This window comes from Legionella stuttgartensis (assembly GCF_977063405.2).
This window is the reverse complement of sequence record NZ_CDRUHA020000022.1, coordinates 461,371-652,005: the sequence shown is the minus strand read 5'-3', so window position 1 is coordinate 652,005 and position 190,635 is coordinate 461,371. Positions and strand designations below refer to the sequence as shown.

Below are 190,635 nucleotides of genomic sequence, written 5' to 3'. Positions count from 1 at the left end.
TAAACGTTATTGAAAGTGATGAACTGCTGGGTGAATAGCCTTAGAAAGGCTTGAGCGTAATGCGGTGAAAGTCGCACGTTACGTTCTTAGGGGACGGGATCGGAGCAATTCGATCCTGTTACCCGACCTGTTTTCTTTTTTAGAGTTGTCTTGTTCATTAATTTTTAGATCAAGTTTTATGTGAATCTGACTATTTTTTATTAAGCGCGGATCAATTGCGTGTTTGTGATTTAATGCCGAATCTAAATTTCAGCTATCAATTTACACCATGATCACCCGGTTTAACCCACTCTACTCTTTGCTGGTTTCCAGATAGACATCAACTCATCAAAAGTTTGTCCTTCCAAATTAATGAGTTTTTTTTCATGAGCAATCATTTTATAAATTATTTGTTTTTGGAACGATAAAATTTACACTCAACACCATGACCAAGATCATCTTTATAATATTCCATACCACACTTCCCCATTACTCGATGTGATGCACTATGTTTGAGTGGTGCAAAAGCAATAATATAATCAAAATTGATATTTATTTTACTCCATTCAAGAAGTGCCTCTAGTACTTCAGATGCATAACCCATACCCCAAAATTTTCTTACAATAAGATATCCAACTTCAATTTCCCCTGTTTCCATTGGCCCAAATCCACATCGTCCGATGAATTCATGAGTGACCTTATTGAATATAACAAAACCAGGCAATCCTTTGTCTCCATAAAGGCTCATAATCTGTTTTATTCTTCGCTTAGTCTGCTCGCGATCTTGTGTTCCATCAGGAAAGAATTTTCTAACTTCTCGGTCTGCATGAAGCTGAGCAACTTGATCTAAGTCCTCATCCTTAATTAAACGCAAAAGCATCCTTGGTGTTTCAATTTTAATGGTCATATTGGTTCACTTATAATCCTATATTTTCTATATATTGAATTTCTTCTTGTGTAAGCTCAAAGTCATATATGTTTAAATCATTATCCATGTGTTGTTGATTTGTAGTGCCGGTTAAAGGCAATATCCCCACTTGGTTTGCAAAGCGAAATATAATTTGCGGGATGGTTTTATCATATTTTACAGCAAGTGATTGCATGTGAGGGTTTAATAAATACCGCTGATTCGCAGTGAGCAAAGAAAATCCTTGATAGATAATCTTGTTTTTTTGACTAAATGTCCTAACGTCTTGATCCCATTGTGTTATGGCGAAACATCTATTTTGTATAAACGACGGCTTTATAGAGACTTTTCTATATAGTTCTTCAACTTGTGCCATATTAACGTTAGAAATGCCGAGAAACTTTACCTTTCTACTACACACCAGCTCTTCCATGGCTTGCCAAATTTCTAAATCTGCATCGATTATTCCATGAGATAGTGAAGGGCCATGAAGTATATAGGCGTCAATGTAGTCTGTCTGTAAATGTTCTAGTGAGCTTGCAAAGGATTGCTTGACCTGATTGGTCAATGAATCAAATTCATCATAAGGTTTTCTATGATCTTGGCCATGTACAGAGGTAAATTTTGTTTGTAGAAATAAATCACTGCGTGTTTTTTGACTAGTTGTTAAAAATTGATCAATTGCATCACCCACGGCTTCTTCAAAATAATGCCTACGTTGATTGGCAGTATCAATCCCTCGAAATCCTGAGTTGAGTGCCTGGAGCACCAAACGTTTTGTGTCATCTTCTTTCCATGCTGTACCATATAAAATAGGGGGAGTGGTTGATGTGTCGTTTTGTTTTATATTCATAATGCCGCCTCCATTGGTGTCACAGCATAACCAAGCATTATCCTCCTCAAAATATAGAGGTATTTTTCGGAGGATAATGAGCTAAGGAACAAAGCCATTAATAGACCCTGTGTCAATTTTATTTTGACTTTGAGCTTTCCACAATTGAGCATAGGCACCATTTTGATTTAGTAGTTCATTGTGGGTACCTTGCTCAATAATCACACCTTTAGCGAGTACCAGAATATTATCTGCATGCGTTACTGTAGAAAGTCTATGTGCAATAATAAGTGTTGTTGTGTTGATCGATATCTGTTTGAGACAGGTCTGAATGTCTTTCTCTGTTTTCATATCCAGTGAAGATGTTGCTTCATCAAAAATAAAAATTTTAGGTTTTTTAAGCAGCATTCTAGCGATGGCCACTCGCTGTTTTTCGCCACCAGACAATTTTAATCCGCGCTCACCAACTCTGGTTTCTAACCCATCAGGCAGTTTTGCCACGAACCTGTCAAGATGTACTGCTTGTATTGCATCCGCCAATTCATCATGAGTGACATGCGGATTTCCATATATCAGGTTATTTCTTAAGGTATCATTGAATAAAGCAGTTTCCTGAGGAACAATACCGAGTATTGCTCTGAGTGATGCATTTTGGATATTGCTAATATTTTGCCCATCAATCTGAATACTCCCCGAATTCAAATCGTAAAGCCGAAAGATTAATCTTGCGAGAGTGGATTTGCCGGATCCTGAGGATCCAACGATTGCAGTAGTGGTACCGGGTTCAACTATAAAGCTAACGTCATCAAGAATTTTTTGATGTTCATTATAAGTAAAATGGACGTGATCAAATTGGATTTTTCCTTCTTTGTACTTAAGTGTTCTGGCATTGGGTTGGTCTTGAATATCGATAGGAATTTTCAGCAACTGAATCGCGGTTTGAAAACGAGCTAAATCATCTCGGGTAACACGAATTCGATAGCCTAGCATGGATAATGGCAGCATGAACATGAATAAATAGCCATGGACCAGTACAAAATCTCCGACATTCATGCTCCCTGCAATGACTCGGCTGCCAGCAAGTAAGAGCATAATAATAACACACATACCGACAATGACATTTTGCATAAGATGAATTTTTGCATCGGCATTTAATGCTCGAGTATCTGCATGGGCCTTTTCTTGTAATTTTTGAGCAGCTGTATTGATTTCATCCTGTTGGGTATTAAAATATTTCACGGTATCCGCATGCAACAGGCTTTCCACCAGATAGGCGTTTGCAGATGCATCTTCATTGTTTTGCTTCATTCTGCATTTTACAATCCATTGAGCGGTGTAATAGCTTAGCAAGATATAAGAAACCAGCATCAACAATAGAACCAATCCAAAAAAAAGATCATAAAAATAGCTCAAAAAAATCATAGCAAAAATGATTTCTATAAGAACCGGCAATATCATCACAATGGGTCGACCAATAAGATCAACAGCAGACGAGTGTGAGCGTTCTATGATTGTAAGAATTTCGCCTGATTTACGTTCTCTATGAAATTTTGTGGAAAGCGCTTGTACGTGATCAAAAAGTTCTAAACAAAATTTTCTCGCCCCTTCTAATTCTACAGGAAAAGCTATTACTTGACTGAGGGTGATACAAGCTTTGGATGCACCCCAAACCGATGCATAAGTCAGAATGATGACTAAAGGGGTGCTGTTTAAAAATGGGGCATGTCCAGAGAGTGCATTAATGGCTTCTTTTAAAAAAATGGGGACACACAAATTTAGTGCAATGGAAATAAATATAAATAAGAGAGCCAAGACAACGTGAATTTTTCCTCTTAGGTTGTTCTTTGTCCAAACGCAAGGCCAAAGATAGTAGATAGTTTCTTTAATGCTGGGTAAACTATCATTCATCATGATGCACTCTTTTGCTGCTGGCTATTCCACATGGAGTAATATAATCCCTTTTTCTCGATTAATTCTTGATGCGTTCCAGCTTCTACGATTTCTCCGTCTTGTAAAACAAGAATGTTGTCAGCATGAATAATCGTACTCAAACGATGTGCAATGACTATACTGGTGGTATGTTTTGTAACTTCCTCAATATTTTCCTGGATATTTTTTTCAGTCTGCGTGTCGAGCGATGCGGTTGCTTCATCAAATAACAAAATACTCGGGTTGCGTAATAAACATCTTGCTATTCCAATCCTCTGGCGTTCTCCTCCTGATAATTTAAAACCCCCTTCACCGATGTTGGTTTCAATTCCTTTGGGGAGGTTTTTTACCATCTCTTCCAAGTGCGCCAGTTGGATTACGTTATTGATTTCACGCTCGGAGATATTTAGAGCACCGTAGCAGAGATTAAACCTCAACGTATTGTTGAAGAGTAGAACTTCTTGTGGAACAATTCCGATTTGTTGGCGGAATGAATGCTTGCTCACAGCAGTAATATCCTGGTCATCTATGAGTATTTGTCCCTGAGTGACTTCAAATAATCCCAGCAATAATCGTGCAATCGTTGATTTACCCGATCCGCTGGGTCCCACAATAGCTGTCATCTTTGCGGGTGAAACTTCGAAGCTTACATTTTTTAAAATGGGGTGTTCTGGTTGGTAACCGAAAGTGACGTTTTTAAAGTGAACATGCGGGCCGGTAATGGATAAAGGTTTTGCATCAGGATGGTCTTGTTCAACTTCATCGGTTTGATCTAATAAATAGGCTGAATATTCTATTTTGGATAAATCATTTTTGGTATCTCGCCAACGCACACTAGCTTCGCTTAAGGGTTCAAATAACTGTAATAAATAGCCATTAATCAGGACAAAGTCACCAATTTTTAACTGTCCAATTAAAATTTGGTGCCCTACTTTATAGGACAAAAAGGCAAGACCCCCCGCAATAATGAGTGTTTGTATCACCAAAAATGTACCGTTTCCACTAAATAATGCTGTATTTGCATGAACGCTTTCTTGTAAAAATCGGTCTATTTTTTTATGTTCTACGGTTTGACTGTTGTAGTATTTTACAGTTTCTGTGTTGAGTAGGCTGTCGGTAATTGCGGAACTTACATTTAATTCAGCAATGCTACAATTTTTTTGCAGGACTGTGGATTTTTTTTGAGTGAGTCCATTAAAAACAAGATAGATTCCCAAAATAATAATTAGATAGAGGCCATAGCTTAAGCCATAGAAGTGCCAAATGATTAAAAAAGCGAAGAGAATTTCTAAAAAAACAGGCACAATCCGAAACAATATGTTCGAGATAAGCATCGCGATTGCAAGCTGTGCGCGACTGATAGCGCTGGTTATTTTTCCGGTTTCCTTATCCAGATGAAATTTGTAATTTAAAGCATGGAGGTGTGCAAAGACATGAGTACTATAATCCGCAATTGTTGTACTTATGTTTACAAAAGAAAGCATCTCGCGAATTTTTTCACTGCATCTTGCCAGCATCCAGAGTAATCCATAACAGCAGATCAGCGAGATAATCATCATGCTCGATGTCATTATCGTACCGGATAATGCAGTTACTATATCTTTAAAAAAAATGGGTACAATTAAATTTAAGGCGAGGGTTGTGAAAACCAAAAATAATGAAAATATGACCCGAAACTTTTTTTTAAAGTTATTTTTCGGCCAAAAAAATGGAAAAAAATGGGATATTATCTGTAAACTCGTCAAATAGAGTCCTTATTGATTATTATCATATGATCGAGGAGGATAACATTAAATAATTTAGGAAGTAAAAAAACCGTAGGCATTGAGGCAAGCGCAAAATAATTTGTGTTCAAAAAAACATACAGTTGTGGAATAATGTGAGTCAATTCGTAATGATATTGTATGCACTGACATGTTATTTGAAATAAAAGATTTCTTGATAATGGTTGATTTTTGATAGGATAATGATTTAAATTTTTATAAAATAAATAGTGCAAAATTTTGATTACCAAATTTTGGAGGGACTATGGAATTATTAGATGCAGTTGAGGCATTGGTGAAAAATCCACTCCTTGATACAGTGGTTTTAGAGGATTGGGTTTTAAGTAAAAGCTTGGTTGAATCATATAAAAACTCAGATACACATAAGATCAGGGAGTTAATCACTGATAAAAAGAATTTTTCGGATATGAGCCATGTGATCCCGTATCCGGATATGAGCCATGTTTTTCCAGTGACCAAATAAGGATTTAAGTGAAAGTTGTAGCGTTAGTTGGTACTGGAATTAAAACAATAGCTCATATTACAGAAGAAGCAAAAGGATATATTTCTACTTGTGATAAGGTAATCTACTTAGTTAATGAACCCTTGCTAGAGAGCTATATTCGTAAATTAGCGAAATCATCAGAGTCACTGGATGAAATATACTTTAACTCTAAATCAAGAGAAAGTGCTTATAATAATATTGCACAATATATTCATAGCGCGATAGAAGATGTACGATCATTATGTGTTGTTATATATGGTCATCCATGTGTGTTTGCTACTCCTGGCTTGCTCGCTTTGTCTATGCTTGGTGATAGCATTAAAACAGTGGTGTGCCCTGGTATTTCAACCCAAGATTGTTTATATGCCGATCTTAGGTTTGATCCCGCATCTGGAGGTATCCAATCCTTTGATGCTACGGAATATCTTCTATATGATAAAGTAGTAGATCCTTCTTCTCATGTAGTAATTTACCAGATTGGTATGGTTGGAAATCTGGGTTTACCAACAAATAAAATCAATTTTGAGGCTCTTAATTTTATTAAAAAAAAATTAATCGAACTCTATAAAAAAGAAAAAAAAGCGGTTATTTACGAAGCTGCTCTTTATCCTGGTACTCATCCAAAGATATCTGAATTTGATTTAGAGCAACTTGATAGGCAAGAGTTAACAACACTGTCTACTTTGTATATTCCTCCCGATAAAATACAACGAATGCCGAGTTCTGATGCATTAAGGTTATTAAATCAAGTGGCATAGTTTAGTGGATGTATCTTATTTTTATTTAATGTGAGGGATTACAATGAGCTCAACAGTCAGCTCTTCTAAAGTAGGGTTCTCTTTTAGTGATTTACCAGTCACTTGTAAATTATTATTGGCTCTTTCTTTTATAGAGGCTATTGGAGGCGGCCTATCTTACCATATTGCGTATTTTTTTAGTGTAAGCACAAATTTTAATAAATTAAATATAGGCTTCTTAGGCTTTTCAATGGGGATTGGAGCTATTTTGGGCAGTATATGTGGTGGATACGTTACGGGAAAAGCACAAGCAAAGGGTATAATTGGGGCAAGTTTCTTACTCATGGGCGTCGCATTTGTTATTCTAGCAAAAGTGAGTTCTTTTCATTTATCTGTTGTCTTTGTATTGTTAATGGGATTTGGGATCAACTTGTTCATCACTTGCAGTAACTCATCTTTCTTGCAGATTTCAAAAAATACCAATCACAGTTTAACGATTGCCCAATCCTATAAAAATGCACTGGAAAATACTGGTGGTATTGTGGCAATGGTTTTGATAATGCTTTTAGCGCAAAATCATTTTAAATTAGCAATGACTTTGGTCGGCGTTACTTTGATATTGTTTTCAATAGTTATTTTTCTAAAATTAGAAATCAGTAATCAGGATGTGGCTGCAAAACCCAGTAATAAAGAAGAAATTGAGACAGTCTATAGCTCGCTTATTCCAATGTTATTTTCAGTATTTTGCATCGGTTTAACTTATGGGATACAAAAAACAGTACTAGGGATTCACTTAAACGAAACAATAGGAAATTCTTTAATCATTGGATTTTTTTTCGCAACCGATCCCATTTTAATCGCATTATTTCAAGTAAAATTATCAAAAAGGATTGAGCGATTCAATAAACATATAGTTGCTTGTATCGGCTGTATTTTATTAGGGGCGTCAACGTTTGCTATGGGCCTGTCTTCTACAATACTAGGAATGTTTTGTTCGCTTTTAGTATTCACTCTTGGTGAAATGTTGTTTATGGCGTACTCCGTTGCATTATGTCATCAATATGGAAGCTCTAACCACAGTGGCCTAGGTATAGGGGCGTGGCGCAGCGCATATGCATTAGGCATGATGATTGGCCCTCTCATATCAGGAGTAGCAATGTATTATTTCAATGCCCAAAGTGCTTGGACAATATCTTCTTTGCTTTGTTTCATGAGTGCCTTCTTAGTATTTAATTCTAAAAGAGCACAGCGGTTAGAAGCTGTTTATTGAGATGCATCCTTTAAAAAAAGGCGCATCTTGACAAAAAGTGTCATTACTTAAATGATGCACTCCAGAGTCATTTTGGAATAAATTATCAATGTCCGAAAGCCAATTTTTTTTATTCTCAAATCCATGGTAATAAAGAAATTGAGCTTTTTTGGCCTTTTCTTCAAGAATTGTATCAGCCCATTCTTCATGACTAGAAGAAAATAATTCTTTATATTTATTTGTAACGATTTTTATATTTTCAAGCTCAGAAATTAGAGTTGCTCTTTTTCTAGACAACCCTTGGTATGGTCTAAAAATAGGATGTTGAAGGGAAAAATATACCGGATTTTTTTCAACATGTTTTTTAGGTATTAATATAGAGGGGTCTGTTTTTAGCTTATAAATGTCTTTTAAAACGTAGGCTATCCATGATGCAGGCAAGAACTCATCGGTATTGGTAAACGAAAATCCATATTTTTCACCTATGAGAATTTCAAAGATATATTTAGCGGTATCTTGAATAAAAAAATCTCGTTCTAAATTTGATTTATCAAAAGCAACCCTAAAAATATGTTGATAATAGTCTCCATAGTAGGTGTAAGCATAATAATGTAGATAATATTTAAAGAAATATTTATTAATATTGATCCACTCAGGATTATTAACAATGTTTTCTATCCATTTTTCAGAAAAGTAAACGATGGAGGCCCGCCACTTACTTTCAGAAGGGCAAGATTGGTAAATTCGTTTAAAGAATTCACTGTGATCATGGTATGAATTGGGGATGGTGCAATCAATTCCAGATCGAATAAGACGATTATGGCTTCTTTTGCATCCAATGTTTTGTGTTACAAGAGTGGTTTGTGCCCCAGCTTTTACAGACAGTATGCCATTAGGCAAGTATCGTTTAAGTGGTTTTATCTGGGTTACATGTCCAATGTTAAAAAAATCCCCTTTCTTATCTATGTAAACAGGATGCGTTTCATTTTCTGAATCACCTCTTAAGTACCATTCAAAGCACTTATCTAATACAAGACCTAATGGACAACTGTGAAATCCATAAAAGAGGTCTTTAGTAATTGGTTCTTGAGATGAAAAATTATTAAGAGTTTGAAGCTTTCCTTGGTGCGGAATATAAAAGGTTTCAGAATCACCAATTAAATCACCATATCCAAAGTTAAAAACATATAGTGGGAAATCTTTTCCTGGCGCAATTTCATCAACTAAGAAAAAAAACTCAGGATTAGAGCGTTTTACTTCCTCTTTAATTTCATCCCAACAAACTCTAGTAAAATTCCTACAAAATTCCATATTAGTCTTTTTGTTAATTAAGTTGCTTTTTATTTTGAATTAAAATGCGTATTTGCCAAAGATTTTAGTGATATAAATGACAAACATATTATGCTCTAATCAAATCAAGCTTGTCAAATAAGTAAAGTACGTTGTTGTTGTCGTAATAAGGATTTTAATCATGAAGATTTTAAGTGAACAGGTTATTAATGGAGAGCGTATTGTGACTCAGGTTATTGATACAATCTTAAGCAGTACAGAACACAATCTTGTTACATTATCCGATATATTTGGGATATCTTTAAATAAGCTTGTTCTGAAAAAGGGGTTTTCAAATGATGAGATCTTAATGATTGTAAAGATAGGAAATTCTTTATTCATTAATTAATAAAATACTTTAGCCCCATTCTTTACCCAACCTATTATTTGAAACATTGATGCTGATTCAAATCGAATTTGTGGCCAGTCCGGATTGATAGGTGAGCATATAAACGTATTGTCTTCTGAGCTTATTTTTCTAAATAAGTTCTCTTCAGTAGCGTTAATATGAATCAGTACTAAATCGCAGTGGTTTTGTTTTTCTTTACAGAAAGTAACTAGGTCACCTGCATTATAAATAGGAGACATACTTTTATCGTGCACAATAAAAGCAAAATCATCATGCGTTATGTTGTCTTGAATTGATGAAGGTATTGGGAGATAACCTTCAATTTTAGATGAGGTATTGATTATAGGGATCGTTTGGAAGGGATGATCCTTCATAGGTTTGTGGTCAATATCTAAAAATAATAACCATGTTGGAGAAACACCCAATGCACTACCGAGTATTTCTGCATCTTTAAACCTGGGCGTTCTTGTTCCTCGTTCCCAATTACTAATTCGTTGCGCTGAAAAACCAGTGACTTCAGCCAACTGCACTGCAGTGAATTTTTTGTTTTTTCGCGACTCTTTAATTCTTAACCCTATTTTTAATTTTATATCCATATAAATACCTTGCAAAATAAACATAATTGTTTATTATAAACGTTATCGTTTATATTTGTGTGTATTGTTTACCTAGCGTTTATTATACACATAAGTTGAATGAACAGTAACAAATAAACAAACCGATTTAGATAAAAAAATATTTTTTGGCGTTTTCTGTAGCTATATACAGAATAAATTGAAAAGGAGTATTCGTTGTGGAAAATAACTTTAGGCTACAAATCTGTAAGAACATCATTAATTATCTATTAGAGTCAACTAACTATACTCTAAAAGACATTGCTGCTTTACTAAATTGCTCAATAAGACAATTACGTTCTATTTATTTCGATGAGTTAATGCCAACTAATCTATATTGCGAACGGGATCTTGTGAGGCTTTATCATTTAATTCTTGAACTCAATACTAATAAACAATATGTGCACCAGGGTTATAAATGGGGTTGCTTATGAATACTTTTAATATTGAAGAGGCTTCAAAGTTTCTAGGCGCCCACAGGGAAACTATCCGACGAATGGCTGCATCAGGTGAACTACCTGGAGTAAAGATAGGGCGAGGTTGGCGTTTTATAGAACAAGATCTTGCGATGTATATGCGAAACAAGTACTCTACTTGCGATGCATCGTGGGGTGTCGATATAGGAGATAATAAATGGCACTCACGAAAAAAAATGGGTTCTGGTGGATCGACATCACCTTCGGTGACAAGCGTATACGCAGAAGCACTAGGACTAAAGTAAAACAACAAGCGCAACAATTCCATGATAATTTTCTACAAGATCTATGGAGTAACAAGCATACCAAATTACCCCAACAGAAATCGTGGGTAGATGCTGTTGTGCGATGGTTAGAGGAATCAGCGCATAAACGAAGTTTAGTTACAGATAAATTTCATTTGGCCTTTCTGGACCCTTATCTTGGCCAGAAAACGTTAGATGAAATTAACGCCGAATTAATTGAATTTATTGCGCAAGAAAAAGAGCGGACTAATGTTACTCCAACGACGGTCAACCGAATGTTGGAAATTATACGTGCTATTTTAAACAAAGCTCATAAGGAATGGCAGTGGATAAACACCATGCCATTATTCAGAATGAGAAAAGTTGAAAATAAGCGTATACGTTGGTTGAGCAGCGGACAGGCTGGTAAATTGCTTCAGGAGCTACCAAATCATTTGAAAGATATGGCCGCTTTTACTTTAGCAACTGGTTTACGCCAATCTAATGTTACTAAGTTGCAGTGGAGTGAAGTCGATTTAATTAGAAAACATGCACTCATTCACCCTGATCAATCTAAAACAAAGAAGGCGATCCCTGTTCCTTTAAACTCTGAGGCAATTGCAATTATAGAAAAACAAAAGGGCCTACACCCCTCATTTGTATTTACTTATTTTGGTAAGCCTGTTACGCGATGTAATAATCATGCTTGGCAAAAAGCGTTGGTTCGGGCAGGAATCAAAGATTTTCGTTGGCATGACTTGCGTCACACTTGGGCAAGTTGGCATGTGCAAAATGGTACCTCATTGCAAGAATTACAGCAATTAGGTGGATGGTCAGAATATGAAATGGTGTTACGTTACGCGCATCTTTCAAGTGACCATTTAAAGGTGGCAGCGGAAAGAATTACAAAAAATTCTGGCACGTTTTCGTCACTGTAACTTGGTTTTTACGGCACGTTTCGATCCAGGTAACCGTTAACTACCTGATTTTAAAGGGTTTAAATGGTGCGCTCGGAGGGACTCGAACCCCCGACACCTTGGTTCGAAGCCAAGTACTCTATCCAGCTGAGCTACGAGCGCAATAAGGTATGGGATTTAATATTTTGCCATTTACATTCTGGTTGAATGGATGCTCTACCAAAATGGTGGGCCGTATAGGATTCGAACCTATGACACAGAGGTTAAAAGCCTCCTGCTCTACCACCTGAGCTAACGGCCCTTACTTAAGGCAAAATATTTTTAAACTGTACTCTAAAACTGGTGGGCCGTATAGGATTCGAACCTATGACACAGAGGTTAAAAGCCTCCTGCTCTACCACCTGAGCTAACGGCCCTAAAGAGGCTGGAATAATACCGTATTAGCGCAGAATTTCAAGTCTTTTTATAATGTTTCTTCTATTTTTGTTATTTTAAAGGGCACAAATGTTTTTTTTGGACAAAAATTGGCGCTATACGAAATAGGATTGCTTCATTAATGGGGCTTGAGCATAAATATCTTTTTCTGTAGCTAATACAGTCCAATCCTGTATTTTTAATTTATCAGCAAGAGTTTGAGCTGTACTTGACGAAGTAATGAGTAGTAGAACATCCGCTCCTAAAGCGCCACAGCCTTTGATTGCGAGTATCTCCGGATCTTTTTTAAATTCATTGATATGTTTTAAGCTGTGTTCGGCAACTAAATTTAACTCTGCTAGTTTTTGATGATAGTTATTAATAGTCCTAATTAACTTTTGGGAATCAACTTGTTCAAATGCTTGTTTTGCTTCATCCACCAACAGTGATAAATAATTAATCTGATCGGGTAGGGCTGTGTCTTGTAAATGATGATGAGTAGCAAGTTTTACGCCGGTATGGATGAGAAAGAAAGACAGATCATGAAAGGGCCAGTCGTAGGACTTCATTACATTGTGTTGCTTATTAATGTAAACGCATCCTTGTTGAGATTGAGCGATCACATCATACCCACTTGGTCTTAAGCCTTTTCCAGTCCAGGATGATTCATAGTAAGCATTAAGCATCTGTTTTAAATCAGGAGTTGTGTTATTTACGAAACAACTCGCTAAGTAACTTGCTAAGAATTGTGCGCTGGAGGCACCTAAGCCTCCTCGACCTGCATAGGGATCATTCCATAAAAGACTTTGTCCTAAGTTTTGTTGGTGCCACCAAATCCCAGCTGGGGATTCTGGATGAATCCCAGATGTTTTTTCTTGTGTTGTAAGTGTGAGCTCAAAACAGGGCGCAGTTGTGAGGAGAAGTGCTGAAGCTTGAGCTACAGCAGCATATTCACCTAATAGAAATGTTTTTGCAGGGATTAACCATTTCATACTGCAATCGGTGTTTGTCTGATCTTAGCGAGTAAATCATGAGCATTATTAAGGCTAATTCTTTTATGCAAATCCAACCATTTTTGTAAATGTTCTTTGAGTACAGGCATTTCGTTTTCATTGGCTCCGGCAGCCAAGAGCAGATTATCAATATGTAATTTCATATGGCCCTGAATAATACCTTCAGTACATAAGGCTTTGATCGCACCTAGGTTCTGGACTAGGCCTACAGCCGCAATGACTTGAGCCAATTCATTTGCTGAAGAAATATTCATCATCCGTAAACACATTTTTGCAGTAGGGTGCAATGAAGTAACGCCACCTATAGTTCCTACAATAATTGGGGCTGTGAGTTGTCCTGTAAGCACTCCATCATGATAACGCCAACGGGTAATTGCTCGATATTGCCCATCACGAGCAGCATAAGCATGTACTCCAGCCTCAACGGCACGCCAGTCGTTTCCTGTAGCAATTAAAACGGGATCGATGCCGTTCATTACTCCTTTATTATGGGTAGCGGCTCGATAAGGATCCATTTCTGCAAAGAGCGATGCTTCTTGCAGTTTTTGGCCAAGCACCGGATCGATAGAGTTTATCGTGACTTGAGCTGTTGTTAACTTTTGATCATTCAAATTGGACAAAATACACATGGTGACTTCTTCACCAGTTAACTGCTCTATAGGTGTTTTCAAGTATTCGAGAACTTGATTAATGATATTGGCCCCCATGGCATCACAGCTATTCATAGTCAAATGAATGACGGCCATGTCTTGATTATCTTCTCTTTTGAGCTGGCGTAATTGCAAATCCATGACCCCGCCGCCACGTTTTACCATGTTTTCAGCAACATCTTTATTGGCTTTGTTAATCAGATAAGTACGATTTTCATGGAAAATTTGAGAAAATTTAGAGAAATCTTTAACGTTCGCTAATTGAATTTGGCCTAAAATGCATTCGCCTTGAACCCAGGTCTTTATTTCACCACATTGTCTAATCCATTTAGCGGATTTCGATAAAGCGGCGATAATTGATGTTTCTTCAACAGCCATCGGAATAACATAGTCTTGTCCGTTAATGTTGAAATTAGTTGCAACACCTAAAGGAAGTTGAAAATAACCAATGACATTTTCAATCAGTTTATCTGCTAAATTTAAATCTTTTATGCCACCATTTTTAAGAAATGCAATGTCTTCGGGTGTTACTGCCCCTAAGGCTAACAAGCGTTTAAAACGTTCTTCTCGAGAGAGTTTAGAAAATCCACGGAATAGCTCATCAGTGTTAGAAGTTAAAGGCATGCTTTCTCCTTTGAGTAGCCGGCATTAACGCAAGTTTTGTAATGCCATGTTTGCGTTGTTCAAATTGGCTGTAATTTTCTTGCATACCTGAATTTAGTGTCTTGAAAAAAATAAAAGCAATTTTATCATAAAATAGGAGCGCAAACTACCCGAAAATCGTAGGTTATATATGATTTTGTTTTATTTCTTAGTTTGTCATCCATCATAGAGCTGGACTCTTTCTGAATGAGTTATTTAATTCATGAAACAAAAGTAAATTTATCTTCCGAGGCATCATCTTACTTGTCGTGATTTAATGCGCAGAGAGAGATAACTAGCTTCAATAAAGAGGTTGGATGTTTTTTTTATTGTTCATTTTTTTAATTTAATCCCCCCTGGTGTTTTTTTAGCATGAAGAGTAAATTAAGTGCACTTAATTGGATGTAACTGCTGGAGATGTTATGGGAAAACAAAGTAAAGAAATGAATGCATTTAACACGGCTAAAAAACTAAGAGAGACATTCATCGAACAATTGAAAAAATGTAACTCTGAAGACGACTTAGAAAAGTTTTTAAGCAAATATAACAAAAACAAGCAAAATAGAGAGCCTTCTATAAGTTTAACGTCTCATCATCAATCGCAGATTAGTGTGATGGATGGGGAAATCGAAGAACGGATCAGCAATTTAAGAAAACGCTTCGCACCCGAAGTTTCTATTGAAATAAGTCCAAGCGTTGAACAACATATAGTGGGACCTGCTATAGTAGAAGAAGATGCAATGTTCGCCACGATTCCTGTATTTCCATTAGAGCTTACGAAAGGAAATCACCCTTTCCGCCAAGTGGATGAGCACCAGAAACTTGAAGTGCCTGACGAGGAAGGGAAAGGAAGGGCTCTTGCTTCAACTGTGATTAAAACGCCTGTTAAATCAATTATAAAAAGTGACGAGTTGGTAAGAGACGAGTCTGAAAAACTAAAGCAACTTAAAACAAAACATACCGTAACATTTGCACCTTTAGAACCTAAAAAGGTTTTAGGTGATGATAAGTTGCCTCAAGGAACTGATGTAGATCACAGAATTAGAAGACAACGACTTATTCATATTTTTGATGTCAATGTAAAATTAAGAGCTATTCAGACAAAGCAGAGAATATATGAAGAAAAAGTTAGAAAATATCGGAAAGAAAAAAACCTAAATGAAGAAGAAAAATATCACAGAGCTGCAATTGCCGCAAAAAGTATTTATGTCCAAATACATCAATTAAAAGAGCAATATGTTCGTGATGGCGATGTAGTTTCTTTTAAATCGAACAGTCAAGATGTTCTCGGTGACGATAAAGTCAATGTAAAAACATTACGGACACATCGTGGATGGTGGGAAAAATTCTTAGATGATTTTGTGAGTCTCATCAATACAGGATTGGATCGTGTTGGTTCTTCAATACACATGCCTAAGTTATCACTCTTTAAACCTCTAGCTGATGGAGGCAAGAAAGTTACCGAACTAAATAATGCAATTAATGCGTTAAATATATAGTTTTATTTTCCTAATAAACAGGGAGTCTGGGTTTAATTCCCTCCACCCAGGCTTCATTTTTTACCTACCCGAATAATATGATATTGTGTTACCATGCTTTATTGTTTTTGCTCTTCCAGAATATTCCTATTATTCTTGAGGATATTGTTCAATAAATATGACTATGGTACAAAACAGCGCGCAAATCACTTTCGATAAGAAACTTGCCACAGTCCACTGTACAGGTCACTGGTCTGTTCTAAAAATTGGGAATTTATTAGAAAAATTCAATGAAAGTGAATTACCAAAAAAACAAAAAGTAATTATTAGCGGCGAAAACATCAGTTATTTTGATAGTGCAGGAGCTTTAACTTTAATTAAATGTATTGATCTGCTCGAACAGCAAGAAAACCAAGTTGAACTGGCTGACTTTACAGAAACCCAACAGCAACTCATCGATTTAATTAAATCAAAAAAAGATGTTTTAGATTATCGTATTCCTTCTCCAGATAAAAAAAATATATTTTATCAATTAGGTAAAGAATCGGAGAATAAATTCCGACAAGCAGAGGGTCTTGTTGCTATAATTGGTGATTTAGCTACTAAATTATTCGAAGCATTTAGTAATTGGCGCCGATTTCAATTACCTAGCATTATCGCAAATGTACATACTACAGGTGTAACTGCTTTACCCATCCTTGCTTTGCTTTCTTTTTTAATTGGTGTCGTTTTGGCCTATCAGATGGGATTGCAATTACAAACATATGGGGCTAACAGTTTCATTGCCTATTTATCAGGTATGGCTATTTTTCGTGAATTTGCACCCTTGATTACAGCCATTATTGTTGCTGGGCGTACCAGTTCAGCATTTACTGCACAAATTGGCAGTATGAAACTGAATGAAGAAGTGGATGCACTTTTAACTATGGGGCTGTCTCCTACGGAATTATTAGTACTTCCTAAAGTGCTTGGATTATTGATCGCATTTCCTTTATTGATTTTTTGGTCTGATGTTTTTAGTATTTTAGGGGCGATGATTATGGCTAATAATATGCTGGGCATTACCTTCATCGATTTCTTGCAACGATTGAAAGATTCTGTGGGAATTTCACAATTGAATTTGGGCTTATATAAAGCACCCGCATTTGCAATGTTAATTGCCCTGGTTGGTTGCTTTCAGGGATTTAGAGTTGAGGCCGGCACGGAAAAAAATATTGGAAGCCAAACTACTAAAAGTGTGGTGCAAGCATTATTTTTAATTATCATTGCTGACGCAATTTATTCAGTCATTTACAGTCGGATGCATTTATAGATGAGTGAACCCATTATCGAAATTAAAGGGCTAAAAAATTCTCTTGGTGGTCAATGGGTACACTCTGATGTGAATTTGACCGTGGAAAAAGGCGAAATTTTAGCCATTATTGGTGGTTCGGGAAGCGGAAAAACAACGATATTACGTAGTTTACTGATGTTACTGAAGCCTACAGCAGGTACCATTAAAATTTTTGGCCAAGACATTAGTCATCTCGATATGGAACAATCTTTTTTGCTCCGTCGTCGATGGGGGATGCTTTTTCAGCACAGTGCGTTATTTTCATCCATGAATGTAGTGGAAAATGTTATGTTTCCTATGAGAGAATTCACTAGCCTCGATCCTAAATTTATGTATGAATTGGCTTTGTTAAAAATCGCTTTAGTGGGGTTACCTAAAGAAGCAGCAGGTAAGTTACCTTCAGAATTGAGTGGAGGAATGCAAAGAAGAGCAGCTGCAGCGCGTGCCATTGCAATGGATCCGGAATTGTTGTTTTTGGATGAGCCCACTACAGGCTTGGACCCACTGAGTGCACGACTTTTCGATGAGTTGATTGTGTTTTTAAGAGATTCTTTAAAACTCACTATAGTCATGGTGAGTCATGATATAGAATCTTTAAAACGGACGACAGATCGCGTGGCTTTTATTGGTGATGGAAAAATTTTAAGTGTTGAGCCGATTAATGATTTAATGAAAAATAAGAATAAAATAATTGCTGGTTATTTTAGTAAAATGTAATCTAGAGCCTCCCAACATTCATTGTATAATAGGCACTAAGCATAACTGGAGACAGAATACTTGGAAGCGAAAACCAATTACACCATTGTAGGTGTAGTCGTACTTATATTGCTGGTAGGTTTAGTGGCTACAATGCTGTGGTTGTCAGTTGGTTTTAGTCAAAAAAAATATATTACTTATACCGTTTTTATGCATGAGGCGGCATCTGGTCTGACTCAGGATGCTCCCGTGAAATACAATGGAGTACAAGTGGGGCATGTAAAGGAAATAAAATTAAATCAAAGCGACCCAAGACAAGTTGAAATCTTGTTAGATATTGAAGAAGGAACACCGATTACGACAAGTACATATGCCACGTTAAATTCCCAAGGGATCACTGGCGTTACTTATATTGGTTTGAGTGCAAGCACTTCAGATCTGACGCCAATCCAAAAAATGCCAGGTGAGCCCTATCCAGTTATTCCTTCAAAACCTTCTGTTTTTACTCAATTAGATGGCATTTTAAAGAGAGTATCTGAGGATGTAGACTCTGTAAGTACCGAAGCAAAGCGTATTTTTAATGAAGAAAATGCAAAACATGTAAGCCATATCTTAACTAATATTGATCATTTTTCTAAAGACCTTGCGCGCAATGGTAAGAATGTTAATGTTTTAATGGATAATCTTGCCAAAACAAGCCGAGATTTCCCGCATATGCTGGAAGAACTCAGAGTGGGAATATCTAAATTTAATACAATGGCAGAAAGTTTAAGTAAAGCTGGGAACAGTGTATCAAAAACTATGGGTACAGGAAAAAATGCTATCGATAAAATTTCTGAAGAAGCACTCCCACCTGCTGTAATCTTATTACGAAGATTGAATGCAATTTCTGCAAATTTGGAAAAGGTGAGCAGTGAACTGCGACAAAACCCTGCTGTGGTTATTCGTGGAAGTAAACCGCCAAAACCTGGGCCTGGAGAATAATAAATGAATAAGTGGACTGTGTTTCTCGTGGGTTTAAGTACAGCGGTACTGAGTGGTTGCTCAGCAGTTAAAGTCTCTGTAAAAAACCAGTATCAATTGAGTGCATATAGCACAAAGCAGTTGGTTAAAGAACCGATGCCTATTACTTTATTGGTTACGCCACCTGATGCCGCTGCAGGATATCAAACAGAGCAAATGCTCTATAGCAAAAAGCCTTATGAACTTGAACCTTTTGCAAAAAATGCCTGGGTAAATCCACCAGCAGATATGCTTTATCCCCTAATCCTACAAAGCTTGCAACGAACAAATCTGTTTAAAGCGGTTACATCTAATGCGTATACTTTAGGTGTAAATTATCGATTAGATACCCAATTGCTTGCTCTTGAGCAGAACTTTCTTAAAAAACCAAGTGTACTTGAGTTTTCAGGAAAAATGGTTTTAACCCATGTAAGTGATAACAAAGTATTGGCTTCAAAAATTGTCAATTTACAAATTCCATGCCCAAGTGATACGCCTTACGGTGGTGTAATCGCAGCGAATAAAGCAACGCGACAATTTACTGCGATCTTAGCCCATTTTGTTGTATCTCATATCGAACATTAACGGATTTGCTTCGAGTAGATTGTATCTATAAAAGCGTCACAGTGTAGTGAGGGATCTCCAGAAGACTGGGTATGAATAAAATCAGGAGATTCTTTTGTCGCAAATACCTCAGGATGAGGTGGTCGTTAATGCCCCGTAGTTACTGCAAGCAACCTTTTAGTGAAAACTTATCTTGTTTTTAAAGGGAGTATCTAGGACTTGGGATTGAATTGGTTTAATTAGTTATTGTAGCCAAAAAATAAAAAGAATTGTACAATGTGCCCCCATGAGCCCTGTATGGGAACTTTGAAATTTGTCAATAATAAAAAGAACGAAGGAGATTGAGGATGAAAGCCGGATCACTATGTAAATTAGGTCTGCTTGTAGCGAGTGCCGTTTTAGTTGCTGCGTGCTCCAAAGCACCAGGTAGTGCGGATGGGGTAGGGGTGACTGATGCCGAAGCATCTGCCCAAGGTTTAGGACAATTTACTCATTTTGCTGGTCAAGAACCAGGTGAATCTTATACAACTAAGGCACCTCATAATCAATTGTATTTGTTCTCATATGATGACAGTAACTTAGCTCCCAAATATTTACCATCTGTTAATGCTCAGGCAGAATACTTGAAAACTCATCCGGGTGCTCGTGTATTAATTGCTGGACATACTGACGAGCGTGGTAGTCGTGAATATAACGTAGCTCTTGGTGAGCGTCGTGCAAATACTGTAGCCGACATTTTACGTATGGCTGGTGTTAACAGACAACAAATGCGTGTTGTGAGCTACGGTAAAGAGCGTCCAATTAATTTAGGACATGATGATGCGTCACATGCACAAAATCGACGCGTAGAATTTACTTATGAGGCAACAAGATGATAAATTGCAAAAAACACATTATCGCTACAGGTTTTATGTTCCTGCTACCTTTGACCAGTTGGTCCGTGGCGCCTGTTGTTGATGAGAGTGAAAATTTTGCAATGATTGACCAGCAGGCGTATGAAACGCCTGTTGGCCCTAAGTACGATCAACCACAAATTGACAATGGTCAGTTTGAAGTTGCTCGTAATGAAAATTATACAATAGATAATTCCCAAACTGATGATGAACCTGCGCTTGCTAAAGATGACCAAGCAAATGATTCAAATAATAATGTTACAGACAGCGCTAAGCTAATTGACAAAATCCAAAGTTTGCAGCAAGAAATCCAAGAGCTACGTGGACAATTAGAAGTACAAGCTCATGATTTAAAATTGTTACAGCAACAGCAAGTTGCTTTTTACAAAGATTTAGATTCACGCTTAAGTGGGACTACTTCTGCGAAAGCATCGCCAAATAAACCTTCATTGGATCTTTCAGTAGGTTCAAAGGAACCCGCTACACCTAAGAAAATTGTACCGGCACCTGATGTCCAAGCAAACAAATCAGTTACTACGCCAGTTACAGTACCTGTTTCTACTGCATCCAGAGTAAACCCTGCGGATGAACAAATCAGCTATTTAGCTGCATATGAATTAGTGAAAAATAAACGATATGATGATGCTATAAGTGCTATGAATGTATTCGTTCAAAAATATCCAAGGGGTGGTTATACTGCTAATGCACAATATTGGCTAGGCGAGCTTTATTTAGTTAAAAAAGAGTATTCTCAAGCCATAGGGCATTTTAACGTTGTGTTACAGCAATTTCCCACTTCAAGTAAATCGGCTGCAAGTATGTTAAAGGTTGGCTATGCCTACGCTGAACAAGGTGATAAGCAAGAGGCCAAGAAGTTCCTGCAACAAGTTGTAAGAGCTTATCCTGGTACTCCTACAGCACAATTGGCTAATTCAAAATTACGTACAATATAATTAATGAATTTTTTTATATGTGACTTAGAAATTTGTAAATTTGTAGCCTGGGTAATGCACATCGTAACCCGGGTTTTTTCTATCAAAAATTTCTCGAGTTACCGCTTATGCCTTCACCAGGCTATATTGAAATAGTTTACGGATCCCAAGGAGAAATTATGTATTGGCTAGCTCATGCCCCAGCTAATATTGCTTTGATCAAATATATGGGAAAAAAGGATGATAGCTCGAATAGTCCTGATAATCCTTCATTGTCCTACACGTTAAATGAACTTAAAAGCACAGTTCGACTTGAAAAAGCAAGTTCGAAAAAAGATATTTGGGAACCATTGATTATACCCGGAGGAATTGACCATTTTGTTCTTTCAGCAGAAGGACAAAAAAGGTTTCTTGACCATCTCGCTCGCATAAAAGCATATTTTAATTATGATGGTGGTTTTTTAGTACAGTCTTGTAATAATTTTCCTCACAGTAGTGGAATGGCCAGTTCTGCTTCAAGCTTCGCCGCCTTAACTCGTTGTGCTGTGATTGCTTTGAGTGAATTAACTACTAAACCCACACCTTCTATTAATGAGCAGGCACAGTTAAGCCGATTAGGCTCAGGCTCATCTTGTCGATCTTTTTATTCTCCCTGGGCTTTATGGGATGATCATGAAGTTAAAGCAGTAGATTTACCTTATCCGGAGTTAATCTATCAAGGTGTAATTATTAGCAATAAGAAGAAGGAAGTTCCCTCCAGTGAAGCACATCAGCGAGTAAAGAGCAGTCCTTTTTATGAAACACGCAGTCAAAGGGCAAGGGAGAACTTAAAGCTTTTATTAGAGGCATTAGTGAGTCAAAATTGGACTTCGGCCTATCAGATCTGCTGGCGTGAATTTCAAGATATGCATCGTTTGTTTAATACATGCGAGCAACCTTTTTCATACATGACGGAAAATTGTATTGATTTATTGCATCACTTAGAGAATTTTTGGCATAAAAAAGGCGATGGTCCTATCGTGACTATGGATGCAGGACCGAATATTCATTTGTTGTATCGTTCTGACCAAGCAGAATTGGCACGTGAATTTAAACGTGATTATTTAATAGGCAATTACGATGTTCTTTGATTTTGAAACCACAACTTTTGGCAAATGGATTTTAGCAGGTGAACATGCTGTAGTACGGGGGCATCCAGCTCTTGTATTTCCGATCAAGGAAAAAAAATTAACGTTAACTTATTCTGCTGCTGCAACTTCTTTAGGGGCTGATTATACGGGAAGTAGTGGTGCAGATATGCAGCTTTTATTTTGGAGTGTGTTAGAACATGGCATGCAATTATTGGGACGCTCTTTAAATCAATTAGGTGGTTATTTTCATTTAGATAGCACAATCCCTGTGGGAGCAGGGATGGGGGCTTCAGCAGCGCTTTGTGTGGCAATGAGTCGTTGGTTTTGTGCGCAAAAAATGATTGAACAAAATCAATGTAATGATTTTGCGAAAGAACTAGAGCACTTGTTCCATGGAAAAAGTAGTGGACTTGATGTGGCAGGAGTTGCTGCAGAGAGCGGGGTTTATTTTAAATCGGGAAAAATTACCCCACTTACGCAAAAAATTCGTCCTCAGTTTTTTTTATCTTCATGTAAGCAAATCGGAATTACATCCCATTGTATACATCAGGTCCAGAATTTATGGACTAATAATCCTACATTATCCGAGCAAATTGATACACAAATGGTTGCCGCAGTTGAGGAAGCTAAAAAAGCTTTAGAACTGGGGGGATCAGATGCAATCTCCTCTTTAGCCCAAGCAATTAATAAAGCAGCGGATTGTTTTTATCAATGGAATTTGGTTAGTGAGAGTTTGCAGCAACATATGAATCGATTAACTGCAGAAGGTGCTCTGGCTGTAAAACCTACAGGTTCTGGGGGAGGGGGATTTGTGCTAAGCCTTTGGGACAAACAGCCACCTGCGTCTCTTGAATTGCTGATTGCTTAATAGAAAATTATCTTAACCGTTCGGGTTATGCTTGAATCTTGGGGAGTTGGATTTGAGTTCAGGTTGCCGGAAAATAATGCTGGGGAAACGTAGCATAAATCAGTATGTGCGGCTATCAGTCTACAAATTGATAATAGACTTCGGTCCCTTTAACCATTCCAAGTTCGTAGCGTGCTTGTTCTTCCAGAGCTTGCTCGCCACCTTTCAATTCTCTAATATCTGCTTCAAGTGCTCGATTACGTGTTGCCAGTTTATTGTTTTCTTGTTCGTGAACGGTCAGTTTTTTTTCAAGATCTTGCCATTGAATCAAATTTCCATCGCCCAGCCACAGCTTATGTTGTAAAACAACTAGGGAAACAATCAAAATTATAAACAAAGAGCGCATAGGGTTTGCTTAATTAAAAGGTATCCTTTAACCATTGTATTACCATATCCCAATGTGTAGCAATATGTGCTTGAGGATTTTTTCACATTGGATATTCAAAAACTTAAAATCAGAGAAAATAGTCAAATTTGGGGCAATAGATTCAGATTCACTAACCCGGGTTCCATTGCATTGAACCCAGGCTACAGGGTAATTTAATCAATCAAAAATGTTTACGTAAAATGTTAAGCTCTTCATTTAATTGATCTATTTTTTCTAATAGTTCTAAAGCAAGTGCTACTCCTGGCAGATTAATTCCCAAGTCTTGATGGAGGCGAAAAGCCGACTCAATTTTGCGAAGATCGTTTGGATTTAATTTCAGATGCTCTTTTTTTGTGGTTTTTGTAGAAAATAAACCGTACTCTACCATTTCATGTAATAATTCTTCAGGTATGTGATATCTTTGACATACTTCATTAAATGATATGGTCATTGTTTCTTCAATAAGCACGCCAATTATTGTATTGTCTTGTTTCATGCTTATACTCCCATTTTGTCACGTGGATTAAAAGGCATTACTTGCTCCATTTTTTTATAGAGCTCTGTAGCGGCTTCAGTAGTTGCTGGCGGGGTAATAATCTTTAAAAGGACGTATTGGTGTCCAGGTGTTGTTCCTGGTAACCCACGATTTTTAAGTCTTAATTTTTGCCCTCCTTGAGAGGCAGGTGGAATTTTTAAATCGATTTTTCCTCCTAAGGTAGGAACGACCACTGTTGCACCTAACGCGGCCTCCCAAGGAGTAATAGGAAGTGTGAGGTAGATGTCACCATCCATTAAATCAAAAAGAGGGTGTTTCTCAATTTGAATGGTTAAATAAATATCACCGCGAGGCCCGCCATGAATTCCTGGAGCTCCTTGTCCTGCAAGGCGAATTTGTTGACCTGATTTTACTCCTGGAGGTATTTTCACTTTTAAGGTTTGCATGGAGGCTTTTGATTCGTGGGTAGGAATCTGAATGTTTGTGACAGTTCCTTTAAATGCATCTTCCAGGCTGATATTTATTTTTCCATGATAATCTTGTCCAGCCATCGGTTGTTGGCGATAGCGAGAATGACCGAAAAGATTTTCGAATAAGTCCTCATTAAATTGGCCACTGTAATAATGTTGGGCTTCTTCAGGACGCCAATGTGTCGATCCTTCTTGCTGGTGATACGCTTTGTTTTTTCGATAATTATCATATTCAGCTTTTTTTACTGGGTCTCTTAAAACCTCGTATGCTTCCCCCATTTCTTTAAAGTGCTCTTCTGCATTTGGCTCTTTACTTATATCAGGATGGTATTTCCGAGCCAATTTTCGATATGCCATCTTAATGTCTTTCTCAGAGGCATCCTCACTTACTCCCATTATTTTGTAATAGTCTTTATCCATGTTTTTATACTCAATTTAAAAATCATTTATTTTTGTAACACATATCTTCCCGGAGCGTCAGGTAATGTTTTATCTATTTTAGGTGGTAAGCTCATACCACTACTCGATTGTCTCACTAGCCAGTCATGCCAGGCAATCCACCATGAACCTTTTCGCGATTGGGCAATTTCGAGCCAATGTTCAGGAGAAATATATGTTTCTTCTTTTTTTTGCTCACGAATTAGATAACTCCGTCCCGAATGCCCTGGTTCACTAACTATACCTGCATTATGACCTCCATTCGTAAGAACAAAAGTAATATCTTCTCGTTTAATCAGCGAATGAGTTTTATAAACAGATTTCCAAGGACTCACATGGTCTTTCTCAGTACTGACTACGAATGCAGGCAGTCTGATATTTTCTGGGGCTATATGCTTGCCTTCAATCGTATATTGGCCTTCAGAGAACTCATTCTTGAGAAATAATTTTTCAAGATATTCGCTGTGCATTTTATAAGGCATACGGGTTGTATCTGCGTTCCAAGCAAGTAAGGCGATCATTCCTCTCTGTGTTCCATGCATGTAGTCTTGTACCATTTTAGACCAAATAAGGTCATAGGAGCGCAGCATTTGAAAACTTCCGGCCATGAGTTTGGTATCTAAATAACCTTGCTCCCACATAATATTTTCCAAAAAAGAAACCTGACTGTTATTAATGAACAGTAATAACTCACCTGCCTCAGTAAAATCTCCCTGAGCCGCAAGGAGCGAAAGACTTTTCAGGCGATCGTCACGGTCTTTAGCCATAGTTGCAGCGGTAATCATAGCTAAAGTGCCGCCAATGCAATACCCCATTAAATGAATTTTTGTGTCAGGTATGATGGTTGATATCTTATCAATTGCAGCCATAGCTCCTTGGCGATAATAATCATCAAGAGCTAAATTTCTGTCTTCAGAAGAAGGATTGAGCCAGGAAACAATGAATACCGTGTGACCTTGTTGAACCAGCCAATTCACTAATGAGTTTTCCGGAAGAAGATCAAGAATATAATATTTCATAATCCAGGCAGGAAGGATTAATAAAGGTTCTTTATAGACTTTTTGAGTTTGCGCTTCATATTGAATGAGCTCAATCAAATGGTTTTTAAATACTACCTTACCCTTTGTTACCGCTACTTGCTTCCCTGGAATAAAGTGTTCAACTCCGGCTGGAGGAGTGCCGGTTAATTTCTCAACCAGGTCTTGTAGGCCTAATTGTGTTCCACGAATTAGATTTTCTCCATAGGAATTTAGTGTTTCTTGCAATAAATCAGGATTGGTCCAAACAAAATTGGAAGGGGATAGTGCATCTAGGAGTTGCTTTATTGTGAATGACATAATTCGTCGATTGGGTTCATTTAATCCTGGAATTTCACTTGCAGCTTTTAAAGACCACTCTTCAATTTGTAAAAATTGTTCCGCCCATAAACGCCATGGATAGAGACTCCAGTTGTCTGTATGAAATCGCACATCATTACCCTTGCCCGGTTTATCGTGATTTATGAGGCGTTCAGTAAAATCAGAGAAATTCAGTAAAGGATAAAGGTTTAATTTTAAGAAAGTCCCAGGGGCTTGTAACAGTTGGACTCCCCATGAAAAATATGAGGTTGCTATGGAAGCAGGACTGATGCTTGCAGTAAATTTTCCCAGATTGGCTTGATAATACTTATCCATTAAATTAAAAAAGTCATATGCAATATCGGAAGATTTCTCTTTGGAGTCTGGGCCTGCAATTCGTCCTTTTATTTCTTTTATTTTTTGTGATGGTTTCATTTTTTTCGAAACAACCTTTGCCATTTTTTTCATGGTTTCAGTTCTTATCACCGTTATTGTTATGAAATAGTATAGTCTCTTGGATATTTATTTGTATATTAATCAGTTAAAGTACATACTATCCACATGCTTGTGGATGAAGTCATGAGTTGTATTCCTGTAATTCAGGACTCTTTTCTAGGTTGACTTAGTTTAGTTTGAGCTACGGTTTCTTATTGCTGAGAACTGTAGATAGATATTAACAACTACATGAAGTATCCCAGTACCGTTTGAATTTATTTTGGAGACCTTTATGCAAAAGTACGTACTAAATATCCTGGTTGTTTTTGTTTTATTTTCATTGATTGGTTGTCAGTCGAACCAGGCAACATCTAATATATTTAGGTCGTTTACACCGATGGCTACTCCAGGAGCAGATTTAACACAAAGCGTGCAGGAAGCTTTAATGCGAAATGATGATCTGGCTGTGTCCCAAGTGCATGTTCAAACAAGGCAAGATGTTGTGATTCTTTCTGGATATGTTAAAAAAATTAGGCTCAGTGATACCGCTGAACAAATAGCGCGTCAGGTACCAGGCGTACGTGGTGTAGAAAATCATATAATTGTCCGACAATAGACCCTTAAAGCGCTCCATTTGTACTATATTTATAAAATAGGTTAAGTATATTCAAATGGAGAATAACATGGCTGACCTAATCCATAATGCCTTGCCAGTACCAAAGCGAAAAATTATTTTTATCCACCCAGAAGATTCTGTAAGAAAAAGTATTGATATGATGACGGAATATGATATCGGTGCATTGGTTGTAGTAGATAACGACAATCAATTAATAGGTATAGTAAGCGAGCGCGACATAGTGCGTTCTTGCTTGCACAAATGCATTGATCTTGATACAGGAAAAGTTGCCGATGTGGTGCATAGAGATATTACTATACTTAGCCCTAATGATGTTGTAGAAAAAGCAATGCAAGCTATGACTGCAACTAAAAGAAGGCATGTGTTAATTCGTGATGAGAATGGTGAATTTGTTGCTATTTTATCAATAGGTGATTTGCTTTATCATCTATTGGAAGATAAGGCTCGTGTGATAGAGCAATTAGAAAATTATATTCATACCTATTAAAAGAGTTTTTTAGGATGATATAGTATCCTTTTTAATGCACTTATGAATCCTATGAAAACTGCTTTCAAATTGCTGCTAACGTTCTTCATTTTTCAAGCGACGGTGTGGGCTGCTGAATTATCGCCCACATGGTATTCCAAGACAGATAATAAGGTGATCATCAATGTAGAAATGTTTCTATCGACCACCTGTCCCCATTGTCAGAAGGCTGATGCATTTTTCCATGAAATGGAAACAAAATATCCGGATCTGCATATTCAACGATATTATATTGATCAGGATAAAGATTCATTAGGTCGTTTTTATCAATTATTAAGCGCACAGCAGATGGATGATTTTGCTGTTCCATCTATCTTTATTTGTAATTCGCGTTGGGTTGGTTTTGATTCAGCTGAAACTACTGGCAAAGATTTATTGCAAGCGATTAATTATTGTAAGAAGCAAATTGAACATAAAGGTGAATTAACTCTTGAAACGGTTAATACTCTGCGTCATTTGGCCAATGCAAACCGATTTATTACGGGATTGGTAGAGAAACCGTCAAGACTTCAATTTACAACCACAATTGCGTTTATGGATTCTTTTACTCCATGTGCATTTTTTTGTTTTGCGGGATTTCTTGCTTTTCTTTTAATCGAGACTCAGAGGAAAAAACAACTGATTGCAGCACTTTTATATGCCTCTTCTGTGGCAATAGTCCATTATTTTCAACAAGTTTATCCCAGTACTTTTTTTGAATTGTTGCCTTGGATGCATATTCCTGCGGTATTCTTGGGTTTAATGACGATTTATTTTGTTGGGCAATATTATAAAAAACAGTATTCTAAAACTTTGTATTTTTCATTGGCTTTTTTATTAGGGCTGATCACTACAATTTATCAGCAAACCTGTGTGATGAATTGGTCTACAATTTTTGAACAATGGCTGAATGATCAGCATTTACCCAGTTGGCAAGCTAGTTTGTATCAATTGCTGTATCAAGGAGTATACATACTCCCTCTAATCTTGATTCTACTTATTTATTTTCTCTTGTGTAAGATCAATCGCTTTGCCGCATTAAGAACAAAGTTAGCTACTATTGGTCTTTTATTTTTACTTGCTATTGCTGTAAGTTTAGTGGTGTATCCCTTTGTATTGTCTAATTTGGGAGTCTCAATTGTGCTTTTATTTATCTTGATGATTGTTGGTAACTTTTTAAATTTGACTTGATCTTACTTTGATGATTTGGGATCATCATCTCTCTTTGTTTGTAATTGCTCAGCGTTCATTAAATGTGTACTCGGATGGTTGGATTTGCTCGCAAGATGCGTGAAATACGACCGTTCGCTGGAAAAGCCGAGCACTTACCCTTGTTTTTCAGGTGATAACATGAGCAAGCCCATTAATATTCCCGTTGTTGTAGAGAGCGGAAAAAAATATAAAACATCTCATGGCGTGACAGCAATTAAAGATGGCGTAAAACCAACAGGGCTAGCCTATGAGCGTTTACCTAAACCTAAATGGCTGCGTGTAGTGAATCATACTACCCCTGAATACCATCAAGTAAAAGAGCAGGTACAAAAACACCGTTTGGCGACAGTTTGCGAGGAGGCAAAATGTCCTAATATTTCTGAATGTTGGTCGCATGGTACTGCTACGATTATGTTAATGGGAGCTGTATGTACTCGTGCATGTCGTTTTTGCGCAGTAGATACTGGTAATCCTCATGGTTGGTTGGATTTGCAAGAACCAGAAAATACAGCCAATACAGTAGCCTTAATGAATTTAGATTATGTCGTTTTAACTTCAGTAAACAGAGATGATTTATCTGATGGTGGCGCAAATCATTATGCACAAACTATTCGTGCAATTAAACAACGCTCTCCAAAAACTAAAGTAGAAGCATTAACCCCTGATTTTCAAGGTGTAGAAAAAGTTATTGCCGTATTATTGGATAGTGGCGTTGATGTATTTGCACAAAATGTTGAAACGGTCGAACGTTTGACGCATCCAGTACGTGACAATAGAGCCGGGTATGCGCAAACATTAAACGTTCTTGCATTTGCCAAACGCTATAGACCGGACGTTTTGACTAAAACTAGCTTGATGTTGGGTTTAGGTGAAACGGATGAGGAAATTATCCAAACAATGGATGACTTGCGTGCCCATAATGTGGATATTCTTACCCTTGGACAATATTTGCAACCCACAAGAAACCATTTACCCATCGCGCGTTATGTGACTCCCGAAACCTTTGCTGAACTCAGACAGATCGGATTAAAAAAAGGCTTTTTTGAAGTTGCTTCAGGACCTTTAGTTCGCTCAAGTTATCGAGCAGATAGAATATTTAAACAAGATAATTTAGGTTTGGATAATTAATTATTTATAACCCGGGTGAGCTAAACCCGGGAAATAATTTCTCCCAGGTTCAATTTAATCAATAAAGTTTATCCCTTTACAACTTAATGGACAGAGAGCTAGTGCTTATCGTTTCATCTTGACGTAGTTGATGTTCATTCAATTGATGTTGTATAAAGCTGACAACTTTATCAGCAATCGCTTGACTATAAGCTGTTACTTTCTTCTCCTCTTTAGGATTCTTGAGTTTAACTTCTGCTAAGCCAACCGCTAGTTTATCAGCCCAGTCTTTGCATATGTAAAAGTTATCATCCACTTTTGACAGTTGAGCGACATATTGGCTATGAGTTTTATTAAATACTTTATAGATTTGATTTATCGTTTCGATGGTAACTTTGTTAACAATCTCAGGTATTAGTTCATTTTTACGACTGCTCGTTATTTGTTGGTCTAATAGAGTGTGTATTAATGTTTTAAAGGAATGAAAATTCATGATCTCAGGTGCATTAACACTTAATAAGGAATTTAATTGAGTGCTTAATTCAGCATTTGAGTCTTCTACTTTCCCGGACTCAATAATCAATAGAGTAATCGTATTTAATCGTGTACTAATGGCTTCAACGATTTCCTTAGGCTGTTTGAGTACGAACTCGCGGAACGAAGTTATTTCGGGCAAAACTTTTACTTCTTTATCACGAAGTGCAAGAGCAGGAGATAATTCTGGCTTAATTAATATATTGAACTTTATCAGCATTAATTCAGCACGCAAAGTACGGGCTTGCTCTATGGCATAATTGAGTAATGCTGCACCTAACTTCGGTGGTTCTTTAGTTTCAAACTCTGTAGGCTTATTATTGAGAGGAGCATTAAGCATTGCTTCAAGCACTGCATTTTGAAGATAATGAAAAACCAGCTCTCTGTTCACCTGAATATTTTCGTCGGAATACCAATCAGTATAGATTGGATCAAGCATCTTCAATAAAGCGCGGATTTCTTTGATTACTTTGGATTTCAAAGGATAAAGGTAACCATTTTTTTCATACTGCACCATAACATTAAATGACATTGCAGATCTTAAGAATTTCGCTCCTCGTGCTTTTGCATCACTGTTGGTTTTATCTTCGAAGTAATTTTCGTAGGCAACTGTATCACCCCATAAAGCACACGTAGAATGATCATTTTTTATCAATTCATCCAATGTAATATGTGTATAAGCGGGGAGAGTTGTATTGCTTAAGCTTAAGCTGCGTCTGACGGGTTTCGAAGTGGAAGCTCCACCATCCAACATTTTATTTTTTTGTTCCAGGAAAAAAAGACTTTTTTGTCGTGTAATATTGGTTTTAGGGGCAGTGATGGTTTCCTTTACTTCGCAAAGATGATCGACGCTTAGGTATGCCTTGTCAAAAATTTTGACATCTTTAATGAGTATTTCGCCTTTGTCATATGTAATCCCAGGAAATTTTTTAAATAGATCAAAAGACATTTTAGGCATTAATTGAGCTTGGTTGTCCTTTTTTATGCAATAAAGCAAGCATGTGGCTTGGTTGGTTTTTTCATTCAATTCCCAAACAATTGGGTTACCTTCGAATTTAATCTCTGGAAAATAAATCTTCATATGAAATGTACTCTAGTTAAAAAACGCATGGTACGAATTACGTACTTAACAAGCAAGCACATCTTTATATTTTTAAATTAAAACAAGAGATTATATGCGGGTATTTAATATTAAATAAAATACTAGGGGTTGTTTACAATTTAGCCTCACATCTTACGTGCCGCGACTTGTTCGCGACACGTAGAGCGATGGCCCTGGGTACATTAATGAATTTTAATCGATGATATCAATAAGAATGGGCATTTTTGTATCTTAAGCGGATGCCAAGTCTCTGCTAGGCATCTTATAGGGTAGCTTTTTAAATTTGTTTCATTGGATGTTTGCGTACCTTTTAACCTAAAATAACGCCTCTTTTTTTCATTATTTTTTGTAAAATATAGGCGAAAAGATACATGATGATACCCAGCCCCATAGCGCATAAACCGAGAACCAAATAATAGTTTTGATAATAGGGCAGACTTTCTATAGGCGAATGAATTGTATTAGGAATTGCCACCCAGGCTGCAATTCTTCCTGAGATAGCATGTGCTAACGAACTGGCGAGATACCATACCCCCATAGCAAAGGCAATTGAGTTTTTATCACAATAAAGTCCTACCATGCTTAAACCAATTGCACTGACCCATAATTCAGCAATAGAAATGAGAATATAGGTTAAAGCAATATAGTTGCCGTTAATTATTCCAGTAGTAGTGGTAGAAGCAGCGAAGGACATAACTAAAAGAGCAATGCCTGCAAGCGCTGTACCTGCTGCAAATTGATAGGGAATGGTAAAGTGTGGAAATATTTTATAGAACCGCGGTAATTGGCTACCAATAGCTAATATAAGTAATGGATTTAATATTTGATAATGCGCTGGCGAAACGGTTAAACCAAATAAATTATGGTCAGAATTATTTTCAGCAAATAAAATTAAAGTGCTATTCATTTGGTTGTAAATAACAAAAAAAACAACGGCCTCCACGATGAGCAGCAACGCGACCATTTGTTTGTCACGTACAATACCGTGCAGAGTAAGCGTTTTTCTTAAAAACCATACAATTCCGATACCACACCCAGTGGCAATAATTGTGCTGGCGATGTAAACATGGGAATAGGCAAATAAGGTTAGCGTATAAATAGTGGCGATATACGCGATTAAACGAACTATGCCTGATTTGGAAAATTTAGATTGGTCTTTACCCCAAATGACATTTTCATAAATGGAATAGCGCTTTGCAAAATTTAAAGCGGCTATTGATTTTCCTACAAAGGTCAAGGTAAGAATAGAAAGCGGTCCATAACGGCTTTCAAAGAGTAGGGGCGCAATTAAAGTAGCTAATAATGCTCCTACATTAATTGCTATGTAATAGTAAGTCATCGCCGATTTTGCCTTAATAGCATCATCGGAATAAATATGCGAGACCATGCTTGAAGAGGTTCCCATTAAAAGAGAGTTAGTCGCAGGAATAAATGCATATGCGGCAATAAAAAAAGTATCTCCTAGAGAGCTAACGGTGTATCCACTAAGCATAATCAGTAAATAGGCAATGGCTAATAAAATACTTCCAAGAAGTATGGACCTTCTAATTCCTACCACCGTATCTGCCATATACCCACCTAACATGGGCATCAAATAACCCATTGCATGGGCTACGCCAATAAAAGCATAGGCTTTGGCTTGGCTATATCCTAAACCTTGAGACCATACCGGACGGGTTAAAAACAAAACTAAAATGGTGTTTAGTGCATATACAGAGAATTGGCTCCAGAAGGTAATAAATATGATGTTATTGGCTTGTTTTTGTCGGAGAGCCAATTCAGGTAAATAATTCTTCACTTCTTGAGAAATCATTTTTCCTACCCCACTACCCAAAGATAATTACCAGATTATCATTTTCTAGCAAGAACGACATCAATTATGTGAGTATCATGATAAGGAAAAGTGAATATTTTGCTAAACAGGCGCTTAAGTCTTTGAATTAAAAATATTTTTGGCAACATCCTGATGGACAAAGTGTTGAGAAACCACGTTCCTTCAATACCAAAAAGGGCTAATTCATCAATATTATTTAGAGTGATAGGTATTTCTAGACGTTGGTGAGCGATGACTTCAAATTGGTGTTGCTTGAATGCATGCATCAACTCATTATTATTCGCAGCAACAGTGGTGTTTTTTACAATGGACTTGTAATAATGGCCTACAACACTGCTTAAAACGGAGTCCTCTGTAATAAATTCGGCGAGACGTTGCTGAGCGACCGGAAATGAATCATAGGTTGTTGTAATCATAGAAAAATGACCATTTGCTCGGGTTAGTAGTTTGGCCTCGTGAAATAAAACTTTAATCGGAATATAAGCATTAATAAAGTGAGCCAGAATTAAGTCTTGGCTATGAGGTGGTAAGAACTTACTTGCTTGCGCAGCACTACCTTCTATGGTGATAAGCGGTAATTTTTCACGGGCATGCTTTAACATCTCTGCAGAAACATCAATTCCTGTGAATTCTGCCTGCGGCATAATTTGTTCTAGTTTTTTTAGAAATGCACCATCACCAACCCCCAAATCAAGAATTTTATAATGAGGTTTCATTCCCAAATAAAAGTGCTTCATTTGTTCAATTGCTACTTGATGACTCTGGCTAATTGCACCAAAACGATTAGCCATGGCATAGTTTTCAGTGTTGTCGTTGTACATGGCCTTCAAGGACATGCAAAGTTTCCTGTTTAATAATGTTTGGTAAGTATATCCCTAAATGAAGGAAATTTGCGACTGGTGATCAATGAAAAATTAATTAATTCATTTTTTCTGACTTATAAACATTTATTTTTTGAGATTATATTTTAATCTGTTTTTCCCAAAATTGACCATGTTATTTATCCTGGTTTGGAGGCCAAATAGCCTCTCTCCTCAGAATAAATAATTCACAAGTGTAGGTGCTCTTTCTCATCAATTGGGTGATCTTATTGTCTCAAGATGAACAAGAACAAAAATTTTTTGCACGAAACCGGGTAAAAAGAGATAATTTAACCGTTTTCTTAATACTCTGTTAATAATCACAGTGTAAAATTAAATTCGTATAACAAATATTTTTTTGTTTTTAGTCGTTTTTTGGCTATCAAGAATACCATGGATAGCGTTCTGTGGAGGAATAGGTAGCTGCTTTGTTAGGGAGATTTTTATGTTAATTTTGACTCGGCGTATCGGTGAAACCTTAATTATTGGTGATGATGTTAATATTACCGTGTTAGGTGTGAAAGGTAACCAAGTTCGCTTAGGTATTAATGCACCTAAAGATGTATCTGTCCATCGTGAAGAAATTTATTTGCGCATACAACAAGAAAAACAATCAGACGAGTCTGAAGAAGCAGTATAATCGATTTCCTCGCAGTTCATCCAGTTCCGAGCACTTGAAAATGCTCGGGACGAACCCTTAATTTTTCTTTAATCTCCTTCATATTTAATAATTCTTTATCATTGTTCATGAAGCGATGTATCTCCTGATGAGAGAAAATATGTAGTTCCTGCTTCATCTTGCAGTATTAATTGTCCTAGCTGATTAATTCCACAAGCAATTCCAGATAGAGTATCTAAGGATTGAGTTACTTTAATTTTTTTTCCAAACAGATAATCCGATTTATTCCATTCATCCATAAAAGAGTTTAGGTCATGTTGAATAAATTTGGTTAAATAGTGTTCCAAGTTGATAATCAGCTTTGCAATGAGCACATTACGATCAAAATATTGTTTGGTTATTTCATATAATGAACACCAGGGTTTGTCAGGAAGAGGATGGTTTTGTGTATCCGTATTAACATTTAAACCAATACCTATGATGACTTGAATACTACCGTTGGATTCAGCCAATATTTCAATCAAACTACCGCATAACTTTTTGTGAGTCCACAAAATATCATTTGGCCATTTAATTTTGATGTTAGATGAGATATCTAATTCATTAAGTGTTGCCACTATGGCCAAACTGGTTACCAAGCTTAATCCTGAAAGTTTGGTAAAGTCGTAGTTAAGATTCCAACGACTTGAGCAATAAATATTTTCTCCAAATGGTGAGTGCCAGTGACGGCCAAATCGACCTCTCCCTTGGGTTTGAATTTCAGCGCAACAAATATCTACACCATTTGTAGGAGGCAAATCTTTAAGATAACGATTTGTAGAGTCAATGGAAGTCGCAACATGCACATTGAATGGAGTCATTTTTTTTTGTAACGTGAGATGCTCCATAATGTGTTGTTGATTTAATAAAATCAGCGGGCTAGTGAGTTGATATCCTTGATGTCGTATCCTTTTTATAGGGATCCCTGCTTCAATTAACTGATTAATTTGTTTCCATATTGCTGAGCGGGTAATACCTATAGTTGCTCCCAATTCAGAACCACTATGACAGGTTCCATCGCCAAGCAACTGTAATAATGTGAGCTGTGAAGGAGTGAAGTGCATTGATGTAAACCTAAAAAATCAAATTATTATTTTGTTGTAGATGAATAAATCCATGTCTGATTTCTCTTACGGTAGGGTGATGACATAACGCACCACTGCACGCAACTTCAGGCATGAAAGAGCGTAATTGCCAAGTCATATTATGTAAGGGATCATTCACCAATTGTTTGGTTGGCATGGAGATGGGGACACTAAAATTTTTGGTTGGGTAGGAAAGTCCTAAGCCACAGGCTTTAATAAAGGCTTCTTTTTGTGCCCAAACGTGAAAGAAAACAGCGGGTTTTAGAGCAGGGGGTACTTTAATAAACTCTTCATATTCTTGATCAGAAAACAAATTTTTCGCAATTCCTTCATAAGGACGAGCTGAATATTGTTCTATATCTACGCCCATGGGAAAGTTTTTTCCCACTGCAAGGAGTGCCAAATCTCCAGTATGGCTGATATTAAATTGCAACTTTGTAGCATTAATGACCTCGGGCTTCCCGTGAGCATTATAGGTGAACTCCAGTTGTTCCGCTGAAGTATTTAGATAATTTGCTAAGATGATTCTCATAGTTGCTCTGGCAGTAGAGAAACGGCGTTTATGTCTGCTGAAATAAAATCGTTCTGCACGCGCTTGCTCATCCCGATTTAAGAGTTCATATGCATTTTTTAATTCATGAGTTAAAGAAAATTGCCAAAGATCAATTCGAGCTTCGTTTAAGACGCAGTTTTCTGTATTTAAAGGGGTGAATCCAGTAATGATCATATGCTTTGTTTGAATCTGGCATCAATTGTCGGTTAAGGTTATCATATACCATGATATTTAATTCACCAAAGAGTATTCAATGAGCCGACAATTTTTGGATTTTGAGCAACCCATCGAAGAGTTGAATCAAAAAATTGAAGCACTTCGCATGATAGGTCATGATAACGAAGTGAATTTAAGTGATGAAATAGCGCGACTTCAAGCAAAATGTTCTGAGCTAACGTCACAAGTTTTTTCAAACCTAGAACCTTGGCAAGTTGCACAAATGGCAAGGCATCCGCTTAGACCACAAACAACAGATTATATCGAACGTATTTTTACTGATTTCCAGGAATTGCATGGCGACAGAAGTTGTTCTTCAGCCCCTGCAATTATCGGAGGCTTAGCGCGTTTGAATGGTGAACCTGTGATGGTACTTGGTCATCAGAAAGGTAAACGGACTAAAGAAAAAGTATACCGTAATTTTGGTATGGCTCGCCCAGAGGAATATCGAAAAGCTTTACGTTTGATGAATATGGCTGAAAAATTCAAATTGCCTGTTTTTACATTTATTGATACTGCAGGAGCATATCCAGGAATCGGTGCTGAAGAACGCAATCAATCTGAAGCAATCGCGCGTAATCTTTTTGTAATGTCACGTCTTCAAACGCCAATTATCTGTGTGGTAACTGGAGAGGCTGGATCTGGAGGTGCATTAGCAATTGGGGTTGGAGATCGTATATTAATGCTCCAGTTTGGCATTTATTCAGTAATTTCTCCTGAAGGTTGTGCTTCGATTCTTTGGAAGGATGCATCTAAAGCAAGTGAAGCTGCACGAGCGATGAGAATCACCGCAGATAAGATTCTGGAAAATAAATTAATTGATCTGATAGTGCCTGAGCCCTTAGGTGGTGCTCACCGTAATGTCGATGACATGGCTGCACGATTAAAGGATCTTTTAGTAAACGAATTACGTACCCTAAAGAAGTTGCCTTTAGATCAATTGGTCGAAAAACGATATCAAAAATTTATGGCTATGGGAGCAATCGATTAAACCTTTATTAAGTGCCGAGTGGTTTTCTTGCCTGAGTCATTTTAATAAATTAATTGTGGGTTTTAGTGGTGGGCTTGACTCAACTGTGCTGTTGCATGTTCTTGCTTCCCACTCGACTTTGCTTGCAAAATTGGTTGCTGTGCATGTAAATCATGGTATTAGTGCTAATGCTTCTCTTTGGCAAGTACACTGCCAACAGTTTTGTCAGGATTTGGGTATTCATTTAATTACCCGGTCAGTTCAATTTGATCGTTCGGCGAATGTTGAAGAGGGGGCTCGAATTGCACGTTATGCAGTTTTTTCTTCTTTAATGACAGAACAAGATTGCTTAATTTTAGGACATCATCTAGACGACCAAGCAGAAACAGTACTTCTACAACTATTTCGCGGGACTGGAGTCGATGGGCTGGCTGCTATGGTTGATTTGAATCAACTTGAAGTAGGAACCATTGCCAGGCCTTTTTTAAGCCATTCCCGTGAGCAATTGGAGCATTATGCTGCATTGCATCAATTAAGTTGGATTAACGATGAGAGCAATCAAGATATCAGCTATTCCCGCAATTACCTACGTCAGCAAATTATTCCTTTGTTGCAAAGAAAATGGCCTGGAGTTGTAGGTAATATTGCAAGAACAGCGCTGCATTGCCAACAGGCGAAACGTAATCTAGATGTACTGGCGGCGCAAGATATGGTCTTGAAAGAGAACCAAGAGGCATTAACAAGCAATTCTTTATTGGTCACTCCATTACACAAACTCTGCCGTGATCGTATTGCAAATATACTCAGGGTTTGGTTGAAAAATAATCAAGTCCAGCTGCCTTCAGCTGCTACTTTTGAACGCTTGATTGATGAAGTGATTTTCGCGAGTCACGATGCGGTTCCTGAAGTGAGTTGGGGGGATGTAATCGTACGTCGTTATCAAAAACATTTATATTTAGATAAACAAAATGCCAGCACTTTAACGTCATGTATTGAGTGGTCTACGTTTCCTTTGCCTTTACTCATACCCAATGCAGGCATTAATTTATTGGCGAAAAAAAACAGTCAGGGATTAGTAATTCCTCCTGATACAAAAATATTTGTCCGATTTAGACAAGGAGGCGAAGAGTTTTTTTGGCATGGGCAGACCAAGCGGTTAAAAAAATTATTCCAAGAATGGGGAATCCCACCCTGGTTGAGGGAGCACGTTCCATTGGTTTATTTTAATGATAAGCTTGCAGCGGTGGTAGGTTATGCAATGAGCGATTTATTTTTTTCTAAAGAGCACTCGGATGCTTGGATATTTGTTAACTGATAGTATAGGTTGCCAGAACTCGATTTTAGGTGAAAGCGACACCGGTTTCTTTAGTGCTACGTTAGGTTTAGATGAGAATAGAGACTTGAGTGGAGTTGCTGCAAGTCTCTATTTAGATTTAAATTAGAAGCCGAAACTGGTATTTCCCAAATCAACTCTCTCAATTTGAATAGCATTTGTATCTTGTTCATAAGCTATCTCCATAGCATTGTTCACGTTGTCCCTAATTTCTTGTGCTTGGTTTGTCAAACCTTTTGCTTTGAAAAGGCCATATTGAAGTAAAACCTGTTGGCCGGTTGTGCTCTGTGCTAATGTTTTTTGAGACTTGGAAACAAGATCAAGTTTCCCATCTTCTTTCATCCATTCGCGAGTTATTTTCATTATTATTTTCCTCTGCTTTAAAAAAGAGCGCCATGATACAACACAAAACACAAAACACAAGTATCAATCAATCGAAAAATAAATTTTTTTTCTGGCATTAAATAAAATATTTCGATTTGAGTGAATCTCATTTAGATTAATAAAATAGCCAAAATTCAAAGTGTCCATTATGAAAAGCACATCAGAAATCAAGGAAATGCTCGCCCTTTGTGATACGCCTGCCAATATTTCAGTAGACCTTATGGCATTTTTCTTATATTTAAAAGAAATGAAACGAGTGAAAAAGGAGGGAAAATTTACAACATTCGCAATGAGCACCGATGAGATAGATTTATTAACTGAGCTCATTGAACATATGATTGAATATTCTGATGAAGATAGACGCTTTCAAATTGCTATTTCAAAATGGGATGGAAGTGAACAATTAAATCATTGGTCTTTTTTAGAGTTCAATTTTAAGAGAACCACGAATGCTCCGAGATTGGATATTTTGATTTGTGACCCGCTGGGCTTCGAGCAATCACTTGTTTTAACGAGTTTATTAAGCAGCAGGATGCGATTTGGCAGTTTAAGTGAACGATGCTCGTTAACGGTCTATATTCCTTCAGATACTTTGCAAATTAAAGGTCGTATTTGTGCTTATTTTGCTACCGATAGTATTTCCATGTTATCGAATCAAGACAGTTACTGTCCAATTTATGATTATATGAGCGCTCATCAACAACAGGAAAAAATACGGGCAGCTGTTGAAACGATGCATCGGTTTCGCATGTCTATGGCATGTTGTTTTATGGAAGATGAACTTGACAGTATCTATCAGTTTAATATGGTTATTAGTTCTTTACATGTGCGGCTTTTACGTACGAAACAATCAACTAGTGATTTAGAACGAGAAGTCCGAGACTCCGCATTAAAAGATGAAATTGTAAACGGCAAAGGGGAGACTGCATGGGGGTCTATTGATCGGAACTCATTTTTTGTTAGAGATCGTTTGAATGATGAACAGTACAGGAATATGAGAGTTAATAAGAAAATGGAAAAGTTGGTAGGAGCGACAAGTGAAACATCCTCTACATTAAGTTTAAGTTCTTCAGAGGATGTTCAACAGATCAGTGAAGGAATACAAAGACATCGTATATCCGGTTTAGAAAAATTAATAAAACAAAGCAGTGAACAATGTGGTTTTATTTGTTCTTAACACTCTGGCAAATTAACTGCCAAACCTCCCATAGAGGTTTCTTTATAAATACTTTGCATGTCCATTCCAGTTTGTTTCATCGTTTTGATTACTTTATCTAAAGAAATTTGATGTTGACCATCACCAATAAGAGCCATTCGCGTTGCATTGACTGCTTTTACTGCACCCATCGCGTTCCGCTCAATACATGGTATTTGTACCAAACCTAATACTGGATCGCAGGTCATACCTAAATGATGCTCCATTGCAATTTCAGCAGCATTTTCTACTTGAGCTACGGTACCGCCAAGAACAGCAGTAAGACCTGCTGCAGCCATAGAAGAGGCAACACCTACTTCACCTTGGCATCCTACTTCAGCACCAGAAATGGATGCTCCTTTTTTGTAAAGTATGCCTATCGCAGCGGCTGTAAGAAAATAGGTATATATGTCTTCATGGCTCATTTTATCGTGGGCGCGTTGGCAATATTTAAGTACTGCAGGAATAATGCCCGCCGCACCATTAGTTGGTGCGGTAACGATACGCCCACCAGCCGCATTTTCTTCATTAACGGCCATAGCATAAAGATTTAACCAGTTCATGATATCGGATTGTTCAAAAACGCTTTTCACCCCTTTTTCGTTCATAAGCTTTTTATATAAATCAGGAGCTCGTCTTTTTAAATTAAGCCCTCCAGGTAAAATACCTTCATGCTGGCATCCAGTGGAAATGCAATCATCCATGACTTGGGCAATTGCTAAAATACCAGCATGGATCTCATCTGCGCTACGCCAGGTTTTTTCATTAATTAGCATTAATTCGGCGATGCTTAAGTTATTCTCCTGGCACAGCTCTAAGAGTTGAGTTGCTGTAGCAAAAGGGTATGGAGGTGAATTTGTATCTTCAGTAACTTTGGAAAAGTCTTCTTCAGTAGTGATAAAACCACCACCGATTGAATAGTAAACTTGCGCAATTAACAAACTATCTTGAGCGTCAAAGGCTGAAAAACGCATCCCATTTGAATGTTTGGGCAAGAGCTCTTTTTGTAAAAAAAGAAAATCAGTGGATTCGTTAAAATTAATATTCTTTTTGTCTGCAAGCTTTAACGTATGAGAACTAAGTATTTCATGCATACGAGGCACCATTGATTCAGGAGCTACAGTCTCGGGTGTTTTATTTTCCAACCCATTTAAAATTGCCTTATCTGTACCATGGCCTTTTCCGGTTAAGGCGAGTGAACCATAAAGTTCTATTTTTACTCGTTGAACCTCATTCATGACTTGTCTTTCTTCAAGTAATTTTAAAAAGGCATTAGCAGCAAGCATAGGGCCTACAGTATGAGAACTTGATGGGCCAATTCCAATGGAAAATAAATCAAATACACTGATGTTCATGTGCGTCATCTCTAGTTACAATTAGTGCAAAGTGTAGAGGGATCTTATTTATTTGTCTATTTTAATTATAGTTAACTATTGACTTTGTGATTTGTCATATATTTTTGCTGTGGCTCAATCCGGACCGGAGATATGCATTAAGAGCCTCAAAGCGATAGACTTTATAATATAGTTACAATTAATCGTACTTAAATGCTGGTAATTTCATGTGATTTTAGGCAGAATTATGTTGCATTTTAGTTAGAATGCAATATCTTTCAATACAACAATTGGGAAGATATGCACAATAGTAAGACTACAAGGGGATTCTTTATGAAGATGAAATTGGTCACTGCGGCCATTATGGGGCTGGCAATGTCTACTGCAATGGCTGCTACTGATGCTACATCGCTTGTTACGGATAAAGATAAATTATCTTATAGTATTGGTGCTGATTTAGGAAAAAACTTCAAAAATCAAGGTATTGATATTAATCCGGAAGCATTGGCTAAAGGAATGCAAGATGGTATGTCTGGTGCCCAATTGATTTTGACCGAACAACAAATGAAAGATGTTCTGAATAAATTTCAGAAAGATCTGATGGCAAAACGCAGCGCAGAATTTAACAAAAAAGCTGAAGAGAACAAATCTAAAGGTGACGCTTTTTTGTCAACTAACAAGTCAAAATCTGGTGTAACTGTATTGCCAAGTGGTTTGCAATATAAAATTATTGAAGCAGGTACAGGTAATAAGCCTGGTAAATCTGATACAGTAACTGTTGAATACACTGGTACTTTAATTGATGGTACTGTATTTGATAGCACTGAGAAATCAGGTAAACCCGCTACATTCCAAGTATCACAAGTGATTCCTGGTTGGACAGAAGCATTACAATTAATGCCTGCTGGTTCTACATGGGAAATTTATGTGCCTTCAGACTTGGCTTATGGCCCACGTAGTGTAGGTGGTCCTATAGGTCCAAATGAAACTTTGATTTTTAAAATTCATTTGATCTCTGTGAAAAAAGCCTAATCAATGATGAAGGGATTTCCCACCTTATCGTATCCTACTCCTTAAAAATAGGAGTAGGATTTTTCTTTTAGAGAAGAATTCGACTGCCTTTAAGAGATCTGCAAGATGAACAAACGCCTATTTATTGTTTTCATTTTAGGTTTTTCCTCTGGCTTACCAATGGCATTAATCAGCAGTACCTTGCAAGCATGGTTTGCATACAGTGGAATGTCAGTCTTTGCTACCGGAACATTAAGTCTAATTAGTTTGCCCTATGCTTATCGTATTTTTTGGGGGCCTATCCTGGATCGCTATTCTTTATTCAGTATGGGTAAAAGACGAAGTTGGATTATAAGCATGCAATGTTTATTGCTTCTTGGCTTTAACTTTATGGCCTGGTTTACTCCAGAACAATATCCTAAATTGATGGCCTTCCTTGCATTAGTTTTAGCTTGCTTTTCTGCCACTCAAGACATAGCGATCGATGCGCATCGAGCAGAATATTTGCCAGTTAGTGAACATGGATTAGGAGCTTCTTTAGCAGTATTAGGATACCGGATCGCTCTATTATTATCTGGTGGTTTGGCTTTGGTTATGGCGCAAAAGTTAGGTTGGGCTTTTACCTATCGTTTTATGGGTTTTATGATGATTGCAGGTATATTTGCGGTTGTCTTTAGCCAAGAACCTAGTGTTGAAATCAAAGAAAAGAATAATTTTGCTTTATCTTTTTTAGCTCCAATTAAGGAATTGATATTACGTCCAGGAGTGGTTCCTCTTTTGCTGTTTATTTTTTGTTATAAGTTGGGTGAAGCATTCACAACCACTACAAGTGGAATTGTCATGCCTTTCTTAATTCAAGGACTAGGTTTTTCTTTAGAGACTATTGGCTACATCAATAAAATGTTAGGAGTTGGAGCTATCTTGCTTGGAGGTTTGGGTGCAGGATTTTTATTGATGCGTTTTTCTTTATATCGTTGCTTACTTTTCTTTGGTTTATTGCAAGCATTAACCAATGTTCTATTTCTTGTTTTAGCCATGATAGGAAAGAACGTAAGTTTATTAGCAATTGCAGTATTTTTTGACAATTTTGCAGCTGGAATGGGATCTACAGCCCTGGTTGCTTTATTCATGCGTTTGGTTGACAAACAATATACCGGAACTCAATTTTCAATGCTGGTGGCTTTATCGACGATACCTCGTATTATTTCCGGCCCTGTTGCTGCAAGCATTCAAATGGCGATAGGATGGGTTGGTTTGTATCAACTTTCTATTTTATTCGCGTTAGCATTTATACCCTTTTTGATTTTGATTAAAGATCAAACTAAAGAAAACCGACAAGACCTTAATACAGTAGAAAAAGAAGGCCAATTGAATCCAATTCAGTAATTAAGTTGGATTACATGTATTTTTTATTTAATTTGATCACAATACCACTAACCCCGATTAATAGAAGTCCAATGATAATCAAGGTAATGGGCCAGCCTATAGTATGGGGGAAATGCTGGCTTGAGAAATATAAAATAAAGCACAATGTTGCCAAGCTGGCATTTATAAGTAAGATGCGACTGCTTTCTATAATCGCCATATACATTAAACCACAAGCTAATCCTAAATACAGTATTTCGTAGGGCTGATTTTTAACGATGTCGAAAGTTACTAAAAGCAGTGCCAATGAGGATATAAAAAAGAGTAATCCCGCGATACTTTGGTATTTTGAATGATTTATAAATGAGCTTACAGCGAGCAATGAACTACTAAGAACAAACCATTTTAAGCGCTCTGGTACACCAAGTAATTCAAATGCTGCCAGGAAAAATGAATATAGGAACATTAAAGTAATAAAAGCCAGTACCGTAATTCTGGTGCTTATAAATGCAATGCCATGTTGCAAAAAGAGAATGAAACTAACAACAAGTACTCCCCATGTAGGCATCAATAGGGAAGTATATTGCGACAAAAGGGTAAGTAAACCACCTGTTTCAAGAATCGCACCAACAAGAAATAATGGAGCTGTGATTTTATATTGCTTTTCTTGGTGGTAAAGACCAAGCAAGAAGAATAAAAATCCAAAACCTAAATTTAAAATAATGCGGCTATTACCAGCTGTATAAACAAAAAGAATCCATCCAAATGCAACAGTGGTGATTGCAAGAATAAGAACTTTGTCCGATAAAATTGCAAAACGCTGATGAACGAAGTAAATAACCGCTATGATTAATATCCACCCTATGGGTAGCATCAAATTATATTCTTGCAACAAGATGACTAATCCTATTGGTTCAAGAAATAGGGCAATCAAAAATAAAGGTGTCGAAGCTTTTTGATAATTTGGATATTTTAAGCATACAAAGGCCAAAATAAATGATGAAAAACCAAAACCCAGAGTCAAGGTGACACGTTCATAGATATTAAAGTCTTGCCATTTCATGACAATCAAAGCACAAATGCCTGCAAAGATGAGTATGCCGCCTATATAGCTATAGAGTTTATTTAACCAATTTGTTTGATCCGCAGGGCTTATCGTTTGAGTTGGTTTTAAAGCTAAGGCTATTTCTCTAATGTCAATTTGATAACGTTTGGCGAGTTCAACAATTTTTTGTAATGCGTCGTCTTTATTCATGGTTTAACCCAACCAATAAATTGAACATTATTTGGCGTAAAATAACGTCCTGTGCTTAGGTTGGATAGTTTAACGCAGGTGGAATTTTTTTTGAGACAGATCGCGTTATTTCGATAATTACTACCTAAAAAAAGATCTGAGAGTAATCCTGTATTTAAATTATCACTAGTAGTATGCAAGACATAGCCGTCAGGAGATTCGAGTGAGGTATCCAGTTTAAATGGTTTGGCTGACTTCACCACTTCTTCTTTAAAATTTGAGCTATTGTTAAAATTCGGAAAATCTAAAGGTAGTTCTCGTACTTTTTGTTTTTTAGCATCAAATAAATAAAGCTTTTTTATTCCCCAATTAGAATTGTTTTGCACTTTGCTATATTGAGCAACCAACTGATCATTTCTAACGACTAGATTAACTTGCACAGGAAAAGGGGAAGAGGAGGAGTCTACAATAGAAAATAGCAGACTATAACGGGGCGGATCTGTTTTGAAGAAAGGGATATTTGAAATAACGAAAACAAGCATGAGTAGAATTGGTAAGGACAGCCCAGCTAGCAAAGTCAGATGACTCTTTATCCACTTAGTCGACATCTTGTTTCCTTAGCTTCTGTTACGCTTCTTTATAGTATAGGCGGATTTTATTTTTATGATTTAAAACAGATTATCAAAAAATTAACAGCAGTAATGTTGGGATGAATAAAGATTAGATGACATTTGAATTTGTTTGTACGCAATGGACTAGCGAGATAAATATAGTTTAATTTTGAGAACTATTTATGGTACCTAGGGTGGGACTCGAACCCACACGGTGTCACCACCACCGGATTTTGAATCCGGCGCGTCTACCAATTCCGCCACCCAGGCATTTGAGCGGCCATTATAACAAAGAAATAAATTCTCACAATGGATTTTTGTATATATTATTTAAAAAATATTGAATGATTAACGAGGGATTTATGAAGAGATATCATTTTATTATTTTTAGTTTTTTTCTTACACAATTTGTTACTATTAGTCATGCCGTGAATTGTCCCGATCCACAAACCACCTCCTTAAAATGGGGCGTTCCTCCTGACCCTTGGGTAGAGAATCCTTATTCACCTAATCGTCCACAAGGGGATAAAGATACTTATTTCGTACGGGCTAATATTTTAGTTGCCGGATATGGACAAGGAGTGGTTTGCACTTATAGGAATTCGATAGGGGAGTATTCAATTTGGTGGCAAGTTCGTACCAAAATTCCATCGCGTGTTGATTATAATTGGATTAATACTTTAGGTGGTTTTGTCTGTACGCAAGGATTAGAGCAATGTCAATTTTATACAGCATGAGTTAGAAACTCCAATGCAGTAAATCAGCGAATAGATTCATTTATGTACTAAAATTACTATAGATTTTTTGTAAAATCTAATGAGCCAAAGGAGTGAAATTATGGATTTTAGTACATTAACAAGTCAAAGCCCCAAGATTATGGCTGTAATGGAGGCTATAAAGAATGATCCCAATTTTTTTAATGAGCTAAAAGAAGATCCGCAGCAAGCATTGAGCAAAATTGGAGTGGAACTCAATGAAGAAGAAATGGGTATGGTTCAGAAATTAAGTGAGCTCCGTGAACTTGAGGCTGAAGCGGAAGGTTTTTTTGCCAAGATTAAGGGATTATTTGGTTTTAAGAATGCTAATTAATCATTCAAGGAATGAGCCTATTTGCAGTACATTAATTTTGCATGGTTCCTGTTTATAAGCTGATGAAGTTCAACTGAATTTTATGCTTTTAATAAATATGGTCTATATTATTTAATGTCATTTACTGAAATGGAGTTTTCAAATGAAAAATGCTAATTTAGCTTCAAGATGGGTAAATCGATTTATAGCTGTTCTTTTTTTATTGAGCAGTCCATTTGTTGGGGCCTATGCGGCTTGTTGTTCAGGGCACGGGGGAGTTGCTTCTTGTAATGGTACTACTGGGGTTCAGATGTGTAAGGATGGTACCGCTTCTCCAACGTGTAAGTGTAAGAAAACAAAGAGTACAACTACTACAAAATCACATACCATTAAAAAAACAACTCCAGCAACCACCACAACGACAACCACTAAATCTAAAGGTTGGTGGGGCGGAAAATCAACCACGACTCAACCTGCTACAAGCACAACTAAAACGACTACCACAACTACTACAAGTTCTAAAGGTTGTTGTTCAAAACATGGTGGAGTAGCTCAATGTGATGCCGCTACTGGCCATTTAAAATGTAAGGACGGCACACAATCACCTTCTTGTGCTTGTCATTAAGCATTAAATAATCAGGGTATAAGTACTGAGTCTTACACACATCTCTGAACCTCCCACCTCCCGCGACTTGTTCGCGGGATCCAGGAGATAGCTTTAAGTAAGCAGGTGCAGTTGGGTTTCGCTGCACTCAGGCTACATTTCTTTTAGATGTTTAAATGCGATCTTCAGTGATATCGATCATCATTTGCAGGGACTTTTTAGCATGATCGATGACCCATTGCTGATCATTTCCAGGCAATCTGTTTCTACTTCCGGTAAATTCATTGACTACATCACCAGCTTTAACCTCATTATAAGACATGGTTTTTCCTTGTCTGAGTAAATCAACAAGTGCAACTAAATGAGGGGGATCATTGCGAGACATCGTAGCACAGCCACAACCGATTCCTTTTTCATTTTCTTTTTTAGGGGCCTCTGCCAAATTGACTACCTCTATATTTAAGCTTTTGCAGTGTTGTTTTAGATTTTCTACCATGTGATTTTCGGTACCAATGGCATAACGTTTGGTTTTGGCCCGATCATGGACTACATAATCCCAGATGAACGCTGTGGAACCTGAATGTTGTGCTACTTTAATTACGGAGTTTCGGCATTCTGGATGAACGATGGTGGTGTACCCTTGATTATGCCAGTAATCGCACATTTCAGGTTGATAATGGGTATGTACTGCACATTGGCTTGCGAATAATATTAATTGGGCCTCATCAAATTGTTTTAGCGTTTTGGAATCTTGAGTCGCAAGTGAGTATTGCGCGCCAGCAGTCCCACCTGGCCAATAGGCAAGATTTTTTATCCCTAACCAATAAGCGACGTTCTCACCCATATGTTGATCGGGAATGAAGAGAATTTTTTTATTTTGTTTTAGAGCCCATTGAAATATTTTTTTTACATTGGAACTTGTGCAAACTGCTCCACCTTGGGCACCTGTTAACGCTTTGACTCGACCCGATGTATTCATATAGCAAACCGGTAAAATATTTTCGGAACCATACCGTTCATTCAAGTCAAGGAACGCAGGTTCAACCATGAAATCTTTGGCAAGCATTTCCATGGTGCAACCGGACTTAGGATTGGTTATATAAACCTGTTGGTTTTTATTCGCCAAAATACTAATTGATTCAGCCATGAAATGCACGGCAGATTCAATAATGACGGATTTTTCAGGATGTTCCGCTGCCATCAAGGCTAATTGATAAGAGTCACCAATAAGTCCGCCAAATTGTTCAACCAAGCGGACAATATCACCACCCATGTAATAATGAGCTAGGAGTAGTAATCGCTCACCAAAATGATCTTGAGCTTTTTTAAGATAAGGAGTCATCCAAGCGAGGACCGTTGTGAGTTTTCTATCTGGAAGAGCTTGGTATTCCTGGGCATAGGGAATAAACTCCTCTTGATACCAGTCAATAGGGTAGTCACTCTGACAAATGCTCATATCATTTCTGACGTGCATTAATGTGGCTTCAGGTTTGTAAAGAGTGGAGTTTTTAAACATCTATTTTGCCTCAAATCATTTAATGTATTGCTCAAGTATATTGTAGCTCGAATGCAGCGAAACATAACCTGGGCTTGGGATTCTTGTCCTTATTTATTCAGGTGAAGTATCCATCAGCCCTGGCTTAGCAATGCTTTCTTGTGCCTCGGCTTTTTTATTCGGATAATCTTCACGAAAGTGCCCACCACGTGATTCTCGCCTTGCCAGGGCAGCTCTTACAATTAATTCAGCATTGAGAATAATATTTCTTAGCTCAATAAAGTCTCGAGTGATGGAATGCTTCCAATAATACTCTTCAATTATTTTTTTACGTTTCATTATTAATTGTAGTAGATCTTCAAGCCCAGCCTCAGTACGTACTATGCCTGCATAAGAGGTCATTTCTCCTCTTAAACCACGCCACTGTGCATTGATTTGGCTGGCGCGTCTGGCATTGACCTCACTGGGAGCACTCCAATTAGGAATATGTTCAGAATATTTCCAAGGAGCAGAAATATCTTTTAAAGTACATCGAGCTGCATTGGAGCCCATGACTAATGCTTCGAGCAATGAATTGCTTGCGAGACGATTCGCGCCATGTAAACCAGTAAAAGCAACTTCACCTATAGCATAAAGTCGTTTTAAATCAGTTCGTCCATCAATGTCGGTAAGGACGCCTCCACATTGATAATGTGCTGCAGGCACCACAGGAATCATATCCTGACTCATATCAATGCCAATGGATAATAGTGTTGCGTAAATTTGTGGAAAACGTTTTTTCAAGAACTCTTTGGATTGATGAGTAATGTCAAGATAAACAAATCCCATTTGACTGCGTTCAATTTCACTAAAAATAGCACGCGCAACGACGTCACGCGTTGCCAGTTCCATTTGCTCTGGAGCATAGTGCTTCATGAACCGTTCGCCTGTTTCAGCGTTTTTAAGTAAAGCTCCTTCACCACGTACGGCTTCTGAAATGAGGAAATTATTTAAAGAATGGTGATGCAATAGAGTAGGGTGGAATTGGTAAAATTCCATATTACCAACACGCGCTCCAGCACGATAAGCCATAGCCACACCATCTCCGGTTGCAACCATGGGATTGGTCGTATACCGGTACGTTTTACCTGCACCGCCGGTTGCTAGAACCACACAGTTCGCTAGAAAGGTATGAATTCGATTTGCAGCACAATCCAGAATATAAGCGCCTAAAATCTCTCCTTGAATGTCAGTGCGATGTGGATGGTAATACGTAATTAGATTCACAGCGACATGATGCTCAAAAAAATGAATCTGGGGCATTTGTTTTGCCAGCTGATTCATTGTTTGTGTAATTGATAAACCGGTCTGATCGCCGCAATTAAAAATACGTCGGTGTGAATGCCCGCCTTCTTTTGCAAGATGAAAATTTCCTTTGTTATCTTGCTTAAAGTGAACATTATACTGACCCAGTTGCTTTATCATGTCGGGGCCTTGTCGAATTATGAATTCAACAGCGGGTAAATAACACAACCCGTCGCCAGCATCCAAAGTATCCGAAATATGTGATTCTAAGGAGTCTTCTGCTGAAAAAACAGCAGCAATTCCACCTTGAGCATAACGACTGTTGCACTCAATCGATTCGGCCTTGCTGATTAAAGCAATTTTTAATCGGGGTTGCAGGCTGATAAGCTGTAAGCAATATTGCAGTCCTGCCAAGCCTGTACCCATAACAAGAACATCAAATTCAAAGGTTTGCCCTTGTTGTGAGAGTGTGTTACTCATAAAAAGGCCTTCACTAACTGGGTTGCTAGACCCGTATAGTTCTCTGGTGTAAGTTTGATTAATTGTTCTTTAGCTTCTTCAGGTATTGATAACTCTTTAATGAATTGCTTGAGACTTTGCTCATCAATTCCATGGCCACGGGTTAACGATTTTAGTTGTTCATAGGCATTTGGAACATTATAGCGACGCATCATTGTTTGTACTGCCTCAGCTAACACTTCCCAGTTTGCTTTTAAATCTTCTTGTAAAGCACGTTTATTAATTTGTAATTTGTCGTTACCTTTGGCTAGAGATAGGTAGGCAATCAGGCTATAAGAAAATGCCATACCAATATTACGCAGTACGGTAGAGTCCGATAAATCCCGTTGCAGTCGGGATTGAGTAAGCTTATTTGCAAAATGAATAAATAGGGCATTGGCCATCCCCAAATTTCCTTCTGCATTTTCAAAATCAATAGGATTAACTTTATGAGGCATTGTAGATGACCCCACTTCTTCAGCTACTGTTTTTTGTTTAAAGTAGCCAAGAGAAATATAACTCCAAATGTCTTGTGTATAATCGAGCAATATATTGTTAATACGCACCATAATTTGTGATACTTCTGCCAAACCGTCATGTGGCTCAATTTGGGTCGTATAGGCATTAAAAGATAAACCCAGAGATGTAACAAAGTTGGCACAATGTTTTCGCCAATCTACTTCAGGATAAGCAATAGTATGGGCGTTATAATTCCCCACAGCACCATTGAATTTGCCGGGAATCAAGACTTCACATAATTGTTGTTGTGGTCTTTTGAGACGGGCGACAAAATTGACTAACTCTTTCCCCATGGTTGTAGGGGTTGCTGGTTGACCATGTGTTCTGGATAACATAGGCACATCAGCATGTTGCTTACCAAGCAGAGTGATCCCCCCCATAATTTCAGCAAGCGTAGGTTGTATGACCTGGGCAATGGCCTGCTTTACCATTAACGCATAAGCTAAATTGTTGATGTCTTCTGAAGTGCAAGCGAAATGAATAAAAGCCGTAATGGCTTTCAAAGGAGCATGATGCTGGAATTTATCTTTTAGGTAATATTCTATTGCTTTAACATCATGATTTGTCTGTCGCTCAAATTCTTTAATTTTAAGCGCCTCATTTTCATCAAAATTAGCAATAAGATTATTGAGAAAATCTTGGGCTTTTTGATCTAATGGGGGAACCTCAGTAATCGCTTTATTAGCTGCTAAAGATTCAAGCCAGCGAATTTCTACAGTCAGGCGATAATAAATTAATGCGAATTCACTAAAATAAGGACTTAAAGCCCGTGTTTTATTAATGTAACGCCCGTCGATTGGAGAGATCGCATTTAAAGCAGTAAGAGTCATAAGTAGCTAGCCCTAATGATAAAGCACATATAATATTAGATGCGCGAGCAGATGTGAATTAAAGTGAGGAATTTTATCAGAAAATTGATATTTTTTTAATATGTTTGTGTATAATGGTTTCATTTTTAAAAATGAATCGCGGCATTTCATGAAAACAATCATTGAATCTTACCAAGCAGGTCTATTTCAGAAGAAGTATTGGCTACAAAATATTATTTCCGGAATTATCGTAGGAGTTGTCGCTTTACCTTTAGCAATGGCATTTGCTATTGCATCAGGTGTGCGGCCAGAGCAGGGTATTTATACCGCGATTATTGCTGGTTTGATTGTTTCCATTATGGGAGGAAGCCGTTTACAAATTGCTGGTCCTACTGGAGCTTTTATTGTAGTGCTTTCAGGTATCACCGCAAAATACGGAGTTTCTGGTTTACAAATTTCAACGATCCTCGCCGGCTTCATGTTGTTATTTTTTGGCCTTGCTCGTCTAGGGGGCATTATCAAGTTTATACCTGCCCCAGTGATTATTGGTTTTACTGCGGGAATTGGCGTAGTGATTTGGGTAGGGCAATGGCATTACTTTTTGGGTCTTCCCTCAGGAGGAAGCGGTCATTTTCATGAAAAGTTATGGTATTTATTACAGTCTTTTCCTCAGCTCAATATAATGACAACTGTTTTAGGCTTTTTTTCTCTCTTCTTAGTTATTTTTTCAAATAGAATTTCTGGGCTAAAGCGTGTTCCAGGTCCACTTGTGGCTCTATTAATCGTGACAGGATTACAATCGGTTTTTCATTTTTCTGGGGTTGCGACAATAGGCTCCTTATTTGGTGGAATACCTCAAGGGCTCCCTGAATTTCAATTACCCAACCTGACAATCGATCGAATAATTGAGTTGATTGGACCTGCGTTTACTATCGCGATGCTGGGTGCTATAGAGTCGCTTTTATCAGCAGTTGTAGCTGATGGTATGGCTGGGACAAAACATAATTCCAATCGTGAGTTGGTGGGGCAGGGAATAGCAAATATTTTTGCACCTTTGTTTGGAGGATTCGCAGCTACCGGAGCGATAGCGCGAACAGCGACTAATATTCGGAATGGAGGTAATAGCCCTTTAGCAGGTATTATCCATGCGCTCACATTAGTATTAATTATTCTTTTCCTGGCACCTTTGGCAGTGAATATACCGCTGACCGTATTGGCTGCAGTTTTATTTGTTGTTGCTTGGAATATGAGTGAAGTAAAACATTTTATTAAATTAATAAAGTGTGCACCCAGAGCTGATGTGGTGATTTTGTTGGTTACCTTTTCCCTTACGGTATTTGTGGATTTGGTAGTCGCAGTAAATATAGGTGTAATCATTGCCATATTACACTTCATACGGGGCATGGCTACCAGTGTTGAAGTGCAGCAGATGACTCAGGAAGAGTTAGCACCCGAATTGGCACGACACAATATTGAAACCTTACCCGATGGAGTATTGGTTTATGCTGTAGAAGGTCCGTTCTTCTTTGGGGCAGCAGAAGCATTCCAACATGCTTTAGCTGTTACTCATACCGACCCTAAAACATTAATCATTAGAATGCGCTGGGTTCCATTTATGGATGGTACTGGTTTACAAACCCTAGAAGAAATTATTGAAGATTTACAAGAGCGTAATGTCAGAGTTATTTTAAGTGGCGCTAATCCACGTGTAGAAGAAAAGCTACGCAAAGGCGGTATTATTAAACTTCTAGGTGCTGCGAATTTCCATCAAGAATTTTCTCAAGCTTTAATTGCATGTAATGCGTAATCTTTTTCGAACATCAATACTCATGCTCAGGATTAGGTAAAAACTCATTTATTCTGGGCTATGAGTGCTAATGTTTCTGACAAATAAAGTTTCTAATTCCCATAGCCGCACATTTTAAGTAAAATGATTATCATTTGATGGACTTGGGGTAGTTATGACGGTCAAAACACATATTATTGATTTAGCACATCTTGGCATGCATGACCTGGAACAGGTCGGTGGAAAAAATGCTTCTCTTGGAGAGATGATCAGTCATTTATCCTCAGCAGGTGTAGCAGTTCCAGGTGGATTTGCCACTACAGCGGATTCATTCAGAGAGTTTTTGTCTCAAAATGATTTAGATAAAAAAATCTATGCAAAATTGGCCACTCTGAATCCAGATAATGTACAACAATTAGCTGTTGTTGGAAAAGAAGTCAGGGAACTGATTGTTAATACGCCATTTACTCCTGAGTTTGAACGTGCTGTTCGGGACGCATACCAACAGCTGTCGCAATCTATAGGCCATGACAATTTCAGCGTGGCAGTTCGTTCATCAGCTACAGCAGAAGATTTACCTGATGCATCTTTTGCGGGGCAACAAGAAACTTTTTTAAACGTCAAAGGAATTGATGAAGTTTTACTTTCAATAAAACATGTTTTTGCATCACTATTTAATGATAGGGCGATTACTTACCGCACGCATCATCAGTTTGCTCATCATGAAGTCGCTCTGTCCGCAGGTATTCAACAAATGATTCGTAGCGATATGGCTGTAAGTGGTGTGATGTTTACTATGGATACTGAGTCAGGTTTCGATCAAGTAGTGTTTATTACATCCTCTTATGGTTTAGGGGAGATGGTTGTTCAAGGAGCAGTCAATCCTGATGAATATTATGTACATAAACCCGGTATCCAAGCCGGAAGACCTGCAGTTATTCGAAGAAATCTTGGCAGTAAAGCCTTGAAAATGGTCTACAATGATGACCCCAGCAAGCAAGAGCGCGTTAAAATCGTAGATGTTGATGCAAAAGAACGATTACTGTTTTCTTTAACGCAAAGCGAAGTAGAAAGCTTAGCTCATCAAGCCATGATTATTGAAAAGCATTATGGTAGACCAATGGATATAGAGTGGGCAAAAGATGGTTTAAATGGTCAACTATATATTTTGCAAGCTCGTCCCGAAACCGTCAAAAGTCGCGACAATAAACAGATATTGGAGCGTTATACTTTACAGCAAAAAGGTAAGGTGTTGACTGAAGGGCGAAGTATTGGACAACGCATAGGCCAAGGTAAGGCAAGGATTATTAAAGATGTAAGTGAAATGGACCGTGTGCAACCTGGTGATGTGTTGATTTCTGATATGACGGATCCTGATTGGGAACCTGTAATGAAACGTGCTGCCGCTATTGTGACTAACCGAGGTGGTAGAACATGTCATGCGGCTATTATTGCTCGTGAATTGGGCATTCCTGCCGTAGTTGGTTGTGGCGATGCCACGAAAACCATTCGTGATGGTGATGAGGTAACCGTCAGCTGTGCTGAGGGAGATAACGGCTATGTTTATGAAGGATTATTGCCCTACGAACAAGCACGCCTTGATGTAGACACCATGCCTGAATTGCCAATGAAAGTTATGTTAAATGTAGGTAATCCTGAAAGAGCGTTTACATTCCAATCCATACCCAACTCAGGAGTAGGGTTGGCACGCTTGGAATTTTTAATTTCCAATACCATTGGTATTCATCCGCGTGCATTGCTTGATTTTGATCAGCTGAAAGATAAGGAATTAAAGCAATTTATTACTGAAAAAACAGCAGCCTATGATTCTCCAGTTGAGTATTATATTGAGCGCTTAAAGGAAGGAATTGCAACAATTGCTGCAGCGTTTTATCCTAAGCCTGTCATTGTAAGATTGTCAGATTTTAAATCGAATGAATATGCAAATCTTGTTGGTGGAAATTTATATGAGCCACACGAAGAAAATCCTATGCTGGGTTTTAGAGGTGCATCACGATATGTTTCTGAATCATTTGCAGACTGCTTTGCTTTGGAGTGTAAAGCCGTACGACGTGTTCGTGAAGAAATGGGTTTAACTAACGTAGAAGTTATGATCCCATTTGTACGAACAGTGGCTGAGGCGGAGAATGTAATTCAAGTTTTGAAGCAACATGGGCTTGAGAGGGGTAAGCATGGGTTACGGGTAATTATGATGTGTGAATTACCTTCCAATGCATTGTTGGCTAAAGAATTCCTAGAGCATTTTGATGGGTTTTCCATAGGTTCTAATGACTTAACTCAGTTGACATTAGGTTTGGACCGAGATTCGGGATTAATTGCCGCCCAATTTGATGAACGTAACGATGCAGTGAAGGCTCTTTTACATATGGCAATTGCAGCGTGTAAAAAGGCCAACAAATATATAGGTATCTGTGGCCAAGGTCCTTCGGATCATCAGGATTTTGCCCAATGGTTAATGAAAGAAGGAATAGAAAGCGTTTCACTTAACCCAGATTCTGTTTTAGAAACCTGTTTATTTTTGGCAAAACAATAGAAAGTTGGATGTGACTGTTCAATTAGCCTGTGCACAAAATAAAGTCCTATTAGCAGCTTAAGAATTGTGTAAAAGCTGCAGAATAGGGCTGCTATTGATAAGTTATCTTAAATCGTTGAAGAGGCTTTCTACTCCCTTACAGACTCCAATAGATCATTTTAGCGAGGTATAAAACATTAATGCAGGTTTTAAAATGGTGGTTTCTAATTGCAGGAATAGTTCCTGTTATGGCTTTTGCTTCTCCTGAGGCTGGTCATGCTGATCCAGTTGCATTTGTATTACTTGGCGTTACTACGATTTTTTTCTTTGCAATTATTGGGCGTTATACAGCAAGACGTCTGAATCAGCCAAGTGTGCTGGGTGAATTGTTAATTGGAATTCTTATTGGAAATATATTTTATTATTATGGATTTCCCTTGGCAATTTTGTTACGAGAAGGCTCCTCCATTTTTGATGCGGTAAAGGAAATACTTCAAGGAGTGCCATTGAATCAAGCAGTTAGCTCGGTTATTCCAAATGCTAATTACGCGCAACAGGTTGTTGGTGCTTTAAGTGGCCCTCATGGTTCTGATTTTCTTAAAATTGTTTATATTGTTGATACCTTTTCAAGATATGGGGTTATTTTCCTCTTATTTATGGTGGGTTTGGAAAGCTCGATAGAGGAAATGAAACATACAGGCCGCGATTCACTTATTGTTGCTTTGATTGGTGTGATTGCCCCCATGTTATTAGGGTTTGGTACTGTTTATTTATTGATGCCTAATGCTTCCTATCAATCTGATTTATTTATTGCAGCGACCCTGAGTGCAACGAGTATAGGAATTACAGCACGTGTTCTTTCCGAAATGAAAAAATTACGCACTAAAGAAGCAAGAACCATATTGGGTGCGGCAATGTTGGATGATGTATTGGGACTAATTATATTGGCCGTAGTCAGCTCTTTAGTGATTGGTGGGATAGTTGATTTTATGATTGTGTTGCGCATTATTGTAAGCGCGATACTTTTTTTTGCTGGAACCTTATTTTTAGGTCCCATTGTCCTGCGTAAGGCGATTCATTTTTTCCGTTTTCTTGAACCTTGGGAAGCAAAATTATTCATTACTTTTCTGTTTATCATGACTCTTTCTTGGTTAGCTTCGGTGCTTCAACTTGCAACAATTATTGGGGCATTTACTGCGGGAGTCATTCTTCATGATGACTATTTTGATGGCGTACCGTTAAGTCAACAAGAAAATCGCAGTATTTATCACTTATTATCGCCATTAGAGTCCATCTTAGCACCGATGTTTTTTATTGTAATTGGCATCCAAGTTAAATTAGAAAGTTTTTATCATTTGAATGTAATTATTTTGGCAACGGGTTTAATCATCGCAGCGGTGATTGGTAAATTAGTCAGTGGATATGGGGCTCGCTCTTCAAATGATCGGTTATTAATTGGTATCGGTATGCTTCCTCGCGGCGAAGTTGGTTTAGTTTTTGCATCTATTGGTCGAACTTTAGGTGTTATTTCCGATGATTTATTTTCTGCAATTGTTTTGATGGTAATGGTGACAACATTTATTGCACCTTTTTTATTAAAAATTCGATATGCGCAGAAAGACAGGAAAATAGTACATGAGTAAAATTTCTTTACAGATAGAAACCGAGGTGACACGTGCATTACATGAAGATGTAGGTGATGGAGATGTTACTGCAACTTTATTATCCGCCGATCTTCGGGCTGAGGCAGAAATTATCTCTCGAGAACCTATGGTGGTATGCGGTCAAAGGTGGGTTAATGAAGTATTTAATCAACTTGATGATCAAGTAAAACTAAAGTGGCTCGTCACGGAAGGAGAGTGGTTAGCGGCTCCAGCAACTTTATGTACGTTATATGGGCCAGCAAGAAGCATCTTAACCGGTGAGCGAACTGCCTTGAATTTTTTACAAACTCTTTCTGCTACGGCAACACAAACGTATCATTATACGCAAAAGCTTCGTGGTACACCGACTCGATTACTCGATACCCGGAAAACACTTCCTGGATTAAGAGCAGCACAAAAATATGCGGTGACTTGCGGAGGAGGTGTTAATCACCGTATGGGCCTTTATGATGCTATATTAATTAAAGAAAATCATATCAAAGCCTGTGGTTCGGTGGCGGAAGCTGTTGCGTTGGCAAGAAAAAATAATAAAAATGTATTGGTTGAGGTTGAAGTCGAAACTCTGGATGAGTTACGTGAAGCAATTTGTGCTCACCCTGATAGAATTATGTTGGATAATTTTAATCAAAACATGCTTGAAGAGGCGATTAGAATAAATCAGCCAAAATGTTGTGATTTAGAAGTGTCTGGAGGAGTTACCCTGGAAAATATTGCTACAATAGGTCAATTAGGTGTGGATTTCATTTCTGTTGGTGCGATTACCAAATCAATTCAGGCTATAGACTTAAGCTTACTTATTAGGAAGATTTTATGATGCCAATGATAGTTTTTACCGGAGGAGGTACAGCAGGACATGTGGCGCCTAACCTGGCATTAATACACGAGTTCAGCCATAAAAGTTGGGAAATTGCTTATATTGGTTCTGCTCATGGTATTGAAAAGCAGATGATAGAACCACTTAAAATTCCATTTTATGGTATAAGCAGCGGTAAACTACGCCGGTATTTAAGTTTAAAAAACTTATTGGATCCCTTTAAGATCGTAGTGGGTATTGTGCAATCTTTTTTCTTGCTTAATAAATTAAAACCTGATGTGGTTTTTTCAAAGGGCGGTTTTGTTGCATTTCCAGTTGTGCTAGGGGCTTGGTTAAATCGGATTCCTGTTGTGGCCCATGAGTCCGACATGAGTCCTGGACTCGCTAATCGGCTGTGCTTTCCTTTCGTTAATAAAATTTGTTTAACGTTTGAAGCAGGAAAAAAGCATTTTAAAAATCAAGATAAAATAGAAGTTACAGGAACGCCAATTCGTAAGCAGTTGTTTGCCGGTAATGGCGACCGTGGACGTGAGTTATGTGGATTTAATGCAGAAAAACCATGTCTTTTAGCTATAGGGGGCAGCTTGGGGGCGGGTTCTATTAATCGAAGTATTCGTGAGGCGTTACCTCAATTAACAAAAGAATATCAAGTTATTCATATCTGTGGAAAAGGGAAACTAGAGACTTCCTTACTCAATCGTCGGGACTACAAGCAGTTTGAGTATGCTAATGAAGAATTAGCTGATTTATTTGCCGCGGCATCGGTTATTGTTTCACGAGCAGGTGCTAACTCTCTTTATGAAATTTTAGCTTTAGGAAAGCCTCATATCTTAATTCCTTTACCAGCTGAGGTTAGTCGAGGAGATCAAATTCAAAATGCTCGCTATTTTCAAAAAATAGGTATTAGCCTTGTAATTGAAGATCGATCTTTGAATACAGATACTTTACTGCAAACTTTACATGAACTGGAGAATAATAAAAGGGATATTAATAATAAAATCAATGCACTAAATATTAAGTCCGCTACAGACCAAATCGTAGCTATTATTGAGGAGCAAGTTCATGTTCAATCCGCAAGCGCTGTATGAATTCGTTTGTCACCAATGGGAAGCGGAAATTATCCCTAGTTTATGTGATTACATAAAAATTCCTAATAAATCCCCTCATTTTGATCCTAAATGGCAGGAACATGGACTCATGGATAAGGCGGTATCCCATATTGCTGATTGGTGCAAGGCACATGCTCCTAAAGGCATGATGCTTGAAATTATGAGGCTTGAAGGACGGACTCCATTAATTTTTATCGAAGTTCCTGGTGAAATTGATGAAACTGTTTTGTTGTATGGCCATCTTGATAAACAGCCTGAAATGTCTGGATGGAGTGAAGATTTACACCCGTGGCAACCGGTGTTAAAAGATGGACGTTTATATGGTCGTGGAGCTGCAGATGATGGCTATTCTGCCTATGCGTCATTAACTGCAATTTGTGCTTTACAGAATCAAGGGTTGCCTATTCCTCGCTGTGTTTTGATTATCGAAGCGTGTGAAGAGAGCGGTAGTTATGATCTGCCTTATTATATTGAACAATTACATGACCGAATTGGCAATCCTAAGCTAGTTATCTGCCTTGACTCTGGTGCTGGGAATTACGAGCAATTGTGGATGACTACTTCGTTACGAGGAAATTTGGTCGGTGAACTATCCGTCGAGCTCATTCATGAAGGCGTCCATTCGGGTGCTGCAAGTGGTATTGTTGCAGATAGTTTTCGAGTCGCACGACAATTAATTAGTCGTATTGAAGATGAGGCTTCAGGAGAGGTCAAACTATCTGATTTGTATTGTGAAATTCCAGAAGAGCGAGTAAAACAAGCAGAACAGTGTGCCCAAGTTTTAGGCGATTCTGTTTATGCAGAATTTCCATTACATGAAGGAGTGGAGCCGATAACAAAGGATAGGAAACAATTGATTCTAAATCGGACATGGCGACCTGCGTTAACTGTTACCGGGGCTGATGGATTTCCTACTATAGAGAATGCAGGGAATGTTTTACGACCACAAACTGCACTAAAATTGTCCATGCGTTTACCACCTTTAGTAGACCCTAAAATTGCAGCAACAGTGATGCATGATGCCTTAACTAAAGAACCTCCTTATCATGCTAAAGTGAGTTTTAATGTAGGAGATGGCTCGCAGGGATGGAATGCCCCTCAACTTGCTTCATGGTTGGAAAAAGCGGCTGATGCCGCATCAATGGCTTTTTATGGAAAGCCAGCTGCTTATCTGGGAGAAGGGGGAACTATTCCTTTTATGGGAATGTTAGGTAAGAAATTCCCTGAGGCACAATTTATGATTACCGGGGTTTTGGGACCTCATTCCAATGCTCATGGCCCTAATGAATTCTTGCACTTAGATATGGTGAGAAAATTAACTGCATCCGTTGCTTACGTGCTTCATCACGTAAATTAATTTAGTTCGAGTTGCCCTCATACTGACCCTCTCCCATGATGGGAGAGGGGATGCTTGCGTGCGGTCGAGTTAAAAAATGCTGACAATTTTCCCTTCTCCCATTGGGGAGAAGGTGCCCGCCAAACATCCCCGCCCCATCAATCTAGATTTTTCGTTACTCATTGAACTTAAAGCAAAAAAATTAAAAAACCTCTCGACAGGACGCTCAAATCTTGGGATACTTTTGCCGGCTCTGGAACGAGCCATATAGTCCAACAATTAGGAGAAAATTATGAAAGCAAAATTTATTGCTACTGTTTTGTCATTATCAGTAATTACTTTTTCTGCTCATGCAGTTATTCCCAAAGATATCTCAGGCAAAAAAAAGCCTCCTGTAGTAATTCATAAAATTGATCTCAACTCGGCTGATTTATCAACGCTTACGGGCTCAGTTAAAGGTATTGGGAAAAAGCGAGCTGAAGCCATCATTGCCTATCGTAAAAGTCATCATGGTTTTAAATCTTTAGAAGAGCTTGCTGAGGTGAAGGGTTTAGGCCAACATTTTATGACGGCGAATCGAGATAAATTAAATCAGGTATTTGTTATTAATAAAATAGAATAAAAATCCTATTAAATAAGTAGAACAATGTCACTGTTGTGCGTATTAATTAGTACAACAGTGACACACAATTGAAATGCTTTAGAGTACAGACGCAGGTGCGTTAATATGCTCTAACTCATCTTTTAAGTGACTAATTTCAGTCTTAAAGAATGTGAAGCTCGTTGCTGATCGAATCGCAATAAAGCCTCTTTTATGATGAATTGCTTTAAGGAATTTTCCAATATCACTTTCTTTACCTTTTTCTTTACTCAATTCATCATTCATTTCTTTCTCAGACAATCCAGCCAATTTCTTTTTGTCTTCAATAGATAATTGTTGGAAGGTTGTTTCAATTGTCTGTATTTTCTTATGCGGATCAGAGGAGAAAAAACCTGCACGCTGTAAAATTCCATTATTCATTGTTTCTATAAACTGATTAATTTTCTCTAAGCGCTGAATTTCAGCAGCTATCTCTAATAAACCTATTTGATCGTTACAGTTAATTATTTTTTGTTTTATTTTACTTGTATCTGCTTTATTTAAGCGTAATCCACCCAGGGCTATAAGTAGATCCGGTTTTATATTATCAGCGGGTACTTCAACTGGTTGTTTTAGGGCATTTGCTTCTTTTAACTGGTTTCTTAGTTTAATTAATGATTCGTTGAGCAGAGCATTTTCTTGCACCAAAGTCTTCAACTGAACTTTAAGCTGAGTCATATCCTGTGGAGCCTCACTTACCGGTTCCTGGATTTTTTTCCCTTTTTCTACTCGCTCAAGTAATGACTCATATTCTCGTTGTAGAGAATCCAGCTTTGTTTGAAGCGGATTTATTTCGGGACTCTCTTCACTTGATGATTTTGCAGTTTGTTTCTCTTTAAGTTGTTGATTTAATTCATTATTTTCTAATTGTAATTCTTCTAATCGTTTTCTAAGCTGAAAAATTGTTTTTTCGTCTTCCTTTCCAGAGGCTAAAATCCTTAGCTCCTCTTTTTCCTTTTGAACACGCTGTAATTGAATCTTCAACTCTTCTAAAGCCGACCTGGTTTGTTGTAATTCATTTTTTTGCTGCTCAATAGTTTGTTTAGCTGCGGATTCGACTTTTTGAAGTCGGGTAAGTTCTATACCTTGTTGCTCAAGCTTTTGGGTCGCTTCATCAATTTGAAGCTTAAGATGCTCATATTCTTGTTGTAAGGTTTGTAGCTGGCTGTGAGACTCTTGTAAAGCATCTGTTTTTTGTTTTACGAGTTCGCTGGTTTTTTGTAGCTCTTCCTGAGTAGAAGCTAATTCTTTCCTCTTTTTCTCGAAACTGGCGTTCGATTGATCGCCATAAAGTTTGATAAGTTGAGTGAGTGTCATGGCTTGTATTGCCTTGGCATTTTCAGGATCTATTTTTATAAGAATCTCTCTAAAGTCACTAATATATTTATTTATTTTCTCTTGGTTTGCTTCTGGGAAACCAAGCGTTTTAAAGGTTTCACTGTGAACTTCTTCAAGTCTTCTGGCTTCTACTGCAAATTCTTTTTGTGTTTCATAGATTGCATTAGCTACTCCGAAGCATTTTTGACATTGACCTAATGATTGTTTTATTTGTTGAAGAGCTTTTTGCGCTTCTTCCGCTTTATTCTTTTTTAACGGTGAGCTTTTTTTCATTTTTAAAGCAATAATATTTTCCAGACTTTGCTCAATGGCTTTATGCATTGAGGTCCATTGCAAGTCAATCCCAGACGTTTGCGCTTGCCCTTTACCCGTTTTTTTTGCTTGAGCAATGGCTGCTTTTTCCTCTTCAGGTAAGACTCTAAAAGGAGTTCGCATGAAGTCAGCCAAATTTAGGATTGAGTCAAGAAGCTCATGTACTTTATCTTCATACTTTCCCTTGAACATCTCCTTCTGCTCTTCAGCAGAAATACCTTTAAAAATAAACATTTTTAATATTGCTTTATGTTTTTGGGAAGGAGTCCCCTCGATACTCGCAAAAAATTGTTCAGGTGTGAACGCTTCGTGAATTAATGGTTTAACAAAAGCATGTACTACGGCGATTTGCTCATTATCTAACTCAACAATTGGCTTATCATTATGTTTTATTCCTAAACGTAAATAAGCGCCTAACAACGCAGATGCATCAATTGCTGGTTTGTCTTGCTGGTGAATATGGAGTCGTTGAGGTCCTAGTAGACTTATAAAATTAGCAATGTTATCCATTATCTTTAGATATTGAGGGCTGTCTTTGCCCTTATTAGTTGCTTCTTTTAAGAAGATAAAAAGATTAAAAAGAAGTCTACCCATTAAATCAGGTTCACCATGGGTCCACTGCGATAATTCTTTGAGTTTTAAACTGGTAGGCATAATAAATAACAACCTTAAGTGAAGTTCATCTATGTCAGGGGATGATAGTGTATAATATAATCAAATTGATTACAAAATATATTTTTAACTGGAAATTGAACCATAATGGAAGCTTGGACAATGTTTAAAATGGTAATTTAGAAAAATAATTTATAATCAGTTTGTTATTTTGATTTTTGAAGTTGCACAAATACAATAAAAGTTATTATTGTTTTTGACGCTTATCAAAAATTGAAAATTTGCTTCATGTATAAAAATTCACTCTTTAATTTTAAATTGTTGTGTAGAACTGTCGATTTTTATCCAAATTTAGTATAAAGTAGCGCACAAAAAGAGAATGGGATAGTGCGGCTTATGTTCAGAAAATTAAGGGGTGTGTTCTCCAATGATTTATCGATTGATTTGGGAACAGCTAATACATTGATTTATGTGAGAGACAAAGGGATTGTTCTAAATGAACCCTCTGTAGTTGCTTTGCGTAATGAGTCAGGGCAAAAACGTGTTGCGGCTGTAGGTCTTGAAGCGAAGCGAATGTTGGGAAGAACCCCAGGAAACATCAACGCCATAAGACCGATGAAAGATGGGGTCATCGCTGACTTTTTTGTTACTGAAAAAATGTTGCAACATTTTATTCATAAAGTTCATGAAAATAAATTCCTACGTCCAAGTCCACGAGTTTTGGTTTGTGTTCCCTGTGGTTCGACGCAAGTTGAACGTCGTGCGATTCGCGAATCTGCAATGGGAGCGGGTGCCCGTGAAGTATTCCTTATTGAAGAACCTATGGCAGCTGCTTTAGGCTCGGGAATGCCCGTGGAAGAAGCCAGTGGCTCTATGGTTGTGGATATAGGTGGCGGTACAACAGAAGTTGCAATTATTTCCTTAAGTGGGATTGTTTATCACCAATCTGTTCGTATCGGTGGTGATAAGTTTGATGATGCGATTGTATCTTATGTACGCCGAAACTACGGAACACTTATTGGTGAAACTACCGCAGAGCGTATCAAACATGAAATTGGCTCAGCATTCCCAAGTCGTGATTTATTTGAAATAGAAGTTCGTGGAAGAAACCTCGCTGAAGGGGTTCCCCGTAGTTTCATTCTCACTAGTGCTGAAATTTTAGAAGCACTTCAAGAGCCTTTATCAGGTATTGTTGGGGCAGTGAGAGCTGCTTTAGAATTAGCTCCACCTGAATTGGCAGCAGACATTGCTGAGCGGGGTATGGTTTTAACCGGAGGCGGTGCGCTATTGAAAAACATAGATACTTTGCTAATGGAAGAAACTGGTTTACCTGTATTAATTGCTGAAGATCCGCTGACCTGTGTTGCACGTGGTGGTGGTAAAGCTTTAGAAACCATGGATTTGCGCGGCGGTGATTTCCTCTCAACAGAATAATACGCATAACAGATTGTTTAGTAGACGCGGGTACAGTTCTTTAGGATTTGTGCTCGCTCTTGTCTTTTCTGTTTTTTTAATGTTCTCTGATTATCATTACCGTTATTTAGATAGTGTGCGTAGTGGTTTTTCCTTTGTCGTTGCACCTTTGCAATATGCAGTTGATTACCCTGTACGCGTCATTGGCTGGGTACAGTCGCTGGTTAGTGCGAAAAAAGCGTTAATCGCAGAAAATATGCAATTGCGCTATCAGCAAACCATGCTGGAAGCAGAATTACAAAAGTTAATCATCATTCAAAAAGAAAATTCTCAATTAAAAGAGTTGCTCCAAACTTCCTCTAAAGCCGATATGAGTGCAATGGCTGCACAAATTCTTGCTGTTGATACCAGTAATTCACGTCAAGTAGTTATTTTAAATAAGGGAAAACGGGATGGTGCCTATGTGGGGCAGCCTGTTTTGGATGCCAAAGGAGTTATGGGGCAAATTGTTGATGTGGGTCCTATAACCAGTACGGTCTTACTTATTTCTGACTCTAAGAGTGCTGTCCCAGTACGTAATAATCGCACGGGAGAACGTGCGATTCTTGTTGGAACTAATGACATAGAGAAATTATCTTTAATTAATTTACCCAAAACTTCATCGATTCATCCGGGTGATGTATTGGTTACTTCGGGTTTGGATAGGCATTATCCAGAAGGATATCCTGTAGGGCGTGTGGAAGAGGTGAATAGCATTCCTGGTGAAGATTTTGTTAAGGTTAAAGTAGAACCCGTTGCCCTACTTAATCGTAATCGGTTGGTATTGCTGATTTGGCAAGATGTAGAGCAAGAGCAATTAAATACGCAAATTAATGAGCGTTTAAATGCTAAGGAGACTATGTGATGAGAAATCTTCGCGTACGCTTATGCTTGGGATTTATTATAGCTCTTCTTTTATCCATTTTACCTATGCCTGAATTAATCTCAGATTTTAGACCGCCTTGGGTTTTATTACTCGTGCTTTACATAGAATATTTTTTACCGGGCAACTTTAGGCTAACTACCTTATTGTTTGTGGGATTATTATTGGATGTCCTATTGGCAACAGTAATTGGAGAGCATTCATTTGCCTTGCTTTTGGTTACCTGGATTGCTTCCAGCAAATCAAGACGGTTTCAATTTTTTTCTATGATGCAGCAAATATTTTTAGTTGGATTTTTTTGTCTTTTATACCAATCGATTATCTCTTTAATTACTGCTCTTCTGGGTTTCAACTATAGTTTGTTTATGCCTGTAGCGAGTGCTTTGGTTGGTATGTTTATCTGGCCATGGATACGCTTGCTTGGCGAAGATACATTGTTAAAACGTCTGGTTTATCGTTAAGGGATCATCCTTCGTTACACGTTCCAATTCACTTTAAGTTTTACATGACTTATAACAAAACCCACGTACTGCGGCTTGGCCGCGGGATCCAGGGATTGAGGCATTTATCTCGCTTTTTTCCTGGATCCCGCGGACAAGTCGGAGCACGTAGGCTCAGTGGCTGTCCAGGAAAACTTAAGGTGAATTGGAAGCGTTACACTCGTGATGAGGGTTGGTTATTTGAATTGATGATGTATTATTCTGTATTCACCAGGTTGTAAGTTTTCTAAGCTCCAGCTACCAATTCTATGACGGACTAACCTTAAGGTAGGGAACCCAATTGCGGCAGTCATTCTCCGAACCTGATGATTTTTCCCTTCTCTTAAAGTAATTTCCAACCAGCTGGTAGGAATATTTTTCCGGAAGCGAATAGGGGGGGTACGTGGCCATAATTGAGGCTCCTCAATAAGTTTGACTTCAGCAGGCAAAAAGCTAATGTCTTTGAGCACTAAACCCTTTTTCAGGGGAGCTAAATCAATTTCATTAGGAATACCCTCAACCTGAACCCAATAATACTTTCTTTTATTGAATTTAGGATGAGTTAACTGATGTTGCAGAGCTCCATGATTCGTTAATAATAATAGGCCCTCGCTGTTTTTATCCAATCGTCCTGCTGCGTAAAAATCAGGTTTATTGATAAAAGCAGCTAAGGTATGCTCCTGAGCATCCCCTGAGAATTGGCTAACGACACCATAAGGTTTATTGAAGAGTATAATCTCTGGCATTAAATATGATATAAAAAGGAGTTTCGAATATGCCTATAGTAGGGGCTTTCCATATTATGGGCAATTCAATTCATTGTTTTTGTAGGTTAATTCTTATACAATAACGCAAAAATTATACTTTATGGTGAAAATTGTTCATGAAATACACAATCTTAGTTTCTCTCTTTTTTTGTCAATGTACCTATGCGATGAATCATGTTGTAATGGTTGGTGATGAAAAAGTAGAGATTAAACAGATTGTCGGTAGAGGAAAGACTTTTATACACTTGCATCATAATGAACAAACTGCTTTAAAAGCAGCTCAGGCGGTGATCCAGAAAGATGGAGGGAGCCTTATTGCACTCGTACACTCCGGCGGTCGAAATGTAGTCTTTCATTTAAATAACCAACGTTATGAGTTTGATCCAAATCGAATTTTTACAGATAATGGAATCAAAAAAACGCTTTCACAGTTCGGTCGATATAATCCTCAGGCGCATCAAGAAGTAAATAAGTTGGCTAGTAAAATCAAGCAGTTATTGCCAAAAGGGAAGATAGTAGCTGTACATAATAATTCAACTTATTCACTTAAAGATTATTTACCAGGAAACACATTGGAAAAAGATGCACAGGCAATCCATATGATTCCTGAAAATTATTTCCGTAATTTTTATTTAGTCACCAAAATTAATGATTTTCTCCGTTTGAAAAGCAAAGGTTATAATGGAATTTTACAAAAACCTTCTGCCACAGATGATGGATCATTGTCTATTTATTTGTCAAAAAATGATTATATCAACGTTGAAGCAGGATATGATCAACTTGTTGAACAGATCAAAATGTTGCAACATGCATAGTAAACATTCAAGCATGCTAATTAAATAGAAATGGTACTTGGGATTCCAAGTTATCACATGCTATCATTGCCTTTTCTCTAATTTTACGGAGTTGTCAATGACATACGATAAAATCAAAGTGCCTTCACATGGTGAGGCTATAACAGTTGCTGCTGATCTGTCACTTCGTGTACCAAATAATCCCATTATCCCTTTTATTGAAGGAGATGGTATTGGTGTGGATGTAACCCCACCTATGATTCGTGTTGTTGATGCTGCTGTTGCAAAAGCATATGGTGATAAGAGAAAAATTGCCTGGATGGAAGTTTATGCAGGAGAAAAAGCGACTAAAGTTTATGGGGCTGATCAATGGTTACCTAAAGAAACTTTAGATGCGATGAAAAAGTATGTTGTTTCGATTAAAGGCCCCCTGACAACTCCAGTTGGAGGCGGAATTCGTTCACTCAACGTCGCTATTCGTCAAGAAATGGACCTTTATACTTGTTTGCGACCCATTCGTTATTTTGAGGGCGTCCCAAGTCCACTCAAAGAGCCTGAGAAAACCGATATGGTTATTTTTAGAGAAAACTCTGAGGACATTTACGCGGGTATTGAATGGAAGGCGGATTCCCCAGAAGCTAAGAAAGTGATTGAATTCTTAATGAAGGATATGGGTGTTAAAAAAATCCGTTTTCCTGAGCATTGTGGCATAGGTATTAAACCTGTTTCTAAAGAAGGAACTACACGTTTAGTAAGAGCCGCAATCCAATACGCAATTGATAATGACCGCCAAACAGTTACTTTGGTTCATAAAGGCAATATTATGAAATTCACCGAAGGAGCGTTCAAAGATTGGGGCTATCAAGTTGCACGCGATGTTTTTGGTGCTAAAGAATATGAAGGTGGTCCTTGGATGGAATTCAAGAATCCAAAAACAGGTAAGCAAATTATTATAAATGATGTAATTGCTGATGCATTCTTGCAACAAATTCTTTTAAGACCGGAAGATTATAGCGTAATTGCTACGCTAAATTTAAATGGGGATTATATTTCCGATGCTTTAGCTGCTCAAGTAGGTGGTATTGGTATTGCTCCAGGTGCAAATATAAGTGATGACGTTGCTGTATTTGAAGCAACCCATGGAACGGCACCAAAATATGCGGGCAAGAATAAAGTAAACCCTGGGTCAATTATCCTGTCTGCTGAAATGATGTTACGTCACATGGGATGGAATGAGGCTGCTGATTTAATTATCAAAGGCATGCAAGGTGCCATCGCAGCTAAAACAGTCACCTATGATTTTGAGCGTGGTATGAGCGGTGCAACTTTGGTCAGTAGCTCTGGTTTTGGAGAGGAAATAATTAAAAATATGTAAATCGTATGGATGAAATCTAGCCTCAGTGAAATCCAATACAAGCAAGGATAGTTATCCAGTTTTGTATTTTCACTAGGGCTACTTTCCTACCAACTATAATTATACCTTTAATGAATGTTAACTAATCAATATGTTTTTGAATATTTCAAAGACTAATTTTTTCATTAAAAATAGATGATTTTACTGGCCAAAAGTGCGTAAGGAGTCTATAAAAATAGTATAGAGGTTGTATGTTATGAGCGGGCAAAATCTAGAGGAAATTGTTAGGCAAAAAGTCGCTGAACCGGAGCTGAGCACGGAAATCAGAGTGCCTAGAAAGTACAAAGTAGTATTGCTCAATGATGATTATACACCTATGGATTTTGTAGTGGAGGTACTGAAGCATTTTTTTCACCTAAGTGAAGAACTTGCTGTTCAGGTGATGTTACAGGTTCATATTCAAGGAAAAGGCGTGTGTGGGGTATTTACACGAGATATAGCAGAAACAAAAGTAGCACTGGTAAATGAATACGCCAGAATGAATCAGCACCCATTGCTATCCAGCATGGAACCCGAGTAATTTGCTGTGGGCTGAAGAGGAGCAACGACAATGTTAAATAAAGAACTTGAATTCACCTTGAATTTAGCTTTCAAGGAAGCAAAAGAGAAGCGTCATGAATTTATGACCGTGGAGCATTTGTTGTTGTCATTGCTTGATAATCCAGCGGCTGGAAGTGTATTGCAAGCATGTGATGCAAATATTGAAGCATTACGTCGCGATTTAATTGAATTCATAGATGAAACGACCCCTAGAATTCCTGAAGATGAATTAGATAGGGAAACTCAACCTACACTTGGTTTTCAACGCGTGTTACAACGTGCAGTATTTCATGTTCAATCTGCTGGAAAAACCGAAGTAACCGGGGCTAATGTTTTAGCGGCAATTTTTAGCGAACAAGAAAGCCAGGCAGTTTATTTCTTACGCCGTGAAAACATTACGCGACTTGACGTAATTAATTATATTTCTCATGGTGTTTCTAAGTATCAAAACAATGATATGCATGAAAACATGAATTCTATGGAAGATGATATGAATTCATCAGAGGGAAATGAGTCACCTCTGGAAAGCTATTGTACCAACCTCAACAGACGTGCAAAACAAGGAAAAATTGACCCTTTGATTGGACGTCATGAAGAAGTACAACGCACCATTCAAGTATTATGTCGACGCAGGAAAAACAATCCTTTGCTGGTGGGTGAAGCTGGAGTGGGTAAAACTGCAATTGCAGAAGGACTGGCCCGACGTATTGTAGATGGTGAAATACCTGATGCCATCCGTGATTGTATTGTTTATTCACTTGATTTAGGTGCTTTGCTTGCTGGGACCAAATATCGTGGTGATTTTGAAAAACGATTAAAAGCAGTGTTAAAACAATTAGGTCAACAGGATGGAGCAGTACTATTTATTGATGAAATTCACACAATTATTGGTGCTGGAGCCGCATCTGGTGGTGTTATGGATGCCTCTAATTTAATTAAACCTCTGTTGGCAAACGGAGAGCTAAAATGTATAGGTTCTACAACTTACCAGGAATACCGAGGTATTTTTGAGAAAGATAGAGCTTTAGCAAGACGTTTCCAAAAAATTGATATTCCTGAACCTACAGTCGATGAAACATTTGAAATATTGAAAGGATTAAAAGGACGATTAGAAGAACACCATGGTGTGAAATTTACTATTCCTGCACTGAAAGCTGCTGCTGAATTATCTGCAAAATACATTAATGATCGATTTTTACCTGATAAAGCGATCGATGTGGTTGATGAGGCAGGTGCCTATCAGAATTTATTAACGGCAAGCAAACGCAAGAAAATTATTAGCGTGACTGAAATTGAGAGCGTAGTTGCGAAAATTGCACGTATACCTATCAAGAAAGTATCTGCCCGTGATAAAGATACTTTACGGAATTTAGAACGTGATTTAAAGCTCTTAGTCTATGGACAAGATCAGGCGATCACTGCATTAGCTTCTGCAATTAAATTAGGTCGTTCTGGACTTAGAGATCCTCAAAAACCAGTTGGTTGTTTCTTATTCGCTGGACCAACAGGTGTTGGAAAAACAGAAGTAACCAGACAATTGGCTAATGTTTTAGGCATAGAGTTGTTACGTTTCGATATGTCTGAATATATGGAAAAACATACAGTGTCCCGTTTAATTGGTGCTCCTCCGGGATATGTTGGCTATGATCAAGGTGGTTTGTTGACTGAAGCAGTTACCAAAAATCCTCATGCAGTACTGTTGCTTGATGAAATAGAAAAAGCCCATCCAGATGTATTTAATTTGCTGTTGCAAATTATGGATCATGGTACCTTAACCGATACTAATGGTCGTCAAGCTGATTTTAGACATATTATTCTGGTAATGACCTCTAATGCAGGGGCAGGAGAGATGGTACGGAACTCTATTGGATTTTCACAACAAGATAATAGCAATGACGGGCTTGAAGTGATTAAAAAACAATTTAGCCCTGAGTTCAGAAACAGACTCGATGCAATTATTAATTTTGCTCCATTGGATGCTGTGACCATTGGTTTAGTGGTTGATAAGTTCATTATGGAGTTGGATGAGCAATTAAGTCATAAAGGTGTTACCTTTAACGTCGATAAAATGGCTCGTGAGTGGCTTATTGAGCACGGCTATGACAAGGTGATGGGCGCTCGACCAATGGCTCGATTGATTCAAGAAAATGTAAAAAAACCACTTGCGGACGAACTTTTATTCGGTAAGTTGATGCATGGTGGTCACGTCACCTTAAAAGTTAAAGACGGAAAGCTGCATTTTGTTAGTCATGATCATAGAGAGGGTGTTTTTTAAATGACATTGACTGTAACAATAATAACTAAAAATGAAGAGAGAAATATTAGAAGATGTCTTGAATCCGTACGATTTGCTGATGAAGTAATCGTACTGGATTCTGGAAGTACTGATAACACAGTAGCCATTGCCAAAGAATACACCGAGCATGTTTTCTCCACAGACTGGCCAGGTTATGGTGCTCAAAAACAAAGAGCATTATCAAAAGCTACAGGGGATTGGGTGTTAAATCTTGATGCTGATGAATCCGTCAGTGAGGAGTTGCAGCAAGAAATCAAGGCGGCCATGTCATCCAATTCAGCCGATGCTTTTAGAATTGCAATTCAAATGTATTTCTATAATCAACCCTTAAAATATTCTTCTAGCCCCAAGCGTCACATTCGTCTTTTTAAACGTGCAAACGCCTATTTTAGTAATGATATTGTGCATGAAAAAATAGTACTTCCAGAGGGTACACGAATTGGTAAAATCAAAAATGTCATTATGCACCATTCATTTAAAGATGTAAGTCATGTTTTGTATAAGATGAATAAATATTCATCTTATAGCGCGAAAACATACATCTTAAATAAGAGAAAATCCAGTTTCATTAAAACTGTGGCAAGTACAGCATGGATGTTTTTCAGATGTTATATCTTGCAACGTGGATTTTTAGATGGCAGAATAGGTTTTTTATTTGCAGTGTTTAATGCACAAGGTACTTTTTATCGTGGTATTAAACAATTGTATCAAGACAGCAATATAGACCAATTGCCAAAAAGCACAGAGGAATTAATTTGAGACTGAGCTTGTTAGAAGAAAAAAATAATATACTAATACCAACGCTTCTTGTCCTATTAGCTTTTTTTATCCCTATAAGTGTCAGTATTAAGTCAATTTTAGTGGTAATTTGCTTAGTGGCCCTCGTGCTTGCTCCTTACTACAGACAATATATGCATTATGCTTTTAATACATTATGGGCCCGTGCCGCCATTGGTTTATTTCTTTTTGTTATAATCGCGTGTTTGTGGTCTGAAGCACCGTACTCCTTACAATATAATGTTATTGATAAATATTCTAAGTTAATTTTCCTGCCTGTATTTGCTGTAGGCTTTATTAAACCACAGACCAGAATTTGGGTTTTAAATAGTTATATATTAACGATGATCGTGACTTGTATTCTTTCGGTGTTGAAGGTTAGACATTTAATAACGTTTCATTCCACAGATCCTGCAGATGTATTTTACAATCATATTATTACTGGGTTTATGGTTGCCTTAGGTGTTTATTTTGCCGTAATTTTAGCATTACGACCGAATATAAATAAGTGGTTGCGGATTTTCTATATTTTTATGGTTGTTTTAGGAACATATCACACATTTTTTCTTAATCCTGGAAGAACTGGCTACATTATCTATGGTGTTTTAATGTCTTTATTGATTGTGCAAAAATTGCCTCTTAAAAAAGCTTTAATAGGGATGGTAGCATTTATAGGCGCAATTAGTTTGGCTTATACTCTAAGTCCCGTAATGCAAAACGGGGTTCATTTAATGATGCATGATATTCAGCTCCTGAAACATCATCAAGCAGATACTTCTTTAGGTTTTAGAATACAGTTTCATCAATATGCTCAATCTTTATTTGAAAGAAATCCACTTATAGGGGTAGGCACAGGAGGTTTCCAATATAACTTTGCCAAAGAACAGCCTATTCCTGCCTGGGGAAAGAAGCTTAATGAACCTCATGGTCAATATTGGTTGACTCTTGCGGAACTGGGGTTAATAGGGATTGCTCTTTTTCTTTTTTTTATAGGCACGTTGTTTATTACTGCCTTCAAGCTTAAAGAAATGAAACCCTTTCTTTTGGGATTATTGGTTTCTTTTTGTGTGCTATCTTTCTCAGATACTATATTTTGTTATTCTACGATAGGTTATTTGTTAATTCTTTTCAGCGCATTGTGCTTTGGGGAACTCATTGAAAAACATCAAGAGGCAGTAGTCCAAAAAGTATGAGTTAAGAATACGCACCAACACGAACTCTAAATGTTGCTTGGGTGCAGTGAAGCGAAATCCTGGTCAATGATTTTCCCAAGCTCTATTTCGTTGCACTCAGGCATACATGTGTATGCGGGTACGTTTTTAAATATCTAACAATTGTACTGGCCAGAGATGATAAAAATGATGGACCGGTCCATTACCTAAACCCACACAATGATCCTTTGCAGCCTGAATGGCATTGAATAAATAACTTTTTGCGATACCGCATGCCGGAATCATGTCGATTTTTTGGGCAAGACAGGCCGTTATCGCTGCCGAAAGAGTGCATCCAGTTCCGTGAGTATTTTTAGAATTAATTCTCGGGCTTGCAAACCAATGAGTGTCTCCATTTGCTCCTATTAATAAATCATTCGATTCTTGTGAGTGGAGAAGATGTCCACCTTTGAGTAAAACATATTTAGGGCCAAACTCAAGCAGCTGTTGAGCAACATACATCATTTCCTTTTCAGACGATGCATGTGTTCCTGTAAAAGTAGATGCTTCTGGAAGGTTGGGGGTAATCAACGTGGCAAGTGGCATAAGGTTTGTTATCAGGGAATCCACAGCCTCGGGTAATAATAAAGGATCACCACTTTTAGCAACAGTTACAGGATCAACCACGATGGGAATATCTACTGCTTTTTTTTTAAGGAATGAGGAAACTAACTCAATGATTTCATTATTGAAGAGCATCCCTATCTTTATGCTGTCTGGTTTAATGTCATCAAAAATAGCATTTAGCTGATCTTCTATAGCTTGCAATGGAATAGTGTAGCACCGTTTTACGCCACAGGTATTCTGTACGGGCAGTGCTGTAAGCACAGTCATTCCATAGCAACCTAAAGCAGAAAATGTTTTTAAGTCAGCTTGAATTCCAGCTCCACCTGAGCCATCGAATCCTGCTATAGATAAGGCTTTATATTGCATAACTATGCTCCGCTACGACTTTTGACATTGAACTCCAATCTGGTTCGAACAGATTATTAATAAATACTTCTTTGAATGTTGCAGGAGTTTTGACACGATCATGCGCCAATTGTCCACATAAGCCGAAGTAGGCCGTTGCTTGAATTGCAGCATGATAATGATTGGCGTGACAAGCAACAAAGGCACTAAGAACAGCGGTCATTGTGCAACCCATTCCTGTGATCAGTGGCATGAGGTTAGAACCAAATGGCAGTAAATTTTCATCCACTCCATTAGTTATAAAATCTTCAGGCCCGCTGATTACAACTGTTTTATGGGATTGTGCTAGTATATGTGCACTATTGATTGCTTTGGTTACAGGATCTGAGCTTTCAACTCCTTTAGTGCTGCCGTTTGCACCAGCTAATGAAATGATTTCACTCGCATTTCCTCTGATGACTTGAGCATAAGGAAATAACTCCATTGCGGCAGCAGTTCGAAGTTTGCTTGCTCCTGCGCCAACAGGATCCATAATAAGTGGTTTACCTATGGAGTTTGCAATATTTGCTGCCAATCGAGCTCTATCCATAAATGCATCATTCAAAGTACCTATATTAATATATACTGCCTGACTTAAATGGATCAGCTCTTCAATTTCATCTACAGATTCAGACATGAGTGGTGCAGCACCCAAAGCCAAAAGGCTATTTGCCATAAAATCCATAGTTACGTAATTAGTGAGGCAAAGTATTAAGGGTTTTTGTTGTTTTAATAAGGTAAGGGTGGATTGTATTTGGTTAAGCATATGTGTTCCTGGCAAGCGATACTTCGCAGCGTGAGAATAAGCCGCGAAGTATATATCTGAAACCTACCAAGCTGCAATTTTCTCTTCTGGTCGTAAAGAACACTCTTCAGAAATTGAGCCATCATTACATACAACGAATCCAGTTACGCTGTAGGTTGAAACAACGCCGCCTTTCCATAAGCAGCAACCACGAAATAATTGTAAATCCATCACAGCGTGTGGTGTGCAATAACATGCAGAATAAAAACCATTTCTACAAACAAGACGGCCGGCAGATGAATCACAATAGCTCACTCCTCCCATTTGACTACAACAACCGGAAATATATTGGGATTGGGCGTATGCTGGTGAAATAAGAAGACTTAATATACCGATACATAAAAGAGTTTTAAGTGACTGCATCTTGATTTCTCGAATTATTTTTTTCTTTTTAGGATAGCATAGGGTCTGTTTAAATTTCTACTATCTTAGCCAGGCTGTCCTGATTTTTTGCGCTTCAGAACTCGAAAAGGAGGCATTTAGGCGCAAATGAGTAGAACAACTCAATATTTTAAAAACTATTAGTTGGAACTTGAATTGTTTGTAGAACATTAGGATAAAGCACAAATAAATAACTTGTAGCTAAACCGGCTAATAGACCAAATAAATGTGCTTCCCAGGACACTCCTTTATCTCTAGGAAAAATACCAAAAAAAATACCTGCAAAATAATAGAGACTAATGATCCCAAGGATTATTGTCGTTATTGTGCCAGTTTGATAGATATTACTAACTAAAAACCCCCAATATCCAGTGATTAGTCCGCTAGCACCTATATGTATACCAGGTTTAGCGAAGCACCATATCGCAATTCCGCTTAAAACAGTAATCAGTATGGTAACAACAAGAAAGTAGTTAAGTCCATTAATTAAAATGAAATTACTTAAAACGAGCAAGGGAATCGAGTTAAAAAATATATGGTTGAAATTTGAGTGCAAAAGCGGGGCAAATAGAATACCAGGTAAGCCACGAAGATGCCTTGGAATAATGCCCAGGAATAAGATTTTTTTGTAGACTTGGCTCACAAAGAAAAAAAGCCAGGGAATCAACAAAATAATCTCTAGAATGGGAATATTATTTTTTGTTTGGCTTAAAATCCAATAAAGACTATTGTTTAATTCTTCAAGCATTTTCTACTCATTTATTTGGGTGATTTCGCAGGTTAAATTACCTTGTGCCAAGCGTATATCGATTGTCTCGCCAATCGTTACTTGTTGGCTCGAAAACAATACTTTATTTTCTTTCGTTGCAATAGCATATCCTCTATCCAGTGTAGCCAAGGGGCTGACTGCATGCAAGGTAGATAATTGGGTTCTTAAGTGATATTGAAGTTGATTGATCTTATTCTGTATGTTCTGGATTAATTGGGTTGATATTTTTTCTAAAAGAACCTGTGTTTGTTTGATTTGTGTTTTGGGATTTTGGACATTCAAATGATTAATGCACAGATGGAGTTGATGTGTTTTTTGCTTGATGATGGAGCGCATGCAAGTAATCAATTGTCGTTCTAGGTAGTCAGTGGTTTGCCAATGACTGGCAATTGCTTTTTGTGGTGACGATATTTTATCGATTAAGTGATGCAATCTAATTTGGTATTTTTGCAAAAATCGGTGCATTGCTTCCGACAAACGAGAGATGGAATGATTTAATAATTTAAACAACTCATTACAGTCGGGTGTTACTGCTGTAGCTGCGGCGGTAGGTGTTTCTGCTCTGTAATCCGCTACAAAATCGGCAATTGTAAAATCTGTTTCATGGCCCACGCCAGATACAATAGGTACTGAGCTATTTGCAATAATTCGTGCCAATTGCTCATCATTAAATGCCCATAGGTCTTCAATGCTTCCGCCTCCGCGTGCAAGCAAAAGCACATCACATCGTTTTTCTGCATCCGCACGTTTTAATGCGTTGATCAGTTGTTGTGCTGCGCCAGCACCTTGAACTTCACTTGGATAGATGAAGACCTCAGCTAATGGGAAACGTCGCGCTAGAGTGGATAATATATCGCGAATCGCAGCCCCTGTTGTTGAAGTGATAATCCCAATTGTGCGAGGCATGGCAGGAATGGGTCGTTTTTTTATTGCATCAAATAAACCCTCAGCTGCAAGTTTGTTTTTTAATTCTTCAAAACGTTGGTAAAGGGCTCCTAAGCCCGCTTCAGTAATTTGTTCTACGATTAATTGATAATCACCTCGTGCTTCATACAGACTTAATCTTCCACTAGCAACTATATGTTGGCCATCACATAATTTGTTTGCAAGTCCATTGGCGTGGCGATTTTTAAAGTAAACAGCACGAATTTGGGCATGATGATCTTTTAATGTAAAATAAAAATGTCCAGATCCGGGTTTACTCAAATTAGAGATTTCCCCTTCAACATGAACTGTACCCAGTTCGTTTTCTAGATAAGATTTAACGTGTCGGTTAAGTTGGCTGACAGTAAGAATTGCATTTCTTTTTTCCACGATCAATTTGTACATGCTCCTTAAAATGATAAACAAGATAAACTAAATATGGTTCGCAGAGTAACAAAATTAATAACTTACATATAGTAATGAAAGAATTTAACTTCATTTCAACCGATCTTGGCAAACCTTCTAAGAATAAGCTATGATCCTCGCTTTAAAAATTAAGAATAAAAATAAAATGAACTCATTTCAAAATAGAAAATTTAGTGTTTTCAGCTCATTTTTGTTTTTACTTATTACCATAAGTATGACGGGCTGTGTCGACTTATCAGGAGGTAGAGCTTCTGAGAAGAGACCAATACCTAAAATCGCTCAATCTGTGTTTCATAAATCCGAAACTCAAAAGAATGGGAAAACAACATCGAAGACAGTGAAAGTGAGTAAGTCACAACCTTATCATGGTGAAGTACATACTATGCTTGGGGGGCTTGGACTTTTTAGTACTGGAATGAGAACGCTAAGCGATAGTGTTATTGAAGAGTACAACGTCCCAGCTCCTAGCGATATGTGGTACAACGCAGGCAATGTAACACGTTCAATAGCTACCTATTATCAAAAACATCAACAGCACAGACCTATTATTTTAGTAGGACATTCTTTAGGTGCTAATGAACAAATCAAAGTTGCTCGTAATCTGGATAGAATGGGTATTCCTGTGGATTTATTGGTCACTGTGGATGCTGTATCACAGACAATTGTGCCACCAAATGTGAAGCATGCGATGAATTTTTATAAGCCTGGTTATGTTCCTATGTTTAGCGGTTTAAAGCTTAGAGCAGTAAATTCAGAGCAAACACGTATTGACAACATTAACGTGACTACGTTAAAAGGCATCGCAGTGAATCATTTCACTATTGATAAAGATCCCGTTGTACAAGCAATGATAATGGAAGAAGTAAAAAAGGTGTTGAGTAATGCAAATCAAGCAAAAGGGTAAAGAAAATTGTTCTCGTGTCTGCATAATTGGAGCCGGTCCAAGCGGTCTTGCTGCAATTAAAAATTTGCAAGAAGAGGGTGTAACCGATATCACGGTATTTGAAAAAAATAATCAAATTGGTGGTAACTGGGTGTATGATGAACGAAATGATCATTCCAGTGTATATGAAACGACTCATATTATTAGTTCAAAACGTTGGTCTGAATTCGAAGATTTTCCTATGCCAGCGCATTATCCTGATTATCCATCGCATACCTTAGTTTTAGATTATTTTAAGAGCTATGCGGATCATTTTGATTTAACTAAATACATTCGTTTTAACACGACTGTATTAAAAGTAGAACATAGTGATCACGGCCAATGGAAAGTTATTTTTGAAAATGAACAAGGTACTCATGAAGAGTTTTTTGATTATCTGTTAGTCGCTAATGGCCATCATTGGGATCCATGCATGCCAGAATATCCAGGTGAATTCTCTGGCCAGCTGCTTCATTCACATCAATATAAGAAAGCTTCTGTTTTTAAAGATCAACGTGTTTTGGTTGTAGGTGGTGGTAATTCTGCTTGTGATATTGCTGTAGAGGTTGCACGTGTTGCTTCGCAAATGTGTATCAGTATGCGTAGAGGGTATCATATTTTCCCTAAATTTGTATTTGGTAAACCAACCGATGATGCTGTAGCAAAAATTAGATGGATGCCTTCCTGGTTAAGACAGAAGTTTTTGAGTTTTTGTGCTCGGCTCTTGCAGGGAAGATACGCTAAATATAAATTAATGAAACCGGATTGTGGTCCTTTAGAAATTCATCCAACCATTAATACAGAGTTACTCTATTTTATTCGTCATGGGGAAGTGTTCCCTCGCCCAGGAATTACGCATTTCGAAGGAAAACGCGTCTATTTCACAGATGGTGAGTCTGAAGAATTTGATACGGTAATTTTTGCTACAGGTTATAAAATAAGTTTCCCTTTCCTCGATAAGGGAATTGCTGACTTTAGTAATTCAACTAAGATACCACTCTATCGGAAAATGATGCACCCAGACTACGATAATCTCTATTTTATCGGCTTGTGCCAGCCCCAAGGGTGTATTTGGCCGCTCGCGGATTATCAGTCAAAAATTGCGGCGCGCATTATTATGGGTACTTTAAAGCGACCGGATAAATTGCTTGAAAAAACACTTCAAGAAATGAATAAACCTCATTATCGATTTAAATCCCATACTCGGCATGCTGTAGAAGTGGATTATCATAAGTTTCGTCGTGAGTTATTGGATATGTTAGAAGCTTAATTGCGTCATCCCGGGTGAAGGCAAAGCGTTACCCGGGAAATCTATACTATGAAAATAATTGATCAAAATTTTCCTTCTGAAATTAAGTTAACTGATCTTGATAAAGAGATCTATGAAGAATTTTTGAAAATTTATCAAGATCTGAAAGTCTCTTCTGAGACCGCAGTAATTTTTGCTAACATTAGTTTTTTATTATCGAGTAAACAAATATTAGACTATTTGTTACGCCATCTTGAAGATGCTCTAAAAACCACCTTAAATCAAAAAAAATTATCGATAACTCCAAGGCGAAAATACTCTCAGATTAGCCATATTGGATTATCTTGGCCCTTACCCGAAGAAAAAACTGATGCGCGAGCCAACGATACAGGCCATGTTGTCAATGACACTTTGACTACTGAGGAGCAAAAACACAAAATAAACAGTGGTGGAGTGCCCACACTGTTAGGTTTTCTTCCTAACTCGTTGGCAAATGAGTTGGTGGAAAAACATATTTTGTGGAATGAAGATCCAAGAATAGCGCCACTCTTCTATCATGGTAAATTTACCCACAGGATTCAGTTTTATCTTATTATGAAGGCAATCGACCTTGGGTATATCAAATTCAATTCAGAAATAAAATCAGTTGTTGATATCTTAAATGTTCTAATTAATAACAAAAATAGTGTAGGAAACACTTTTTGGAATATACTGCTAGATAGTGTTGTTGTTCTTAGAAACTATGAACACATCCCTAATACCCCTAATCCTGCACCGCTTACATCGCGTGGTTTCCAACCTCAACTCTCTCTAATGAACGAATATCAAAATAAATATGTTTTTGGTATGGACCCCTATTTTTTACATTCTTATTTGCTATCTCATAATGTAGATCAGCATCCTATTTTATCTGAATGTTTAACAAGGCTTTTTTGTAAAACGGCGCTTGAAATCCAACAAATTGAAAAAGAATTAGGATATCAAGTTTATATTGATCGGCCATGGCCTCCCTCCCAAGCACCTAAACTCGTTCCAATTAAAGATTATTCTATTTCTGAGGTATTGAGCCGAATAGAGAAAGTATTTTACATTAACGGTGCTCATGTTATTACACCAGCAAATGTTTTAAGCCATCGAGAGGCCAAAAAAAAATCTATTCCACATGATATCAAAACTAAACTGAGTAATTTTTCAGGGGCATTTTGGAAGTCTGAGGATGAAAAGTTTTCTCTAGATTCTGGTGTGAATCAAGCAGGAATTGTTGAATACAGATAAGCTTAACAAATATTGCTATTTAATGAGGCAAGGTATTGGGCCTAGGGTTTAATTCTTTTTCAAGAGCTTTGCATTTAAACAGTCAATCTTCTTTAAAGAAAGAAGATTGACTGTTTAATACATTAGGAGGATGTGAAAGGCAACTTTTTTAGATAAGCTGACAGAATGATTAATTCCTGGATTCCTGCCGTTTAATTAATGCACCCATTAACTTTTCAATATTAGTTACATGCGGATTTTCTTGGAGAATCATAGCCTTAGTTCGTTCATCACAATATCCTTTTACTTCTTTATCCGGGAAAATATAGAACTTCTTCTCATTCACTTCATGTACAATATGTTCTGCAATATCCATAGCAGGGCGTGAATGTGATAAAAGAGATTTTAATGCTTCATGTAAAGAAGAACCTGCATTTGCTGTATGAGATAAAAGAGATGTGTCTGTAAAGGACGGAAAAACAACAGAAACATCTACGGGTTTTTTCATACGCACCAGATCAAAATATAATGATTCCGATAAAGCAAGTACCGCATGTTTTGACATGGAGTAACAGGCTGTTTGTGAACCGGTACATAATGCATATAGGCTCGCTATATTGATGATATGCGAATGAAAAGCTTGCTGAAATAAGTAAGGGGTAAAAGCCTGAATCATATGAATCATTCCATATAAGTTCACATCCATTACTCGCTGAATATGTTCTGGGTGCAAATCCCAAATAGGCTCTAATGGGCCTATAATCCCTGCATTATTGTAGATCCAATCAATACGACCTAACTTATTTTCAACCTGTTGTGCCAATTGTGCCACTTCATTAGCTTGTGTTACATCACAAGAAATTGCCAAAATCCGTTCTGGGAAGAGGGGTAATAGTCGTTCGGTTTCTTGTTTGAGTTTAATACCATCTTTATCTACCATAACTACAGTATGGCCTTGTTGTAGATTGACTTGGCTTAATGCTAAGCCAATTCCATTTGCAGCACCGGTGATTACAGCTACTTTCATTTTTTTTCCTTTTGCTATAATTTTTATAAATCTTACAAATATAAGGATGTTATCTTGAAAAACGACAATGAAATTCCAGAGCCTTATGAGTATCCTGAGCAGCCTGAAGAATATCCTATAGAACCAGAGCCTTATGAGCCGGATGATCCTGGATATCCTGAGCCTGAACCATCACAACCATCTGAGCCAAATTGGGAGTAGTTGTTTTGCATTTGTTCACATATCAATATAAAGTGATGAATGCTTTATAGCTTGGCTAAGGTATAAGCGCCATAACCCAAGCTACAAAGCGATAGCGCTTCCAAGTTAAGCTCCCTTTATAAGCTGATCCAGAGCTTTTCCTATATCCTTGGCCCTCATTAAACTTTCTCCAATGAGAAAGGTATTTATTCCGTGAGATTGCATCAAATGTATATCTGAATGGGTATTAATACCACTTTCGGTGATGGTTATTTTATCTTGGGGAATATATTGTTTTAATTGGATACTCAGTTGAATGTCTGTCTTAAAAGTATGAAGACTGCGATTATTAATACCTATTAATGGAGTAGGTAAGCGTACAGCACGCTCCAACTCTTCTTGGCTATGACTTTCTACAAGTACGGACAGTTCCAATTCATGGGCTAATTGGCAGAAGTCCGTTAACTGAACATCATCAAGTAAAGCAACTATAAGTAAGATGCAGTCTGCACCTAATGCCTGACTTTCATAAATTTGATACGGATCAAGAATAAAGTCCTTTCGTAGTATAGGGAGGCTGCAATGATTTTTTGCTAGAGCTACATAATCAGGATGGCCCTGGAAAAAATCAATGTCTGTAAGCACCGAAAGGCAACGTGCTCCATGTTGTGCATAGATTGTTGCAATCTCTTCTACATTAAAATCCTCTCTGATCAATCCTTTGCTTGGAGATGCGCGTTTAATTTCTGCAATAATTGCTGGATTGTTCTTATCTTGCAGGGCAGCGATGAAATCACGGCGATCCATAATGGGTTGTTGTGTTAATAAACTTAAGGGCTTATTTTTCTTAGCAAGAGCGACTTCTTCTTGTTTACGTTGGGCAATACGTTGTAACACACTATTCATGATGCGATTCTTTATTTAAAGTTTGAGTTAATTGACTAAGTTGAGTAAAGCATTGGCTGGCTTTGCCGCTGTCTATAACGATTTTGGCGTGTTCTAAAGCATGAGTAAAAGAACTATTTTCCTGAGCGCAGTATATTGCGGCGGCAGAATTTAATAAAACCATGTCACGAGCAGCTCCTTTTTTTCCGGAAAACACCTCTTGAATCAATTCTAAACTTTGAGAGGGTGAATCAACAATCACTTCATCTAAGGACTGATGTTTGATTCCGTAGTCTTCTGGAGTAATTATCCAGTGATGAAATGTTCCTTCTCGATACTCAATGACATCTGTAGGGGCTGCAATACTGATTTCATCTAATCCATCTTGAGAGCTAACTACCAAGGCTCTTTCGCTTCCCAAGTGAGCAAGTACAGAAGCTAAAGGTTTTTGCCAGGCTTTTGAAAATACACCTACTACTTGTTTTTTTACTCGCGCCGGATTGATTAATGGACCAAGTAAGTTGAACAATGTTCTAATCCCCAGTTGTTGACGCGCTGCTCGTGCGTGTTGCATAGCTGGATGATAGTGAGGCGCAAATAAGAATGCCAAGCCACATTGTTCAATACATGTTTGGATGTGCTGATCGGACAAACTTAATATAAAACCGGCTTGTTCTAATAAATCAGCACTACCACTACGACTGGAAACAGAGCGATTACCATGTTTTGCTACTGGGAATCCTGCTGCGGCTACCACAAAGCTGCATGCCGTAGAGACGTTAAATGTATTTTTTCCATCTCCACCGGTTCCGACGATATCAATTAAGTTAGTGCCTAAATCGATAGGGTGGGCTAATTGTTGCATGACTTCAGCTGCGGCTATTAACTCTTCGGTAGTTTCACCTTTCATGCGCATGAGTGCTAAAAATGTTGCGATCTGTACATCATTATATTGACCTGACATACACGCATGAATCACTGATTGCATTTGCTCAGGATTCAAATTTTTTTTTGCGATTAAGTGCTCAAACAGAAGATTGGGTTTCATATTTCAAGAAATTCTCTAATAATTGCAGTCCATATTGGCTTAATATTGCTTCTGGATGGAATTGTAGACCAAAAACAGGATATTGACGATGTGAAATTGCCATTATTGTATCATTTGCCCAGGCATCAATGGTGAAGCAGTCTGGAAGACTTTGTTTTTCTACCGCCAAAGAATGATATCGCGTTGCTTTGAAATGGTTCGGAATGTTTTTAAAAATTCTTTGTTGATTATGTTCTATAATTGATGTTCTTCCATGCATTATTTCTGGGGCGGGTATTATTCGACCACCAAAAACTTGAGCAATACTTTGATGTCCAAGACAAATACCTAAAATAGGGACAGTACGATAAAAAGTACGTATTACTTCCATGGAAATGCCTGCTTCATCTGGCGCTTTTGGCCCTGGTGAGATGACCAAGTATTGAGGAGCAAGTTCTTTTATTTGGTCTACTCTGATTTGATCATGCGTATAAACTAATACTTCTTCATTGAGGCATTGGAAATATTGTACTAGATTGTAGGTGAATGAATCATAATTATCGATAATGAGCAGCATGTTAAATCAAAATATTGGTTAGTGATGTAACCCGAGTGCAACGCAGTATAACCTAATGGCACTAAGTTAAGAATATTTTCCTATATTTTCTAGCTGCCTACGTCCCCGAAGTGTTCGCGGGATCCAGCTATGAAACCTACATTTGTTGGTTTTCGCGAATAACTCGCAGAACGTAAGCTCTGGGAAAATATGCTTAATTGAGTACCACGGCAGTATAACCCTGAGTTTACTGAATATACATTCCCGGGTTCCACTACGTTCCATCCAGGCTACTTCTTTATAAAGTGAAATCTTCGCCTAAATAAACTGCCCTGACTTGTTGGTTAGCTAGTATTAAGTCAGGGGTTCCTTCGCACAATATTTTTCCTTGACTGACAATATAGGCACGCTCGCAAATATCTAGGGTTTCTCTTACGTTATGATCGGTGATTAAAACGCCAATACCTTTATTACATAAATGTTGAATGATTCGTTTAATATCAATGACCGAAATCGGGTCGACTCCAGCAAAAGGTTCATCAAGAAGAATGAAGGAAGGCTCTATTGCAAGAGCTCTCGCAATTTCCACACGTCGTCTTTCCCCTCCAGAAAGTGCCATACCGAGACTTTTATGCAGATGTGAAATATGAAATTCTTGAAGCAGAAGATCGAGCTTTTCTTCTCGTGCCTGTTCGTTTAAATCAGGTCTAAGCTCTAGAATAGCCATGATGTTTTCTGCCACAGTCAGTTTACGAAAGACTGATGCTTCTTGTGGGAGATAGCTAATTCCCAGACGGGCTCTTTGATGCATGGCACATAATGTTATATCTTGATCAGATAAGAGAATTTGGCCTTCATCGCAGGACTGCAAACCGACAATCATATAAAAACATGTTGTTTTACCAGCTCCATTAGGACCTAATAAACCGACGCACTCACCTTTTTTAATATGGATACTGATGCCGTTAACCACGGTTCGTGATTTAAATGACTTTTTAAGATTCCGTACTTCCAATATGCTCATGATGGTTTCTTTTCTGGGTGATAAATAATAATTATTCTTTTACTGTCATCACCTTGAGACAGAACATGTTGCTTCACAGTATCATAACTTATTTTTGCAGCAGAAAAAGAGTTTTTTCCTTGTTCTACTCGAGCATTCCCGATTAGCTCAATCAGATGGCGTATTGGATAATATCTAATAGTGTCAGCATAAGCATGTACGGGAGGTTTTTGAGGATCCGTTATTGTCCAATAGTGTGCTTGTTTTTCTTTAGTTCCATTGGCTATAGCAACCACTAGTTGGTTTTTTTCATTCCCTATAGTCACGGCTTTATCGGCTTGTAGATTTGTTGTTCCTTGTACTAATTCAACATTGCCAATATAGGTTCCTTTATGATCTTGTTGGCTTAAGTCAGCTGAGTCTGCCATGACATGCATTACTTTTTCTTTATCTTCTGTTAGGGCATATGAAGAAGATGCGAACAAGAAAAAGAGGAGCAAACTGTAGTTAACCATTCGCTGGAACATAACTTCCTCTTGCTTGGTGGAGTAACTCTACTCTTTTCTCATCGAGATAAGCATTCATTCCAGTCGATTGTACAATGTTACCTGGTTGCTCGTATGTTACCAGCAAATCAGAACTTGCTTTCTTTTCTTTAGGGAAATAGGTTACTTCTTCTGTTTTTAAAGTACTTTCCTCGGCTCCTTTTTTTTGACGCACGACAACGTTGCCCGTAAAAGTGATTTGCTTACCACCTTCAAATGATTTGGCTTTGAGTGAGCTGATATCCCAGGGAGGTTGTTCTTCTTGACTTACAATAATATGTGGATTTTGTAATAAATAGACATTACCGTTTTGAATATGCTGCATGAACGGCGAGGTGAGTATATTAGCAATCGTCCCTTGCGGATTAAACTGACGCACTTTAACGTTAACAATAGTAGTATCTACTGAATTTGCCAAGGTTTCACTGTCTAGGCGAATTTTAATTGTAGAATGACTGTAATACCACCCTGAACAGGCCAGAGTGATTAAAGTAAAAAAAAGCCATATGAGTTGTTTTGTTGCATTCATTATTTTAGATAACCTGCTATAGCTGAATCCATCTTATTCTGTGAATTTAGAATGAGGTCACATAACTCACGTACCGCCCCGCGGCCTCCTGATAGTGTGGTTTGCCACATGGCAATTTCTTTAATTTGATGTACTGCATTGGCAACTGCGACACTAAGACCAACTTGCTGCATAATTGGGGCATCAGGAATATCATCACCAATATAAGCAAAATATTCATCTTGGAGATTTAATTTGCTTTTTAGTTGCTTGTATGTCTCTTGTTTATCCAATTGATCTTTATAGTAATGAACAATTCCTAATTGTTGCATTCTATGATCAACTACTGCATTGCGCGAACCAGTAATAACGGCGACCTCAATTCCTGCCGTCATCAGTAATTTTAAACCCACTCCGTCATGAATATGGAATGTTTTCTGTTCATTAAAGTGGTTATCAATATATAAGAGACCATCGGTAAGAACACCATCTAAGTCACAGATGAGGCATTTAATCTTCTTGGCTCGCTCAATTAATTTATTCATTTAAAAAACACCCGCTTTTAATAAATCATGAAGATGAAGAACAGCAGTAGGCCGTTTTTCTTCATCAATAACAATTAATGAAGTAATGCTGTGTTTTTGCATAATCGTCAAAGCCTCAGCAGCAAGTATTCCCATGGGAATTGTACGGGGATTACGCGTCATAACTTCTTTTATTGGCGTCGTATTAATGTCATATTGACGTGTTAGAGTGCGTCGAATGTCACCATCGGTGTATACCCCAACAAGGTACCCTTTGTTATCAATGACGCAAGTCATCCCCAATTTTTTATCGGTTACTTCAAGTAACGCTTCTGTTACAGTTGCATTTTCATGAATAAGGGGTAGCTGCACACCTTGATGGCAGAGCTCGTCAATACGCAACAGAAGTCGTTTGCCTAAAGAGCCCCCAGGATGTGACAATGCAAAATCTTCCTCACTAAAACCTCTAGCTTGCAACAGTGCAATTGCTAGTGCATCACCCATAACTAATGCTACAGTGGTACTGGTTGTTGGCGCGAGACCAAGAGGGCAGGCTTCTTGCTTGATACTGACATCTAAGTTAACATCGGCTGCTTTTGCTAAAGTCGACTCGGAATTTCCAGTTAGGGTAATTAAAGGGACTTCCAGTCTTTTTAACAGAGGAAGTAATGTAACTAATTCCAATGTATTGCCCGAGTGAGAAATGGCAATTACGGTATCTTGGCGGGTAATCATTCCCAGATCACCGTGACTTGCTTCACCTGGGTGCATAAAAAATGACGGGCTTCCTGTACTTGATAAAGTCGCCGCAATTTTATTCGCTATATGACCGGACTTTCCCATACCTGTTACTACGATCCTCCCGTTACAGGAGAGCAAGAGTTCACAGGCTTTTTCAAACCGATTATCGATTCGCTGGGTTAACTCAAAGACAGCTTGTGCTTCAGTTTCAATGACAGCAAGTCCAAGTTTACAAAAATTCATAGGCTATTGGATGTTTTTTTGTTTATTTTTCATTCTAACAAAAAAACATTTGAATATATAGAATTAAATACCCCAATTTTTTTTACGATCCAGTGTGGGGCTCAGGATAATTCAAAATACTATTTACCTTCAGGAGGCTTTTTAAAGATTCCCAGCGTACCTTGTCTATTACCCATCTTTTAAAAGCTTCCTGAGCAAAAAAATCAAGTCGCCTAAAACCTAGCATTTTAGAGAGTATCTTAGGTATACTTCTACTTTTGGCTATAATCGGAAAGAGAGCATGCCTGAAAATTGGGTTGAAATAAAAAATTTAATCTTTACTCGAGAGAGCCATTGCATTTTCAATGGTATTGATATGATGGTTCAGCGTGGCAAGATTACCGCCATTATGGGGCCTAGTGGTTCTGGAAAAACAACTTTATTGCAGTTAATTGGTGCTCAGCTAAGACCTGACAGTGGCTTTATTCAAGTCAATGGTCAAAACATGCATCACTTATCTCGCAAGGCTTTGTATGAGGCGAGACGCAATATGGGCTTGCTTTTTCAAAGCTCTGCTTTATTCACCCATCTTTCAGTGTTTGATAACGTGGCGTTCCCTTTGCGGGAACATACTCAACTCAATGAATCCATGTTGCGTGATATCGTATTAATGAAACTCGAAGCGGTAGGATTGCGAGGTGCTGCTCACTTGATGCCTGCTCAGTTGTCAGGTGGGATGGCCAGACGAGTTGCTTTAGCGCGCACTATAGCATTAGATCCTGAACTCATGATGTATGATGAACCATTTACAGGCCAAGATCCCATTTCTTTGGGAGTTCTTGTTCGGTTGATCAAAAGGTTAAATGAATTGTTGCATACCACAACAATAATTGTCTCACATGACGTTGAAGAAACTTGCTCTATAGCAGATTATGTTTACCTAATTTCTGGTGGAAAAATTATCGGCCAAGGAACCCCGAATGAACTGATTCAATCATCTGAACCTCAGATTAGACAATTTATGCATGGGGAAGCTGATGGGGTTGTTCCTTTTCATTATCCTGCCAGAGCGTATATAGAGGAGCTATTAGATGCTTGAGTTCATCACACGTATGGGTAATCGTAGTTCTCGGGTTTTGCAAAATTTGGGAAATTCAGGCTTATTTTTGTTTTTTATGTTGTTCAGACGGCCTGGAATTTCAAAACTTTGGCCATTGTTACGCTATCAAATCCATTTTGTGGGTGTTTTATCGTGTTTGATCATCGTTGTTTCTGCTTTATTTATTGGAATGGTAGTGGGGCTTCAGGGATATAATACTTTGCAAAAATTTGGTGCCTCAAGTCAATTAGGTCAATTATTAGCTTTAAGTATTTCAAGAGAACTAGGGCCTGTAATCAGTGCCTTGTTGTTCGCTGGACGTGCGGGATCAGCTCTAACTGCTGAAATTGGTTTGATGAAAGCCACGGAACAATTATCCAGTATGGACATGATGGGAGTTGATCCTTTAGGAAGAGTTATTTATCCTCGGTTTATAGCGGGCTTTATTACCTTACCTCTTTTGGCATTAATTTTTTCTGCTGTAGCCATTTTTGGTGGTTATTTTATTGGTGTTCATTGGCTAGGCGTGGATGCAGGAAGTTTCTGGTCTAATATGCAGGCAGCAGTGGATTTCCGAATCGACGTACTCAGTGGTATCATTAAAAGTTTAGTTTTTGCTTTTGTTGTAACCTGGATTTCTGTATTCCAGGGTTTTGAATGTGTGCCTACTGCAGAAGGTATTAGTCAGGCGACGACTAAAACGGTAGTTTATTCATCGCTTGCTGTATTAGGGCTTGATTTTTTGTTGACCGCAATGATGATTGGAGATTGGTAAATGAGTAAGCAACGTTACGTAGATTTTAGTGTCGGCCTATTTATGTTGCTTGGTATATTGGCTTTGCTGGTCATGACAATGAAAGTAAGTAACTTTTCTAGTTTTGGATCTCATGACAGTTATGATGTAACTGCTGATTTTACCGATATTGGTGGCTTGAAAGTGCGGGCACCTGTTACTGTAGCTGGAGTTAAGATTGGAGAGGTAACCCATATCGAGTTACAACCAGGAGAGCTTAATGCAAAGGTCACTATGCGCTTGCGAAGTGATAAAAAAATACCTTATGACGATGCTTCAGCACGCATTTTGACTGAGGGATTGCTTGGCTCTAATTATATTAGTATTGTTCCAGGCTTTGAGGACGACGATAATAAAGAGCATCCTTATTTGCAAAATGGAGATGTAATTGGAAAGACTCAAGAGGCTATTATTCTTGAAAATTTAATTGGTCAACTATTGTTTAACATTAAAAAATAAGGTCAGAACATGAGAATAATAAAAACAATTTTATTAGTTGTCAGTGTGATTTTATCTCCGATAATAAATGCATCACAAAACTCTCCTATACCCATGTTAGAGCAAACTGCTAACAACATCATTGATACTCTAAAGGAAAATAAGGACAACTTAAAAAGTAATCCCAGTATTATTTATCACGCTGTAGAAACCAATTTGCTTCCTATTGTAGATGTCGCAGGTATGTCACGTTCTGTTTTGGGAAGACAAGCTTGGAGTAAAGCAACAAATGCGCAAAGAGCTCAATTTTCTAAAGCGTTTACACGTTTAGTGATTCGCACTTATTCCAGTCCTTTGGCACAATACACTAATGAAAGCATACAATTTTTACCGTTAAGAGGTTCTTTGAACGCTCGATTTTTGCGTGTTAACAGCATTATTATTCGTGCGCAAGGCCAAAATATTCCATTGTCTTATAGCCTTGTTGCTAAAAATGGTCAGTGGAAAATTTATGATCTTAGCGTTGAAGGGGTAAGCCTGTTGCAAAGTTTCCGTTCTCAGTTCGCTGCTGCATTGCAAAACTCCAGCATTGATGAAGTCATTAAGTTAATGGAAAAAAAGCAAGTTAAAAGGACTTCTTAATTGTGAATAATGTTTATTTTAAACCTGATGTCGATCTAACATTTAAGTCAGTTGTTGCGGTACGAGCAAAGCTCTATCAGGCTTTGATGGAAGATAAAAGTGACCGATTTAGTTTGGATTTAAGTGATGTAACGCATTGTGACAGTGCAGGTTTAGCATTGCTTATCGAAGCTAGAAAATTATGTAAAAAAAATAATAAGTTTTTTGAAATCATAGGCATGCCAACCGAAACTCAATCTTTAGTAGAATTTTGTGGTGTAAAGGGCATTTTGGAGGCTGTGTAATTTTTGATTATTCTAAGCGGAATGCCTATTTTTATAAGAGAACGGTTACTTTTTTAGGATTATAAATTGTAGCCTGGGTGACGGTGTGAACCAGAGCCCGGGTTTTTCTTTTTTTATTTAGAAAACGAAATCTCGGATGATGTGTTTGTTTTATCTCAGATAGAATTGTTGCCAAAAGGTTGTATTTATTTCAATTTGTGAGCTAATTTTAATGATAAGTAATGAAGAAATCGAACAAAAATTTAAAGCCATTGATGATGTTTATTACATCAAAGTGGAGGGGGATGGTTATCAATACCAGATAACCGTAGTTAGTGATGTTTTTTTAAATAAATCTAAAGTTGCCAGACAACAATGGGTTTATACACAATTGAAAGAATTGATTACCACTGGCAAGCTTCATGCAATTAGTATGAAAACGTGGACAAAAGAAGAATGGGGGAAGCAACATGGATAAATTATTGATAAATGGTGGCAAAGCACTAAATGGTGAAGTAGTTATTTCGGGAGCAAAAAATGCTGCTTTACCGATTATGGCCGCGAGCTTACTTGCAAGAGATCATGTCACTATTTCCAATGTTCCTCATCTCAAAGACATAACTACTATGATGGAATTACTTGGTCAATTAGGCGCTCAATTAATTGTTGATGAAAAAATGAATGTCCAAGTTGATGCCAATCAAGTAAATGAGTTTGTTGCTCCTTATGATTTGGTTAAAACCATGCGGGCTTCGATTTTAGTATTGGGGCCGTTACTTGCTCGATTTGGTAAAGCGGATGTGTCTTTGCCCGGAGGTTGTGCTATTGGGACAAGACCAGTTGATTTGCATTTAAAAGCGTTGAAAACTATGGGCGCCGATATTACCGTAAAAAACGGTTATATCAATGCTCGTTGCCGACGAGGTCGTTTGCAAGGTAAACGTTTAATGTTTGATACAGTCACTGTAACGGGTACAGAAAACATACTTATGGCCGCAACCTTGGCTGAAGGAACAACAATTATCAAAAATGCGGCTCGTGAGCCCGAAGTGGTTGATTTGGCTAATTTTCTAATTCAGATGGGTGCAAAAATTTCTGGTGCTGGAACCTCAATCATCGAAGTTGAAGGTGTGGAATCTCTTTCTGGCGGTACTTATTCCGTCATGTCTGACCGGATTGAAGCAGGAACTTATCTAGCTGCAGGAGCTCTAACTCGGGGACATGTTACTGTAAAACGCGTTCGTCCTGATACCTTATTATCGCAATTATGTAAGTTTGAGGAAGCTGGTGCAGAGTTAACCATAGGTGAGGATTGGGTAAGTCTTAATATGCACAACCAACGTCCTAAAGCAGTAAATATTGCTACCGCACCGTATCCTGCTTTTGCAACAGACATGCAAGCTCAATTTATGGCAATGAACTCAGTTGCGGATGGTTCTTCAACTATAGTTGAAACAATATTTGAAAATCGCTTTATGCATGTACAAGAATTACAACGTATGGGGGCTCAGATTCAACTTAATGGAAATACTGCAATAATTAATGGAGTTGAGCGATTAACTGGTGCACCCGTAATGGCAACTGATTTACGTGCTTCTGCCAGTTTGATTTTAGCTGGGCTAGTTGCAGACGGTGAAACCTCAGTTGAGCGTATCTATCACGTGGACAGAGGTTACGAGCGTATAGAAGAAAAATTATCTTTATTAGGTGCTGACATCAAGCGAGTCTCTGACCGGTGATTACTAAAGAAGAACTATCCTTATACCTTAATCAATTATTGAGCTGCGAACGATACAATGATTACGCACCCAATGGAATGCAGGTTGAAGGTAAAGAGCAAATTAGCCGAATTTGCACCGCAGTAACTGCTTCTGAGGATGCGATTTCCCAGGCAATTACATGGGGTGCAGACGCTTTGTTGGTTCATCATGGTTACTTTTGGCGTGGTGAAGCACCAATGGTTATAGGAATGAAGCGTCAAAGAATTTATAAATTATTGTGCAATGAATTAAATTTATTTGCGTATCATCTCCCTTTGGATTGCCATACTGATCTAGGAAATAATGCTTGTTTAGCCAAATTATTTGAAGTGGACATTGTTCATATGCACAAGGCAGGAGGTACTGATAACCTACTGTGGTCAGGAAAGTTAGCTCAAACAATGAAGCCAGAAGGGTTTACTGAATATTTAACAAAAAAATTGCGACGTGCTCCACTGTTCATTGCAGGTAGTGAAAAACCGATCACCAATATTGCTTGGTGTAGCGGAGGAGCGCAAGACTTTATCGAGGATGCATTCCGTTTAGGAGTGGATGCTTATCTCAGTGGGGAAATATCGGAACGAACTTATTATCAAGCAAAAGAATTAGGTATTCATTATTATTCTTGCGGCCATCATGCTACAGAACGTTATGGAATTCAGGCTTTAGGTAATCATCTTGCTTCTCAGTTTGAGTTAGAACATTTATTTATTGATAGTGATAATCCTATTTAGCGCCCGTTGACGCAACATATCATTTTGTGCTTTGCTCTAGTCTACGATCATGTTGTGCCAATAAATTTAAATTCCCACATCCTGAAATATCTAATAAGACTGCCGGTACCTTTGCTACTGTATCGATAAGTAAAGTCATAAATCACCCTAATGAACGGGTGATTATGCAACGAATTCAATATTACTTTCTAAAAAGTTAATTACCAATTAATGATCAAAAATAAGCACTATTTGAAAATGAATGGAATTAGATGTGCTACATTTAATAAATCAATAGTGATTTACCTTATGTTGGCTCTTGTACCAGTAGACGTCATAGGCTAACATGATTTGATAGTCGCTAAAGGATTGTTTTAATGAGCAATTTTCGTTACTTTATGTTTTTAGTTTTTTTATTTTGTTCCTTTTCGGTTCATTCAAATACAAGTGAAAAGCACAATAAAGCTTTTCGAAATTTTTGGCATCCTACTTATCTAGGAGAGCGGTTGGATTATTGTACTGTGGATGGAAAGGAATGCGGCAAAATGGTGGCAGATCGTTATTGCCAAATGTTAGGTTACGATTATTCCAGCGATAATGAAATTGCCTATAATATAGGATTAACACATTACTTATCAGCGAGTGCAACATGTAAAGGTTGGCGATGTAATGGTTTTATGACCATTGTTTGTGCTACTGGCTTATCTCATACCCCTCCAAAACCTTATCATTACCGGGAAAAGAGTTTTGCTGTCCCACGTTTTAATGATTATCGCGTAGATTGGTGTTATGACCAGAAACAAGGTTGTGGTTCCCGTGCGGCTAATTCGTTTTGCAGTCGTATGGGTTTTATACAAGCCAAGCATTTTGTGAAAGAAACTCAGGTCAGTGCCACAAAAACAATTGGCAGTCAGGAATTGTGTTTTGGAAACCAGTGCAATGCTTTTAAATTGATCGTCTGTTATCGATAGTGAATTGATGAACTCTTTCTCTTTTTAGGAGAAAGAAAGATGGGTGTGGTTATATAAAACTTAAGGATAAGTTTATGAGTATTAATGACAAAGTTTTTATCATTGATAATAATGAAAGTCGGGGCAATACGTTGCGTACTATACTTGATTTTATCGGTGAATCTACTGAAGTCAATAAGTACAGCGAGTGGCAAATTGCTGATATTGAGCCTGAGGTTATTCTTCTGGGTGCAAGTGAAGTAATCCAGGAGACAATTAATGAGCTTGATTCTTTGGTGAACAAATTTCCCAAAGTTCCAGTGATTCTTGTGGGGCAAAAATTAAATAATACTCAGTGCCTCTTACGCAATGTTGTTGCTTGTCAACCATTCCCATTTACTTATGCGCAAATAATGGAGTCTTTGCATCAATGCCAAATTGCTAAGGAAGCAGTCAAATCAATTATGATCAGCAATCATAAAAATCCTTTATTACGCAGCCTTGTGGGTAACAGCGTCAGCATTCGCAATGTTCGCAGATTAATAGAGCAAGTATCTGATACTGAAGCAAGTGTTCTAATTCTTGGAGAATCTGGAACAGGTAAAGAGGTGGTAGCACGTAATATCCATACTCTGTCCTCACGAGCCACTAAGCCGTTTATTCCTATTAACTGCGGTGCCATACCCGGAGAGTTACTTGAGAGTGAATTATTTGGTCATGAGAAAGGCGCATTTACGGGCGCGATTACGTCTCGTCAAGGTCGATTTGAATTAGCAAATGGTGGTACTTTATTTCTTGATGAAATAGGTGATATGCCTTTACCCATGCAAGTAAAGCTACTGCGAGTATTACAAGAGCGTTGTTTTGAGCGAGTGGGGTCTAATAAAAGTATTGATGTAAATGTACGGATTATTGCTGCTACGCATAGAAATTTGGAAGAGGCAATTAAAGAAGGAAAGTTTAGAGAGGATTTATTTTATAGGCTTAACGTATTCCCCATAGAAATGCCTCCTTTAAGAGAACGAGCAGAGGACATTCCTTTATTATTTAATGAGTTGATCGCTCGCATCGAGAGTGAAAACAGACCTAGCGTACGTCTAATGCCGGATGCTATGGCTTCGTTAAGTCAATATAGTTGGCCAGGTAATATCAGAGAGCTAGCTAACTTAGTAGAGCGTTTAACTATTTTATATCCCAAAGGAATTTTGAGTGAAGAGGATTTACCTCAAAAGATAAGAGGAGAATATAAACCTCAGCCTACGGAATCTGATACGTCGAGTTCTGAGCGTGAGGCTTTATTCGAAGTCATGAGTCAGGAGCAAATTTCTGGATCGGAGGGTATCGACTTAAAAGAACATCTAGTGAAAACTGAACTTGCCCTCATCAGCCAAGCATTAAATGAATCAGATTGGGTAGTGGCTCATGCTGCAAGCTATTTGAATATGCGACGGACCACTTTGGTAGAAAAAATGCGCAAATATGGGCTCACACGTCCAGAACGCGTTTGAAACGTGATGGAGCGCGCTATTGGAAGGGGCCTTCAAAATAGATAACATAGCGCGATGTAGATCCCGGGTTCGCTGTACCTCACCCGGGCTACATGATTCGATAGACTACTTATTTTTTTGTGTCGTCAATTTTTGATTCTTCAGGAGGCACAATAGGTTCAACCGTTTCAATTGGTGGAACAGGTTCAACAGGCTTCACAGGAGGAGGTTCCACGGGTGGAATAGGATCTGCTGATTGGGTAGGTTCAGTAGTTACATTTTCCGCAACGGGTGTTTTAACCTTGGCTTCCTTAACCGGTTCTACATTCGAGGGTTCTGCCTTCTCTGATTCCTCTGCTTGTTTTGCTCTATTTTCTTTGTATGATTCAACAATTTCACCAACACTTTTTTTAATATCGGTAAATAACTTACTTGTCATTGAGGCTAATTCTTTGAGATCAGGTAGTTTTGATTTAAAGTCACTCATAACGCACTCCCTTATATAATCTAAATTAATTATATACCATTATCTCAAATCCAGCAGTTCATTCAGTATTTTGAATATTGAGACCCCTTGCGGCCACCATACTGCTGGATAATCATCTTTTTTTATCCCCAGGGATGCATCAAACGAGCTGCTGGCTTTAGTAATTTATTGGCTAAAGAGGTTTTGGGGGGGACGCTTAGTTTAAATGTCTTATAGTTCGCAATTTTTTCCACTAAGTAGTCATCACTAGTGCAGAGTTTATCCACGAGTTTCAGATCAAACGCGTCTTTGGCTAACCAATGCTCGCCTGTAGAAACTTGATCAATATCCAATTGCTCTCGATTTGCAGCGACGTAATTTCTAAATGCCGCATGAATTTTTTCGAGATCATCCTGAGCTTTTTTCTTTCCTTTTTCAGTATTTTCGCCGAAGAGTGTTAAAGTACGTTTATATTCTCCAGCAGTTAACAATTCTACATCAATATCATGTTTTTTAAGCCATCTATGGAAATTAGGGATCTGGGCTACTACGCCTATAGAGCCAATAATCGCAAAAGGTGCTGCAATGATTTGATTAGCAACACAGGACATTAAATACCCGCCACTGGCAGCCATTTTATCTATACTCACCGTCAAAGGGATATTTTTATCACGAATACGTTGGAGCTGGGAGGCTGCCAAACCATAGCTGTTAACTACACCACCAGGACTATCTAGACGAACTAAAACTTCATCTCCAGATTTTGCAATGGAAAGAATTGCCGTTATTTCTTCTCTGAGTTGTTCTACCTGGGATGCTCTCATGTCTCCATGAAAATCAAGAACAAACAGAGTGGGCTGTTCTTCTTTATTTTTTTTCTTTTTGATTGGTTTTTTGCCAAGCACTTCTTTGTTCATTATGGATATGATATGCTCATACTGCTTATTTAAGGACGTTATTTCCAATTTAGGTTTTGGTTTGCGGCTCATGGAAAAAAAACCTGCAAATATTATGAGAAAGGCAATCACTACAGTCACTGATTTTAAAAGAAACATACCGTATTGAGCTAAAAATTCCATCATGAACCTTTAAAAAATAAAAACAAAATTATGGCTCTCAATCAGAGAGTTCGCAAGAGCTAGTTTATTTAATAAATTGTAGGAGAAGATAATATTATGCCATCTAAAGAAAAATTACGACAAAAGAAAATTGACAACTTACAATACGCGGCTTTGACTTTAATCAAGCAGATCGATAAAAAGCTGGGGGATGAACATGCTGAAAAAGAAGGAGTTTTTCGTGTTTCTGCATATACGGATCCACAACGTAAGGCCATAGTCGCTGAAATAGAACAAGGAACATTTAAGTTCTCAGAACTGACTTTACTTCAGCAAGCGCAAATACTTAAAAGCATTCTAGGCTCATTACAAAACCATAACCATTCCTTGTTTAGTTCTACTCAATTCGAGACTCTAAATAGCGCTAAAAAGAAGGACGATTATCACGAAACTATAAAATATATATTAAAAGAAACCTCAGAGGCTACTCAAAAAATCGCTTTTTGCTTGTTAACGATGTTAAACAAGGTTGCAAAAAATCAAAAAACTCGGATGCCAGCTTCAAATTTGGGTACAGTGATTGGACCTAATCTATTTCCAATGATCGATACGATGGTTGAGGATTCCATAAATACTTTCAAAAAACAAAATGAAATTTGTTGCGATCTCATTACGAACGCTCCCAGTTTTCCCCCACTGAAGCTTACTTTACTGGGCACGCATTATGAAGCGCAAATAAAAAATATCTCCGAAAATAGAACTCATTTTTTCAAGCTGACTGGTGACCGATTAGGTGATGCTTACAAAGGTTTTGAAGGGGATTTATTAAAAAGCCGAATTCTCCTGAATTTTAAAAAGCAACTTGAAAATGCGACTTTAGAGAATTTGGATGATGAAGTAGCAAAATTAATAGATAAGCCTGAATATAATGTTCTTGCTACAAGTCAAGGACTTGCAACCTGGATTTTTGGACGAGAGACATCCTCTGTAAAAGCTTTTAGAGAAATGGTTGCTGAACGAAGAAGCGATCTGGAGTTTGATAGCGCCTTGAAAATGAAATAAAACTTGTTTTGTTTTTTTGTTCAAGTACTATTCTTTTATTAAAGTGTAGCGTGAGTGGCGTAGCAGCACTGCCAGAGAAGCATAATGTTTATCATCTCCGCGAATGCGGAGATCTATTTTTAGAGTGGTTCAGAACCGCATCGAAATAGATTCTCACCTGACAGATGTCTTGAATGACTTAATGGTAGAGAAGCAGCAGAAACGAGAATTATGAAGTTGAAAGGTTTCAAGGTTCAGCTATGCTTCACCCAGGCTACATAAATATTAACCCAATGTGTTGTTGACCTATGCTTGATGTGATTAATCTTGATTTTGATTATCAAGATCAACCTTTATTAAATAAAGTGGCTTTTCATTTACCGTCAGGGGGCTTAATTCATTTACGGGGGCGAAATGGCGCAGGCAAGACGACCTTATTGAAATTAATCGCTGGTTTATATCATCCGCATCAGGGTGAAATTCAATTTCAAGGACAAAATATAGACCATGACAGAGCGTCTTATCAACGCCAGGTATGTTTTGTTGGCCACAAAACAGGAATTAATCCTAATTTAACTTTAAAAGAAAATTGTTTTTTTGATCTTCATTATAGTTCTTCATCGTCACGTTCCATCAAGCATGATGAGTTGAGTAATTTAGACGAATTTGCTTCGATTTTTAAACTGGAACATCATCTGGATATCCCTTGTGGCTTATTATCCGCAGGACAGCGTAGACAAGCTGGGTTGCTACGTTTGTGGTTCGCTGATGTTAAATTGTGGTTGCTTGATGAGCCTTTAGTTGCACTAGATGATAAGGCGATTACTCGGATTATGGATAAAATAGCAGCCCATCGAAAAAAGGGTGGTTCCGTTTTATTGACTTCGCACCAGCAATTACCACTCAGTCCCTCTGATTATGAGGAGTATTGTTTGTGATTTCATCGTTTTCTTTATTTACCAAACAATGCAAACGCGAGTTGTTGATTCAAGTACGACAAATTCGTTTTTTAATAAACTCATGCTTATTTTTATTAATTTTCCTTTTTATGTTTCCTCTAACTGTGAAGCCAGAAGTTGTTTTGCTTAGGACTATAGCACCTGGTTTGGTTTGGATGGCAATACTTCTATCTTTATTGCTCTCGGCAGAGCGCTTGTTTCAACAAGATTATGAGCATGGGGTAATTGAACAATGGATTGTTTCTGGTCAGTCGTTACCTTTACTCGTTGGTGCAAAGGTTATTGCGCATTGGTTATTTAATTTGCTGCCGTTACTTATTTTATGCCCCTTAATCGCTTTATTGTTTTCATTAAATGTCTGGGAAACAGAAGTACTTGCGCTGACTATTATTTGCGGAACTCCTGCGTTACTCTTTCTTTGTGCCTTGGCCGCTGCTTTTGGTGTTGGGGTCAATCAAAAAGGTCTTTTGATGGCTTTGATTTTATTGCCATTAACCTTACCTTTATTAATTTTTGGAAGTGGAACTTTAAATATTGCCATGCAAGGGTTACCAATTAGTGCCTATTTGGCCTTGTTATTAGCAATATCTGTAGTTGCTACAGGTTTTTTACCTTACGCAATAGCCGGTGTGATGCGCATCAGTCACGTTGAGTAGTTTATTTTTATTCTTATTTTTTGGACTGTTTTGCTGAATCTTGAGAAAGAGAAACAGATCCTAAATGTTTGCGAATAGGTGGATACGTGATAAAATCCGGTTCTTTTGATTTCAATTGTTCCTATGTGGAAATTATTATACCAACTGGCATCGCCTAAGTTATTTTATCGTTTTACTGGACGCCTCATTCCAAGCTTGGCAGTGGGGGCTTTAGTTACGTTACTTGTTGGTATTGTTTGGGGATTGGCATTTACGCCGCCTGACTATCAACAAGGTGATGCATTCCGTATTATCTATGTGCATGTGCCCAGTGCGTTTTTGTCGATGATGCTATACGCTTGGATGGGGTTTTTAGCGGTATTACTTTTGGTTTGGCGTATTAAGATAGCAGGTCTTTTAATTAATATTGTGGCTCAAATTGGTCTTAGTATGGCTTTTCTTGCGCTGGTAACCGGAAGTATTTGGGGAAAACCCATGTGGGGCGCGTGGTGGGTTTGGGATGCTCGTTTAACTTCTGAATTGATCCTCTTATTGCTTTATGCTGCGATTTTAGCGACTCACTATGCTATAAAAAACAAAGAAGATGGGGATAAGATCATTGCTATCTTAACTTTAGTTGGAATTCTTGACTTACCAATTATTCATTATTCTGTTTATTGGTGGAACACTCTCCATCAGGGGTCTACCTTGTCGGTTTTTGCTAAACCTAAAATTGATGGAAGCATGTTATATCCTTTATTGTTGACCATTGCTGGATTTTTTTTATATTGTCTGTGGATTATTTTAGAAAAAGCTCGGCAAGAATTATTGATTAGGGAAAAAAGACAATCCTGGGTCAAGATTCAATTTGAAGGGGACGTTAAATGAATCAATTTTTAGAATGGTTGGCAATGGGGGGATATTCCATTTATGTCTGGCCCGCTTATGGTTTAGTTTGTGTTGTTTTAGTCATGAATTTATTAGGTATGAAATGGAAAGGAAAACAAACACGCCAAAAATTACAACAATGGTTTAAGCGATAAAAATGACTCCAATACGCAGACGCAAGATAATGATTTTAGTATTTACCCTGTCTATTTTATCCATTGCAGCTGCGTTGGTTTTATATGCTCTAAGGCAAAATATTAGCTTGTTTTATACTCCAACCCAAGTTGTAGCTGGTGAAGCGCCACACCAACATAATATTCGGGTAGGTGGAATGGTTGAGAAAAGTTCCATTACCCGTTCGAAAAAAAGTTTGGATGTAACGTTTAGGATAACCGATTTTGATCAAACAATTACCGTAACTTATAAGGGAATTCTTCCTGATTTGTTTCGAGAGGGGCAGGGGGTAGTTGCTGAAGGGCAGCTGATTGACAATCAACATTTTCGTGCCTCACAAGTATTGGCGAAACATGACGCAAATTATATGCCGCCGGAAGTGAAAGCCGCTTTATCTAAAAAGGTACACTCATGATTGCAGAATTAGGGGTTTTTTCTTTAATTTTGGCTTTGCTTTCATCCGTAATGCTTGCCTTAATACCGCTTGCAGGGCTGCAATTAAAACGCAGTAATTGGATGGAGGCTGCACGCACCTATGCAGTCAGTCAGTTTGTTTTTATTGGCTTGTCTTATTTTTTCCTCACCCTTTGTTTTTTAAAGAATGATTTTTCAGTAATTTATGTACTTAGTAACTCCAGTATTTCCTTACCTTGGTTTTACAAACTCTGCGCTGTTTGGGGCGGGCATGAAGGTTCTATGTTGTTATGGGTCTGCATTCTTAGTTTTTGGATGTTACTTGTAGCTTTTTGCAGTACGGGTCTCGACAAGGAGATGCGTACGCGTGTTTTAGTCGTTCTTGGTTGGTTAAGTATCGGTTTTATTCTGTTTTTACTCACTACTTCCAATCCTTTTTTACGTCAATTTCAAGTTTTAGATACTCAAGGTCGTGACTTGAACCCTTTATTACAAGATCCAGGGTTTTTATTTCATCCACCAATGTTGTATATGGGGTATGTCGGTTTTTCTGTTGCTTTTGCTTTTGCTATTGCAGCACTATGGGCTGGCAAGGTAGAAACAAGTTGGTCCAAATGGACTAGGCCATGGACCTTAGCTGCCTGGTGTTGTTTAACTGCGGGGATTACTTTAGGAAGTTGGTGGGCCTATCGTGAATTAGGCTGGGGAGGATGGTGGTTTTGGGATCCGGTAGAAAATGCTTCTTTTATGCCTTGGCTAGTTGGAACTGCTTTACTGCATTCTTTGGCAGTGACTGAGCAGCGTCAACAATTTAAAGCATGGACTATGTTGTTGGCAATTGCAGCTTTTTCTTTAAGCTTAATAGGTACTTTTCTTGTACGTTCCGGGGTTCTTACTTCGGTTCATGCATTTGCCGTAGATCCACAGCGTGGATTATATATTTTAGGCTTTTTAATATTCGTTATTGGCGGCTCTTTGTTATTGTTTCTTTTCAGAGCACAAAATTTGCACTCAGGCAGCCACCCTAGTCCTTTTTCACGAGAAAGTGCTTTGTTATTAAATAACGTTTTTTTAGTGGTAATTATGCTTACTGTTTTAATGGGAACAGTATATCCCTTGCTTGTTGAAGGTTTGGGGCTGGGTAAATTATCTGTAGGCGCTCCTTATTTTAATGCGGTTTTTGTTCCGTTGATGGTTCCTATGCTGTTATTAATGGGAATAGGTATCCATTTAAGATGGAACAGTGATCGTTGGCGTGATGTGCTAAAAAAACTTTGGAAAACGGCATTTCTTAGTTTTTTACTTCCTTTTGTATTATTACTTACTTCTTCCAGACAATTGAACATTTCTGCCTTTATGGGATTGATCCTTGCTTTTTGGGTGATTTTAAGTACCGTTCAGGCGGCCTATAGAAGAATTTATGAGCGTGGTTTATTCCAAGTAGGGCAGGCTTACTGGGGGATGATATTGGCGCATTTAGGAGTAGCTACTACAGTAATCGGTATTGCGGTTTCAACTGCTTATGGTGTGCAAGATGATGTACAAATGGAGCCCGGAAAAAAAGTCGATTTGCAAGGTTATTCTATTGAGTTTGTACAGCAAGAGCCATTATCTGGCCCCAACTATAAAGGAACCAAGGCACAATTCAAAATAGATTATCATGGTAAAACGAAGATGATTTATCCTGAGAAAAGGTTATATACAATAGGTCAAATGCCTATGACTGAATCAGCAATTGATGTGACACCTTTTAGAGACATTTACATTGCCCTGGGTGAACCATTAACCAATGATTCATGGTCGGTAAGACTTTATTTTAAGCCTTTAATTCGCTGGATTTGGGCGGGTGGATTTATGATTTTGGCCGGTGGCTTTTTGGCATTGACTGACAGAAGATATTATCGAAAAAGACAGACAGCAGTAGTTGGAGTCCAGGAGTTAAACGCATGAAAAAAATAGGATGGAAGCTTATTCCAATTACTCTTTTTGTGCTGCTTTGTGTTTTCCTTTGGCGTGGTTTGTCTCTAAATCCACACGAGTTGCCTTCTGTTCAGCTGGGGAAGTCATTGCCTGAGTTTAGTCTACCCCAATTGCATGCTCCGAACACGTTTTTTAATTCCAATCAATTACGCGATCAGGTGATTTTGTTAAATGTGTGGGCCAGTTGGTGTTCGGCCTGCATTGATGAGCAAGTTTTTATGTTGCAACTGGCACGCGAAGGAATACCAATTTATGGGTTAAATTATAAAGACAAAGCGCCTGATGCACTTCGATGGCTAGAGCAATGGGGAAATCCCTATAAACTTATTATCCAAGATCAAGATGGGAAGGTTGCGATCGATTTAGGAGTTTATGGCGCACCAGAGACTTTTTTGATTGATAAAAAAGGAATAATTCGTTATCGGCATGCAGGAGTTATGACTCAAGAGGTGTGGTTAAAAGAGGTTTCGCCTTTGATCAAACAGTTGGAGCAGACTTCATGAGAATAGGCCTTATCTTTTTTGGATTTTTACTTTTTTTATGTTCATCCGTTTGGGCAAACAGCACTTATCCCTTGGATTCGGCTCAAAAAGAAGCTCAGTTTAACCATCTACTCAAGGATTTGCGTTGCCTGGTTTGTCAAAATCAAGATTTGGCGGATTCTAATGCTGAATTAGCAAAAGACTTGCGTGCTCAAGTGTATCAAATGGTTAAACAAGGAAAGAGTGATAGTGAAATCAGTGATTATCTTACTGCTCGTTATGGAGACTTTATCCTATTTAAACCTCCTGTTAAGGCGGTGACATTTTTACTATGGTTTGGGCCTATTTTATTTTTATTATTAGGATTTCTTATTTTCTGGCAGGCGTGTTTTAAAACTCGAGAGAAGAAGTACACTTCCGTTGAACTAGGTTAGTGAGTCATGGAGTGAATGTCTTAAACCTAGATTATATTTAAAATTAGTGAGTTTCTTATGAATGAATGGTGGTTATTAGGGGCATTAGCAGGTCTAACAGGTTTAGCTTGCATATTCATAATTTATCCATTCAGACGTCATTTTATCGCCAGTTTGTTGTTGGTTCCGAGTATTTTTTTAGCAGCATTTATAGGATATTTTTCTTGGGGCGGTTTTGGGGGCTGGCTAGAGCACGTCCATCATTTGAATTCCCAAGAACAAGCTAAAAAAATGCTGGAGTCCGTTAAAAGTCCGCAAGAATTAATCGATAAATTACGGGCAAAATTGGATGATACTCCCAAAAGTGCCAAAGGATGGTATCTTTTGGGGCGTTTGTACAGTAGCCAAAATAAACGAAAAAATGCAGTAGATGCTTTTGCTAAAGCATATCAATTTAATCCTAATGATGAACAGTACGCTGTCAATTATGCACATAGCCTATGGGTTCTGAGTAATCAGCAATTTACCGAACAAATTACAGAGATATTTAAACGGTTATTAAAAAATAATCCAAATCAGCCTGATGCATTAGCCATGCTTGCTATGGATGCATTTGTGAGTCATGCGTATGAGGATGCAATAAGCTATTGGCAACGCTTGTTAAAGCTGGCTCCAGAACAATCCGAAGAAGCCAATGCAATTCGGAAAGCTATTGCTAAAGCTGAAGAGCATATTAGATTAAGAGATAAAAATCAGAATTGATTGGTACAGTCCAGTGGAAGTGAATATTCGTTCGTTTGAGGTAATGAAGCAACGTGCCTAAAATGAGGCACGTTGATTTGAGACAAGATTCAAGAATCTTGGGCTTTTAAATGAGTCGTGAGGGCTGAATACTATGGTTATCGAAACTCTCAGACTGATCTTGTTTTGAAAGGAAAAATCCTGGTTTTAACCCTGCGAAAGTAGGTTTTGCTGCTTTCGTTTTAGTTGCAGTAGCAACATCTCTATCTTGCTTTGTGGCAAGATCTTTTTTAGGAATAGTATTCGCATCATGATATGCTTTGACGAAGCTTGTATGTTCATCCTCTGAAATAATGGAATATTTCTGTAATATATCTAAAATGCTATCTAATTTACGTTCATCAATGGATATTGCAAATTGAGCATGATAATGGTTATCATCCATTTGAAAACCATCTTGATGATATAAATAATGATCTAAATCGTCGCGATGTACAAAACGATAAACACCTAACTCATTGGCGCGCTCCATAAAGAAGGTATCAACTTCAGCACTAACGCAATCCATCTTAGAGAACAATAGAAGAAAAAGTAAGCTTAATTCATCTTTTACAGGTGGAAGCTTTTGCAGATCTGGTTTGGGATAAACAGTCAAGGTATTGTCGTATAAACTAAGATTAACTTTTTTGCATAAGTGGGTAAAAGCCTTAGGCATATAAAACTCCTAATTGATGGATTGTTGTGACTTAAAACTGGGCTATAAGTTTATTATATAAACATTAAGGTTTTATTAAGAAAAGTTTAGGGCTGAGTAAATAGCATACAATTCATTGGAATTTCATACACTCCAACTCAAGATAGAATTACAAAGAATGGATATTTTAATAATATTTTCTTTACGATAAGAAACACGTTCTATTTGTAATGCAATTAATTTTAAATCTGCTAGTCTATAAATAGGCATCAGAATTATAAGGAGAAAATGATGTATAAGAGGGTATTATTTGCTACTGACTTTGACGAGGTTGGTATTATAGCAGCCCATAAAGCAAAAAAAATTGCTGATGAGAATGGCGCTGATTTGATATTAGTTCATGTCGTAGAGCCCATTCCTGCATATGCTTATCCTGGTTTTGCCGGATTTGCTGAGGTTGAATTATCTATTCGTGAGCAAGCCGAAAAAGAGCTTAATGAATTAGCTGAAAAGTTGGGTGTGGATGCAAAACACCGATTTATCGAGTTTGGTTCCACCAAGAATGAGATTTTAAGAGTCGCAAACGAGCGACATATCGATTTAATTGTTACGGGAAGTCATGGAAAGCACGGGCTTTCATTATTATTAGGCTCAACGGCAAACTCTATTTTGCATGGAGCTCAATGTGATGTTTTGATTGTCCGCTCGATTCATCCAGAAAAATCATAAGAATGCCCCAGGGAAACAAAGCGAATGCAGAGGATAATCATTTAACACTTAGCTTACGCTTTGTTTCCCCTGAGTCTGCAATGACCTCTAATAGATTATTCAATCTTCTAATTATTTCTCAACCGGGCAGAAAACAAGTATACTACTAGGTTTCGAGTTACACGATTGAATTATTATGAAATTGTTGCGCGGGATTCAACATTTTTCTGCTTTTGATAAAGGAGTGGTGGCTACTATTGGTAATTTTGATGGCGTACATTTAGGTCATCAAAATCTTATTAGGACTTTAAGAAAAAAAGCTAATGACTTAAAGTTGCCTTTAGTCCTTATTCTATTTGAACCACAACCAAGAGAATATTTTCAACAGGAGAAAGCACCTGCTCGACTCTCCAGTTTAAGAGAAAAATTAGATGCTTTACGCGCATGCCAGATTGATTATATATACTGTTTAAAATTTGATAGTATATTAGCGCAAACATCAGCGGCTGATTTTGTCCGTACTTATTTATTTTCTACACTCAATGTGAAATATCTGCTCATAGGGGAAGATTTTCGTTTTGGTAAAAATAGAGAAGGTGATGTGAGCTTATTGAAAAAACTTAGCTCGGAATTTGCTTGTGATGTGAATATCTATTCAAATTTTTGTATTAATGAAAATCGAATCAGCTCAACGCGAATTAGAACAGCATTACAACATGGCGAGCTAGATACGGCCTCTAAATATCTGGGTAGACCTTATAATATTTGTGGGCGTGTATTACATGGAGATGGACGAGGACGTCAGTGGGGGATTCCTACAGCGAATCTGGCTCTTCATCGAACTTCGCTACCTTTAAAAGGGGTATTTGCAGTCCAGGTTCGAATTGCTAACAAAATAATATATGGTGTTGCTAATGTTGGGCGCCGTCCTACCGTGGATGGCAGCAAGAATATTTTGGAAGTGCATTTATTCGATTTTGATCAGTCAATATATGGTGAATTATTGCAGGTCTTTTTCTTGCACAAATTACGTGATGAGGTTAAATTCACTTCGGTGGATGCTTTAATTGCACAGATTTATGATGATATTGCGGTGGCGAAAGAATTCCTCAAGAATTGTAATGAAATTACCTCTATATCAAAGCTAGGTGTAGATTTGGGTGCAGATTGAATAAAAACATTTGGAAGGGCTGGGATGATGTGCGGTCTTTCAAAATATTTTTCACATAATATGCACCAAATGCGAGCTATATCCTGATACGGGGTGAGTAGTCACCAAAAGTTTAACGATTTTGCAGAGCGAACTCTTATGGCAGAATACAAAGATACATTAAATCTTCCTAATACTTCATTTCCGATGAAGGCAAGCCTAGCTACTCGAGAGCCTGAGGTTTTGGCTGATTGGCAGGCAAAAAAAATATATGAAAAAATCCGTAAAGCCCGCACTGGAAGTAAGCGCTTCATTCTGCATGATGGTCCTCCTTATGCGAATGGTCACTTACACTGCGGTCATGCGTTAAATAAGATTCTTAAAGACATTATCGTTAAATCAAAATCACTCAGTGGATATGATGCACCCTTTGTTCCTGGATGGGACTGTCACGGGTTACCGATTGAGCTTAATGTAGAGAAAAAAATAGGCCGAGTTGGTGATAAGGTATCTGCTCGAGAGTTTCGTACCAAATGTCGTGAATATGCTGCGAGCCAAATTGATATTCAGCGCGATGAATTTCAAAGACTTGGAGTTTTTGGCGATTGGTATAATCCTTATGTCACAATGGATTTTCGTTATGAAGCCAATATTGTTCGTGCATTGGGCCTAATCATCAAAAATGGTCATTTGCAACAAGGTTTTAAACCAGTACATTGGTGTATTGATTGTGGTTCTGCTTTAGCTGAGGCAGAAGTTGATTACGATGAGAAAACCTCTTCATCGATTGATGTCGCTTTTTTTGCAGTAAATCCCGAAGAATTTATTCATTTGTTTCAAGTAAAGGCAGAATTAAAACCACTGGGTCTTCCTATTTGGACAACGACTCCATGGAGTTTACCTGCTAATGAAGCGGTATGTTTGCATCCCGCAATTGACTATTCTTTAGTAGATACGGGCGATGCATATTGGATACTTGCTACTGATTTGGTTGAATCGGCGATGGCTCGTTATGGGATGACGCAATATACCATTCGTGGCTCGGTAAAAGGAAAGGTATTTGAACATTTGAAATTGAAACATCCTTTTTATAATCGCTTTGTTCCTGTGGTATTAGGTGAGCATGTAACTACTGAGTCCGGTACTGGATGCGTACATACCGCGCCTGCTCATGGACCAGACGATTACTTAGTTGGTAAGGCATATAATTTGCCTTTGATTAATCCAGTTAAAGGAAATGGTTGTTTTGCTGATGATGTTGAACTATTCGCAGGTCTTTCTGTATTAAAGGCTAATGATACTATTTTGGGTGTTTTATCTGAAAAAGGCGTCCTTTTAGCTAAAGAAAATATTAGACATAGTTATCCTCATTGCTGGCGTCATAAATCACCGATGATTTTCTTGGCTACGCCTCAATGGTTTATTTCTATGGATAAAAGCCAATTAAGAGAACATATCGTTAAAGAAATTGATAAAGTAACTTGGGTTCCTGATTGGGGTAAGGCTCGTATTAGCAATATGGTTGAAAACAGACCTGATTGGTGTATATCAAGACAAAGAGCATGGGGCACTCCTATGCCTTTATTTGTACATAGCGCGACGCGTGAATTGCATCCTAATACACTTGAGCTTATTGAAAAAGTTGCTTTACTTATTGAGAAAGCAGGGATCGATGCCTGGTTCGAAATGGATGTAAAAGAGTTACTTGGGGATGATGCTGAGTTTTATGAGAAAATTAATGATACCATGGATGTTTGGTTTGACTCAGGTGTAACCCATTTTGCTGTTTTGAAACAAAATGAAGCTTTGGCTTTCCCAGCAGATATTTATTTTGAGGGCTCAGATCAACATCGCGGTTGGTTCAATTCTTCATTAACCACTTCCGTAGCCATGTATGGTGTTGCTCCTTATAAAACCGTGTTAACTCATGGCTATACCGTGGATGCTGAAGGTAAGAAGCTTTCTAAATCTAAAGGAAACTATGTTGCTTTAGATAAATTAGTCAATCAACATGGTGCTGATATTTTACGTTTATGGGTAGCCTCTACGGATTATCGACATGAAGTGAGCATTTCAGATGAAATTATTAAAAGAAATGCAGATGCTTATCGCAGAATTCGTAATACAGCTCGCTTTTTACTAGCAAATTTATTTGATTTTGATCCAACAAAGGATTGTGTACACGATAAAGATCTTTTGGAGTTGGACAAATGGGCATTAAAGCGAACTCAGCTCTTACAAGAAGAAATTATAGAAGCCTATGAAGGCTATCAATTCCATATTATTTACCAGAAAATTCACAATTTCTGTGCAGTAGATATGGGAAGCTTTTATCTGGATTTAATTAAGGATAGACAATATACCACTGCAAAAGAAAGCAAAGCCCGACGTTCCTGTCAAACTGCAATGTATCACATCATTAGGGCCTTCACTCTTTGGTTAGCTCCTATATTATCCTTCACAGCCGAGGAGATAGGGCGCTATATACCTGGTTATAATCAAGAATCAGTCTTTACTGAACTTTGGTATGATGCTTGGCCAAATATTGATGATGTGAATATGACGGATTGGGATGAGCTGCATTTAATCCGTGATGAAGTAAATAAGGCTTTGGAAGAAACACGTCAAAAAGGAGAAATCGGTTCTGCATTAGCTGCAGAGGTAACTTTATATGCGGACAACAAAGTCTTACCTAAACTGACTCGTTTAGGCGAGGAGTTGCGCTTTTTATTAATTACATCAGATGCAGCTGTACACCCCATGAGTTCAGCTCCTTCCGGTCTGCCTACTACGGCATATGGTGTCTCGATTGCTGTTTCAGCAAGTACGTATGAAAAATGTGCTCGTTGCTGGCATAGACGGCCTGATGTTGGGCAAGATATGCAACATCCTGAGCTCTGTTTACGTTGTGTTGGTAATATCAGTGGACAAGAGGAAGAGAGACAATTTATATGAAAAAATGGCCATGGTTTATTCTGAGTCTTCTAGTAGTTATTAGTGATCAAGCGAGTAAATACTTAGTGGAGTTTTTTTTAACTCCTTATAAACCATTAGCAGTTTTTCCAATGTTTAATTTTACTTTGGCTTATAACTCTGGCGCAGCTTTTAGTTTTTTAAGCGGCGCCGGAGATTGGCATCGATGGTTTTTTGCCGGCTTCAGTTTAATAGTGAGTGGTATCCTTGCTATCTGGTTATATCGTACTGAAAGTCAGGCTAAGCTACTTTTGGCAGGAATCAGTCTTATTTTAGGCGGAGCAATAGGTAATTTGTTTGATAGAGCATATCATGGGTATGTTATTGATTTTATTGATGTCTATTATAAGCACCACCATTTTGCTACTTTTAACATAGCAGATAGTGCGATTTGTATTGGGGCTGCATTTTTTATTTTGGATTTATTGATTAATAAAAATAATTAATTAGATTCTAAGCAGGCTTTGTTTGTATTGGTATTTCTTCGAAGTGTTCTTCACTTAACACTTCTTGTGCTTCTTCTTTTAGCTTCTTAAAATAAGTTGAAATTTCTTTTTCTTTTTGAGGTTCATCGCTGATGCCTAATACCTCTTTCATTTTATTCAAACGAATTTCAAGGGATTCCTCATTTAGCGCTTCTTTTAACTCGTTAAACATTATTTTGTAAGATGATGAAAAAAAGGATAATAGGGTATGACCTAGGGTATTTTCTTTGGTGTGAATGAATTTTGACACCAATTCAATGGCACTCGATTGTTGAAGATTCAATGCTTTGGCCATTTGATTAAGGCTTAATTGGAGCCCCAATATATTAGACTGAGCTCGAGCTACTGAGTGCTCCAAAGTGGCGATTTTTTTGGCTGCTGGTAAGTCAGGGGGTAAAGGTTGAGATGTAAGACTTATTGTATTACTGGCTTCATTTAGGAATAATCTAAAAGTTTCTTCTACATCAGTACAATCCACAAGTTTCTTCAATAGTTCTATTTTTTCCTGAATGTTTTTAAGCGATTGAATCATTTTCTTCTGTTTTTCTAAACTCTTATTCAATTGCTCAATATCGCTATTTATCTTTGCCAATGCATTTGTCGATTTATGACCTATAACATCAGCAAGCTCTTCTTCTAAGACATCCATTTTGGTCTTTTTTAATTCCGCTAAATTTTTTAATTCATCCTCTATGCTGTGTATAAGTTGAGTAGGTCGTTCTGAATCTACAATTGATTTTTGCGCTTCAATTTGTGCGTGTATTACTTGTAGCGGTTTAATCGCTGCATCGCTTTTGCTACGCAACAACTCCAAAGAAATCATATTACTCGGAACCCCTCCAATAAATTGGGGTAGGCCCCAACTCCCTGTCCATAATATTGAGATGGCTTGTTCGCGATATGAGCCATGTTGGTATTTAAAATATTCGTTCCATCCAGGACGCTCATTTTCGGGAACATCAAGGTCGTTCAAAAGTTGATTAAATTTTGTTTGGGTATCATATTGTTTCCAAAATTCACTCATTGGGTCTTTGCTGCTTGCCGATGGTGGATCCTTTAATAATTGTTGCAATTGAGTTATTCGCGCAAATTGTGCTTGTGGGAAGGTCCGTATATTTTGCTGAATTTGCTCTTGTTTCTTTTTTAAGTGTTCTAATTGTTCTTTGAATTGTCGATATAAAATTTCTTCTTTAGGAGCCAATTCTTTTAGGGGATCAATTACTTGAATTGAAGGGGGCTTTTTAATGTCTAATTTGTTTTTTAATTCATTGAATTTATCAATCAGCTGAACTTTTATGATTCCCATTTCATCTTTAAATTTTTTAGGCGCTAGAGGTGAGCTGGATAATTTTTCTTCAAGGGAGAATACCGAAGCGTAAAGTGCCAATAGAACATCATGTTTGGTTCGCTCACCTTGATTGATGTCATATTTTTGAATCCAGCCTTTCATTCCATTTAGAATATTATTTATTGCTTCTTCATTAAGTGTTAATCCAAATCCTATTGAACCAAATTCATTGACCCAGCCATTACTGAAACCAGATAAAAGCATATCAATGGAAGCGATTTCTGGATGATCTTTAGGTAAATCTTGTTTTCTTTCGATTGCTAATGCTGCTAAAGTAAAAATTAAAGTCCAACTACGTTTTTTACCACTGTTATTTTCAATTTTGGCAGACATACCTCCGGTTTTTTCTTTCATTTCTTTGGCAATATGATCTAATTGTTGGGCTAGAGGAATTGCTTTACATTGGTTAATAAAATCAACAAGCGATGTTTTTATTCCTTGTTTGTATTTATCAAATGCAGGATCAATTTTAGTTTTTCCCTTATAGGTAGAAAGAGTCGCTATTGTTTGATCTAATATAACTTCAGTAAGCATAGTAGAAGCCTATAATCACAGTGATTCTCCTAATTATAGGCTTGATAACATTAAGGAAAGATTAGCTATAAGTATCTTACTTAAGATTTAAAAACTAAAATTATGCCAAAATACTTGTAGTGAGCGCATCCAGCTGTTTTGTATCAGGATTATGTATACTCACCGCTGCTACTGAGGGTAAATTAAGAAAATGTTCTGCTTCTTCCCATTCAATTTCAGCTGGGAATAGTTTTAAGTGAGGAAGACATTTATTTAAAAGCGTACAAAAAGCTAAGTCAGCGGGGAAAGGGCGGACGTGTGCAAACCCCAGACTCATCACTGCCATTGCTTCAGAAATTGTAGCAACCCCAGGTAAGTAATTGAATGAGTAAACATTGGCTGTTTGTGCAATTGCTGGCAAGTAACCAGGACTGGTAGCAAAATGTACCCCTGCCTGATAGCAGTTTTCGAGTTGTTGTGTATCAATCACACCACCGGCACCGATTTTAAGAGAAGGACAACGTTCGACTGCTTGGGATAATAATTTTTGATCTGTTGAATTAATTTCAACTAAATCGAAACCGGCTGCTTTAATTTGTTCTAACCGTTCAAACAAAAAATTGTCTACATCCAGTGATATAATTACAGATTGCTTTCCCAGTAACTTATCTAAGATCATAGTGAGTCCTACAGTGATGTATTTTTTTAGTAAACTTTGGTTAAGTCACAAAGTTTAATGTTAGAAGAGTTAGTGTGTGTTGGCAAGTATATTTGTGAATCTTATTTTAAGAAATTAGGGATATTGATTAGTTTCCCGGAAGGTGATTCACTTTATTTAAAAAAGTACCCGAGAGTTCTGACAAATGTACTCGGGTATCTTTTTCTATGATAAAGTTTTAGGCACTTGGTGTAGTATTAAATGGTGAAATAGGTGTCTGTTCCCGTTGTGCTACTGGACTTTCTTCTGAAGTGACATTAGGTTTATAGGCCTCTTCGAATTTGGCCATATGTTTCAAGAAACCATTCATCGCTACCTCTGGAACGGGTGCTCTTCGTAACATACCCATAAGTTTTTGCTTTAGCGCTTCTGGGCTAAATTTGTCCATTTCATTTTTTTTGTCCTCTGACATATTTTTCTTAGCTTCTTTCTTAGCTTCATCCGTAAGAAATTTATCTAAATCTTTTTGGACACTGGGATCCTGTATTGTTTGAACTTTAGAAAACAAACTGCCCCAAGTAGGTTTGGGGCCATTACTTATAGTTTGTACAAACGCAGCAGCATTAAAAATCTGTGGTGATGGCGTGGGCGCTGAGGACATCTTAGGTGATTGTGTTGGGTTTGGCATAGGAGTGATGCCAAGACCAATGTTTTGAGTTGTAATTGTTGATCCTGGCGACTGCATAGGTACATCAGGGGTGGCTTTCAGGGCTTGTTCTGCATTGCTGCGAGCAGCTTGCATTAAATTAATTTGGTTTTGTACCATTAATTTTTCAGCTTTGTTTTTTGCAATAAGTGATGAGTTATGATCTAATTCTTCATGTCTTACATCTTTTACTACATCTTTTACAACTTTAATGTCTCTTTTGGCCAGTTGGAAATCTTCTTTTGCTTGATTTAGAGCTTGGGTATCCATTGATTTTAAATCTTGACCCGCTTTCAGAAGGTAGTAATTTCCATTTTCATCGCGTTCAACTTTTTGTCCTTTAGAAAGAACAAAGGCGGCATCTTTATAGGTAACAGGGACGCCATTGGCATCCTTAGTATTCCCGTTAATATCAGCAAATACTTTTGGATCTTCATTTTTTTTGCTGGATCGGGTCGCTAGTATATCTTCTAAACTTGCTATTTTTAAACTTAAAGTATTGAGGTGATTTCCTAATCTCTGAACTTCTTTATCTGTTACACCGTGTTCCATCATCTTGTCTGCGGTTTCGTCCGCTTCTTTTTGGAGTGTTTTAATCTGTTCTTTGATTTGCGCGTCTGTTTCTACTTCAAAACGTGCTGCATTAAAGTCTTCTAAGCCTTTATCATAAGTATCATATTTTTCAGTAATCATTTGCCGATCAGCTTCTAACTTTTTTGAACGGTCTGTAAGAGCTGCGTGATCGTTTTGTAGTTTCGCTATAGATTTAGTGTACCCATCGATAGTATCTTTAGTGGCTTGGTTAGGCTCAGTAGCGGTTTTTTTAGGTGTACTTGGCTCGTTAGATTTACGAGTTTGCTCCTGCTGCATTTGAATTATTTCCTGTCGTGCTTTTTCGGATTCTTCTTCTTCTCCAAGTAACCAATGAAATATTAAAGCCCTCTTACGTTCTTGCAACAAAATTTGTTCGTATATTTGCAGTTGCTGCTCTTCCTCAAAAACTCTTTCTCGCATTAATTCAGCTCCAATTTCATGCGTTACAGTTTCTCCTGCTGGTGATAATAAGAAGATTTTTATATCGTTAGGATTTCTCAAACCAAAATTACTTAGATCTATTGTAGAAGGATTAGCATCAAGTTCCTCATTTGAAGACGAAGAAAATCTCAGCTGTTGTGCTTCTTGTTTTGAATAAATAGACTCGTCAAGCTCTTTAAAAATCAAATTATCTTGAGAAACGATGGGTTCTAAGGTTTCTTTTAATTGCGTCATATGTACATATCCTCATTCCACATCTTAATTTAATTATATACAAGATTGGTCAATAAATCAGCATGAATTGCAAGCTAATGCTTTGATAAGCATGCTACATACTATAGTTAATTATTTCTTCTTGGGAAGAAGTTTTTGCCCTACTTTTCGAATTTTTTACTGCCAATATAGGAGGATGGTGAGTAATAGGTTCATGATTTTTTTCTTTTAATGGTGAATCATTTCCGTTGTCTAGGAGCGTTTGTAATAGGCAATGACTCTTTGAATGCGGGATTAATTCGTAACGTCTCGGATCACTTGAATAATATTCCGCATCATTCAAAGTAGTATGTGATTTTAGATCTTCCTCTGCAAATGCCCAATAATATAAATCGCCGCGTTGACTTTCTATAAACGATAATAAGGTTTGTTTTAATGCACTCGCTTGATTATCGATCCAATTGCAAATCGAAGTGACCCCTTTTGCACTAGTGCTAAACAAAAATCCAAAAGAATGATCCCAGACTTCGCCAATTGCGCTGATAATACTTCCTACAGAATAGGCAAGAATACGTGTTATAGGATCCAAGATAGTAAGTGCTATGCGAGCAGAGAAAGAAATAAAATCCAAAATGGGTAATATAATCAGGTTTTTTATTAATTGTAATAATGGAATGCATAGAGCACGAACCATATTAATACAGAGATTGACCAATGGATTATCAGAAAAATGGTCAAGCGGCCAGGTGAAACCATAAAGTGGTGATAATCTAAAATTGGAGATTAAATTCTCTGAATGTGGTCTTGCTGAAAAGAAAAGGAATAATTCTCCTATAGCACTGATATTTCCAAGAATAGCAAGTATTTTAGTCAGTAGATTTGTAACGCCACGAAATGGGACATGAATAAAAAGAGCGCTGACTTCGATAATTGGAATGGTGAGGAGCGCTAAAATAAAATCAGCAGAGGCTGCAAGAATTTGTTTACTGACGCTCTTAAGAAGAACTCCACTTTTTTGCCAACCTCTAAGAAATCCTTCATGAAATCCATAATGATAGCTTTCAAAAAAAGGAGCGATACATAGCTTTCCTAAAGTAACAAAGCCTTTACACAACCACTTACAGGTACCCAGGAACCAATCATCACCAGGATGCATAATTGTATCATAAATTGCTGCGCCTCCTTTTCCACCTAAAGCGGCATAATTGGTGTAAGGAAAATCCCCCATTTCACGTCCCAAGGAGGGAATTGCTTTAGTTAATCCATAACCGAGGCTAAGTGCTAATGAAGCGATAATCGCAATTTCTGCCGGATCTTCTTTGAGTATATTGAACGCTTCAACAAAGAATTTATCCAAATTTCCACCTGCTACGACGCTTTGCCAGTACGTCATTGATGCAGAAATCGCTTCAGAGATTGTTCCATGACTCATCCAGTGAGCCAGTTTTTGTGTTGGTTCAATCCCCGCAATTAAACCATGTAAGTGCAATTTAGTTAAAATTGATTTAAGGAACTCGGGAGCAAGTACTGCTCCACCGCCGTATGCATAGGCAGCCATTGCTAAAGTCCCGATCAACGGATTTTGCTCGCTTACGTCAATGAAAAAACTGGCTATATGGCGTATTATTTCTAAGGTTCGATGAAGCGGATTATCATAAGCATGGTGACTTGGTGGGTGATTGGGGCGAGCAATAATGTAAGGGCTATTGCTAATTTGCTCTTTAATAAATTCTTCTAAAGTTTGGCCATTAGCTAAAAGTCCTTTATTTTCCAATGCTGAGCTTAGTGAATTTCTTGCTTTGTTGTTTTTGCTTTTTAGTTCTTTAAGCTTATCTAATTTTGGGATGTGTGTGTCGTGTATATGGCTGAAAAAATCATCACGCAGATCATGGATAATAAAGTGATGCATGCTTTTATAGAACTTATAGAAAAACTGAGGTATACGTGAAATAAACGCATTAAGCTTGAGACTAACACGTTCTGGTAAGTAGAGATGACGTTTACTGATTTGTCCTAAGGTATATAAATCTTGTCCCTCTGGCAAAGGGTAGAAGAGCCCCTCATGAACAAAATAGCGTAATTGCATTATTTTGTTTTCCTGTCTGATTAGGATAAGCTCTTCCTCAGCAATAATGGCCCAACTACCATGTGGCAGTTTACTGATCCTTTTTTTTGCTTTTTTTGTGGTATCAGCAAATATTGGTGGGCTGGTACTGTTAATGAATTGGCGTATTAGAGTGGGTAAATCGGGGTAACCTTTTTGTGGAAATCCTTGTAGCCTATAGTAGGGAGTAATCTTTGTTATCGTTAAGCCATCTAATCGTTGCACTATTTCTGTTTTGTGTTCTGGTTTCTTATCAATTGCCAGATAATTGATCCAATCATGGCCATCTCGCCACAATTTATTAAAAAAAGCTGCAAGTTGTGCAAATCGATTTGCAGGGATATTGCTCAAGGTTCCAGCTGGGGATAATTTGTAATAGCTACAAATGACTTTAAATGCATCATCCAAATCTTTAGTGTTATGTCCTATATGAAGCTCGCTATCCCAGACAAGGCATGGTTGTTTTGCTTCATGATTTTTTACGATATGCCTGAAATCCATTTGATCTTGTCGTGACACAGAATAGACACGATTAAAAGAATAATGTTGTGCTGTTTTATGGGCTTCGTAAAGAAAGTTTCCCAAAGTGCCTTCGGATACCAGAGGAGAAGTTGCTAACAAGCGATTTTGATCGGAATAGTGGCCAATAATTTTAATCACTTGTTTTCTTAATGCCTCATGACCTTTATGATCTTGACTGGTTAATCGTCGCTCTTCTTTTAATAATTTTTTTAAAGAATCAATGCATTCATTAGCAAACTTCAATTTTTGTTCTTGTGTCGAAGTTAGCGGCTGGCTATAGCTTCCTGAGCGTATGCGGTAGCGATGAACTTTACTAATAACATTCGCTACTAATGAAGACGATCGATCACCTGGAAGTAGTTGAATCACCTCCGGTTTATACGTAAATAACATAAGCTGCACTGTTTTTTTATCATGATTAGCGATTAAGCGCAGTCTGTCTCCTCCTGGAAGAAGGTATTCCATATTGTAATGACCGTATACTACTGTTCCGGCTTCGTTACTGAATGGACTCCCTGTTATGGTGGGCAGTGCTTGATGACTAGAGGGGGTAATGGCTAAGGGAACGATAAGTTGAGTGCGGCCTTTTGATGTTACAAAATAAGACATTGGAACTATCCTTTGTTCACATACTGCACAGGATACTTGGTTTTTTAATGAAATATCAAGTAGAAATGCTACAATTCTGGAAATTTTATGGTGTCACTGATAAAATGTTTTAAAAATAAACAGGAATCTATTTTAATGATTAGTTATTGTGGTTATATCGCTTTAGTTGGCAGACCTAATGTAGGTAAATCAACACTTCTTAATTGTATTATGCAGCAAAAAGTTAGCATTACCTCAAGAAAGCCACAAACAACTCGGCACAGTATTTTAGGGATCCGTACTGAAGGTGATTACCAATTTGTTTATGTAGATACCCCTGGAATTCACCAAGGGACTAAAAAAGCAATGAATCGCATGATGAATAAAACTGCGATTAGTGTATTGCGGGATGTTGATGTGATTGCTTTTTTAGTTGATGGAACCCATTGGCAAGACGAGGATGAGTACGTTTTGAATTTAGTAAAGCAAGCCAAAGTACCGTGTATTTTAGTAGTGAATAAAGTAGATAAAATTGATGATAAGACTCAGTTGTTACCTTGGATAGAACAAATAAGTCAAAAACATGAATTCGCAGCAATCATCCCTATATCCGCAAAAACAGGAGTACAGGTCGATGAGTTGCAAGAAAAACTACAGAATTATTTGCCAGAGGGACCTCATTTATTTCCAGATGATCAATTGACGGACCGACCCATAAAATTTCTATGCGCGGAATTGCTGCGAGAAAAAATTTTCCGCTTTTGCGGACAAGAATTACCTTATTCTGTTACTGTAGATATTGAATCCTTTAAGGATGAAGGCACGCTCGTGCGTATTCATGCACTGATTCTTGTGGATAAAGACAATCACAAACGAATGATCATTGGTGATAAGGGACAGAAACTAAAAGAAATGGCAACGAATGCACGAGTGGACATGGAAAAACTATTAGGCAAAAAAGTCTTCTTACAGTGCTGGTGTAAGGTAAAATCAGGCTGGTCGGATGACGAGCGTATATTAAAACAATTAGGTTATGACCACTAGGACAATAGCAGCTTGGGTTTTACACAAAAAATGGTCTGGGGATACTAGTGCTCAAGTCAGTTTTTTTACGCGTGAGTTAGGCGTAATTCAATGCCTTTATAAGGGTGGGCGTACCCCAAAAAAGCAAGCCCTTTTACAACCTTTTACCCCACTATGGATCAATCTTGCCGAGCGTCGTGATCGATATTATGTACAAACTGTTGAAAGTACTTCCCCATCACTTCAGCTTATAGGTAGCTCACTTTTCGCAGGTTTATATATAAACGAAATTCTTTATTATGCTTTAAGTCGCAATTATTCTGATTCGGCATTGTTTGATGCTTATTTATTTACTTTAAATGGCCTAACATTAGCAAAAGAACGATTAGTCATTGAAGCGTTATTAAGACGTTTTGAGTGGACTTTGCTGCATGCATGTGGTTATTCCTTTTCATTAACACAGGAAGCAGGTAGCGCAAATTTGATTGCTCCTGATTCATATTATCAATTTGTTGCCGGTGAAGGTTTTATTCGCGACAGCCGGGGAATTTCGGGTGCACATATTCTTGCATTGGCAGAAGATAAATTAAATGAGGCTCCTTATCTTAAATCAGCAAAAATTATTATGCGCCAAGCGATCGATCATCTTCTGGGGGGGCGAGAGATTAAGACACGTGCTTTGTATCTTGCTGAGTGAAAGAAACAGTGAAGGGTGTATGAATTCATAGAATTGTTACTGCATTAAACTAATGCAACGAATATATATGTTTTCAAGCAACTTGAGTTTAGGTCAAAAGGGACTTTATACTCTTTATTTTATTTGTAAGGTGTAGAATGAATAAGTCAATACTCTTGGGGGTTAATATTGATCATATAGCAACAGTACGTCAGGCACGTGGTACCCGTTATCCTGATCCTGTTCAAGCAGCTATGGATGCGGAAGAAGCAGGGGCTGATGGTATTACTTTGCATATGAGAGAAGATCTAAGACATATTCAAGCGCGTGATGTACGTTTGATTAAACAAGTTTTGCAAACGCGAATGAATCTTGAGTTGGCAGTTACCGAGGCGATGCTTGATTTTGCCGAAGAAATTTTACCTGAGCATTCGTGTTTGGTACCGGAAAAGCGTGAGGAATTAACTACAGAAGGTGGCCTGGACGTAATAACGTACCAGAAATCAGTAGAGCACGCTGTGCGACGTTTGGAATCTATGGGTAGTGAAGTATCTTTATTTATTGATCCAGATCGTGAACAGATTAAGGCTGCAGCAGATATCGGTGCTCCTGTTATTGAATTACACACCGGATGTTATGCTGATGCTACGGATGTAGAACAGCAGCAGTATGAATTAGGGCGTATAAAACACGCCGCGGAATATGCTGTAAGTTTAAATTTGATTGTTAATGCAGGCCATGGTCTTAACTATCATAATGTGCAAGCTATAGCCGCCATAAAAGAATTACATGAACTTAACATAGGCCATGCAATTATTGCCCGTGCTTTATTTTGCGGTATGAAAGAGGCAGTAAGACACATGCGTCAACTAATGCAGGAAGCAAGACTTTATGTCAACATCTGACGTGATTGTTATTCGTATTACTGGAGATTCAGGTGATGGGGTGCAACTGGTGGGGGAACAACTCACTATTAGCGCCGCACTTACCGGTCGTGATGTGCGGACCTTACCTGATTTTCCTGCAGAAATTCGGGCTCCAGCAGGTACTGTAGCGGGGGTTTCTGGTTTTCAATTGGCAATGGCGGAACATGCTATTTTCACTGCAGGTGAGTCGCTTGATGTGCTTGTTGCATTAAATCCAGCCGCATTAAAAAATTCCTTGCAACATCTAAATCAAGGCGGTTTGTTGATTATTAACGAAGACAGTTATCAAGAAAAGGATTGGCAAAAAGCGGGAATGGATAAAAGTTTTCTCGATAATTGTGCCGAACATTACCAAATTGTTTCATTTCCTTTAATCACCCAAACTCTTCAAGCCGTATCTTCGCTTGATTTGACGAAACCGCAAGCTACCAAAACCAAAAATTTTTACGTTTTGGGTTTGGTTTTATGGTTGTTTGATTTGACAACTACTGCATGCGAGTCGTTTATTGCTAAAAAATTCAAAGCGAATGCTGTAGTTGCTAAAGCCAATCAATTGGCTTTATTAGCTGGATACAATTATGCAATGACTTTAGAGTTAACTCGCCGAGACTATATGTTAGGTGAAGTTAATCGAGCTGTAGGGGATTATCGACAAATTACAGGTGTTGAAGCAGTAGGCTTAGCACTTGCTACACTGGCTACGTCTACACAAATACCGACCTTGGTTTCCGGATATCCAATTACTCCTTCTTCAGCAATCCTGCATGAGTGTGCACGATTATCTGATTTTGGAGTACAACTTTTGCAAGCAGAAGATGAAATTGCGGCAATTTGTGCTTGTATCGGAGCTGCATATGGCGGGAGATTGGCTTTAACTACAACTTCTGGACCTGGACTGGACCTAAAAAGTGAAAGTTTGGGTTTAGCTGTAGTCGCTGAATTACCTTTAGTCTTGCTCGATGTTCAACGAGCAGGAGCTTCAACGGGTTTACCAACGAAAACGAGTCAAAGTGACTTGCGACAAGCGCTTTATGGACGTCATGGTGAGGCACCTTTACCGGTACTTGCAGCACATTCGGCTGCTGATTGTTTTTATACTGTTTTAGAAGCATTTTATCTAGCCATTAAATATATGACTCCAGTAATTGTTTTATTGGATGCTTATCTCGCAAATGCTGCTGAGCCATGGAAAATCCCTGAGGTCGCCTCTTTAAAATTACCTCAAGTTAAATTTAACCGTTTTCCAAAACCGTTTGCTCGTGATGAGTTTTTAAGTCGTAGTTGGAATAAGCCCGGTACTCCAGGGTATATTCACCAGTTGGGAGGCTTAGAAAAACAAGGTGAAGAGGGGCGAGTAAGTTATGATGCTGAAAATCACCAAAAAATGGTTCATTTACGTCAACAGAAAATCGATGGAGTTGCACAAGAGTATGCTCCTTTAACGATTGAAGGGGATGTTAATGCATCAACCATTTTAATTGGCTGGGGAAGTACTTACGGCAGTTTAAAATCAGCTGTGCAGGAATGTTTGGAACAAGGATTGGCGATTGCTTACGTCCATTTACGTCATCTGAATCCCTTGCCCAATGATTTAGGTGCTATTTTGAAAAAATACGATAGGGTATTGGTCGCCGAATTAAACTCTGGACAATTATGCCAAATTATTCGTGCTACTTATTTAGTTGATGCACGAGTAATCAGTCAATCGAATGGTCAGCCTTTTACGGTGAGTCATCTGGTGAACATTATAAAAGCGGAAGCGAACTATGAACAACAATTATAAACGTGAAGATTTTGCCAATGCAAACGAAGTTCGCTGGTGTCCAGGCTGTGGGGATTATGCAATTCTAATGGCCCTGCAAAAAATGTTGCCTGAGTTGGGATTACCGCCAGAACAGCATGTGTTTATTTCCGGAATAGGTTGTGCAGGCCGATTACCTTATTATATGAATGCTTATGGTTTTCATACCATCCATGGTCGAGCTACTGCGGTGGCAACGGGATTAAAAGCCTTGAGGGATGATTTGTGTGTGTGGGTAATCACTGGAGACGGGGATGCTTTAAGTATTGGAGGCAATCATCTGATCCATATTTTACGTCGTAATGTAAACGTGAATATTTTATTATTCAATAATCAGGTATATGGCCTTACCAAAGGTCAATTTTCACCAACATCACAAAAAGGTCAAGTGACAAAAACCTCCCCCAAAGGAGTAGCTAATGAACCAGTGAACCCGCTTTCTTTAGCGTTAGCGGCGGGGGCTAGTTTTATAGCTCGTGCAGTAGACAAGGACCCGGTTCATTTAGGTTCCATATTAAAGCAAGCTCAGGAACACCAGGGCTGTTCTTTTGTGGAAATTTATCAGGATTGTAATATTTTCAATCATGGTGCTTTTGATGAGTTTGCGCTTAAAAGCAATCGAGCAGAGAACACAGTACTATTAGAAGAAGGGCAACCTTTACTTTATGGTGCGCAAAAAGAGAAAGCATTGCATGTAAAGGGAGAAGAGTTCGCTCGTGTTTCAGCAGAAGAAACGGATATTTATCGACATGATCCAAGTAGTTTTGCTGCTGCGATGCGACTTGCTTCTTTATCTTTTCCGGAGTATCCAGTTCCTTTAGGTGTTTACTACCAGAAAACCCGGGACTTGTTTGCCTTGCCTCAAGAAGTCAAAAAGACTGTAAATGACTTACCCGAACTATTTAGGGCAAAAGCTAGTTGGCAACAAAGTTAATTAGAGTGCTACGATTCTTAACTTAATGATACTAACATTACGTTAAGAATTCCCCTCATCCGCCCTTGTGGGCATCTTCTCCCTTGTAAGGAGAAGGGATTCAACGTATTTGAACTTTGGTGGAGCGCCATGCTTCAAGAGCAGCCAAATACGGCTTTTCGATGATACTGCGTGAATATGTGCCAAAAAAAATCCCGGCAAAAACTAACCGGGATTCAGGTAGAGGAGAACGATAACTAGTCGCGGCCTGAAAATGCACTTAGTATATTAAGCAAGCTTACGAACAAGTTATAAATTGATACAAAAAGACCTACTGTAGCTGAAATATAATTCGTTTCGCCCTCATGAATAATTGCACTCGTTTGCATCAGAATTAATCCTGAAGAAATAAGTATAAAAATGGCTGAAATGGCTAATTGTAGCGCCGGCATATGAATGAAAATTCCTGCAATCATTGCCAGTAAAGCAACCATTACACCAACAAAAAGAAATCCGCCTAGGAAGCTAAAGTCTTTTTTAGTGGTTAATGCATAAGCGGATAGTGCAAAGAAAATGATTCCAGTACCACCTAAGGCAGTTGCAATTATTTGCGGGCCATTAGAAAAGTGGCTGATATAAAAGTTAAGCACAGGACCTAAGGTATAACCCAGGAATCCAGTGAAGGCAAAAACACTGACCAGTCCCCAAACGCTATTTCGTAATGCTTGAGTCAAAAACATTAAACCATAAACGCCAACTATCATCAGAAGAGGATTCATTGGGCGCGCGCCGCTCGTAAGAGATAAAAGGGCCATACATGCACTGAATAAAAATGTAAGACCGAGTAATAAATAGGTATTACGCAGTACCTTATTGCTTGAGAGTGCAGACTCACTACTTCGCGTAAGAATAGTGACATTATTTCGGTTCATTGTTTAGAGCTCCTCTATGTTTATATTTAGTCTAGCATATCTATGGGACAGTTTCCCATATTTCAAGTTTAAAACGAATTATTTTTGTTTTGAGGTTCTACAGTACTATAGTAGTATTATAAATAAATTTTGATAGAACAAGTAGGGCTGGTTAGTGCAGTATGAATTATTGTAACTTGGGCTCAGTCAGAAGAACCTGAGTTAATCGATTCATATCAAAAGCCCCAGCTCAGCTGGCGCTCCACAAACCAAGATTACGCGAAAAATCTCGACATTTTTGATGTCATAAATTTTAGGATTTATTATGGCACGAGCAGCATTAGTACAAATGGTTTCCTCAGCAGGAGTTGCTGATAACTTACAACAAGTAGAACAATTAATGACCCAAGCTCGTGAAGAGCAAGCCGAACTTGTACTCCTGCCTGAGAATTTTGCGTTCATGGGGATTCATGAAACAGATAAATTGCAGATTGGCGAAGGGTATGGCGCTGGTCCTATACAACAAAAAATCAGTCAATTGTCAAAAAAATTAGGCTTATGGGTAATCGCGGGGACTATTCCTCTTAAAAGTTCAGGATCTAAAGTACGTGCCAGTTGCCTGGTATATGATGATCAAGGGAAGTGTGTAGCGCGTTATGATAAGATTCATTTGTTTGATGTAAACGTCTCATCAAATGAAACATATCAGGAGTCAATGTCCATTGAACGCGGACATGAGCTGGCTCTTGTGGAAACTCCAGTGGGAAAAATAGGACTAACGGTTTGTTATGATCTACGTTTTCCAGAGCTTTATCAACAGCTGATGTTGCAAGGGGCGCAGGTGTTTACGGTTCCTTCTGCCTTTACGGCTATAACTGGCCTTGCGCACTGGGAGGTATTATTGCGAGCCAGAGCCATTGAAAATTTATGTTATGTTTTGGCAGCAAATCAAGGGGGGCGACATGAAAATGGACGAACCACTTTTGGTCATAGCATGATTGTTGATCCTTGGGGAAAAATACTCACTCAAAAAGAAACGGGTGCTGGAGTGGTGACAGCAGATATTAATTTACAAAACCAAAGGGAAATACGCCGAAAATTCCCCTGTATAGACCATCATGTATTAAACTTATAAGAGAAATACTATTTTTGTTCGCAAAAACCAATAGACACTATTTTATTTATTAAAGGTAATTAAATGACAGAAGCTCTTACTACAGCAAAAAAGATTTTACTAGCTCCTGCAGCACTGGATGAAACGGGTATAGAAAAATTATTTAAAACAATGATGCATCATCATATTGACGACGCTGATCTCTATTTTCAAAGTTGCAGTTATGAATCCTGGTATTTGGAAGATTCGGTGGTGAAAAGCGGGAGCTACTCCTTAGATCGAGGGGTAGGAATTCGCGCCGTTAGTGGTGATAAAACAGGATTTGCTTATTGTGATGATATTTTATTACCTTCAATGTTGCGAGCTGCCGATGCCGCTCGTTCTATTGCACTGACTGGTTCCAAACCAATTCAATCGATTCATGTAAAAGGGGCAGCTGTAAGTCGCTACCAAGGCTTAAATCCAATTGAAGGTATGAGTAAACAAGAGAAAATTGCTTTATTGGAGGCGATTGATAAAGAAGCCCGTAGTATTGATCCCCGTGTAATTCAGGTAAATGCTTCATTAAGTGGCTGCTATGAAGTTGTGATGGTCGCTGGAATGAATGGACAAATGATTGCTGATGTTAGACCACTAGTGAGCATTAATGTAAGCGTTATTGTAGAAGACAAAAATGGAAGAAGGGAATCAGCGCGCTCTGGTGGCGGTGGACGAGTACCTTATTCCTATTTTTACGAAAAAGAAAATGCCTTAAGTTACGCTCGAGAGGCAGTACGCGAGGCCTTGATTAATCTGGAAGCAAAACCTGCACCAGCAGGAACAATGCCTGTGGTTTTGGGCCCAGGATGGCCGGGAGTTTTATTGCATGAAGCAGTAGGACATGGTTTGGAAGGAGATTTTAATCGCAAAGGATTATCTGCCTTTTCGGGACGTATTGGCCAACAAGTAGCTGCTCCAGGTGTTACTGTGGTTGATGATGGGACTTTGAAGGACAGAAGGGGCTCTCTAACTATTGATGATGAGGGCACGCCATCACAATGCACTACATTGATTGATAATGGTGTTTTGGTGAATTACATGCAAGATAAGTTAAATGCCAAATTGATGGGTATGAACTCTACAGGTAATTGCCGTCGTGAATCTTATGCGCATGTACCTATGCCCAGGATGACGAATACCTATATGTTGGCAGGACAACATGATCCCGAAGAAATTATTCGCTCTGTACAACGTGGTTTATACGCGGTTAATTTTGGTGGTGGACAAGTTGATATTACCTCAGGTCAATTTGTATTTTCTGCTAGCGAAGCTTATCTTATTGAGAATGGCAAAATTACTGCGCCAGTCAAAGGAGCCACACTCATCGGCAATGGTCCGGATGTGATGAAGAAAATCAGTATGATTGGAAATGATTTGGGCTTGGATCGAGGAATAGGTGTTTGTGGTAAAGAAGGACAATCCGTTCCAGTTGGAGTGGGGCAACCTACTTTGAAAATCGATGCATTGACAGTCGGTGGAACAAGTTAAATAGGTCGTCAGTAGAATACCTGGGTGAAGCGAAGCGGAACCCGGGTTTTTTGAGCACAATGATACCTGGGTTCGGCTATCCCTTCACCCAGGATTTATCTGACTAAAAACTTAACCTCTCAAACCAGCAGGAATTCGAACACTGATGGAGTTATTGGTTTGTGATTGTACTGTGCCTCCCATACCATTCGTGACAGTGTATGCTGTGGTAAATCTGGGATCTGCGGGATTATTGCTTTGATAACTACAAATAATGTTTCCAGATGCACTATTATAAGTCACTGAATCATTAAAATAGTTAATTAAATTAGCGGGAACATCTTGAACAGAGCCGGTAGAACGAAAGTATACTTGTAGTGTTTGAGATAATACGTATTCTACACCGTAGCCACCAATATAGTTTCCAAAATGGGTTACAGCGTTTGGTCCTTGAGTAGCAGGACAATAGACATTTATGTCATATGCAGTAGGATCTGCCATTGCAATTCCAGGAATGAAACTAGAAAGTAATAATAATGAGCTTAAAGAAAAATTCTTAATCATAATAGTTCCTTCTATATATTAATTAAAAAACAATGACTTATTTTTAGATTGGCGACTAAGATTGTTAATTAATTAAGTTAGGGTTGTCAATGAAAAAGATCTAAGGGTTTACTTCATCCTCTTCTAAAAACCGGAAAAGCGATTGCTTGCGGTTATTCAACAGGGTCTCAAAAGATCATCCATGCCTTGCTCGGAAGTCCTCTCTAGACTTTGTTCTCTCCAGTTAATTTATTAAGCAAGGAGGTGATTTCAAAAATTCGCTCTTCTGAAGAAGTGCTATCTAGGTTAAAACGTAAGCGCTGCGGTCCTTCCATTTGATATCTTTTGGCATGGACTTGAATTAAATGAATCAAAGTGCCTGGATCAATAGAAGGTTTTTCATTAAAGTCCAGCTTCCCTTGCTGGGCTCCAGCACTGATTTTTTGAATACCCATTTGTTCCGCTTTTAATTTTAATTCGGTAATCAATAATAAATGTTTAACTTGTGGTGGTAATAAACCAAATCGGTCAATCAACTCAATTTGTAAATCATGCAATTGTTCTTTACTTTTTGCATTTGCAATTCGTTTATACATAATGAGTCGGTTATGAATATCGGGAATGTATTCCTCAGGGATAATGGCGCTAATTCGTAAATCTATCTCAGGCCCTTGGTGCATTGGTGCAGATAACTCTGGCGTTTTTCCTTCTTTTAAATCATGGACTGCTTTATCAAGCAGCTCCATAAATAAATTAAATCCAATGGCCTGCATGTTTCCGCTTTGTTCCTCTCCTAAAAGCTCACCTGCTCCGCGAATTTCCATATCATGAGTTGCCAATGTGAATCCTGCACCCAGATCCTCCAATGAGACAATCGCTTCTAAACGTTTGACTGCATCGGCAGTTAAGACTTTTTCATGGGGGGTAAGCAAGTAGGCATAAGCCTGATGATGAGAGCGGCCAACGCGTCCACGTAACTGATGTAATTGGGCTAAACCAAATTTATCAGCTCGATCTATAATAATTGTATTGGCGGTAGGAATATCAATACCCGTTTCAATGATGGTGGTGCAGACTAATACATTAAAACGATGGTGATAAAATTCAGACATTACCCGTTCTAACTCGCGTTCACGCATTTGTCCATGAGCACTGCGGATTTTTGCTTCTGGGACTAGGGTTTGTAAATCCTGGCATACTCGCTCAATTGTTTCTACATTATTATGCAAGAAGAATACCTGACCACCTCTAAGAATTTCTCTTAAAATGGCTTCACGGATGGTTGGGTCTTTTTTCTCCTGCCAAAAGGTTTTAATTGCCAGACGTTTGGCAGGGGGTGTTGTCATCAGAGAAATATCTCGGATTCCAGCCATAGCCATATTCAGTGTTCTTGGAATTGGGGTAGCAGTCATGGATAAAATATCAACATGAGTTCGCAGCGCTTTAATGTGCTCTTTTTGTTTGACACCAAAACGATGCTCTTCATCAATAATGAGAAGGCCTAAATTTTTAAAAGCAATATTACTTTGAAATAATTTATGGGTGCCTATGACGATATCCACTGTGCCGGATTTCAAAGAAGCAAGAACTGTCTCTGTTTCTTTATTTGAACGGAAGCGTGAAAGTAATTCGATATTGATGGGAAAATCAGCAAATCGGTCTCGAAAGGATTCAAAATGTTGTCCCGCCAAGAGAGTAGTAGGCGCAAGAATGCAAACTTGTTTATTACTTTGTACTGCAACAAAAGCAGCTCGCATTGCAACTTCGGTTTTGCCAAAACCTACATCCCCACAAATCAAACGATCCATGGGCCTTGGAGATTCCATGTCTCTTATGATTTGCTCAATTGCCTGTAATTGATCGGGAGTCTCGGTAAAAGGGAACGCACTGGCAAATTTAACATATTCACTATGATCTATTTGATATTGGTATCCTGGTTGCGCTTCTCTTTTGGCGTAGAGGTCCAGTAATTCGATCGCGACATCATGAATTTTTTCAACGGCCTTTTTCTTCTCCTTTTGCCATTGATCCGACCCTAGTTTATGCAAAGGGGCATGTTCACTATCCATCCCCGTGTAACGGCTTATAAGGTGGAGGGAGGTTACCGGGACATAAATTTTATCTTCACCCGCATAGGTAAGAACTAAAAACTCACTGGCAAACCCGTTGGATTCGATATGTTGTAGGCCTTGGTACCGTCCGACCCCGAACTGCAAATGGACTACCGGAGCGCCAACACGGAGTTCGTCCATATCACGGATAATTAAATCGGGATCAATTGTTTTTTGCGTACCACGTCTTTGTGGTGTGCTTTGCTCTCCAAATAATTGAGACTCAACAATGATTACGATCTGGCTTTGTTTTAATTCACATCCATAAATAAGATCCCCTGTGCTGATGTTGACTGGGGCCGTATCATTAATAAAATCCTGCCATGAAGATTGTACTTTAGCGGAAATGCCACTTGGTTTTAGCAAATCAAGTAAGACCTCACGTCGTCCAGCACTTTCGACCACAATTAAATAGCGACGCGTCGAATCAGCACAATATTCGCGAAGTTGACTTAAAGGTTCTTGGGTTTTCCTGTCTATAGGTAATTGAGGACCGGGTACGATATCAAAATTAACCACAGCCCCTTTCTTATCTGATGGATTTTGGAACAAACGAAGTTGTTCATAGGTATTGGCTTTGGTTAATAATTCAATTGGATTAATGAAACACGCTTGAGGCGATAAAATAGGCCTACTGATATCATATCGTCTTTGTTCAAAGCGCTCATTCAATTCTTGCCAGAATTGTTCTGCATTATTTTGAATGTTTTCGATTAAACAAACTTTCGCATGTTCCGGTAGATAATCAAAAAAAGTAACGGTTTTTTCAAAAAATAAGGGTAAATAGTATTCGATCCCCGAAGGAAACTGACCTTCACTGATTGCTTCATAAATAGGGCACTGGCTGGGATTTCCTGGAAATAACTCTCTAAAAGCTCGTCGAAAGAGCAATTGACTTTGTTCATTTAAAGGAAATTCTCGGGCAGGTAACACATTGATTTCTTTAATTTTTTCTATAGTGCGCTGGGTTTCAGTATCAAATTCCCTTAAACTTTCAATTTCATCATCAAAAAGTTCAATGCGAAATGGTAAACCCGAACCCATGGGATAAACATCAATAATTGAACCGCGTAGGGCAAACTCTCCATGTTCAAGTACTTTATTAACGCAATGATAACCGGATTGTTGTAATTGGTTACGAAAAGCACCCAAATCCAGTTTTTGGCCTTCTTTAAGCATCAGAGCATATTGATTTAAAAATTCCGGTGGGCAAAGCCTATGCATTAATGTGCTTGCCGATGTGATGACAATTGCATCGGTTACTTGTTGAATACGACTTAAGGTATATAAGCGTTCAGAAATAATGTCCTGATGTGGAGAAAACTGATCGTAAGGAAGTGTTTCCCAATCAGGAAAAAACAATAACTCTTGAGGTGTAGTGGTGTTGAGGAAGAAGTTTAATTCTGCCTGTAACTGATTTGCACTGAGATTGTCTTGGGCAATCAATAACTTAATTCCAGGAGTTTGTTGACAATACTCAGCCAGTGCAAGTGCTAAGCTACTTCCATGGAGTTGTCCCCATATTTGTTTGGCCTGTGTTGGTTTATAGAGTAAGGTTTTGATGGACATAGCTTAGGCAATCGGATTTAAAAGTTTTCGATTATACCTTATGTATTGTCTTGGTTCATCTTAAAATGGCAGATTATTTCTGATTAAATAATCAATTCTAATATTAAAAACAATTCGAGGAGCTAGGGTATTCAGCAAGTATACGTTCTGAACTCGTCAATTTAATCTTTTTATTTAAGAGGTATTTTTAAAACGTTCAATTCGCTCCTTTTCTTTCTCATCACTACTGTCCGCAATCCTTTCGCGAGTTGCTTGAATTTGAGCTTTCATGTCCGCAAATTTACTGTCTAGACGTCCTGTAGTTCCATTTAATTCCTCAATTTTTTGCTCAAGCTCTTTTGAGTATCTTGTTATGATTGAATCGAGGCACTCAAGAGATGCTTTAATGTCTGTTATCGATGAGGAGCCGTTCATTTTATCCAGTGCGTAAACAAGTTCATCATGGAACGCTTGCGCAATCGCAGACTTGGCTTGAGTTAACTCATTTTTGAATACATCTCTAAACAATTTTGTTTTGGTACTGTTAAGATATTCATCAAGAGAATTTAAATTACTTATCATAAGTGCTTTAACTTGATGCACAATATCGATTGCGGGAACTTCATGCCATGGATGATCATCTCCCTCTAAAAGAACTGTTCTAGATAAAAGTCCAGATGCTTTGCCTGGTTTCCTTCGTAAATATACTTTTGTTTCTGAAATATCTACGCCACGATCGCTTAAATATTCTAAAAAACGTGCCACAGAATACAATGAAGGCTTATAATGTCCACTATAAGTATTAATACTAATTAATTTACCATTTTGTATTTCCATCTCTCCTGCGGCTAATACAGGAGCACCTGCATTCATTGATGAATGTGCAAGTTTTCTACGTTGTTTATCCTCTTGTACACCTAAATGCTCAAAAGCAGAAAGCTCACCATTCGCATTTAAAGTAAATGCGACAAATCCAGGTTTGTTGTGGGCAATTAATTCGGAGGAATCAAAAACCCGGCCTTTTTTATGAAGTAAGCCATTATGGATTTCAATCCGATACTCTGCTCTTTGCTCTGGTGTTAAATAGGTAGTACCCCAGGAGCTATCAATTTTTTTAGAGCCTTGGTTAACATCGAGGAGTTCTCCCGCATCAAAGGCTTTTTGAATATCTGCTTGTGCAGAAACTTTAGAAATAGGCGTAGCCTTTAAGACTCTATCACTTTCAAAGTGATATATTCCTTTGGATAGCATGGGGATATAATTTGGATTGTTTTGTTTTTTACTTTCCCTTTCATCCATTAAATTTTTTAGAAGCTGGTTAAGTCCATTTTTGTCAGTGGAAAAATTTTTGATATCAAAAACATAAATCATAAAATCTAGAGCTTTAAGTCGAGCATTTTTTGATAAAAATTGATTATTATAATCAGCCCAAGCCTGATCGAGTCGTGTTGCGAGTGTTCCACCTCTACTTGAAAAATATTTCTTAGTCATTTAGAGCTCTAAAGGCAACCCATATAATGAATTATAGTTCGAATTGCTACAGTTCAGAGCCCACTACAAATTAGTCGTTTCCAGGCCAATCATTAATTTTAATATCGAAATGATTTAATAATGCGATGACCTCCGGGAAGGAAAAGCGTGCCAGTTTGATTATATTTTCATTTGGATCAATGGTGTAATTGATAGCATTTGTAAAATCGGCAGAATATAAATTTGTATGGAGAAATAGGCTATTCAATAGGTCCGATTCCACAAAGCTTGCATGACTTAAATTTGCTTCTCTGAAATCAATATCATGCGCTTTACATTCTTCGACAATCAAATTAGAAAGTTCTAATCCATAAAAACTAGAATGGCTTAAGTTGCAACTATAAAAATAGAGAGGGCTTGTAAGTTTGACTAAGGGCCAGCTCAATTCGGTCCAGTTTACTCCTATGATTTTTGAATTTTTAAATGAAACTTCTGAAAACTTACAATTTGGAAATTTTGCCAACGCCAGATCGCAGGATTCAAAATCACACTCAGTGAATTTTATATTACTGAAAATAACGTCAATAAATTTGCATTGCTTGAACTGGCAGTTTTCGAAATTAAGCTGTTCAATTCGTGTTTTTTCAATAATTAATTGGGTGAATGTTTGATTAAAATAATTTTTTTCAGTAAATGGAGACGACATATATTTTCTCTATATTTAAATTAAAGATATAGGGGATACGAAGCATTCACGACCACGTCATCCTGAGGAATTGTCGACGAAGGATCTCCTGATGGTCATCATAACTCATCTTCTGGAGGTCTCCTCACTGTGTCTTCCAATTCACCTTAAGTTTTCCTGGACTTATAACACTCCCCATGTCCCGTGACTTGTCCTCGGGATCCAGGGAGTGAGGCACTAAGTTTGCTTTTTCCTGGATGCTGTGAACAAGTCGTAGCAGGTAGGGTTTCCTGGCTTCAATGGAAACTTAAGGTGAATTGGAAGCACTACGTTCGGGATGACGAATAGGGTACACACTTTATGTTTCATTTGCTGTTGTATCGGTTTCCATGAGTTCCAGCTCATCTAATTCGATATCGACGGACTCAATTTTTTGGAAACGCGATGTAATTTTTTTAGCAGAAGTATTTACTTCACTAACGTCTTGATGCGCCAAATTAATATGCTTGGAGAGCTTATCCATTCTTTTTTCAAAGCGTTGGAAATCATCAGCTAAAGCCTGTAAGTGTTTTTGAATAATGTGAACTTGTTTGCGAGTCGCATCATCTTTAAGTACCGCTTTAGCAGTAGTAAGTACCGCCATCAATGTGCTTGGGGAGACAAGCCATACTTTTAATCTTTGAGAAAGTGAAATTAAATCTGGATAATTGGCATGAATTTCTGCAAAAATGGATTCTGCAGGAATGAACATCATCGCCCCATCAGTAGTTTCATTGGGAATGATGTATTTTTCTGCGATGTCTTTAATATGTTTTTGAATATCCTGACGAAATTGCTGTTGTAACGATTTCTTCTCGACTGAACCTGCATCTGTACTAATCAATCGCTGATAGGTTTCCAAAGGAAATTTAGCATCAATCACCACATTACCGGTGGGCTCTGGCAAAAATAAAATGCAATCGGCACGTTTTTGATTGCTTAAGGTATATTGCATTGCAAAATGATTGGGAGGAATCATATTACTAATTAGCGTTGCCAGTTGTACCTCACCAAAAGCTCCCCGCGCCTTTTTATCAACTAATACATCTTGCAAGCTGACCACATGACTCGATAATTCAGTGATTTTCTTCTGCGCCTCATCAATGATGGTTAATCGTTTTACTACATCGATAAAAGTAGAAGAGGTTTTTTCAAAGCCTTCCGTTAGTTTATGATTGACTTGTTGCGTTAAACTATGGAGATGATTGCGAATTTCTTCAGTAAGCAACTGCAAATGCGAGGTGAGGGAGCTGGCATGTTGCTTGAAACTATGGCTTATTTGTTCCCGAACGTCGGTCATTTGCTTTTGGACTGTATCATGGATAAGTTGTTGCGTTAATAATTGTCCTTGGGCAATTTTCGCACTTACATCCAAGTGCACTTGGTGTAGTTGCATGGTAAAGGCCTCAATAGTTTTTTCATTAAACTGTCTACTCAGTTTTTTTTGTTGGCTTTGGCTTATCAAAAGCCAAATTAAGAGTAAAAATTGCAGGGCTAAAGCACATGCCACGCCCTCAAGTAAGGTTATTGAAGATAAAAATTGCATTAATTAGTCCAAAAGTTGGCTGAGTTTAATCGGCTGATCGTATTGATAAACTGGTTTTAGTTGCCCGTAATCAGTCAGGTGCAAATAACCAACAGAGAGCTGATCCTCTGCTAAATGTGCAAAATTGTCAAAGCTAAATTTAATTATTTGTTTTCCTGGTTCGAGCCACTGGGCACTCTGCGTTGTTTCAATCGGAATATTCGTTCCCTTTGAGTTTTTCTTGTATAAAACGCTTTGTAATGCGTATCGACTTGCTGTAGCCACTTCTACCTTAGCAGCTAAAGTTAAAGGATTTGAGGAAATCTTTTGGATGCTAACAAGACTGGCAGAAGGGATTGCATAGGAAAATGCAGCGCGTCCTGTGCGATGAATCGGGCCATTGTCATGAAGTTCGCATAATACATCTACATCGATATACCAATTCACTCCATGAACATTTTCATCTGACGTTAAAAGGGCACTGGCTTGGAATTGGTTGCGCTTTACCTCTTTTATTTTAAGAGGAATTGTTTGGTTGTTAGGACCTATTAATGTCGCATTGATATCATCTGCAGGATAGGACGTTATATTATCTTTTAAAGTAATGAGCGCGTTAAATTGAGCTCCATATTGATATTGCAATGCAGATGGTTCAATTTGTAAATAAATTAAAGAATATTTTTCAAAAACATGAATAAGATAAGTATCTGCTTCATTTGCAGCGTTTGTTGATTTACTTTTGATTACATACTTACCAATTCCTAACTCGGGTTTGATTTGCATCATGGCCTGATGTGACCCGATTTTAAGTGATTCATCTATGGCTTCATCCTGACTATATAGAGAAGAGGCATCTTTTAAACTCATGAATGTACCAGAGGCACTTTTTAGCTCCAATTCAGGCATGGATTTATCTTTTTGCAAAGGAATAATGCGTAGTACTGCTTCTGGTGCTTGAATCGGTAAAATAACCCCTTTTTGCAATTGGGCAGCAGTTACTCGTTGTTCATAACTATAACTTTTTTGAATGTTGCTTTCTGCTTTAGTTAAAGAAGTGACTCCCATGCTCCAGTTATCCTGCAAGTGCTCATGTGATAAAGTATCGCAAACATCACATTCATAAGATTTCACCGGAGTTTGTGGCAAGGTGAATGCGTTGACTTGTGCGCAACAAAATAAAGACAAGAAGGTGAGAGTAGTTCTCATTTTACAGCTCCTTTAGAATGTAATACTGAAATCAGTATTTTATCCAGTCCAAAACATGAATGACGACTTTGGTTATGACTAAGTGTCGTCTGATCTTCCGTTTGTTGTTTATCGTAAAACCAAACTGATCCTGCCGCAATTTGGGAACTACAATTTAAAAAACCATCCGCACATGAATCCAAATAAATTTTAGCAAGTTTTAAACCGCTATTGAGTAAATAACCATTACAGTAACTGGCTGAAGAGAAAGGGGAGGAGATAACATTAGTTCCTATCACTGAATCAAAAGGTAAGGGTAAGGATGGGCGATTTTTAGTACCAAATAAGAGTTCTTCGTTGTAGATATGCATGTCACCTACCCGTTGTTGTCTCACTGCATCTCCTGTATATCCCAATAACCAACTCAAGCTTGCTTCAAAAATACCTCCATTCAAGAGCATATCGGCAAGCGGTGTACCTCCACTTGAAGGAGCTAAAGCGACAATTTGTTTGATTTTTCTTTTTAATAGCATGTAGCGTTTGTCGTAGGTTGGGTTAGAAAGAATCCAACGCATTACATTTCCGCCATTGGAATGGGTGTAGAGAATTAGAGAGTCAATTTTTTTATGATTTATAAAATCTAATAACTGATTTGCAGTACACCCTGCAACAGCTTCATCCCACATGTATTTGCTGTAATCACAATGAACTACATAGTAGTTTCCAGGATTAGGAAGTGCTTGAGCAATATCTTGAATAAAATCGGTTTTCCAATAATCACCCTCGGCATCTTCTCGGTGGTCATTTGTTCCATGGACAAAAGCAATACCCAAATTGCCATATTCGTGAGATTGGGGAAGAGCATAAGTTAATGTAGCGGATACAAGTAAAAATACTGCGGCTAAAATACGTTTAAAATCCATTTTTATCACGCCTCGGTTTCTGTTGAGTCGATATGTATCTATAGCATATTTTTTAATGATAAACTAATGTTTTAAGATGATTGCTTACCCCTCTATAAGGTTATAAATTAATGCATAGCTGAGTGAGGTACAGACTGTTAGAAGATTAGAATTATGGATGGAAATGAATGAGTATTGATGAGATAAAGGAACAAATTTCTGAGTTGCAGAATAAAATTAGGAAGTATGATTATCACTACTATGTACTCGATGAACCATTGGTTCCTGATGCCGAATACGATAGATGTTTTCGTGCATTACATGATTTAGAAGCCAAGTATCCTGAATTATTGACGGCCGACTCACCCACTCAACGCGTTGGGGGTACTCCTGCCGATGCATTCATGCCTGTTACTCATCGACAACCTATGTTGTCCTTATCGAATGTATTTACTGAAGAAGAGTTGCAAGCCTTTATTAAACGAGTTACCGACAAACTGGATGAGCCACTCCAGCAATTGGTTTTTACGTGTGAACCTAAATTAGATGGCCTTGCTGTCAACCTTACCTACGAAAATGGAACATTAGTTTCTGCCGCAACACGCGGGGATGGAACTACAGGCGAAAACATTACTGCTAATATTAAAACAATCGCTGCGGTTCCTTTGATTTTAAGGGTATCAAAACCACCTCGTTTTATCGAAATCCGTGGTGAAGTGTACATGCCGAAAGCAGGATTTGAAGAGTACAATGAAAAAGCTAAAGAAGCAGGAGAAAAAGTTTTTGCTAATCCTCGTAATGCTGCTGCCGGGAGTTTACGACAATTGAATCCTGCCGTGACAGCAAGTAGGCCTTTAGCTATTTACTGCTATGGAATTGGGGCTTGCGAAGGGTACAGTTTACCAAACACGCATTGGGAGCAATTGCAACTACTCAAAGAGTTTGGTTTTAGGGTTTCTTTGGATACAAAAAGAGAGATTGGTATTAAGGGTTGTTTGGATTATTACCATGGTATATTAGCCAAGCGTGCTCAACTTCCCTTCGAGATTGATGGGGTTGTTTATAAGGTTGATAGCATACCTTTACAACAACAACTTGGTTTTATTTCAAGGGCACCTCGATTTGCTTGCGCCCATAAATTTCCTGCGACAGAAGAGATGACCGAACTTTTAGCTGTTGATTTTCAAGTAGGGAGAACTGGCGCTTTAACCCCAGTGGCGCGTTTGGCACCCGTCAATGTTGCAGGGGTTACTGTAAGTAATGCGACATTACATAATATGGATGAAATTATTAGAAAAGATATTCGTATCGGTGATATTGTCATTATTCGTCGTGCTGGAGATGTTATTCCAGAAGTCGTTTCTGTTGTTCTAGAACGACGCCCTGCACATACCAAGGAAATTCAGTTACCTACAACATGTCCTGTTTGTGGTTCTGAAGTGGTTCGCGAGGAGGGGGAAGCGGTTGCTCGTTGCGTTGGCGGGCTATTTTGTAAGGCTCAATTAAAAAGAATGATGTGGCATTTTGCTTCTCGTAAGGCCATGTATATAGAGGGATTGGGGGCTGTGCTTATTGAGCAGTTGGTCGATGAGGGGATTGTCCGTCATTTACCTGATCTGTACACGCTTGATGCTTCTATTTTGGCAAATCTTCCACGTATGGGAGAGAAGTCAGCAACAAATTTATTAGATGCTTTGGAACAAAGTAAAAATACAACGCTTAGTCGATTCCTTTATGCTCTTGGAATTCGTGAAATTGGCGAGTCGAGTGCACGGATGTTGGCAGAGCACTTTGGAGATATTGATGCGATTTCTAAAGCAACAGAAGAAGAGTTGATGAGTTTGCAGGATATGGGGCCTGTAGGTGCTTTTAATGTGGTCCATTTCTTCGCCCAAGATCATAACCGTAAAGTTATTGAGCATTTATTAGCACTTGGAGTTCATTGGCCAAAGATTGAAAAAAAGAAAGTCAATAAAGAACATCTTTTATTTGGAAAAACAGTAGTCTTAACCGGGACTTTGAGTACTATGGGACGTGAAGAAGCGAAAACAAAATTGTTAACTCTAGGGGCTAAGGTAAGTGGCAGTGTCTCAGCGAAAACGGATTATGTGATTGCTGGAAGTGAAGCAGGATCCAAATTGGATAAAGCAAATGATTTGGGGGTTGCTGTTTTGGATGAAGGACAATTTTTGGAAATGTTAGCGAGTTAGAGGCTTTAAATAAGGATATTTTTTTGAATCGTATACAGCGCATAGTTCTGATTGCTCTGCTTTTAAATAGCGCTAGCTTCGCTTATGCTTTGCCATGGGTTTTAAATAATCCATATCCTCAGGAGCAATCAAAAGAAAATATTTATTATTCATCATTTTCTGAACAGCCTAAAACTCTGGATCCAGCGCTTTCTTATTCAACCAATGAGTCTATTTTTATTGCCCAAATATATGAACCGTTGTTGCAGTATGATTATTTACAAAGGCCATACCAATTAACTCCATTAATAGCTACTCAAATGCCCGAGTTACGGTACTTGGATGAGCAAGGTAACCCACTACCTGAAAACAGTCAGCAAACTCCTGCTTTTAGTGTTTATACCATCCACATTAAAAAAGGAATTTATTACCAGCCTCATCCGGCGTTTGCTAAGGATGATACAGGTGCATACCGTTATCATCATATAACACCGGAATATTTAGATGATGAAGGGATTAATCAATTATCTGATTTTAAGAATACTGGCACACGAGAATTGATTGTTGATGATTATATTTATCAAATAAAACGTTTGGCAAATCCTCAATTAAGCTCCCCGATTTTTGGTTTGATGAATGACTATATTGTGGGTTTTGCGGAATATGGGCAGACGCTCCCTAAAAATAATAAATACATTGATCTGCGTAATTACCCTTTAAAAGGTCTTAAAAAAATAGACGACTACTCATTTGAGATCATCTTAAAGGGGGAATACACTCAATTTCTATTTTGGTTGGCTATGAGTTTCTTTTCACCCGTTCCATGGGAAGCTGACTTTTTTTATTCTCAACCAGGAATGTTGGACAATAACATCACTTTGAGTTGGTTCCCTGTAGGAACAGGACCGTTTATGTTAGTTAAAAACAATCCCAATCGGAGTATGGTCTTACAAAAGAATCCAAATTTCCGTGAAGAGTATTATCCCAGTATTGGTTCGGATGAAGATAGAAAATTGGGATATTTAGATAATGCAGGCAAACGTTTACCATTTATTGAAAAAGCAGTTTTTACATTAGAAAAAGAGTCCATTCCGCGATGGAATAAATTTTTACAAGGTTACTATGATAACTCTGTAGTAGGTGCGGATAGTTTTGACCAAGCCATTCATACAAACCGACATGGAAAAGCAGAGCTAACACCCGAGATGCGAAAAAAACACATGTATCTCACCGAAGAATTACAAGCCACTACCTACTATATGGGCTTCAATATGCTTGATAAAGTAGTAGGTGGTTCCAGTGAACGTGCGCGCAAGTTAAGGAGAGCTATTTCCATCGCGGTAAACTATGATGAAAATATAGCCATTTTTCATAATGGTCGAGGTATTCCTGCTCAAGGGCCTATTCCACCCGGAATTTTTGGTTATAAAAAGGGTAAAGATGGTATTAATCCCTATGTTTATCAATGGAACGATGGTGACATAGAACGACGTCCTATAAGCGATGCCAAAAAACTGATGATAGAGGCAGGGTATCCAGATGGAGTTGATCCCGCTACTGGAAGTCATTTAATTTTACATTATGATGTGACCACAACGGGAGCCCCTCAGGACAAGTCATTATTTGATTGGATGCGTAAACAATTTGCCCAGATAGGTATTGATTTGAATGTACGTGCAACCCTATATAATCGTTTTCAGGAAAAAATGCGCACCGGAGATACACAAATCTTTAGTTGGGGGTGGGTAGCAGATTACCCGGATCCTGAAAACTTTCTGTTTCAATTGTATGGTGCCAATGGCAAGGTGAAGTTTAGTGGTGAAAATGCTGCAAACTATCAAAATCCTGAATTTGATCGTCTCTTTAATTTAATGAAAAACAGAAAAAATGATGAACAAAGACAGCAGATCATTGACGAGATGCTCCAAATTGTTCGAAGTGATGCGCCTTGGATTTGGGGGATACATCCTGAAGAGTTTGTTTTATCCCAGAATTGGGTTGCACGCGTTAAACCCAATACGATGTCTTTTGCAACATTAAAATATATTGCCATCAATGTACCTGAACGCAATAAATTGAGACTAATCTGGAACCAGCCTATTTTTTGGCCGTTGGGTATCTTATTTGGGCTTATTCTAATCCTAGTTCTTCCTTTGGTTATTGCCTATTACAAGAAAGAAAGAAAACCAGCAGAACGGAAATCTCTATCATGATCAAATATTTATTTCGGCGAGTGACTTACTCGATCCCTATTCTTTTTGGAATTAATCTCATTACGTTCATTTTATTTTTCATGGTGAATACACCTGATGATATTGCGCGGATGCATTTGGGGCAGAAGCATGTGGAGCAGCAAGTGATCGAGGATTGGAAAGCAGCACATGGTTACAATTTACCCTTATTCTACAACGAACAAAAAACAGGAATACAAAAAATACAAGCAACATTGTTCTTTCAAAAATCCATGAAACTGTTTACTTTTGATTTTGGGGTCTCTGATTCTGGACGTGATATTAGTGAGGATATTACTTATAGAATGTGGCCGAGTCTTTCAATCGCCGTTCCTGTTTTATTATTGGATATTGTTGCTAATATTATTGTAGCAATGGCTATGGCCTTTTTTAGGGGGACGTATCTTGATTTAACTGGCGTGGTGCTGTGTATTATTTTAATGTCCATATCCAGCTTGTTTTATATTATTGGTGGCCAATATCTTTTTGGTAAATTATTACGTCTCGTACCCATTTCAGGCTATGACGGGGGTTTTGAAGCGTTGAAGTTTGTTATTTTGCCAGTTACGGTCGCAGTACTTAGTGGCTTGGGGGCTGGTGGTCGTTGGTATCGTACTTTGTTTTTAGAGGAAATGCATAAAGACTATGTTAAAACGGCCAGAGCTAAGGGGTTATCTGAGCAAAAAGTAATGTTCAAACATGTATTAAAAAATGCAATGCTTCCCATACTAACCGGGATCGTAGTACTTATTCCTTCATTATTTATGGGCAGTTTGATCTTGGAGTCCTTCTTTGGCGTACCAGGTTTAGGCAGTTATACGATTGATGCGATTCAACAACAAGATTTTGCTATAGTACGTGCTATGGTGTTCTTGGGGTCAATTCTTTATATTGTTGGCTTGGTATTAACTGACATCTCTTATATGGTGGTTGATCCCCGCGTAAGGTTATCTTAAATGTATATTGATGAGATTAGTTGAGAAGAAAAAATGACTTTTGAGTTTCTATGGACTGATAAATGTTTTCTCACCTTATTGGCCTTAAGTATATTGGTTATTTTGTTAAGCTTGCGCAAGCAGCATATAAGACGTTCTTTTTCCATAATTTTGCATAGGCCCATTGCTGTAAGTGCAGGCATCATCTTATTATTTTTTATGACTATTGGTGTTTTGGATTCGATTCATGTTACCTCGGTACATAAAGACTCAGAAACGGCAACTACAGTGTTGGATAGGATTCTGGCTCCTATAGATCAGATTTCCGAAAAAACATATTCGGCCCCTTTAGCTTTAACGCAGTTCATCAGTGAAACTACCTTAATAAATGGTGTTGTTAAACAAACGCATCCAACATTAATTTATCCTGGACAAAGGGTAAAAACCGAAACAGAAAAAAATGAGGTCATAGAAAGTTCAATTAGAAGTGCATTGAAAATCAGTATATTAACAGCATTTTTTATAGGACTAACTCTCATTTTGACCCGTTATAGTCGTCGATCAAAACCTTTGTTTGCTTTAAGTGCTACCAGCTTAAGTACCATAATTACCATAGGTGGCCTTACATTTTTTGTTGTGCTTGGTTATGAGCTTTCAAGAGTATTTCATGTATTGGGTACCGGGCAAATTGGCCAAGATATTTTTTACTTTACTATTAAAAGTATTCGTACTGGTTTGGTCATTGGTCTTTTAACCACTTTATTTATGCTGCCTTTGGCTTTATTTTTAGGGGTGGTTGCTGGGTATTTTGGTGGTTTGGCAGATGATCTGATTCAGTATGCTTATACTACTTTAAGTTCGATACCCGGTGTTTTATTAATTACTGCCTCAGTTTTATCTTTGCAAGTGTATATAGCTAATCACCCCGAGCAGTTTACTACCTTGGCTCAGAGTGCAGATGCACGTTTGTTAGCACTTTGTTTCATTCTAGGAGTAACGAGTTGGACTAGCTTATGTCGTCTTTTGCGAGCAGAGACTTTGAAATTGCGTGAAGTGGATTATGTTCAAGCGGCACGTGCTTTAGGATCCAATTGGTTTACCATTATTCGCAAACATTTACTGCCTAATGTGATGCATATTGTGATAATCACCTTGGTTTTGGACTTTAGTTTTCTCGTTATGGCCGAGGCATTACTTTCTTACGTGGGGGTAGGCGTTTCTCCCATGACAATTAGTTGGGGAAATATGATCAATAGTGCACGCTTTGAACTTGCACGAAATCCAGTGATTTGGTGGCCCATGCTGGCTGCGTTTCTCTTTATGTTTTTGTTAGTTTTAGCAATTAACTTATTCGCAGATGCGGTCCGGGATGCTTTTGATCCACATCAATCCCATATTTGAATAAAAAAATAGTTTTGGTCCCTATATTATGGGTCTTGTTTATCCTGCTATGCAGGTAGGCAAAACGCTTGATTTAGGTTAAAGTTCCTCAATTAAGCTTAATGAGTTAATTTCCTTATGCAACAACGTTTTGTACATTTACGTGTTCACACTGAGTTTTCTTTAGTTGATGGTTTGGTTCGGGTTAAGCCTTTAATGAAAGCGCTACCATCTCGAGGAATGTGTGCTGTTGCGGTAACTGATCATTGTAATTTGTTTGCGGCAGTGAAGCACTATAAAACTGCTGTTGATGCGGGAATCAAACCGATTATTGGAAGTGATTTACCTTGCCATGACCCTGAGCAACCTGAGCGTGTTTCTTCTATAGTTCTTTTATGCCTTAATTCGGAAGGTTACAAAAATTTAACATGCCTTGTTTCTAAAGCCTACCAAGAAGGGCAATATCAAGGACAACCTCGAGTACACAATCAATGGATTAAAGAATATTCCTCAGGGCTTATTGCTTTATCAGGTGGACGATTTGGTGATATTGGACAGGCTTTATTAGCCAATGATGATGCATTGGCCAAAAGCAGAGCATTATATTGGCAAGCACTTTTTCCTGATCGTTTTTATTTGGAAATTCAACGTACAGGGCGGCCTGATGAGTCCCGTTATAATGAAAAATTAATTGCATTAGCTGACGAGTTGAGATTACCGCTCGTTGCTACCAATGATGTACGTTTTCTTGATCAAGAAGACTTTGAAGCTCATGAAGCTCGTGTTTGCATTCATGAGGGTTATTCATTAGCAGATCCTAGAAGAGCGCAAAAATATAGTGCGCAACAATACTTACGCTCAGCCGATGAAATGGTTGCTTTATTTTCGGATTTACCTTCTGCAATAGAAAATACTGTTGAAATCACGAAACGCTGTACCGTAAAACTGGACTTAGGTAATAATTATCTACCCAATTTCCCGATACCGGATGGCTCTACTGTTGAGGAGTATTTATCTCATTTATCACAAGTGGGGTTGGAAGAGCGTTTACAACAAATATTTAAAAACAAACCTGAAGCACTGCAGACCTCTCGAGAAGAATACGATAAACGTCTTCAAATAGAATTGGATGTTATTAATAACATGGGTTTTGCTGGCTACTTCCTTATCGTAGCTGATTTTATTCAATGGGCCAAAAAAAATGGCGTGCCTGTAGGACCTGGACGGGGTTCGGGAGCCGGCTCATTAGTTGCCTATGCATTAAAAATTACCGATTTAGATCCTTTAGAATATGAATTACTTTTCGAGCGTTTTTTGAACCCAGAACGGGTTTCAATGCCTGACTTTGATATCGATTTTTGTATGGAAGGGCGTGATCGAGTCATTGATTATGTGGCGGAAAAATACGGCAGACAAAGCGTTTCACAAATTATTACCTTCGGTACTATGGCTGCAAAGGCAGTAGTGCGTGATGTGGGACGCGTGTTGGGTCATCCTTATGGCTTTGTAGATAAATTAGCAAAATTAATTCCTTTTGAAATCGGTATTACATTAAGCAAAGCGATGGAGCAGGAGGAAGAGCTCAAGCGTCGTTATACCGAGGAAGAGGAGGTCAAAGAGTTAATTGATTTGGCTTTAAAACTCGAAGGAATTACACGGAATGCGGGAAAGCATGCTGGAGGGGTAGTTATTGCACCATCCCAGCTTACAGATTTCACAGCTATTTATTGTGAAGAAGGCTCCAACCAAATTGTTAGCCAATTCGATAAAGATGACGTTGAAGCAGCAGGTTTGGTCAAATTTGACTTTTTAGGATTACGTACCCTGACGATTATTGATTGGGCATTAGCCACAGTAAATAAGAAACAGGTTGCGGAAGGATTACCATCAGTTGATATCAGTCAAATACCCACAGATGATGCCGCGACTTTTGATTTATTAAAGGCATGTAAAACAACAGCAGTGTTCCAGCTGGAATCCCGTGGTATGAAGGAATTAATTAATCGCTTACAGCCGGATTGTTTTGAAGACATTATCGCGTTGGTGGCTTTATTCAGACCAGGACCTTTACAATCCGGAATGGTGGATGATTTTATTGACCGTAAGCATGGTCGTGCTGCTGTTGACTATCCTCACCCTGATTTGGAACCTATTTTAAAACCAACATATGGCGTTATCTTATACCAAGAACAGGTAATGCAAATTGCGCAGGTATTAGCAAACTATACTTTAGGGGCAGCGGATTTATTACGTCGCGCCATGGGAAAGAAAAAGCCAGAAGAAATGGCAAAACAACGAGAAATTTTTACTCAAGGAGCAACTGCCAGAGGTGTTGATGAAAAGGTCGCAACCCATATCTTTGATTTAATGGAAAAATTTGCTGGTTATGGTTTTAACAAATCACATTCAGCAGCTTATGCTTTGGTCGCTTATCAAACCGCTTGGCTTAAGGCGCATTATCCGGCGGCATTCATGGCTGCGGTAATGTCTTCGGATATGGATAATACGGATAAAGTAGTCACCTTTATTGATGAGTGCGCTCATATGAAATTGAAGGTTTTGCCGCCTTCAATCAATCAGTCAATGTATCATTTTACAACCGCCGATGATGCCACCATTATTTATGGTCTTGGTGCCATAAAAGGAGTGGGTGAGTCAGCCATTGATTGCATTACCGAGGAGCGGAAGGCTGGAGGGACATATACTGACTTATTTAGTTTTTGCCAGCGTCTTGATCTGCGCAAAGTAAATCGACGTGTATTGGAAGCAACCATTAAAAGTGGTGCTTTTGATGAGTGGAATGTGGAACGCGCTATATTGACCGCCTCTTTGGAAAAAGCGTTAAAAGTGGCGGAAAAAGAGCATCAAAATCAATCCAGTGGTCAATTCGATTTGCTTTCATTATTGGAAGATGAGAGTAATGAGCATGAGTACGTACAGTGTAAACCATGGTCTGAGGCTCAACGCCTGGAAGGGGAGAGGGAGGTATTAGGTTTTTATCTAACCGGACATCCAGCGGATCAATATCGACGTGAGTTTGGTGATTTTATCGTTTCAATCAGTCAATTAAATCCATCGATGCACAAAAAAGCCGTGATCTGTGCGCAAATAGTAGGGATTCGCAAGATTGTGACTAAGCGCGGAAAAAAGTTGGTCATTCTAGGGATGGATGATTCTACGGCGCGACTTGATGTTGTTGTGTTTGGAGAGCTTTTTGAGTCTTCCGTTGCGAACTTGGCAACCGGAGATATGTTAGTGATTGAAGGTGAAGTAGCGCATGATGATTATAATGGTGGCGTGAAAATGACTGCAAATTCACTCTATGATGTTCCTACAGCGCGTACTAAATTTGCTCGATGTTTGGAGTTGCGTTTGCATGCTGGGAGCCAAGGAGTTTTAGCTTCCGTTCAGGCTTTGTTAAAAGCTCATATTGGTCGTTGCTCAGTGCAGTTTTCCTACAGAAATGACTATGCAAAAGCGCAGTTGAGTCTGGCACCACAATGGCAAGTGATTCCTAGTGATGAGTTACTTGAGCTTTTAACCAATCTTTTGGGCGATGAACAGGTGGTGATGAAGTATTAAACTGGGTGAGGCGAAGCGGAGCCTGGGGAATATGTGATAGAGAAACCCGGGTTACGGCTTGCGCCTTCACCCAGACTACATGTTATATTTTTTATCCTAATAACTTATCCATTTTGGCTGCACAAATAAAATCATTATGACTTAATCCATTAAGCGCATGAGTCATAAAGCTTACGCGACAATAGTTATATCCGACCTCTAAATCAGGATGATGATTTTCGATGTTTGCTATCCACGCGAGAGCATTGACAAAGGCCATTGTTTCATAAAAATTATTAAAAGATAAACTTCGTTTAATGATTCGGTTATCTGCACTAACTTCCCAATTCTTATTTAACTGTGGCATTAAATTTTTAATTTGTTCGGCATTTAATGCAGCCCCTATGCCTTCACAAGATTCGCAATGTTTGCTGCTTAAGTCACTGGTCATTTTATTTCCTCACTTGCAGGGTCTTTGTCGATTCTACTATCTTGGCCAAAATGAAGCGATTTTATGCGCTCCGATAATCACATACTTTATGTATGCTGCGTTTCGGTACTCCAAATCACATCATTTTGTCTCAATCTAGAGAATTGTCAATTACCATAAAAGGTACTTAATGTATCAAGAAAACGATTGTTCTGTTCCTGGGTTCCTACGGTAACTCTTAGGTAATTGTTCATCTTATATGGATGCAGAGGTCGCACGATAATACCTCTATCAAGTAAATAGTTATAGAGCCGCATGCCATCTTCCTTACAGTCTATGGTAAGAAAATTACATGCAGAGGGTAGGTAGGTTATATCCAATTGATTTAACCCTTCTTTCATTTGCAGCATTCCTTCTGCATTAGTTCGCAAACTTAATTGAAGAAACTCATCATCATCCAGTGCTGCATGGGCGGTAGTTAGAGCAACTTGATTGACCGTAAATGGGAGCTGTATACGGCGCATTAGCTCAATTATAGAGGGATGAGCCACTGCATAACCTAATCGTACGCCCGCTAACCCATAAATTTTTGAAAAGGTACGTGTGATGACTAAATTGGGATGATGAGCGAGCCAGTCAATACTGTTGCAATTCAATTGAGCAGCAGCATATTCATAATATGCTTCATCAACGACCAATATGGTGGTTTCAGGAATATTTTCTAATAGGCGTTTTATTTCCTTTGGATTAATCAGGATGCCTGTTGGATTATTCGGATTCGCTAAAAATATAATTGCTGTTTTTGAATTGCATGCTTGGATTAATTTATCTACGTTGACTTGCCAATCTGAATCAATCCCAATGGTTTGAACCGGGATATTTAAGGTATGGGCTTGAATCGCATAAGTGCTAAATGCATATTCGTGGGTAATAATGTGTTTGTCATGATGTAGTGCAAAACAGTTAAGTAGAATCGTGTATATATAATCTGAACCATTACTTACAAAAAGCTGGTCGGTATTGATTTTGAGTTTATTGGCCAGTTTAGGAATTAAGGGATGATTCATTGGAGAAGGATAAGTTGCCAGGGTGTGGGGGGACATTTCTTTTAAGGCAGCCAAAGCTAATGGACTGCAGCCTAAAGGATTTTCGTTACTGGCCATTTTAATAATATCGTGGGCGTTAATCCCTTTTTCCCGTGCTAATTCTTCTATAGATTTACCTGGTTTATAGGGGACTAAAGATTGTATGCCTGGATGAGGTAATTGTTGAACTTTAACCATCATAATTTTCCCTAACTAAAAATTTTACCCATATTATCCAAGCTTTAACATTCTGTCACGAGCTCATGGGTTAAAAATCATTTAATTTATTACCGGATGATGTACATCCGGTATGAGATTATTTATTAAAATTCATTTGGGCAACCAAATCATCAAAAGCACGATTGGGGATCAAATCGGCCTCGTTTAGATATTGACGATCAATAGGACATGAATGGTTTTTTCTTATCCAAAATCGAATATCTCCGTTTCCCTTACCATCATTAAATGTATGTCCATGGGGATCAATAACTGTAGGGGTTCCATTTACTCCTAGCGGTTCAAATGTGATCGGATCTAGGAGTTCATTAGGTGATACAGAGTTTTTTCCCTCCTTAACAGAGGATGCTTGTCCTTTTAATGGACCAAAAATAAGCTTTGCCCATGTGGTATTTTTATAATGCTCAACTTGATCACGAAATTTGTCCGAATGTACTGCATTATCGGGTACGCAACATTCTGAGCGATATCCATTGGCGCCAGCAGGAACTTCCCCCGATTTTCCATAAATAAGCGCGACGCCATTAAGTACTGCATTTCTGCATAATTCAATCAAGTCCGTACACTTATCTAGAAAATGAATAGGTATGTAGAGGAGTGCTCCAATAGCCCAGCCTGCCAGACCACCAAGTTCAGAACCGATGTAAGCAATAGGCATAGATAAGGGTAAAAAAGGTAAGAAAAATTCAAGAGCTTTTGCGGCGAGATAAGGGATGGCAGTGAATATCGTGCTTACAGCTACTCCCAGATTCCAGGCTTTTTGAGAGTAACTGCTAGGTGCTTCATAAACATTTTCGAAAAAAGTTGTTTGGCCAATAAAAACAGCAAACGCATCAACTGAATCATAGATTTTATGTTTTAGAGAAAGTAATCCTTGATGTAGTAAGTCGGGAAAAAATAAGGTGGCACCAATAATGGCTCCTACAGGGGCGCCAATCACAAAACCTAATAATTCACCTATCCAACCAAAAGCACCTTGCATCACCCCATGTAGGCGGGTGCCATCTGCATAGTCTATATATGCGCTATTGGTATCCCAGTACGAGGTGTATTCAGGAACCCAGAGAATGGCAAGCATCAAGTCAAGAAGTACCCCAGGAATACTGGTAATTCCTCTTAAAACTCGACGGGTTAATACATGTCCAACAGTTGCACCTTTAGCTAAATAAGCATACATCATTTTTCCCCTTTTAATGCCTAATTATTTTGCGGGTATTGCTTCTTTGTTTGTGTCCGGCGCCATTTTAAACACATTAAAGATTAATAACAATCTAATAGATCGCATATGGATCATTTAGATTTGTATTGATACTTTCTGTTGATTTGATGAGGTATCATTGCTCTTGAATTTTTAGTTACAGGGCGCTAACCTGTGCCTGCAAACCAACCACAGGAAAAATGGAATATGAATTGGCAAAAGGGATTTTCCCTTACTGAAGTATTGGTGTCTTTAGTACTGGTAACCACGTTGACTCTCGTTTTATTACAACAACAACGACAGAGCAAACAATTATTAAATCAATTAGTTTTTCGAACACAAGGATCTCAATTTCTCGATCAAATTGAGGAGACGTTGACGGCCAGAGTGTCGAAACTGCCCCCGATTCCTTCTGCGTATCATTTGGAAATCCAACAACAAAAACACCAAGTACTGATTCATCTTGCATGGTTTGAGCAATTAGGCACTATAACCCGTAAACGAAACCCCATAGGACGTAATTAGATGAAAAAACAAATGGGGCTTAGTTTGACCGAAGTATTAATTAGTCTTTTTCTGGCAACCGTGATTATGACTGAATTGATCCAACTTTATTTAGAGAGTAAGCATCAATATCTTGAGACTGAAAAAGTTTTAGCAATACGTTTTGATTTGCAATGGGTAAGTGATTTGTTGAGTGATAGCATTAGACGCGCAGGTTTTACTCCATGTTTAGGCATGGACCGCTTGCAAATCATTGATCGTCGAAACCATCAAAATACCATTCGAGCCCTACGTATTGGGAACCATTCGGAGCAATTTATTCAAGTCAACCGCATGAATGAACATTTTGCACAAATAGTGAAAATTGAAAGTCGAACGAGAATATGGGTACAGAGTTCTGCGATATTTCATAATAAGCGCCCCATCCTGATTGCAGATTGTGACCATGCTGAGATACACGAACTATTCGATATCGAACCACAAGGTGAGCAGCTTCTAATTAGTCTCAATAAACCCCTATTTTTTTCTTATAATAGCTCCTCTTATGTTGGTGAGTATCTTGAAGAGAAATGGTTCATTAAGAACAATGTCCATCATGAGGATACCTTACATTATAAGTTGGTACATACAGAAGAAATAACACCTTTAATTCATTTCATGCATACTCGAAAAAGAAACGTAAAAGAGAAGCAGTTTCTCGAAATTAGTATGGGTTTAGATGAGAACAAAACGCATGAGCTTAGGGTTTTGGTGCGTGGATGAATGGAACAAATAAAGGATTTATTTTATTAGTAACGTTACTTATTATTGGTGTGATAAGTCTACTCGCATTGACCTCAATGCAGCACGTTTTGCTCTATTATAAGGCAATCAATAAACAAGAGCTGTTCCATCAGAATTTTTATCAATTAGAGGATGTAACCTCGCAATTGTTGCATCAACACCAAACATTCAATCAAGATTGTTTAGTACACTCAGACTCTGCAAATCAGGCAATACATCATCTGCTTCATCAAAAAGGGTGTTCTTTGGTGAGTGGTTCAAGCCAGTACAAGTATTTCATTGAAGATTTGGGGGAGTTTCCTTGTTTAGTAGTTCGGCAGAAAGGACGAACGTCTGCAACTCATCATCAGCGAGTTACTGTGGTATCGATTGAAGATGGGGCTCCTGCTTCTCTTTTACAAATACGGTTTATCAATACTGGAGGAGTCATCCCTTGTCTTGCAAAGGAACGTTCTGTTTCTCTAGGAGTGAGCAGTTGGCGGTATTTACCTTCTATATAACTCGGTCAAGACTTGCTATCTTGGTGACTTATTGTGGCTTTATTAAACTTATTTAAGTGTTTTAAAGCATTTGATTTTACGAATTCATTAATTTTTTTATATTGGTTATTGATGCAATTTTTTTATTTGAGAGTTCCACAAAAATTATTTAATATCAATTTCTTATTAAAAGAATTGTTTGTGCGTTAATAGATTTCAATAAGCACTTATTGTTTAAATTTTGTTATATTTCGTTGCATAATATTCCATAACGTGTAAAAATTGTCCGCCTATGAATACGAAAATACGCTTTATTACACTTTTTTTAGCCTTGATTGCCGTAAGTACTTTGGTATGGTGGTTTTGGCCGGCAAAACAGCCCTCAAAGATGTTCAGACAGGCTGAATTTGAACGATTACCTGGTTGGAAATCAGCGGATTTGAAAAAATCTTTACTGACTTTTCAGACTTCATGTCGTGCTTTTATTAAACAAAACCCCGAAGAAGTTGTCGGCACCGATGATATTGATTTACAAGTAAAAGATTGGCAGCCAGCTTGTAATGCTGCTTTAAAGATTTCTCCTGCATCAGAACAGGAAACAAAGCAATTTTTTGAAAAATGGTTTACTCCAGTAGAATTCACTGATATTGGCGAAAAACCTGGCTTATTTACCGGTTATTATGTCCCTATAATTAAGGGGAGTTATAAAAAATCCAAAGAATTTCATGTTCCTCTCTATGAAACACCTGATGATCTCGTGACCTCTGATTTAGGTCTATTTTTTAACGATTTAAAAAGTCGCCGTATTGTAGGTCGGTTAGAGGGTAAAAAACTGGTCCCTTATTATACTCGTGAAGAAATTAATAATGGAGCACTTAAAGGTAAGGCACGTGTTTTGGTATGGATTAATAGCCCTATAGATCGTTTGTTTTTAGAAATTCAAGGTTCGGGAGTAATTGAACTTGAGGATGGCAGCAATCTTTCAATAGGTTATGACTCCCAAAATGGAAAACCTTATACTGCAATTGCCGGTGTATTAATCAAAAAAGGAGTGATGACTAAAGATAATGCATCCATGCAGGCAATAAAGCGTTATTTGGAAGCTCATCCCAAGCAGATGGATAAAGTAATTAATCAAAATAAATCTTTTGTTTTTTTCCATAAAATGTCTTATGGAGTCGCTTTAGGTTCACAAGGAGTGGCATTAACCCCTGGTTATTCGCTTGCTATTGATAAACAATGGGTACCTATGGGTGCTCCTCTTTGGTTAACTACTACACGCCCTGATAGTAACAACCCGGATGAAAATAAACCCATGCAACGCTTGATGATTGCTCAAGATACAGGCGGAGCGATACGCGGCAAAGTACGTGGGGATGTTTTTTGGGGTGGTGGCGAAAAAGCGACTTTAATCGCCGGACATATGAAAAATCATGGTCATTACTGGATTCTTTTACCCAAGCAAGCGATATCTCGTTTAGAGAAAAATAAGTTGATTTCTGGGTAGTTTCCCTCACCCTAACCCCTCTCTCGAGGAAGGGAGATGGGAGTACTTTTCTTGATAAACTTAAGTTTTGCCCTTCTCCAGTGGCGAGAATGCTCATTAAGACGGAAGAGGGAGTGTATTTTCATTTCCTTCTCCCCAGAGGGGAGAAGGTGTCCGTTGGATGAGGGGATTACGATAAGGTATTCTGAACTCGATATTTTAATTTGTTGTAGATTTCCCCACCGTCTCTTTCACTGGTGGTATAACGCTATTTAATGCTTGCGTATTGTCATTCACTGACGGCATCGCATCGTCTCTTAAAGCATCAGCTAAGCTAATGAATTTATATCCATTTTTTCTATATAATTCAATAATATCTTCTAAACAGAAACTGTTAAGAAGATTGGCGTGGATCAATAAGATTTGTTTGGAGGGTTTGCCATCAACTTTTTTTACTCTTCGCTCTGCCAGTAACGTTTGTTTCCAAATGTAAGCCAAGTAGCGTTTTTTAAATGATGGGAGACTTTGAGCTCTTTTTCTATAAGGGATTTTATAGAAACGAGCATTAAACTCATAATCTTTACTGTCGATCGTTACAGGAGCGATAGTATATTGATGTGCAGCTAAGTAGTCATACACTTTTTGTTTTTTTTGCCCAGTCCCTTCAGCAAGGTAGGGGTAGCGAAAGTATTTAGGTTCTGTCAATACAGGCGCTAAAACAGTATCAGCGTGATCGATATCAGCAATGTATTTATCCGCGCTCATATTATTCAAGCTTTTATGGGTATAAGTATGATTACCTAAAGCAAAACCTTGATTTCGGAATATTTCCAGAAGTTCCCATTCAGGTTTTGGGATAGCTCCCCCAATGGCAAATCCAGTAGCAGGGACTTGATTGTCAACAAGAGCTTTGACTATAGCCATAAATCGGGCTTGTGTTCTTTTCAAGCTTGCTGGTGTACCAGCACCAGAACCAACAAAGGGTAAATCATCAATTGTAATTGCAATTTCTTTTTCTTCAGCGAAGCATGGAGAATTCAGTATGCAAAACAAAAGGGTTACAGCGCTCCATCGAAGTAACATGATATCCCCTAATTTATTTTTATTATTTAAAAATAACTATAGTAGACAATTTTTAAAAAAGTATAATTTTTTGATAATTTCTTGTTTATCAAGAGAATTATTAGTGATAAGATGAAAGGTTTTTTGAAATTAATCGACTTGTAACACTATAATCTGCGGAGTTGATTATTGTTCTATTTCTTGTTTTTTCTTAATCCTTCAAATCAATACCTTATCGGGGATAGATGCATTTAGTAACTACATGCTAAAACGATTAGCCACTTTAAATAAGCTATACTAAAACAATGCACTTAACATTGGATGTGTTTATTTTCATGACCACCAAGCAATAGGGTAGGAAGATGAAAAAAAGGCCTATTTTGATTCGCAATACGGTGTTACTCAATACTAAAAAATCCCTTTCACAAAAAATGGATCTTTTAATCGTGAATGACACAATAGAGGATATTGCTCCACATCTTGATAACGCAGATGCCGAAATTATAGATGCTCAAGATATGGTGGCTATGCCTGGTCTAATCAATACACATATTCATGTATGGCAAGCGGGATTACATGGGGTTGCGGGAAATTGGAGCTTAGCTAATTATTTTGAAAAAATGCTTGATGCTCTTGGTCGTGAATTTTCTCCAGAAGATATGTATCTTGCCAATATGTATGGGGCCTTAGAGCAGATTGATGCAGGCGTAACCTGCGTACTTGATTGGTGTAATAACATTAATAGTCTTGAGCATGCCCAACACGCAATAAGAGGATTGGATGATTCAGGTATTCGTGCTGTTTTTGCCTATGGTACTCCTGGGGTTGATTCATCAAAGTGGTGGTTTGATAGTTCTGAAAAACACCCGCATGAGGCAGTAGCGTTTTTTAAAAACCATGCGTTCCAAAGCAATAGTAGAATACAAATGGCCTTAGCTTTGCGAGGTCCTGATTTTACCCAAGATGAGGTATTGCTTCATGATATTAAATTGGCTCGAGAGTTAAATGTATTAGCTACGATGCACGTAGGTGTGAGTTCTGCAAAATTCGGAGTAAAAAAAATATATGAAACCGGAATGCTTAATGAGCATATTAATTTCGTGCATGGAAATAATTTAACGCAAGAAGAATATCAATTAATTGCAGATCATGGTGCATCATTGAGCACGACACCCGAGGTAGAAATGCAAATGGGGCATGGTTTTCCAGCAACTGGAAAACTATTACACGCTGGTGGCGCGCCTGTTTTAGGTACCGATATTCCATCAAACATGGACGGTGATTTATTTACGCAATTGCGTTTTGCTCTGCAAACACAACGTGCACTTGATAATCAAAAGGAAATTGATTCAGGAATGTTAGTCAACAACATTAGTCTAACATGCGATAAAGCTTTAGATTGGATTACAATTAATGGGGCCAAAGCGCTTCATTTAGATAAATTAATAGGTACATTAGCTCCAGGGATGAAGGCGGATCTGATACTTATTAATCTTAAAGATATAAATCTTTGGCCAGTACATCGTCTTTATGAATCCATTGTTTTTTATGCGAATAGACATAATGTAGATTCAGTAATTATTGATGGGAAGATTGTAAAACGTCAGGGAAAATTGGTGTATTCGGATCTCAATAAATTAAAGGATCAAATATTTGAATCAAGTGCACGTATCGTCAAGAATGCAAAGCTATTGTAGCACTTAAAAGTAGTCTGCGTAAGGAGAAAGCCAATGATAAATAGCAGTCCTCTTAAGATATCAGCGTTTAAAGACATCGTATCCTTTATTTTAGAAACTGGAAAAAATGATCTTATCAACATAAAGTACGTGAAGGATGCAAACGAAGCGCATTCTGATTTGAAGGATAAAAAGGCAGATGTTGTTTTTATGTCCTATGACGATACTTTGTCTATGGTTCTTCAAGAGAATTATCCCCATGTTGCGGCAATAATGCCTGTTCATGGAGGGATTTTAGATTTATGTGGTCGTATCGATTTAAAAAAAAATACCATTATAACCGGGATAGATACGCCTACAGGATATGCGCGACTTTTAAGATTATACCTAATGCAGCACTATCCTGAAGATTATGAGAAATTCGATTGGGTTTTAGCCGGAGCTACAAATCTCCGTTATGAACAATTAAAACATCATCTACTCGATATTACCTTACTTAATCCTCCATTTTCATATGATCCAAGCCTACCAAGAATTGAATGCATGATGCATTTTAGTGGTGGATATCAGGGGGTTGTTGCCAATATTAATAAAACTAACTATCTAGATTCCAATAAGCGGATAACGCTTAAAAAATTTATCTATTCGTATTATCAAAAAATTAATGAAATGAAAAAAAATGCAGAAAAAACTATCTTAGAACTGACGAAGTTTTATCAAATTTCATTGAATGAAGCGAAATTAATCTATGAGCGCTTATGGGCTGAAGATGGACTAAATGAAGACATTAAATTTGAAGAAAGTGCCCTTCAACATACAGAACAGATTTTTACTCAAGATACAGGGATTAAAGTTCCAGCTAAAAGAATCTGGGTAGTTCATGAAGTATCCGATTTCTTATCAGAATAATTAGCGCATCTCGCAAATGGAGGGTCTATGGATGTTATTTTAAATCAAGTTTAAAATCTTCTGAATCGGAGTCCTCTTCTTCGTCATAACTCCAATTCTCCCAAGGATCACCAATTGAAAATGTTCCTGCTAATTTGTCATATTGCTCTCGCACTAAGGAATGCATCTGATCAAAGTATTTGCAATTGAATGATTTATCACTATCAACTCCAGACCATTTCATTGAGCGAAGATTATCATTGAATTCTCCGAGGGCATTATGGAGATTCACTACTAGCGAATAATCATCAAAATCAAATTCAAAATTATTGGATAAAATATGTTGTATCATAAATTTTGTTTTTAATTGCAATATATCTATCTTTAGTTGATAAATATCTTTAAGTAAACTTTGACTATCTTTTATGAAAAAGCTCGTAAAGTTAGACAGAAGGGTATTAATTTTATCGTGTATATCTTCCTTTTCTTTCAATAAAGCCCCATTGATTTTGTTATTCCCAAGTATTTCAGTATACGCTGTTTCAATATGAGACATATCCTTCTTAAATTCTTTACTAAGTGATTCATAGATATCTTTAATTTTTACCTGGGACGGACGGGCAAAAAATCGTTTTGAATAAGTCATAAATAACCAAAAACTTAAGAGCATATATGAACATATTATATAATAAAAAAAGTAAGTGGGTATTAAATGTCCTATTTTACAGAGCTATGTAATTGATTCCATTAAACAATATAGTAAAAAATGATCAATTTTATGAGTCCAATGCGTTTAAAGCTTCTCCTGCATCTCTATACCCTGCATCTATTCTTCTTCTGAGGGTATCGGAAGAAAAATCAAAAGCGGCGTTTACATTCTCGGGATCTTTATTTTCAATATAAAGGATATTTTGGATGTATTTATAGTGTATTAGACGTTGATACCCTGGCAATTGCTTGATAGGACTATCAGCCGGTACAATTTGTTCAATTTCATTGATGACCTCGATGTATTCATTAATTTTTTCAGTTAATTCTTTATTAAAGCGGATTTTATTAGAAAATTGAATTTCAAAAATCCTATCAAAAACATCAACCATATTGGTAGGTATTTTGCCTTGGCTTGGGAACAGATTAATTACAATAATTTGTTTTTCTACGTCAGGATCAGGATTTAGACTCTCTAAAACAGGGGAGAGTGGGGTGTTTTCAAATAAGCCTCCATCCCAATAACAGGTATTTTTTATCGTGGTCATAGGGAAACTGGGAGGTAAGCTGCCGCTTGCTAACACATGCAGTGGAGTAATTTCTGTTCGATCCCTACCTTGATTTGAAAATGTTTTGACTTTCCCTGTTGCAATATCTGTTGCTGTAAGAATTAGACGCATCGACGTGTTATTTACTTTTTTAAAATCGATATACTTTTCTAATAGTTGTTGCAAAGGTTTGGTGAAATAAAAACTCGTCCAATCTGCCAAATTCCAATAGTCAGTCCGCGGGTAGAAAAAGGAAGGATTTCCAAATAAGGCCAAATAAGAAGCGAATTTCTCATTCAGAAAAGGAGAAGAGAAAAGAGTAAATTCCTCCCACATTGCTTCAAGAGTTGCAATGGGTTCCTCTTTGGATCCAACTAATGCTATTGCATTAATCGCACCTATAGAAACCCCTGAAACAATATCTAGTGAAAATAGAGGCTCTTCATATAGACGTTTTAAGGCGCCGAATTCATAAGCTCCTAATGCACCGCCTCCTTGCAGTACCATCCCTGTTTGTTTCATGATATCCATTCTTTATTGACTGAATCTAAACGTTAAGTATAGATTATTTTCTTCAACTCGATATGGATATAAGCTCATAATCTGAACTAATTTTCTAATTAGGGATCTATATGTGGAATTTTTCGATTGCTCATATCTCCGATCACGATAACCGCTGGTTTTGCATCAGTCTGCGTGTTGGTGCCATCCATACCTAGAAAATCATCATAGGAAAAAGCGTAGGAATTTAAATAACTAGTTTGTGGATGATCTATATTTTTATCGAAACTCAATGCATGCATGGCCTCAGAATAAACATTCACACATGGCGCATCTTTAGTGGCACCACATTGATTGACTATGTAATCTACTGAATTATCACCATTGTTAAAATAGTATTTGAGTAGTTGTTGCATTTGTTGTTTATTTTTGAAAATTGGGTTACCTAATGAATCAAAGAAATCTTTACCAATGAAGGCAGATTCTTTTCGCATTAACATGCCCGAAACAATAGCAGATGTCAGATCGCGCGCAAGGGTTGAATCTACCGCATTTCTATTATAAAAAGGTGCTTGTGCTCCCATTAAGATTGAATTACTGGCTTGCGGTGAACCTAGATTATAAGACAATGATTCAGAGCTTGAGCCACCTGTCGGTGAAAAGACTAATGTTTGAGTGTTCGGTTCAAAAGCTCCTGACCAGATACCTTTATTTAATTCTTTTAAATCAATTTTAATGGAACGATTGATAGCGGAAGAATAGTACTTGCTAAGCTCATTAATGTAGTTGGTAAAATATCCATTAAATCGATTTCCAAATCTTCCAGGGGCATCAACTCGCATTAATACATTTGCTGAATTATAAACTACCAGACTTGACCATTCTGAGCGCTTCCATCGTAGAGCACATTCAGGAGCGTTTGTTGATTCACCTGCGGCACGGCAAACAATGGTTTTCATATTTTTAATGACACCGTCTAAGCCACCCGCATGTCCATACTCATGGCCTGCTTGTTGAATCGTATAAGGGATAGCAATAAAATCAACTCCAGTGGGGTTAATAACTGTTTCCCCACTGGTGCTGTAATTAAACTCGACCTTATCAAATAGCGTTCCATTTGTAGTCGTTTGTGGGTTATTTACGTCAGGTTGCTTCGGAGTGAGGGTATTCTTATCTGTAGGCATATCCAAGGCATTTCCGAAGGAAACATAAATTCTACCGGAAGTAAGATGTGGGATGCATGCTTGTGCTGTTCCCCCTGAACTAGGAATTAATTCTGATAATGGAATACCATAGTTTTTTCCATTCATATTTACATCGGTAATATCAACAAGTGTACCGACTTGATTTCCATTATTAAATTGAACATAAGCATGTTTCTTTGTGGTTGGATCAATGCCCAGCACTACGATATAAGTATTTTTATTTTCAATACGTGTATTGTTGGTCTTTGATAAGTCAAAGCGAACTGACATGCCGCCACCCTGACATGGATTCTGTGAGAAAGCGCATTCACTGATAACCAATAAACCTGCCATTCCGAACATTAAAATACTTAATCTGTTCATTTTGGATATTTTCATTGCATGACCTTACTTAAGTGAAAAAACTAATGGACCAATGTACATCATTAATTAGTTATTTATTTTACCCAGATTTGGTGCAATTATACTCAATAAATTAAATTAATGATCATATGGAGGTATAACATATTATTCATTAATTCGAAAATCACCCCGGAACTAAGTCAAATAAATTCTCTTGCTTATTTCTTTTTGATTTGATAGTACTGATATTTGTAAACAATTTGGATGGGGTGATCACTCTTCCTTCAGAGGTAGTGCATATTATTAATGATTCATCTATATTTATAGATGGGAGTTGAAAAATGAAATTAAGTAAAAAACTTTGTTTTATGTTGGCTTATTTGTTGGTGTTACTGCCTTTTATTGGTTTTTATTTTGGTAATTTTTACACCTTCCTCCCTTTTATTATATTATTCACGATGGTTCCATGGATGGATGTTTGGTTGGTTGATCCAAGCAATCCAGACAGTACTCAGGAACACATATTACTCAAAGATAAATATTTCAAGCTTCTTACTTGGATATATGTACCGTTGCAATGTTGCTTTATAATTTTCTCAGCTTATCTAATTGCACATACTCCCTTAACAACAACAGAATTTATTGGGTTTAGTCTATCAATAGGGCTTTTAACCGGAGGAATTGGAATTACGCTTGCTCATGAGCTCATGCATAAAAACACCCTGATAGACCAACTCTTAAGTAAAATTTTATTAGTTAGTGTCTGTTATGGTCATTTTTTTATTGAACATGTTCGTGGTCATCATGTTCATGTGGCCACCCCCAAAGATCCTGCCACATCTCGGTTAGGAGAAAGTTTGTATCAATTTTTACCAAGAACAATTATCGGATCTTTTCGTTCTGCTATGAATATAGAGCGTAAGCGTTTAAATCGTTTAGGGTATCATTGGTACCATGTAAACAATCAATTTTGGTGGATTATCGGCATGCCGATTATCATTGCAATGGCTTTGTTTTATTATGGCGGATGGATGGCCCTTCTCTTCTTTATTATTCAGTCTTTGACCGCCTTTATTTTGCTGGAAATCATTAACTACATCGAGCACTATGGTCTGGAGCGCAAAAAACTCACCAATGGAACTTATGAGAAAGTTTCAATTCAACACTCATGGAATGCGAGTCATTGGCTTAGCAATATGCTTCTTTTTCACCTGCAAAGACATTCTGATCATCATGTTCATGGAGCACGTCCTTATCAGTTATTAAGGCACATCGATTCAAGCCCCCAACTTCCTTCAGGTTATTTGGGAATGATAATTCTGGCTCTATTCCCCCCATTTTGGCGGAAGGTAATGGATAAGCGAGTACTTGCCAAGCGTTCGGAAAATTAGTGAATAGTTAGGCGTTAAGAAATGGCTGATTTTATAAGAAGGGTGTGCTAAAAAAATTAGTAGCGATAAAGTTTGATTTATAACCTAGGAGATCTATCGCTACAATTTTAAGAACACCTTGAGTACCATGAATCGAGGCACTTCTAATAGTTCATGGCGTCGTAAAGGGTGTTTTGCCAAGTTTAGGATAATCGACTTTTTGGACTCATTATTGTTGTATCGTTCTAGAATTTATAATAATTAATCTAAATAAACGCGCAACAAATTTAGGATCTATCGAATATTCTTTAGATAGAGATTCATAAAACTCAAAATTCTTTTTTTCCTGATCGGTATCAATAATTTGTTTCCCTAATTGGCTTTTTAACGTGCCAATTTTTTTACATAAATCCTGACGAAGAGCAATATGCTTAATGATATCATGATCTATGTTTTGAATTTGTTCTCTCAATTGTTCAATTGTTGACATATATTGCTCAGGTTAAGTATCACTCCAATGGCGAATTAAATAGCCATGTTCCAACAGATTCACTTCTTGAATATCAGCAGCAATCCGCACAACATGACCACTGCCTGGGGCGCGTTTGATTGAATCTCCCTGGGTACTTTCAATGGCTTCGAGGGTAAAAATGTGATTACCACTTGGAAGCATGATTTCAAGGGTATCATCAATAGCGAATTGATTTTTTACTAAGACTTCAAGTAGTTGTTTACTGCGGTCATAATCAAGTAATTCGCCTACAACTTGCTGTTTGATACCTGTTTCATTGCGATCTTTATAACTTTGATATTCTTCAGGAACATGACGACGATAAAATCCTTCCGTGTAGCCTCTGAGTGATAGTCCTTCCAGGCTATCCATGAGACTCCAATCAAAGGGTTTGCCAGCACCAGCATCATCAATGGCCTTTCGATACAATTGGGTCACCCGAGCTACATAAAAATCTGATTTAGTACGTCCTTCTATTTTTAAGCAATCAATGCCCATTTGTGCAAGCGTTTCAACATGTTGAATTGCTCTTAAATCTTTTGAGTTAAAGAGATAAGTCCCATGTTCATCCTCTTCGATGAGATTCATTTCCCCTTCACGTTGAGGAGATTGTTCAAATAGAAAAGTATTCGCTTCTACATGTGCATTACCCCATTCATCTTCTGTGCCTTCTTTAATATTATATTTCCATCGACATGAATTAGTGCATGCTCCTTGATTCGGGTCCCGGTGATTAAAATAGCCGGATAAGAGACAACGTCCAGAGTGAGCCATACATAATGCGCCATGCACAAATACTTCTAATTCAATATCCGGACAATTTTCGCGAATTGCTTGGATTTCTTTTAACGACAATTCTCGAGATAAAATAATGCGCTCAAGGCCAATAGATTGCCAAAACTTTACTGCTGCGGAATTCATCACGTTAGATTGCACTGACAAATGAATCGGTTGATCGGGCCATTTCTCTCTAACCATCATAATGAGACCGGGGTCTGTCATAATTAAAGCGTCTGGACCGGCTTCAATGACTGGAGCAAGATCATCAAGGTATGTATTTATTTTATTATTGGGGGCAATGATATTACTTGCAACAAAAAATAGTTTACTCTGGTCGTGAGCTTCATTAATGCCCAACACCAATTTTTCATGGGTAAACTCGTTATTTCTAGCACGAAGACTATAACGAGGTTGCCCCGCGTACACAGCATCTGCCCCATAGGCAAATGCTCGTCGCATACGTTTTAATGAGCCTGCCGGAGATAGTAATTCTGGAGATTTCATATTAATAGTTTAATCCTTATAAAAATAAATCAATTGAAAGGATAGGTCCCATTTTAGAGTTTGGTCCAGAGATTACATAGCCATCATATTCATATCCATTTTTTCGTATAAATTATACATAATCCACAGAGTTCCTATGACCAATACTAATACTACGACCAAAGTAAAGAGAAAACTTAATAGATTCCAGCTTGTTTTTGAATTCGTACTTAAATGGAGAAAACACACCAGTTGCACAAAAAGCTGTATCATCGCAAGAACCCCCACTACTATGTACAGGATTTTTGGAGGTAGGGCAGAGGAGGCAACCAAATAAAACGAGAAAAGGGTCAAAAGAAGCGAGGCTACAAAACCAATAGTATAGGATTGATATGTGCCATATGAGGCTCCGGTATCAGCATCTAAAACAAGTTCATGTTTTGACATTTTAAATAGCTCCCATCAAATAGACGACCGAAAAAACAAAAATCCAAACAACATCCAGAAAATGCCAAAATAAACCGAGACAGGTTAACTTTGTCTTAGTTATGGGTGTAATACCATGCATATTTATTTGAACTATAATGGCTAACATCCAGATAAGTCCTACAGTGACATGTAGTCCGTGTGTAGCAACCAAAGCAAAAAAAGATGATAAAAATGCACTTTTATCCCAAGTGTGACCTTCCAAATACAAGCTGTGAAACTCGTAACATTCCATTGTGATAAAACAAACCCCCAACACAAAAGTCACCCACATCCAGCGGGCTACATTACCTGGAGATGGACTATTACGTGCTAACATTGCAAGACCATAAGTAAAGCTACTTGTTAATAGTAGTAAGGTTTCAGTCAATACAAAGGGTAGCTTGAACAGTTCTTTGGCATGTAGTCCACCAAAAGTATGAGTATGAAGAACGGCATATACTGCAAATAAAGAGGCGAATAATAAGCAATCCGTCATAATGTATATCCAAAAACCGAATACATTTTTAGAGCCATCAAAATGATTATTATCGATGTGGATGTCTCGCTCCGCAGCGTGTCTGCGTAGCTGAGGATGCCGGTCGCTATTGGCTCCTGTTAACATGTCACGAGGCGTGGCCGGAATTGCGGTCGAGGCTTGAATATTTTTTATTAACGTATTACTCATCATTACCTTCCTACAAGAGATTGTTGATATTTAATTTCATTCGCTTCCACTTCATTTGCAGTGATATGATAATCAGTGTCGTAATTAAAGGATCTCATCATCAGAGCTATGACAATACTGCCAAGGCCTAATAGTACAAGCCACCAAATATGCCATACCATTGCAAAACTAAAAATGAATGCAAAGATACCAATAATAAATCCTACGGATGTGTTCTTAGGCATATGAATATCTTGGAACGTTAAAACTTCTTTCTTTGAATTACCTAATCCATTTATTTCCTTCTGTTTTTGTTCCCAAAAATCATCAATATGATTAACGACTGGGACATGTGCAAAGTTATAAGCAGCAGGAGGGGAGGTTGTATCCCATTCCAATGTACGACCATCCCATGGATCTCCAGAAATATCGCGATATTTCTCTTTGTTTTTAATGCTCACTATAATTTGTAGTACCTGAAAAATAACGCCTAAAGCAATAATTCCTGCACCAATGGCCGCTACAATTAAATAAGGTTGAAAACCTGTAGACGCATCGTAATGATACAGACGGCGAGTCATCCCCATAGCACCCAGGATGTAGAGGGGAGTAAATGCAACAAAAAAACCAACGAGCCAACACCAAAAAGCGCATTTACCAAGTGATTCATTTAGGGTGAAGCCAAACATTTTGGGGAACCAGTAAGCCAAGCCAGCAAAATAACCAAACACAACGCCACCAATGATTGTGTTATGAAAGTGTCCAACTAAAAACGTGCTATTGTGAACTTGAAAATCAATACCTGGAACAGCAAGCATTACGCCAGTCATTCCTCCTATCGTAAAGGTTATAAAGAATCCCATTAACCAGTACATTGGGGTAGTAAACCGAATTCGTCCTCGATACATTGTGAACAGCCAATTAAAGACTTTTACTCCAGTTGGTACGGAGATAATCATTGTGAGGATTCCAAAAACTGCATTTACGTTTGCACCTGCACCCATGGTAAAAAAGTGATGAGCCCAAACAATGAAAGCCAAAAAAGTAATCACTGCGGTAGCCCAAACCATCGTTTTATAACCAAATAATGCTTTTCGAGAAAACGTTGCAACAATTTCTGAATAAACACCAAAAGCAGGTAAAACTAATACATAGACTTCTGGATGCCCCCAAATCCATACTAAATTTACATAGAGCATTTGATCGCCACCAGCACCGGTGGTAAAGAAATGCATATCAAGGTATCTGTCCAAACCAAGTAATGCCAATGCAACAGTCAGTACAGGGAAAATAAGCATGACCAGAATTGAAGAACAAAAAGCGGTCCATGTAAAAATTGGCATTTTCATTAAGGACATACCTGGACAACGCATCTTGAGGATTGTCACGAAAAAATTTATTCCCGACATAAGGCTACCAATGCCTGAAATTTGGATAGCCCATATGTAATAATCCGTTCCAACTGTTGGGCTATATGCAAGTTCCGAAAAAGGAGGATATGCTAACCAACCGGCATGGGCGAAATCACCGATCAATAAGGACACATTAACTAATAATGCACTAACAGCAAAAAGCCAAAAACTAAGTGAGTTTAGAAAAGGAAATGCAACATCACGAGCACCAATTTGTAATGGTATTACGAAATTAAATAACGAAAACATAAGTGGCATTGCCACGAAAAAAATCATTATCGTCCCATGAGCAGTAAATATTTGATCAAAATGCTCGGGAATGAGATAGCCATACGAATCTCCAGAGGCCATTGCCTGCTGAGCTCTCAGCATAACGGCATCAATAAATCCTCTAACAAGCATTACAAGAGCAACAAAAAGATACATTTTACCAATACGTTTATGGTCTACGGTAACTACCCATTCATGCCAAAGATAACTCCATTTTTTGAAGTAAGTGATCCCTCCTAACACAGCAGCACCGACAATAATGATGAATGTCAGCATTGAAAATATAATAATTTGCTGGCTTATAGGTTCATAAAGATAAGGGAAAACCTCTTGAAGATTACTTAGTTTTCCTAATAATGTTTGTAACATAACGATTTCCTTTTTGTATTAACTTAGGGACATAAACTTATGAACAATTTGTTTCTATGCATTTTTATGATCCTGGTGAGGCATCATGTAATGCATAATAATGCTGTCAAATAATCCGGCATCAACACTACTGAAATACCTTGCGGGATCATTAATGGACTTTGGTACCAGTTGCTCCCAAAATACCGAAGAGGTCAGTTGGTCATGTGACTGTTTCATTGAATTAACCCACTTAGTAAATTCTTTATGGGATGTAACTTCAGTGTTAAAGCCCATTTCTGCAAAACCAATACCGGTGTAGTTTGTGGCAAGTCCTCGATAATTTCCTGGGGTATCTGCGATAAGATGTAACTGTGTAGTCATTCCGGTCATTGCATAAATTTGACCTCCGAGCTGGGGAATTATGAATGAGTTCATAGGGGATGCAGCTGTGATTTTAAAATTGATAGGAGTATCAATAGGAATTTGAAGATAATTTAGGGTGGCTATTTGATAGTCAGGGTAAATAAACAACCACTTCCAATCAAGTGAGACAACCTGAACTGTGACAGGTTTTGTTTGTGAATCAATTGGCTTATAGGGATCTAAACTATGCGTGGTTTTCCAAGTTACTGTACCTAAAATTAAGATGATGATACAAGGAATTGTCCACCAAACTATTTCTAAAATGGTGCTGTGATTCCATTCGGGTGTATATTTTCTATTACTTCCCTCACGATACCGCCATCCAAACCAGCATGCCATGCCAATAACAGGAATCACTACGATGAGCATGAGTTTGATTGAAAATAACATTAGTGTTAATTCAGTTGCTGCAATTTGTCCTCTAGGTGCTATTACCCCAGAATGACAACCATTTAAAATAAGCAAAACCATAATAAGTAGAACAACACCTACAGGTCTCATTGTCCATGTACCCGGAAATCCAGACACTCCTTTATAAATTGGTTGGATCATACTTTTAATTCTCCTGTTTTTTAGATTCGTAGGCGGATTCTTTTTATCTCTTTAGGCATGAATAAGATGCTTAAGTAATGTAACTAAGCTGGTACTATTTAATCTTCTGGAAACACCCTGTTAGATTGCTTCTTTAAAGCTCATCCACAATTTTTTTTCAAAATCATATAACTTGCATTTCTTGAAAATATTGAGCACATAACGCAACTTAAAGTGATATTCATGAAAATATTCACCATACTTAGCTTTTAATGCCTTATGTGCTTTTGGTAAGTTATAAAAAGGAATTCTTGGATCTAAATGGTGGGGTATATGTATCATTATGTTATGTAATAATACCCTGGATATTTTTGAGGAATGGATAACAGTACTGCAATACAAGGCGCCCACAGAATGAGACCATTCAGTTTTTAAATCAAAGAAAGGGACATCGGGATGAGTATGATGCAGATATATAATTATCGCGATAAAATAATTAAAGATAATGAACGGCAAAATAACGGCTATAGCAATTCCAACGATACCTCCCGTAAAAACATATGCCAAAATGGACATCATTAACCCATAAAACAGCACGATAAGTTTACCATTTCGATAATATCGGCTTTGTTGTTTATCTTTTCCAGGATTAAAACATAGCATTTGCTCCCACCAAATCCGGCGTAAATAGTGGAACGCACAAGTGAAAAAGCAGCGCTCTATGCGATAAAGTACGCGTTGAAAAATAGAGAGCGATTGATATTCAGTACATGTAAGAGGACGCCATATCCAATCAATTGGAGAAAAAGAGGCGAATCCATGATGCACTTTATTATGACCGTAGGACCACATTCGATAAATATTTAATGAGGGTAACATCGCTATTGTTCCAAGTACCTCAGAAATGGTACTGTTTTTAAAAAGTGCCCCATGTGCTGCATCATGTGCCCAAACAAACATCATTGCCGTGGCGACACCTGCAATCAAACCGCCTGTTAGTTTTAATTCCAGATGAACACTAAAAAAAATCAGGTAAAACCCAAACAAAAACAGTGCTAAATCAAAAAAATACCAAAATAGAGCCTTGATCTGTGACTGCTTATAACATTCATTCGGTATGATGGAACGGGCGACTGATGATTTTATTCCCTTAACTTGCTTCCATAACTTATCTGATTTAGTGGTTTTCATAGGAAATTACCTTTATACAGCGTCTAAAATGGTCGGTATAAAGCAAATGATGCAACCTATAATGTTACTAAGTTAAGAGTGTTTTTCCATATTTCCTTTCTACCCACGTCCGTGGCTTGTTCGCGGGATCCACGAAACCTACATTCCTTGGTTTCCGCGAACAAGTCGCGGAACGTAGGCCCTAGGAGAATAAGCTTAACTTAGTGTTATTGATGCAACCTATGCTCTTTTTTTTCAGATATTTTAATTATTTTTTTTTATATGACATTGATCTAGATCATGGAAAAGTACATAGATCCCCTCTGGAACTCTACTGTGCGGTGAAGGAGAGGTAAGTGTGTGAAATCGAATGGATACTATTTTACGTTTTTGCAACGATCGTCGTTCATATCAGCAATAAGTTTTAATTTTTCGGGTTGCAAAAATTGAATTTGCTTATGATCAATCGCAATAATTTTATTTGCTTTAAATTGAGAGAGAAGGCGACTAATGGTTTCTGCTGTGAGTCTTAAATAATTACCGATATCTTGACGAGACATAGGCAGTAGAAAAGTCGGTTGCATTTCGGAGGGGTTTAACCGGTAGGATAAATCAATAAGAAAAGCGGCAAGTCGTTGTTCTGCTGTGATTGAAAACAAATAAGATCCTATATTTAGTTGTTGACTCATTAAATATAAAATATGTTTTTGCAGAGACGGGCTTAAATGCAGTAGTTCTAGGAAATTATCATAAGGAATTTCGCAAATAACACTATCAGATAATGCCACTGCTGAAAAAAGGTAATGTTGCGTGTAAATTGCTTCAAAACCAAGGACTTCACCAGAAAAATAAAATCCACGAATTAATTCATTTCCATCCACATCGACTTGATATGTTTTTAAATTTCCATGCTGAATTGCATATATGTTTCTAAAGGCATTCTGAGGAAGATATAAGACTTCATTTTTTTTTAGATGGTAGTGTTGTTTTACTGCACGATTAATTTGTTTTATCCATCGTGAATTTTTTTCTTCGGTGATGCAAAAAGGAGAAAAGGTGCAATGTTCACAGGTGGGATGATTATTATCGAAGTTTATCATATCAGAACTATCATACAGACAAGTAATGCTTAAGTTACATTATAAATCGCAAATGCATTTTAGAATACAAATTTTTTCCATGATGTAGATCAAGGCGATAAATTTTATCGGCTCATAGAATTCGAATAAAGCATATTTAGGATACTAAGAGCTATCATGAATCAAATCACTCAGGTTAAAACCTACTTAGTTGAATTACAAAAATCAATCTGCAATGAGTTTCTTGCTATAGATGATAAGGTTAACTTCATTTCCGATTATTGGGAGGATCCGACTCTAGGATATGGGACAAGTTGTGTGATGTCTAATGGTGATGTTTTTGAAAAGGGTGGGGTAAATTTCTCGCATGTTAAGGGTAAGAGTTTGCCTGTTTCAGCTACGGAAAAACGTCCTGAACTTAGTGACTATCAGTTTGAAGTTCTTGGTGTTTCAATTGTTATCCATCCAATTAATCCTTATGTGCCCACATCTCATGCTAATTTTCGCTTTTTTATAGCCACTAAGGAGCATGCTGAACCTATTTGGTGGTTTGGTGGTGGTTTTGATTTAACGCCTTATTATGGATTCGTAGAGGATTGTGCTTATTGGCACACTATGGCCAAAGCAGCTTGTGATGATTTTGGTAATGATGTGTATCCGCGCTATAAAAAATGGTGTGATGATTATTTTTTCATTAAACATAGAAGTGAACCCCGAGGTATTGGAGGAATATTTTTTGATGACCTTAATATGTGGGAATTTGAAAAGAGTTTTAATTTTTTAAAGTCCGTTGGAAATCAATATACCAAAGCTTATTGTCCCATCGTTCTCCGTCGAAAAGGCATGCCTTATACAGAAAGACAAAAGAGTTTTCAGTTATATCGACGAGGACGTTATGCTGAATTTAATTTAATTTATGATAGGGGAACAGCTTTTGGCTTGCAATCAGGAGGAAGGGTTGAGTCGATTCTGATGTCATTACCACCCCAAGTTGCATGGACTTACGATTGGCATCCACAGCCTGGAAGTGAGGAGGCGCGTTTATATACAGATTTTTTGATTCATAAAAACTGGTTGAGTAGGGAGGGAGTACGCTGTGTCGATTGAAAATTTTATCATTACTGTATAGTGCTTCGTAGGAACAGAGTTTATGAACCATAATTTAAGTCCTGAAATGAGGGCGATTGGGCGATGATATGTCGTGAAGGGCGTTTTGAGTAAAACATTTCGTATTTCATTTTTACTCGTATAACGCCCCTGATGATGTTGAATTAATCCTATTTAAGAATCGACGAGATTTCATCCTTGGGGGAAATTTCTCCGTTAGCAGAGGAAGTAACTTGAGAACCATATATCATACTCAGGGGATTCCAAAAGAAAGAAAGTGTTTTTGAAAAAATACTGGTGGTCTCTGTAGTTACTTTTTCAGGTTCTTTATTCTTTTCTTTCCTACGATCGACTATGTCAAAATGCTTAATGGCATGTTGTTCTGTCAATTTCATAAACTCTGATTCTGCAATGGGGGGAAGCGCCTGGGGTCTGTCTTTATAAAATCGTTCTGCAGCTGTTGCAATTAAGCCATTAGCTTGCTTTAGTAAGTTCAATTCGTCTAGTTCAATTTTTTCCTTAGGAACCATGTAGCGCATTGCTGCTAGATCAAAGAGAAGAGTCTGTATTTGCTGATACAGTCTTGCGAAATCTTCAATAGTATTAGCAAATTGCTCTTCATAGCTCTTGGTAAGTTCATCGACCTTGTATTTTTCTAAACCTTTCCCAGTCAATTTTTTATGGATATGAGTTATTTTGATTGCTGTGGGATGGTTAGGTAATATTTTATATTCTTCAGAGTTTATAATTTCGTCCAGAATAACTGAAGGCGTACTTTCGTTGTGATTTGCTTGCATTAACAAGGCACTAAAAAAATGACTTAAACGATTATCTATAGATTCTTGCAAGCAATTGAAATCTTTTTCTAATCCTTGAGCTTGGAGCATTAAAGTATGGTTTATGCGGGTGAAACTTAAGTTAAGAAGTTCTACCACAAATTGCTTAATGGTTAGATTGTCGGATACAGATAGTTCTTGAAATTTAGTTAAGATATCAATAATCCCTTGATGAAGTATTTCTTTTTCTTCTTGTTTTTCAAGAGAAGTCCAATCATCAGTTAAATATTGCTGGCTAACCTGTTGAATGACTATGCCAAAGGTTTCTGACACAGTTTTGCGGGTTACTTCAGAATCTAGGATAGATGGTTCTTTGTCGGCGATTTTTTTAATGTGTTCTTCTAGGACCACTCTTGCAGTAGCGAGCATCTCAGCGAGATTTTTTCTTTTTGTATCAAGGCCAAAAATTTTAAAGAAATGGGCTTGCATTAATAAGGCATGTTCTTCATTAACATATCCAGAGTAGTTCGAAAAGATGTCATTGAAAAATCCATAGGTATGTCCTTTAAGCAAAGTTCTGCGTTGTTTGGTGAGTCCCATATAGGAATAATGGGTTGAATTATAGGCATCATACCCAATTTGATTTTTTGCAATCGCACTATAAAGTTTTCGTAAGATATCAGGAAAGTCGAGTTCTGCCACATTAATTGATTTCAGTTCGTTAGAGTTTGTTGAATATTTTCTGCCTAGAGCAGTATATTGATGAAAGATCTGGGCACCATCATTAAATGCTACATCCTGCTTACTTAAAAAATTAAGTATTTTATATATCATTAATTTTTGCACATGGGTGGTTTTATATCCATCAGGGGAGACAATGACTCCTTGTTGAGAACCATCATTTCCATTTGAACCTGTGCCGTGATGTCCGGGCATGGAATAGCGAACAAAATTCTGTTTTTCTTTGGAGATTACTTCAGGAAAAATCGGCGTAAAACCCCAATCAGAACGTTCATTTGCATAATAAATTAATTCAGTATTTTTAATGATTTCGGGTAATGTGAAAAAACGTTCGTCATACCAGGTAATCGGAAAACAATCGCCCGGAACCGGATCGATCCCCAGAAAATTAATGGAGGCATCAGGTAGCGATGATTTTAACTTATTAAACCATTGCTCCTGTTCATCTTTAGGTATTAGATTCATTTGGGATTTTAGGGGTTCTATAATATCGGGAGTATTATTTGTAGGTGTACCTTTTTGTCTTTTAATTTGCTGTTCGGACAACTGTTTTAATACTTCTTCAAAAGTTGAGCATGAAGTAATAATCGTTTGTATTGCCTCTAATTCATGGGCTATCAAAATGGATTCAACAGCTCCTCTACTATGGGCAATAATGTTGATAGGAGTTTGTCCGCGAACTATTGCTTTTAGAATTGCCGCAAGACCCAAACCAATTTTTTCTCCTACATTCGCACCATCGGTTTTGGGCCCATTAACTACGGTAAGTTCATCAGCTTGCAATGGGTACGGATCTTTTGCATCTATTTTTGTTATTTTCGCAGGTATTTTTGTTTTGATTAAAGAAGAGATGACACTCAATGTCTCTCCTTTTGGGTAATCTTTTACTTTAGCTCCCTTAGTGTAAGGAGTTGGTTTGGGTATTAGTTTTAATTCCGGGGTAAAGTCAGTAAGGGTCCCTAACATTGTGAGTGTGAATGGTTGTTTTTCAATTTTACTATCCATAGTATCTGCCCCATATTGTGACATAATGACTCATTATAGAGTCCAATCTATAAAAAAATAAACAAGTTACGCTCATTTTTTGCATGGGCTTCATTTAAACGAGTCTTAGGCTGTTTTCTAGGAAAGAATAGAGACACTTTAGATGGACGAATTGGGTGTAGTAAGGCTCACTCTTATAAATTTAAAAGTTATAAGAGTGAGTATTTGGAACTTGTTGGAATGTTAGAAATTAAAATAGCTTCTATCATAGCAATATAAAATATGTCTTTGTTTTCCTAGGATGACAGTGGTTGTTTTTGGTGTTGAGAGTACTTTTACTTTTCTAAGTTTTTTAAGAGTACAAACACGTTCAGTCGAATCAATGTTTAAAAAGTAAAATCCTCCAACAGGAGTGATGGTTTCTGGCAAATAGTATACTCCGTCACGCAACTCTACATTAGTAAAAGTAGGGGCGGTGGTAACACCTTGAATGCTCACTTTGTCATTCACTTCGGTAACATTTGCATCCACATCTACATCTGTAGCATTCACGTTACTTGTAGATTGGTTAACATTTGTAGTGCTACTTGTCCCTTGCTCATTATTTGAAGGGGTGACAGAAGTATTTGTACTAGAAGGGGTGGTAGTAGTATCTGTCGAAGGCGAAGTAGTACTATTTGTATTTGTGGATGGCGAAGTAGTACCATTTGTATCTGCACCTGGTGAAGAGCTTGTGTCTGAGTTTGTAGAAGGGGTAGACGTATTTGTATCCGTCGAAGGTGACGTAGTAGTGTTTACATCCGTAGATGGTGAAGTGGATGTTGTAGTACTGTCCGTTGGAGTACTCGTGCTAGGGCTTGCCCCATTAGACTGATTCATATTGTCGTTGTCGGCTGCAAGTGCCATAGTACTAGCTAAAAGTAGTATTGTGCATAAAATAGGTCCTTTTTTACTCATTTTCATTCTCCTTAAAGTTTAGAGCTATTCAGATATTAGCATAATGATGTGAATTATGTTGTCAAAAAGATTATTTATTGATTGCTATGGTTTAATTGTGACCTCGTCGTCGACCAGTTGTTTGAACAATTTCTTATTAATGAACAATCAGTTTTGAATGGAATATAAAAAATTTAAAACAAGAATGATGATTCCCAGAAATAAATGAAAGAGTATTCTTTACTATAATATCAAAAGAGTTGTAAGTTAAAACTGAACTATATCAATGAAATTTGATATATAACTCTACCCTTCACCTATTTGGAGGTAGTATGGAACACGAAAAACAACGATTGGGTGAACAGCCCATGGCGGGTTTGAATCCTCCACTTCCTACAACATCATCTGAATTCATCACAGTGCTGGCCCATTATCATCGGGCTGAAATTGCTCGGATGGCCGGATGGAGGGACCGTATTGATCGCACAACCAACTGGGCTATTACTGCTGCGGCTGCAATGCTTTCGCTGTCTCTATCAACCCCAGCAGCTCACCACGGCGTGCTGTTGTTCGCAATGCTGCTGGTTCTGCTACTTCTTCTCATAGAATCGAGACGATATCGCTTCTTTGATGTTTACAGAGCACGTGTGCGTATGATTGAACGTTATTATTTTGCTCCGATGTTTATGGCAACCAAGGCGATGGATGAGCCGTGGGCTTACACCCTTGGACAAGACTTGCGTGAACCCCGATTTCTCATGAGCTACGGTGCGGCTATATCACGGAGATTACGCAGAAATTATGTTTGGATGTTTCTCATTTTGCTAATGGCATGGATCCTGAAAATATCTTCTACTAAGCTACAACTTATAGGGGGGCGGCAGGAAATGGCCATGTCTTTTTTTGGAATTGTGGAAAATGCAGCACTGGGGCCAATTCCTGGATGGGCAGTTATTATATGCGTTTTTCTGTTCTTTGTATGGGTCGCATATGCCTGTCTCCATTCACCAGAGTATACTGGCGAATTGTTATATGGTGATGTTCACGTATGAGATAGATATGTGTATTTAGAGAGTCTGGGCTAAACAGCTCAGGCTACGTTTGCTGCCTACCTGCCGCGCTTTATGCGCGGTACGTAGGGGAATGAGAGAAATTTAGTTTTGAAAAAGTGAGGATATCTCAGGGTTATCAGCCCATCTTACACTAGATGGAGATTAGTTCGTAATAGTCTCGTTTACTCCGTGATCTTTACGAAACCCTCTTGCATGAGTTGTGTCAATCTTGCCATGGCGTCTGTGGTAACTTTAATTCCGGGGAGCAAGTCTGCGTTCCCCCAATGGTGAGCTGTTGCTGTAGCGCCACATAGTTCGACTTGCACGCCGCGCTTTCTTAGATCGGCAATGAGTTCTTTATAAGGATTACCTGTCGCAATATTCCGTTCGGTATTATACGTTTCATCGTTTAACACCACATGCCCTGCATTGGTGTGAAAGACAACGATGACTTCTGATTTGGCACCCCAATCAGAAATGTCATTTTCGATGAGTTGGATATGGAAAATCGCTGCGGGCAGATCACCTTCGAATACCAAAGACCCCACACTAAAAACTGCTTTTACTTCTTTGAGTTTGACCGGTATATCGATATGAAGCGGTTTTTTTGAAATAGACATTTAAGATTCCTTTCACGAGCCGTATAACTATAAAAAGTATAGATTAAACGTTAGTCCTGTACAAGATAAAGTCAATAGGGCCATTTAAGATCGAGTACAACTGTCTTGAATTGCGAATTCAAGACAGTTGCTAGTTTGCTGCTCAATGAGCTGGATTTACAGTTAGGTCAATTGCAATTGCTTTATTTATAAAACAATGTTCCTGAATCCACGCATGCAATTCACTGACAAGATAACTTGCTACTTCATCTTCAGGTAGGTGATGACTTAAAATTTCACAAATATTCACGAATGATGATCCCTGTATTATTGCATTGAGCATCGTTAGTTCTAAAGGTTCTAGCGTGCGGTATCGTACATCAAGCTGACGACGCCAAACCATGACATATTTTGGGGTTGTAAGTTTCTTAGGCTTGGGAATGGGTTTATTACTGCGTAAGGCATTAATAAGAGAAAGACTATTCCAATACATTGCAACGATTTTACATGATGGATGCAAATGAAATTTCATCTCAGGCCATTGATTTAATGGTAAAGATTGCAAATCAGCCACAGATAATAAATTTGCATCCTGAGCAACAACCGCTTGATATTCTGCCCATTCAAATGCGGCAATTTCAGCTAAATAAGGTTTTTTCTTATAGGGCAACATTTCAGTTAAAAGTTGGCTAAGATTTTCCCCGAAGTTATTGAGCGAATAGTTGTACGAGGGATATGAATGAGTATATCTTCGACTCATTTCGCTAAATTTATCCTCACCCATCAGCTCAGCTAACGAGCTGTAGTCGCTCATTAATGCTTCTTCAAGCCGACCATAAAAGCCGTTGGCGTAGATGGCTACTCTATCTGCAACAGAGCCTTTAGGTGGTGCATCTAGATGAGGATTAATAAGAGGCTCAGAAGTCAGGATAGAGTTCTGTAATAATGTATGTAGTTCAGATAGTTTCATGTGCTAAACCCGTTTTTTCGTTCGATAAACAACTTAGCTTAATTTTTTTAGCATATTCTAATTCTTGCCATAACTCTTCAAAGGGGGGAATATGGTCATCACGTTCAATCATCGTAGATACTTCCCCAAATCGTTTAATCGCTTGGCTGTATAGGTCCCAGACTTCAGTTATAACCGGATGATCGTGTGTATCAATTATGTAATCATCACAATTCAGATGTCCCGCTAAATGAAATTGTTGAACGCGGTCAACTGGAATATGGTTCAAATATGTTTCGGGGTTAAAGCCATGATTATAGGAGCTGACGTAAATATTATTTAGATCCAGTAAAATCAGGCAATCTGCGCGATGAGCTATTTCAGAGAGAAACTCCCATTCAGTCATTTCAGATTCTTTGTACGTAATATAACTGGATACGTTTTCCAGTAGTATTCTTCTTTGGTAAAAATCTTGCACCCATTTAACGCGATCAACGACATGAGCTATGGTGTTCTCAGTATAAGATAGGGGTAATAAATCATGAATATTACGTTGATGCACACCCGTCCAGCATAAGTGATCAGAAATCCATTTGGGTTGAATTCTGTCTGCTAAGTGTTTAACTCTCGTTAAATATTCTATGTTAATAGGGTCGGTGCTACCAATTGATAGCGATACCCCATGCATCACTATGGGATAGTTTTCACGCACTTTATCCAAATAATAAAGAGGATTTCCCCCATCCACCAAATAATTTTCAGTGAGAATCTCAAACCATTCTATAGGTGGGTTATGTTCCAAAATATACTGGTAATGTTCTGCCCGTAAACCGAGTCCCATTCCTAGTGACGAATATTTTTTAGAATGAGTTTGGGTGTTTTTTTCCATCTGTTTACTGTTCCTAAAAGGGGAGGGAAGGGAATTGATGTCTCGTTGGAGACATCAATTTTAAGACCTTATGATTTACAGTTGCTTTTTCCTTTGCAGCTGTTGGTACCTTTGCAACTATTAGTACCTTTACATGTGTTTGTTCCTTTGCATTTATTGTGGTCACTCTTGCAGCTGTTAGTGCCTTTGCATACGTTAGTACCTTTACACTTATTGGTCCCTTTGCAGCTATTGTGGCCTTTGCATTTTTGAGTTCCTTTACATTTATGATGACCTTTACAGCAGTTTTTACCTTTACAATGATTTTTACCATTGCAATTGTTTTTTGCTAAATTGATAGGTGAGTTAGAATTACCCATATTGTTGTCGGGTGTGGAAGAGGCATAAACCCCTGAAGTAAACAAGGCTGCAGCTGTAGCGGCAAGAATTAAACTTCGCTTATCCATTTTTAATCTCCATATTATTTACAGCTAGTTAATTTAACAGCTAGTAACAGCTAGATAAGAATAGATGAATGAAATGATAAGTACAAGTCAACAAATAGGAGTTAGTGTTTTCAACTTCTTAAATATAAAGTGCAGAGAGATGTTAAGTCCAGCGTGTTCCAAAGTCACTCATCGTAGAATTATTGATTATTAACGACCTAAGCTGAAGGATCGCATGGAAACCGAGCCAAATTGAATTTCTTCAAATTCAAAGTGTAGTAAGTCACTCGAATCGGAAGCTCCTAAAACATAAAGTAAAGGGAAGTAGTGGTCCGGAGCAGGAACACTTAACCGACCTACCTCGGTAAAAAGTAATTCTTCGAGCAGAGGTTTGTAATTTCGTTGGATAATACATTGTTTTACTTGTTCATCAAATGCAATTGCCCAGGGATAGGGGGGCGCATATTGATTATCCCAAACGATCATTTTGTCATTATGGACAATATTTCCACTGCCTATGATAAGCACTCCATCATTACGCAGTTGTTTAAGACGACGCCCTACCTCAAAATGATAATCAGCTGGTTCTGCCATATTAATACTCAGTTGAATAACGGGGATATCGGCATCAGGATACATATGAATTAATACAATCCAAATACCTTGATCAAAACCCCAATGTTCATCAAGTTGAATATTCGGTGTTTGAATTGCTGCTTTGATTTTCTCTGCTAATTCTGGAGCACCTCGAGCAGGATAGTTCACTGTAAATAATTCAGGGGGACCTTTGTGGAAATCATGTATTGTTTTAGGATATGAGGTGTGGGTAATCCATGTACGAGCACTAAGCCAATGAGCTGAAATACAAAGGATTGCCTTTGGACGAGCTAATGTTTTTGCCAATTTCTTAAGTATTATTGTGAATGGATTGTTTTCAATCGCGTTGACAGGACTTCCATGCCCGATAAATAAAACGGGCATTCTAGAATGCGTCATAATATCTCCATGTGCTGTGAGCAAACTATCTTAACTATGATTTTAGAATAAAAAATGAATGGGGATTAATAAACGCGAAAATGAAATTTGGATTAGAATGAATGGTAGCCTGGTCGCTTGCCACTGTCTCTTGATCACACTCTATCTACGCCCCACGGCTTGTCCGCGGGTCTATTGCTTAGCTCTGTTCCTCTGGATCCCGCGGACAAAGCAGCGGGACGGAGGGGAGTAGAGCTAAACAGGTTGTGTGTAAGATTCAATCGCTTGCAACCAGGAGTATAACGCTCTATTCTTTTTTGCAAGTAACATTTAATAATCCCTGATTGCAAGCAACCAGGCTACCCTTGCAGATTTAGCTTGAGGAACGACTCATCATGAAAAAAAATAATATTGTTGTTTTGGATTCTAAGCCATTAATTAGCGATGGTCTAAGCCTTGATGCTCTTTATGACTTAGGTGAAGTTCGTCTTTATGATAAAACGCCTGATGAACTGATTATAGAACGTGCGAGTAAGGCTGAAATTATTATTACGAATAAAGCGAAGTTAACGGAAGAGCATTTTGGTAAACTTCCATTCCTTCGCTATATCGGCGAAATGGCTACTGGCGTGGATAATATTGATGTCAAGGCGGCTGCAAAACATAATATTGTTGTGACGAATGTCCCTGATTACAGTACCGACAGTGTGGCGCAACACGTGCTTGCTTTATTACTTGCTCACACCAACCGTGTTGAAGCTCATAATCAATCCATCCAGGATGGCGCATGGCAAGCCCAGCCTTATTTCGCGTATTGGTTAAATCCCATAACCGAATTAGCTGGATTGACTTTAGGATTAATGGGTTATGGTCGAGTGGCCCAGAAAGTGGCTTTGGTGGCTAACGCTTTGGGAATGAACATCATTGCGCACAAGCCGACCCCTTTTCACGATGAGTTAGCAACCTGGGTGAGCTTCGCAGACCTTCTGAAACAAAGCGACGTTTTAAGTTTGCACTGCCCATTAACGGAGTCTACAAAAAATATTATTAACAGTGATACGTTGAAACAAATGAAACCTACAGCCGTTCTCATTAATACCGGGCGCGGTGGTTTGATTAATGAATCAGCCTTGGCAAATGCGTTAAAAGCAAAGCAGATCAGTGCCGCTTACCTTGACGTTTTAAGCCAAGAACCTCCAAGTATTGATGCCCCTTTAATTGGGTTATCCAATTGCATCATTACACCCCATATTGCTTGGGCTTCGGTTGCAGCGAGAAAACGCTTGTTAAATACAGTATGTGAAAACATTGCTCATTTCCTCAATGGGCAACCCACTAATGTAATACGTGCTTGATAATGCAATTTAGAAATCGTTTTGACTGAGTGGTATCCATAAAAAATGGATTGAAGCAAAGTATGCTGGGCAGTTAAGCCCAGCAAGCTACTTGTTTGCTTTATTGAAAAGGGAATTCCATTGTATCTTGTTCACTCTCTTCTTGTTTGCTAGGATTAGTACCACTTACCCATAATCCAGGTCTAGATCCTAAAAAAACAGTTGTATTACGTAGTGGCATAACGTTACTTTGGGTATGTCTTTCTTGGCTTTGGAAAAATCCCTGTCTAAATCCTGATACTCTATTTTGGACAATCGTCTGAAGAAGTTGTCCTATCATTAGATCCATTAAATCGACAGAAAGGAACATGCTATTTTGGATATTTTCCTCTGGCTTCCTTGGTTTAGGAATTTCAGATTCGCTAAACCCACACTCTTCCAATTCTCCCACGTCTTTTCGTGATAAACTACCGGTTGTATCTTGTTTTGCATGTTGAATCAGACTATCTTTTTCCTCTCTGGTTAATTCACGTTCTTTTAAAAATTCTTTTTCAAGTTTGGAACCTTTAAATTCAGAATAAAATATACCGAAATTTTTTAAAATTTCATTCACCTGGTCTTGAGTAACAAATTGATCACGAGTATGCGCAGGGGACTTCTGAGCAATCAGTAATTGATCGAAAAAATGTTCTAGTAATTCTGGTGTTACATCTTGGTCAAAACTATAATGCATATGCATTATTTTTGTTTCTTCTTTGATTCCATGGTGTCGTTTGACATGCTCAGCATCTTCTCCACGTACTATTTCTTGTTCATGTTCCAGTGAAGCATGTGCAGACAGTAAGTGAGTAAATCTGCCTCGAATTTCCTGAGCCAACTCTTTCTTAGATGGATCAGCTGTTTCAAAATTGACATTAATCATATTGTTAATTACGACTAAATAAATAGCAACCCCTTCTTTAGATGCTAGATCTATTCTAAATGACACAGACACCCCCTTTGGATAAAGTTTATATGAATCAAAATTCGGCACATTGTATTTAGAAAACCTTAAGTGAATATTAAGAAGGTATGTAATGCTTTAAATATAATTAATAAATGTGGGGATTTGAGATCAAAATCAGTTGCTATGTTTCCTCCTTGTCAAACATTGCAAGTTTCTTTGTAATTTTATATTCTTCGCAACACATAGTTACTCGATTTTTCAAGGATGCATGAATGGTACAAAGGATTATTGTCATCTTGGTTTTGGTCTGTACTTTTCCCAGTTTAAGTTGGAGTATTGAAAGGCATGGCTTAATGAATATTCCGGGATTATATCTGGGACTATCGGCAATTAAGGATACTTCTTCTTATAATTTTCGAAGAGCTGAATCAAGTAATTCCTCACTTTTTCTCGATTTTGATCGTTTCGATTGGCATGGCGCTGGTTACGGTGGGGAGATTTTTTTAGGATATGGTAAACGGGTAATAAAAAATATTTCTCTCGCTGTAGAAGGGTTTTACGATCTCAGTTCTAATGAGGGAAATATCAAGTTCATCGACTCAAATACACTCTACACTCGAAACCTTCATGGAACCTTTCGTCAACGTTGGCAATACGGTATTGTCGCACGACCCGGATTCAATCTTAATGAATATGCCCAATTATATGGGCGTGTGGGATATGTGATCAGCAACATCCAACTAAGTGGAGGCATCAGCCAAACTGGAGTTTTAGGTGGTTTTTCTGGAGAATTTTCCTCAAATAAGAATTGTCAGGGGGTACAATTGGGACTGGGAGTGGAAATGCCGTTGAACTCAAGACTTAATGCCCGAATCGAATGGGTATGGAATAGTCTGCAAAACTTTACGAATCAATCTCGCATCAAAGACTCGAATTTACATACATATACCACATTTAGAAGGGCAGCTAATATAACCTTAGAACAAATTAAAATAGGTTTAAGTTGGTAAATAAATTTTATTGAAAACATTCTTTAGAACGGTAGACAAAATTTTGAGATTAATTAAATCTCCATGTATCTGGTATCTCGACTCCATCTTCTTTTACTTCCGTCTTCTCTTTCAACGTTTTGTACAGAGGAGTAAATTCAGCATAGTGCTTAAGGATTCCACCTGTCCGGCCGTCTAATAAAACAGAGGCATGCTCAAGAACTTCTTCACTCATTTGTTGAGAATCACTCTTTAATTCTTTCAGTAAGGCATCAATTGCTTTAATTTTATTACTTTTATTATTAGCCCTGAGTACTGTGAAAAATTGTAAAAATCGATTATCTTCTTGTTTAAGTTCTAGCTTTTTATTGGTAAGTGCTTCCATGAAATCAGTTTTCCATTGTGGTGTTGCCCTTAACAGCAATTCTGAGATGTATTTATTGCTTGATTCTACGGTACTTCTTAGAGGAGATTTAATGTTTGTTTTTGATAAAAATTGACCAAGTGCATCAATATAGTATGAACTAGAATTTAACAAAATATTACCTTCTCTGAGGATTAGTTTTTTTGTTTTAATTGCGTCATCTAGCAGGTCTTTGTTTCTCTCGAAAGCTTCCACGTTGGCTTTGAATACTGAAGGACCACGAGAAAAAAGTTGGATAACTCCACTCGGGCTAATCAGTTGATCGTTTAAATAATAATTAATTCTAGGGGCTATTTTTCTTGCTTCTATAAGGTTTTTAATGGTGTTGTTGAAGTCTTTAGTGCTTTGATTACCAAAGTCTGTAATTATCCCCTGATGATGCTGTAAAATGAAGCCAATCTCTTTCGATGATAATTTGTTTCTATTATCATAGATAAAATTTAGTATCTTTTCGCTCTGCGGTATTCTCATGAGTTGATCGATGTCAATTTGATCAATATCCCCTTTTTTAAATAACCATAACAGGCTTCTTTTATTTTGTTCAATGAAAGCTATTTTTTTAAATAAATCTTCGCTCGATTGTATTTTTAAATCGATGAGTGACATCAGGCCGGGATTTTTTGTCACAAAATTAAGCAGAGCGGAGGCGTGTTGGTCCGATAAAGAATGATAGAAAACTAAAAAGGGGTTTAAAGCTAATTTGTCTCCGAGCCAATATTGGGGATTGTTCTTTATCGCTTTTATCTTTTCTATTCCTTTGGTGGAGTTGAATTGCTCCTTCGACAGTTGAGTAAATTCTTGAGCATTGGGCTCGCCATATTTAATATGCAAGAATTGGCTACCACTTATCTGCTCCACTTCTTTGAAATTTTTATTGTTTAATCCTGGGCCTGGTTTATCAGGTATATTGTTCAGGATATATTTTGCAATAGCTATTATTTTATTATTCTCTTGGACATATTGCTCATCCTTAGCCACAGCAAAATGTTCTCTATTATTGAGACGTAAATTGTGAAAATTTCTTAGTTGAATACGGCGAGTGAACTCCTTAAATATCTCCTCATCACTTAAAAAAGTTCTTAATTCTTTTATTAAAGGATAAATCGAATTGATACATTGTTTTGCTATCTGGGCGTTGTTCTTTTCTTCTTGAAGAAAATCTTCGAGTGTAGCGTCATTTTTCAAAGCTGAATTGGGAGTAAATCGTTCAATGGCACAAATCAACTTCGTGAGGTCATGCCAAATATTAGCCCAAGTCTCAACATTTTGTTCATTTTTTTGATACAACGTTAACTCCTTACAAGTTATAATAACTTGCCCTATTGATATAAAAATAGCACAAAATGATTATGGAATTATTAATTGGAGTTATGTGTATTCTATTGAATTTGCAATTTTTCTAAGCTTACAATTGATGTTCCACTCATTTTAGTAGATTTCTGGTTATAACAAGGCCCATTTCATTTTTTCCATCCGAACTCTTTATAAAAAAATTGGCTATACTTTGAAAAGGTATTGTGTAAAATTTGCACAAACTTATTCTTAATATCTGTTCACTAAATAGGAAACTGTTGCTGTAATTTCAGAATTGAATATTCAAGAAATTAAACAATGGCAAATAATGAAATGGAAAGGGGCGTCCTAATAGCATGAAATAGGGAGATTATCATGAATATTGATTTAGGAAACGCAGATGCCGCAGTTGGAATTTCTTTTAATGTAATCACTGATTTTCTGCGTGAATTAACTCGGATTGGTCGATTACCCGACCATTTGGAATTTGACCGGGACATTGGAGGACAACCATCTCATATTACTGTTCTTTTCGATCCTTTTGAGTTTGTAATGATAACCCAGGGGCCTGACTCACCCCGAAGTATATTACGTATTTTGGGAACGATTGAGGTACGACCAGCATCCGATCCTAATGCACCTCCATTGACTGTCCCTCTTGAGGCAGCAGCAAAGTTAACCGTCATCTTGGTTGATGCTGATCCGGTTGCGGAGATCGGCTTTCGTTATGATGGAGTTGACGGAACGCCTTCACCCGCTGAAATTGCAAGTGATATTGACAACTTCATGAATAGCGCCGAAGTGCAGGATATACTGGCGAATACACGGCTGCCAATTGCTGATAGCCTGGTGGAAGGTCTTAATAACACTCGATTTATCGATCCCGGTACAAAGCCTGATGCTTCTGAATGGAATGTTGAAATTACCTTAACACCGGCTGGATCTGACAGTGTCGATGCCTTCGTAGTATCCGCCAGTCCACCAGCAACACCTGCAACATTAACAATAACTGAAAGTTTTGTCGCACCGCGGACCGGACTTGCTATAGCATATAACAGAAATTTCCTGGATATGGTTTTGGATAGAGGCGCCGCTGCTAAAATAGGGCAGGAAGTCGATGGTGCTAAGATAACATCCTTGTCCATGGCCATGGCTGATAATGGAATTCAAATAACGGGGCATGTGATTCGTGCAATTGATACACCTGTTATCGATGTGGCTCCTGATGTGGATATTGACTTCGATGGTGTGGCTATTCCAGTGCTGATCCGTGGTACAACAGGCATGACGATGGATACCTCCGGAATTGATGTAGATGTTGATGACAGTGATGAGATCTTTTATGGAGCGCTGAGATGGGTAATAACTGTCGGAGCGTCGGCATTGCTCTTCACCGGAGTAGGGAGCTTAACCGCCTTGGGTATTCTTTTGTGGTTAACCCTGGTTCAGAAAGTTTGGAACGGCGGTGTGGAACTTGATAATGCTCCGAATATTCTTCGGGACAGCCTGGGTTCAGGGCTAGGAGCTCAACTCAGTTTACTTGCGGCATCTCTAGATGATTCAACTGCAGCAGGTGAGCTCTCTGTTGATGGTACTCCTGATTCAGCTTCAGTAGTGAATGGCAACATGGTCTTGTTTGCTCAGGTTATTATTACTTCGATGATGGCGCGGATGCGTTCAGCTGAATATTCTCACAAATTACGCCGTTTCGTAATTTTTGAACTTGACGACAGACGAAAATTTCGTGCACAAGAATTGGCTAGATTGATGCAGAATGGCAAAATTTATGTATCGAGTTTTCATCAGGTCGATGGAAAATATGTACGATCTAATCACGATGATGCATCGGCAAATAATCTGCTAAAGGTGTTTAAGTCTAATGAAACCAGAGAAGTTGTTGTGAGAAATCAATGAGGTAATTATCAAATCATGCTCATTAACTAGAATTTTGGTTGCTTGCAACTAGGATTCTAGTTGCTCACCAGATTAGAGTTCGTGTGTAACCTTTTAAAAAACAATGGCCCCCACTCTTGCATTAACATGAGCTAAAATTAGACATATATGGATTTATAATGGAGTAATCATGTCATGGCAAAGACTAGGTGGGGGAACCTTTAATAGAACTTATACTAATGGTACAGAGGTTGCGAAGATTTCAAGGAAAGACTCCAGTTCATCCTCGAAGGAGGGGGTCGATAAGGCCGATAGCCCAGAACGCTCCGTGCGTTTGTGGAATCTTATTAATCCTACTCGTGCAACTGCATCCTTATTTTACATGCCTGGTGAAGGGCAATTGGGATGGAAATGCCCATTAATAAAGGGGCGTCAATCAACTGATAGTGAAATTAGTGGTGCTTTAATCAATATTTTTAATAGTACTGGACGGGTTGTTATTGATGCACCATCAAAAGAAAATTTTTTAACAACTAGCTCGGGTGAGGTAGTTTGTGTCGATATCGGTTTGGCAATAAATTTAGAACGAAGAGAAGATGAATTGATTGCATCTCATGGAAGGAGAAGAAGCGTAGTAAGTATGAAGGCTTGGGAAGAATTACATCATATATATGATAGTGATTATTTTAAAAAAAGCGAAGCTTCTCATCCAAATACGGTAAATACGATTAA

177 protein-coding genes and 4 tRNA genes (1 of these 181 only partly in view) are annotated in these 190,635 nt (G+C 38.0%); 98 read left to right on the top strand and 83 right to left on the bottom strand.

The genetic code is table 11. The features are described 5' to 3' along the window. Positions 1 to 385: 385 nt before the first annotated feature. From ACWTEW_RS08550 to ACWTEW_RS08535, 4 genes are all read right to left on the bottom strand, one after another. Positions 386 to 886: a GNAT family N-acetyltransferase gene (locus ACWTEW_RS08550; RefSeq protein WP_454781268.1), complete on the bottom strand. Its 501-nt coding sequence runs from the start codon at positions 884 to 886 to the stop codon at positions 386 to 388. A 10-nt stretch (positions 887 to 896) separates the two neighbouring features. Then, entirely contained in the window at positions 897 to 1,739 is an 843-nt protein-coding gene (locus ACWTEW_RS08545) for an aldo/keto reductase family protein (RefSeq protein ID WP_045096112.1), read from the bottom strand. Between the two features lie 81 nt (positions 1,740 to 1,820). Continuing rightward, positions 1,821 to 3,629, bottom strand: coding sequence for an ABCB family ABC transporter ATP-binding protein/permease (locus tag ACWTEW_RS08540; RefSeq protein ID WP_454781267.1), 1,809 nt, complete (start codon positions 3,627 to 3,629; stop codon positions 1,821 to 1,823). After that, positions 3,626 to 5,392, bottom strand: coding sequence for an ABCB family ABC transporter ATP-binding protein/permease (locus tag ACWTEW_RS08535; RefSeq protein ID WP_454781266.1), 1,767 nt, complete (start codon positions 5,390 to 5,392; stop codon positions 3,626 to 3,628). The genes ACWTEW_RS08540 and ACWTEW_RS08535 overlap by 4 nt, the downstream gene beginning before the upstream one ends. Positions 5,393 to 5,675: 283 nt before the next feature. On the opposite strand from ACWTEW_RS08535, the gene ACWTEW_RS08530 reads away from it, so the two are divergent. Genes ACWTEW_RS08530 through ACWTEW_RS08520 form a run of 3 tightly spaced genes read left to right on the top strand, consistent with a single transcriptional unit; the run spans position 5,676 to position 7,922 of the window. Beyond that, on the top strand, positions 5,676 to 5,894 hold the full coding sequence (locus tag ACWTEW_RS08530; RefSeq protein ID WP_058492587.1) for a hypothetical protein: 219 nt from the start codon (positions 5,676 to 5,678) through the stop codon (positions 5,892 to 5,894). A gap of 8 nt (positions 5,895 to 5,902) precedes the next feature. Further along, positions 5,903 to 6,673: an SAM-dependent methyltransferase gene (locus ACWTEW_RS08525; protein WP_454781265.1), complete on the top strand. Its 771-nt coding sequence runs from the start codon at positions 5,903 to 5,905 to the stop codon at positions 6,671 to 6,673. A 43-nt stretch (positions 6,674 to 6,716) separates the two neighbouring features. Continuing rightward, complete coding sequence (locus ACWTEW_RS08520) at positions 6,717 to 7,922, top strand: MFS transporter (protein ID WP_045096110.1); 1,206 nt, start codon at positions 6,717 to 6,719, stop codon at positions 7,920 to 7,922. Here the strand turns inward: ACWTEW_RS08520 and ACWTEW_RS08515 are convergent. Next, positions 7,905 to 9,212 (bottom strand): hypothetical protein, encoded by a 1,308-nt coding sequence (locus ACWTEW_RS08515; protein WP_454781264.1) that lies wholly within the window; start codon positions 9,210 to 9,212, stop codon positions 7,905 to 7,907. The two genes, ACWTEW_RS08520 and ACWTEW_RS08515, sit on opposite strands and share 18 nt — an antisense overlap. Positions 9,213 to 9,372: 160 nt before the next feature. On the opposite strand from ACWTEW_RS08515, the gene ACWTEW_RS08510 reads away from it, so the two are divergent. After that, entirely contained in the window at positions 9,373 to 9,579 is a 207-nt protein-coding gene (locus tag ACWTEW_RS08510; RefSeq protein WP_454781263.1) for a hypothetical protein, read from the top strand. Here the strand turns inward: ACWTEW_RS08510 and ACWTEW_RS08505 are convergent. Then, positions 9,576 to 10,175 (bottom strand): helix-turn-helix domain-containing protein, encoded by a 600-nt coding sequence (locus tag ACWTEW_RS08505; protein WP_454781262.1) that lies wholly within the window; start codon positions 10,173 to 10,175, stop codon positions 9,576 to 9,578. The genes ACWTEW_RS08510 and ACWTEW_RS08505 overlap by 4 nt on opposite strands. Positions 10,176 to 10,623: 448 nt before the next feature. Here ACWTEW_RS08505 and ACWTEW_RS08500 point away from each other — a divergent pair, with 448 nt between their 5' ends. Then, a complete protein-coding gene (locus tag ACWTEW_RS08500; protein WP_231865834.1) occupies positions 10,624 to 10,914 on the top strand; it encodes a helix-turn-helix domain-containing protein in 291 nt (96 codons plus the stop codon). Then, on the top strand, positions 10,827 to 11,831 hold the full coding sequence (locus ACWTEW_RS08495) for a tyrosine-type recombinase/integrase (RefSeq protein ID WP_454781261.1): 1,005 nt from the start codon (positions 10,827 to 10,829) through the stop codon (positions 11,829 to 11,831). The genes ACWTEW_RS08500 and ACWTEW_RS08495 overlap by 88 nt, the downstream gene beginning before the upstream one ends. Before the next feature lie 64 nt (positions 11,832 to 11,895). Here ACWTEW_RS08495 and ACWTEW_RS08490 read toward each other — a convergent pair. The 5 genes from ACWTEW_RS08490 to ACWTEW_RS08470 all read right to left on the bottom strand — a co-directional run bounded on the left by ACWTEW_RS08490 (position 11,896) and on the right by ACWTEW_RS08470 (position 14,511). Next, positions 11,896 to 11,972, bottom strand: a tRNA-Arg gene (locus tag ACWTEW_RS08490). Positions 11,973 to 12,035: 63 nt separating this feature from the next. Continuing rightward, positions 12,036 to 12,111: transfer RNA gene (locus ACWTEW_RS08485), tRNA-Lys, on the bottom strand. Between the two features lie 39 nt (positions 12,112 to 12,150). After that, positions 12,151 to 12,226, bottom strand: a tRNA-Lys gene (locus ACWTEW_RS08480). A 114-nt stretch (positions 12,227 to 12,340) separates the two neighbouring features. Next, the gene (locus ACWTEW_RS08475) at positions 12,341 to 13,216 is read right to left on the bottom strand and encodes a mevalonate kinase family protein (RefSeq protein WP_454781260.1); all 876 of its coding nucleotides are present in this window, start codon (positions 13,214 to 13,216) and stop codon (positions 12,341 to 12,343) included. Next, positions 13,213 to 14,511 (bottom strand): hydroxymethylglutaryl-CoA reductase, degradative, encoded by a 1,299-nt coding sequence (locus ACWTEW_RS08470; RefSeq protein ID WP_454781259.1) that lies wholly within the window; start codon positions 14,509 to 14,511, stop codon positions 13,213 to 13,215. Before ACWTEW_RS08470 ends, ACWTEW_RS08475 begins: the two co-directional genes overlap by 4 nt. 440 nt (positions 14,512 to 14,951) lie before the next feature. Between ACWTEW_RS08470 and ACWTEW_RS08465 the strand changes: the two genes are divergently transcribed. The 9 genes from ACWTEW_RS08465 (at position 14,952) to ACWTEW_RS08425 (ending at position 23,425) form a co-directional block, all read left to right on the top strand. Continuing rightward, entirely contained in the window at positions 14,952 to 16,028 is a 1,077-nt protein-coding gene (locus ACWTEW_RS08465) for a hypothetical protein (RefSeq protein ID WP_454781258.1), read from the top strand. A gap of 163 nt (positions 16,029 to 16,191) precedes the next feature. Then, positions 16,192 to 17,319: an MlaE family ABC transporter permease gene (locus tag ACWTEW_RS08460; RefSeq protein WP_454781284.1), complete on the top strand. Its 1,128-nt coding sequence runs from the start codon at positions 16,192 to 16,194 to the stop codon at positions 17,317 to 17,319. Beyond that, entirely contained in the window at positions 17,320 to 18,057 is a 738-nt protein-coding gene (locus ACWTEW_RS08455; RefSeq protein WP_454781257.1) for an ABC transporter ATP-binding protein, read from the top strand. Between the two features lie 60 nt (positions 18,058 to 18,117). Next, a complete protein-coding gene (locus ACWTEW_RS08450; protein WP_454781256.1) occupies positions 18,118 to 19,020 on the top strand; it encodes an MlaD family protein in 903 nt (300 codons plus the stop codon). Positions 19,021 to 19,023: 3 nt separating this feature from the next. Beyond that, the gene (locus ACWTEW_RS08445; RefSeq protein WP_454781255.1) at positions 19,024 to 19,623 is read left to right on the top strand and encodes an ABC-type transport auxiliary lipoprotein family protein; all 600 of its coding nucleotides are present in this window, start codon (positions 19,024 to 19,026) and stop codon (positions 19,621 to 19,623) included. A 326-nt stretch (positions 19,624 to 19,949) separates the two neighbouring features. Continuing rightward, positions 19,950 to 20,477 (top strand): peptidoglycan-associated lipoprotein Pal, encoded by a 528-nt coding sequence (gene pal, locus ACWTEW_RS08440; RefSeq protein WP_454781254.1) that lies wholly within the window; start codon positions 19,950 to 19,952, stop codon positions 20,475 to 20,477. Further along, a complete protein-coding gene (gene ybgF, locus ACWTEW_RS08435; protein WP_454781253.1) occupies positions 20,474 to 21,448 on the top strand; it encodes a tol-pal system protein YbgF in 975 nt (324 codons plus the stop codon). The genes pal and ybgF overlap by 4 nt, the downstream gene beginning before the upstream one ends. 158 nt (positions 21,449 to 21,606) lie before the next feature. Then, a complete protein-coding gene (locus tag ACWTEW_RS08430; RefSeq protein WP_454781252.1) occupies positions 21,607 to 22,557 on the top strand; it encodes a diphosphomevalonate decarboxylase in 951 nt (316 codons plus the stop codon). Further along, a complete protein-coding gene (locus ACWTEW_RS08425) occupies positions 22,547 to 23,425 on the top strand; it encodes a mevalonate kinase family protein (RefSeq protein WP_454781251.1) in 879 nt (292 codons plus the stop codon). The genes ACWTEW_RS08430 and ACWTEW_RS08425 overlap by 11 nt, the downstream gene beginning before the upstream one ends. A 115-nt stretch (positions 23,426 to 23,540) precedes the next feature. On the opposite strand, the gene ftsB is transcribed toward ACWTEW_RS08425, so the two are convergent. The 4 genes from ftsB to ACWTEW_RS08405 all read right to left on the bottom strand — a co-directional run bounded on the left by ftsB (position 23,541) and on the right by ACWTEW_RS08405 (position 27,040). Further along, the gene (gene ftsB / locus ACWTEW_RS08420; protein WP_454781250.1) at positions 23,541 to 23,810 is read right to left on the bottom strand and encodes a cell division protein FtsB; all 270 of its coding nucleotides are present in this window, start codon (positions 23,808 to 23,810) and stop codon (positions 23,541 to 23,543) included. A 202-nt stretch (positions 23,811 to 24,012) separates the two neighbouring features. Beyond that, a complete protein-coding gene (locus ACWTEW_RS08415) occupies positions 24,013 to 24,327 on the bottom strand; it encodes a chaperone modulator CbpM (RefSeq protein WP_454781249.1) in 315 nt (104 codons plus the stop codon). Between the two features lie 2 nt (positions 24,328 to 24,329). Then, positions 24,330 to 25,217 carry a DnaJ C-terminal domain-containing protein gene (locus tag ACWTEW_RS08410; RefSeq protein WP_454781248.1) on the bottom strand — a complete coding sequence of 296 codons (888 nt, stop codon included), beginning with the start codon at positions 25,215 to 25,217 and terminating at the stop codon, positions 24,330 to 24,332. Positions 25,218 to 25,243: 26 nt separating this feature from the next. Continuing rightward, the gene (locus tag ACWTEW_RS08405; RefSeq protein WP_454781247.1) at positions 25,244 to 27,040 is read right to left on the bottom strand and encodes a PHA/PHB synthase family protein; all 1,797 of its coding nucleotides are present in this window, start codon (positions 27,038 to 27,040) and stop codon (positions 25,244 to 25,246) included. A 259-nt stretch (positions 27,041 to 27,299) separates the two neighbouring features. Between ACWTEW_RS08405 and ACWTEW_RS08400 the strand changes: the two genes are divergently transcribed. The 4 genes from ACWTEW_RS08400 (at position 27,300) to lipA (ending at position 30,489) form a co-directional block, all read left to right on the top strand. Beyond that, entirely contained in the window at positions 27,300 to 27,623 is a 324-nt protein-coding gene (locus ACWTEW_RS08400) for a BON domain-containing protein (protein WP_454781246.1), read from the top strand. Between the two features lie 67 nt (positions 27,624 to 27,690). Next, positions 27,691 to 28,131, top strand: a complete 441-nt coding sequence (locus ACWTEW_RS08395) for a CBS domain-containing protein (RefSeq protein ID WP_454781245.1) — start codon at positions 27,691 to 27,693, stop codon at positions 28,129 to 28,131. A 51-nt stretch (positions 28,132 to 28,182) separates the two neighbouring features. After that, complete coding sequence (locus ACWTEW_RS08390) at positions 28,183 to 29,340, top strand: glutaredoxin family protein (protein WP_454781244.1); 1,158 nt, start codon at positions 28,183 to 28,185, stop codon at positions 29,338 to 29,340. Positions 29,341 to 29,499: 159 nt separating this feature from the next. Further along, positions 29,500 to 30,489 carry a lipoyl synthase gene (lipA, locus tag ACWTEW_RS08385; protein ID WP_454781243.1) on the top strand — a complete coding sequence of 330 codons (990 nt, stop codon included), beginning with the start codon at positions 29,500 to 29,502 and terminating at the stop codon, positions 30,487 to 30,489. Between the two features lie 76 nt (positions 30,490 to 30,565). Here the strand turns inward: lipA and ACWTEW_RS08380 are convergent, their stop codons facing one another. The 3 genes from ACWTEW_RS08380 to ACWTEW_RS08370 all read right to left on the bottom strand — a co-directional run bounded on the left by ACWTEW_RS08380 (position 30,566) and on the right by ACWTEW_RS08370 (position 34,774). Next, on the bottom strand, positions 30,566 to 32,083 hold the full coding sequence (locus tag ACWTEW_RS08380) for a hypothetical protein (RefSeq protein WP_454781242.1): 1,518 nt from the start codon (positions 32,081 to 32,083) through the stop codon (positions 30,566 to 30,568). Between the two features lie 331 nt (positions 32,084 to 32,414). Beyond that, positions 32,415 to 33,917 (bottom strand): peptide MFS transporter, encoded by a 1,503-nt coding sequence (locus ACWTEW_RS08375; protein ID WP_454781241.1) that lies wholly within the window; start codon positions 33,915 to 33,917, stop codon positions 32,415 to 32,417. Between the two features lie 38 nt (positions 33,918 to 33,955). Beyond that, positions 33,956 to 34,774, bottom strand: a complete 819-nt coding sequence (locus ACWTEW_RS08370) for a class I SAM-dependent methyltransferase (protein WP_454781240.1) — start codon at positions 34,772 to 34,774, stop codon at positions 33,956 to 33,958. Positions 34,775 to 35,243: 469 nt separating this feature from the next. Between ACWTEW_RS08370 and csrA the strand changes: the two genes are divergently transcribed. Beyond that, positions 35,244 to 35,438, top strand: a complete 195-nt coding sequence (gene csrA, locus ACWTEW_RS08365) for a carbon storage regulator CsrA (RefSeq protein WP_010654169.1) — start codon at positions 35,244 to 35,246, stop codon at positions 35,436 to 35,438. A gap of 98 nt (positions 35,439 to 35,536) precedes the next feature. Here csrA and ACWTEW_RS08360 read toward each other — a convergent pair whose 3' ends face one another. After that, positions 35,537 to 36,520 (bottom strand): biotin--[acetyl-CoA-carboxylase] ligase, encoded by a 984-nt coding sequence (locus ACWTEW_RS08360; RefSeq protein ID WP_454781239.1) that lies wholly within the window; start codon positions 36,518 to 36,520, stop codon positions 35,537 to 35,539. Positions 36,521 to 36,530: 10 nt separating this feature from the next. Next, positions 36,531 to 37,268, bottom strand: coding sequence for a 4'-phosphopantetheinyl transferase family protein (locus ACWTEW_RS08355; RefSeq protein ID WP_454781238.1), 738 nt, complete (start codon positions 37,266 to 37,268; stop codon positions 36,531 to 36,533). A gap of 79 nt (positions 37,269 to 37,347) precedes the next feature. Here ACWTEW_RS08355 and ACWTEW_RS08350 point away from each other — a divergent pair, with 79 nt between their 5' ends. The 3 genes from ACWTEW_RS08350 to ACWTEW_RS08340 are packed head-to-tail and all read left to right on the top strand — an operon-like array spanning position 37,348 to position 39,722. Beyond that, entirely contained in the window at positions 37,348 to 38,301 is a 954-nt protein-coding gene (locus ACWTEW_RS08350; RefSeq protein ID WP_454781237.1) for an acetyl-CoA carboxylase carboxyltransferase subunit alpha, read from the top strand. Beyond that, entirely contained in the window at positions 38,267 to 39,595 is a 1,329-nt protein-coding gene (tilS, locus tag ACWTEW_RS08345; RefSeq protein WP_454781283.1) for a tRNA lysidine(34) synthetase TilS, read from the top strand. The genes ACWTEW_RS08350 and tilS overlap by 35 nt, the downstream gene beginning before the upstream one ends. Then, the gene (locus ACWTEW_RS08340; RefSeq protein WP_454781236.1) at positions 39,573 to 39,722 is read left to right on the top strand and encodes a hypothetical protein; all 150 of its coding nucleotides are present in this window, start codon (positions 39,573 to 39,575) and stop codon (positions 39,720 to 39,722) included. Before tilS ends, ACWTEW_RS08340 begins: the two co-directional genes overlap by 23 nt. On the opposite strand, the gene ACWTEW_RS08335 is transcribed toward ACWTEW_RS08340, so the two are convergent. Next, the gene (locus tag ACWTEW_RS08335) at positions 39,719 to 39,976 is read right to left on the bottom strand and encodes a hypothetical protein (RefSeq protein WP_454781235.1); all 258 of its coding nucleotides are present in this window, start codon (positions 39,974 to 39,976) and stop codon (positions 39,719 to 39,721) included. The genes ACWTEW_RS08340 and ACWTEW_RS08335 overlap by 4 nt on opposite strands. A gap of 169 nt (positions 39,977 to 40,145) precedes the next feature. Between ACWTEW_RS08335 and ACWTEW_RS08330 the strand changes: the two genes are divergently transcribed. Next, entirely contained in the window at positions 40,146 to 41,174 is a 1,029-nt protein-coding gene (locus ACWTEW_RS08330; RefSeq protein WP_454781234.1) for a hypothetical protein, read from the top strand. On the opposite strand, the gene ACWTEW_RS08325 is transcribed toward ACWTEW_RS08330, so the two are convergent. Next, complete coding sequence (locus ACWTEW_RS08325; RefSeq protein WP_454781233.1) at positions 41,171 to 42,547, bottom strand: L-serine ammonia-lyase; 1,377 nt, start codon at positions 42,545 to 42,547, stop codon at positions 41,171 to 41,173. The two genes, ACWTEW_RS08330 and ACWTEW_RS08325, sit on opposite strands and share 4 nt — an antisense overlap. 312 nt (positions 42,548 to 42,859) lie before the next feature. Here ACWTEW_RS08325 and bamJ point away from each other — a divergent pair, with 312 nt between their 5' ends. Together bamJ and ACWTEW_RS08315 are read left to right on the top strand one after the other, a co-directional pair. Next, the gene (gene bamJ, locus ACWTEW_RS08320) at positions 42,860 to 43,558 is read left to right on the top strand and encodes a BamJ family beta-barrel-assembly machinery protein (RefSeq protein ID WP_454781232.1); all 699 of its coding nucleotides are present in this window, start codon (positions 42,860 to 42,862) and stop codon (positions 43,556 to 43,558) included. A gap of 105 nt (positions 43,559 to 43,663) precedes the next feature. Further along, positions 43,664 to 44,923 (top strand): AmpG family muropeptide MFS transporter, encoded by a 1,260-nt coding sequence (locus ACWTEW_RS08315; RefSeq protein WP_454781231.1) that lies wholly within the window; start codon positions 43,664 to 43,666, stop codon positions 44,921 to 44,923. Positions 44,924 to 44,933: 10 nt separating this feature from the next. Here the strand turns inward: ACWTEW_RS08315 and ACWTEW_RS08310 are convergent, their stop codons facing one another. The 3 genes from ACWTEW_RS08310 to ACWTEW_RS08300 all read right to left on the bottom strand — a co-directional run bounded on the left by ACWTEW_RS08310 (position 44,934) and on the right by ACWTEW_RS08300 (position 47,017). Next, positions 44,934 to 46,157, bottom strand: coding sequence for a hypothetical protein (locus ACWTEW_RS08310; RefSeq protein WP_454781230.1), 1,224 nt, complete (start codon positions 46,155 to 46,157; stop codon positions 44,934 to 44,936). Then, positions 46,154 to 46,744, bottom strand: coding sequence for a hypothetical protein (locus ACWTEW_RS08305; RefSeq protein WP_454781229.1), 591 nt, complete (start codon positions 46,742 to 46,744; stop codon positions 46,154 to 46,156). Before ACWTEW_RS08305 ends, ACWTEW_RS08310 begins: the two co-directional genes overlap by 4 nt. A gap of 186 nt (positions 46,745 to 46,930) precedes the next feature. Then, positions 46,931 to 47,017, bottom strand: a tRNA-Leu gene (locus ACWTEW_RS08300). A 92-nt stretch (positions 47,018 to 47,109) separates the two neighbouring features. Between ACWTEW_RS08300 and ACWTEW_RS08295 the strand changes: the two genes are divergently transcribed. From ACWTEW_RS08295 to ACWTEW_RS08285, 3 genes are all read left to right on the top strand, one after another. Next, the gene (locus ACWTEW_RS08295; protein ID WP_454781228.1) at positions 47,110 to 47,484 is read left to right on the top strand and encodes a DUF3757 domain-containing protein; all 375 of its coding nucleotides are present in this window, start codon (positions 47,110 to 47,112) and stop codon (positions 47,482 to 47,484) included. Between the two features lie 100 nt (positions 47,485 to 47,584). Then, entirely contained in the window at positions 47,585 to 47,836 is a 252-nt protein-coding gene (locus ACWTEW_RS08290) for a hypothetical protein (RefSeq protein ID WP_454781227.1), read from the top strand. Between the two features lie 142 nt (positions 47,837 to 47,978). Next, positions 47,979 to 48,440 carry a hypothetical protein gene (locus ACWTEW_RS08285; protein ID WP_454781226.1) on the top strand — a complete coding sequence of 154 codons (462 nt, stop codon included), beginning with the start codon at positions 47,979 to 47,981 and terminating at the stop codon, positions 48,438 to 48,440. A gap of 151 nt (positions 48,441 to 48,591) precedes the next feature. Here ACWTEW_RS08285 and nadA read toward each other — a convergent pair whose 3' ends face one another. The 3 genes from nadA to purB form a co-directional block, all read right to left on the bottom strand. Next, positions 48,592 to 49,935, bottom strand: coding sequence for a quinolinate synthase NadA (gene nadA / locus ACWTEW_RS08280; protein ID WP_454781225.1), 1,344 nt, complete (start codon positions 49,933 to 49,935; stop codon positions 48,592 to 48,594). A gap of 93 nt (positions 49,936 to 50,028) precedes the next feature. Continuing rightward, the gene (gene nadB, locus ACWTEW_RS08275; RefSeq protein ID WP_454781224.1) at positions 50,029 to 51,678 is read right to left on the bottom strand and encodes an L-aspartate oxidase; all 1,650 of its coding nucleotides are present in this window, start codon (positions 51,676 to 51,678) and stop codon (positions 50,029 to 50,031) included. Continuing rightward, positions 51,675 to 53,045 (bottom strand): adenylosuccinate lyase, encoded by a 1,371-nt coding sequence (gene purB, locus ACWTEW_RS08270; RefSeq protein ID WP_454781223.1) that lies wholly within the window; start codon positions 53,043 to 53,045, stop codon positions 51,675 to 51,677. Before purB ends, nadB begins: the two co-directional genes overlap by 4 nt. A 148-nt stretch (positions 53,046 to 53,193) precedes the next feature. Here purB and ACWTEW_RS08265 point away from each other — a divergent pair, with 148 nt between their 5' ends. The 7 genes from ACWTEW_RS08265 to ACWTEW_RS08235 all read left to right on the top strand — a co-directional run bounded on the left by ACWTEW_RS08265 (position 53,194) and on the right by ACWTEW_RS08235 (position 62,888). Further along, on the top strand, positions 53,194 to 54,831 hold the full coding sequence (locus tag ACWTEW_RS08265; RefSeq protein WP_454781222.1) for a SulP family inorganic anion transporter: 1,638 nt from the start codon (positions 53,194 to 53,196) through the stop codon (positions 54,829 to 54,831). A 154-nt stretch (positions 54,832 to 54,985) separates the two neighbouring features. Then, complete coding sequence (gene ppsA, locus ACWTEW_RS08260; protein ID WP_454781221.1) at positions 54,986 to 57,364, top strand: phosphoenolpyruvate synthase; 2,379 nt, start codon at positions 54,986 to 54,988, stop codon at positions 57,362 to 57,364. A gap of 179 nt (positions 57,365 to 57,543) precedes the next feature. Continuing rightward, entirely contained in the window at positions 57,544 to 58,986 is a 1,443-nt protein-coding gene (locus tag ACWTEW_RS08255; protein WP_454781220.1) for a cation:proton antiporter, read from the top strand. Next, positions 58,979 to 59,821: a carboxylating nicotinate-nucleotide diphosphorylase gene (gene nadC / locus ACWTEW_RS08250; protein ID WP_454781219.1), complete on the top strand. Its 843-nt coding sequence runs from the start codon at positions 58,979 to 58,981 to the stop codon at positions 59,819 to 59,821. The genes ACWTEW_RS08255 and nadC overlap by 8 nt, the downstream gene beginning before the upstream one ends. Beyond that, positions 59,818 to 60,909: an undecaprenyldiphospho-muramoylpentapeptide beta-N-acetylglucosaminyltransferase gene (locus ACWTEW_RS08245; protein ID WP_454781218.1), complete on the top strand. Its 1,092-nt coding sequence runs from the start codon at positions 59,818 to 59,820 to the stop codon at positions 60,907 to 60,909. Before nadC ends, ACWTEW_RS08245 begins: the two co-directional genes overlap by 4 nt. Next, on the top strand, positions 60,884 to 62,287 hold the full coding sequence (locus ACWTEW_RS08240) for a M20 family metallopeptidase (protein ID WP_454781217.1): 1,404 nt from the start codon (positions 60,884 to 60,886) through the stop codon (positions 62,285 to 62,287). Before ACWTEW_RS08245 ends, ACWTEW_RS08240 begins: the two co-directional genes overlap by 26 nt. A gap of 271 nt (positions 62,288 to 62,558) precedes the next feature. Continuing rightward, on the top strand, positions 62,559 to 62,888 hold the full coding sequence (locus ACWTEW_RS08235; RefSeq protein WP_454781216.1) for a ComEA family DNA-binding protein: 330 nt from the start codon (positions 62,559 to 62,561) through the stop codon (positions 62,886 to 62,888). A 78-nt stretch (positions 62,889 to 62,966) separates the two neighbouring features. Here ACWTEW_RS08235 and ACWTEW_RS08230 read toward each other — a convergent pair whose 3' ends face one another. Continuing rightward, positions 62,967 to 65,210 carry a coiled-coil domain-containing protein gene (locus ACWTEW_RS08230; RefSeq protein ID WP_454781215.1) on the bottom strand — a complete coding sequence of 748 codons (2,244 nt, stop codon included), beginning with the start codon at positions 65,208 to 65,210 and terminating at the stop codon, positions 62,967 to 62,969. A gap of 354 nt (positions 65,211 to 65,564) precedes the next feature. Between ACWTEW_RS08230 and ACWTEW_RS08225 the strand changes: the two genes are divergently transcribed. The 3 genes from ACWTEW_RS08225 to mreD are packed head-to-tail and all read left to right on the top strand — an operon-like array spanning position 65,565 to position 67,964. Further along, entirely contained in the window at positions 65,565 to 66,602 is a 1,038-nt protein-coding gene (locus ACWTEW_RS08225; protein WP_003636696.1) for a rod shape-determining protein, read from the top strand. Then, positions 66,580 to 67,485, top strand: coding sequence for a rod shape-determining protein MreC (mreC, locus tag ACWTEW_RS08220; RefSeq protein ID WP_454781214.1), 906 nt, complete (start codon positions 66,580 to 66,582; stop codon positions 67,483 to 67,485). Before ACWTEW_RS08225 ends, mreC begins: the two co-directional genes overlap by 23 nt. Next, positions 67,485 to 67,964, top strand: coding sequence for a rod shape-determining protein MreD (mreD, locus tag ACWTEW_RS08215; protein WP_454781213.1), 480 nt, complete (start codon positions 67,485 to 67,487; stop codon positions 67,962 to 67,964). The genes mreC and mreD overlap by 1 nt, the downstream gene beginning before the upstream one ends. A 215-nt stretch (positions 67,965 to 68,179) precedes the next feature. On the opposite strand, the gene ACWTEW_RS08210 is transcribed toward mreD, so the two are convergent. Further along, positions 68,180 to 68,728 (bottom strand): pseudouridine synthase, encoded by a 549-nt coding sequence (locus ACWTEW_RS08210; RefSeq protein WP_454781212.1) that lies wholly within the window; start codon positions 68,726 to 68,728, stop codon positions 68,180 to 68,182. 188 nt (positions 68,729 to 68,916) lie between these two features. Here ACWTEW_RS08210 and ACWTEW_RS08205 point away from each other — a divergent pair, with 188 nt between their 5' ends. The 6 genes from ACWTEW_RS08205 to ACWTEW_RS08180 all read left to right on the top strand — a co-directional run bounded on the left by ACWTEW_RS08205 (position 68,917) and on the right by ACWTEW_RS08180 (position 75,763). Continuing rightward, positions 68,917 to 69,564: a protein tyrosine phosphatase gene (locus ACWTEW_RS08205; protein ID WP_454781211.1), complete on the top strand. Its 648-nt coding sequence runs from the start codon at positions 68,917 to 68,919 to the stop codon at positions 69,562 to 69,564. 97 nt (positions 69,565 to 69,661) lie between these two features. Further along, on the top strand, positions 69,662 to 70,918 hold the full coding sequence (gene icd / locus ACWTEW_RS08200; RefSeq protein WP_454781210.1) for an NADP-dependent isocitrate dehydrogenase: 1,257 nt from the start codon (positions 69,662 to 69,664) through the stop codon (positions 70,916 to 70,918). Between the two features lie 235 nt (positions 70,919 to 71,153). Next, complete coding sequence (gene clpS, locus ACWTEW_RS08195; RefSeq protein ID WP_454781209.1) at positions 71,154 to 71,477, top strand: ATP-dependent Clp protease adapter ClpS; 324 nt, start codon at positions 71,154 to 71,156, stop codon at positions 71,475 to 71,477. Between the two features lie 30 nt (positions 71,478 to 71,507). Next, positions 71,508 to 73,772, top strand: a complete 2,265-nt coding sequence (clpA, locus tag ACWTEW_RS08190) for an ATP-dependent Clp protease ATP-binding subunit ClpA (RefSeq protein WP_454781208.1) — start codon at positions 71,508 to 71,510, stop codon at positions 73,770 to 73,772. After that, positions 73,773 to 74,552 carry a glycosyltransferase family 2 protein gene (locus ACWTEW_RS08185; protein ID WP_454781207.1) on the top strand — a complete coding sequence of 260 codons (780 nt, stop codon included), beginning with the start codon at positions 73,773 to 73,775 and terminating at the stop codon, positions 74,550 to 74,552. After that, positions 74,549 to 75,763: an O-antigen ligase family protein gene (locus ACWTEW_RS08180; protein ID WP_454781206.1), complete on the top strand. Its 1,215-nt coding sequence runs from the start codon at positions 74,549 to 74,551 to the stop codon at positions 75,761 to 75,763. The genes ACWTEW_RS08185 and ACWTEW_RS08180 overlap by 4 nt, the downstream gene beginning before the upstream one ends. 126 nt (positions 75,764 to 75,889) lie before the next feature. Here ACWTEW_RS08180 and thiD read toward each other — a convergent pair whose 3' ends face one another. From thiD to xseA, 5 genes are all read right to left on the bottom strand, one after another. Further along, positions 75,890 to 76,714, bottom strand: coding sequence for a bifunctional hydroxymethylpyrimidine kinase/phosphomethylpyrimidine kinase (thiD, locus tag ACWTEW_RS08175; RefSeq protein WP_454781205.1), 825 nt, complete (start codon positions 76,712 to 76,714; stop codon positions 75,890 to 75,892). Next, complete coding sequence (gene thiM, locus ACWTEW_RS08170; RefSeq protein WP_454781204.1) at positions 76,704 to 77,498, bottom strand: hydroxyethylthiazole kinase; 795 nt, start codon at positions 77,496 to 77,498, stop codon at positions 76,704 to 76,706. The genes thiD and thiM overlap by 11 nt, the downstream gene beginning before the upstream one ends. Before the next feature lie 63 nt (positions 77,499 to 77,561). Further along, positions 77,562 to 77,900 (bottom strand): neurogenic locus notch, encoded by a 339-nt coding sequence (locus ACWTEW_RS08165; RefSeq protein WP_454781203.1) that lies wholly within the window; start codon positions 77,898 to 77,900, stop codon positions 77,562 to 77,564. A 148-nt stretch (positions 77,901 to 78,048) separates the two neighbouring features. Beyond that, a complete protein-coding gene (locus ACWTEW_RS08160; RefSeq protein ID WP_454781202.1) occupies positions 78,049 to 78,666 on the bottom strand; it encodes a rhomboid family intramembrane serine protease in 618 nt (205 codons plus the stop codon). A gap of 3 nt (positions 78,667 to 78,669) precedes the next feature. Further along, on the bottom strand, positions 78,670 to 80,016 hold the full coding sequence (xseA, locus tag ACWTEW_RS08155; protein WP_454781201.1) for an exodeoxyribonuclease VII large subunit: 1,347 nt from the start codon (positions 80,014 to 80,016) through the stop codon (positions 78,670 to 78,672). 166 nt (positions 80,017 to 80,182) lie between these two features. Here xseA and ACWTEW_RS08150 point away from each other — a divergent pair, with 166 nt between their 5' ends. The 3 genes from ACWTEW_RS08150 to ACWTEW_RS08140 are packed head-to-tail and all read left to right on the top strand — an operon-like array spanning position 80,183 to position 83,483. Continuing rightward, entirely contained in the window at positions 80,183 to 80,941 is a 759-nt protein-coding gene (locus ACWTEW_RS08150) for a thioesterase domain-containing protein (RefSeq protein ID WP_454781200.1), read from the top strand. Then, positions 80,919 to 82,229: a flavin-containing monooxygenase gene (locus tag ACWTEW_RS08145; RefSeq protein ID WP_454781199.1), complete on the top strand. Its 1,311-nt coding sequence runs from the start codon at positions 80,919 to 80,921 to the stop codon at positions 82,227 to 82,229. The genes ACWTEW_RS08150 and ACWTEW_RS08145 overlap by 23 nt, the downstream gene beginning before the upstream one ends. A gap of 48 nt (positions 82,230 to 82,277) precedes the next feature. Further along, positions 82,278 to 83,483 carry a LirA/MavJ family T4SS effector gene (locus tag ACWTEW_RS08140; RefSeq protein WP_454781198.1) on the top strand — a complete coding sequence of 402 codons (1,206 nt, stop codon included), beginning with the start codon at positions 82,278 to 82,280 and terminating at the stop codon, positions 83,481 to 83,483. Positions 83,484 to 83,652: 169 nt separating this feature from the next. Here ACWTEW_RS08140 and ACWTEW_RS08135 read toward each other — a convergent pair whose 3' ends face one another. Further along, complete coding sequence (locus ACWTEW_RS08135; RefSeq protein ID WP_454781197.1) at positions 83,653 to 84,489, bottom strand: SDR family NAD(P)-dependent oxidoreductase; 837 nt, start codon at positions 84,487 to 84,489, stop codon at positions 83,653 to 83,655. 54 nt (positions 84,490 to 84,543) lie between these two features. Here ACWTEW_RS08135 and ACWTEW_RS08130 point away from each other — a divergent pair, with 54 nt between their 5' ends. Beyond that, a complete protein-coding gene (locus ACWTEW_RS08130; protein ID WP_454781196.1) occupies positions 84,544 to 84,690 on the top strand; it encodes a hypothetical protein in 147 nt (48 codons plus the stop codon). 105 nt (positions 84,691 to 84,795) lie between these two features. Here the strand turns inward: ACWTEW_RS08130 and trpC are convergent, their stop codons facing one another. The 8 genes from trpC to ACWTEW_RS08090 form a co-directional block, all read right to left on the bottom strand. Next, complete coding sequence (gene trpC, locus ACWTEW_RS08125) at positions 84,796 to 85,575, bottom strand: indole-3-glycerol phosphate synthase TrpC (RefSeq protein ID WP_454781195.1); 780 nt, start codon at positions 85,573 to 85,575, stop codon at positions 84,796 to 84,798. After that, positions 85,568 to 86,602, bottom strand: a complete 1,035-nt coding sequence (trpD, locus tag ACWTEW_RS08120) for an anthranilate phosphoribosyltransferase (protein WP_454781194.1) — start codon at positions 86,600 to 86,602, stop codon at positions 85,568 to 85,570. Before trpD ends, trpC begins: the two co-directional genes overlap by 8 nt. After that, on the bottom strand, positions 86,580 to 87,158 hold the full coding sequence (locus ACWTEW_RS08115) for an anthranilate synthase component II (RefSeq protein WP_454781193.1): 579 nt from the start codon (positions 87,156 to 87,158) through the stop codon (positions 86,580 to 86,582). Before ACWTEW_RS08115 ends, trpD begins: the two co-directional genes overlap by 23 nt. Positions 87,159 to 87,435: 277 nt before the next feature. Next, positions 87,436 to 88,161, bottom strand: a complete 726-nt coding sequence (gene lptB / locus ACWTEW_RS08110) for an LPS export ABC transporter ATP-binding protein (protein ID WP_454781192.1) — start codon at positions 88,159 to 88,161, stop codon at positions 87,436 to 87,438. Then, positions 88,158 to 88,667: a lipopolysaccharide transport periplasmic protein LptA gene (gene lptA / locus ACWTEW_RS08105; RefSeq protein WP_454781191.1), complete on the bottom strand. Its 510-nt coding sequence runs from the start codon at positions 88,665 to 88,667 to the stop codon at positions 88,158 to 88,160. The genes lptB and lptA overlap by 4 nt, the downstream gene beginning before the upstream one ends. Next, entirely contained in the window at positions 88,648 to 89,214 is a 567-nt protein-coding gene (gene lptC, locus ACWTEW_RS08100; RefSeq protein ID WP_454781190.1) for an LPS export ABC transporter periplasmic protein LptC, read from the bottom strand. The genes lptA and lptC overlap by 20 nt, the downstream gene beginning before the upstream one ends. Then, the gene (locus tag ACWTEW_RS08095) at positions 89,214 to 89,738 is read right to left on the bottom strand and encodes a KdsC family phosphatase (RefSeq protein WP_454781189.1); all 525 of its coding nucleotides are present in this window, start codon (positions 89,736 to 89,738) and stop codon (positions 89,214 to 89,216) included. Before ACWTEW_RS08095 ends, lptC begins: the two co-directional genes overlap by 1 nt. Continuing rightward, positions 89,739 to 90,701 (bottom strand): KpsF/GutQ family sugar-phosphate isomerase, encoded by a 963-nt coding sequence (locus ACWTEW_RS08090; protein WP_454781188.1) that lies wholly within the window; start codon positions 90,699 to 90,701, stop codon positions 89,739 to 89,741. Positions 90,702 to 90,981: 280 nt separating this feature from the next. Between ACWTEW_RS08090 and ACWTEW_RS08085 the strand changes: the two genes are divergently transcribed. The 10 genes from ACWTEW_RS08085 (at position 90,982) to ACWTEW_RS08040 (ending at position 98,846) form a co-directional block, all read left to right on the top strand. Next, positions 90,982 to 91,779, top strand: a complete 798-nt coding sequence (locus ACWTEW_RS08085; protein WP_454781187.1) for an ATP-binding cassette domain-containing protein — start codon at positions 90,982 to 90,984, stop codon at positions 91,777 to 91,779. Next, positions 91,772 to 92,554, top strand: coding sequence for a lipid asymmetry maintenance ABC transporter permease subunit MlaE (gene mlaE, locus ACWTEW_RS08080; protein ID WP_110143469.1), 783 nt, complete (start codon positions 91,772 to 91,774; stop codon positions 92,552 to 92,554). Before ACWTEW_RS08085 ends, mlaE begins: the two co-directional genes overlap by 8 nt. Beyond that, the gene (mlaD, locus tag ACWTEW_RS08075) at positions 92,555 to 93,031 is read left to right on the top strand and encodes an outer membrane lipid asymmetry maintenance protein MlaD (RefSeq protein ID WP_454781186.1); all 477 of its coding nucleotides are present in this window, start codon (positions 92,555 to 92,557) and stop codon (positions 93,029 to 93,031) included. It begins immediately after the preceding gene. 9 nt (positions 93,032 to 93,040) lie between these two features. Beyond that, positions 93,041 to 93,652, top strand: a complete 612-nt coding sequence (locus ACWTEW_RS08070) for an MlaC/ttg2D family ABC transporter substrate-binding protein (RefSeq protein WP_454781185.1) — start codon at positions 93,041 to 93,043, stop codon at positions 93,650 to 93,652. A gap of 2 nt (positions 93,653 to 93,654) precedes the next feature. Then, positions 93,655 to 93,936: an STAS domain-containing protein gene (locus ACWTEW_RS08065; RefSeq protein WP_454781184.1), complete on the top strand. Its 282-nt coding sequence runs from the start codon at positions 93,655 to 93,657 to the stop codon at positions 93,934 to 93,936. Positions 93,937 to 94,147: 211 nt separating this feature from the next. After that, complete coding sequence (locus ACWTEW_RS08060; protein WP_454781183.1) at positions 94,148 to 94,393, top strand: BolA family protein; 246 nt, start codon at positions 94,148 to 94,150, stop codon at positions 94,391 to 94,393. Beyond that, the gene (murA, locus tag ACWTEW_RS08055) at positions 94,386 to 95,654 is read left to right on the top strand and encodes a UDP-N-acetylglucosamine 1-carboxyvinyltransferase (RefSeq protein WP_454781182.1); all 1,269 of its coding nucleotides are present in this window, start codon (positions 94,386 to 94,388) and stop codon (positions 95,652 to 95,654) included. Before ACWTEW_RS08060 ends, murA begins: the two co-directional genes overlap by 8 nt. Further along, positions 95,651 to 96,409 carry a Nif3-like dinuclear metal center hexameric protein gene (locus ACWTEW_RS08050; protein ID WP_454781181.1) on the top strand — a complete coding sequence of 253 codons (759 nt, stop codon included), beginning with the start codon at positions 95,651 to 95,653 and terminating at the stop codon, positions 96,407 to 96,409. The genes murA and ACWTEW_RS08050 overlap by 4 nt, the downstream gene beginning before the upstream one ends. A gap of 356 nt (positions 96,410 to 96,765) precedes the next feature. Then, positions 96,766 to 97,359, top strand: a complete 594-nt coding sequence (locus ACWTEW_RS08045) for a hypothetical protein (RefSeq protein WP_454781180.1) — start codon at positions 96,766 to 96,768, stop codon at positions 97,357 to 97,359. Between the two features lie 74 nt (positions 97,360 to 97,433). Continuing rightward, positions 97,434 to 98,846, top strand: a complete 1,413-nt coding sequence (locus tag ACWTEW_RS08040; protein WP_454781179.1) for a sigma-54 dependent transcriptional regulator — start codon at positions 97,434 to 97,436, stop codon at positions 98,844 to 98,846. A gap of 109 nt (positions 98,847 to 98,955) precedes the next feature. Here the strand turns inward: ACWTEW_RS08040 and ACWTEW_RS08035 are convergent, their stop codons facing one another. Next, entirely contained in the window at positions 98,956 to 99,312 is a 357-nt protein-coding gene (locus ACWTEW_RS08035; protein ID WP_454781178.1) for a hypothetical protein, read from the bottom strand. A 122-nt stretch (positions 99,313 to 99,434) separates the two neighbouring features. After that, a complete protein-coding gene (gene sohB / locus ACWTEW_RS08030; protein WP_454781282.1) occupies positions 99,435 to 100,370 on the bottom strand; it encodes a protease SohB in 936 nt (311 codons plus the stop codon). A gap of 96 nt (positions 100,371 to 100,466) precedes the next feature. Here sohB and ACWTEW_RS08025 point away from each other — a divergent pair, with 96 nt between their 5' ends. The 10 genes from ACWTEW_RS08025 (at position 100,467) to ACWTEW_RS07980 (ending at position 108,097) form a co-directional block, all read left to right on the top strand. Next, complete coding sequence (locus ACWTEW_RS08025) at positions 100,467 to 101,411, top strand: RhoGAP domain-containing protein (protein WP_454781177.1); 945 nt, start codon at positions 100,467 to 100,469, stop codon at positions 101,409 to 101,411. A gap of 287 nt (positions 101,412 to 101,698) precedes the next feature. Continuing rightward, positions 101,699 to 102,328: a heme ABC exporter ATP-binding protein CcmA gene (ccmA, locus tag ACWTEW_RS08020; protein WP_454781176.1), complete on the top strand. Its 630-nt coding sequence runs from the start codon at positions 101,699 to 101,701 to the stop codon at positions 102,326 to 102,328. After that, the gene (gene ccmB / locus ACWTEW_RS08015; protein WP_454781175.1) at positions 102,325 to 103,005 is read left to right on the top strand and encodes a heme exporter protein CcmB; all 681 of its coding nucleotides are present in this window, start codon (positions 102,325 to 102,327) and stop codon (positions 103,003 to 103,005) included. Before ccmA ends, ccmB begins: the two co-directional genes overlap by 4 nt. Positions 103,006 to 103,128: 123 nt before the next feature. After that, a complete protein-coding gene (gene ccmC / locus ACWTEW_RS08010; protein ID WP_454781174.1) occupies positions 103,129 to 103,872 on the top strand; it encodes a heme ABC transporter permease CcmC in 744 nt (247 codons plus the stop codon). After that, entirely contained in the window at positions 103,869 to 104,027 is a 159-nt protein-coding gene (ccmD, locus tag ACWTEW_RS08005) for a heme exporter protein CcmD (RefSeq protein WP_058468303.1), read from the top strand. The genes ccmC and ccmD overlap by 4 nt, the downstream gene beginning before the upstream one ends. Positions 104,028 to 104,029: 2 nt before the next feature. Continuing rightward, the gene (gene ccmE, locus ACWTEW_RS08000; RefSeq protein WP_454781173.1) at positions 104,030 to 104,461 is read left to right on the top strand and encodes a cytochrome c maturation protein CcmE; all 432 of its coding nucleotides are present in this window, start codon (positions 104,030 to 104,032) and stop codon (positions 104,459 to 104,461) included. Further along, positions 104,458 to 106,410, top strand: coding sequence for a heme lyase CcmF/NrfE family subunit (locus ACWTEW_RS07995; protein ID WP_454781172.1), 1,953 nt, complete (start codon positions 104,458 to 104,460; stop codon positions 106,408 to 106,410). Before ccmE ends, ACWTEW_RS07995 begins: the two co-directional genes overlap by 4 nt. Further along, entirely contained in the window at positions 106,407 to 106,943 is a 537-nt protein-coding gene (locus tag ACWTEW_RS07990) for a DsbE family thiol:disulfide interchange protein (protein ID WP_454781171.1), read from the top strand. The genes ACWTEW_RS07995 and ACWTEW_RS07990 overlap by 4 nt, the downstream gene beginning before the upstream one ends. After that, on the top strand, positions 106,940 to 107,356 hold the full coding sequence (locus tag ACWTEW_RS07985; RefSeq protein WP_454781170.1) for a cytochrome c-type biogenesis protein: 417 nt from the start codon (positions 106,940 to 106,942) through the stop codon (positions 107,354 to 107,356). The genes ACWTEW_RS07990 and ACWTEW_RS07985 overlap by 4 nt, the downstream gene beginning before the upstream one ends. 57 nt (positions 107,357 to 107,413) lie before the next feature. After that, positions 107,414 to 108,097 (top strand): tetratricopeptide repeat protein, encoded by a 684-nt coding sequence (locus tag ACWTEW_RS07980; protein ID WP_454781169.1) that lies wholly within the window; start codon positions 107,414 to 107,416, stop codon positions 108,095 to 108,097. Between the two features lie 106 nt (positions 108,098 to 108,203). Here the strand turns inward: ACWTEW_RS07980 and ACWTEW_RS07975 are convergent, their stop codons facing one another. Further along, entirely contained in the window at positions 108,204 to 108,791 is a 588-nt protein-coding gene (locus ACWTEW_RS07975) for a hypothetical protein (RefSeq protein ID WP_454781168.1), read from the bottom strand. A gap of 270 nt (positions 108,792 to 109,061) precedes the next feature. Here ACWTEW_RS07975 and ACWTEW_RS07970 point away from each other — a divergent pair, with 270 nt between their 5' ends. From ACWTEW_RS07970 to lspA, 4 genes are all read left to right on the top strand, one after another. After that, the gene (locus ACWTEW_RS07970; RefSeq protein ID WP_454781281.1) at positions 109,062 to 109,499 is read left to right on the top strand and encodes a universal stress protein; all 438 of its coding nucleotides are present in this window, start codon (positions 109,062 to 109,064) and stop codon (positions 109,497 to 109,499) included. Between the two features lie 175 nt (positions 109,500 to 109,674). After that, complete coding sequence (gene ribF, locus ACWTEW_RS07965) at positions 109,675 to 110,649, top strand: bifunctional riboflavin kinase/FAD synthetase (protein WP_454781167.1); 975 nt, start codon at positions 109,675 to 109,677, stop codon at positions 110,647 to 110,649. Positions 110,650 to 110,787: 138 nt separating this feature from the next. Then, on the top strand, positions 110,788 to 113,583 hold the full coding sequence (ileS, locus tag ACWTEW_RS07960; protein WP_454781166.1) for an isoleucine--tRNA ligase: 2,796 nt from the start codon (positions 110,788 to 110,790) through the stop codon (positions 113,581 to 113,583). After that, the gene (gene lspA, locus ACWTEW_RS07955) at positions 113,580 to 114,047 is read left to right on the top strand and encodes a signal peptidase II (protein ID WP_454781165.1); all 468 of its coding nucleotides are present in this window, start codon (positions 113,580 to 113,582) and stop codon (positions 114,045 to 114,047) included. Before ileS ends, lspA begins: the two co-directional genes overlap by 4 nt. Positions 114,048 to 114,054: 7 nt before the next feature. On the opposite strand, the gene ACWTEW_RS07950 is transcribed toward lspA, so the two are convergent. The 4 genes from ACWTEW_RS07950 to ACWTEW_RS07935 form a co-directional block, all read right to left on the bottom strand. After that, the gene (locus ACWTEW_RS07950) at positions 114,055 to 115,968 is read right to left on the bottom strand and encodes a hypothetical protein (RefSeq protein ID WP_454781164.1); all 1,914 of its coding nucleotides are present in this window, start codon (positions 115,966 to 115,968) and stop codon (positions 114,055 to 114,057) included. Between the two features lie 100 nt (positions 115,969 to 116,068). Beyond that, positions 116,069 to 116,626 (bottom strand): bifunctional 4-hydroxy-2-oxoglutarate aldolase/2-dehydro-3-deoxy-phosphogluconate aldolase, encoded by a 558-nt coding sequence (locus tag ACWTEW_RS07945; RefSeq protein ID WP_454781163.1) that lies wholly within the window; start codon positions 116,624 to 116,626, stop codon positions 116,069 to 116,071. A 217-nt stretch (positions 116,627 to 116,843) separates the two neighbouring features. Beyond that, positions 116,844 to 118,580 carry a coiled coil protein gene (locus ACWTEW_RS07940; RefSeq protein WP_454781162.1) on the bottom strand — a complete coding sequence of 579 codons (1,737 nt, stop codon included), beginning with the start codon at positions 118,578 to 118,580 and terminating at the stop codon, positions 116,844 to 116,846. Positions 118,581 to 118,674: 94 nt separating this feature from the next. Next, positions 118,675 to 121,794, bottom strand: coding sequence for a hypothetical protein (locus tag ACWTEW_RS07935; protein WP_454781161.1), 3,120 nt, complete (start codon positions 121,792 to 121,794; stop codon positions 118,675 to 118,677). A gap of 135 nt (positions 121,795 to 121,929) precedes the next feature. Here ACWTEW_RS07935 and era point away from each other — a divergent pair, with 135 nt between their 5' ends. The 5 genes from era (at position 121,930) to ACWTEW_RS07910 (ending at position 127,133) form a co-directional block, all read left to right on the top strand. Further along, complete coding sequence (gene era, locus ACWTEW_RS07930) at positions 121,930 to 122,817, top strand: GTPase Era (RefSeq protein WP_454781160.1); 888 nt, start codon at positions 121,930 to 121,932, stop codon at positions 122,815 to 122,817. Further along, positions 122,807 to 123,493 carry a DNA repair protein RecO gene (gene recO / locus ACWTEW_RS07925; protein WP_454781159.1) on the top strand — a complete coding sequence of 229 codons (687 nt, stop codon included), beginning with the start codon at positions 122,807 to 122,809 and terminating at the stop codon, positions 123,491 to 123,493. Before era ends, recO begins: the two co-directional genes overlap by 11 nt. A gap of 137 nt (positions 123,494 to 123,630) precedes the next feature. Next, positions 123,631 to 124,377 (top strand): pyridoxine 5'-phosphate synthase, encoded by a 747-nt coding sequence (pdxJ, locus tag ACWTEW_RS07920; RefSeq protein WP_454781158.1) that lies wholly within the window; start codon positions 123,631 to 123,633, stop codon positions 124,375 to 124,377. Beyond that, a complete protein-coding gene (locus ACWTEW_RS07915; protein ID WP_454781157.1) occupies positions 124,364 to 126,181 on the top strand; it encodes a 2-oxoacid:acceptor oxidoreductase subunit alpha in 1,818 nt (605 codons plus the stop codon). The genes pdxJ and ACWTEW_RS07915 overlap by 14 nt, the downstream gene beginning before the upstream one ends. Next, positions 126,165 to 127,133: a 2-oxoacid:ferredoxin oxidoreductase subunit beta gene (locus ACWTEW_RS07910; RefSeq protein WP_454781156.1), complete on the top strand. Its 969-nt coding sequence runs from the start codon at positions 126,165 to 126,167 to the stop codon at positions 127,131 to 127,133. Before ACWTEW_RS07915 ends, ACWTEW_RS07910 begins: the two co-directional genes overlap by 17 nt. A 236-nt stretch (positions 127,134 to 127,369) precedes the next feature. Here ACWTEW_RS07910 and ACWTEW_RS07905 read toward each other — a convergent pair whose 3' ends face one another. Beyond that, positions 127,370 to 128,044: a Bax inhibitor-1/YccA family protein gene (locus ACWTEW_RS07905; protein WP_454781155.1), complete on the bottom strand. Its 675-nt coding sequence runs from the start codon at positions 128,042 to 128,044 to the stop codon at positions 127,370 to 127,372. Positions 128,045 to 128,348: 304 nt separating this feature from the next. On the opposite strand from ACWTEW_RS07905, the gene ACWTEW_RS07900 reads away from it, so the two are divergent. Together ACWTEW_RS07900 and tldD are read left to right on the top strand one after the other, a co-directional pair. After that, on the top strand, positions 128,349 to 129,158 hold the full coding sequence (locus ACWTEW_RS07900) for a carbon-nitrogen hydrolase family protein (RefSeq protein WP_454781154.1): 810 nt from the start codon (positions 128,349 to 128,351) through the stop codon (positions 129,156 to 129,158). Positions 129,159 to 129,221: 63 nt separating this feature from the next. Next, on the top strand, positions 129,222 to 130,664 hold the full coding sequence (gene tldD / locus ACWTEW_RS07895; RefSeq protein ID WP_454781153.1) for a metalloprotease TldD: 1,443 nt from the start codon (positions 129,222 to 129,224) through the stop codon (positions 130,662 to 130,664). Positions 130,665 to 130,775: 111 nt separating this feature from the next. On the opposite strand, the gene ACWTEW_RS07890 is transcribed toward tldD, so the two are convergent. From ACWTEW_RS07890 to ACWTEW_RS07860, 7 genes are all read right to left on the bottom strand, one after another. After that, entirely contained in the window at positions 130,776 to 131,207 is a 432-nt protein-coding gene (locus tag ACWTEW_RS07890) for a hypothetical protein (protein ID WP_454781152.1), read from the bottom strand. A 203-nt stretch (positions 131,208 to 131,410) separates the two neighbouring features. Beyond that, on the bottom strand, positions 131,411 to 134,866 hold the full coding sequence (mfd, locus tag ACWTEW_RS07885) for a transcription-repair coupling factor (RefSeq protein ID WP_454781151.1): 3,456 nt from the start codon (positions 134,864 to 134,866) through the stop codon (positions 131,411 to 131,413). Positions 134,867 to 135,040: 174 nt separating this feature from the next. Continuing rightward, positions 135,041 to 136,336 carry a hypothetical protein gene (locus ACWTEW_RS07880; protein WP_454781150.1) on the bottom strand — a complete coding sequence of 432 codons (1,296 nt, stop codon included), beginning with the start codon at positions 136,334 to 136,336 and terminating at the stop codon, positions 135,041 to 135,043. A gap of 70 nt (positions 136,337 to 136,406) precedes the next feature. Continuing rightward, positions 136,407 to 137,021 (bottom strand): pentapeptide repeat-containing protein, encoded by a 615-nt coding sequence (locus tag ACWTEW_RS07875; protein ID WP_454781149.1) that lies wholly within the window; start codon positions 137,019 to 137,021, stop codon positions 136,407 to 136,409. 337 nt (positions 137,022 to 137,358) lie between these two features. Then, on the bottom strand, positions 137,359 to 138,585 hold the full coding sequence (locus ACWTEW_RS07870; RefSeq protein ID WP_454781148.1) for a DNA recombination protein RmuC: 1,227 nt from the start codon (positions 138,583 to 138,585) through the stop codon (positions 137,359 to 137,361). A gap of 3 nt (positions 138,586 to 138,588) precedes the next feature. Next, on the bottom strand, positions 138,589 to 139,770 hold the full coding sequence (locus tag ACWTEW_RS07865; protein WP_454781147.1) for a DUF4785 domain-containing protein: 1,182 nt from the start codon (positions 139,768 to 139,770) through the stop codon (positions 138,589 to 138,591). Then, complete coding sequence (locus ACWTEW_RS07860) at positions 139,767 to 140,672, bottom strand: hypothetical protein (RefSeq protein WP_454781146.1); 906 nt, start codon at positions 140,670 to 140,672, stop codon at positions 139,767 to 139,769. Before ACWTEW_RS07860 ends, ACWTEW_RS07865 begins: the two co-directional genes overlap by 4 nt. Positions 140,673 to 140,839: 167 nt before the next feature. Here ACWTEW_RS07860 and ligA point away from each other — a divergent pair, with 167 nt between their 5' ends. The 5 genes from ligA to dnaE all read left to right on the top strand — a co-directional run bounded on the left by ligA (position 140,840) and on the right by dnaE (position 150,968). Continuing rightward, complete coding sequence (gene ligA / locus ACWTEW_RS07855; protein WP_454781145.1) at positions 140,840 to 142,861, top strand: NAD-dependent DNA ligase LigA; 2,022 nt, start codon at positions 140,840 to 140,842, stop codon at positions 142,859 to 142,861. Positions 142,862 to 142,884: 23 nt separating this feature from the next. Further along, complete coding sequence (locus tag ACWTEW_RS07850) at positions 142,885 to 145,053, top strand: ABC transporter substrate-binding protein (protein WP_454781144.1); 2,169 nt, start codon at positions 142,885 to 142,887, stop codon at positions 145,051 to 145,053. Further along, positions 145,050 to 146,027 (top strand): ABC transporter permease, encoded by a 978-nt coding sequence (locus tag ACWTEW_RS07845; RefSeq protein ID WP_454781143.1) that lies wholly within the window; start codon positions 145,050 to 145,052, stop codon positions 146,025 to 146,027. The genes ACWTEW_RS07850 and ACWTEW_RS07845 overlap by 4 nt, the downstream gene beginning before the upstream one ends. Before the next feature lie 33 nt (positions 146,028 to 146,060). Further along, positions 146,061 to 147,407: an ABC transporter permease gene (locus tag ACWTEW_RS07840; protein WP_454781142.1), complete on the top strand. Its 1,347-nt coding sequence runs from the start codon at positions 146,061 to 146,063 to the stop codon at positions 147,405 to 147,407. Positions 147,408 to 147,524: 117 nt separating this feature from the next. Further along, the gene (dnaE, locus tag ACWTEW_RS07835; RefSeq protein WP_454781141.1) at positions 147,525 to 150,968 is read left to right on the top strand and encodes a DNA polymerase III subunit alpha; all 3,444 of its coding nucleotides are present in this window, start codon (positions 147,525 to 147,527) and stop codon (positions 150,966 to 150,968) included. Between the two features lie 91 nt (positions 150,969 to 151,059). Here the strand turns inward: dnaE and ACWTEW_RS07830 are convergent, their stop codons facing one another. From ACWTEW_RS07830 to ACWTEW_RS07820, 3 genes are all read right to left on the bottom strand, one after another. After that, positions 151,060 to 151,398, bottom strand: a complete 339-nt coding sequence (locus tag ACWTEW_RS07830) for a 4a-hydroxytetrahydrobiopterin dehydratase (RefSeq protein ID WP_454781140.1) — start codon at positions 151,396 to 151,398, stop codon at positions 151,060 to 151,062. A gap of 146 nt (positions 151,399 to 151,544) precedes the next feature. Then, positions 151,545 to 152,663: a histidinol-phosphate transaminase gene (gene hisC, locus ACWTEW_RS07825; RefSeq protein WP_454781139.1), complete on the bottom strand. Its 1,119-nt coding sequence runs from the start codon at positions 152,661 to 152,663 to the stop codon at positions 151,545 to 151,547. A gap of 115 nt (positions 152,664 to 152,778) precedes the next feature. Beyond that, the gene (locus ACWTEW_RS07820; RefSeq protein ID WP_454781138.1) at positions 152,779 to 153,879 is read right to left on the bottom strand and encodes an RING finger protein; all 1,101 of its coding nucleotides are present in this window, start codon (positions 153,877 to 153,879) and stop codon (positions 152,779 to 152,781) included. Between the two features lie 225 nt (positions 153,880 to 154,104). On the opposite strand from ACWTEW_RS07820, the gene ACWTEW_RS07815 reads away from it, so the two are divergent. The 4 genes from ACWTEW_RS07815 to mltA all read left to right on the top strand — a co-directional run bounded on the left by ACWTEW_RS07815 (position 154,105) and on the right by mltA (position 157,170). Continuing rightward, on the top strand, positions 154,105 to 154,422 hold the full coding sequence (locus ACWTEW_RS07815; protein ID WP_454781137.1) for a prepilin-type N-terminal cleavage/methylation domain-containing protein: 318 nt from the start codon (positions 154,105 to 154,107) through the stop codon (positions 154,420 to 154,422). Continuing rightward, on the top strand, positions 154,423 to 155,163 hold the full coding sequence (locus ACWTEW_RS07810) for a PilW family protein (RefSeq protein WP_454781136.1): 741 nt from the start codon (positions 154,423 to 154,425) through the stop codon (positions 155,161 to 155,163). Further along, on the top strand, positions 155,160 to 155,684 hold the full coding sequence (locus ACWTEW_RS07805) for a type II secretion system protein (protein WP_454781135.1): 525 nt from the start codon (positions 155,160 to 155,162) through the stop codon (positions 155,682 to 155,684). The genes ACWTEW_RS07810 and ACWTEW_RS07805 overlap by 4 nt, the downstream gene beginning before the upstream one ends. A gap of 271 nt (positions 155,685 to 155,955) precedes the next feature. Beyond that, the gene (mltA, locus tag ACWTEW_RS07800) at positions 155,956 to 157,170 is read left to right on the top strand and encodes a murein transglycosylase A (RefSeq protein ID WP_454781134.1); all 1,215 of its coding nucleotides are present in this window, start codon (positions 155,956 to 155,958) and stop codon (positions 157,168 to 157,170) included. A gap of 198 nt (positions 157,171 to 157,368) precedes the next feature. On the opposite strand, the gene ACWTEW_RS07795 is transcribed toward mltA, so the two are convergent. Beyond that, on the bottom strand, positions 157,369 to 158,232 hold the full coding sequence (locus tag ACWTEW_RS07795) for a polysaccharide deacetylase family protein (protein ID WP_454781133.1): 864 nt from the start codon (positions 158,230 to 158,232) through the stop codon (positions 157,369 to 157,371). A gap of 341 nt (positions 158,233 to 158,573) precedes the next feature. Between ACWTEW_RS07795 and ACWTEW_RS07790 the strand changes: the two genes are divergently transcribed. Together ACWTEW_RS07790 and ACWTEW_RS07785 are read left to right on the top strand one after the other, a co-directional pair. Beyond that, positions 158,574 to 159,908, top strand: coding sequence for an amidohydrolase family protein (locus ACWTEW_RS07790; protein WP_454781132.1), 1,335 nt, complete (start codon positions 158,574 to 158,576; stop codon positions 159,906 to 159,908). 33 nt (positions 159,909 to 159,941) lie between these two features. Continuing rightward, positions 159,942 to 160,796: a hypothetical protein gene (locus ACWTEW_RS07785; protein WP_454781131.1), complete on the top strand. Its 855-nt coding sequence runs from the start codon at positions 159,942 to 159,944 to the stop codon at positions 160,794 to 160,796. Between the two features lie 34 nt (positions 160,797 to 160,830). On the opposite strand, the gene ACWTEW_RS07780 is transcribed toward ACWTEW_RS07785, so the two are convergent. The 3 genes from ACWTEW_RS07780 to ACWTEW_RS07770 all read right to left on the bottom strand — a co-directional run bounded on the left by ACWTEW_RS07780 (position 160,831) and on the right by ACWTEW_RS07770 (position 164,115). Then, positions 160,831 to 161,421 (bottom strand): hypothetical protein, encoded by a 591-nt coding sequence (locus tag ACWTEW_RS07780; protein WP_454781130.1) that lies wholly within the window; start codon positions 161,419 to 161,421, stop codon positions 160,831 to 160,833. A gap of 130 nt (positions 161,422 to 161,551) precedes the next feature. Beyond that, positions 161,552 to 162,553 carry a patatin-like phospholipase family protein gene (locus ACWTEW_RS07775; protein WP_454781129.1) on the bottom strand — a complete coding sequence of 334 codons (1,002 nt, stop codon included), beginning with the start codon at positions 162,551 to 162,553 and terminating at the stop codon, positions 161,552 to 161,554. 98 nt (positions 162,554 to 162,651) lie between these two features. Beyond that, positions 162,652 to 164,115 carry a beta-1,3-glucanase family protein gene (locus tag ACWTEW_RS07770; RefSeq protein ID WP_454781128.1) on the bottom strand — a complete coding sequence of 488 codons (1,464 nt, stop codon included), beginning with the start codon at positions 164,113 to 164,115 and terminating at the stop codon, positions 162,652 to 162,654. 305 nt (positions 164,116 to 164,420) lie between these two features. Here ACWTEW_RS07770 and ACWTEW_RS07765 point away from each other — a divergent pair, with 305 nt between their 5' ends. Then, positions 164,421 to 165,470, top strand: a complete 1,050-nt coding sequence (locus tag ACWTEW_RS07765; protein ID WP_454781127.1) for an alkane 1-monooxygenase — start codon at positions 164,421 to 164,423, stop codon at positions 165,468 to 165,470. Between the two features lie 208 nt (positions 165,471 to 165,678). Here ACWTEW_RS07765 and ACWTEW_RS07760 read toward each other — a convergent pair whose 3' ends face one another. The 8 genes from ACWTEW_RS07760 to ACWTEW_RS07725 all read right to left on the bottom strand — a co-directional run bounded on the left by ACWTEW_RS07760 (position 165,679) and on the right by ACWTEW_RS07725 (position 173,612). After that, positions 165,679 to 165,939: a chorismate mutase gene (locus tag ACWTEW_RS07760; RefSeq protein ID WP_454781126.1), complete on the bottom strand. Its 261-nt coding sequence runs from the start codon at positions 165,937 to 165,939 to the stop codon at positions 165,679 to 165,681. 12 nt (positions 165,940 to 165,951) lie between these two features. Then, positions 165,952 to 167,244 (bottom strand): prephenate-dependent tRNA uridine(34) hydroxylase TrhP, encoded by a 1,293-nt coding sequence (gene trhP, locus ACWTEW_RS07755; protein WP_454781125.1) that lies wholly within the window; start codon positions 167,242 to 167,244, stop codon positions 165,952 to 165,954. Positions 167,245 to 167,316: 72 nt separating this feature from the next. Further along, the gene (cyoD, locus tag ACWTEW_RS07750; protein ID WP_454781124.1) at positions 167,317 to 167,670 is read right to left on the bottom strand and encodes a cytochrome o ubiquinol oxidase subunit IV; all 354 of its coding nucleotides are present in this window, start codon (positions 167,668 to 167,670) and stop codon (positions 167,317 to 167,319) included. Between the two features lies 1 nt (position 167,671). Continuing rightward, positions 167,672 to 168,379, bottom strand: coding sequence for a cytochrome o ubiquinol oxidase subunit III (gene cyoC / locus ACWTEW_RS07745; RefSeq protein WP_454781123.1), 708 nt, complete (start codon positions 168,377 to 168,379; stop codon positions 167,672 to 167,674). Continuing rightward, positions 168,379 to 170,406, bottom strand: a complete 2,028-nt coding sequence (gene cyoB, locus ACWTEW_RS07740; RefSeq protein WP_454781122.1) for a cytochrome o ubiquinol oxidase subunit I — start codon at positions 170,404 to 170,406, stop codon at positions 168,379 to 168,381. Before cyoB ends, cyoC begins: the two co-directional genes overlap by 1 nt. A 54-nt stretch (positions 170,407 to 170,460) precedes the next feature. Next, positions 170,461 to 171,363: a ubiquinol oxidase subunit II gene (gene cyoA, locus ACWTEW_RS07735; protein ID WP_454781121.1), complete on the bottom strand. Its 903-nt coding sequence runs from the start codon at positions 171,361 to 171,363 to the stop codon at positions 170,461 to 170,463. A gap of 120 nt (positions 171,364 to 171,483) precedes the next feature. Beyond that, a complete protein-coding gene (locus tag ACWTEW_RS07730) occupies positions 171,484 to 172,533 on the bottom strand; it encodes a fatty acid desaturase (RefSeq protein ID WP_454781120.1) in 1,050 nt (349 codons plus the stop codon). Positions 172,534 to 172,889: 356 nt separating this feature from the next. Continuing rightward, the gene (locus ACWTEW_RS07725; protein WP_454781119.1) at positions 172,890 to 173,612 is read right to left on the bottom strand and encodes a Crp/Fnr family transcriptional regulator; all 723 of its coding nucleotides are present in this window, start codon (positions 173,610 to 173,612) and stop codon (positions 172,890 to 172,892) included. Positions 173,613 to 173,768: 156 nt separating this feature from the next. Between ACWTEW_RS07725 and hemF the strand changes: the two genes are divergently transcribed. Next, on the top strand, positions 173,769 to 174,698 hold the full coding sequence (hemF, locus tag ACWTEW_RS07720) for an oxygen-dependent coproporphyrinogen oxidase (RefSeq protein WP_454781118.1): 930 nt from the start codon (positions 173,769 to 173,771) through the stop codon (positions 174,696 to 174,698). A 170-nt stretch (positions 174,699 to 174,868) separates the two neighbouring features. On the opposite strand, the gene ACWTEW_RS07715 is transcribed toward hemF, so the two are convergent. Then, positions 174,869 to 177,244 carry a hypothetical protein gene (locus tag ACWTEW_RS07715; protein WP_454781117.1) on the bottom strand — a complete coding sequence of 792 codons (2,376 nt, stop codon included), beginning with the start codon at positions 177,242 to 177,244 and terminating at the stop codon, positions 174,869 to 174,871. 198 nt (positions 177,245 to 177,442) lie between these two features. Further along, complete coding sequence (locus tag ACWTEW_RS07710; RefSeq protein WP_454781116.1) at positions 177,443 to 178,105, bottom strand: hypothetical protein; 663 nt, start codon at positions 178,103 to 178,105, stop codon at positions 177,443 to 177,445. Between the two features lie 362 nt (positions 178,106 to 178,467). Between ACWTEW_RS07710 and ACWTEW_RS07705 the strand changes: the two genes are divergently transcribed. After that, the gene (locus ACWTEW_RS07705) at positions 178,468 to 179,187 is read left to right on the top strand and encodes a DUF2270 domain-containing protein (RefSeq protein WP_454781115.1); all 720 of its coding nucleotides are present in this window, start codon (positions 178,468 to 178,470) and stop codon (positions 179,185 to 179,187) included. Between the two features lie 182 nt (positions 179,188 to 179,369). On the opposite strand, the gene ACWTEW_RS07700 is transcribed toward ACWTEW_RS07705, so the two are convergent. The 5 genes from ACWTEW_RS07700 to ygiD all read right to left on the bottom strand — a co-directional run bounded on the left by ACWTEW_RS07700 (position 179,370) and on the right by ygiD (position 183,045). Continuing rightward, entirely contained in the window at positions 179,370 to 179,807 is a 438-nt protein-coding gene (locus tag ACWTEW_RS07700) for a DsrE family protein (protein WP_454781114.1), read from the bottom strand. 142 nt (positions 179,808 to 179,949) lie between these two features. Beyond that, a complete protein-coding gene (locus tag ACWTEW_RS07695) occupies positions 179,950 to 180,756 on the bottom strand; it encodes an HvfC/BufC family peptide modification chaperone (RefSeq protein ID WP_454781113.1) in 807 nt (268 codons plus the stop codon). After that, a complete protein-coding gene (gene bufB, locus ACWTEW_RS07690; protein WP_454781112.1) occupies positions 180,743 to 181,624 on the bottom strand; it encodes an MNIO family bufferin maturase in 882 nt (293 codons plus the stop codon). The genes ACWTEW_RS07695 and bufB overlap by 14 nt, the downstream gene beginning before the upstream one ends. A 13-nt stretch (positions 181,625 to 181,637) precedes the next feature. After that, positions 181,638 to 181,937, bottom strand: coding sequence for a hypothetical protein (locus tag ACWTEW_RS07685; protein ID WP_454781111.1), 300 nt, complete (start codon positions 181,935 to 181,937; stop codon positions 181,638 to 181,640). Positions 181,938 to 182,259: 322 nt separating this feature from the next. Further along, entirely contained in the window at positions 182,260 to 183,045 is a 786-nt protein-coding gene (gene ygiD, locus ACWTEW_RS07680) for a 4,5-DOPA-extradiol-dioxygenase (RefSeq protein ID WP_454781110.1), read from the bottom strand. Between the two features lie 374 nt (positions 183,046 to 183,419). Here ygiD and ACWTEW_RS07675 point away from each other — a divergent pair, with 374 nt between their 5' ends. Next, entirely contained in the window at positions 183,420 to 184,379 is a 960-nt protein-coding gene (locus tag ACWTEW_RS07675; RefSeq protein WP_454781109.1) for a D-2-hydroxyacid dehydrogenase, read from the top strand. Positions 184,380 to 184,479: 100 nt separating this feature from the next. Here ACWTEW_RS07675 and ACWTEW_RS07670 read toward each other — a convergent pair whose 3' ends face one another. After that, positions 184,480 to 185,346 carry a hypothetical protein gene (locus ACWTEW_RS07670; protein WP_454781108.1) on the bottom strand — a complete coding sequence of 289 codons (867 nt, stop codon included), beginning with the start codon at positions 185,344 to 185,346 and terminating at the stop codon, positions 184,480 to 184,482. A 230-nt stretch (positions 185,347 to 185,576) separates the two neighbouring features. Here ACWTEW_RS07670 and ACWTEW_RS07665 point away from each other — a divergent pair, with 230 nt between their 5' ends. Continuing rightward, entirely contained in the window at positions 185,577 to 186,314 is a 738-nt protein-coding gene (locus ACWTEW_RS07665; protein ID WP_454781107.1) for an outer membrane protein, read from the top strand. A 49-nt stretch (positions 186,315 to 186,363) separates the two neighbouring features. Here ACWTEW_RS07665 and ACWTEW_RS07660 read toward each other — a convergent pair whose 3' ends face one another. Next, a complete protein-coding gene (locus tag ACWTEW_RS07660; protein WP_454781106.1) occupies positions 186,364 to 188,004 on the bottom strand; it encodes a hypothetical protein in 1,641 nt (546 codons plus the stop codon). A gap of 381 nt (positions 188,005 to 188,385) precedes the next feature. On the opposite strand from ACWTEW_RS07660, the gene ACWTEW_RS07655 reads away from it, so the two are divergent. Continuing rightward, the gene (locus tag ACWTEW_RS07655) at positions 188,386 to 189,924 is read left to right on the top strand and encodes a hypothetical protein (protein ID WP_454781105.1); all 1,539 of its coding nucleotides are present in this window, start codon (positions 188,386 to 188,388) and stop codon (positions 189,922 to 189,924) included. A 169-nt stretch (positions 189,925 to 190,093) separates the two neighbouring features. Next, positions 190,094 to 190,635: the start of a hypothetical protein gene (locus ACWTEW_RS07650; RefSeq protein WP_454781104.1), read on the top strand. 916 nt of this gene lie beyond the right edge of the window; the window shows 542 of its 1,458 coding nt (coding positions 1–542); it begins with the start codon at positions 190,094 to 190,096; its stop codon lies off the right edge, out of view.

Coding starts and splice junctions, on each gene's coding strand:
- ACWTEW_RS08550 (WP_454781268.1), bottom strand. CDS start 886: ATGACCATTAAAATTGAAACACCAAGGATGCTTTTGCGTTTAATTAAG.
- ACWTEW_RS08545 (WP_045096112.1), bottom strand. CDS start 1,739: ATGAATATAAAACAAAACGACACATCAACCACTCCCCCTATTTTATAT.
- ACWTEW_RS08540 (WP_454781267.1), bottom strand. CDS start 3,629: ATGATGAATGATAGTTTACCCAGCATTAAAGAAACTATCTACTATCTT.
- ACWTEW_RS08530 (WP_058492587.1), top strand. CDS start 5,676: ATGGAATTATTAGATGCAGTTGAGGCATTGGTGAAAAATCCACTCCTT.
- ACWTEW_RS08520 (WP_045096110.1), top strand. CDS start 6,717: ATGAGCTCAACAGTCAGCTCTTCTAAAGTAGGGTTCTCTTTTAGTGAT.
- ACWTEW_RS08515 (WP_454781264.1), bottom strand. CDS start 9,212: ATGGAATTTTGTAGGAATTTTACTAGAGTTTGTTGGGATGAAATTAAA.
- ACWTEW_RS08510 (WP_454781263.1), top strand. CDS start 9,373: ATGAAGATTTTAAGTGAACAGGTTATTAATGGAGAGCGTATTGTGACT.
- ACWTEW_RS08505 (WP_454781262.1), bottom strand. CDS start 10,175: ATGGATATAAAATTAAAAATAGGGTTAAGAATTAAAGAGTCGCGAAAA.
- ACWTEW_RS08500 (WP_231865834.1), top strand. CDS start 10,624: ATGAATACTTTTAATATTGAAGAGGCTTCAAAGTTTCTAGGCGCCCAC.
- ACWTEW_RS08495 (WP_454781261.1), top strand. CDS start 10,827: ATGGCACTCACGAAAAAAAATGGGTTCTGGTGGATCGACATCACCTTC.
- ACWTEW_RS08475 (WP_454781260.1), bottom strand. CDS start 13,216: ATGAAATGGTTAATCCCTGCAAAAACATTTCTATTAGGTGAATATGCT.
- ACWTEW_RS08470 (WP_454781259.1), bottom strand. CDS start 14,511: ATGCCTTTAACTTCTAACACTGATGAGCTATTCCGTGGATTTTCTAAA.
- ACWTEW_RS08465 (WP_454781258.1), top strand. CDS start 14,952: ATGGGAAAACAAAGTAAAGAAATGAATGCATTTAACACGGCTAAAAAA.
- ACWTEW_RS08460 (WP_454781284.1), top strand. CDS start 16,192: ATGGTACAAAACAGCGCGCAAATCACTTTCGATAAGAAACTTGCCACA.
- ACWTEW_RS08455 (WP_454781257.1), top strand. CDS start 17,320: ATGAGTGAACCCATTATCGAAATTAAAGGGCTAAAAAATTCTCTTGGT.
- ACWTEW_RS08445 (WP_454781255.1), top strand. CDS start 19,024: ATGAATAAGTGGACTGTGTTTCTCGTGGGTTTAAGTACAGCGGTACTG.
- pal (WP_454781254.1), top strand. CDS start 19,950: ATGAAAGCCGGATCACTATGTAAATTAGGTCTGCTTGTAGCGAGTGCC.
- ybgF (WP_454781253.1), top strand. CDS start 20,474: ATGATAAATTGCAAAAAACACATTATCGCTACAGGTTTTATGTTCCTG.
- ACWTEW_RS08430 (WP_454781252.1), top strand. CDS start 21,607: ATGTATTGGCTAGCTCATGCCCCAGCTAATATTGCTTTGATCAAATAT.
- ACWTEW_RS08425 (WP_454781251.1), top strand. CDS start 22,547: ATGTTCTTTGATTTTGAAACCACAACTTTTGGCAAATGGATTTTAGCA.
- ftsB (WP_454781250.1), bottom strand. CDS start 23,810: ATGCGCTCTTTGTTTATAATTTTGATTGTTTCCCTAGTTGTTTTACAA.
- ACWTEW_RS08415 (WP_454781249.1), bottom strand. CDS start 24,327: ATGAAACAAGACAATACAATAATTGGCGTGCTTATTGAAGAAACAATG.
- ACWTEW_RS08410 (WP_454781248.1), bottom strand. CDS start 25,217: ATGGATAAAGACTATTACAAAATAATGGGAGTAAGTGAGGATGCCTCT.
- ACWTEW_RS08405 (WP_454781247.1), bottom strand. CDS start 27,040: ATGAAAAAAATGGCAAAGGTTGTTTCGAAAAAAATGAAACCATCACAA.
- ACWTEW_RS08400 (WP_454781246.1), top strand. CDS start 27,300: ATGCAAAAGTACGTACTAAATATCCTGGTTGTTTTTGTTTTATTTTCA.
- ACWTEW_RS08395 (WP_454781245.1), top strand. CDS start 27,691: ATGGCTGACCTAATCCATAATGCCTTGCCAGTACCAAAGCGAAAAATT.
- ACWTEW_RS08390 (WP_454781244.1), top strand. CDS start 28,183: ATGAAAACTGCTTTCAAATTGCTGCTAACGTTCTTCATTTTTCAAGCG.
- lipA (WP_454781243.1), top strand. CDS start 29,500: ATGAGCAAGCCCATTAATATTCCCGTTGTTGTAGAGAGCGGAAAAAAA.
- ACWTEW_RS08380 (WP_454781242.1), bottom strand. CDS start 32,083: ATGAAGATTTATTTTCCAGAGATTAAATTCGAAGGTAACCCAATTGTT.
- ACWTEW_RS08375 (WP_454781241.1), bottom strand. CDS start 33,917: ATGATTTCTCAAGAAGTGAAGAATTATTTACCTGAATTGGCTCTCCGA.
- ACWTEW_RS08370 (WP_454781240.1), bottom strand. CDS start 34,774: ATGTCCTTGAAGGCCATGTACAACGACAACACTGAAAACTATGCCATG.
- csrA (WP_010654169.1), top strand. CDS start 35,244: ATGTTAATTTTGACTCGGCGTATCGGTGAAACCTTAATTATTGGTGAT.
- ACWTEW_RS08360 (WP_454781239.1), bottom strand. CDS start 36,520: ATGCACTTCACTCCTTCACAGCTCACATTATTACAGTTGCTTGGCGAT.
- ACWTEW_RS08355 (WP_454781238.1), bottom strand. CDS start 37,268: ATGATCATTACTGGATTCACCCCTTTAAATACAGAAAACTGCGTCTTA.
- ACWTEW_RS08350 (WP_454781237.1), top strand. CDS start 37,348: ATGAGCCGACAATTTTTGGATTTTGAGCAACCCATCGAAGAGTTGAAT.
- ACWTEW_RS08340 (WP_454781236.1), top strand. CDS start 39,573: ATGCTTGGATATTTGTTAACTGATAGTATAGGTTGCCAGAACTCGATT.
- ACWTEW_RS08335 (WP_454781235.1), bottom strand. CDS start 39,976: ATGAAAATAACTCGCGAATGGATGAAAGAAGATGGGAAACTTGATCTT.
- ACWTEW_RS08330 (WP_454781234.1), top strand. CDS start 40,146: ATGAAAAGCACATCAGAAATCAAGGAAATGCTCGCCCTTTGTGATACG.
- ACWTEW_RS08325 (WP_454781233.1), bottom strand. CDS start 42,547: ATGAACATCAGTGTATTTGATTTATTTTCCATTGGAATTGGCCCATCA.
- bamJ (WP_454781232.1), top strand. CDS start 42,860: ATGAAGATGAAATTGGTCACTGCGGCCATTATGGGGCTGGCAATGTCT.
- ACWTEW_RS08315 (WP_454781231.1), top strand. CDS start 43,664: ATGAACAAACGCCTATTTATTGTTTTCATTTTAGGTTTTTCCTCTGGC.
- ACWTEW_RS08310 (WP_454781230.1), bottom strand. CDS start 46,157: ATGAATAAAGACGACGCATTACAAAAAATTGTTGAACTCGCCAAACGT.
- ACWTEW_RS08305 (WP_454781229.1), bottom strand. CDS start 46,744: ATGTCGACTAAGTGGATAAAGAGTCATCTGACTTTGCTAGCTGGGCTG.
- ACWTEW_RS08295 (WP_454781228.1), top strand. CDS start 47,110: ATGAAGAGATATCATTTTATTATTTTTAGTTTTTTTCTTACACAATTT.
- ACWTEW_RS08290 (WP_454781227.1), top strand. CDS start 47,585: ATGGATTTTAGTACATTAACAAGTCAAAGCCCCAAGATTATGGCTGTA.
- ACWTEW_RS08285 (WP_454781226.1), top strand. CDS start 47,979: ATGAAAAATGCTAATTTAGCTTCAAGATGGGTAAATCGATTTATAGCT.
- nadA (WP_454781225.1), bottom strand. CDS start 49,935: ATGTTTAAAAACTCCACTCTTTACAAACCTGAAGCCACATTAATGCAC.
- nadB (WP_454781224.1), bottom strand. CDS start 51,678: ATGAGTAACACACTCTCACAACAAGGGCAAACCTTTGAATTTGATGTT.
- purB (WP_454781223.1), bottom strand. CDS start 53,045: ATGACTCTTACTGCTTTAAATGCGATCTCTCCAATCGACGGGCGTTAC.
- ACWTEW_RS08265 (WP_454781222.1), top strand. CDS start 53,194: ATGAAAACAATCATTGAATCTTACCAAGCAGGTCTATTTCAGAAGAAG.
- ppsA (WP_454781221.1), top strand. CDS start 54,986: ATGACGGTCAAAACACATATTATTGATTTAGCACATCTTGGCATGCAT.
- ACWTEW_RS08255 (WP_454781220.1), top strand. CDS start 57,544: ATGCAGGTTTTAAAATGGTGGTTTCTAATTGCAGGAATAGTTCCTGTT.
- nadC (WP_454781219.1), top strand. CDS start 58,979: ATGAGTAAAATTTCTTTACAGATAGAAACCGAGGTGACACGTGCATTA.
- ACWTEW_RS08245 (WP_454781218.1), top strand. CDS start 59,818: ATGATGCCAATGATAGTTTTTACCGGAGGAGGTACAGCAGGACATGTG.
- ACWTEW_RS08240 (WP_454781217.1), top strand. CDS start 60,884: ATGTTCAATCCGCAAGCGCTGTATGAATTCGTTTGTCACCAATGGGAA.
- ACWTEW_RS08235 (WP_454781216.1), top strand. CDS start 62,559: ATGAAAGCAAAATTTATTGCTACTGTTTTGTCATTATCAGTAATTACT.
- ACWTEW_RS08230 (WP_454781215.1), bottom strand. CDS start 65,210: ATGCCTACCAGTTTAAAACTCAAAGAATTATCGCAGTGGACCCATGGT.
- ACWTEW_RS08225 (WP_003636696.1), top strand. CDS start 65,565: ATGTTCAGAAAATTAAGGGGTGTGTTCTCCAATGATTTATCGATTGAT.
- mreD (WP_454781213.1), top strand. CDS start 67,485: ATGAGAAATCTTCGCGTACGCTTATGCTTGGGATTTATTATAGCTCTT.
- ACWTEW_RS08210 (WP_454781212.1), bottom strand. CDS start 68,728: ATGCCAGAGATTATACTCTTCAATAAACCTTATGGTGTCGTTAGCCAA.
- ACWTEW_RS08205 (WP_454781211.1), top strand. CDS start 68,917: ATGAATCATGTTGTAATGGTTGGTGATGAAAAAGTAGAGATTAAACAG.
- icd (WP_454781210.1), top strand. CDS start 69,662: ATGACATACGATAAAATCAAAGTGCCTTCACATGGTGAGGCTATAACA.
- clpS (WP_454781209.1), top strand. CDS start 71,154: ATGAGCGGGCAAAATCTAGAGGAAATTGTTAGGCAAAAAGTCGCTGAA.
- clpA (WP_454781208.1), top strand. CDS start 71,508: ATGTTAAATAAAGAACTTGAATTCACCTTGAATTTAGCTTTCAAGGAA.
- ACWTEW_RS08185 (WP_454781207.1), top strand. CDS start 73,773: ATGACATTGACTGTAACAATAATAACTAAAAATGAAGAGAGAAATATT.
- thiD (WP_454781205.1), bottom strand. CDS start 76,714: ATGCAATATAAAGCCTTATCTATAGCAGGATTCGATGGCTCAGGTGGA.
- thiM (WP_454781204.1), bottom strand. CDS start 77,498: ATGCTTAACCAAATACAATCCACCCTTACCTTATTAAAACAACAAAAA.
- ACWTEW_RS08165 (WP_454781203.1), bottom strand. CDS start 77,900: ATGCAGTCACTTAAAACTCTTTTATGTATCGGTATATTAAGTCTTCTT.
- ACWTEW_RS08160 (WP_454781202.1), bottom strand. CDS start 78,666: ATGCTTGAAGAATTAAACAATAGTCTTTATTGGATTTTAAGCCAAACA.
- xseA (WP_454781201.1), bottom strand. CDS start 80,016: ATGTACAAATTGATCGTGGAAAAAAGAAATGCAATTCTTACTGTCAGC.
- ACWTEW_RS08150 (WP_454781200.1), top strand. CDS start 80,183: ATGAACTCATTTCAAAATAGAAAATTTAGTGTTTTCAGCTCATTTTTG.
- ACWTEW_RS08145 (WP_454781199.1), top strand. CDS start 80,919: ATGCAAATCAAGCAAAAGGGTAAAGAAAATTGTTCTCGTGTCTGCATA.
- ACWTEW_RS08140 (WP_454781198.1), top strand. CDS start 82,278: ATGAAAATAATTGATCAAAATTTTCCTTCTGAAATTAAGTTAACTGAT.
- ACWTEW_RS08135 (WP_454781197.1), bottom strand. CDS start 84,489: ATGAAAGTAGCTGTAATCACCGGTGCTGCAAATGGAATTGGCTTAGCA.
- trpC (WP_454781195.1), bottom strand. CDS start 85,575: ATGAATAGTGTGTTACAACGTATTGCCCAACGTAAACAAGAAGAAGTC.
- trpD (WP_454781194.1), bottom strand. CDS start 86,602: ATGAAACCCAATCTTCTGTTTGAGCACTTAATCGCAAAAAAAAATTTG.
- ACWTEW_RS08115 (WP_454781193.1), bottom strand. CDS start 87,158: ATGCTGCTCATTATCGATAATTATGATTCATTCACCTACAATCTAGTA.
- lptB (WP_454781192.1), bottom strand. CDS start 88,161: ATGAGCATATTGGAAGTACGGAATCTTAAAAAGTCATTTAAATCACGA.
- lptA (WP_454781191.1), bottom strand. CDS start 88,667: ATGTTCCAGCGAATGGTTAACTACAGTTTGCTCCTCTTTTTCTTGTTC.
- lptC (WP_454781190.1), bottom strand. CDS start 89,214: ATGAATGCAACAAAACAACTCATATGGCTTTTTTTTACTTTAATCACT.
- ACWTEW_RS08095 (WP_454781189.1), bottom strand. CDS start 89,738: ATGAATAAATTAATTGAGCGAGCCAAGAAGATTAAATGCCTCATCTGT.
- ACWTEW_RS08090 (WP_454781188.1), bottom strand. CDS start 90,701: ATGAATTTTTGTAAACTTGGACTTGCTGTCATTGAAACTGAAGCACAA.
- ACWTEW_RS08085 (WP_454781187.1), top strand. CDS start 90,982: ATGCCTGAAAATTGGGTTGAAATAAAAAATTTAATCTTTACTCGAGAG.
- mlaE (WP_110143469.1), top strand. CDS start 91,772: ATGCTTGAGTTCATCACACGTATGGGTAATCGTAGTTCTCGGGTTTTG.
- mlaD (WP_454781186.1), top strand. CDS start 92,555: ATGAGTAAGCAACGTTACGTAGATTTTAGTGTCGGCCTATTTATGTTG.
- ACWTEW_RS08070 (WP_454781185.1), top strand. CDS start 93,041: ATGAGAATAATAAAAACAATTTTATTAGTTGTCAGTGTGATTTTATCT.
- ACWTEW_RS08060 (WP_454781183.1), top strand. CDS start 94,148: ATGATAAGTAATGAAGAAATCGAACAAAAATTTAAAGCCATTGATGAT.
- murA (WP_454781182.1), top strand. CDS start 94,386: ATGGATAAATTATTGATAAATGGTGGCAAAGCACTAAATGGTGAAGTA.
- ACWTEW_RS08045 (WP_454781180.1), top strand. CDS start 96,766: ATGAGCAATTTTCGTTACTTTATGTTTTTAGTTTTTTTATTTTGTTCC.
- ACWTEW_RS08040 (WP_454781179.1), top strand. CDS start 97,434: ATGAGTATTAATGACAAAGTTTTTATCATTGATAATAATGAAAGTCGG.
- ACWTEW_RS08035 (WP_454781178.1), bottom strand. CDS start 99,312: ATGAGTGACTTTAAATCAAAACTACCTGATCTCAAAGAATTAGCCTCA.
- sohB (WP_454781282.1), bottom strand. CDS start 100,370: ATGGAATTTTTAGCTCAATACGGTATGTTTCTTTTAAAATCAGTGACT.
- ACWTEW_RS08025 (WP_454781177.1), top strand. CDS start 100,467: ATGCCATCTAAAGAAAAATTACGACAAAAGAAAATTGACAACTTACAA.
- ccmA (WP_454781176.1), top strand. CDS start 101,699: ATGCTTGATGTGATTAATCTTGATTTTGATTATCAAGATCAACCTTTA.
- ccmC (WP_454781174.1), top strand. CDS start 103,129: ATGTGGAAATTATTATACCAACTGGCATCGCCTAAGTTATTTTATCGT.
- ccmD (WP_058468303.1), top strand. CDS start 103,869: ATGAATCAATTTTTAGAATGGTTGGCAATGGGGGGATATTCCATTTAT.
- ccmE (WP_454781173.1), top strand. CDS start 104,030: ATGACTCCAATACGCAGACGCAAGATAATGATTTTAGTATTTACCCTG.
- ACWTEW_RS07995 (WP_454781172.1), top strand. CDS start 104,458: ATGATTGCAGAATTAGGGGTTTTTTCTTTAATTTTGGCTTTGCTTTCA.
- ACWTEW_RS07990 (WP_454781171.1), top strand. CDS start 106,407: ATGAAAAAAATAGGATGGAAGCTTATTCCAATTACTCTTTTTGTGCTG.
- ACWTEW_RS07985 (WP_454781170.1), top strand. CDS start 106,940: ATGAGAATAGGCCTTATCTTTTTTGGATTTTTACTTTTTTTATGTTCA.
- ACWTEW_RS07980 (WP_454781169.1), top strand. CDS start 107,414: ATGAATGAATGGTGGTTATTAGGGGCATTAGCAGGTCTAACAGGTTTA.
- ACWTEW_RS07975 (WP_454781168.1), bottom strand. CDS start 108,791: ATGCCTAAGGCTTTTACCCACTTATGCAAAAAAGTTAATCTTAGTTTA.
- ACWTEW_RS07970 (WP_454781281.1), top strand. CDS start 109,062: ATGTATAAGAGGGTATTATTTGCTACTGACTTTGACGAGGTTGGTATT.
- ribF (WP_454781167.1), top strand. CDS start 109,675: ATGAAATTGTTGCGCGGGATTCAACATTTTTCTGCTTTTGATAAAGGA.
- ileS (WP_454781166.1), top strand. CDS start 110,788: ATGGCAGAATACAAAGATACATTAAATCTTCCTAATACTTCATTTCCG.
- lspA (WP_454781165.1), top strand. CDS start 113,580: ATGAAAAAATGGCCATGGTTTATTCTGAGTCTTCTAGTAGTTATTAGT.
- ACWTEW_RS07950 (WP_454781164.1), bottom strand. CDS start 115,968: ATGCTTACTGAAGTTATATTAGATCAAACAATAGCGACTCTTTCTACC.
- ACWTEW_RS07945 (WP_454781163.1), bottom strand. CDS start 116,626: ATGATCTTAGATAAGTTACTGGGAAAGCAATCTGTAATTATATCACTG.
- ACWTEW_RS07940 (WP_454781162.1), bottom strand. CDS start 118,580: ATGACGCAATTAAAAGAAACCTTAGAACCCATCGTTTCTCAAGATAAT.
- ACWTEW_RS07935 (WP_454781161.1), bottom strand. CDS start 121,794: ATGTCTTATTTTGTAACATCAAAAGGCCGCACTCAACTTATCGTTCCC.
- era (WP_454781160.1), top strand. CDS start 121,930: ATGATTAGTTATTGTGGTTATATCGCTTTAGTTGGCAGACCTAATGTA.
- recO (WP_454781159.1), top strand. CDS start 122,807: ATGACCACTAGGACAATAGCAGCTTGGGTTTTACACAAAAAATGGTCT.
- pdxJ (WP_454781158.1), top strand. CDS start 123,631: ATGAATAAGTCAATACTCTTGGGGGTTAATATTGATCATATAGCAACA.
- ACWTEW_RS07915 (WP_454781157.1), top strand. CDS start 124,364: ATGTCAACATCTGACGTGATTGTTATTCGTATTACTGGAGATTCAGGT.
- ACWTEW_RS07910 (WP_454781156.1), top strand. CDS start 126,165: ATGAACAACAATTATAAACGTGAAGATTTTGCCAATGCAAACGAAGTT.
- ACWTEW_RS07905 (WP_454781155.1), bottom strand. CDS start 128,044: ATGAACCGAAATAATGTCACTATTCTTACGCGAAGTAGTGAGTCTGCA.
- ACWTEW_RS07900 (WP_454781154.1), top strand. CDS start 128,349: ATGGCACGAGCAGCATTAGTACAAATGGTTTCCTCAGCAGGAGTTGCT.
- tldD (WP_454781153.1), top strand. CDS start 129,222: ATGACAGAAGCTCTTACTACAGCAAAAAAGATTTTACTAGCTCCTGCA.
- ACWTEW_RS07890 (WP_454781152.1), bottom strand. CDS start 131,207: ATGATTAAGAATTTTTCTTTAAGCTCATTATTATTACTTTCTAGTTTC.
- mfd (WP_454781151.1), bottom strand. CDS start 134,866: ATGTCCATCAAAACCTTACTCTATAAACCAACACAGGCCAAACAAATA.
- ACWTEW_RS07880 (WP_454781150.1), bottom strand. CDS start 136,336: ATGACTAAGAAATATTTTTCAAGTAGAGGTGGAACACTCGCAACACGA.
- ACWTEW_RS07875 (WP_454781149.1), bottom strand. CDS start 137,021: ATGTCGTCTCCATTTACTGAAAAAAATTATTTTAATCAAACATTCACC.
- ACWTEW_RS07870 (WP_454781148.1), bottom strand. CDS start 138,585: ATGCAATTTTTATCTTCAATAACCTTACTTGAGGGCGTGGCATGTGCT.
- ACWTEW_RS07865 (WP_454781147.1), bottom strand. CDS start 139,770: ATGAGAACTACTCTCACCTTCTTGTCTTTATTTTGTTGCGCACAAGTC.
- ACWTEW_RS07860 (WP_454781146.1), bottom strand. CDS start 140,672: ATGGATTTTAAACGTATTTTAGCCGCAGTATTTTTACTTGTATCCGCT.
- ligA (WP_454781145.1), top strand. CDS start 140,840: ATGAGTATTGATGAGATAAAGGAACAAATTTCTGAGTTGCAGAATAAA.
- ACWTEW_RS07845 (WP_454781143.1), top strand. CDS start 145,050: ATGATCAAATATTTATTTCGGCGAGTGACTTACTCGATCCCTATTCTT.
- ACWTEW_RS07840 (WP_454781142.1), top strand. CDS start 146,061: ATGACTTTTGAGTTTCTATGGACTGATAAATGTTTTCTCACCTTATTG.
- dnaE (WP_454781141.1), top strand. CDS start 147,525: ATGCAACAACGTTTTGTACATTTACGTGTTCACACTGAGTTTTCTTTA.
- ACWTEW_RS07830 (WP_454781140.1), bottom strand. CDS start 151,398: ATGACCAGTGACTTAAGCAGCAAACATTGCGAATCTTGTGAAGGCATA.
- hisC (WP_454781139.1), bottom strand. CDS start 152,663: ATGATGGTTAAAGTTCAACAATTACCTCATCCAGGCATACAATCTTTA.
- ACWTEW_RS07820 (WP_454781138.1), bottom strand. CDS start 153,879: ATGATGTATGCTTATTTAGCTAAAGGTGCAACTGTTGGACATGTATTA.
- ACWTEW_RS07815 (WP_454781137.1), top strand. CDS start 154,105: ATGAATTGGCAAAAGGGATTTTCCCTTACTGAAGTATTGGTGTCTTTA.
- ACWTEW_RS07810 (WP_454781136.1), top strand. CDS start 154,423: ATGAAAAAACAAATGGGGCTTAGTTTGACCGAAGTATTAATTAGTCTT.
- ACWTEW_RS07805 (WP_454781135.1), top strand. CDS start 155,160: ATGAATGGAACAAATAAAGGATTTATTTTATTAGTAACGTTACTTATT.
- mltA (WP_454781134.1), top strand. CDS start 155,956: ATGAATACGAAAATACGCTTTATTACACTTTTTTTAGCCTTGATTGCC.
- ACWTEW_RS07795 (WP_454781133.1), bottom strand. CDS start 158,232: ATGTTACTTCGATGGAGCGCTGTAACCCTTTTGTTTTGCATACTGAAT.
- ACWTEW_RS07790 (WP_454781132.1), top strand. CDS start 158,574: ATGAAAAAAAGGCCTATTTTGATTCGCAATACGGTGTTACTCAATACT.
- ACWTEW_RS07785 (WP_454781131.1), top strand. CDS start 159,942: ATGATAAATAGCAGTCCTCTTAAGATATCAGCGTTTAAAGACATCGTA.
- ACWTEW_RS07780 (WP_454781130.1), bottom strand. CDS start 161,421: ATGACTTATTCAAAACGATTTTTTGCCCGTCCGTCCCAGGTAAAAATT.
- ACWTEW_RS07775 (WP_454781129.1), bottom strand. CDS start 162,553: ATGAAACAAACAGGGATGGTACTGCAAGGAGGCGGTGCATTAGGAGCT.
- ACWTEW_RS07770 (WP_454781128.1), bottom strand. CDS start 164,115: ATGAAAATATCCAAAATGAACAGATTAAGTATTTTAATGTTCGGAATG.
- ACWTEW_RS07765 (WP_454781127.1), top strand. CDS start 164,421: ATGAAATTAAGTAAAAAACTTTGTTTTATGTTGGCTTATTTGTTGGTG.
- ACWTEW_RS07760 (WP_454781126.1), bottom strand. CDS start 165,939: ATGTCAACAATTGAACAATTGAGAGAACAAATTCAAAACATAGATCAT.
- trhP (WP_454781125.1), bottom strand. CDS start 167,244: ATGAAATCTCCAGAATTACTATCTCCGGCAGGCTCATTAAAACGTATG.
- cyoD (WP_454781124.1), bottom strand. CDS start 167,670: ATGTCAAAACATGAACTTGTTTTAGATGCTGATACCGGAGCCTCATAT.
- cyoC (WP_454781123.1), bottom strand. CDS start 168,379: ATGATGAGTAATACGTTAATAAAAAATATTCAAGCCTCGACCGCAATT.
- cyoB (WP_454781122.1), bottom strand. CDS start 170,406: ATGTTACAAACATTATTAGGAAAACTAAGTAATCTTCAAGAGGTTTTC.
- cyoA (WP_454781121.1), bottom strand. CDS start 171,363: ATGATCCAACCAATTTATAAAGGAGTGTCTGGATTTCCGGGTACATGG.
- ACWTEW_RS07730 (WP_454781120.1), bottom strand. CDS start 172,533: ATGAAAACCACTAAATCAGATAAGTTATGGAAGCAAGTTAAGGGAATA.
- ACWTEW_RS07725 (WP_454781119.1), bottom strand. CDS start 173,612: ATGATAAACTTCGATAATAATCATCCCACCTGTGAACATTGCACCTTT.
- hemF (WP_454781118.1), top strand. CDS start 173,769: ATGAATCAAATCACTCAGGTTAAAACCTACTTAGTTGAATTACAAAAA.
- ACWTEW_RS07715 (WP_454781117.1), bottom strand. CDS start 177,244: ATGTCACAATATGGGGCAGATACTATGGATAGTAAAATTGAAAAACAA.
- ACWTEW_RS07710 (WP_454781116.1), bottom strand. CDS start 178,105: ATGGCACTTGCAGCCGACAACGACAATATGAATCAGTCTAATGGGGCA.
- ACWTEW_RS07705 (WP_454781115.1), top strand. CDS start 178,468: ATGGAACACGAAAAACAACGATTGGGTGAACAGCCCATGGCGGGTTTG.
- ACWTEW_RS07700 (WP_454781114.1), bottom strand. CDS start 179,807: ATGTCTATTTCAAAAAAACCGCTTCATATCGATATACCGGTCAAACTC.
- ACWTEW_RS07695 (WP_454781113.1), bottom strand. CDS start 180,756: ATGAAACTATCTGAACTACATACATTATTACAGAACTCTATCCTGACT.
- bufB (WP_454781112.1), bottom strand. CDS start 181,624: ATGGAAAAAAACACCCAAACTCATTCTAAAAAATATTCGTCACTAGGA.
- ACWTEW_RS07685 (WP_454781111.1), bottom strand. CDS start 181,937: ATGGTAAAAATCATTGTAAAGGTAAAAACTGCTGTAAAGGTCATCATA.
- ygiD (WP_454781110.1), bottom strand. CDS start 183,045: ATGACGCATTCTAGAATGCCCGTTTTATTTATCGGGCATGGAAGTCCT.
- ACWTEW_RS07675 (WP_454781109.1), top strand. CDS start 183,420: ATGAAAAAAAATAATATTGTTGTTTTGGATTCTAAGCCATTAATTAGC.
- ACWTEW_RS07665 (WP_454781107.1), top strand. CDS start 185,577: ATGGTACAAAGGATTATTGTCATCTTGGTTTTGGTCTGTACTTTTCCC.
- ACWTEW_RS07655 (WP_454781105.1), top strand. CDS start 188,386: ATGAATATTGATTTAGGAAACGCAGATGCCGCAGTTGGAATTTCTTTT.